215 protein-coding genes, 5 tRNA genes, 1 other RNA gene, 3 pseudogenes and 1 riboswitch (1 of these 225 only partly in view) are annotated in these 224,063 nt (G+C 71.0%); of the genes and pseudogenes, 75 read left to right on the top strand and 149 right to left on the bottom strand.

Annotation, left to right across the window (positions count from 1 at the left end; genetic code table 11):
• Positions 1-918, top strand: partial view of a DUF445 family protein gene (locus AMYTH_RS0131930; RefSeq protein ID WP_027933653.1) — the 3' portion only. Its footprint begins 306 nt before the window's first position; only the last 918 of its 1,224 coding nucleotides appear in the window; its start codon lies beyond the left edge, outside the window; the stop codon is at positions 916-918.
• A gap of 21 nt (positions 919-939) precedes the next feature.
• Positions 940-2,250: an alginate O-acetyltransferase AlgX-related protein gene (locus AMYTH_RS0131925; protein ID WP_027933652.1), complete on the top strand. Its 1,311-nt coding sequence runs from the start codon at positions 940-942 to the stop codon at positions 2,248-2,250.
• Here the strand turns inward: AMYTH_RS0131925 and AMYTH_RS0131920 are convergent.
• The 3 genes from AMYTH_RS0131920 to AMYTH_RS0131910 are packed head-to-tail and all read right to left on the bottom strand — an operon-like array spanning position 2,210 to position 4,795.
• Positions 2,210-3,088 carry a metal ABC transporter permease gene (locus AMYTH_RS0131920; protein ID WP_027933651.1) on the bottom strand — a complete coding sequence of 293 codons (879 nt, stop codon included), beginning with the start codon at positions 3,086-3,088 and terminating at the stop codon, positions 2,210-2,212. The two genes, AMYTH_RS0131925 and AMYTH_RS0131920, sit on opposite strands and share 41 nt — an antisense overlap.
• Before the next feature lie 22 nt (positions 3,089-3,110).
• Positions 3,111-3,905, bottom strand: coding sequence for a metal ABC transporter ATP-binding protein (locus AMYTH_RS0131915; RefSeq protein ID WP_027933650.1), 795 nt, complete (start codon positions 3,903-3,905; stop codon positions 3,111-3,113).
• Positions 3,902-4,795, bottom strand: a complete 894-nt coding sequence (locus tag AMYTH_RS0131910; RefSeq protein ID WP_027933649.1) for a metal ABC transporter solute-binding protein, Zn/Mn family — start codon at positions 4,793-4,795, stop codon at positions 3,902-3,904. Before AMYTH_RS0131910 ends, AMYTH_RS0131915 begins: the two co-directional genes overlap by 4 nt.
• A 196-nt stretch (positions 4,796-4,991) precedes the next feature.
• Here AMYTH_RS0131910 and AMYTH_RS0131905 point away from each other — a divergent pair, with 196 nt between their 5' ends.
• The 3 genes from AMYTH_RS0131905 to AMYTH_RS0131895 all read left to right on the top strand — a co-directional run bounded on the left by AMYTH_RS0131905 (position 4,992) and on the right by AMYTH_RS0131895 (position 7,545).
• On the top strand, positions 4,992-6,092 hold the full coding sequence (locus AMYTH_RS0131905) for a LacI family DNA-binding transcriptional regulator (protein ID WP_027933648.1): 1,101 nt from the start codon (positions 4,992-4,994) through the stop codon (positions 6,090-6,092).
• A gap of 67 nt (positions 6,093-6,159) precedes the next feature.
• Positions 6,160-6,657 (top strand): beta-class carbonic anhydrase, encoded by a 498-nt coding sequence (locus AMYTH_RS0131900; RefSeq protein WP_027933647.1) that lies wholly within the window; start codon positions 6,160-6,162, stop codon positions 6,655-6,657.
• A 9-nt stretch (positions 6,658-6,666) separates the two neighbouring features.
• Positions 6,667-7,545, top strand: coding sequence for an HhH-GPD family protein (locus AMYTH_RS0131895; protein ID WP_027933646.1), 879 nt, complete (start codon positions 6,667-6,669; stop codon positions 7,543-7,545).
• A gap of 1 nt (position 7,546) precedes the next feature.
• Here the strand turns inward: AMYTH_RS0131895 and AMYTH_RS0131890 are convergent, their stop codons facing one another.
• Entirely contained in the window at positions 7,547-8,593 is a 1,047-nt protein-coding gene (locus AMYTH_RS0131890) for an aldo/keto reductase (RefSeq protein ID WP_027933645.1), read from the bottom strand.
• 117 nt (positions 8,594-8,710) lie between these two features.
• Here AMYTH_RS0131890 and AMYTH_RS0131885 point away from each other — a divergent pair, with 117 nt between their 5' ends.
• Positions 8,711-9,544 (top strand): helix-turn-helix transcriptional regulator, encoded by an 834-nt coding sequence (locus AMYTH_RS0131885; protein WP_027933644.1) that lies wholly within the window; start codon positions 8,711-8,713, stop codon positions 9,542-9,544.
• A gap of 7 nt (positions 9,545-9,551) precedes the next feature.
• On the opposite strand, the gene AMYTH_RS0131880 is transcribed toward AMYTH_RS0131885, so the two are convergent.
• A complete protein-coding gene (locus AMYTH_RS0131880; RefSeq protein ID WP_027933643.1) occupies positions 9,552-10,310 on the bottom strand; it encodes an alpha/beta fold hydrolase in 759 nt (252 codons plus the stop codon).
• 4 nt (positions 10,311-10,314) lie between these two features.
• Positions 10,315-11,718 carry an AAA family ATPase gene (locus AMYTH_RS0131875; protein ID WP_027933642.1) on the bottom strand — a complete coding sequence of 468 codons (1,404 nt, stop codon included), beginning with the start codon at positions 11,716-11,718 and terminating at the stop codon, positions 10,315-10,317.
• Between the two features lie 41 nt (positions 11,719-11,759).
• Here AMYTH_RS0131875 and AMYTH_RS0131870 point away from each other — a divergent pair, with 41 nt between their 5' ends.
• From AMYTH_RS0131870 to AMYTH_RS0131860, 3 genes and pseudogenes are all read left to right on the top strand, one after another.
• Positions 11,760-12,056, top strand: coding sequence for an antibiotic biosynthesis monooxygenase family protein (locus AMYTH_RS0131870; RefSeq protein WP_017985407.1), 297 nt, complete (start codon positions 11,760-11,762; stop codon positions 12,054-12,056).
• Complete coding sequence (locus AMYTH_RS0131865) at positions 12,056-12,865, top strand: SIR2 family NAD-dependent protein deacylase (protein WP_027933641.1); 810 nt, start codon at positions 12,056-12,058, stop codon at positions 12,863-12,865. Before AMYTH_RS0131870 ends, AMYTH_RS0131865 begins: the two co-directional genes overlap by 1 nt.
• A 47-nt stretch (positions 12,866-12,912) precedes the next feature.
• Positions 12,913-14,055: pseudogene (locus AMYTH_RS0131860) on the top strand (FAD-dependent monooxygenase); the annotation flags it as partial.
• Between the two features lie 215 nt (positions 14,056-14,270).
• On the opposite strand, the gene AMYTH_RS0131855 reads toward AMYTH_RS0131860, so the two are convergent.
• The gene (locus AMYTH_RS0131855) at positions 14,271-15,104 is read right to left on the bottom strand and encodes an SDR family NAD(P)-dependent oxidoreductase (protein WP_027933639.1); all 834 of its coding nucleotides are present in this window, start codon (positions 15,102-15,104) and stop codon (positions 14,271-14,273) included.
• A gap of 86 nt (positions 15,105-15,190) precedes the next feature.
• On the opposite strand from AMYTH_RS0131855, the gene AMYTH_RS0131850 reads away from it, so the two are divergent.
• Positions 15,191-16,057 (top strand): LysR family transcriptional regulator, encoded by an 867-nt coding sequence (locus AMYTH_RS0131850; RefSeq protein ID WP_027933638.1) that lies wholly within the window; start codon positions 15,191-15,193, stop codon positions 16,055-16,057.
• On the opposite strand, the gene AMYTH_RS0131845 is transcribed toward AMYTH_RS0131850, so the two are convergent.
• Positions 16,044-16,961, bottom strand: coding sequence for an endonuclease/exonuclease/phosphatase family protein (locus AMYTH_RS0131845; RefSeq protein WP_027933637.1), 918 nt, complete (start codon positions 16,959-16,961; stop codon positions 16,044-16,046). The two genes, AMYTH_RS0131850 and AMYTH_RS0131845, sit on opposite strands and share 14 nt — an antisense overlap.
• Before the next feature lie 104 nt (positions 16,962-17,065).
• Between AMYTH_RS0131845 and AMYTH_RS0131840 the strand changes: the two genes are divergently transcribed.
• Together AMYTH_RS0131840 and AMYTH_RS0131835 are read left to right on the top strand one after the other, a co-directional pair.
• Positions 17,066-18,031: a daunorubicin resistance protein DrrA family ABC transporter ATP-binding protein gene (locus AMYTH_RS0131840; protein WP_027933636.1), complete on the top strand. Its 966-nt coding sequence runs from the start codon at positions 17,066-17,068 to the stop codon at positions 18,029-18,031.
• On the top strand, positions 18,028-18,822 hold the full coding sequence (locus tag AMYTH_RS0131835; RefSeq protein WP_027933635.1) for an ABC transporter permease: 795 nt from the start codon (positions 18,028-18,030) through the stop codon (positions 18,820-18,822). The genes AMYTH_RS0131840 and AMYTH_RS0131835 overlap by 4 nt, the downstream gene beginning before the upstream one ends.
• Positions 18,823-18,867: 45 nt before the next feature.
• Here the strand turns inward: AMYTH_RS0131835 and AMYTH_RS0131830 are convergent, their stop codons facing one another.
• The 3 genes from AMYTH_RS0131830 to AMYTH_RS0131820 form a co-directional block, all read right to left on the bottom strand.
• The gene (locus tag AMYTH_RS0131830; protein WP_027933634.1) at positions 18,868-21,975 is read right to left on the bottom strand and encodes a BTAD domain-containing putative transcriptional regulator; all 3,108 of its coding nucleotides are present in this window, start codon (positions 21,973-21,975) and stop codon (positions 18,868-18,870) included.
• Between the two features lie 18 nt (positions 21,976-21,993).
• The gene (locus tag AMYTH_RS0131825) at positions 21,994-23,787 is read right to left on the bottom strand and encodes an Hsp70 family protein (RefSeq protein ID WP_027933633.1); all 1,794 of its coding nucleotides are present in this window, start codon (positions 23,785-23,787) and stop codon (positions 21,994-21,996) included.
• Positions 23,788-23,971: 184 nt separating this feature from the next.
• On the bottom strand, positions 23,972-26,524 hold the full coding sequence (locus AMYTH_RS0131820) for an ATP-dependent Clp protease ATP-binding subunit (protein WP_017985417.1): 2,553 nt from the start codon (positions 26,522-26,524) through the stop codon (positions 23,972-23,974).
• Between the two features lie 377 nt (positions 26,525-26,901).
• Here AMYTH_RS0131820 and AMYTH_RS0131815 point away from each other — a divergent pair, with 377 nt between their 5' ends.
• A complete protein-coding gene (locus tag AMYTH_RS0131815) occupies positions 26,902-27,639 on the top strand; it encodes a (2Fe-2S)-binding protein (protein WP_037322830.1) in 738 nt (245 codons plus the stop codon).
• A gap of 364 nt (positions 27,640-28,003) precedes the next feature.
• Here the strand turns inward: AMYTH_RS0131815 and AMYTH_RS0131805 are convergent, their stop codons facing one another.
• From AMYTH_RS0131805 to lysS, 3 genes are all read right to left on the bottom strand, one after another.
• On the bottom strand, positions 28,004-28,585 hold the full coding sequence (locus AMYTH_RS0131805; protein WP_027933631.1) for a TIGR03086 family metal-binding protein: 582 nt from the start codon (positions 28,583-28,585) through the stop codon (positions 28,004-28,006).
• Between the two features lie 162 nt (positions 28,586-28,747).
• Positions 28,748-29,101 (bottom strand): histone-like nucleoid-structuring protein Lsr2, encoded by a 354-nt coding sequence (locus tag AMYTH_RS0131800; protein ID WP_020417087.1) that lies wholly within the window; start codon positions 29,099-29,101, stop codon positions 28,748-28,750.
• A 143-nt stretch (positions 29,102-29,244) separates the two neighbouring features.
• Positions 29,245-30,756 carry a lysine--tRNA ligase gene (gene lysS, locus AMYTH_RS0131795; protein WP_027933630.1) on the bottom strand — a complete coding sequence of 504 codons (1,512 nt, stop codon included), beginning with the start codon at positions 30,754-30,756 and terminating at the stop codon, positions 29,245-29,247.
• A gap of 86 nt (positions 30,757-30,842) precedes the next feature.
• Between lysS and AMYTH_RS0131790 the strand changes: the two genes are divergently transcribed.
• On the top strand, positions 30,843-31,598 hold the full coding sequence (locus AMYTH_RS0131790) for a class I SAM-dependent methyltransferase (protein WP_027933629.1): 756 nt from the start codon (positions 30,843-30,845) through the stop codon (positions 31,596-31,598).
• On the opposite strand, the gene AMYTH_RS0131785 is transcribed toward AMYTH_RS0131790, so the two are convergent.
• The 5 genes from AMYTH_RS0131785 to AMYTH_RS0131765 all read right to left on the bottom strand — a co-directional run bounded on the left by AMYTH_RS0131785 (position 31,595) and on the right by AMYTH_RS0131765 (position 35,914).
• Positions 31,595-32,380 carry a type III pantothenate kinase gene (locus AMYTH_RS0131785; RefSeq protein WP_027933628.1) on the bottom strand — a complete coding sequence of 262 codons (786 nt, stop codon included), beginning with the start codon at positions 32,378-32,380 and terminating at the stop codon, positions 31,595-31,597. The genes AMYTH_RS0131790 and AMYTH_RS0131785 overlap by 4 nt on opposite strands.
• 6 nt (positions 32,381-32,386) lie before the next feature.
• Complete coding sequence (panD, locus tag AMYTH_RS0131780; protein ID WP_027933627.1) at positions 32,387-32,884, bottom strand: aspartate 1-decarboxylase; 498 nt, start codon at positions 32,882-32,884, stop codon at positions 32,387-32,389.
• Between the two features lie 2 nt (positions 32,885-32,886).
• Positions 32,887-33,771 carry a pantoate--beta-alanine ligase gene (panC, locus tag AMYTH_RS0131775; protein WP_020417091.1) on the bottom strand — a complete coding sequence of 295 codons (885 nt, stop codon included), beginning with the start codon at positions 33,769-33,771 and terminating at the stop codon, positions 32,887-32,889.
• A complete protein-coding gene (locus AMYTH_RS0131770; RefSeq protein WP_378333637.1) occupies positions 33,768-34,712 on the bottom strand; it encodes a Rossmann-like and DUF2520 domain-containing protein in 945 nt (314 codons plus the stop codon). Before AMYTH_RS0131770 ends, panC begins: the two co-directional genes overlap by 4 nt.
• Before the next feature lie 95 nt (positions 34,713-34,807).
• Complete coding sequence (locus AMYTH_RS0131765; RefSeq protein ID WP_027933626.1) at positions 34,808-35,914, bottom strand: PrsW family intramembrane metalloprotease; 1,107 nt, start codon at positions 35,912-35,914, stop codon at positions 34,808-34,810.
• 396 nt (positions 35,915-36,310) lie between these two features.
• Here AMYTH_RS0131765 and AMYTH_RS49125 point away from each other — a divergent pair, with 396 nt between their 5' ends.
• Positions 36,311-36,457 (top strand): hypothetical protein, encoded by a 147-nt coding sequence (locus AMYTH_RS49125; RefSeq protein WP_157360680.1) that lies wholly within the window; start codon positions 36,311-36,313, stop codon positions 36,455-36,457.
• A 598-nt stretch (positions 36,458-37,055) separates the two neighbouring features.
• On the opposite strand, the gene AMYTH_RS0131755 is transcribed toward AMYTH_RS49125, so the two are convergent.
• Both AMYTH_RS0131755 and AMYTH_RS0131750 read right to left on the bottom strand, forming a co-directional pair.
• Complete coding sequence (locus tag AMYTH_RS0131755) at positions 37,056-38,837, bottom strand: DUF6779 domain-containing protein (protein WP_027933625.1); 1,782 nt, start codon at positions 38,835-38,837, stop codon at positions 37,056-37,058.
• 69 nt (positions 38,838-38,906) lie between these two features.
• A complete protein-coding gene (locus AMYTH_RS0131750) occupies positions 38,907-39,368 on the bottom strand; it encodes a DUF3180 domain-containing protein (RefSeq protein ID WP_027933624.1) in 462 nt (153 codons plus the stop codon).
• 60 nt (positions 39,369-39,428) lie between these two features.
• Here AMYTH_RS0131750 and AMYTH_RS0131745 point away from each other — a divergent pair, with 60 nt between their 5' ends.
• On the top strand, positions 39,429-40,358 hold the full coding sequence (locus tag AMYTH_RS0131745; RefSeq protein ID WP_027933623.1) for a helix-turn-helix domain-containing protein: 930 nt from the start codon (positions 39,429-39,431) through the stop codon (positions 40,356-40,358).
• Positions 40,359-40,866: 508 nt separating this feature from the next.
• Here AMYTH_RS0131745 and folK read toward each other — a convergent pair.
• The 13 genes from folK to dacB form a co-directional block, all read right to left on the bottom strand.
• Positions 40,867-41,355 (bottom strand): 2-amino-4-hydroxy-6-hydroxymethyldihydropteridine diphosphokinase, encoded by a 489-nt coding sequence (folK, locus tag AMYTH_RS0131740; protein WP_017985431.1) that lies wholly within the window; start codon positions 41,353-41,355, stop codon positions 40,867-40,869.
• Positions 41,352-41,714, bottom strand: a complete 363-nt coding sequence (folB, locus tag AMYTH_RS0131735) for a dihydroneopterin aldolase (protein ID WP_027933622.1) — start codon at positions 41,712-41,714, stop codon at positions 41,352-41,354. Before folB ends, folK begins: the two co-directional genes overlap by 4 nt.
• Positions 41,707-42,540 (bottom strand): dihydropteroate synthase, encoded by an 834-nt coding sequence (gene folP, locus AMYTH_RS0131730; protein ID WP_027933621.1) that lies wholly within the window; start codon positions 42,538-42,540, stop codon positions 41,707-41,709. Before folP ends, folB begins: the two co-directional genes overlap by 8 nt.
• Positions 42,537-43,139: a GTP cyclohydrolase I FolE gene (folE, locus tag AMYTH_RS0131725; protein ID WP_027933620.1), complete on the bottom strand. Its 603-nt coding sequence runs from the start codon at positions 43,137-43,139 to the stop codon at positions 42,537-42,539. Before folE ends, folP begins: the two co-directional genes overlap by 4 nt.
• Positions 43,129-45,480 (bottom strand): ATP-dependent zinc metalloprotease FtsH, encoded by a 2,352-nt coding sequence (ftsH, locus tag AMYTH_RS0131720; RefSeq protein WP_027933619.1) that lies wholly within the window; start codon positions 45,478-45,480, stop codon positions 43,129-43,131. The genes folE and ftsH overlap by 11 nt, the downstream gene beginning before the upstream one ends.
• A 199-nt stretch (positions 45,481-45,679) precedes the next feature.
• Positions 45,680-46,483, bottom strand: coding sequence for an ESX secretion-associated protein EspG (locus AMYTH_RS0131715; protein ID WP_027933618.1), 804 nt, complete (start codon positions 46,481-46,483; stop codon positions 45,680-45,682).
• Positions 46,484-46,989: 506 nt separating this feature from the next.
• Positions 46,990-47,790, bottom strand: coding sequence for an ESX secretion-associated protein EspG (locus tag AMYTH_RS0131695; RefSeq protein WP_027933617.1), 801 nt, complete (start codon positions 47,788-47,790; stop codon positions 46,990-46,992).
• 37 nt (positions 47,791-47,827) lie between these two features.
• The gene (locus AMYTH_RS0131690) at positions 47,828-49,156 is read right to left on the bottom strand and encodes a hypothetical protein (RefSeq protein ID WP_027933616.1); all 1,329 of its coding nucleotides are present in this window, start codon (positions 49,154-49,156) and stop codon (positions 47,828-47,830) included.
• 20 nt (positions 49,157-49,176) lie between these two features.
• On the bottom strand, positions 49,177-49,545 hold the full coding sequence (locus AMYTH_RS0131685) for a hypothetical protein (RefSeq protein WP_020422650.1): 369 nt from the start codon (positions 49,543-49,545) through the stop codon (positions 49,177-49,179).
• A gap of 136 nt (positions 49,546-49,681) precedes the next feature.
• Positions 49,682-50,236: a hypoxanthine phosphoribosyltransferase gene (gene hpt / locus AMYTH_RS0131680; RefSeq protein WP_020422651.1), complete on the bottom strand. Its 555-nt coding sequence runs from the start codon at positions 50,234-50,236 to the stop codon at positions 49,682-49,684.
• Positions 50,237-50,239: 3 nt separating this feature from the next.
• On the bottom strand, positions 50,240-51,199 hold the full coding sequence (tilS, locus tag AMYTH_RS0131675) for a tRNA lysidine(34) synthetase TilS (RefSeq protein WP_027933615.1): 960 nt from the start codon (positions 51,197-51,199) through the stop codon (positions 50,240-50,242).
• Complete coding sequence (locus AMYTH_RS0131670) at positions 51,196-52,248, bottom strand: zinc-dependent metalloprotease (protein WP_027933614.1); 1,053 nt, start codon at positions 52,246-52,248, stop codon at positions 51,196-51,198. The genes tilS and AMYTH_RS0131670 overlap by 4 nt, the downstream gene beginning before the upstream one ends.
• 19 nt (positions 52,249-52,267) lie before the next feature.
• A complete protein-coding gene (gene dacB, locus AMYTH_RS0131665; protein WP_027933613.1) occupies positions 52,268-54,190 on the bottom strand; it encodes a D-alanyl-D-alanine carboxypeptidase/D-alanyl-D-alanine endopeptidase in 1,923 nt (640 codons plus the stop codon).
• A 164-nt stretch (positions 54,191-54,354) separates the two neighbouring features.
• On the opposite strand from dacB, the gene AMYTH_RS0131660 reads away from it, so the two are divergent.
• Complete coding sequence (locus AMYTH_RS0131660; RefSeq protein ID WP_027933612.1) at positions 54,355-54,873, top strand: inorganic diphosphatase; 519 nt, start codon at positions 54,355-54,357, stop codon at positions 54,871-54,873.
• Between the two features lie 58 nt (positions 54,874-54,931).
• Here AMYTH_RS0131660 and AMYTH_RS0131655 read toward each other — a convergent pair whose 3' ends face one another.
• From AMYTH_RS0131655 to AMYTH_RS0131640, 4 genes are all read right to left on the bottom strand, one after another.
• Complete coding sequence (locus tag AMYTH_RS0131655) at positions 54,932-56,200, bottom strand: serine hydroxymethyltransferase (protein ID WP_027933611.1); 1,269 nt, start codon at positions 56,198-56,200, stop codon at positions 54,932-54,934.
• Positions 56,201-56,217: 17 nt separating this feature from the next.
• Positions 56,218-56,303: riboswitch (ZMP/ZTP riboswitch) on the bottom strand.
• 9 nt (positions 56,304-56,312) lie between these two features.
• Positions 56,313-56,834 carry a gamma carbonic anhydrase family protein gene (locus tag AMYTH_RS0131650; protein ID WP_027933610.1) on the bottom strand — a complete coding sequence of 174 codons (522 nt, stop codon included), beginning with the start codon at positions 56,832-56,834 and terminating at the stop codon, positions 56,313-56,315.
• 10 nt (positions 56,835-56,844) lie between these two features.
• Positions 56,845-57,426 (bottom strand): TetR/AcrR family transcriptional regulator, encoded by a 582-nt coding sequence (locus AMYTH_RS0131645; RefSeq protein ID WP_017985448.1) that lies wholly within the window; start codon positions 57,424-57,426, stop codon positions 56,845-56,847.
• Between the two features lie 106 nt (positions 57,427-57,532).
• Entirely contained in the window at positions 57,533-57,787 is a 255-nt protein-coding gene (locus AMYTH_RS0131640) for a hypothetical protein (RefSeq protein ID WP_228685038.1), read from the bottom strand.
• Between the two features lie 171 nt (positions 57,788-57,958).
• Here AMYTH_RS0131640 and AMYTH_RS0131635 point away from each other — a divergent pair, with 171 nt between their 5' ends.
• The gene (locus AMYTH_RS0131635; RefSeq protein ID WP_037322828.1) at positions 57,959-58,648 is read left to right on the top strand and encodes a Pr6Pr family membrane protein; all 690 of its coding nucleotides are present in this window, start codon (positions 57,959-57,961) and stop codon (positions 58,646-58,648) included.
• Here the strand turns inward: AMYTH_RS0131635 and AMYTH_RS46050 are convergent.
• A complete protein-coding gene (locus AMYTH_RS46050) occupies positions 58,565-59,350 on the bottom strand; it encodes a class I SAM-dependent methyltransferase (protein WP_037322826.1) in 786 nt (261 codons plus the stop codon). The genes AMYTH_RS0131635 and AMYTH_RS46050 overlap by 84 nt on opposite strands.
• Before the next feature lie 68 nt (positions 59,351-59,418).
• A tRNA-Thr gene (locus AMYTH_RS0131625) sits at positions 59,419-59,492 on the bottom strand.
• A gap of 115 nt (positions 59,493-59,607) precedes the next feature.
• Between AMYTH_RS0131625 and AMYTH_RS0131620 the strand changes: the two genes are divergently transcribed.
• On the top strand, positions 59,608-61,245 hold the full coding sequence (locus tag AMYTH_RS0131620; RefSeq protein ID WP_027933607.1) for a hypothetical protein: 1,638 nt from the start codon (positions 59,608-59,610) through the stop codon (positions 61,243-61,245).
• 55 nt (positions 61,246-61,300) lie between these two features.
• Here AMYTH_RS0131620 and AMYTH_RS0131615 read toward each other — a convergent pair whose 3' ends face one another.
• The 5 genes from AMYTH_RS0131615 to topA form a co-directional block, all read right to left on the bottom strand.
• Positions 61,301-62,509: a DNA polymerase III subunit delta' gene (locus AMYTH_RS0131615; protein WP_027933606.1), complete on the bottom strand. Its 1,209-nt coding sequence runs from the start codon at positions 62,507-62,509 to the stop codon at positions 61,301-61,303.
• Entirely contained in the window at positions 62,506-64,614 is a 2,109-nt protein-coding gene (locus AMYTH_RS0131610; protein WP_228685036.1) for a bifunctional MFS transporter/dTMP kinase, read from the bottom strand. The genes AMYTH_RS0131615 and AMYTH_RS0131610 overlap by 4 nt, the downstream gene beginning before the upstream one ends.
• Positions 64,615-64,751: 137 nt before the next feature.
• Positions 64,752-65,252, bottom strand: a complete 501-nt coding sequence (locus AMYTH_RS0131605; protein WP_228685373.1) for a hypothetical protein — start codon at positions 65,250-65,252, stop codon at positions 64,752-64,754.
• 110 nt (positions 65,253-65,362) lie between these two features.
• Positions 65,363-66,157: a hypothetical protein gene (locus AMYTH_RS0131600; protein WP_027933603.1), complete on the bottom strand. Its 795-nt coding sequence runs from the start codon at positions 66,155-66,157 to the stop codon at positions 65,363-65,365.
• A gap of 54 nt (positions 66,158-66,211) precedes the next feature.
• Positions 66,212-68,974: a type I DNA topoisomerase gene (gene topA, locus AMYTH_RS0131595; protein ID WP_027933602.1), complete on the bottom strand. Its 2,763-nt coding sequence runs from the start codon at positions 68,972-68,974 to the stop codon at positions 66,212-66,214.
• Positions 68,975-69,205: 231 nt separating this feature from the next.
• Between topA and AMYTH_RS0131590 the strand changes: the two genes are divergently transcribed.
• Positions 69,206-70,051 (top strand): trypsin-like serine peptidase, encoded by an 846-nt coding sequence (locus AMYTH_RS0131590; protein ID WP_027933601.1) that lies wholly within the window; start codon positions 69,206-69,208, stop codon positions 70,049-70,051.
• Here AMYTH_RS0131590 and AMYTH_RS0131585 read toward each other — a convergent pair whose 3' ends face one another.
• Positions 70,052-70,639 carry a hypothetical protein gene (locus AMYTH_RS0131585; protein WP_123684622.1) on the bottom strand — a complete coding sequence of 196 codons (588 nt, stop codon included), beginning with the start codon at positions 70,637-70,639 and terminating at the stop codon, positions 70,052-70,054.
• Between the two features lie 125 nt (positions 70,640-70,764).
• Between AMYTH_RS0131585 and AMYTH_RS0131580 the strand changes: the two genes are divergently transcribed.
• Positions 70,765-71,526, top strand: a complete 762-nt coding sequence (locus tag AMYTH_RS0131580; RefSeq protein WP_027933599.1) for a MerR family transcriptional regulator — start codon at positions 70,765-70,767, stop codon at positions 71,524-71,526.
• Here AMYTH_RS0131580 and AMYTH_RS0131575 read toward each other — a convergent pair.
• Complete coding sequence (locus AMYTH_RS0131575; protein ID WP_027933598.1) at positions 71,523-72,119, bottom strand: hypothetical protein; 597 nt, start codon at positions 72,117-72,119, stop codon at positions 71,523-71,525. The two genes, AMYTH_RS0131580 and AMYTH_RS0131575, sit on opposite strands and share 4 nt — an antisense overlap.
• Before the next feature lie 132 nt (positions 72,120-72,251).
• Positions 72,252-74,546, bottom strand: a complete 2,295-nt coding sequence (locus AMYTH_RS0131570; protein WP_027933597.1) for a sodium-translocating pyrophosphatase — start codon at positions 74,544-74,546, stop codon at positions 72,252-72,254.
• Positions 74,547-74,790: 244 nt separating this feature from the next.
• Between AMYTH_RS0131570 and AMYTH_RS0131565 the strand changes: the two genes are divergently transcribed.
• Positions 74,791-77,859, top strand: coding sequence for a DEAD/DEAH box helicase (locus AMYTH_RS0131565; protein ID WP_027933596.1), 3,069 nt, complete (start codon positions 74,791-74,793; stop codon positions 77,857-77,859).
• Here the strand turns inward: AMYTH_RS0131565 and AMYTH_RS0131560 are convergent.
• The 5 genes from AMYTH_RS0131560 to AMYTH_RS0131540 all read right to left on the bottom strand — a co-directional run bounded on the left by AMYTH_RS0131560 (position 77,841) and on the right by AMYTH_RS0131540 (position 80,584).
• The gene (locus AMYTH_RS0131560) at positions 77,841-78,467 is read right to left on the bottom strand and encodes a bifunctional DNA primase/polymerase (RefSeq protein WP_027933595.1); all 627 of its coding nucleotides are present in this window, start codon (positions 78,465-78,467) and stop codon (positions 77,841-77,843) included. The genes AMYTH_RS0131565 and AMYTH_RS0131560 overlap by 19 nt on opposite strands.
• Before the next feature lie 474 nt (positions 78,468-78,941).
• Positions 78,942-79,379, bottom strand: coding sequence for an Rv3654c family TadE-like protein (locus AMYTH_RS0131555; protein ID WP_027933594.1), 438 nt, complete (start codon positions 79,377-79,379; stop codon positions 78,942-78,944).
• Complete coding sequence (locus AMYTH_RS0131550) at positions 79,366-79,737, bottom strand: TadE family type IV pilus minor pilin (protein ID WP_027933593.1); 372 nt, start codon at positions 79,735-79,737, stop codon at positions 79,366-79,368. Before AMYTH_RS0131550 ends, AMYTH_RS0131555 begins: the two co-directional genes overlap by 14 nt.
• A complete protein-coding gene (locus AMYTH_RS46045; protein WP_017985467.1) occupies positions 79,737-79,973 on the bottom strand; it encodes a DUF4244 domain-containing protein in 237 nt (78 codons plus the stop codon). The genes AMYTH_RS0131550 and AMYTH_RS46045 overlap by 1 nt, the downstream gene beginning before the upstream one ends.
• A 29-nt stretch (positions 79,974-80,002) precedes the next feature.
• Positions 80,003-80,584 (bottom strand): type II secretion system F family protein, encoded by a 582-nt coding sequence (locus tag AMYTH_RS0131540; RefSeq protein WP_084022723.1) that lies wholly within the window; start codon positions 80,582-80,584, stop codon positions 80,003-80,005.
• A 211-nt stretch (positions 80,585-80,795) separates the two neighbouring features.
• On the opposite strand from AMYTH_RS0131540, the gene AMYTH_RS48190 reads away from it, so the two are divergent.
• Positions 80,796-81,604 (top strand): IS5 family transposase gene (locus AMYTH_RS48190; protein WP_157360499.1). Its coding sequence is split into 2 segments (ribosomal slippage): positions 80,796-81,147 and positions 81,147-81,604, totalling 810 coding nucleotides; the frame shifts between segments, so codons are not numbered across the junction.
• Positions 81,605-82,245: 641 nt separating this feature from the next.
• On the opposite strand, the gene AMYTH_RS0131525 is transcribed toward AMYTH_RS48190, so the two are convergent.
• From AMYTH_RS0131525 to ssd, 3 genes are read right to left on the bottom strand one after another with little or no spacing between them, the layout of a single operon-like run.
• Positions 82,246-83,043, bottom strand: a complete 798-nt coding sequence (locus tag AMYTH_RS0131525) for a type II secretion system F family protein (RefSeq protein WP_027933591.1) — start codon at positions 83,041-83,043, stop codon at positions 82,246-82,248.
• Complete coding sequence (locus AMYTH_RS0131520) at positions 83,037-84,200, bottom strand: TadA family conjugal transfer-associated ATPase (protein ID WP_027933590.1); 1,164 nt, start codon at positions 84,198-84,200, stop codon at positions 83,037-83,039. Before AMYTH_RS0131520 ends, AMYTH_RS0131525 begins: the two co-directional genes overlap by 7 nt.
• Positions 84,197-85,270, bottom strand: coding sequence for a septum site-determining protein Ssd (gene ssd, locus AMYTH_RS0131515; RefSeq protein WP_027933589.1), 1,074 nt, complete (start codon positions 85,268-85,270; stop codon positions 84,197-84,199). Before ssd ends, AMYTH_RS0131520 begins: the two co-directional genes overlap by 4 nt.
• A 445-nt stretch (positions 85,271-85,715) precedes the next feature.
• Between ssd and AMYTH_RS0131510 the strand changes: the two genes are divergently transcribed.
• The 6 genes and pseudogenes from AMYTH_RS0131510 to AMYTH_RS0131485 all read left to right on the top strand — a co-directional run bounded on the left by AMYTH_RS0131510 (position 85,716) and on the right by AMYTH_RS0131485 (position 93,753).
• A complete protein-coding gene (locus AMYTH_RS0131510; protein ID WP_027933588.1) occupies positions 85,716-86,558 on the top strand; it encodes an HAD family hydrolase in 843 nt (280 codons plus the stop codon).
• A gap of 519 nt (positions 86,559-87,077) precedes the next feature.
• Positions 87,078-88,841 (top strand): glycoside hydrolase family 3 protein, encoded by a 1,764-nt coding sequence (locus AMYTH_RS0131505; protein ID WP_027933587.1) that lies wholly within the window; start codon positions 87,078-87,080, stop codon positions 88,839-88,841.
• On the top strand, positions 88,835-90,106 hold the full coding sequence (locus AMYTH_RS0131500) for an exo-beta-N-acetylmuramidase NamZ family protein (protein WP_037322820.1): 1,272 nt from the start codon (positions 88,835-88,837) through the stop codon (positions 90,104-90,106). Before AMYTH_RS0131505 ends, AMYTH_RS0131500 begins: the two co-directional genes overlap by 7 nt.
• 7 nt (positions 90,107-90,113) lie before the next feature.
• Positions 90,114-91,397 (top strand): annotated as a pseudogene (locus AMYTH_RS0131495) (serine hydrolase domain-containing protein); the annotation flags it as partial.
• Positions 91,398-91,813: 416 nt separating this feature from the next.
• Positions 91,814-92,806: a MurR/RpiR family transcriptional regulator gene (locus tag AMYTH_RS0131490; RefSeq protein WP_027933584.1), complete on the top strand. Its 993-nt coding sequence runs from the start codon at positions 91,814-91,816 to the stop codon at positions 92,804-92,806.
• Positions 92,807-92,829: 23 nt separating this feature from the next.
• Positions 92,830-93,753 carry an N-acetylmuramic acid 6-phosphate etherase gene (locus tag AMYTH_RS0131485; RefSeq protein ID WP_027933583.1) on the top strand — a complete coding sequence of 308 codons (924 nt, stop codon included), beginning with the start codon at positions 92,830-92,832 and terminating at the stop codon, positions 93,751-93,753.
• Between the two features lie 140 nt (positions 93,754-93,893).
• On the opposite strand, the gene AMYTH_RS0131480 is transcribed toward AMYTH_RS0131485, so the two are convergent.
• Both AMYTH_RS0131480 and AMYTH_RS0131475 read right to left on the bottom strand, forming a co-directional pair.
• On the bottom strand, positions 93,894-94,619 hold the full coding sequence (locus AMYTH_RS0131480) for a hypothetical protein (RefSeq protein ID WP_027933582.1): 726 nt from the start codon (positions 94,617-94,619) through the stop codon (positions 93,894-93,896).
• Positions 94,616-95,110, bottom strand: coding sequence for a phosphoribosyltransferase (locus tag AMYTH_RS0131475; RefSeq protein WP_027933581.1), 495 nt, complete (start codon positions 95,108-95,110; stop codon positions 94,616-94,618). The genes AMYTH_RS0131480 and AMYTH_RS0131475 overlap by 4 nt, the downstream gene beginning before the upstream one ends.
• A 210-nt stretch (positions 95,111-95,320) precedes the next feature.
• Between AMYTH_RS0131475 and acs the strand changes: the two genes are divergently transcribed.
• Positions 95,321-97,285, top strand: coding sequence for an acetate--CoA ligase (acs, locus tag AMYTH_RS0131470; protein ID WP_027933580.1), 1,965 nt, complete (start codon positions 95,321-95,323; stop codon positions 97,283-97,285).
• A gap of 68 nt (positions 97,286-97,353) precedes the next feature.
• Here acs and AMYTH_RS0131465 read toward each other — a convergent pair whose 3' ends face one another.
• Together AMYTH_RS0131465 and AMYTH_RS0131460 are read right to left on the bottom strand one after the other, a co-directional pair.
• Entirely contained in the window at positions 97,354-98,130 is a 777-nt protein-coding gene (locus AMYTH_RS0131465) for a choice-of-anchor P family protein (protein ID WP_228685032.1), read from the bottom strand.
• A gap of 96 nt (positions 98,131-98,226) precedes the next feature.
• Positions 98,227-99,057 (bottom strand): L,D-transpeptidase, encoded by an 831-nt coding sequence (locus AMYTH_RS0131460; RefSeq protein ID WP_027933578.1) that lies wholly within the window; start codon positions 99,055-99,057, stop codon positions 98,227-98,229.
• A gap of 444 nt (positions 99,058-99,501) precedes the next feature.
• On the opposite strand from AMYTH_RS0131460, the gene AMYTH_RS0131455 reads away from it, so the two are divergent.
• Together AMYTH_RS0131455 and AMYTH_RS0131450 are read left to right on the top strand one after the other, a co-directional pair.
• Positions 99,502-99,936: a DUF6319 family protein gene (locus AMYTH_RS0131455; RefSeq protein WP_027933577.1), complete on the top strand. Its 435-nt coding sequence runs from the start codon at positions 99,502-99,504 to the stop codon at positions 99,934-99,936.
• 149 nt (positions 99,937-100,085) lie between these two features.
• Entirely contained in the window at positions 100,086-100,736 is a 651-nt protein-coding gene (locus AMYTH_RS0131450; RefSeq protein ID WP_027933576.1) for a GntR family transcriptional regulator, read from the top strand.
• On the opposite strand, the gene AMYTH_RS0131445 is transcribed toward AMYTH_RS0131450, so the two are convergent.
• A complete protein-coding gene (locus AMYTH_RS0131445; RefSeq protein WP_027933575.1) occupies positions 100,718-102,019 on the bottom strand; it encodes an MFS transporter in 1,302 nt (433 codons plus the stop codon). The two genes, AMYTH_RS0131450 and AMYTH_RS0131445, sit on opposite strands and share 19 nt — an antisense overlap.
• Before the next feature lie 114 nt (positions 102,020-102,133).
• Between AMYTH_RS0131445 and AMYTH_RS0131440 the strand changes: the two genes are divergently transcribed.
• Entirely contained in the window at positions 102,134-102,805 is a 672-nt protein-coding gene (locus AMYTH_RS0131440; RefSeq protein ID WP_027933574.1) for a DUF2848 domain-containing protein, read from the top strand.
• A gap of 371 nt (positions 102,806-103,176) precedes the next feature.
• On the opposite strand, the gene AMYTH_RS0131435 is transcribed toward AMYTH_RS0131440, so the two are convergent.
• Together AMYTH_RS0131435 and AMYTH_RS0131430 are read right to left on the bottom strand one after the other, a co-directional pair.
• Positions 103,177-104,334: an RNA polymerase sigma factor gene (locus AMYTH_RS0131435; RefSeq protein ID WP_209440804.1), complete on the bottom strand. Its 1,158-nt coding sequence runs from the start codon at positions 104,332-104,334 to the stop codon at positions 103,177-103,179.
• A complete protein-coding gene (locus AMYTH_RS0131430; RefSeq protein ID WP_027933572.1) occupies positions 104,331-104,738 on the bottom strand; it encodes a YciI family protein in 408 nt (135 codons plus the stop codon). Before AMYTH_RS0131430 ends, AMYTH_RS0131435 begins: the two co-directional genes overlap by 4 nt.
• A 170-nt stretch (positions 104,739-104,908) precedes the next feature.
• Between AMYTH_RS0131430 and AMYTH_RS0131425 the strand changes: the two genes are divergently transcribed.
• Complete coding sequence (locus tag AMYTH_RS0131425) at positions 104,909-105,637, top strand: VIT1/CCC1 transporter family protein (protein WP_027933571.1); 729 nt, start codon at positions 104,909-104,911, stop codon at positions 105,635-105,637.
• Here the strand turns inward: AMYTH_RS0131425 and AMYTH_RS0131420 are convergent.
• A complete protein-coding gene (locus tag AMYTH_RS0131420) occupies positions 105,634-106,215 on the bottom strand; it encodes a dihydrofolate reductase family protein (protein ID WP_037322816.1) in 582 nt (193 codons plus the stop codon). The two genes, AMYTH_RS0131425 and AMYTH_RS0131420, sit on opposite strands and share 4 nt — an antisense overlap.
• Positions 106,216-106,284: 69 nt before the next feature.
• Positions 106,285-107,742 (bottom strand): peptide MFS transporter, encoded by a 1,458-nt coding sequence (locus tag AMYTH_RS0131415; RefSeq protein ID WP_027933569.1) that lies wholly within the window; start codon positions 107,740-107,742, stop codon positions 106,285-106,287.
• A gap of 156 nt (positions 107,743-107,898) precedes the next feature.
• Between AMYTH_RS0131415 and nhaA the strand changes: the two genes are divergently transcribed.
• The 3 genes from nhaA to AMYTH_RS0131400 are packed head-to-tail and all read left to right on the top strand — an operon-like array spanning position 107,899 to position 110,566.
• Entirely contained in the window at positions 107,899-109,089 is a 1,191-nt protein-coding gene (nhaA, locus tag AMYTH_RS0131410) for a Na+/H+ antiporter NhaA (protein ID WP_027933568.1), read from the top strand.
• A gap of 38 nt (positions 109,090-109,127) precedes the next feature.
• Positions 109,128-109,610 (top strand): phage holin family protein, encoded by a 483-nt coding sequence (locus AMYTH_RS0131405; RefSeq protein WP_027933567.1) that lies wholly within the window; start codon positions 109,128-109,130, stop codon positions 109,608-109,610.
• Between the two features lie 17 nt (positions 109,611-109,627).
• Positions 109,628-110,566, top strand: a complete 939-nt coding sequence (locus tag AMYTH_RS0131400; RefSeq protein WP_027933566.1) for an alpha/beta fold hydrolase — start codon at positions 109,628-109,630, stop codon at positions 110,564-110,566.
• 43 nt (positions 110,567-110,609) lie between these two features.
• On the opposite strand, the gene AMYTH_RS0131395 is transcribed toward AMYTH_RS0131400, so the two are convergent.
• Genes AMYTH_RS0131395 through nth form a run of 4 tightly spaced genes read right to left on the bottom strand, consistent with a single transcriptional unit; the run spans position 110,610 to position 113,766 of the window.
• Positions 110,610-111,806: a MarP family serine protease gene (locus AMYTH_RS0131395; protein ID WP_027933565.1), complete on the bottom strand. Its 1,197-nt coding sequence runs from the start codon at positions 111,804-111,806 to the stop codon at positions 110,610-110,612.
• 9 nt (positions 111,807-111,815) lie between these two features.
• Positions 111,816-112,499: an NUDIX hydrolase gene (locus tag AMYTH_RS0131390; protein WP_027933564.1), complete on the bottom strand. Its 684-nt coding sequence runs from the start codon at positions 112,497-112,499 to the stop codon at positions 111,816-111,818.
• The gene (locus tag AMYTH_RS0131385; RefSeq protein ID WP_027933563.1) at positions 112,496-113,086 is read right to left on the bottom strand and encodes a TlpA family protein disulfide reductase; all 591 of its coding nucleotides are present in this window, start codon (positions 113,084-113,086) and stop codon (positions 112,496-112,498) included. The genes AMYTH_RS0131390 and AMYTH_RS0131385 overlap by 4 nt, the downstream gene beginning before the upstream one ends.
• Positions 113,083-113,766, bottom strand: coding sequence for an endonuclease III (gene nth / locus AMYTH_RS0131380; protein WP_027933562.1), 684 nt, complete (start codon positions 113,764-113,766; stop codon positions 113,083-113,085). Before nth ends, AMYTH_RS0131385 begins: the two co-directional genes overlap by 4 nt.
• 152 nt (positions 113,767-113,918) lie before the next feature.
• Here nth and AMYTH_RS0131375 point away from each other — a divergent pair, with 152 nt between their 5' ends.
• The 3 genes from AMYTH_RS0131375 to AMYTH_RS0131365 all read left to right on the top strand — a co-directional run bounded on the left by AMYTH_RS0131375 (position 113,919) and on the right by AMYTH_RS0131365 (position 116,636).
• Complete coding sequence (locus AMYTH_RS0131375) at positions 113,919-114,170, top strand: hypothetical protein (protein ID WP_027933561.1); 252 nt, start codon at positions 113,919-113,921, stop codon at positions 114,168-114,170.
• Positions 114,171-114,424: 254 nt separating this feature from the next.
• Entirely contained in the window at positions 114,425-115,099 is a 675-nt protein-coding gene (locus tag AMYTH_RS0131370; protein ID WP_017985500.1) for a Crp/Fnr family transcriptional regulator, read from the top strand.
• 319 nt (positions 115,100-115,418) lie between these two features.
• Positions 115,419-116,636 (top strand): MFS transporter, encoded by a 1,218-nt coding sequence (locus AMYTH_RS0131365; RefSeq protein WP_027933560.1) that lies wholly within the window; start codon positions 115,419-115,421, stop codon positions 116,634-116,636.
• Here the strand turns inward: AMYTH_RS0131365 and AMYTH_RS0131360 are convergent.
• Positions 116,633-117,451, bottom strand: a complete 819-nt coding sequence (locus AMYTH_RS0131360; RefSeq protein WP_027935479.1) for an oxidoreductase — start codon at positions 117,449-117,451, stop codon at positions 116,633-116,635. The two genes, AMYTH_RS0131365 and AMYTH_RS0131360, sit on opposite strands and share 4 nt — an antisense overlap.
• Positions 117,452-117,469: 18 nt before the next feature.
• Here AMYTH_RS0131360 and AMYTH_RS0131355 point away from each other — a divergent pair, with 18 nt between their 5' ends.
• Positions 117,470-118,426 (top strand): LysR family transcriptional regulator, encoded by a 957-nt coding sequence (locus AMYTH_RS0131355; RefSeq protein ID WP_051363118.1) that lies wholly within the window; start codon positions 117,470-117,472, stop codon positions 118,424-118,426.
• A 178-nt stretch (positions 118,427-118,604) separates the two neighbouring features.
• Here the strand turns inward: AMYTH_RS0131355 and AMYTH_RS0131350 are convergent, their stop codons facing one another.
• The 6 genes from AMYTH_RS0131350 to AMYTH_RS49115 all read right to left on the bottom strand — a co-directional run bounded on the left by AMYTH_RS0131350 (position 118,605) and on the right by AMYTH_RS49115 (position 122,708).
• Positions 118,605-119,366 (bottom strand): MBL fold metallo-hydrolase, encoded by a 762-nt coding sequence (locus tag AMYTH_RS0131350; protein WP_027933558.1) that lies wholly within the window; start codon positions 119,364-119,366, stop codon positions 118,605-118,607.
• Positions 119,363-120,127 (bottom strand): NUDIX hydrolase, encoded by a 765-nt coding sequence (locus AMYTH_RS0131345; RefSeq protein WP_027933557.1) that lies wholly within the window; start codon positions 120,125-120,127, stop codon positions 119,363-119,365. The genes AMYTH_RS0131350 and AMYTH_RS0131345 overlap by 4 nt, the downstream gene beginning before the upstream one ends.
• A gap of 54 nt (positions 120,128-120,181) precedes the next feature.
• Positions 120,182-121,351, bottom strand: a complete 1,170-nt coding sequence (locus AMYTH_RS0131340; protein WP_027933556.1) for a hypothetical protein — start codon at positions 121,349-121,351, stop codon at positions 120,182-120,184.
• Between the two features lie 34 nt (positions 121,352-121,385).
• Positions 121,386-122,006: a hypothetical protein gene (locus AMYTH_RS0131335; protein ID WP_017985507.1), complete on the bottom strand. Its 621-nt coding sequence runs from the start codon at positions 122,004-122,006 to the stop codon at positions 121,386-121,388.
• Positions 122,006-122,461, bottom strand: a complete 456-nt coding sequence (locus AMYTH_RS0131330) for a RidA family protein (protein ID WP_017985508.1) — start codon at positions 122,459-122,461, stop codon at positions 122,006-122,008. The genes AMYTH_RS0131335 and AMYTH_RS0131330 overlap by 1 nt, the downstream gene beginning before the upstream one ends.
• An 85-nt stretch (positions 122,462-122,546) precedes the next feature.
• The gene (locus tag AMYTH_RS49115) at positions 122,547-122,708 is read right to left on the bottom strand and encodes a DUF4177 domain-containing protein (RefSeq protein ID WP_017985509.1); all 162 of its coding nucleotides are present in this window, start codon (positions 122,706-122,708) and stop codon (positions 122,547-122,549) included.
• A gap of 72 nt (positions 122,709-122,780) precedes the next feature.
• Between AMYTH_RS49115 and AMYTH_RS0131315 the strand changes: the two genes are divergently transcribed.
• Both AMYTH_RS0131315 and AMYTH_RS0131310 read left to right on the top strand, forming a co-directional pair.
• The gene (locus tag AMYTH_RS0131315) at positions 122,781-123,785 is read left to right on the top strand and encodes an ArsA-related P-loop ATPase (RefSeq protein WP_017985510.1); all 1,005 of its coding nucleotides are present in this window, start codon (positions 122,781-122,783) and stop codon (positions 123,783-123,785) included.
• Positions 123,785-124,900: an ArsA family ATPase gene (locus AMYTH_RS0131310; RefSeq protein WP_027933555.1), complete on the top strand. Its 1,116-nt coding sequence runs from the start codon at positions 123,785-123,787 to the stop codon at positions 124,898-124,900. The genes AMYTH_RS0131315 and AMYTH_RS0131310 overlap by 1 nt, the downstream gene beginning before the upstream one ends.
• Here AMYTH_RS0131310 and AMYTH_RS0131305 read toward each other — a convergent pair.
• Positions 124,897-125,184: a WhiB family transcriptional regulator gene (locus tag AMYTH_RS0131305; RefSeq protein ID WP_027933554.1), complete on the bottom strand. Its 288-nt coding sequence runs from the start codon at positions 125,182-125,184 to the stop codon at positions 124,897-124,899. The genes AMYTH_RS0131310 and AMYTH_RS0131305 overlap by 4 nt on opposite strands.
• 212 nt (positions 125,185-125,396) lie before the next feature.
• On the opposite strand from AMYTH_RS0131305, the gene AMYTH_RS0131300 reads away from it, so the two are divergent.
• The 3 genes from AMYTH_RS0131300 (at position 125,397) to AMYTH_RS0131290 (ending at position 128,692) form a co-directional block, all read left to right on the top strand.
• Positions 125,397-127,556, top strand: a complete 2,160-nt coding sequence (locus AMYTH_RS0131300) for a transglycosylase domain-containing protein (RefSeq protein WP_027933553.1) — start codon at positions 125,397-125,399, stop codon at positions 127,554-127,556.
• A gap of 61 nt (positions 127,557-127,617) precedes the next feature.
• A complete protein-coding gene (locus AMYTH_RS0131295; RefSeq protein ID WP_051362870.1) occupies positions 127,618-128,589 on the top strand; it encodes a metallophosphoesterase in 972 nt (323 codons plus the stop codon).
• Between the two features lie 29 nt (positions 128,590-128,618).
• Positions 128,619-128,692: transfer RNA gene (locus AMYTH_RS0131290), tRNA-Pro, on the top strand.
• Between the two features lie 403 nt (positions 128,693-129,095).
• Here the strand turns inward: AMYTH_RS0131290 and AMYTH_RS0131285 are convergent.
• Positions 129,096-129,842 (bottom strand): class I SAM-dependent methyltransferase, encoded by a 747-nt coding sequence (locus tag AMYTH_RS0131285; protein ID WP_027933551.1) that lies wholly within the window; start codon positions 129,840-129,842, stop codon positions 129,096-129,098.
• 38 nt (positions 129,843-129,880) lie between these two features.
• On the opposite strand from AMYTH_RS0131285, the gene AMYTH_RS0131280 reads away from it, so the two are divergent.
• Positions 129,881-131,710: a S9 family peptidase gene (locus tag AMYTH_RS0131280; protein ID WP_027933550.1), complete on the top strand. Its 1,830-nt coding sequence runs from the start codon at positions 129,881-129,883 to the stop codon at positions 131,708-131,710.
• On the opposite strand, the gene AMYTH_RS0131275 is transcribed toward AMYTH_RS0131280, so the two are convergent.
• The 4 genes from AMYTH_RS0131275 to AMYTH_RS0131260 all read right to left on the bottom strand — a co-directional run bounded on the left by AMYTH_RS0131275 (position 131,707) and on the right by AMYTH_RS0131260 (position 134,698).
• On the bottom strand, positions 131,707-133,098 hold the full coding sequence (locus tag AMYTH_RS0131275) for a glutamate decarboxylase (RefSeq protein ID WP_027933549.1): 1,392 nt from the start codon (positions 133,096-133,098) through the stop codon (positions 131,707-131,709). The two genes, AMYTH_RS0131280 and AMYTH_RS0131275, sit on opposite strands and share 4 nt — an antisense overlap.
• 65 nt (positions 133,099-133,163) lie before the next feature.
• A complete protein-coding gene (locus AMYTH_RS0131270; RefSeq protein ID WP_017985518.1) occupies positions 133,164-133,640 on the bottom strand; it encodes a Dps family protein in 477 nt (158 codons plus the stop codon).
• Positions 133,641-133,670: 30 nt separating this feature from the next.
• The gene (locus AMYTH_RS0131265; protein WP_027933548.1) at positions 133,671-134,090 is read right to left on the bottom strand and encodes an organic hydroperoxide resistance protein; all 420 of its coding nucleotides are present in this window, start codon (positions 134,088-134,090) and stop codon (positions 133,671-133,673) included.
• Between the two features lie 65 nt (positions 134,091-134,155).
• Positions 134,156-134,698 carry an NADPH-dependent FMN reductase gene (locus tag AMYTH_RS0131260; protein WP_027933547.1) on the bottom strand — a complete coding sequence of 181 codons (543 nt, stop codon included), beginning with the start codon at positions 134,696-134,698 and terminating at the stop codon, positions 134,156-134,158.
• A 125-nt stretch (positions 134,699-134,823) separates the two neighbouring features.
• On the opposite strand from AMYTH_RS0131260, the gene AMYTH_RS0131255 reads away from it, so the two are divergent.
• The gene (locus tag AMYTH_RS0131255; protein ID WP_027933546.1) at positions 134,824-135,870 is read left to right on the top strand and encodes an alpha/beta hydrolase; all 1,047 of its coding nucleotides are present in this window, start codon (positions 134,824-134,826) and stop codon (positions 135,868-135,870) included.
• A gap of 62 nt (positions 135,871-135,932) precedes the next feature.
• Here the strand turns inward: AMYTH_RS0131255 and AMYTH_RS0131250 are convergent, their stop codons facing one another.
• From AMYTH_RS0131250 to AMYTH_RS0131225, 6 genes are all read right to left on the bottom strand, one after another.
• Positions 135,933-136,439 (bottom strand): hypothetical protein, encoded by a 507-nt coding sequence (locus AMYTH_RS0131250; RefSeq protein WP_027933545.1) that lies wholly within the window; start codon positions 136,437-136,439, stop codon positions 135,933-135,935.
• Between the two features lie 828 nt (positions 136,440-137,267).
• The gene (locus AMYTH_RS0131245; RefSeq protein WP_027933544.1) at positions 137,268-137,765 is read right to left on the bottom strand and encodes a hypothetical protein; all 498 of its coding nucleotides are present in this window, start codon (positions 137,763-137,765) and stop codon (positions 137,268-137,270) included.
• Between the two features lie 179 nt (positions 137,766-137,944).
• Entirely contained in the window at positions 137,945-139,387 is a 1,443-nt protein-coding gene (locus AMYTH_RS0131240; protein ID WP_027933543.1) for a catalase, read from the bottom strand.
• The gene (locus AMYTH_RS0131235) at positions 139,384-139,833 is read right to left on the bottom strand and encodes a Fur family transcriptional regulator (protein ID WP_027933542.1); all 450 of its coding nucleotides are present in this window, start codon (positions 139,831-139,833) and stop codon (positions 139,384-139,386) included. The genes AMYTH_RS0131240 and AMYTH_RS0131235 overlap by 4 nt, the downstream gene beginning before the upstream one ends.
• A gap of 114 nt (positions 139,834-139,947) precedes the next feature.
• Positions 139,948-140,547, bottom strand: coding sequence for an acyl-CoA-like ligand-binding transcription factor (locus AMYTH_RS0131230; RefSeq protein WP_027933541.1), 600 nt, complete (start codon positions 140,545-140,547; stop codon positions 139,948-139,950).
• Positions 140,528-142,039 carry a DHA2 family efflux MFS transporter permease subunit gene (locus AMYTH_RS0131225; protein ID WP_027933540.1) on the bottom strand — a complete coding sequence of 504 codons (1,512 nt, stop codon included), beginning with the start codon at positions 142,037-142,039 and terminating at the stop codon, positions 140,528-140,530. The genes AMYTH_RS0131230 and AMYTH_RS0131225 overlap by 20 nt, the downstream gene beginning before the upstream one ends.
• Before the next feature lie 103 nt (positions 142,040-142,142).
• Between AMYTH_RS0131225 and AMYTH_RS0131220 the strand changes: the two genes are divergently transcribed.
• Together AMYTH_RS0131220 and AMYTH_RS0131215 are read left to right on the top strand one after the other, a co-directional pair.
• Positions 142,143-143,330, top strand: a complete 1,188-nt coding sequence (locus tag AMYTH_RS0131220) for an MFS transporter (RefSeq protein ID WP_027933539.1) — start codon at positions 142,143-142,145, stop codon at positions 143,328-143,330.
• A 59-nt stretch (positions 143,331-143,389) separates the two neighbouring features.
• Positions 143,390-143,950, top strand: a complete 561-nt coding sequence (locus AMYTH_RS0131215) for an AAA family ATPase (protein WP_027933538.1) — start codon at positions 143,390-143,392, stop codon at positions 143,948-143,950.
• Here the strand turns inward: AMYTH_RS0131215 and AMYTH_RS0131210 are convergent.
• The 5 genes from AMYTH_RS0131210 to AMYTH_RS0131190 all read right to left on the bottom strand — a co-directional run bounded on the left by AMYTH_RS0131210 (position 143,947) and on the right by AMYTH_RS0131190 (position 150,117).
• The gene (locus AMYTH_RS0131210; protein ID WP_027933537.1) at positions 143,947-144,819 is read right to left on the bottom strand and encodes an aldo/keto reductase family oxidoreductase; all 873 of its coding nucleotides are present in this window, start codon (positions 144,817-144,819) and stop codon (positions 143,947-143,949) included. The genes AMYTH_RS0131215 and AMYTH_RS0131210 overlap by 4 nt on opposite strands.
• Positions 144,820-144,927: 108 nt before the next feature.
• Positions 144,928-145,281 (bottom strand): hypothetical protein, encoded by a 354-nt coding sequence (locus AMYTH_RS0131205; RefSeq protein ID WP_027933536.1) that lies wholly within the window; start codon positions 145,279-145,281, stop codon positions 144,928-144,930.
• A gap of 18 nt (positions 145,282-145,299) precedes the next feature.
• Complete coding sequence (locus AMYTH_RS0131200) at positions 145,300-147,648, bottom strand: SdrD B-like domain-containing protein (RefSeq protein WP_228685029.1); 2,349 nt, start codon at positions 147,646-147,648, stop codon at positions 145,300-145,302.
• Between the two features lie 127 nt (positions 147,649-147,775).
• Entirely contained in the window at positions 147,776-148,852 is a 1,077-nt protein-coding gene (locus AMYTH_RS0131195; protein ID WP_027933534.1) for an aspartate-semialdehyde dehydrogenase, read from the bottom strand.
• Between the two features lie 2 nt (positions 148,853-148,854).
• Positions 148,855-150,117 carry an aspartate kinase gene (locus AMYTH_RS0131190; protein WP_020420288.1) on the bottom strand — a complete coding sequence of 421 codons (1,263 nt, stop codon included), beginning with the start codon at positions 150,115-150,117 and terminating at the stop codon, positions 148,855-148,857.
• 122 nt (positions 150,118-150,239) lie between these two features.
• Here AMYTH_RS0131190 and AMYTH_RS0131185 point away from each other — a divergent pair, with 122 nt between their 5' ends.
• Both AMYTH_RS0131185 and AMYTH_RS0131180 read left to right on the top strand, forming a co-directional pair.
• Positions 150,240-151,442: a mannosyltransferase family protein gene (locus AMYTH_RS0131185; protein WP_027933533.1), complete on the top strand. Its 1,203-nt coding sequence runs from the start codon at positions 150,240-150,242 to the stop codon at positions 151,440-151,442.
• Positions 151,442-152,032, top strand: a complete 591-nt coding sequence (locus AMYTH_RS0131180) for a nitroreductase family protein (RefSeq protein ID WP_027933532.1) — start codon at positions 151,442-151,444, stop codon at positions 152,030-152,032. The genes AMYTH_RS0131185 and AMYTH_RS0131180 overlap by 1 nt, the downstream gene beginning before the upstream one ends.
• Here AMYTH_RS0131180 and AMYTH_RS0131175 read toward each other — a convergent pair.
• The gene (locus AMYTH_RS0131175) at positions 152,029-152,415 is read right to left on the bottom strand and encodes a hypothetical protein (RefSeq protein WP_027933531.1); all 387 of its coding nucleotides are present in this window, start codon (positions 152,413-152,415) and stop codon (positions 152,029-152,031) included. The genes AMYTH_RS0131180 and AMYTH_RS0131175 overlap by 4 nt on opposite strands.
• A 214-nt stretch (positions 152,416-152,629) precedes the next feature.
• Between AMYTH_RS0131175 and leuA the strand changes: the two genes are divergently transcribed.
• Positions 152,630-154,405, top strand: coding sequence for a 2-isopropylmalate synthase (gene leuA / locus AMYTH_RS0131170; RefSeq protein WP_027933530.1), 1,776 nt, complete (start codon positions 152,630-152,632; stop codon positions 154,403-154,405).
• A 45-nt stretch (positions 154,406-154,450) separates the two neighbouring features.
• On the opposite strand, the gene AMYTH_RS0131165 is transcribed toward leuA, so the two are convergent.
• Both AMYTH_RS0131165 and AMYTH_RS0131160 read right to left on the bottom strand, forming a co-directional pair.
• On the bottom strand, positions 154,451-154,939 hold the full coding sequence (locus tag AMYTH_RS0131165) for a carboxymuconolactone decarboxylase family protein (protein WP_027933529.1): 489 nt from the start codon (positions 154,937-154,939) through the stop codon (positions 154,451-154,453).
• Positions 154,940-155,077: 138 nt separating this feature from the next.
• On the bottom strand, positions 155,078-155,989 hold the full coding sequence (locus tag AMYTH_RS0131160) for a LysR family transcriptional regulator (RefSeq protein ID WP_027933528.1): 912 nt from the start codon (positions 155,987-155,989) through the stop codon (positions 155,078-155,080).
• A 110-nt stretch (positions 155,990-156,099) separates the two neighbouring features.
• Between AMYTH_RS0131160 and AMYTH_RS0131155 the strand changes: the two genes are divergently transcribed.
• Complete coding sequence (locus AMYTH_RS0131155) at positions 156,100-157,005, top strand: EamA family transporter (RefSeq protein WP_027933527.1); 906 nt, start codon at positions 156,100-156,102, stop codon at positions 157,003-157,005.
• Here AMYTH_RS0131155 and AMYTH_RS0131150 read toward each other — a convergent pair.
• The 9 genes from AMYTH_RS0131150 to AMYTH_RS0131110 form a co-directional block, all read right to left on the bottom strand.
• Positions 156,963-157,604, bottom strand: coding sequence for a DedA family protein (locus AMYTH_RS0131150; protein WP_027933526.1), 642 nt, complete (start codon positions 157,602-157,604; stop codon positions 156,963-156,965). The two genes, AMYTH_RS0131155 and AMYTH_RS0131150, sit on opposite strands and share 43 nt — an antisense overlap.
• 51 nt (positions 157,605-157,655) lie before the next feature.
• Positions 157,656-158,756, bottom strand: a complete 1,101-nt coding sequence (locus AMYTH_RS0131145; protein WP_027933525.1) for an ABC transporter ATP-binding protein — start codon at positions 158,754-158,756, stop codon at positions 157,656-157,658.
• Positions 158,756-159,751: an ABC transporter ATP-binding protein gene (locus tag AMYTH_RS0131140; protein ID WP_027933524.1), complete on the bottom strand. Its 996-nt coding sequence runs from the start codon at positions 159,749-159,751 to the stop codon at positions 158,756-158,758. The genes AMYTH_RS0131145 and AMYTH_RS0131140 overlap by 1 nt, the downstream gene beginning before the upstream one ends.
• Before the next feature lie 4 nt (positions 159,752-159,755).
• Entirely contained in the window at positions 159,756-160,682 is a 927-nt protein-coding gene (locus AMYTH_RS0131135; protein ID WP_027933523.1) for an ABC transporter permease, read from the bottom strand.
• Positions 160,679-161,683: an ABC transporter permease gene (locus AMYTH_RS0131130; protein ID WP_027933522.1), complete on the bottom strand. Its 1,005-nt coding sequence runs from the start codon at positions 161,681-161,683 to the stop codon at positions 160,679-160,681. The genes AMYTH_RS0131135 and AMYTH_RS0131130 overlap by 4 nt, the downstream gene beginning before the upstream one ends.
• A 72-nt stretch (positions 161,684-161,755) precedes the next feature.
• Complete coding sequence (locus tag AMYTH_RS0131125; protein WP_208722384.1) at positions 161,756-163,420, bottom strand: ABC transporter substrate-binding protein; 1,665 nt, start codon at positions 163,418-163,420, stop codon at positions 161,756-161,758.
• Between the two features lie 138 nt (positions 163,421-163,558).
• On the bottom strand, positions 163,559-164,116 hold the full coding sequence (locus AMYTH_RS0131120; protein WP_037322812.1) for a uridine kinase family protein: 558 nt from the start codon (positions 164,114-164,116) through the stop codon (positions 163,559-163,561).
• 14 nt (positions 164,117-164,130) lie between these two features.
• Complete coding sequence (gene recR / locus AMYTH_RS0131115) at positions 164,131-164,727, bottom strand: recombination mediator RecR (protein ID WP_017985548.1); 597 nt, start codon at positions 164,725-164,727, stop codon at positions 164,131-164,133.
• A 9-nt stretch (positions 164,728-164,736) separates the two neighbouring features.
• Entirely contained in the window at positions 164,737-165,105 is a 369-nt protein-coding gene (locus tag AMYTH_RS0131110; protein WP_027933519.1) for a YbaB/EbfC family nucleoid-associated protein, read from the bottom strand.
• Between the two features lie 60 nt (positions 165,106-165,165).
• Here AMYTH_RS0131110 and AMYTH_RS0131105 point away from each other — a divergent pair, with 60 nt between their 5' ends.
• Positions 165,166-165,972 (top strand): N-acetylmuramoyl-L-alanine amidase, encoded by an 807-nt coding sequence (locus AMYTH_RS0131105; RefSeq protein WP_084022722.1) that lies wholly within the window; start codon positions 165,166-165,168, stop codon positions 165,970-165,972.
• 245 nt (positions 165,973-166,217) lie between these two features.
• Here the strand turns inward: AMYTH_RS0131105 and AMYTH_RS0131100 are convergent, their stop codons facing one another.
• Entirely contained in the window at positions 166,218-168,320 is a 2,103-nt protein-coding gene (locus AMYTH_RS0131100; protein ID WP_027933517.1) for a DNA polymerase III subunit gamma and tau, read from the bottom strand.
• Positions 168,321-168,370: 50 nt separating this feature from the next.
• Between AMYTH_RS0131100 and AMYTH_RS0131095 the strand changes: the two genes are divergently transcribed.
• Entirely contained in the window at positions 168,371-169,081 is a 711-nt protein-coding gene (locus AMYTH_RS0131095; protein WP_027933516.1) for a class I SAM-dependent methyltransferase, read from the top strand.
• A gap of 125 nt (positions 169,082-169,206) precedes the next feature.
• On the opposite strand, the gene ffs is transcribed toward AMYTH_RS0131095, so the two are convergent.
• The 5 genes from ffs to AMYTH_RS0131075 all read right to left on the bottom strand — a co-directional run bounded on the left by ffs (position 169,207) and on the right by AMYTH_RS0131075 (position 174,731).
• An RNA gene (gene ffs / locus AMYTH_RS47490) (signal recognition particle sRNA small type) lies at positions 169,207-169,303 on the bottom strand.
• Between the two features lie 8 nt (positions 169,304-169,311).
• Complete coding sequence (locus AMYTH_RS0131090) at positions 169,312-171,168, bottom strand: ArnT family glycosyltransferase (protein WP_027933515.1); 1,857 nt, start codon at positions 171,166-171,168, stop codon at positions 169,312-169,314.
• Positions 171,169-171,183: 15 nt separating this feature from the next.
• On the bottom strand, positions 171,184-172,419 hold the full coding sequence (locus AMYTH_RS0131085; RefSeq protein WP_027933514.1) for a bifunctional glycosyltransferase family 2/GtrA family protein: 1,236 nt from the start codon (positions 172,417-172,419) through the stop codon (positions 171,184-171,186).
• A gap of 79 nt (positions 172,420-172,498) precedes the next feature.
• On the bottom strand, positions 172,499-174,004 hold the full coding sequence (locus tag AMYTH_RS0131080; protein ID WP_027933513.1) for a sensor histidine kinase: 1,506 nt from the start codon (positions 174,002-174,004) through the stop codon (positions 172,499-172,501).
• On the bottom strand, positions 173,982-174,731 hold the full coding sequence (locus AMYTH_RS0131075; RefSeq protein WP_027933512.1) for a response regulator transcription factor: 750 nt from the start codon (positions 174,729-174,731) through the stop codon (positions 173,982-173,984). Before AMYTH_RS0131075 ends, AMYTH_RS0131080 begins: the two co-directional genes overlap by 23 nt.
• Positions 174,732-174,909: 178 nt before the next feature.
• On the opposite strand from AMYTH_RS0131075, the gene AMYTH_RS0131070 reads away from it, so the two are divergent.
• Positions 174,910-175,491: a hypothetical protein gene (locus AMYTH_RS0131070; RefSeq protein WP_037322811.1), complete on the top strand. Its 582-nt coding sequence runs from the start codon at positions 174,910-174,912 to the stop codon at positions 175,489-175,491.
• A gap of 89 nt (positions 175,492-175,580) precedes the next feature.
• Here the strand turns inward: AMYTH_RS0131070 and AMYTH_RS0131065 are convergent, their stop codons facing one another.
• Entirely contained in the window at positions 175,581-175,832 is a 252-nt protein-coding gene (locus AMYTH_RS0131065; RefSeq protein WP_027933510.1) for a DUF397 domain-containing protein, read from the bottom strand.
• Between the two features lie 203 nt (positions 175,833-176,035).
• Between AMYTH_RS0131065 and AMYTH_RS47240 the strand changes: the two genes are divergently transcribed.
• Entirely contained in the window at positions 176,036-176,479 is a 444-nt protein-coding gene (locus AMYTH_RS47240; protein ID WP_027933509.1) for a hypothetical protein, read from the top strand.
• Positions 176,476-176,640, top strand: coding sequence for a hypothetical protein (locus AMYTH_RS49685; protein WP_167344621.1), 165 nt, complete (start codon positions 176,476-176,478; stop codon positions 176,638-176,640). The genes AMYTH_RS47240 and AMYTH_RS49685 overlap by 4 nt, the downstream gene beginning before the upstream one ends.
• A gap of 101 nt (positions 176,641-176,741) precedes the next feature.
• On the opposite strand, the gene AMYTH_RS0131050 is transcribed toward AMYTH_RS49685, so the two are convergent.
• Positions 176,742-177,587 carry an SAM-dependent methyltransferase gene (locus tag AMYTH_RS0131050; protein ID WP_027933508.1) on the bottom strand — a complete coding sequence of 282 codons (846 nt, stop codon included), beginning with the start codon at positions 177,585-177,587 and terminating at the stop codon, positions 176,742-176,744.
• Positions 177,588-177,621: 34 nt separating this feature from the next.
• Positions 177,622-178,479: a helix-turn-helix domain-containing protein gene (locus tag AMYTH_RS0131045; RefSeq protein WP_027933507.1), complete on the bottom strand. Its 858-nt coding sequence runs from the start codon at positions 178,477-178,479 to the stop codon at positions 177,622-177,624.
• Positions 178,480-178,698: 219 nt separating this feature from the next.
• Between AMYTH_RS0131045 and gndA the strand changes: the two genes are divergently transcribed.
• Entirely contained in the window at positions 178,699-180,138 is a 1,440-nt protein-coding gene (gene gndA / locus AMYTH_RS0131040) for an NADP-dependent phosphogluconate dehydrogenase (protein WP_027933506.1), read from the top strand.
• Positions 180,139-180,224: 86 nt separating this feature from the next.
• Here the strand turns inward: gndA and AMYTH_RS0131035 are convergent, their stop codons facing one another.
• The 4 genes and pseudogenes from AMYTH_RS0131035 to AMYTH_RS0131025 all read right to left on the bottom strand — a co-directional run bounded on the left by AMYTH_RS0131035 (position 180,225) and on the right by AMYTH_RS0131025 (position 183,356).
• Positions 180,225-180,941 carry a Clp protease N-terminal domain-containing protein gene (locus AMYTH_RS0131035; protein WP_027933505.1) on the bottom strand — a complete coding sequence of 239 codons (717 nt, stop codon included), beginning with the start codon at positions 180,939-180,941 and terminating at the stop codon, positions 180,225-180,227.
• Between the two features lie 153 nt (positions 180,942-181,094).
• A pseudogene (locus tag AMYTH_RS51325) lies at positions 181,095-181,235 on the bottom strand (IS982 family transposase); the annotation flags it as partial.
• Positions 181,236-181,329: 94 nt separating this feature from the next.
• The gene (gene pobA / locus AMYTH_RS0131030; RefSeq protein WP_027933504.1) at positions 181,330-182,526 is read right to left on the bottom strand and encodes a 4-hydroxybenzoate 3-monooxygenase; all 1,197 of its coding nucleotides are present in this window, start codon (positions 182,524-182,526) and stop codon (positions 181,330-181,332) included.
• An 86-nt stretch (positions 182,527-182,612) separates the two neighbouring features.
• The gene (locus tag AMYTH_RS0131025) at positions 182,613-183,356 is read right to left on the bottom strand and encodes an SDR family oxidoreductase (protein ID WP_027933503.1); all 744 of its coding nucleotides are present in this window, start codon (positions 183,354-183,356) and stop codon (positions 182,613-182,615) included.
• Positions 183,357-183,411: 55 nt separating this feature from the next.
• Between AMYTH_RS0131025 and AMYTH_RS0131020 the strand changes: the two genes are divergently transcribed.
• Positions 183,412-183,903, top strand: a complete 492-nt coding sequence (locus tag AMYTH_RS0131020; protein ID WP_027933502.1) for an RrF2 family transcriptional regulator — start codon at positions 183,412-183,414, stop codon at positions 183,901-183,903.
• A gap of 187 nt (positions 183,904-184,090) precedes the next feature.
• On the opposite strand, the gene AMYTH_RS0131015 is transcribed toward AMYTH_RS0131020, so the two are convergent.
• The 3 genes from AMYTH_RS0131015 to AMYTH_RS0131005 form a co-directional block, all read right to left on the bottom strand.
• Entirely contained in the window at positions 184,091-184,867 is a 777-nt protein-coding gene (locus AMYTH_RS0131015; RefSeq protein WP_020418264.1) for an IclR family transcriptional regulator, read from the bottom strand.
• A gap of 9 nt (positions 184,868-184,876) precedes the next feature.
• Positions 184,877-186,001, bottom strand: a complete 1,125-nt coding sequence (locus AMYTH_RS0131010) for a 5-methyltetrahydropteroyltriglutamate--homocysteine S-methyltransferase (protein WP_027933501.1) — start codon at positions 185,999-186,001, stop codon at positions 184,877-184,879.
• 90 nt (positions 186,002-186,091) lie between these two features.
• On the bottom strand, positions 186,092-187,252 hold the full coding sequence (locus AMYTH_RS0131005) for a beta-ketoacyl synthase N-terminal-like domain-containing protein (protein WP_027933500.1): 1,161 nt from the start codon (positions 187,250-187,252) through the stop codon (positions 186,092-186,094).
• A gap of 193 nt (positions 187,253-187,445) precedes the next feature.
• Between AMYTH_RS0131005 and AMYTH_RS0131000 the strand changes: the two genes are divergently transcribed.
• On the top strand, positions 187,446-190,178 hold the full coding sequence (locus tag AMYTH_RS0131000) for a sensor domain-containing protein (protein ID WP_027933499.1): 2,733 nt from the start codon (positions 187,446-187,448) through the stop codon (positions 190,176-190,178).
• On the opposite strand, the gene AMYTH_RS46035 is transcribed toward AMYTH_RS0131000, so the two are convergent.
• Entirely contained in the window at positions 190,136-191,167 is a 1,032-nt protein-coding gene (locus AMYTH_RS46035) for a GlxA family transcriptional regulator (protein ID WP_323807244.1), read from the bottom strand. The genes AMYTH_RS0131000 and AMYTH_RS46035 overlap by 43 nt on opposite strands.
• A gap of 70 nt (positions 191,168-191,237) precedes the next feature.
• On the opposite strand from AMYTH_RS46035, the gene AMYTH_RS0130990 reads away from it, so the two are divergent.
• Positions 191,238-192,005: an NAD(P)H-dependent oxidoreductase gene (locus tag AMYTH_RS0130990; RefSeq protein WP_027933498.1), complete on the top strand. Its 768-nt coding sequence runs from the start codon at positions 191,238-191,240 to the stop codon at positions 192,003-192,005.
• Here AMYTH_RS0130990 and AMYTH_RS0130985 read toward each other — a convergent pair.
• The 5 genes from AMYTH_RS0130985 to AMYTH_RS0130970 all read right to left on the bottom strand — a co-directional run bounded on the left by AMYTH_RS0130985 (position 191,949) and on the right by AMYTH_RS0130970 (position 196,120).
• A complete protein-coding gene (locus AMYTH_RS0130985; RefSeq protein ID WP_027933497.1) occupies positions 191,949-193,091 on the bottom strand; it encodes a Cmx/CmrA family chloramphenicol efflux MFS transporter in 1,143 nt (380 codons plus the stop codon). The genes AMYTH_RS0130990 and AMYTH_RS0130985 overlap by 57 nt on opposite strands.
• Before the next feature lie 113 nt (positions 193,092-193,204).
• A complete protein-coding gene (locus AMYTH_RS0130980) occupies positions 193,205-194,143 on the bottom strand; it encodes a winged helix DNA-binding domain-containing protein (RefSeq protein ID WP_027933496.1) in 939 nt (312 codons plus the stop codon).
• Positions 194,144-194,152: 9 nt separating this feature from the next.
• Positions 194,153-194,575, bottom strand: a complete 423-nt coding sequence (locus tag AMYTH_RS0130975; protein ID WP_027933495.1) for a DUF6194 family protein — start codon at positions 194,573-194,575, stop codon at positions 194,153-194,155.
• Positions 194,576-194,628: 53 nt separating this feature from the next.
• Positions 194,629-194,829 carry a DUF6228 family protein gene (locus tag AMYTH_RS51255; protein ID WP_410468324.1) on the bottom strand — a complete coding sequence of 67 codons (201 nt, stop codon included), beginning with the start codon at positions 194,827-194,829 and terminating at the stop codon, positions 194,629-194,631.
• A 274-nt stretch (positions 194,830-195,103) separates the two neighbouring features.
• Positions 195,104-196,120 carry a cation diffusion facilitator family transporter gene (locus tag AMYTH_RS0130970; protein WP_027933494.1) on the bottom strand — a complete coding sequence of 339 codons (1,017 nt, stop codon included), beginning with the start codon at positions 196,118-196,120 and terminating at the stop codon, positions 195,104-195,106.
• Between the two features lie 14 nt (positions 196,121-196,134).
• Between AMYTH_RS0130970 and AMYTH_RS0130965 the strand changes: the two genes are divergently transcribed.
• The gene (locus tag AMYTH_RS0130965; protein WP_037322807.1) at positions 196,135-196,500 is read left to right on the top strand and encodes an ArsR/SmtB family transcription factor; all 366 of its coding nucleotides are present in this window, start codon (positions 196,135-196,137) and stop codon (positions 196,498-196,500) included.
• A 5-nt stretch (positions 196,501-196,505) separates the two neighbouring features.
• Positions 196,506-197,300, top strand: coding sequence for a class I SAM-dependent methyltransferase (locus AMYTH_RS0130960; protein ID WP_027933492.1), 795 nt, complete (start codon positions 196,506-196,508; stop codon positions 197,298-197,300).
• On the opposite strand, the gene AMYTH_RS46030 is transcribed toward AMYTH_RS0130960, so the two are convergent.
• Positions 197,276-197,737, bottom strand: coding sequence for a DUF2306 domain-containing protein (locus AMYTH_RS46030; RefSeq protein ID WP_228685329.1), 462 nt, complete (start codon positions 197,735-197,737; stop codon positions 197,276-197,278). The two genes, AMYTH_RS0130960 and AMYTH_RS46030, sit on opposite strands and share 25 nt — an antisense overlap.
• A 201-nt stretch (positions 197,738-197,938) precedes the next feature.
• Between AMYTH_RS46030 and AMYTH_RS46025 the strand changes: the two genes are divergently transcribed.
• A complete protein-coding gene (locus AMYTH_RS46025) occupies positions 197,939-198,196 on the top strand; it encodes a hypothetical protein (protein WP_027933491.1) in 258 nt (85 codons plus the stop codon).
• 4 nt (positions 198,197-198,200) lie between these two features.
• On the opposite strand, the gene AMYTH_RS46020 is transcribed toward AMYTH_RS46025, so the two are convergent.
• The 8 genes from AMYTH_RS46020 to AMYTH_RS0130910 all read right to left on the bottom strand — a co-directional run bounded on the left by AMYTH_RS46020 (position 198,201) and on the right by AMYTH_RS0130910 (position 205,642).
• Positions 198,201-199,100 (bottom strand): hypothetical protein, encoded by a 900-nt coding sequence (locus tag AMYTH_RS46020; RefSeq protein ID WP_051362867.1) that lies wholly within the window; start codon positions 199,098-199,100, stop codon positions 198,201-198,203.
• Between the two features lie 384 nt (positions 199,101-199,484).
• The gene (locus AMYTH_RS0130940) at positions 199,485-200,618 is read right to left on the bottom strand and encodes a site-specific integrase (protein WP_027933490.1); all 1,134 of its coding nucleotides are present in this window, start codon (positions 200,616-200,618) and stop codon (positions 199,485-199,487) included.
• Positions 200,618-200,827 carry an excisionase family DNA-binding protein gene (locus AMYTH_RS0130935; RefSeq protein WP_027933489.1) on the bottom strand — a complete coding sequence of 70 codons (210 nt, stop codon included), beginning with the start codon at positions 200,825-200,827 and terminating at the stop codon, positions 200,618-200,620. The genes AMYTH_RS0130940 and AMYTH_RS0130935 overlap by 1 nt, the downstream gene beginning before the upstream one ends.
• A 12-nt stretch (positions 200,828-200,839) precedes the next feature.
• The gene (locus tag AMYTH_RS0130930; protein ID WP_037322805.1) at positions 200,840-202,426 is read right to left on the bottom strand and encodes a replication initiator; all 1,587 of its coding nucleotides are present in this window, start codon (positions 202,424-202,426) and stop codon (positions 200,840-200,842) included.
• A gap of 17 nt (positions 202,427-202,443) precedes the next feature.
• Positions 202,444-202,833, bottom strand: coding sequence for a hypothetical protein (locus AMYTH_RS0130925; protein WP_027933487.1), 390 nt, complete (start codon positions 202,831-202,833; stop codon positions 202,444-202,446).
• The gene (locus AMYTH_RS0130920; protein WP_027933486.1) at positions 202,830-204,356 is read right to left on the bottom strand and encodes an FtsK/SpoIIIE domain-containing protein; all 1,527 of its coding nucleotides are present in this window, start codon (positions 204,354-204,356) and stop codon (positions 202,830-202,832) included. The genes AMYTH_RS0130925 and AMYTH_RS0130920 overlap by 4 nt, the downstream gene beginning before the upstream one ends.
• Positions 204,357-204,893: 537 nt before the next feature.
• Entirely contained in the window at positions 204,894-205,190 is a 297-nt protein-coding gene (locus tag AMYTH_RS0130915; RefSeq protein ID WP_410468323.1) for a winged helix-turn-helix domain-containing protein, read from the bottom strand.
• Positions 205,187-205,642, bottom strand: coding sequence for a hypothetical protein (locus AMYTH_RS0130910; RefSeq protein ID WP_027933484.1), 456 nt, complete (start codon positions 205,640-205,642; stop codon positions 205,187-205,189). The genes AMYTH_RS0130915 and AMYTH_RS0130910 overlap by 4 nt, the downstream gene beginning before the upstream one ends.
• 149 nt (positions 205,643-205,791) lie before the next feature.
• Here AMYTH_RS0130910 and AMYTH_RS46015 point away from each other — a divergent pair, with 149 nt between their 5' ends.
• From AMYTH_RS46015 to AMYTH_RS49100, 5 genes are all read left to right on the top strand, one after another.
• The gene (locus AMYTH_RS46015; RefSeq protein WP_228685027.1) at positions 205,792-206,682 is read left to right on the top strand and encodes a hypothetical protein; all 891 of its coding nucleotides are present in this window, start codon (positions 205,792-205,794) and stop codon (positions 206,680-206,682) included.
• Positions 206,652-207,458 (top strand): hypothetical protein, encoded by an 807-nt coding sequence (locus AMYTH_RS46010; protein WP_228685025.1) that lies wholly within the window; start codon positions 206,652-206,654, stop codon positions 207,456-207,458. Before AMYTH_RS46015 ends, AMYTH_RS46010 begins: the two co-directional genes overlap by 31 nt.
• Positions 207,459-207,556: 98 nt before the next feature.
• Complete coding sequence (locus AMYTH_RS49110) at positions 207,557-208,489, top strand: hypothetical protein (protein WP_157360679.1); 933 nt, start codon at positions 207,557-207,559, stop codon at positions 208,487-208,489.
• 70 nt (positions 208,490-208,559) lie between these two features.
• Entirely contained in the window at positions 208,560-209,417 is an 858-nt protein-coding gene (locus AMYTH_RS49105; RefSeq protein WP_157360678.1) for a hypothetical protein, read from the top strand.
• Entirely contained in the window at positions 209,414-209,941 is a 528-nt protein-coding gene (locus AMYTH_RS49100; RefSeq protein ID WP_157360677.1) for a restriction endonuclease, read from the top strand. Before AMYTH_RS49105 ends, AMYTH_RS49100 begins: the two co-directional genes overlap by 4 nt.
• A gap of 147 nt (positions 209,942-210,088) precedes the next feature.
• Here AMYTH_RS49100 and AMYTH_RS46005 read toward each other — a convergent pair whose 3' ends face one another.
• From AMYTH_RS46005 to AMYTH_RS0130855, 6 genes are all read right to left on the bottom strand, one after another.
• Positions 210,089-210,676 carry a hypothetical protein gene (locus AMYTH_RS46005; RefSeq protein WP_209440803.1) on the bottom strand — a complete coding sequence of 196 codons (588 nt, stop codon included), beginning with the start codon at positions 210,674-210,676 and terminating at the stop codon, positions 210,089-210,091.
• Positions 210,677-211,411: 735 nt separating this feature from the next.
• Positions 211,412-211,485 (bottom strand) — tRNA-Phe (locus AMYTH_RS0130875).
• Positions 211,486-211,515: 30 nt separating this feature from the next.
• Positions 211,516-211,589 (bottom strand) — tRNA-Asp (locus AMYTH_RS0130870).
• Positions 211,590-211,607: 18 nt separating this feature from the next.
• A tRNA-Glu gene (locus AMYTH_RS0130865) sits at positions 211,608-211,680 on the bottom strand.
• Between the two features lie 194 nt (positions 211,681-211,874).
• Positions 211,875-212,615, bottom strand: coding sequence for an SCO6745 family protein (locus AMYTH_RS0130860; protein WP_027933481.1), 741 nt, complete (start codon positions 212,613-212,615; stop codon positions 211,875-211,877).
• A 193-nt stretch (positions 212,616-212,808) separates the two neighbouring features.
• A complete protein-coding gene (locus AMYTH_RS0130855; RefSeq protein WP_020418281.1) occupies positions 212,809-213,045 on the bottom strand; it encodes a hypothetical protein in 237 nt (78 codons plus the stop codon).
• 474 nt (positions 213,046-213,519) lie between these two features.
• Here AMYTH_RS0130855 and AMYTH_RS0130850 point away from each other — a divergent pair, with 474 nt between their 5' ends.
• A complete protein-coding gene (locus AMYTH_RS0130850; RefSeq protein WP_027933480.1) occupies positions 213,520-213,951 on the top strand; it encodes a hypothetical protein in 432 nt (143 codons plus the stop codon).
• A 64-nt stretch (positions 213,952-214,015) separates the two neighbouring features.
• Here the strand turns inward: AMYTH_RS0130850 and AMYTH_RS0130845 are convergent, their stop codons facing one another.
• Positions 214,016-214,219, bottom strand: coding sequence for a cold-shock protein (locus AMYTH_RS0130845; protein WP_017985566.1), 204 nt, complete (start codon positions 214,217-214,219; stop codon positions 214,016-214,018).
• A gap of 369 nt (positions 214,220-214,588) precedes the next feature.
• Here AMYTH_RS0130845 and AMYTH_RS0130840 point away from each other — a divergent pair, with 369 nt between their 5' ends.
• Positions 214,589-215,791 (top strand): L,D-transpeptidase, encoded by a 1,203-nt coding sequence (locus tag AMYTH_RS0130840; protein ID WP_027933479.1) that lies wholly within the window; start codon positions 214,589-214,591, stop codon positions 215,789-215,791.
• Between the two features lie 52 nt (positions 215,792-215,843).
• On the opposite strand, the gene AMYTH_RS49095 is transcribed toward AMYTH_RS0130840, so the two are convergent.
• Positions 215,844-216,005, bottom strand: a complete 162-nt coding sequence (locus AMYTH_RS49095) for a hypothetical protein (protein WP_156131764.1) — start codon at positions 216,003-216,005, stop codon at positions 215,844-215,846.
• 198 nt (positions 216,006-216,203) lie between these two features.
• Between AMYTH_RS49095 and AMYTH_RS50965 the strand changes: the two genes are divergently transcribed.
• Positions 216,204-216,326, top strand: coding sequence for a hypothetical protein (locus AMYTH_RS50965; protein ID WP_267283907.1), 123 nt, complete (start codon positions 216,204-216,206; stop codon positions 216,324-216,326).
• Between the two features lie 51 nt (positions 216,327-216,377).
• Here AMYTH_RS50965 and AMYTH_RS0130825 read toward each other — a convergent pair whose 3' ends face one another.
• A complete protein-coding gene (locus tag AMYTH_RS0130825; protein ID WP_027933478.1) occupies positions 216,378-217,739 on the bottom strand; it encodes an MFS transporter in 1,362 nt (453 codons plus the stop codon).
• Positions 217,740-217,995: 256 nt separating this feature from the next.
• Here AMYTH_RS0130825 and AMYTH_RS0130820 point away from each other — a divergent pair, with 256 nt between their 5' ends.
• Positions 217,996-218,481, top strand: a complete 486-nt coding sequence (locus AMYTH_RS0130820) for a PaaI family thioesterase (RefSeq protein ID WP_017985571.1) — start codon at positions 217,996-217,998, stop codon at positions 218,479-218,481.
• 200 nt (positions 218,482-218,681) lie between these two features.
• Here the strand turns inward: AMYTH_RS0130820 and AMYTH_RS0130815 are convergent, their stop codons facing one another.
• From AMYTH_RS0130815 to AMYTH_RS0130800, 4 genes are all read right to left on the bottom strand, one after another.
• The gene (locus AMYTH_RS0130815; RefSeq protein ID WP_027933476.1) at positions 218,682-221,192 is read right to left on the bottom strand and encodes a serine/threonine-protein kinase; all 2,511 of its coding nucleotides are present in this window, start codon (positions 221,190-221,192) and stop codon (positions 218,682-218,684) included.
• 13 nt (positions 221,193-221,205) lie between these two features.
• Complete coding sequence (locus tag AMYTH_RS0130810) at positions 221,206-222,162, bottom strand: glutamate ABC transporter substrate-binding protein (protein ID WP_027933475.1); 957 nt, start codon at positions 222,160-222,162, stop codon at positions 221,206-221,208.
• Positions 222,162-223,553, bottom strand: a complete 1,392-nt coding sequence (locus AMYTH_RS0130805; RefSeq protein ID WP_027933474.1) for a hypothetical protein — start codon at positions 223,551-223,553, stop codon at positions 222,162-222,164. Before AMYTH_RS0130805 ends, AMYTH_RS0130810 begins: the two co-directional genes overlap by 1 nt.
• A 161-nt stretch (positions 223,554-223,714) precedes the next feature.
• The gene (locus AMYTH_RS0130800) at positions 223,715-223,918 is read right to left on the bottom strand and encodes a cold-shock protein (RefSeq protein WP_017985575.1); all 204 of its coding nucleotides are present in this window, start codon (positions 223,916-223,918) and stop codon (positions 223,715-223,717) included.
• Positions 223,919-224,063 lie beyond the last annotated feature (145 nt).

Here is a 224,063-nt window from a genome sequence, read left to right as displayed (position 1 = left end):
GACGACCTGGCCCGCGACGTGATGGCCAAGCACCACCCGCGGCTGTGGGAGTCGCTGCCGCCGATGGCGCAGGACCTGATCGTCAAACAGCTGCAGGCCGGTTCGCCGAAGCTGGTTCGCGAGCTCCTGGACGAGGTCCGCGCCAACCTCGACGGCGTGCTTGACGTCAAGCACATGACCGTCGAGCGGCTCACCCGCGACCGCGCCCTGCTGGTGCGACTGATCCGCGAGACGTCCCGGCCGGAGATGGCGTTCATCGCCCGCTGCGGGATCTACTTCGGATTCGTCCTCGGCATCGTGCAGGCGGTGGTGTGGGCGCTGACGAAGAACCCGTGGGTGCTGCCGGTGTTCGGCGGCGCCATCGGCCTGTTCACCGACTGGCTCGCGATCAAGATGATCTTCCTGCCGCGCCGCCCGGTGAAGATCGGGCCGATCACGCTGCAGGGCAAGTTCCAGCGCCGCAAGGCCGAGGTGGCCCGCCAGTACGGCGAAATCATCGCCCGCGAGGTGCTGACCGTCCCCAACCTCCTCGACGAGCTGCTGACCGGCCCGCGCGCCGACCGGCTCGCCGCGCTCGTGCGGCGCGTGGTGGCCAGGGCCGTCGACGAGCAGGTCGGCCTGATCCGGCCGCTGGTGTCCGCGACGGTCGGCGGCGAGCGGCTGCGTGAGATGACCTCGACCGCGGCGGCCGGGTCGCTCGCGCAGATGCCGTACCTGCTCCGGCACGCCGAGCCGTACCTGGTCGAGGCGATGGACCTGGCGAACATGGTCGAGCGGCGGATGCTCGCGCTGACGCCCGAGGAGTACGAGAACCTGCTGCGCCCGGCATTCCGCCAGGAGGAGTGGAAGCTGATCGCGGTGGGCGGTGTGATCGGGTTCGTCGTCGGTGAGTTGCAGGTTTTGCTGATGCTTCACTAGGTGAACGGTTAACGTGTGCGCGTGGCGCACGAACCGCAGCAGCTCCCCGCGGTGCACGAGGCGTGGCTTCCCCGCGAGCACTCCCTGCACCGGCCCCGGCACGGCGGCCGTCAGCTCACCGCGTTGATCAGCGCGATCGTGTTCTTCACGACCCCGGCGCTGCTGTGGGTGTTCGGCGCGCGCCCCGCCGAGATCGAGAACCGGCACCTGGCGAGCTTCCCCAGCCTCGGCGACGGCTGGGCGTTCTTCACCAGCCTGCCCGGCTGGGCCACCGACCAGCTCACCTTCCGCAGCGCCGCGATCGACGCCGCGGACTGGATCAGCCGCACGTTCTTCGGCGAGACCCCGCCGCGGGACCAGGCAGGCACCACCGAGACCGGTCCCCTGCCCGGCAGCCCGCCGCCGACCCGGACGCAGGGCACGGACGACCAGCCCACCACCTCCGGCCCGCTCGACCAGGCCGGCTACCGGCAGGTCATCGAAGGCCGCGACGGCTGGCTGTACTTCGGCTACGACGCCGAGGCCAAATGCTCCCCGGTCCGGATGCTGTCCGACACGCTGGAACGGATGAACCGGCTGCGCACGATCATCGAGGCGTCCGGGCGCAAGTTCGTCTGGGTGGTGGCGCCGGACAAGTCCACGATGGTCCCGGAGAACCTGCCGTCCAGCTACCCGGGCCGGGAGTGCCACCGGGCCGCGGAGGCGCCCACCTGGCAGCAGATCGACGCCGCGGGGGCGGTGGACCTGCGGCCCGCCCTGACCCAGGAGGCGCGGCGCGTCAACCGCCCCGTCTACCCGTCCAACGACACGCACTGGACCGACGAGGGCTCACTCGTGATGACCCGCGCGGTCGCCGAGGCCGTGCAGCCCGGCATCACCGCGACCTGGCAGAGCAAGCAGGTCGGCACCTACACCGTCGCCGCGGACCTGCCGCCGCTGCTCGGCAAGAAGGCCGACAAGACGAACGTGCTCTACGACCTGCGCCCGGACGGCATCGTCGACCGGGCCGGGCAGACCATCGCCGACATCGAAACCCCGTCGTACCGGTTCGCCTCGCCGATGTCCTCGACGGTGAACGAGAAGACCCTGTTCTACGGCGACTCGTTCACCAAGGCGTCCTCGCGCTACCTGGCGGCCGGGTTCGCGAACCTGACGATGCTCGCCTACTTCACCCCGAAGACGAGCCGGGACCAGGCGATCGGGATGTTCGCCAACTCGGACGTGATCGTGCTGGAGACCGTGGAGCGCAGCGTCTCCAGCGGTCAGCTGCCGTTCCTGACCGACGAGTTCCTCACGGCGCTGCAGGCGCAACTGCAGGCGAGTCCTCGGTGACGCGGGCGGCCCGGTCCCGCAGGTAGGCGACCAGGCGGCAGACCAGGTAGATGGTGAACGCGATCGCGGTGACGAACGCGCTCACCGGTGCGCCCGGCGCGAGCGACAGGACGATCCCGCCCAGCGCGGCCGTCTCGGCGAACACGACGGCCAGCACGGTGGCCTTCCACGGGCTCGCGGTCAGCCGGGCGGCCGCGGCCGCCGGCGTCACCATCATCGCCACCACCAGCAGCGCCCCCACGATCTGCACACCGAGCGCCGTCGCGACGCCGACCAGCACCGCGAACACGACGGACAGCGTGCGCGCCGGGACCCCGCGCGCCGCCGCGACGTGCGGGTCGACGCTGGCGAACAACAGCGGCCGGTAGATGGCCGCGAGGATCAGCAGCACCACGACTGCAGCGATGACCAGCACGATGAGGTTGGTCGTCTCGATCGACACGATCTGGCCGACCAGGATGCCGAACTTGTTGGCCGCGCGGCCCGGGTAGAACCACAGGAACAGCACGCCGAGGCCCAGGCCGAAGGACAGGATCGCGCCGATCACCGAGTCGCGATCGGACTCCCGCCCGCCGAGCAGGCCGAGCAGCAACGCGGCGATCACCGCGCCGGCCAGCGCCCCGAACTCGACGCCGACGCCGAGCAGCAGCGCGCCTGCCGCGCCGGTGAAGGCCAGTTCGGCGGTGCCGTGCACGGCGAACGACATTCGGCGGGTCACGATCAGCGGTCCGAGCACACCGGCGACCAGCCCGAGCACGGCCGCGGCGAGCAGGGCGGTCTGCACGAACGGCAGCCCGAGCAGCTGCGCCGTCAGACCGAAGTCGAAGAACTTGTCCATGTTCAGCGGGAACCTTCGGTGCTCACGAAACGCGCTCGTCCAGGTGGTGGGGTTCGTCCTCGCAGACCGCGCTGCGCGCGCCGGCCACGTGGATCTGGCCGCCGACGCGGACCACCTCCACGCGGGCGCGGTAGAGCTCGGACAGCGTCTCGGAGGTCATCACGACCTCCGGCGGGCCGATCCGGAACCGGCCGTCGACCAGGTACAGCACCCGGTCCACATAGGGCAGGATCGGGTTGATCTCGTGGGTCACGAACAGCACGGCGGTGCCGGCTTCGCGGCGGCGGGCGTCGATCAGCTCGCTCACCGCGCGCTGGTGCGCGAGGTCCAGCGACAGCAGCGGCTCGTCGCACAGCAGCACGTCCGGCTCGCCGACCAGCGCCTGCGCGACCCGCAGCCGCTGCTGTTCACCGCCGGAGAGTTTGCCGACCGGCTGCTTGGCGTAGGACTGGGCGCCGACCGCGGCGACGGCGGCGGACACCCGCCGCCGTCGCTCGGCGAGACCACGCAGCCCGGTGCCCCACCGGTGGCCGTCGAGGCCCAGCCCGACCAGGTCGACCCCGCGCAGCGTGAGCGCTTCGGACATCGCCCGCTGCTGCGGGACGTACCCGACCGGGTGATCGCTGTTGATGCGCACGCTGCCGCGCGAGAGGTGCTGCAGACCGAGCAGCACCTTCAGCAGGCTGGTCTTGCCCGATCCGTTCGGGCCGAGCACGGCGACGAACTCGCCGGGCTCGACCGAGAGGTCCAGGCCGGACCACAACGTGCGCTGACCGAACGCGAGGGTCGCGCCGGAGATCTCAACCGCAGGGCTCAAGAGTTCAGGGCCTTCGCCAGGTCGTCGACTTCGCTGGTCATCCAGGCAATGTAGTCCGTCGTCCCGGCGGGCAGCGTCTCGGTCACGCCCACCACGGGGATGCCGGCGCGGTTCGCCTCGCCGACGACCTGCTCGGTGACCGGGGTGCTGGTCTGCTCGTTGTTGATCAGGGCCTTGACCTGCTTGCCGGTGATGAGCGAGTTGAACTCGGCCAGCGCGGCAGGCGGGACGTCGGTCTCCTCCTCGACGGCCTCGGAGAACTCCGCCGGGGTGGCGTCGGTGACCCCGGCGGCCTGGATCAGGTAGTGCGCGACGGGCTCGGTGACCAGGACCTTGGTGTCCGGGTGGCCGGCGCCGATCTGCCCGGCCTTGCCGGTGAGCTGGTCCAGCTGGGCCTTGAAGTTGGTGGCGTTGGTGGTGAAGGTCTGCGCCGCCTCCGGCTTGATCTGGCCGAGCTGCGCGGCCACCTGGTCGGCCACCTTGGCGACGGTGGCGAAGCTGTACCAGACGTGCTCGTTCTCGTCGCCGGTCGCGCCGATCTCGTACGCGTTGAGCTTGCGCGCGTTCGCCGCCTGGTCGGCGAGCTTGCCGAAGAAGTCGTCGTAGCCGCCGCCGTTGGCGAGGGTCAGCTGCGCGTTCTGCGCGGCGATGGCGTCCTCGGGGGTGGTCTCGTAGGAGTGCGGGTCGGCGCTCGGGTCGTCGATGATCGAGGTGACCGCCACCTGGTCGCCGCCGACCGCGGACAGCACGCTGCCCCAGACGTTGGTGGACGCGACGACGTTGATCTTGCCGCCAGTGTCGCTCGCGGTGTTAGTCCCACCACAGGCGGTGAGGCCGAGTACGAGGGCCGTCGCGGCGGACGCGAGACCGATCAGGCGGGGGAAACTCATCGCGAGCACTCCTGAAGTACGAGGTGGGACGCATGGTCGGAACTATTGGAAACGGTTTTCGAGTTCACCTTACCTGAACGGGTGACGATCTCACCGCCTCGGTTACCCCCGCCTGAACGTCACGTTGCGCAGTGGCGCACGCCGCACGGACGGCGTTCGACTTCACGACTCCGTTCTGAACCGTTACGGTTCCCCCATGGGGCGTCCTATGCGCATGAGGCGACAGGCGACGTTGGCGTCGCTCGCCGCGGAGCTCGGCGTGTCTCGGACCACCGTGTCCAACGCCTACAACCGCCCGGACCAGCTGTCGCCGGAACTGCGCAAGCGGGTGCTGGAGACCGCCCGGCGCCTCGGCTACCCCGGCCCCGACCCGGTGGCGCGGTCGCTGCGCACCCGCAAGGCGGGCGCGGTCGGCCTGCTGCTCACCGAGAACCTGTCCTACGCCTTCCGCGACCCCGCGGCGATCGGCGTGCTCGAAGGTCTCGCGCTGGCCTGCGAGGACGCCGGGGTCGGGCTGCACCTGGTGCCGGCCAGCCCCGGCCGGGACGACGTGGCCGCGGTGCACCGCGCCGGTGTCGACGGTTTCGTCGTCTACTCGGTGCCGGACGACGACCCGCACCTGGGCGCCGTGCTGGCCCGCCCGGTGCCGACGGTGATCATCGACCAGCCGCGCATCGAGGGCGTCGACCGGGTCGGACCGGACGACACCTCGGCGGTCACCGCGCTCGCCGAGCACATCATCCAGCTCGGCCACCGGCAGGTCGGCGTGCTGTGCATGCGGCTCGCGCGCGACCGCAACGACGGGTTCGCCTACCTGGACCGGCAGCAGAGCGCGCACTTCCACGTGCAGCGCGCCCGGCTGGAGGCGCTGGCGAAGGCGTTCGCGAAGGTCGGGGTCGACTGGTCGACGGTGCCGGTCGTGGAGCGCTTCGAGCACACCGTGGACGACGGCGCCGCCGCGGCCCGTCACCTGCTCGACGCGCACCCGCAGGTGACCGCCCTGATCTGCACGTCGGACATCCTCGCGCTCGGCGCGCTGGCGGAGGCGAACCGGCGCGGCCTGCGGGTGCCCGCGGACCTGACGGTGACCGGATTCGACGGCATCGCCGAGGCGGAGCGCGCCGGCCTGACCACGGTGCACCAGCCGGTGCTGGAGAAGGGCCGCGCGGCCGGCAAGCTGCTGCTGTCCTCCGGCGACCACGTCAAGCCGCGGATCATCACGCTCAACACGCAGCTGCGGATCGGCACGACGTCCGCGCCGCCGCGCACCATGGAGCAGCACTGGTTCGGGCCGTGATCTCTCTCATTGCGGGGGGTTGATGGGTCCGGTGGAATGAAATCCGGACACAACCCGGGAGGCATTCTTGACCGCGATCGACACCCTGCTGCAGCGCAACACGCAACTGACCGACCCCGTGCTCGGCGACCGTTCCACCGCCAGCCCGTCGATGAAGATCGCGATCCTGACCTGCATGGACGCGCGCATCCGCGTGTTCGAGATCTTCGGCCTGATCCAGGGCGAGGCGCACATCCTGCGCAACGCCGGCGGAGTGGTCACCGACGACGTGGTCCGGTCGCTGTCGCTGTCGCAGCGCAAGCTCGGCACCGAAGAGGTGCTGATCATGCAGCACACGGGCTGCGGCCTGGCGACCGTCACCGAGGACGGGTTCAAGGACGAGCTGGAAGAGGCGGGCGGGGTCCGTCCGACGTGGGCGGTCGAGGCGTTCCGGGACGTGGAGGACAGCGTGCGCCGGTCGATGCGGCGCGTGCGGACCAGCCGGTACCTGCCGCACACGGACAGGGTGCGCGGCTTCGTCTACGACGTGTTCACCGGCAAGGTCACCGAAATCCAGGACAACTAGTCTGGGCGCGTGCCCATCGACTCCGAACTGCTGATCGACTGGTTCGAATCGTGCGCCCGGGACCTGCCGTGGCGGCGTCCGGAGTGCACGGCGTGGGGTGTGCTGGTCAGCGAGATCATGCTGCAGCAGACGCCGGTCGCACGGGTCGAGCCGATCTGGCACGAGTGGCTGGCGCGGTGGCCGGTGCCGTCGGCGCTGGCCGCGGCGAGCCAGGGCGAGGTGCTGCGGGCGTGGGGCAAGCTCGGCTACCCGCGCCGGGCGCTGCGGCTGCACGCGGCGGCCACGGCCATCGCCACCGAGCACGGTGACGTTGTTCCGTCCGATGTGGACACCCTGTTGTCGTTGCCCGGCATCGGGGCGTACACGGCGCGGGCGGTGGCGGCGTTCGCGTACGGCAAGCGGGCGCCGGTGGTGGACACGAACGTGCGGCGCGTGGTGGCCAGGGCGGTCCACGGCGCGGGCGACGCGGGGCCGCCGTCGAACACGCGCGACATGGCCGACGTGTCGGCGATCCTGCCGCTGGACGAGGCACGGGCCGCGCGGTTCTCGGCGGCGTTGATGGAACTGGGCGCGGTGGTGTGCACGGCGCGTTCGCCGCGCTGCGCGGACTGCCCGGTGTACGCGGACTGCGCCTGGCAGAAGGCCGGCCGCCCGGCGTACAACGGCCCCGCGAAGGCGACGCAGAAGTACGCCGGCACCGACCGGCACGTGCGCGGCCTGCTGCTGGACGTCCTGCGGGGCACGCCCGAACCGGTGTGGAAGGCGAGCCTGGACGTGGTCTGGCCGGACACCGGCCAGCGGGACCGCTGCCTGGATTCGCTCTTGGTGGACGGTCTGGTGGAGCAGACCGCGGACGGCCGGTTCGCGCTGCCGGGCGAACACAAGTAGGTCAGCGGCGGCTGTCGATCTTCAGATCCCCCGTGGTGACCTTCCGGATGTGGTCGCTGGCGAGCATGGCGTGCGGGTAGCCGGGGTCGATCGCGCTGACCTCGTCGAGCCGGACCAGCTGGGCTGGGGTGAAGGCGACCGCCAGTGCGCCGAGGTTGTCCTCCAGCTGGGCGGTGGTGCGAGCGCCGATGATCGGCGCCGTGACACCCGGGTTCCGCAGGGTCCAGGCGAGCGCGACCTGCGCGGGGGTGCACTCCAGCTCCGCGGCGACCTCCCGCACGACGTCGGCGATGGCGAGGTTGCGCTCGGTGACCAGGCCGAGATCGGCGTTGAAGCTCCTGCGGGTGCTCTCCGCGGGGCCGTCGTCGCGGCGGTACTTGCCGGTCAGCACCCCGCCCGCCAACGGCGAGTACGGGACCACGGCCAGGCCCAGCTCGCGTGCCATCGGGATCAGGTCGCGTTCCCCGGTGCGCTCCACCAGGCTGTACTCGATCTGCAGCGCGACGAGCGGCGACCAGCCACGCAGGTCGGCGATCGCCTGCATGCGGGACACCTGCCACGCCGGGACGTTGGAAGTCGCCACGTGCAGGACCTTGCCCTGCCGGACCAGATCGTCCATGCCGCGCAGGATCTCCTCCACCGGCGTCGTGTCGTCCCACACGTGCAGGTAGAGCAGGTCGAGGTAGTCCGTGTTCAGCCGTCGCAGACTGGTCTCCACCGACGTGAACATGCTCTTGCGGTGCGGGCCGCCGGAGTTCGGGTCGCCGGGCCTGCTGAGCGTCGTGTACTTCGTCGCCAGCACCAGGCTTTCCCGGTTGCCCCGGGTGAATTCCCCCAGCAGGCGCTCGGAGCTGCCGTCGGTGTAGGTGCCTGCGGTGTCGATGAAGTTGCCACCGCGCTCGACGTAGGTGTCGAACAACTTGCGCGCGTCGTCCGGCTCCGCGCCCCAGCCCCACTCCGTGCCGAAGGTCGCCGTGCCCAGCGCCAGCGGCGAGACCCGCAGGCCGGAGCGGCCCAGCAGGCGGTAGGTGTCGAGGGTGAGCGGCATCGTGTCCTCCAGTGCTCGTGATCCGTTGCCGTGGACGAGTCTGTGGGCACGGCGAGCCGGGGGTAAGGGAACCGGTTTCCTGGGAACACCGGTCCCACCCCGGCTGTTGGACGGTCCGTGATCACTCGCGCCGTGGACCCCGCGCAGGAGCTGGCCACGTTCCTGCGCAGCCGCCGCGAGCGGCTGGAGCCACACGATGTCGGCCTGCCGTCGGGGCGGCGGGCGCGGCGGACCCCGGGCTTGCGCCGGGAAGAGGTCGCCGAGCTGGCGGGGATCAGCGTCGACTACGTCGTGCGGCTGGAGCAGGCCCGTGGGCTGCGACCATCGGCGGAGGTCGTGGACGCGCTGGCCCAGGCCCTGCGCCTGGCCCCCGACGAGCGCACCTACCTGTTCGACCTGACCCGGCAGCGCCCCCGCGACGCCGGCGAACCCGCCACCGCCGCCGCGCCGCAGCTGGCCCGGCTGGTCGAGGACCTCGCCCCGCTGCCCGCGATGCTGATGAACCACCGCTACGACATCCTCGCCTGGAACGGCGAGATGGCGAAGCTCCTCCTCGATTTCGACACCCTCCCGCCGTCTCAGCGCAACGCGATGTGGTTGTGCCTGCTGCACCCGAAGACGCGTGAGCTCTACGTCGACCGCGAACGCGTTGTGCGGGAAGGGATCGCCCACCTGCGCGCGGCCTGGGCGGCGCATCCGGACGACCAGGCGCTGACGGACCTGATCACCGAATGCGCCAGGCGGGACGCGGACTTCGCGCGGTGGTGGGCGGAACGGGACGTCAAGGTCGACGGCCGCGGCCACAAGGTGGTGCGGCATCCCGAAGCCGGGAACATCGCCCTGCAGTTCGAAACGCTCACGCCACTTCGCGACGCCGAACAACTGCTGGTGATCTACCGTCCCGCGGACGACGAGAGCCGGTCGGCGCTGGAGCGCTTGAGCCGCTTGTGACGCGCGCCTACCGCCCCAGCACGGCCGACAGGAACGCCTCCACCGCGCCGCGGTAGATGTCGGGTTGCGAGTCGTGCACGACGTGACCCGCGCCGGGGACCACCAGGTGCCGCCCGGATTGCGCACGGCGCGCCATTTCCGCCTGCTGGCCGGGCGGCATGAGGGTGTGCTCGGCCTCCACGACGAGCATCGGGCACTGCACGGCCTCCACCGAGGACCAGTACTCGCGCCTGCCCCACTCGGCGGCGATCTCGTACAGGTCGTCGAGCGAGGCGATCAGGTGGTAGCCGTCCGCGCGCTCCTCCACGCATTCGGTGAAGTAGTCGCCCGTCTCGCCGAAGAACTCGCGCACGTGCGCGAGCGACTGGAACGGCACCGGCCACGACTCGAAGTACCCGCGCCACGTCTCCACCGTCTTGCCGCGCTGGTCCGGCGCCATGTCCTCGACCACGACGGCGTGCACGAGCTCCGGCTCGGCGGCCGCGAGCGACCACGCGTGCAGGCCGCCCATCGAATGCCCGATCACCACGACCGGTTCGCCCAGCGACCGCACCACTTCGGCGGCGTCGGCGACGAACTGTTCCGTCGTCCACGGCCCGCCCCGCGGCCCGCGCCCGTGCCCGCGGGCGTCGAGGCCCACGACGTGCCCGTACCGGCGCAGCCACTGGGCCACCCGCCACCACGTGCGCGCCCGGCCCATCAGCCCGTGCAGCAACACGATCGGACGGCCGTCGCCGCCGAAGTCCACGACGCTCACGGCGCCCATTGAATCAGCTGCCCAGCAGCGACCGGGTGAGCGAGTTCCGCGATTCCTGCATGCCCCGCAGCGCGGTCGTGAGCGCCTTGTCGCCGACCCGGATCCGCTCGCCGTCCGCGCCGTCGCGCATCTCGTGCAGCACCGCCCGGCGCAGCAGCTCCTTGACGTAGGACGCGGTGACGCCCTTTGTCTCGGCGATCACCGGCTCGAGGTCCGCCGCCAGTTCCACCTCGCGCGCGTACAGCTCGAACAGCTTGCGCCGCCCCTCGGCGTCCGGCCGCGGGATCTCCACGGCGAGGTCGACCCGGCCCGGCCGGTCGCGCAGCGCGGCCTCCAGCGCCTCCGGCCGGTTGGTGGTCAGCACGAACGTGACGTCCGCGTCCGCGCCGATCCCGTCCATGGCGTCGAGCAGGGTGAACAGCAACGAGCCGCCCGCGCCGGGCATGGTGCGGTCCTCGGCGACCAGGTCGACGTCCTCGACCACCAGGATCGACGGCTGCAACCGCCGGGCCAGCTCGGCGGCCTTGCTGATGAACCGCATCGCCGCGCCGGTCAGGATGATCACCGTGCTGCCGGACAGGCGGCTCAGCAGGTACCGCACGGTGTGGGTCTTGCCGGTGCCCGGCGGACCGTGCAGCAGCAGGCCCCGCTTGAGGTGCTGGCCCGCGGCGCGCAGCCGGTCGGCGTGCTCGGCGATGCCGACGATGTGGTCCTCGATCGCGGGCAACACCCCCTCGGGCAGCACCACCTGCTCGGCGGTCAGTGCCGGCCGCGGCAGGAACGTCAGCAGCTCGTTGCCCCGGTACTCGCTGCTGCCGAAGGCGAGCACCTGGCCGCGCAGCACGTCGCGCTCGCGGGCGAGCTGCTCGATGCGGTCGCGTGCCGCGCCTGCCGCCGCGCGGTCGCCTGCCAGCACCTCGACCTTGGACAGCGCGGACGGCCCGTGCTGCGGGTTCGGCCCGCGCAGCGCGACCACCACCGGCCCGCCGTCCGGCGCCGTCGTCAGCACCAGCCCGAACTGCACGACCTCCTCGGTCGCCTCCGGTCCGATCGCGACGGTCGCCATGTCGACCGCGCCCAGTTCGAAGGCGCCGTGCCGCCGCGCGGACGACAGCATTCCGGTCAGTTCCTCGTGCCCCCGGTTCGCGCCGGTGACACCGAACCACTCCGGCTCGCCGCCGCGTTCGGCGAGGTAGGCCTCGACGCCCCGGTGCACGTTGGCGTGCTCCCACGGCGGGAAGTCCTGGCCCACCAGCACGATCTGCCGGAACCCGACGCCGAGGTGCCCGGTGATCCGGCCGATGAGCTCCTCGGCCGGGTTGTCCTCGTCGACCACCAGCGCGGCCGTCTGGACGAGTTTCCGCAGGTCCCCGGCGAGCCCCCGGGCCAGCTTGCGATCTTCACCTGTGATCCCCATTACGTCCCAGCATAGCGATGCGGGCTGGGTAGGCTGAGGTCATGGCAGTCGTGAAGATCAATGCGATCGAGGTTCCCGAGGGCGCGGGCCCCGAATTGGAGAAGCGGTTCGCGAACCGGGCCCACTCGGTGGACGGGCAGCCCGGCTTCCTCGGCTTCGAGCTGCTGCGCCCGGTCGCCGGCGACAACCGCTACTTCGTCTACACGAAGTGGGAGTCCGAGGAGGCGTACCAGGCGTGGGCGAGCGGCCCGGCCAAGGAGGCGCACGCGGGCCAGAGCTCGCGGCCGGTGGCCAGCGGGGCGAACCTGCTGGAGTTCGAGGTCGTTCCGCTCGACTGATGACCGACGACGGCCTGTCCGAGGCCGCCGAGATGCTCACCGGCGCCTCCGCGCTCCTCGTGTGCGCGGGCGCCGGCATGGGCGTCGACTCCGGGCTGCCGGACTTCCGCGGGAACGAGGGGTTCTGGCGGGCCTATCCGCCGTACGCGCGGCTCGGGCTGAGCTTCGCCGAGATCGCCGACCCCCGCCACTTCGCCGAGGATCCCGAGCTGGCGTGGGGTTTCTACGGCCACCGGCTGGCGATGTACCGGCGCACCGAGCCGCACGCCGGGTTCGGTCTGCTGCTGCGGCACGGCCGCAGCCTGCCCGGCGGTGTCGGCGTGTTCACGTCCAATGTGGACGGCCAGTTCCAGCGCGCCGGGTTCGAGCTGGTCGCCGAGGCGCACGGGTCGATCCACCACCTGCAGTGCGCGGTGCCGTGCGGCCCGGACATCTGGCCCGCGGACTTCTCCCTCGGCATCGACGAATCGACGATGCGCGCCCGCCCGCCGCTGCCGTCCTGTCCGAACTGCGGCGGCCTGGCCAGGCCGAACATCATGATGTTCGGCGACTTCGACTGGCTGCCGTCCCGCACCGACGCCCAGACGCGCGCGCTCGGTGAGTGGCGGCGCGCGAACCGGAACGCCGTCGTGGTCGAGATCGGCGCCGGACGCGCGGTGCCGACCGTGCGCCGGTACGCCGAGCTGGCCTCCGCCGCGACCGGCGCGCTGATCCGTATCAACCCGCGGGAGCCGGAGGTCCGGCACGGCCGCGGCGTCTCCATCCCCCGTGCCGCGCTGCCTGCGCTGACCGCGTTGCTCGGCGGCTGACAGCTTCCGGTCAGCGACCGGTAAGCGGCGCCCGGCAGCGTGGCGGCATGAACAACACCAAGGTCCTCATCTCCGGCGCCGGCATCGCCGGCCCCGCTCTCGCCCACTGGCTCACCCGCTACGGCTTCAGCGTCACCGTGGTGGAGCGGGCGCCCGGCCCACGACCCGGCGGGCAGGCGGTCGACGTCCGCGGCCCGGCGCTGGACGTCGCCGAGCGCATGGGCATCCTCGACCAGCTGCGCGCGCACAGCACCGGCATGCGCGGGATGTCGGTCGTGGACGCCACCGGCGCCGAGGTCTACCGCACCACCGACCGCACGGTCAGCGGCGGCGAGCTGGACAACCCGGACGTCGAGATCCTGCGGGACGACCTCGCCCGGATCATCACCGAATCCGTCGGCGGCGACGTCGAGTACCTGTTCGGCGACTCGATCGCGAAGCTGGACCAGGACGACGACGAGGTCCGCGTCGTGTTCGAGTCCGGGCGGGCACGCACCTTCGACCTGGTGGTCGGCGCGGACGGGCTGCACTCGAACACCCGCCGCCTGGTCTTCGGCCCCACCGAGCGGTTCATCCGGCACCTCGGCGTGCACATGGCCGTGTGCACGGTCCCGAACTTCCTGGGACTGGACAACTGGCAGGTCATGCACCAGATGCCGGACGGCGACATGCGCGGCGCGATGGTGATGAGCGCGCGGGACAACACCGAAGCTCGCGCCTACCTGATGTTCGGCTCGGCGGAGCCGGTGGACTACGACCACCGCGACGTCGAAGGCCAGAAGGAGATCGTGGCCCGCGCGCTGACCGGTGACAGCTGGGAGATGCCGCGGCTGCTGGAGCACGCCCGAGCGGCCGCGGACTTCCACTTCGACTCCGCGGCCCAGATCCTCCTGGACTCGTGGTCGCGGGGCCGGGTCGTGCTGCTCGGCGACGCCGGGTACTGCGGTTCGCCGATGTCCGGGCAGGGCACGAGCCTGGCGATGATCGGGGCGTACGTGCTGGCCGGCGAACTGGCCGCGGCCGGCGGCGACCACCGGGCGGCGTTCGCGGCGTACGAGAAGGAACTGCGGGACTACGCCCGCGCGAACCAGGAGATGGCGGTCGCGAACCTGCGCGAACGCCGGGCCCAGGCCGGTCAGGCGGCGGACGCGAGCGCGGCGGCCGAGGTCCTGGTCGAAACGGGTGTGGCGGAGTTCGCGCAGGTCGTGGCTTCCTATCCGGTCAAGGACTACTGACCAGCGCCACTCGATCCGGTGAACACGAGGGTTCCACGCGTCCCGTCGGAGCCGTCTTTCCCTCTAACCAGACGGCTGCGGATGCACGGGCGCCACCGTGCTCCTCGCAGTCGTCCGGCATACCGGATCCGGCCGTCACGCCCCCCGAGCGGCCGGATCCGGTACGCGCACTACTGCTTCAGCACCCGCTCGGTCAGGTCACGGGCGGCCGCCACCAGTTCGTCGGTGAGCGCCCCGGTCAGGTCCTCCGACGGCGTGCAGTCCGGGCCGATCACCAGTCCCGTTTCCAGCGACGGGTCGGTGGCCGCGAACACGACGGACCGCGCCGCCTCCGACGCCGGTCGCTGGACGCCCTCCAGGATCTGCTCCCACATGGGGCGCAGCGCCGGCGGCAGGATCTCGGGCGTCATCTCGGCCGCGTTGGGGGTCGCCGCCGCGCCCGGGTCCGCCGCGAACACCGCGATCCCGCTGCCCCGCAGCCGCTGCGCCAGTTCCCGGTTGTACGCCAGGTGCGCGAGCTTCGCGCGTCCGGACACCGCCATGCCGTAGTACTCGCCGGGTTCGACCTCGGCGTACGACGGCGTGCCCAGCGTCAGGGCGGCCTGGATGGACGACGACGTGACGTCGACGATCCGGCTCGGACGGCCGGCCCGCAGCGAGTCCAGCAGCGCTTCGGTCAGCACCAGCGGCGAGAGGTGGTTCACCGCGAAGCTCGCCTCGATGCCCTCGGCCGTCTCCCAGCGCTGCGACCACATGCCGCCCACGTTGTTCACCAGCAGCTGCCACGGACCCTCCGCGGCGAGCCGCTCGCCGAGCGCACGCACCTCCGCCAGCACCGAGAGGTCGGCCTGGACGAACCGGCCGCCGATGGTCCGCGCCGCCGCCACGCCGCGTTCCGGGTCGCGCCCGACGATCACCACGTCGTGGTCCAGCCGGGCCAGTTGCCGGGCCACCTCGAAGCCGAGTCCCCCGGTGCCCGCGGTCACGATTGCCTTCTGTGTCATGCCGTTCAGCTCAGCGCAGTGGCGGGAAACCGTCCAAAGCCGCGCGGACATGGGCCCATGCCCACCCGGCATGGCAGCCTGTCGGAGTGGATCTGAAGCACCTGCGGTATTTCCTGGCGGTCGCCACGGAGGGCACGTTCACCGCGGCCGCGCAACGGCTCGGCATGACGCAGCCGGCGTTGTCGCGGGCGATCCGGGCGCTCGAGGACGGGGTCGGGACGGCGTTGTTCGCCCGCGGGCACCAGGGCGCGGAGCTCACCGCGGCGGGGCGGATGCTCGCCGAGGACGCCCGCGGCATCGACGAGCACGCGCGGGCGGCGCTCGCCAGGGTGGCGCGGTTCGGGCAGGAGGGGCCGCAGCTGCGGGTGACCGCGCGCGCCTGCGACGTCGCCACGCTCCAGGGTCTGGTCGATTCCTACAACGAGCAACCCGAACCGCGGGCCGTCGCGACCGTGGCCGACTGGCAGGTCCAGGCGGACGAGCTGCGCACGGGCGCGGCCGACGTTGGTCTGCTGCGCGTCCCGTTCGAGAGCCGGGGCCTGGACAGCGATCCGGTGCGGATCGACGAACGGGTCGCCCTGCTGCCGCAGTCGCACCCGCTGGCCTGCCGGGAGTCGATCGAGCGGGCCGAGCTGGACGGCGAGACGTTCCCGCGGTGGGTCGACATGTCGGCCACCGAGACGGCGTACTGGACCGGCACCGACCGGATCCCCTACGACTGGCAGCCAGGCCCGCTGGTGCGCAGCGGCGCGGAGTACGCGAGCGCGGTCCGGCTCGGCCAGGCGGTCGGTTTCGTGCCCAGGACGCTGCTGCCGGAGCTGCCGCTCACCGGGATCGCCGTGGTGCCGGTGCACGGCCTGTCACCCAGCGAGCTGCACGTCGTGTGGGCCGCGACCGCCACGTCCCCGGACGTCGCGCGGTTCGTCCGGCACGCGCAGCTCACGGGAGCGTGATCGCGGCGAACACGGCCTTGTGGTCGGAGTTCGGCATCGGGAACACGCGGTAGGCGGTCACCGCGGCGCGCTGGTCGACCAGGACGTGGTCGATCGCGACCGGGGGCGGCAGCAGTTTCGACGGCCAGGTCGACGTGAAGCCCTCGCCCGTCGCGTCGCCGGCGTCGGTGTAGCCGGTCGCGATCAGATCGCGCAGCGTGCCGTGGTCGAGGGTGGCGTTGAAGTCGCCGGCCAGGATGCGCACCGGGCCGTCCGGATCGGGGTGCGGCAGCCCCGCGATCTCCGACTTCCACGCCCCGGCGTCGGCGACCGGCGCCGTCGGGTGCGCCGCCACGACCTCGACGGACACGCCGCCGCCGAGGTCCAGTCGCGCGCTCGGCTGGGCGAACTCGGACGGTCCGGCCAGTGACAGCTGCGTGACCGGGTAGCGCGACACCAGCCCCGATCCGGCGCCACGCCGGGCCGGTTCCAGCACCCGGTGCGGCAGCAGCTCGAACAGCCCGGCCGCCTCCAGCGCGGACACCGCCTGCGGCGTCAGCTCCAGCAGGTTCAGCACGTCGACCTGGTTCTCCCGCACCAGCCGCACGATGGTCTGCGGATCGGCCTCGCCGTAGTACATGTTCGACGACATCACGTGCAGCGTCCGCCCGTGCACCTGCGGCTGCGCCGCGGAGAAGGCGCGCGGCACCACCACCCCGCCCAGCACGAGGGCGAGCACCAGCACGGTCCCGCCGATCCACCAGTGCCGGAGCGCGAGGGTGAGCGCCGCCAGCAGCAGGCCGCAGACGATCCAGTACGGCGTCAGCGCGATCAGCGACGCGGTCAGCCGCCCGCCGTCGACGCCGAACAGGCGCATCGCCGCGAACACCACGAAGACCGCGGCGAGGACGGCGAAGAAGACCACCCGCCCAGTCTTCCTGTCACGTCTGGGCGGCGGCTGACAGTCGCCTGTGCGCGCGCTGTCAGGTTCCCCCGGAAGAGTCGGTTCCGACACAGGAGGAGGATTTCATGACCTTGGCGATCCAGGCTGAGGGCCTGGTGAAACGGTTCGGCGGCACCACCGCGCTGAACGGGGTCGACCTGGAGGTGCCGACCGGCAAGGTGGTCGGCGTGCTCGGCCCGAACGGCGCCGGGAAGACCACCACGGTGCGGATCCTGGCGACGCTGCTGCGGCCGGACGCCGGCCACGCGACGGTCGGGGGCTACGACGTCGTGCGCGACGCGGTCCGGGTGCGCGGCCTGATCGGGCTGACCGGCCAGTACGCGTCGGTCGACGAGGACCTGTCCGGCACCGAGAACCTGGTGCTGCTGGGCCGCCTGCTCGGGCTGAGCCGGGCCGACGCGCGGGCGCGCGCGGCGGAGTTGCTGGAGCAGTTCGAGCTGTCCGACGCCGCCGGGCGCGCCGCGAAGACGTACTCGGGCGGCATGCGGCGCCGGCTCGACCTGGCCGCGAGCCTGGTCGGCCGCCCCAAGCTGCTCTACCTCGACGAGCCGACCACCGGGCTGGACCCGCACGCGCGCAACGAGGTGTGGCAGGTGGTGCGGCGCCTCGTCGACGACGGCGCGACCGTGCTGCTGACCACGCAGTACCTCGACGAGGCCGACCAGCTCGCCGACACCATCACAGTGATCGACCACGGGCGGGTCGTCGCGGAGGGCCGCCCGGACGAGCTGAAACGCCGGGTGGGCGGGCAGACCGTGCAGGTCCGGCCCACCGCGCGAGCCGATTTCGAAGCGGTGGCGCGGATCCTGACCGACCTGACCGGCATCGAACCCGCCCGCGACACCGATGTCGGCCTGCTGACGGCGCCGGTCGGCGATCCGGTCCTGATGTCCACTTTGGTCCGGAAGCTGGACGAGGCCGGCATCACCGCCGACGAGCTGGCGCTGCGCCTGCCCAGCCTCGACGAGGTCTTCCTGGCGCTGACCGGGAAGCCGGCCGAGGAAACCACACGGGAAGGGAGCCTGGTGTGACCGTGCTCGAACTGCCCCGGCGCATCAGCCCGGGCAAGGCCCTGCAGGACGGGTTCACCCTGGCCTGGCGCGGCGTGCTGAAGATCCGCAAGAACCCGGAGCAGCTGGCCGACGTCACGCTGCAGCCGATCCTGTTCCTGCTCATGTTCGGGTACCTGTTCGGTGGCGCGATCGCCGGCAGCACGAGCGCCTACCTCCAGGTGCTGGTGCCCGGGCTGATGGTGCAGAACACGGTGTTCGCGAGCATGGCCACCGGCACCTCCCTCAACACCGACGTCACGAAGGGCGTGTTCGACCGGTTCCGCAGCATGCCGATCGCCCGGTCCGCGCCGCTGATCGGCGCCGTGGTGTCGGACGTCGTGCGATACGCGGTGGCGCTCGCGGTGCTGCTGGTCGCGGGCACGGTCATGGGCTACCGGCTGCACACCGATCCGGGTTCGCTGGTGGTCGGCGTCGCGCTGATGCTGCTGGCCGGGCTGTGCTTCTGCTGGATCGCGGTGTTCGTCGGGATGCTCATGCGCAGCCCGGGCGCGGTCCAGGGCGTGATGGTGGCGGTCATGATGCCGATCACCTTCGGCAGCAACGTGTTCGTCCCGTCCGACACGATGCCCGGCTGGCTCCGCGCGTGGTCGGACATCAGCCCGGTGAGCCTGCTGACCGAGGCCATGCGGGGCCTGCTGAACGGCGGCCCGGTCGCCGGGCCGCTGCTGGGCGCGCTCGCCTGGATGGCGGGGATCGTCGCGGTGTTCTTCCCGCTGGCGATGCGCGCCTACCGGCGCCGGGTGGCGTGACGCGCCGGGTCTCCGCCGCACGCTGGGGGTCGGCGGAGACCCGGTTCACCTGATCCGACCGGCGACCGCGGCCTTGACCGCGGCGATCGCCCGCGGGCTGCCGAGCCGCGCGCCCCGCTGGTAGGCCGCCTCGTAGGCGTCCGCCCCGAGGGCCTCCCGGAGGGCGGCGACCACCGCGCGCAGCTCCGGGTCGCCGGAGTCGAAGACGCCGCGGATGGCCGCGCTCAAGCCGAGTGCCCAGGCGGCCTGCTCGGCGTCGCCCTCCGCGTGGAACGCGCGGGCGACCACGGTGGCCGCCTTCGCCACGTCCGGCAGGTCCCGGCGTTGGCTCGACGAGCGCAGCGGCGCCTCCAGCAACGCCCAGGCCTCCGCGGGCCGCCCCTCGGCGACGAGCAGCGACGCGCCGGCGACCGCGACCAGCTCCCCCGCCATGTCCACCGGGAACGGGATCCGCGACGCGTTCGCCGCCAGCCACGCGTGCTCGGCACGCGCCACCTCCAGCTCACCGCAGCGCCGGGCCACGTCGAACTTCCGCAGCGCCACCGTCGCCCTGCGGTCGATCTTGTCCCCCACCAGCCGCTCGGCCTCGGCGAAATCCCGCCAAGCCGCGTCCGCGTCCCCGGCCCGGAACCGCTCCTCGGCCAGCCGGGACAGCTGCTGCACCAGGTCGTCCGCGGCGGACAGCTCGCGGGCGATCCGCACGCCCTCCTCGAACCCGGCGATCGCCGCGGCGTGCTCACCACGCAGGGACTGCGCCTCCGCCTGCATCGCGACCGTCATCGCGGTGCCCCACCGGTCCCCGCACTCGCGGAAACCCGCCACCGCCCGGTCCCTGGCGCGCCCGCTGCGGTCCAGGTCGCCGTCCTGGTCGGCCATGAACCCCTCGGCCCAGCTCGCGCACGAGATCCCCCAGCGGTCCGAGCCGCGCAGCACGCGGCGCACCTCCTGCTCGGCGAGATCCCGGCGCCCGCCGAGGAAGCAGCTCATCGGCAGGGCGAGCGCCAGCATCGGGTACCGCTCGACCGCGCCGCTGCGCACGCACTCGGCGGTCAGCTCGGGGAGGTCGTCCCGCTGCACCATCGGCAGGCTCGTCATGAGCGCGTGCATGACACTGAGGCACGCGCGGGCGTGGTCCGGCAGGCCGTCGTGGCGCAGCACCTCGTCCAGCAGTGGCGCCGGTTCGGCGTTGAACCCGCGGATCACCCAGTACCAGAGGGTCGCGACGACCAGCCGCGCCGCCGTGCCCGCGTCCTGGCCGTCGAGGGCGCGCCGCACCGCCGCCATGATGTTGTCGTGCTCCGCGCCGAACACCTCGATCGCGCGGACCTGCTCGTGCCCGCGCAGTTTCGGCTCGTGCTCCTCGGCCAGCCCGGCGAAGAACCCGGTGAACCGCCGCACCACGTCGTCCCGCTCGCCGGACTCGTCGAGCCGTTCGGCGCCGTAGGCGCGGATGGTCTCCAGCATCCGGTACCGCGGCTCCCCTCCGGTCGACACCGCGTCCACAATGGACTTCTCGACGAGGGAGCCGAGCACGTAGAGCACGTCCTCGGCGGGCAGCAGCTCGTCGGCGCACACGGCCTCCGCCGAGGAAACCGTGGCGCCGCCGGTGAACACCGACAGCCGGCGGGCCAGTATCCGTTCCGGCTTCTCCAGCAGGTCCCAGCTCCACTCGACGACGGCCCGCAGCGTGCGCTGCCGCGGCACGGCGGTGCGGCTGCCGGAGTTCAGCAGCCGGAAGCGGTCGTCCAGCCGTCGCGCGATCTGGTCCGCCGTCATCGACCGCAGCCGCGCGGCAGCCAGCTCCAGCGCGAGCGGCATCCCGTCCAGGCTCCGGCAGATCTCCGTCACGGCGTCCGAAGTGGACTCATCGAGGACGAAGCCCGGCCGCACCGCGACCGCCCGTTCGGTGAACAACCGCACCGCCTCGGCGACCTCCAGCGGACCCACCTGGCACAGCGCCTCTCCGGTGATCGCCAGCGGTTCCCGGCTGGTGGCCAGCACCCGCAGCCCCGGCACCCGCGCGAGCAGCTGGAAAGCCACGTCGGCCGCGGTGTCCACGACGTGCTCGCAGTTGTCCAGCACCAGCAACGCGTCGCCGCCGTCGAGCAACGCCACGATCTGCGCCATCGCGTCCACCGGCGCCTTCGGCGCGCTGGTGACGCGGAAGTCCAATGGCCCCAGCGCGCCGAGGACCGCGCCGGTCACGTCGTCGGCGTCCCGCACACCCGCGAGCGGGACGAACCACGCGCGAGCCGGGTGGCGCTCCGCCGCTTCGGTCGCCAGCCGCGTCTTGCCCGCCCCGCCCGGCCCGACGAGCGTGACCAGCCGGGACGCCGACAGCGCCCGCGCGACCTGGTCGAGTTCCCGCTCGCGGCCGACGAAACTGGTCAGCCGCACCGGGAGCGCGGGCTCGGCACGCGGTGGCGCCACCTCCCCGCGCAGGACCGCGAGGTGGGCTTCGCGGAGTTCGCCGGACGGGTCGACGCCCAGCTCCTCGGCCAGTGTCGACCGGGTCCGCTCGAACACGGCGAGGGCGTCGGCCTGGCGGCCGCTCGCGGCGAGCGCCCGCATCCGCAGCGACGCGAGCCGTTCCCGCAGCGGGTGCGCTTCGCCGGCGGCGTCCAGGTCGGCGAGCACCTCGGCGTGGCGGCCGAGCGCCAGCTCGGCCTCGAAGCGGTCCTCCACCGCGGCGATCCGCAACTCGTCCAGCCGCGCGACCGGGGCCTGCGCGAACGGCGCGTCGGGCACGTCGGCCAGCGCGTCACCGCGCCACAACGCGAGCGCTTCGCCGAGGACCGCGGCGGCCTCGCGGTGCCGTCCGGCGGCGAGCTCGCGCCGGCCACGCGCGGCCAGCTCCTCGAACCGGTGGGCGTCCACGTCGGCGTCGAGCGTGTAGCCGCCGGAGCTGGAGGTGATCGTGCCCGCGCTGCCCAGAGCGCGGCGCAGCCGGGACACCAGGGACTGCAGGGCGTTCGCGCCGTCGGTGGGTGGTTCGGCGCCCCACAGGTCGTCGATCAGCGTGTCGGCGCTCACCGCGCGCCCGGGGTCGAGCGCCAGCCGGGCCAGGAGCATGCGCAGGCGCGCGCCGCCGATGTCGATCGGCGTGCCGTCGTCCGCCTGGGCCCGGACCGGGCCGAGCAGTGCCACCCGCACGGGTACCACTGTTCCAGATCAGGCGCCGGGCTTGAGGCTCTGCTCGAAGTAGTCGACCATGTCCTGCGGCGTCGGGCCGTCCGTGCCGAAGTCGATCCACACCAGCAGGCCGCAGATCTCGGCGTCGTCCGTGCCGAACAGCATGATCCCCATGCCGGTGGTCGTGCCTGCCAGGTAGTCGCCGCTCAGCCCGTCACCGCTCCAGCGGCCTTCGAGCGCGCTGTCCGAAGTGCCCAGCTGGGACTGGATGCCCGGTTTCAGCGCGTCGAACGACATGCCCTCGTAGTAGACGACGGAGCGGCCGCTGGTGGTCGAGTCGCTGGGCAGCGTGCAGGTGACCACGTTCTCGGCGCCCGCCTGCTGGATCGGCACGCCTGCCCCGCCGCGCTCGCAGGTCCCGACGTCCGGAACGGCGCCGGCGAGGCGGCGCAGGCAGGACGTGAAGCCGTCGGAGTCCGGCTCGCCGCCGGTCGAGCAGCCCGCGAAGACCTGCTGGGTGCTCGGCAGGGCCGCGTTCCCGGTGGTGCCCGCCGCGGCCGGGTCGCCGGACCCGCCGCGGGTGACGGCGAGGAGGGTGATCACCAGCGCGGCGACCAGCACACCGACGCCGGCGCCGATGAGCAGCGGTTTGCGCACGCCCTTGGGTTTGGGCGGCGGTGGCTGCCAGGCGACGGGCGGGGTGGCCGGCGCCATGGCCGGGACGGTGCGTCCGTCGATCGCGGGGATCGCGGGCGGGGTCGGCGGCGGGGCGGCCGGGACGTGGTGCAGTCCGAACGCGACCGCGGTCTCCGGCTGGTCCTGGGTGGTCGGCAGGACGCCGAGCTGCTCGGCGAGCAGTGCCGCGACCAGCGGCATGCGGCTCGGCCCGCCGACCAGGTACACGCCGGTGAGCTGCTGCGGGGTGCGCCCGGCGTCGCGGATGGTCGCGGCGAGCATCTCGGCGCTGCGCAGCAGGTTCGGCCGGACGAGCGCCTCCAGCTCGGCGCGGGTGACCAGGACGTCGTCGAACGGTTCCGGCATCGGCACTTCGGTGTGCGCGTGGCGGGACAGGGTTTCCTTGGCCTCGCGGACGTCCTGCAGGAGCGCGCGGCGGATGCGGCGGTCGGCGAGGCTCTGCGGGCGCAGCATCCGCTGCCACTGGGCCGGGTCGGTGTGGGAGACCTGGCGGCCGACGTGTTCGAGGAGGGCCTGGTCGATGTCGAGGCTGCCGAGGTCCGGCAGGCCGTTGTCGGCGAGCACGGTGAAGCCGCGTTCAGTGACGCCGACGACGGCGCAGTCGAACGTGCCCGCGCCGAGGTCGTAGACGGCGAGGGTGCTGCCGGGCGGCAGGGTGCGGCCGAGGGAGGCGTAGTGCGCGGCGGCGGCGACGGGTTCCGGGATGAGGACCGGGCTGGGGCCGAGACCGGCCTTGACCGCGGCCTGGCGGAGGAGCTGCTGGCGGGTGGCGCCCCAGCGGGCGGGGTGGGAGAGGCGGACGTGGTCGAGCGGCTGCCCGGCGAGCTGGCGGTGGGCCTCCTCCGCGACGCGGCGCAGGACGGCGGCGAGGGCGTCGGTCACCTCGACGACGGTGTCGCCGAGCAGGAGGGTCGCGTCGTCGATGCGCCGCTTGGGGTTGGGCTCGAACCGGGCCGGGTCCAGGCGCGCCCGGCGCTCCGCATCCTGCCCGACGACCAGGGTGCCGTCCTCGCCCGCGAAGACCGCGGAGGACATGGTGACCGACCCGTCGACCTCGATGACACGCGGCCCGCGGCCGAACGCGGACAGGACGGCCACCGTGCTCGACGTGCCCAAGTCGATCGCCAGGACGTTCATGTGCCTCCCCTCAGCGCAGCCCACTTTTTCACACCATCGGGGAGTCCCGGACGAGAAGTGCCCCCACCGGAGTCGCGACCGGCCACGCCGGTGTTTCGCCCCGTTTTCAGCAGATGCCCGGAAACGCGAAAGTGCCCCCAGGGAACCAGTCCCTGGGGGCACTCGCGTCTGGCGGCCTAGGAGATCAGCGCTCGCCCTCGGCGTCGTCCTCGTGGGTGCCCGCGCCGATGCTCACCGGCGGGGCGTCGGGGACGTCGGACGGCTTCGGCTCGCCGCGGAACACGAACCGCGCCTCTTCGTCGCGGTCCTCCGGGTTGCCGCTCCAGCCCTCGACGTCGACGATCACGATCTGACCCGGCTCGACCTCGCCGAACAGGATCTTCTCGGACAGCTGGTCCTCGATCTCCCGCTGGATGGTCCGGCGCAGCGGACGGGCGCCGAGCACCGGGTCGAAGCCGCGCTTGGCCAGCAGCGCCTTCGCCTTGTCGGTCAGCTCGAGAGCCATGTCCTTGGCCTTCAGCTGGGTCTCCACCCGCGTCACCATCAGGTCGACCATCTGGATGATCTGCTCCTGGGTGAGCTGGTGGAACACGATGATGTCGTCGATCCGGTTGAGGAACTCGGGCCGGAAGTGCTTCTTCATCTCCTCGTTGACCTTCTGCTTCATCTTCTCGTAACGCGATCCCTCGTCGTTACCGGAAGAGAAGCCCAGGCTGACGCTCTTGGAGATGTCCGATGTGCCCAGGTTCGAGGTGAAGATCAGCACCGTGTTCTTGAAGTCGACCGTGCGGCCCTGACCGTCGGTGAGCCGGCCGTCCTCCAGCACCTGCAGGAGGGTGTTGTAGATCTCCTGGTGGGCCTTCTCGATCTCGTCGAACAGGACCACGGAGAACGGCTTCCGGCGGACCTTCTCGGTCAGCTGGCCACCCTCCTCGTAGCCGACGTACCCCGGAGGGGCACCGAACAGCCGCGAGGCGGTGTAGCGGTCGTGGAACTCGCCCATGTCGATCTGGATGAGCGCGTCGTCCTCGCCGAACAGGAACTCCGCCAGCGCCTTGGACAGCTCGGTCTTACCGACACCGGACGGGCCGGCGAAGATGAACGAGCCGGACGGGCGCTTCGGGTCCTTCAGGCCGGCACGGGTGCGGCGGATCGCCTGGGAGACGGCCTTGACGGCGTCCTCCTGGCCGATGATCCGCTTGTGCAGCTCGTCCTCCATGCGGAGCAGACGCGTGGTCTCCTCCTCGGTGAGCTTGAACACCGGGATGCCGGTCCAGTTGGCCAGGACCTCGGCGATCTGCTCGTCGTCGACCTCGGCGACGACGTCCAGGTCACCGTCCTTCCACTGCTTCTCCCGCTCGGACTTCTGCGCGAGGAGGTTCTTCTCCTCGTCGCGCAGCCGGGCGGCGCGCTCGAAGTCCTGCGCGTCGATCGCGGACTCCTTGTCGCGGCGCACCTTGGCGATCTTCTCGTCGAACTCGCGCAGGTCCGGCGGAGCCGTCATGCGGCGGATGCGCATGCGGGCACCGGCCTCGTCGATCAGGTCGATCGCCTTGTCCGGCAGGAACCGGTCGTTGATGTACCTGTCGGCCAGGGTGGCCGCGGCGACCAGCGCGGAGTCGGTGATCGACACGCGGTGGTGCGCCTCGTAGCGGTCCCGCAGGCCCTTGAGGATCTCGATGGTGTGCTCGAGCGAGGGCTCGCCGACCTGGATCGGCTGGAAGCGGCGCTCCAGCGCGGCGTCCTTCTCGATGTACTTGCGGTACTCCTCGAGCGTGGTGGCGCCGATCGTCTGCAGCTCGCCGCGGGCCAGCATGGGCTTGAGGATCGATGCGGCGTCGATCGCGCCCTCGGCGGCGCCCGCGCCGACGAGCGTGTGCAGCTCGTCGATGAACAGGATGATGTCGCCGCGGGTCTTGATCTCCTTGAGCACCTTCTTCAGGCGCTCTTCGAAGTCACCGCGGTACCGGGAGCCGGCGACCAGGGAGCCCAGGTCCAGCGTGTAGAGCTGCTTGTCCTTCAGTGTCTCGGGCACCTCGCCCTTGACGATGTTCTGGGCCAGGCCCTCGACGACGGCGGTCTTGCCGACGCCGGGCTCGCCGATCAGCACCGGGTTGTTCTTGGTGCGGCGGGACAGCACCTGCATGACCCGCTCGATCTCCTTGCCGCGCCCGATGACCGGGTCCAGCTTGCCCTCACGCGCCGACTGGGTGAGGTTGCGGCCGAACTGGTCGAGCACCAGCGAGGAGGACGGGGTGCCCTCGCCGCGGCCGGCGCCGGCCTCGGCCGGCTCCTTGCCCTGGTAGCCGGAGAGCAGCTGCAGCACCTGCTGGCGCACCCGGTTCAGGTCCGCGCCCAGCTTGACGAGAACCTGCGCGGCGACGCCTTCGCCCTCGCGGATCAGGCCGAGCAGGATGTGCTCGGTGCCGATGTAGTTGTGGCCGAGCTGCAGCGCCTCGCGCAGCGACAGCTCGAGCACCTTCTTGGCGCGCGGGGTGAACGGGATGTGCCCGCTCGGGGCCTGCTGGCCCTGGCCGATGATCTCCTCGACCTGCTGCCGCACGCCTTCCAGCGCGATACCCAACGATTCGAGCGCCTTGGCGGCGACACCCTCACCCTCGTGGATCAGGCCCAGGAGGATGTGCTCGGTGCCGATGTAGTTGTGGTTGAGCATCCGGGCCTCTTCCTGGGCCAGGACGACCACCCGCCTCGCGCGGTCGGTGAACCTCTCGAACATTCCCACTCCCTCGACTGCTGCGCCGGCGGTGAGCACCCATCACTTCGCGATGGATTCAGCACCGTGAGTCCACTGTAGTAGCCATGCGGTCCCACCGGACTACCACTGGGGCGGATTAGGTCACAGCTGGTGTAGACGCCGGAAATCCCCGGCGATGAGTCTGCGCTGGTAGCTGACGTACATCTGCAACGCGGGACTTCTCCCGGCGATTCCGCAAGCCCCGGTTTGTCCGCTCACCGCGAACACCCCCGTGACGGGGACGGGACTGGCGCTCGCGCGCGGAACGAGTAAGGTAAGGCCAACCTAACCACTCGGATGGAGCAGGGAGGTCCGCCATCGAAACCGCGCTGGGCGCTCTCGGAGCGTCCGTCACGAGGGTGGCCGCCCTGCAGGACCGCATGGAAGTGCGCGCCGACCTGCCCGCGACGGGCGGCTGGCAGCGCTGCGGCGACCTGCTGGCCGACCCCGCGCGGTTCGACGTGTGGCGCAAGCTCCTCGGCGAGTGGCTGCGCGACGGCTTCGGCGAGGCACCCGAACGGACGACGGCCGGGTTCGTCATGTCGTGGTACCTGCACGTGCCGGCGTTCACCGGTGCGTTGCTGCTCCATCACGAACGGCGAGTACCCATGCTGCGGCCGGGTGAACTCGCCTTCCGCCTGTGCGCGGACCGCCCGCACCCCGAAGGTGTGGCCGTGCTGGGGGACGAGTTCTACTGCCTGCCCGGCGACCCCGACGCGGACCGCCCCGAGGCGACGGTGGTCGCCGACGAGCGGGCGCTGGCCGCGGCGCTGCGCGCTCGTTATACGGCGCACGCGGCGCAGTTCGTGCAGGCGTACGCGCCGCTGAGCCGGCTCGGCCGCCGGATGCTGTGGGCCGCGGCGACGGACGCGCTGGACAGCACGCTCTGGTGGGCGGGCCTGTACGCCGGCGACGAGGAGGCGGGCGTCGCCGACGCGCAGCTCGTGCTGGACGAGCACTACCCGCCGCTGACGGCGTCGACCCGGCTGCGCCAGACCGGCGACGGGTGGGCCCGGCGGCGGGAGAGCTGCTGCTTCTCGTACCTGCTGCCGGAGCAGCCGCTGTGCGAGGGCTGCCCGCGCACCTGCCGCCGGTGACTTTCACCACACCGGCTCCGCGTGGCTGATCGCAATCGGCTCACCGACCGGGACAGGATCAACCACGCCGCAGCCCGCGAGGGACGCCACCCCGAGCTCCGGGGCCCGGAAGGCAGGAGCCGGTGCCGCGTTCGCCCCAGGCGCGCCGCCCCGGTACCCCGGGCATCCGCCCGCTAGGCGCGCCACCCCGGATCACGGCCGGTCAGCGCCAGCAGCCGGTCCGCCACCGGCGCCTCCCCCACGCCCCGGCACCCCGCGAGGGACGCCACCCCGAAACTCCCGATCCAGAAGGCCGGCGCCGGGGCCACGTTCAGCCATCCCTAGGCGCGCCACCCCGGCCCCCGGCACCCCGGGCATCCGCCCGCTAGGCGCGCCACCCCGGATCACGGCCGGTCAGCGCCAGCAGCCGGTCCAGCACCGGCGCCTCGTCCGCGCACGGCACCGCAGGCCCGAACACCTTCATCTCCCGCGCCTGCTCCGCCGTCGCCTCGACCGAGCTGTGCAGCGCCGCCGCCACCTCGGGGTCGACGGTCAGCGGCCGGCCGGTCGCACGGGCCAGGTCCCAGCCGTGCACCACCCATTCGGTCAGCACCATTCCGGCGATCATCTCGGCCGGCATCTCCGCATCGCCGAACTTCGTGGTGCCGTCGAGCGCCCCCGGCCGCCCACAGGTATCCACAATTCCATCCACAAGCGTGCACAGCTCACCCAGCCAGTCACCCTGCGTGAGATCGATGTCCCGCTCGCCGCCGGTCGCCGCGGGCGCCGGTTCGCGGCGGAGTGCCGCCGCCATCCACGGGCCCCAATAGAGAAGGTGGTTGAGCAGGGCACGCACGTCGTATTCGGTGCACGGGGTCCGGTTGTCCAGTTGGGCTGGTTCGATGGTGCGGAGCAGCCCGGTGAACTCGCGGGCGGCCCGCTCCAGCATCGGTCGAAGGTCGGTCATGCCTCCATTCAGCCGAATGGTGGCGCCGCCGTCTTGAACAAAAGCGACAGCCGCTCACGAATGACCCGGCCGGACAGAACCGTGTTCAACCTGCCGGGCAATGAAAAAAGCCGCCGGGAATCCCCGGCGGCTCTTCCACGCCCCTCTTTACCCGAACTGCAGTCAGTTCTTCTTGTGGTAGGCCTCCACGACCTCCGACGGGATACGCCCGCGGTCGGAAACCTGGTAGCCGTTCTTGCGCGCCCAGGCCCGAATGGCCTGGTTCTGCTCGCGGTCCACCGACGCGGAACGACCCGCGACCTTGCCGGCGGGCTGACGGCCCGGAGTGCCCCGCTTGCGGCCACCGGCACGCCGCGCGTGCTCGACGTACTGGGCCAGCGCGTCACGGAGCTCCTCGGCGTTTTCCGCCGACAGGTCGATCTGGTACGAGATGCCGTCAAGTCCGAACTCGACGGTCTCGTCCGCCTCCGAGCCGTCGATGTCGTCGATGAGCGACACCAGCACCTTCTGTGCCATGTGTTTCCTCCTGTTTTCGGCCAGCCACGAATGATCGGGCAGGGGCAGGCGCCCTGACCAGAAGCCATTGACTAGGACATTAATACCCGGAATCAGGGCAGCACGCAAATCACGTTACCGATACCGTGACTAGTTCGTGCCTGCTATTCGGGGCGCACCAGCGGGAAGAGGATGGTCTCACGGATGCCGAGGCCGGTGAGGGCCATCAGGAGACGATCGATGCCCATTCCCACGCCACCACTCGGTGGCATTCCGTACTCGAGCGCGCGCAGGAAATCCTCGTCGAGGCGCATCGCTTCGCTATCCCCGGCCGCGGCCTGGCGGGCCTGGTCCAGCAATCTTTCCCGCTCGATCACCGGGTCGACCAGCTCGGAGTATCCGGTGGCCAACTCGAATCCGCGGACGTAGAGGTCCCACTTCTCGGCCACGCCGGGCTTGGTCCGGTGCTGCCGCGTCAGCGGCGAGGTCTCGATCGGAAAATCCCGTACGAAAGTCGGCTCGTGCAGGTGATCACCGACCAGGTGCTCCCACAGTTCCTCGACCAGCTTCCCGTGGCCGAGTTTCGGATCGACCTCCAGGCCACGCGCGGAGGCGAACCCGCGCAGCTTCTCCACCGACGTTTCCGGCGTCACTTCCTCGCCGAGCGCGTCGGACAACGAGTCGTACATGCTCAGCGACGTCCATTCGCCGGAGAGGTCGTACGACGAGCCGTCGGCGAGCGTGACCTCGAGGCCGCCGAAAACGGCCTGCGCCGCTTCCTGGATCAGCTCCCGCGTCATCACCGCGTTCGTGTCGTAGGTGGCGTAGGCCTCGTAGTACTCCAGCATCGCGAATTCCGGCGAATGCGAGGAGTCGCTGCCCTCGTTGCGGAAGTTGCGGTTGATCTCGAAGACCTTCTCGATCCCCCCGACCACGCACCGCTTGAGGAACAGCTCCGGCGCGATCCGCAGGTACAGATCGATGTCGAACGCGTTCGAATGGGTGACGAACGGCCGCGCCGAGGCGCCGCCGTGCAGGGTCTGCAGCATCGGCGTTTCCACCTCGGTGAAACCCCTGCGGTGGAACGAATCCCGCAACGAACGGACCACCGACGCGCGCGTGCGCACCACGTCGCGGGCCTGCGGGCGCAGGATCAGATCGACGTAGCGCTGGCGGACGCGGGTCTCCTCGGCCAGCTCCTTGTGCGCGACCGGCAGCGGGCGCAGCGCCTTCGCGGCCATCCGCCACTCGTCGGCCATGATGGACAGCTCGCCGCGCTTGGACGTGATGACCTCGCCGTGCACGTAGACGTGGTCGCCGAGGTCGACGTCCGCCTTCCAGGCGGCCAGCGCTTCCTCGCCGACGTTCGCGAGGCTGATCATCGCCTGCAGTTCGGTGCCGTCGCCTTCGCGCAGCGTCGCGAAGCACAGCTTGCCGCCGATGCGCGAGAACATGACGCGACCGGTCACGCCGACGACCTCGCCGGTGGCCGTGTCGGCGGGCAGGTCCGGGTGCGCCGCGCGCACCTGGGCGAGCGTGTGGGTGCGCGGCACTTCGACCGGGTACGGCTCCACGCCCTCCGCGAGCAGCCGATCGCGCTTGGCCCGACGGACCCGCATTTGTTCGGGCAGGTCGTCAGCGGGCACCGGGCGATCCGGGGAGGGGGAATCCGTCATGCCGATAGGGTACGAACCCCCGTGACTACTAGGCCAACCGGATTACCTGTATCGACCAGCACAAGCGCACCGATAGCATCGCGCGAGTGAGCGAAGCCACTTCATCCGCCGATCGCGAGCTGTGGAACCGGCGGTCCCGCTCATTCGGGGGGCACGCGGACGTCTACGACGAGCACCGTCCCGATTACCCGCTCGACGGTCTCCGCTGGGCGTTGCCGCCCGGTGTCGCGGAAGTGGTGGACCTGGCCGCGGGCACCGGCAAGCTCACCGGCGGCCTGCGTGCGCTCGGGCTGCGCGTCACGGCGGTCGAACCCGATCCGGGCATGCGCGCCGCGTTCACCCGGCGCCACCCCGGCATCGAAGTCCTGGACGGCACGGCGGAACGGATCCCGTTGCCCGACGCCGGCACCGACGCCGTGCTCGCCGGCCAGGCGTTCCACTGGTTCGACCCGGGCGCCGCGCTCACCGAAATCGCACGCGTGCTGCGCCCCGGCGGCGTGGTCGCGGGGCTGTGGAACGGCAACGACGATTCCGTCCCGTGGGTCGCCGAATTCGCCCGCGTGTCCGGTTTCGTGCAGCGCGGCCGGTCGGTCGCGACTCTGCCCGAACACCCCGCGTTCAGCGCGTTCGAGGAGAAGACGTTCCGGCACTCGCACCGCCGCACACCCGAAAGCCTGGTCGAAACGATCTCCACGCATTCCCATCTGCTCGTCGCGGACGATGCCGAGCGTGTGGAGACGCGGCGGCGGACGCTGGAATTCCTCCGCGCCAACCCGGCCACCGCGAACGGCGAATTCGACCTGCCGCTGCTGACGACGGTGCTGCGCGCCGTCCGCCGCTAACGCGTCTGGCGTTCGAAGGCCAGGCGCAGGCCCAGCAGCGTCAGGTCGGGCACGTGCTCGGTGATCGTCTCCGACTCGCCGATCACCAGCGGCGCCAGCCCGCCGGTCGCGAGCACGGTGACCGGCTCGTGCGTGCGCGCGGTCAGCTCGCGCACGATCCGCCGCACCAGGCCGTCGACCTGGCCCGCGAACCCGAATACGATGCCGGACTGCAGGCACTCCACGGTGTTCTTGCCGATCACCGACCGCGGCCGGACCAGCTCGACCTTGCGCAGCGCCGCCGCGCGCGAGGCCAGCGCGTCGACCGAGATCTCGATGCCCGGCGCGAACGCGCCGCCGAGGAACTCGCCCTTCGCGGAGATCACGTCCACGTTGGTCGAGGTCCCGAAGTCCACCACGACGCACGCCGTGCGGTACAGGTGGTGCGCGGCGAGCGTGTTGACCAGCCGGTCCGCGCCCACCTCACGCGGGTTGTCCACCAGCAGCGGCACGCCGGTGCGGACGCCGGGCTCGACGACGACCTTCGGCACCCGCGCGTAGTAGCGGCCGAGCATGACCCGCATCTCGCGCAGCACGGCGGGCACGGTGGACAACGCGCTGATCCCGGTGATCGCGTCGGCGTGCTCGCCGAGCAGGCCGCGCATGGTCAGCGCCAGCTCGTCGGCGGTCATCTGCGCGTCGGTCCGCATCCGCCAGTCCCCGACGAGCTTGGCCGCGTCCCCACTGCCCTCGTACAGGCCGAGCACGATGTTCGTGTTGCCGACGTCGATCGCCAGGAGCAAGGGAGTTCAGCCCTCGGCGTGCAGCAGCGCGTCGAGCCGTGCGGCGTCGACGGTTTCGGCGACCGGGAACGGGTTCTCCCGGTCCGGCGAGGCGATCGGGATGCTGCCGCTCACCAGGCCGGAGCCGTCGGGCGCGTGCCCGGGGTCGCTGCCCTCGTGCTTGATGCGGTTCTCGTCGTCGACGAACACGATCCGCGGCTGGTAGGTGGCCGCCTCGGCGTTGTCCATCTGACCGTAGGAGATCAGGATGACCAGGTCGCCCGGGTGCACGAGGTGCGCGGCGGCGCCGTTGATGCCGATGACGCCGCTGTCCCGCTCGCCCGGGATCACGTAGGTCTCCAGCCGCGCACCGTTCGTGACGTCCACAATGGCCACCAGCTCGCCCGGCAGCAGGTCGGCCGCCTCCATCAGCGTCTCGTCGATCGTGACCGACCCGACGTAGTGCAGGTTGGCCTGGGTGACCGTCGCGCGATGGATCTTCGACTTCAGCATCGTGCGGTACATGGTTATCTCACTTCCTCCGACGCGCCCAGCACCACCGGGACGTTGTCGATCAGCCGGGTCCGCCCGACCCGGGCGGCGATCAGCAACCGTGCTTCCCCATCGACGGGTGCGGGACCGAGATCGGTTCCGCGCAATTCGAGGTAATCCACGTCGACCTCCGGGCGGGCGGCCAGCGTCGCGCGCGCCGCCGAGAGGACCGCTTCCCCGCCGTTCGGGCCGGAATGCCCGCCTGCGGCGAGCGCCGCGGACAGCACCACGGCGGCTTCCCGCTGTTCCGGCGAGAGGTAGACGTTGCGCGAGGACAGGGCCAGGCCGTCGGATTCCCGCACCGTCGGCACCCCGATCACGCGGACGTCGAGGTTCAGGTCGCGCACCATCCGCTTGATCAGGACCAGCTGCTGGTAGTCCTTCTCGCCGAAGAACGCGAAGTCCGGCGTGACGATGTTGAACAGCTTCGCCACCACTGTCAGCACACCGGCGAAGTGGCCGGGGCGGTGGGCGCCCTCCAGCTCGTCGCCGAGCGGGCCCGGGTGCAGGGTCACCGCGTGGCCGTCTGCGTAGAGGTCGCCGACCTTGGGCACGAACGCGATCTCCACGCCGTCCTCGGCGAGGATCTCCAGGTCCCGCTCCAGCGGCCGCGGGTAGGCGTCGAAGTCCTCGCCCTCGCCGAACTGCAGGGGGTTCACGAAGATCGACACGGCGACGACGGTGTTCGGCAGGCGCTTGGCGCGACGGATCAGTTCGCGGTGACCGGCGTGCAGCGCGCCCATGGTCGGCACTAGCGCGACCTTGCGGCCCACCGAGTGCAGCGCCGCGGTGACCCGGTGCACGTCGCCGGGCGTCTGGTAGGTGTTCAGCTGCCCGCGGCTGAATTTCGGTGTGGTCACGGGTTTTCCGGCCTTTCCAGAAGTTCGGTGATCTCGGCGGCGGCGCCGGCGTCGAGCAGGCCGGCCGCTTCGGCTCGCTGCGCGGTGCGCCGGGCGAGCGAGGTGTAGGCGGGCACGATCGCGGGCTCGGTGGCTTCGAGCACGCCCAGGTGCTTGCGCAGGGTACCGGTGTCACCGCGGGCGACCGGACCGGTCAGGGCTCGGTCACCGTGCCGCAGCGCATTGTCCAGCGCCGCCGACAGCAACGGGCCGAGCATGCGCTCCGCGTCGCCGATCCCCGCGCCGCGCAACAGGTCCGCGCAGTCGTCGACGAGCGTGATCAGGTGGTTGGCGCCGTGCGCGAGCGCCGCGTGGTACAGCGCCCTGGCGGCTTCCGGCACCCGCACCGGTTCCGCGCCCATCTCGACGGTCAGCGCCTCGCCGACGCTCCACGCGGCCTCGTCGTCGGCCGCGGCGGTGACGCCGACGCTGCAGGCGGTGAGCCGGTCGAGGTCCTCGGAGCGGCCGGTGAAGGTCATGACCGGGTGCAGGGCCAGCGGCAGCGCACCGGCCGCGGCGGCGGGGGCCAGCACGTCGAGGCCGTGCGCGCCGGAGGTGTGGATGACGATCTGGCCGGGGCGCCAGGAACCGGTGGCGGCCAGACCGCGGACCAGGCCGGCGAGTTCGTCGTCGGGCACGGCCAGCAGCACGAGGTCCGCGGCCGCGGCGACCTCGTCCGGCGGTTTGAGCGGGACACCCGGCAGCATGCGCTCGGCGCGGGCCTGGGAAGCGGCGGAAATGCCGGAGGCGGCGACCACCGTGTGCCCGGACCGGGTCAGCGCGGCGCCGACGACGCTGCCCACGCGGCCGGCGGAGATCACTCCGACACCCAGCCTTGCGGGACGACTCACGGCGTGCCCCTGTGGACGCTCATGGCAGCAGAACTCCTCAGCTCGTTCCAGTCCCGCTCCGTTCGCGGGTACCGGACGACGGGGCGAGAGTAGCTCGCGGAAACGCCCCGGGTCGGCGGCGGGTGACCAGCTTCACCCGACCCGGTTTACCCGGTATGACTGCCTTCACCCGCCAGCCGGACCGCGTCGGCGCGGGCCGCGCGCAGCGTGGCCAGCACGTCCCGCTTGCGCTTCTCGTGGTCCGGGGTCTCCTTGCGGCGGCGCAGGAACGCGAGTTCGGTCACGCTGGCCTGGTAGCGCGCCACGGCTTTCGCGGCCTCGCGACCGGACTGCTGCCTGGCCTGCCGCCGCCACTCGCGGCGGCCGGCGAGCGTGGACAGCAGCTCGACCTCCGACGGGGCGATCAGCCGCGCCTGGACCATCGCGGGCAGGGCGGCGGTGACGATGCGTTGTTCGCGGCGGCGTTGCAGGAGGACGAGCATCACGACCGCGATGAACATCGGGACCATGATCAGGAAGTAGACGTTGAGGAACGTTTGCGCCCCGCCGAGGACCGCCGCGCCGTTCCACAGGGCGTGCAGCAGGACGGCGCCCAGGTAGGCGCCGATTGGGGCGAGGATCTTGACGGCCCGGTTGTCGGCGCGGGCGGCGTAGCCGAGGCCGATGCCGGTGATCGCGGCGAACAGCGGGTGCGTGAACGGCGACAGCACGCCGCGCAGCACGAACGCGGCGATCACACCGGTGCTGGTGGCGTCGCCGAAGCCGTAGTCGGCGAAGGCGCGGCCGAAGTAGTAGATGTTCTCGGTGAACGCGAAGCCGGCCGCGGTGAACCCCGCGTAGACGATGCCGTCGATGACCCCGTCGAACTCGTCGGCGCGGCGCAGCAGGACGGCGAGCACGAACGAGGCCTTCGCGGCCTCCTCGACGAGCGGGGCGGACAGGAGCGCGCTGAGCTTGCTGCCGCTGCCCTCGCCGAGGAGCAGGTCGCCCACCGTTTCGGCGGTGTTGTTGATCAGCAGGGCGGTGATCGCGGCGAGGCACGCGCCCCAGAAGAAGGCGACCAGGAGGAACTTCGCCGGCTCCGGTTCCCAGCGGTCGACCCACAGGATGGTCGCCACGACGACCGCGACGGGAACGAGCGCCGCGGCGACGCCGATGGCCACCGCGAGGGGCCCGACCTGCACGGTGACCAGGCCGAGAACGGTCAGGCCGCACACGGCCAGGATGACGAGGCCGAGCACGGGCAGGAGCACGGTGAGCCTGCGAGGGGGTGCCGTCACAGCCCGGCACTCTACGGTGACGGACTGCGGGGGCGGGCGGGGTGGGCGGTGCTTCGGGGCCCCCGGTGCAGCGGGCTCAGCCGCAGCGCCGGCGCCGTGCGATGCGGTCGCGTAGCGCCGAGTCGCCCGGCCGCGCAGCGGCGAGCCGGGCACCTCGGGGGTGTCCCCGGCTCAGCAGAAGCGGGCAGCGGGGCAGCCACGAAGGAACAGGGCGCGACTGGCCGGCGGGCGGCACAGCCGTGGAGCGGCACAGCCGCAGCGGGCGCAATCACCGAAGCAGCACGGCGGCGGTCAGCCACCACACCAGCACGGCGATGATGCTGCCGCGAGAGCGGCACGGCAGCGGTCCATCACCACAGCGACACGGCGATGATGCTGCCGCGGGACCGGCACGACGGCGGTCAGCCACACAGCAGCACGACGACGATGCTGCCGCGGGACCGGCACGGCGACGGTCAGCCACACAGCAGCACGACGACGATGCTGCCGCGAGAGCGGCACGGCGACGGCCAGTGACGCAGTGCGGCGAAGCGTGCAACCGCCGCGGGCGGCGGTGCTCGGCGGCGCACTGCCTCCGGCAATGCTGCGGTGCCGTCATGCACGGTGGCCACCCCCGCGGAATTGCTGTGGTTCAGATGAGCCGCCGCGCGGGATCGTCCTGGGTCAGATCCACCGCCGGTGGGATCGTCGTGGTGCCGGTTGGCCACCCCGCGGAATCGCCGCGATGCAGATCGGCAGCCGCGCGGGATCGCCGTGGTTTGGATCGGCAGCCCGCAATCGCGGTGGCCCAGGTCGGCAGCCCCGCGAAATCGCCACGGTTCAGAACCCCGCCGCACGGAACCGTCGCGGGGAAGGTCGGCCGCCGCGGGATCACAGTGACGCAGATCCACGGCCCACGAAACCGCCGTGGTTCAGATCCCCACCGCGCGCAATCGTCGCGGTTCAGATCCACCACCCCCGCGAATCGCGGTGGCCCCGGTCGGCACCCCCGGGAAATCGCCACGGTTCAGAATCCCGCCGCGCGGAATCGGCGCGGGGCAGGTCGGCCGCGTCCCGCGGAATCGCGGCGCACTGTCGTCGGCAGCCGTGGTGCAAGGGCAATCCGCGGAAGTGGTCAGTCCTCGGCGCGGCGGCGGCGTCGGGGGGTCGCCGTTTTGCCGTTCGCTGCCAGGAGTTCGCTCACCGAGCGGCCCGCGGAGTGGGAACCGGTGTCCTCCTCCACCGCGGCGCGGCGGCCGCGTGGGGTTTCCGGCTCGGGCTTCGCCCGGCGGCCGGTGCTCGCCCACGTGGCGGCTTCGTCGTCGGGGCGGTGGCGGCGGCCCGTGGGCGTCTCATCGGTGGCACGGTGGCCCGTTCCTTCAGCGCTGCGGCGGCCCGCGGGCGTCTCGTCCGTCGCGCGGTGGCCGCTCGCTTCGGCGCTGCGGCGACCCGAGGACACCTCGTCGGCGGCGCGATGGCCCGTCGCTTCAGCGCTGCGCCGGCCCGTGGGCGTCTCGTCGGCCGCCCGGTGGCCGCTCGCTTCGGCGCTGCGGCGGCCTGAGATCGCGGCGGCGGAACGGTACCCGGTCGACTCCGCGGAGCGGCGTCCGGCGACCGCGGCGCCCGCGCTCGATCGGCGTGCCGGGCCCTCCGCCTCCGCGGCCACCGAGAGCCGCGGCAGTGCCTCGGCCTCGGGAGCGCGCTCCGCGCCTCGACGGCCCGCGTCGGCCTCCGGTGTCCGCAGGCTCGCCGGCACATCGGCGTCCGAACGCAGCCCGGGCGGCGCCTCGTCGGCGTCCGGCACCCGCGGCGCCTCGTCGGGGCGGCGACGGCGGCCGGCGGGGGCCTCGTCCTCTTCCGCGCGACGCCGACGGCCACCCGGCCTGCCCTGCTGCGCCAGCCGCCGGACCTCGACCGGCAACGTCTCGTTGACCACCGGGTGGTCCTCGGGGACCACCGGCGACGGCTCCGGCTGCACGGGCCGCGTCACGCGGGTCGGGAACGCCGCCGACAGGTCGGTGGCCGAACGCTCGGCTCGCGGCGTCCAGTCCGGATCGACGGCCTTGGCGACCTGCGTCGGCTGCTCCACCCGCTGCGGTTCCCGCTTGACCGGCGTCGTCGCGGCTGTCGGGCGCCCACGGTCAGGGCGGCTCGGCGCGGGACGGCTCGGCTCCACGGGCCGGGTCTGCGGGCGTTCCGGCTTCTTCGCCGCCGGCTGCACCCGCGTGCGCTCGGGGTCGACGGGTTCGGCGTTCGCGACCCGGCGGACGGGGAGGTCCATCGACACCTCGGGCCGCCGCGGCTCCGGCGCGCTCGGGCGGCCGCCTGCGCGCACCGGCTCCTTCTCCCGCACCCGCTCGATGAACTCGGTCGGCCGGTCGGTGATCTCCCGCTTCTTCGCCGCGGTGATCTGCGGCGGCTGGCTCGTGCCGGACTCGACGACCCGCTGCTCCTCGTGCAGCGCCCGCATCCGGGTCGCCTGCGCGGTCAGCGCGACGCGCTCCAGCAGCACCTCGCCGCCGAACAGGCTCTGCAGGTTGTCCCGCAGGGAAGCGATTTCCGTGCGCAGCGCGTCCAGTTCGCTGCGGGACTCGGACTCGACCCGTTGCCGCGTCTCGGCTTCGACCTCCAGCTCGAACTCGCGCCGCGCGGCGATCTCGCGTTCGAGCTCCAGCTCGTAGACCTCCTGCGCCTGTGCCACGGCCTCTTCGGTGTTCGTCGCCTGGCGGCGGTAGCGCACGGCGAGGAACGCGCCGATCAGAGCCGCCCACAACGCGGCGACGATCCCCAGCCGCAGGTAGCGGATGTCGTCGGCGACCACCAGCGGAATCGTGGCGCCGACCGCGAGGACCAGGCCGATGAGAAACCACGGCCTGCCCACGACGCGGCCGCGCGTCTCGTCACCCTCGCCAGTCATGACCAACACCGTACCCGCTAGTTATGCGTCCGAGACCTAGTTGGTACTTCGAGCGGTCGGTTCTCAGCGTTAACCGGTCGGGTGATGATCGGGATCACTTTCGTCGTCTTCCGGCGTGCGGCAGCAGTGCTCGAGCCAGAGCGCCGCGGCGATCAACACGGCCGCGCACACCGCTCCGATCGCGACACTGCGGAGGTCGCTCGACGCCGCGGCCAGCTCCGACGCCCGCGGGATCAACGCGCCGGCGATCCCGGCCCACGCGCCGAGCATGATCGCGCCGAGCAACGAGGAGGCCTTCGCGAGCGCGACCGTGCGCGCCGCCGAGACCGCGTTGACGAGCCGGCCGGACCGGACCCGCGACCGCATCACGAAGGCCAGTGCGACTTCGATCACCGCGAGCACGAACAGCGTGACGCCGACCGGCCGCGGCAGGCGGGGCAGGTCCCCGTAGGCGAACCTGAACAACAGGTACGCGGCCACGAGCCCGACCAGCCCGGCGATCACCAGCTCTCGGGGCCGGGTGAAGTGCATACCGCCACGGTACCCAGGTGATCTGGCACAGTTGACTCTCCACCGGCTGGAGGGTTGAGCATGGGACGCGCGGACGGGACGTTCACGATCGGCGAGCTGAGCCGGCGGACCGGGTTGCCGGTCAAGACCATCCGGTTCTACTCCGACGAGGGGCTGCTCCCGCCCGCCGACCGCACCGGTTCCGGCTACCGGCTCTACGACGTGACGGCGATGGCCCGGCTCGAACTGATCAAGACGCTGCGCGAACTCGGCCTCGGGCTGACGGATGTGGCCGCGGTGCTCGCGCGGGAGACGAGCGTCCCCCGCCTCGCCCGGCGGCACATCGACGCGCTCGACGAGCAGATGCGCAGGCTGCGGCTGCGGCGCGCGGTTCTGCGTGCGGTCGTGAAACGCGAATCCGAGCTGGAGGAAGTGAAACTGATGAACAGGCTGGCGGCGATGTCCGACGAAGAGCGGGCCCGCCTGGTCGACGAGTTCTGGCGGGAGGTGACCGACGGCCTGCCGGTCGACGCGGAGTTCTACGAGCGGATGCGTTCGGCGAAACCGGAGCTGCCCGACGACCCGTCGCCCGAGCAGCTGGAGGCGTGGATCGAGTTCGCCGAGCTGATCCAGGACCCGGAGTTCCGCGCGGTGACGCGGCGGATGAGCGAACGGCACGCCGACGACCTGCGGGCGGGCCAGGCGGCCGTGCCTGCGCAGGAGGACTGGATCGGCTGGAGCGAGCGGGCGCAGAAGGCGCTGGAAGCCGGGCTGGCCCCGGATTCACCGGAGGGGCGCGAGCTGGCCGACGACATCGCGCGGGGGTGGGCGCCGGACGGGCAGGACCCCGCGGATCCGGCGTTCCGCGCCTCGGTGGCCGACCGGATCGCCGTCGGGACCGACCGCAGGGCCGAACGGTACTGGCAACTGATGGCGATCATGAACGGATGGCCGGAGGTGCCCACGCGGGTGCCGGCGGTGGAGTGGCTGACGGCGGCTTTGCGGGCGTGATCGCCGAGGTTGCCTCCCGCCCCGCAACAGCGAGCCGGCAACGCAAGTAGGCCGGCCACCCCAACCAGACCTCCCCCGCCCCCGATCCACAGCCGATCTTTAGTCGCCGATCAGCGGGGTCAAGGCACGCTTTCCCGCCTTGACGCCGCTGCTCGGCGACTGAAACACAATCAGGCATCGGGGGCGGGGGTGGTCGGAAGGTGACCGTTTGAGCGCCGTGAGGCGCTTTTCGCGCGTAGGCGCGGGTTTAAAGATCAAAAGATAGTCCTCGCCGGACGGGCAGGCTCCGGGATGACCAGGGGACCGTCGTCGTCTCACCTCGGGTGGGTGGTCGCCGGGTGGTCATCCCGTCGCCTTCCGGTTTGTGCATATCACCTTGAGCCAGGGCCGCAAGGTTGGCATGTCAACTCACGCGGGTGCGGAGGTTGCGGCCCTGGCTCAAGGTGATCGTCCAGTGTCAGGCGACGGGATGACCACCCAGCTACCTTGGGTTTGGTTCAAAGATCGCTCAGCGCGGGAAGGGCTGCAGCAGGCGCACCGAAGCGCGGTCGGAGTCGGGGCGCGCCGCCAGCAGGTCGCGGACACTGCCGTGGCCGGGCAGCACCGCGGCCGGGTCGATTTCCAGCCACGGGATCAGCACGCTCGCGCGCTCGGGCGTTCCTGGGTGCGGCAGCAGCAGCTCCGGGTCGTCCGAGCGCACCCCGTCCACCGTCACCACGTCGACGTCCAGCGTGCGCGGCCCCCACCGCAGTTCGCGCACCCGGCCTGCCCGGCGTTCCAGCTCCTGGCCAGCCCGCAGCCACGCCCACTCGTCCCGCGCGGGATCGTCCACAATGCACACCGCATTCAGGAAATCCGGCTGGTCCTCGACGCCCCACGGTTTCGTTTCGTACACACTGGACACCGCGACCACCGCGGGCCCGAAGAAACCGATCACCGACTTCAGGTACGCCAGCCGGTCGCCCAGGTTCGACCCCAGGGACAGGACCGCCCTCACCCGCGCTCCCGGTGCACGGTCACCGCCACGTCCGCGAAGTTCAGCGGGATCGGCGCCGACGGTTTGTGCACCGTCACCTCGACCGCGGACAACCGCGAATCCTTCAGCACCTCGTCCGCGATCCGGCCCGCGACGCTCTCGATCAGGTCGTACGGCTCACCGCCGACGATGTCCGCCGCCAGCTGCGCCAGCTCGCCGTAGTGCAGGGTCTGCGTCAGATCGTCCGAAGCGGCGGCAGGCGCGAGGTCCAGCCACGCCACGATGTCGACGACGAACTCCTGCCCGTCCCGCTTCTCGTGCTCGAACACCCCGTGCCGCCCGAACACCCGCAGCCCGGTGAGCGTGATCCGGTCAGGCACGCCCGCGCCTCCACGCCGCGGCGACCGCGACCGCGTCCAGCGACGCACCCACGTTGTGCACCCGCACGCCCCACGCCCCCTTCACCGCGGCGATCGCCGACACCGCCGCCGTCGCGTCCTCCCGGCCGTCCGGCGGCCGCGGCGCACCGCTGTCGTCGGCCAGCAGGCTGCCCAGGAACCGCTTGCGGGAAGCGCCCACCAGCACCGGGAAACCCATGTCCAGGAACACGTCCAGGCGGTTCAGCAACGCCCAGTCGTGTTCCGCGCGCTTGGCGAACCCCAGCCCGGGGTCGATGACGATCTTCTCCGGCGCGACCCCGGCGGCCAGCGCGGCGTCGACCCGCGCCTGCAACTCGCGCCGCACGTCCTCGACCACGTCGTCGTACTCGGCCAGCGCGTTCATGTCCTTGCTGTGCCCGCGCCAGTGCATCAGCACCCACGGCGCCTGGCTGCTCGCGGCCACCTTCGCCATGTCCGGATCGGCCAGGCCGCCGGACACGTCGTTGATGATCTCCGCGCCCGCGTCCAGCGTCGCCTCCGCGACGGCGGCGCGCGTGGTGTCCACCGAGAGCCGCAGGCCGTCGGCGGCCAACGTCCGCACCACGGGCAGCACCCGCGCGATCTCGGTCTCCGCGTCCACTCTGGACGAACCCGGCCGCGTCGACTCGCCGCCCACGTCGATGATGTCCGCGCCGCGGTCCCACATCTCGTGCGCGTGGGCCAGCGCCGCGTCCAGGTCGAGGTACCGCCCACCATCCGAGAACGAGTCCGGCGTGACGTTCAGGACGCCCATCACCAGACAGCGGTCCGGCGCCCCGGTGGTCATCGACGGCCCTTGATCAGCTCCAGCGCCTCCGCCCGGGAGGTCGCCGACGTCTGCAGCATGCCGCGCACCGCCGACGTCGTGGTGCGCGCGCCCGGCTTGCGGATCCCGCGCATCGACATGCAGAGGTGCTCGGCCTCGACCACGACGATCACCCCGCGCGGCTCCAGCTTCCGCACCAGCGCGTCGGCGATCTGCGACGTCAGCCGCTCCTGCACCTGCGGGCGCTTCGCGTAGAGGTCGACCAGCCGGGCCAGCTTCGACAGGCCGGTGACCTTGCCGTGGCTGTTCGGGATGTAACCCACGTGCGCGACGCCGTGGAAGGGCACCAGGTGGTGCTCGCACGTGCTGTACATCGGGATGTCGGTGACCAGGACGAGCTCTTCGTGCGACTCGTCGAACGTGCGCTCCAGCACCGACGCCGGATCCGTGTACAGCCCGGCGAACATCTCCCGGTACGCACGGGCGACCCGGGCCGGGGTGTCCCGAAGGCCCTCCCGGTCCGGGTTCTCGCCAACGGCCTCCAGCAGCTCACGCACCGCTTTCTCGGCACGCGCCTGGTCGAAGACCGGCCCCTCCCCGGGCGTCAGCTCACTGTCGATCTTGACCGTCCTGCTCGTCGGGGTTCCGCCGGTGCTGGCCCTGGCCCTCCTCGGAGCCACCGAACCAGTCGCCCTGCCGCGGCTGCTCGCCCTGGTTCGGGCGCCACGGGGTCTGGCCACCCGGCTGGGTCGCCGGGGTCCAGCCCGGAGGCGCACCGTAGTTCGGCGGACCGGACTGGTTGCCGCCGTTGTAGGGCTGCGGCCACTGACCGGTGCCGTTCGGACCGTACGGACGGCCACCGCCGTTGGGCGGCGGGTAGTTCCCGCCCGACGGGGGCGCGTACGGGTTCGACGGCGGTTCCGGCTGGCTGTAGGGCGGGCCACCGGGCAGGTCGCTGCCGCCCGGCGCGGTCCCGACCGGCGTCGGCACCTGACGCGGCGCCGGCTTCTTCTCCGGCGGCGGCCACGGCTCGCCGCGCTCCATCGCCAGCTCGCCCGGCGTCTTGATCGGCGGCTTGTCCGACGGGGTGCGCTCACCGAACTCGTTGAAGACGGTGATGTGCGGCCGCTTCTCGACGGTGGCGAAGATCCGCTCCAGGTCCTTGCGGCTGAGCGTCTCCTTCTCCAGCAGCTCCAGCACCAGGTCGTCGAGCACGTCGCGGTAGGTGTTGAGCACCTCCCACGCCTCGGTGTGCGCGGTCTCGATGAGCTTGCGGACCTCTTCGTCGATCTCGTGCGCGACCTCGAGCGAGTAGTCCGCCTGACGCCCCGCGGAGCGGCCCAGGAACGGGTCGCCCTGGTCCTGGCCGTACTTCACGGCGCCGAGCCGGGCGCTCATGCCGTACTCCATGACCATCGCCTTGGCGATCTTGGTCGCCTGCTCGATGTCGGAGGACGCGCCGGTGGTCGGCTCGTGGAAGACCAGCTCCTCGGCGGTGCGGCCACCCATCGCGAACACCAGCCGGGCGATCATCTCGGACCTGGTCATCAGCTGCTTGTCGTCCTCGGGGACGACGAGCGCGTGCCCACCGGTCCGGCCGCGCGGCAGGATGGTCAGCTTGTAGACCGGCTCGAGGTCCGGCATCGCCCACGCGGCGAGCGCGTGCCCGCCCTCGTGGTAGGCGGTGATCTTCTTCTCCTGCTCGGAGATGATCCGGCTCTTGCGCGCCGGCCCGCCAATGACCCGGTCGACCGACTCCTCCAGCGCCGCGTCGGTGATCACGTGCCCGTTCTGACGGGCGGTGAGCAGCGCGGCCTCGTTGATGACGTTGGCCAGGTCGGCGCCGGACATGCCCACGGTGCGCTTGGCCAGCGCGTTCAGGTCGACGCCCTGCGCCAGCGGCTTGCCCTTCGAGTGCACCTCGAGGATGGCGCGGCGGCCGGCCAGGTCCGGCGCGGACACCGGGATCTGCCGGTCGAAGCGGCCCGGGCGGAGCAGCGCCGGGTCCAGGATGTCCGGGCGGTTCGTCGCGGCGATCAGGATGATCCCGCCGCGCGAGTCGAAGCCGTCCATCTCGACGAGCAGCTGGTTCAGGGTCTGCTCGCGCTCGTCGTGACCGCCGCCGAGGCCGGCGCCGCGCTGGCGGCCGACCGCGTCGATCTCGTCGACGAAGATGATGCACGGGGCGTTCTGCTTGGCCTGCTCGAACAGGTCGCGAACGCGGGAGGCGCCGACACCGACGAACATCTCGACGAAGTCCGAACCGGAGATCGTGTAGAACGGCACGCCGGCCTCACCGGCGACGGCGCGCGCGAGCAGCGTCTTACCGGTGCCGGGCGGGCCGTAGAGCAGCACACCCTTGGGGATCTTCGCGCCCAGCGCCTGGTAGCGGGCCGGGTTCTGCAGGAAGTCCTTGATCTCGTAGAGCTCTTCGACCGCCTCGTCCGCGCCTGCCACGTCGGCGAACGTCGTCTTCGGCATGTCCTTGTTCAGCTGCTTGGCCTTGGACTTGCCGAAGTTGAGGACGCGGTTGCCGCCGCCCTGGGCGTTGTTCATCATCCACATCAGCAGCAGGAGCAGCAGGCCGAGCGGGATGATGTAGTACAGGATCTGCGTGAAGAAGCCCTGCTGCGTGACCGTGGTGGTGAACTTGACGTTCTTGTGGTCGAGCAGCTTCTGGTAGATCGAGCCGGTCGCCTCCGACGGGAACGGCGTGATGATCTGGTCGACCTGCTGGCCGTCGACGTCGATCTTGTTCGTGAGCGACAGCTTGAGCTGCTGCTCCTTGTCCTCCAGGTTGGCTTCCTTCACGTTGTTGTCGTCGATCTGGGCGATCGCCTGTGAAGTGGGGACCTGGGTGTATCCACGGTCGCTGTCGAAGAGGGTGTTGACCGCGAGGAAGATCAACACAACCGCGACGATCCACAGCAGCGGGTTCCTGAGCAGGCGCTTCCGGTCCATATGCCTCGGCCGTTCGGCCTCGACCCTCCCTGGCTAGGCGGTAGATGTCACATCCGCCGTCACGGTGTAGACAACAACTTGCGGTGTGCGAGGAACACCCCGTCCATCCAGGGTACAGTCCGGCCGACATGGGCACCTGCACGAGTCTCAAGCAGGTCAACGGCCGGTGCCGCGGTCTGGTTCCCCGGAGCGGTTCGGGTCAGTTGCCCGGCTCGGTTGTGACGCCCGCCACCATCTCGCCCAGCCTGGTGCGCAGCGTTTTCGCGTCCGCGGAGGAGACGGTCACCCACTCCCGCCCGTCGGCGCCCGGCCGGGACAGGCTCAGGTACCGGCCGGTGGCCGTGTCGAACCAGCCCAGCACCGGTGACCTGCGACGACCGCTCACCTCGGACCTGCTGTTCGCGGCCAGTTGACCACCACGCAGCCGGGGCTGGCCGGCGAGCCGCGCGTAGGCCTCGCGCGGGTCGGAGGAGCCCTCGGACAGCGACCGGCGCCGCGGCTTCGGGTCGCCGCCGACCGGGACCGCCGCCCTGGCCGGCTGAATGCGCAGCGCCTCGTCGACCGGAAGTGTGATGGAAGCCTCCGTGCCGCGCGTGCCCGGCGGCAGCAGGTCGACGACCGTCGAGGCCAGCCCCTCCGGGAAGGCGGGCCGGATCCAGATGCCGTCGGCGTCCTGGATGGCGACCACGCCGAGCGTGCCGTCGGTGGCGGCGAGGATCGACACCGGTGGCACCTGGAAGTCCGGGATGTGCACGGCGTCGATGCTGGTGGAGCCCTGCGCCAGCACGCGGAACCAGTCCTCGACCCGGGGGTCGAGGCGGCCGTAGTGGTCGCGCAGGCCGCGGGCCTTCAGCTCCTCGTGGGCCCGCTGCCGCAGCCGCGCGCGCTCGTCCATGGTCGCGCCGTGTGAGCGCACCTGCAGCGGGTACGGCAGCTCGCCGATGCCCGCCGCCTCCCAGAGGAAGTCGAACGTCATCGGGGTGAAGAACTCGGGGCGGTTCACCGGGCGCTCTCCGGGGTCGGGGTCTCGCCGGTGGCGCTGACCAGCATCTCGCTCACCCGGTGCCGCAGGTTCGCCGCGTCCACGGGAGCGACGGTGAACCGGCACCGCACGCTCGCGAGGTCAACCGGGGTGGGAGCGCATCGCCCACCAGCCTGCCCAAAACGGCTCACCAGGCACCACCCGGCGCCAGCGTCTCGCCAGCCGCGCTGACCAGCATCTCGCTCAACCGGTGCCGCAGGTTCGCCGCATCCGCGGGGGCGACGGTGAACCGGCACCGCACGCTCGCGAGGTCGGCCCGGGTGGCGGCACATCGCCCACCAGCCTGCCCAAAACGGCTCACCAGGCACCACCCGGCGCCAGCGTCTCGCCAGCCGCGCTGACCAGCATCTCGCTCAACCGGTGCCGCAGGTTCGCCGCATCCACGGGAGCGACGGTGAACCGGCACCGCACGCTCGCGAGGTCAACCGGGGTGGGAGCGCATCGCCCACCAGCCTGCCCAAAACGGCTCACCAGGCACCACCCGGCGCCAGCGTCTCGCCAGCCGCGCTGACCAGCATCTCGCTCAACCGGTGCCGCAGGTTCGCCGCGTCCGCGGGGGCGATGGTGATCCAGTCGCGGCCGTCGTGCCCGCGGCTGGCCTGCGTGAAGTAGCGGCCGTCGTCGGTGTCGAACCAGCTCAGCACCGGCGGCCTCGTCTTCGCGCCACTGCGGCTGCGGGCGTTGGCGCCGATCTGCCCGCCGCGCAGCCGCGGCTGGGCCTGGAGCCGGGCCAGCGCCTTGCGGTCGTCGTCCGCGCTGGTCCGCTCGCCGGCCGCGGCGCGGCGCTGCAGGAAGTCGGCCCCGGTGGCCGTCATCAGCTGCTCGAGCGGCACGGTGATCGACTTCTCGCTGCCCCGCCGGGCGGCGGGCAGCAGGGACACGATGGCGCTCGCGAGGCCGTCCGCGGGCATCGGCTGGAAGTGGAAGCCCCGCTCGTCGTGCACCGCGAGCACGCCGCGCCCGGCGAGCGCCGCCGCCACGGCGAGCAGCGGACGCGCGTCCGGCGCGGTGATGTGCACGCTGTCCAGGCTGGTCTCCGACCCCGCCAGCACCTCGAAGAACTCCTCGACGTGCGGCGCGGGGCGGCCCCGGCCGTCGGCCGCGCCGCGCGCGGCGAGCCGGTCCAGGGTCTGCCGTCGCAGCTGCGCGCGCTCGTCCATCGTCGCGCCGTGCGAGCGCACCTCCAGCGGGTACGGCAGTTCGCCTGCTCCGAAGGACTCCCACAGGAAGTCCAGTTCCAGCGGAGTGAGCAGCTCCGCTCGCGCCATCAAGTCCCTCTTTCCCGGTTCGCGCGGTTGCGCCGGATCAGCGGTCGTCCTCGTCGTTCCAGGCCCCGATGACCGGCGGCGCGGTCGCCACGTTGGCGCCGAACGCCTCGTCGGGGTCGGCCTCGACGAGGAAGGAGGCACGGGTGTGCTCCTCGTCCTCCGAGCCCTGCGCGCCGGCACCCATGCCGCCGCCCATGCCGGACGCCGGCGGCGGGGTGCCTGCCCCGCCGATGGTGCCACCGGTGTTCATGAGGCTCTGCTGCTGGGCCTGCTGCTGCGCGTTGCCGTGGGCCTGCTGCGACTGGTCCGAGCTGGCCGCCGTCTCGTCGGTGGCCGGGCGCTCCTTGGCGCCGGACTTGCTGCCGCGGCCGAGAGCGGCCTTGCCACCCACCGCGGCGAGACCCGCCGTGCCGAGACCCGCCACCGCGCCCAGCGCCGCCGCACCGCCGCCACCGGACGACGTCGGCACCGCGGTCACCTGACCCGCACCGGAAGCCGCGCCGGCCGCCGGAGCGGGAGCCGCCGGGACACCGTGCGGACCAGGGACACCGCCGGGCTGGCCACCGGCGGCGAAGCCGGCCGCGCCGGCGCCCGGGATCCCGGTGGTGACGCCGCCGACCGGGCCGAGCCCGACCGATCCGAGGCCGCCGGGCACCGCGCCGGAACCGGCCCCGACGGACTGCGCCGAGGTGCCGCCGAAGCGGCCGTCCGCAGGCAGGCCGAGCGACTCCGGGCCGAAGCTCGGGGTCGCGCTGTCCACCTCGGCCATCGCCTGGGTGTAGGCGTTGAAGTACTGGACCTGCTGGGCGTGCACGGCGCGGGCCTCGTCCGCCTGCACCTTCATGTCGGCGACCATCGCGGCCGGACCGCCGGCGAGCATCGCCGCGGTCTGCTTGGCCGGGTCGAACTCCTTCGGCGCGGGCATCTTCTTGACCTCGGCGGCCGCCGCGGCCTGCTGCGCCATCCGGTTCGACATGGTGTGCGCCGCGTCGCCGGCCTGCTTGCTGGAGTTGGCGATGCCGACCAGCGCGCCCTGCGCTGAGCCGGAGCCCTGCCCGATCCACGCGTTGCCCAGCTCGGCGATCGCGTTGTACAGGTCGTCGGCCGCCTGGTGCAGGCTGTCGCCGTGGGACTGCCACTGCCGCCCGGTGGCCTCGGCCGTGGCCGGGTCGTTGTTCTGAGTGGCGCCGAGGTAGAGCTGGTTGCTCTCCTGCGAGGCCCAGTTCGGCGGGCTGGCGATGGCGCGGTCGCCGCCGTAGGTGAACCCGCCCGCGCTGTTGCGGGCCTGCTGCACCAGCGCGGCGGACTCGCCGTTGTCGCCCAGCTGGACGGCCTCGCCTCTGGGCTCGCTGCTCGGAGAAGTCATCGTGATCGGTCCCCCCGGGTTCAGACCTGACGACCGGACGCCAGCGCGTCTTCGGCGGCCTGCTCGATCTTGTCGTAGTGGCTCATCGCCGCGACGATGGCGTCCTCGGCCTGCTGGTACTGGTTGTAGAGGTTGCGCAGCGCGGTCGCGTACGACTCGCCGCCCCCGTCGGCGCGCTGCACGAACTTCGCGGCGATGGCGTTGCCGACCGGGTTGTTGCCGAGCTTGGGCGGCTCGGCCAGGGCTCCGGCGTTGCGCAGCAGGTTCTCCACCTGGTCCTTGCCGAGGCGGATCTTCTTCAGAACCGCCTGCGCGGCGTCCGGGTCGACCCCCAGCTGCCCGTTCACAGCGGCGTTCCGGAACGCCGCGGCGTCCGCGTAGCTCCCCATCAGTTCTCCCTACCCCACGTCCGTACCGCATCGCGGCGCGTCACCCTCGTTCGCGTAGGTTAACGCACCGCACCGACAGTTATGACGCGTTCCGGCACGTTCGGGTTCACGAATTTCCGGTGCTCACGCACCGTGTTCAGGCGCCGTACACCTTCGGATCAAGGGTGCCGATGTAGGGCAGGTCCCGGTAGCGCTCCGCGTAGTCGAGGCCGTACCCGACCACGAACTCGTTGGGGATGTCGAAGCCGACGTACCGCACCGGCACGTCCACCTTGACCGCCTCCGGCTTGCGCAGCAGCGTGACGACCTCCAGCGACGCCGGGTTGCGGCTCGCCAGGTTCTTCAGCAGCCAGGACAGGGTCAGTCCGGAGTCGACGATGTCCTCGACGATCAGCACGTGCCGCCCGGTGATGTCCCGGTCGAGGTCCTTGAGGATCCGCACCACGCCGGAGGACGACGTGGACGAACCGTACGAGGAGACGGCCATGAACTCCAGCTGCGCCGGCATCGGCAGCACCCGGGCGAAATCGGTCATGAACATGACGGCGCCCTTGAGCACGCCCACCAGCAGCAGGTCGCCGGCAGAGGTCTCGCGCTCGTAGTCCGCGGCGATCTGCTTGGCGAGCTCGGTGATCTTGTCGTTGATCTGCTGCTCGGTGATGAGGACGGAGGCGATCTCGCCTTCGTACACGGGTCAGTCCCCTCTTGTTTCCGGTGGATTCATGGCAAGCCTGCCATGCGTCCGGGTCACCACCAAGCCGCCGGGTAGCCAAACGCCGCCCTGGCCGCGCCACCGCGCGACCAGCGCGTCGACGGACCGCAGGTGGGCGTCGGTGAGGTCGCGCGCGCCGTGCGCGGCGAGCCAGTTCCGCAGGATCCTCCTGCGGAGGGATGCGGGCAGCGGCGCGAGTTCCCCGATGTCCGGTTTTCCGTGCCGTGCCAGGAAGTCCGCGGCAAGCGCGTCGAGCGCCTCGGAATCCTCCCTGAGCTGGGCGGCCGTGCGGGCCAGTGCCGCCGCGACCCCGCCGTTGAGGACGTCTTCCAGCAGCGGCAGCACTTCCGCGCGCAGGCGCACCCGGGTGTAGCGCGGATCGCGGTTGTGCGGGTCCTCCCACGGGGTCAGGCCGAGCGCGCGGCAGGCGTCCCGGGTGGTCGCGCGGGGCACGTCGAGGAGTGGCCTACCCCACGGGAGATCCACAGCACGCATGCCGGCGATCGAGCGCGGACCGGAGCCGCGCCCGAGTCCGAGCAGGACGGTCTCGGCCTGGTCGTCGCGGGTGTGGCCGAGGAGGACGATCCCGCGGTGGTGTGCGCGGAGCGCGGCATAACGGGCGTTCCGGGCGGCCGCTTCCGGTCCACCCGGGCCGGTCACCTCGACGGTCAGGACTTCGGCGGAGTCCACTCCGAGCTTGCGCGCCGTCCCGGCCGCCTCCTCGGCCACGCGCGCGGAACCCGCCTGCAGGCCGTGGTCCACGACCAGTGCCCGCACCGGCAGCCCGAGCCGCCGCCCGGCGAACACGGCGGCCTCGGTGAGCGCCAGCGAATCGGCCCCGCCGGACAGCGCCACGTCGATGGCGGGCACGCCGGGGCACTCCGCCAGCAGGTTCCGCACCGCGCGGCGCACCGCGGCGACCGCGGGGTGCGGCCCGGTCACGGGTGGACGCGCCGCACCCAAGCCTCGGGATCGGCGATCTCGGCCCGGGTCGGCAGCGTGTTGGGCGAGGTCCAGACGGCGTTGAACCCGGCCATCCCGACCCGGTCGACGACGTGCCGGGTGAAGGCCGCGCCCTGCGCGTACTGGCGGATCTTGGCGTCCACCCCGAGCAGCGCCCGCAGCAGCCGGTCCAGCAGGCCGCCGCCCTTGCGCCGCTCGGTGAACCGCGCGCGGATCGTCTCGACGCTGGGCACCACGCCCGGCCCCACCGCGTCCATCACGTAGTCCGCGTGCCCTTCGAGGAGCGTGGACAGCGCCAGCAGCCGGTCGAACACCTCGCGCTGCTCGGGCGAGCGCAACAGCTGCCCCACCGCGACCAGCCCGTCCGCCTTGGCGCGCCGGGCCTCGCGCAACGCGTCCGGCAGCCTGCCGAGCAGGTCGGCCATCCCGTCGTCGTCGCCGGTGAGGCCGCCGACCAGGCGTTCGACCTCGTCGGCGAAGTAGTCCCGCAGCCAGCCGACGGCGGTGAACTGCAGCCGGTGCGTGCTCTCGTGCAGGCACACCCACAGCCGGAAGTCGCGGCCCGGCACCTGCAGCGCCTGCTGCGCGGTGACCACGTTCGGCGCCACCAGCAGCAGCCGGCCACCGCCGTCCGGGCCGCCGAACGGGTCGTACTGGCCCAGCACGCGCGAGGCCAGGAAGGCCAGCACCACGCCGGTCTGCACGCCGGCGCCACCGGCCAGGACGGGCCCCAGCGGCCCCGCCGGGTTCGGCGGCAGCGCCTTCGCGGTGAGCGCGTCGAGCCCGGCGGCCGCCGAGCGCACCCAGCCGGGCCGGTCCACCACGTCACCGGGGAGCAGCGGCAGCCCGGCGCCCAGCCCGGTCAGCTCGCGGACGTGGGCCTCGGCGTCGAGCGACAGCTCCCGCAGCTCGGTCACGGCCAGGCCGGCTTCCTCGCGGGAGACCACCGGCCCGCCACGGGCGAGGAAGGCGCCCGTGGAAGCGGCCAGTGACCAGTCCACGACCGGCCGGGACGCAACCTCGCTCATCGTGTTCACCTTCCCGAAGCTATCGGCAACCACAGCCCCTCAGCGAGGCCGCGACGACGTCCAGTGCCGCCCGCGCGGGGTCCTGGTCGGCGCCGTCGGACATCAACGCGAACACCAGGACCCGGCCGTCCTCGTCCAGCACTACCCCTGCCAACGTGTGGACGCCGGACAGAGTGCCCGTCTTGGCGCGGACCCACCCCTTGCCGGACCGGGAGTTCGGGGCTTCGTAGCGGTCGGCGAGGGTGCCGCTGCCGCCTGCCACCGGCAGCCCGGCCAGCATCGGGCGCAGCTTCGCGGTGCGCGGGTCCTTCCCGTCCGGTCCCGCGGCGACGGCCAGCACCTGCGCGAGCAGCTTCGCCGGGACGCTGTTCTGCGGGGACAGTCCGCTGTTGTCGCTCAGCTTGACCTGCGAGACGTCGAACCCGTTCTGCGACAGCACGGACAGGGTCGCCTGCGCGGCGCCGGCGAACGACGCGTCGGCGCCGGTCGCGACGGCCGTCATCCGGCCGATCGCGTCCGCGAGCGTGTTGTCCGAGGCCTCCAGCGCGTGCGCGATCAGTTCGCTCAGCGGCGCGGACTTCACCTCGCCGAGCACCTTCGCGTCCTGCGGCGCCGTCGCCTGGCCGGACGCGGTCGCGCCGAGGCGCTGCGCGAACGTCTGCAGCACGGTGTTCGCCGGCTGCGCGACCCGCACCGAGTGGTCGTTCGTCGGGTCGGTGAGGCCGCCGTCGAGCATCACCGGGGTCATCGCGGCGGTGTAGATCGGGGCGTCGTCGGGCGCCCAGCCCGGCGCGGTCTGCGCGCCGGACCAGATCGAGGTGTCGATCTGGACCTTCTTGATCGTGCCGCCGCTGGCCTGCTTGACCTGGGCGACGAGGTCGTCGAGGTGGGCGGCGCCGGCGTACACCGACTGCTGCCCGGCGGGCAACGAGGACAACGTGATGTCCCCGCCCGCGACGATGACAGCGGTGTCCGGCGAAGAGCCCTGCACGACCTTCGTGCTCAGCTGCGTGCCCGGGTCCATCGCGAGCAACGCCGCGGAGGTGGTCAGCAGTTTGGTGGTGGACGCCGGGGTGCGGAACTGGCCGGAGTTGCGGTCCCACAGCAGTTCGCCGGTCGCCGGGTCGATCACGGCGCCGGTGAGCGTGCCCAGCGCGGCATTCGCGGCCGGGCCGGCCAGCGCCGAGGACACCCCGGACGACGTCGGTTCCGGCGCCGACGCGCTGGGCGCCTTCAGCGAGAGGGCCACCGGCACCGGCTCCGGGCTGTCGCCCTTGGGCAGGTTCGGCGCCCACGGCAGGCCGAGCCGGTTGGAGACGTACGGCGTGGCCAACGCGGCGCCCACCGCGATGACCAGCACCAGCGCCACGATGCTGCTGATCAGCACGCCCTTGCGGCGGCGCTTCGGCTCCGGCTCGGGTTCGGCGGGCGGTTTCTCATCCCCGGTGGTCGCCTCCGCGGGGTGAATTTCGCCGCTGGGCTCGATGCGCATCGGCTGCACCGGCGGGACGGCCGCGGGCGGCACCGGCTGCGACGGCTCCTGGTTCGGCGCGGGCTGCGGCCGGGACTGCGCCGGTTCGGCAGGCTGCTGCTGGGCGGGCTGCTGCGGCTGCTGCGCTGGTTGGGCGGGCTGCGGCCGGGGCTGGGCCGGCTCGGCGGACTGCTGCGGCTGCGGCCGCGGGACCTGGTGCGGCTCGGTCTCCTGCTCCGGCACCTGCCGCAGGTCGATGACCTGCGTGCTTTCCGCGTCCGGCTTGGCCGCCGGGATGAACTGCGTCTTCTCCGCGTCCCGCTCGGCAGGCACGAACAACGTCGGCGATTCGGGCAGGGAAACCTTGCCGGGCACGGGCAGCTGGGCCGTGGCGCCGCCGTCAGCGGAACTCTCCCCGCTGCTGACGTCGGTGTCTTCGGACGGCCACTCTGGCTGTTCGTTGCTCGGCACGCACCCCTCCTCCAGACCGGCGACACACCGCGGGCAAACTCACTGTTGTCAAGACGACATCGGTGCGACTTCCCAACGGCGCGTGGTCCACACTAGTGAGAACAAGTTAGCGAAACCGTAAGCCGCCGGTACCGGCGGGAAAAGACGAGGTCAGCGAGGACGCCGTGGAGTTCGACGCCACGATCGAAATCCCCAAGGGGGAGCGCAACAAGTACGAGGTGGACCACAAGACCGGTCGCATCCGCCTGGACCGGACCCTGTTCACGGCCACCCAGTACCCGGCCGACTACGGCTTCATCGACGACACCCTTGGGCAGGACGGCGACCCGCTCGACGTGCTGGTGCTCGTCCAGGAGCCGACGTTCCCGGGCTGCCTGATCCGCTGCCGCGCGATCGGCATGTTCCGGATGACGGACGAGAAGGGGCCGGACGACAAGGTCCTCGCGGTGCCGTCCGACGACCCGCGGCTGGAGCACCTGCGCGACATCCACCACCTGAACGAGTTCCACAAGCTGGAGATCGAGCACTTCTTCCAGGTCTACAAGGACCTGGAGCCGGCCAAGAGCGTCGAGGGCTCGCAGTGGGTGGGCCGCGCCGAGGCGGAGGCCGAGATCAAGCGCTCCTACCAGCGTGAGATCGACCGGCTCGCGAAGGAGGCCGCCGAGGGCGGCGAGCACCACTGAGTGCGGACAAACGAAAGCGCCCCTTCCCCGCACGGGGAAGGGGCGCTTTCGTTTGTGCTCAGGCCCGGTAGCCGGGGATCGGGTACGCGGCCAGGAGGTCGCGGACCTCGCCGGCGATCTTGTTGATCGCGTCCTCGTCGTTCGCGGCGGCCGCGGCGATCGAGCGGTCGATCCACTCGGCGATCTGCGGCTGGTGCTCCGGCGTGAGCCCGCGGGTGGTGATGGCCGCGGTGCCCAGCCGGATGCCGGAGGGGTCGAACGGCTTGCGCGGGTCGAACGGCACCGTGTTGTAGTTCAGCTCGATGCCGGCGCGGTCCAGCGCCTGCGCGGCCGGCTTGCCACCGATCTGCTTGCTGGTCAGGTCGACCAGCAGCAGGTGGTTGTCGGTGCCGCCGGACACCAGATCGAAGCCGCGCTCGATCAGGGCCTCGGCCAGCGCCTTGGCGTTCGCCACGATCGCGTGGGCGTAGTCGCGGAACTCCGGCTTGGCCGCCTCGCCCAGCGCGACGGCGATGGCGGCCGTCGTGTGGTTGTGCGGGCCGCCCTGCAGACCGGGGAACACGGCCTTGTCGATGGCCTTCGCGTGGTCGGCGTCGGTCATGATCATCGCGCCGCGCGGGCCGCGCAGGGTCTTGTGCGTGGTGGTGGTGATGACCGGCGCGTGGCCGACCGGCGACGGGTGCGCGCCACCGGCGACCAGGCCGGCGATGTGCGCGATGTCGGCCACCAGCACGGCGCCGACCTCCTTCGCGATCTCCGCGAAGGCCGGGAAGTCGATGGTGCGCGGGATCGCGGTGCCACCGGCGAAGATCAGCTTCGGGCGGTGCTCCAGCGCCAGCTCGCGGACCTGGTCGAGGTCGACGCGGCCGGTCTCCTTGCGCACGCCGTAGCGGACCGGGTTGAACCACTTGCCGGTGGCCGACACCGACCAGCCGTGGGTGAGGTGGCCGCCGTCGGGCAGCGCCATGCCCATCACCGTGTCGCCGGGGCTGGCGAACGCGAGGTAGGCGGCCAGGTTCGCGGGCGAGCCCGAGTACGGCTGCACGTTGGCGTGGTCGACGCCGAACAGCGCCTTGGCGCGCTCGATCGCGAGCCGCTCGACCTGGTCGATGAACTGCTGGCCCTCGTAGTACCGCTTGCCCGCGTAGCCCTCGGAGTACTTGTTGGTGAGGACGGAGCCGGTGGCCTCCAGCACCGCCTGGGAGACGTAGTTCTCGGAGGCGATGAGGCGGATTTTCTCCGCCTGGCGGCGCGCCTCGTCCTCGACGAGTCCGGCGATCTGCGGGTCGGCAGCGGTGAGCTCGGGGATGGCTGGCTGGTGCGTCATCTTCCTACTCCTGACACTGGCCACACCCAGGCGCGCGGTGCCGGCCTCGTCGGTCGCTTCCCGGTGGTGCTCCACCTCTACGGCGCCAGTCGCAAGTTGCTGTGCGCCCAGCTTAGTCGACGGGTGCGACACCTTCCGCGTGCCGCCGCGCGAGCTGCTGGTAGATGGCCGCGTTGTGGTCGACCCAGCCTCTCGCGGAGTCGGTCAGCGGCACGAACTTCTTGGCCGGGCTGCCCATCGCGATGACCTCCGGCGGCACCTGGGTGCCGGGCGTGACCGTGGAGCCGGCGGCGATCAGCGCGCGCTCGCCGATCACCGACTGGTCCAGCACGGTCGAGCCGTTGCCGATCAGGGCCTGCTCGCCGACCGTGCAGTCGTGCACGAGGCACATGTGGCCGACGGTGACGTTGCGGCCGATCTCGCACACGCCGGTGTTCACGTGGACCACGGAGTTGTCCTGGATGTTGGCGCCCTCGCGCACGATGATCTTGCCGAAGTCGGCCCGGAGCACCGCGCCGTACCAGATGGAGACGTCCTTTTCGATCACGACGTCGCCGATCAGGGTCGCGGTGGGCGCGATCCAGGCGTCCGGGTGCACGGTGGGGCTCACGCCCTCGAAGGAGAACAGAGGCATACCCGGAACCTTAGGGCAGGCAGAGCGACTCGATCTCCTCACGGAGGGTGGCGAACGGGCGCCGCCGGACGCGCTGCTGCACGACCGCGCCGAGCAGGTAGGACATCAGGGCACGGGCGCGGGCCCGCGGGTCGATGACGCCGACGTCCGCCAGCAGTTCGGTGAGCAGTTCGGTGACCGACCGGAGCATCGCCTCGATCGCCTCCGGGTGGTCGGCCCTGCTGACGGCGATCCAGTACTCGAACCAGAGGAACGCGGAGTTGGGGCGCTCGGTGAAGGCGTCGAGGTAGGCCTCCAGGACCGCCCACAGCTTGTCCCGCGGGTCGTCGTGGCGGGCGGCCACCCCGCGGAGGTCGTCGAGGAACGTCGTGACGTGCGCGGCCATCGCGCGGTCGACGAGCACGTCGGTGTCGCTGAAGTAGTAGTGGATCGCGCTCTTGGTGAGCGGGCTCGCGTCGGCGATGGCGCGGGCGGTGCACCCGGCGAGCCCGTCCCTGGCCAGCACCTGCCGGGCGGCTTCGACGATCTGCTCCTGCTTGGCGAGCTGGTTCGGCGAAAGCCGCTCGCGCTGCCCCGGCGGGGTGACGGTCACTGCGGTGTCCTCCTGGAACGACGAGGACGCCCAGCCTAACCTTCGGGACCGCTGTCCTGAACGGCCCCCGGGTGCTCGTCCCGGGGGCCGTCCGGACGGGTGCGCGTCACAGACCCAGGATGTCCAGCAGACCGCCGTCATCGTCCTGGTCGGCGTACGTGCCGTCGTGGTCGGCGTGCGTGCCTTCCTCGGCGGCCGCGGCGGTGGCGCTGTACGACGCGCCGTCCGGGCCCGCCGTCGCCGACACCTGCTGGTAGGCGACACCCTCGTGCTCCTCGACGGTGTCCGCGGAGGCGATCCCGGCGGCCCCGAGCGTCAGCGGCAGGGCGATGGCGCCGGCGGCGACAGTGCGAGTGATCATGCGCATTCTCGATCGTCCTTTCTCTACCGACGAGCGGTAGATGAGGCGTTTTCTCCTTGCGCGAAGCCGTTTTCGGCCTCACCGGGTGGCTTGCCGGTGATCGCCGGGACTATTCGCGGCCGCCGGTGTGTCGAGCGTCACCGGAAGTGCCGGAGCGGTTACGTTGCGAGCATGAGGATCGCTCGCGTCTGGTTCGGGCTGCACGCCCTGGTGGTGCTGACCGGCGTGGTCACACAGCTGTTCGTCACCTCGGGCGTGATGGGCGGCCGCTACGAGTCCGCGGCCGCGCGGATGGCCAACGTGTTCGCCTACTTCACGATCCAGTCCAACCTGATCGTGGGATTCACGAGTCTGCTGCTGGCGATCCGTCCACTGCGGACGTCCACAGTGTTCCGCACCCTGCGGCTGGACGGCGTGCTCGCGATCGCGATCACCGGCATCGTGTTCCACCTCGTGCTGGCCGACCTTCAGGACCTCACCGGTTGGGCGTGGGTGGCCGACTTCCTGTTGCACACCGCGTCCCCGCTGCTCGGGGTGCTCGGGTGGCTGCTGTTCGGGCCGCGCCGCGCGGTCACCCCGCGGATCATCGGCTGGTCGGTGGTCTACCCGGTCGCGTGGGTGGCGTTCACGCTGGTCCGCGGCGCGGTCGACGGCTTCTACCCGTACCCGTTCATCGACGTGACCGCGCTCGGGTACGGGCGGGTGGCGGTGAACTGCCTGGTGATCGCGGTGCTGTTCCTCGCGCTCGCGTTCGGCGCGATGCTGCTCGACCGGCTGCTAGGGCGTGGCCTCGACGACCCGGACGAGCCCCGTCTCCGGCGGGACGTGCAGCACCGCCCGGCCGAATCCGGCCGCGAGTAGCGCCGCCTCCGCCTCGGCCGCACCCGTGAAGTGCAGGTGCACCTGCCCGCGCACGAACGCCGACAGCGCCCGGACGAACGCCCGCACCGCGAAGTCGGAAGTGGCCAGGTGCAGGTCGGACAGGTACCGGCCGCGCTCGAACCGGCCCAGCGCCCTGGCGAAGCGCGCCCACATCGCCCGCACCGCCGGCTCGTCGAAGTAGTTGACCAGCCCTTCGGTGACGATCACCAGCCCGCGGGCCGGGTCGAGGTCGGCCACCAGCCGGTCCAGACCGGTCTCGTCGAGGACGTCCAGTTCGGCCACGCGGTGCCCGGGCCCGGTCGGAAGCGCGCCACGCAGGGTGCGGCGTTTGCGCTCGGCCATGTCCGGCAGGTCCGCTTCGAGGTAGATGAGGCCGGGGTGGCGGCGGGTGAAGCGCCAGCCGCGGGCGGACAGCCCGGCCGCGATCTCGACGACCTGGGTGATCCCGTCGCGCTCGACGGCGTCGGTGAGGAGCCGGTCGATCAGGCGGTGCCGGGCCAGCAGGAAGCCGTCGAGCGTCGGCCCGCCCAGCGCGCCGCTGGCTGCCATCAGCGGCCGCAGCAGCCCGTGCAGGACGCGTCCCTCGGCGGTGGCGAAGGCGGGGTCGGAGAGCCCGCTGCGCACCCACACGAAGCCGGTGTAGTGGGCGGTCGGACTGATCGTCTCGGAGCGGCGGGCCATGGCCGGAGAGCCTAGGCCGGAAACGACGTCGGGGGCCCTCCGAGTGGAGAGCCCCCGACCGTTGCCGGAGCCGCCTAGGGGAATCGAACCCCTGACCTGCTCATTACGAGTGAGCCGCTCTGGCCGACTGAGCTAAGGCGGCAACACGAACTAGTGTAGCGGCCCCGTTCGCGTCACTTCAGCACCCCCCGCGTCGTTAGGCTGTGCGACGCCGGTCACTCGAAGATCGGCCCGGTCGTACTGGGAGGACCTTCCACATGCGTCGACGCATGCCTCGCGCGCTGGCGCTGCCGGTCGCCGCGGCCGTGCTCGTCCTGTCGGCCACGCCCGCCGTGGCGCAGAGCACGATCCCCACCACCCCGACCCCGCAGCCGGCCAACCCGGGGCAGCCACCGTTCGTCGGCCAGGAGGGTCCGCAGCCACTAGGCCACGCGGTCGCCGACGCGGCCGCCGCGCTCGGTGTGCTGCGCCTGCTGCCGAACTCGGTCCCGACCAGCACGATCCTGCCCGGCTACGGCGAGCAGCTGCCCAAGCAGTCGGCGCTCGAAGCCGGGATGGGCCTGTCCAGCGCGCAGGCGAACTCCGAGGCGCTGCTCAGCTACGAGAAGTCGATCGCCCAGTCCTCCCCGCTCGGGCTCGCGATCGGCGGGAACGCGCCGCAGGCGCCGGGCAGCCTCGTGCAGACCGCGCTGCCGGACAACGAGAAGCCGCTCACCGGCGGCCTCAACGCGCCGGAGAACCCGCTGCTCAACGTCGGCCTGCTGAACGGCAAGGTGCACGCCCGCTACAGCCCGACGCTCGGCCCGTGCGTCGGCACCATCGCCGACGCCAGCACCTCCCTGGCGAGCCTGTCGCTGCTCAACGCCATCCCGTCACTGCCCAACCTGCCGATCGACGGCCTCGACCTGCAGAACGTGCAGCTGGCCGACGGTTTCGACCCGGCGCAGGGCCTGCAGACCCTCGGCGGCCTGCTCAGCGGCGGCAACCAGACCAAGGCCGACGGCACGAACTCCGTGCTCAGCCTGCCGAACACGCTGTCGTCGCGGTCGGTGGTGCAGCTGGTCGACATCCCCGGTTCGCCGAACAAGGCGGTCCAGTCGGTCTCCACGCTGCAGGCCGCGGACATCGAGATCCTCAAGGGCACCCCGCTGGAGCTGACGCTGAAGGTCGTCAGCCAGCCGACCCTGAAGGTCACCTCGACCGGCGACGAGAAGACCTCGAAGGTCGAGTACACGGCGCCGGTGATCACGATCGAGCGGCAGGGCAAGGTGCTCTACACGCTCGACGCGACCAACCCGACGAAGGACATCCCGATCGGACTGCCGCTGTCCGGCCTGTCCCAGCAGTTCGGCCCGCTGGAGGACCTGCCGGTGGTCGGCGGCCTGGTCGCCACCGCGCAGAAGGGCCTGCAGCAGGTCTCGGACACCGCGGGCAAGGTGCTCGACCTCGGCGTCCTGCGGCTGAGCATCGCCGAGCTGACCCAGAAGGGCCAGAACCTCACCGACCCGTTCAAGGGCTACCAGCTGGGCGCCTCCGCCCGGCTGCTGGACCTGCAGATCCTGCCGACCGCCGGGCTGAAGGACCTGCTCCCGGCCGGCAGCGACGCACTGCCGTCGTCGCTGGCGCAGCTGTCCCTCGGCGAGCAGATCGGGCGGGCGTACGCGCCCGAGGGCGGTGTCGTGTGCGGGACGACGACCACGCCGCCGCCGGGCAACGCGGCTCCCCCGGCCGGGCCGCAGAAGCTCGCCTACACGGCCGGCGCCTACTCGGCGGTGCCGATGTTCTGGACCGGCACGGCGATGCTGCTGCTCGGGGTCGTGCTCGTCGCGGCGTTCCCGGCCCGGAAGCGGTTGAAGGCGGTGCCGGTGAAGCCGTCACCGCGGCCACGGGACTGACGTACTGAGGAAGGGGCGGTGCCGCAACCGGCGCCGCCCCTTCTTCACGCGTCCGTCAGCCGTGGCGCAGGGCCGTCAGCATCGCCTCCACCGCGATCCGCGGCTTGACGTTCCACAGGATCGCTTCGCGGCAGGCCAGCACCGCTTCCAGGCGCTTCAGCGTCGACTCCGCCGTCCACTGGCGGGCGGCCTGCTCGATGTCCTGGGCGTGGTCGGGGTGGTTGTAGCGGGCGTCGGCGCCGCTGACCGCCACCAGCACGTCCCGGTAGAAGCCCGCGAGGTCGACCAGCGCGAGGTCCAGCGTGTCGCGCTGGGTGCGGGTCGCCCGGGACTTCTGGCGCTTCTCCAGCTGCTTGACCGCCGCTTCGGCCGCGCGCTTGGCGCCGGCGACGCCCTTGCCGGTCGCGTCACCGCCCATCGCGTTGCGCAGCTCCGCCTTCTCGGCCTCGTCGCGTTCCTTGCTCTCCTCGGTCGCGTCCGCTTCGGCGGCGGCGATCAGGTCGTCGGCGCAGCGGAACACGTCACCGGGGCGCGACAGGCCAAGCGGGATCCGCAGCACCGCGGCCCGGCGCTTGCGGGCGTTGTCGTCCGTGGCCAGGCGCCGCGCGCGGCCGACGTGACCGCCGCACACCGACGCCGCCCATTCGGCCAGCTCCGGATCGACGCCGTCCCGGTCGACCAGCACGCGGGCGATCGCCTCCGCGGCCGGCGTCCGCAGCGTCACCAGACGGCACCGGGAACGGATCGTGACCGAGATGTCCTCGGGGTGGTCCGACGGCGCGCACAGCAGGAACACCGTCCGCTCCGGCGGCTCTTCGACCGCCTTGAGCAGGGCGTTCGACGCGCCCTCCGTCAACCGGTCGGCGTCCTCGATGATCACGACCTGCCACTGCCCGGTCGTCGGGCGGCGCGCCGCGGCCTGGACCAGCGCACGCATCTCCGCGACCGAGATCGAGAGGCCCTCCGGAATGACCAGGCGCACGTCGGCGTGCGTGCCGTGCATCGCGGTGCGGCAGCCGGGGCACTGGCCGCAGCCGGTGCCGGTGATGCACTGCAGGGCCGCGGCGAACGCGCGCGCCGCCACCGACCGGCCGGAGCCGGGCGGGCCGGTGAGCAGCCAGGCGTGCGTCATCGCCCCCGGTGGCGCGGGCTCACCCGCGACGATCTGCGCCGCCGCCCGCGCTGCCGCGGACAGCACGTCGACGGCGTGGTCCTGCCCGACCAGCTGGCCCCACACCCCGGCCGGCGCGACGACAGCGGTCACCTGGCCTCCACCTCGGCCAGCGGCACCAGTCCGAGCTTGCGCTGGGCGAGCACGGCGGTGACCGCGGTGCGCACCCGGTCGCCGACCTCCTCCGCGGGCCCGTCGGCGTCCACCACCACGTAGTGGTCGGGGTCGGCGGCGGCCATCTCGCTGAGCAGGTTCTGCACGCGCCACTGGTCCTCGACCGAGATCGGGCCGGGCGCGTTCGCGCCGGGGTCGGCGTCCAGCAGCACGGTCACGTCCGGCCGGAGGCGGCCGGTGGCCCAGTCGGCGAGCCCCTCCAGCTCCTTGGCGTCCAGCCCGGCGACGGCGGACAGGTGCGCGAGCGGCGAGTCGACGAAGCGTTCCATCACCACGATCGCGCCGCCGTCCAGCGCCGGGTTGACGTTGCGCTCCACGATGTCGGCACGCACCGCGGCGGCCGCGAGGGCCTGCGCCCGCGCCCCGGACAGCGACGCGTTGCCGATGAGCGCGGCGAGCCGCTCGTCGTCCAGCGCCGGGTCCGCGGCCAGCACCACCGGGCGCGGACTGGCCGACCGCAGCCACTCGGCGAGCTTCGACGCCTGCACGGCGGTGTCCGCGGCCGTGGTGCCCTCCAGCGCGATGAGCAGGCCGTTCACGCGGCGCGGGCGGCGCCGGATCGCGTTGCGCAGGTCGGCCATGATCGGCTCGGACCGGCGCGAGTCCATCTGCCGGTAGGCGACGATGCCGACGACCGCGGCGAGGGCGCCGCCGCCGAGCATCACCGGGCGGGTGCCGTCGATGATGATCGGGTTGCCCCAGACCGTGATCGTCCGCGGCTTCGTCAGGCCGATCAGCAGCGGCACCAGCGAGACCGACCCGAACACGATGATCTTCATCATCGACTGGTAGATCGCGTTGATCCGGCCGCGGATCGCGTCGTCGACCTGCGAACCGATGATCGTCACGCCGGTCAGGAACGCGGCGCCGGCACACGCGCCGACGATCGCGACCGCGATCAGCGACACGGTCAGGTGCGGCGACAGCGCCACCAGGATCAGCGCCAGCCCGGCGAGCACGATCGAGATGCCGAAGAGCCGGTCGTGCGGCAACCGCCGGGCCAGCTTCGGCGCGCCCCCCATACCGGTCGCCAGCCCGATGAACACGGCCACGACCAGCAGGCCCCACGCGGAGTCGCCCGCCAGCAGGCTCGACGAGTACGGCTTGGCCGACCCGACCACCGCGCCGCCCGCGGCGAACGCGCCGGCCGCGCCGATGAGCAGGCCGCGGACCAGCGGTGTGCTCCGCACGTACTTGCCCGCGTCCTTGATCAGGGCGCCCAGCCCGGGCTTGTCCGCCTCCGCGATCGGCTTCGCGGCCTTCTCGGCCTGCTCGTGCGAGATCTCGGCCATCCGCGGCTTGCGGATCGACAACTCCGGGATGCGGGTCAGCACCAGGATCGCGCTGGCCAGGTAGAGCAGCGCGATGAGCACGACGATGACCTTGGCGACGCCGAGCTCGCCGAAGAACCCGGACGGAAGGCCGACCGAGGCCGCGATCCGGGTCACCACGGCGTAGAGGCCGCCCGCGGTGACCGTGGCGAGGCCGTACGTCATCACCAGGCCGAGCTGGTTGGCCGTCTCCACCTGGTCCGGGCGCTTGAGCAGGTTCGGGACCGCCGCCTCCTTGGACGGGATCCACATCATCGCGCTCGCGCTGGCCAGGAAGTTCGCGATGTAGAGCCACCAGGACGTGCCGACGAACGCCACCGACAGCAGGAAGCCGCAGCGGAACAGGTCGGCGACGAACATGACCTTGCGCCGGTCGAAGCGGTCGGCGAGCAGCCCGCCGAGCGGGGCGAAGATCAGGCCGGGCAGCAGCGCGGAGAGCAGGACGCCGGTGAAGGCGAAGTTCTGCGCGGTGTAGTTCGTGGTCAGCTGGGTCGCGAGGCTGGTCAAACCCAGGATGGTGAGCCAGTCCGCGACGCTGCACAGGTAGGTGACGCCCCACAGCCGCCGGAACGGCCGGATCGCCAGGACCCGCCGGGCCCGGTGGATCGTCGAGGCGTCACGCCCTGCCGGCGCCTCACTTCCTGCGCCGGGTTCCACGTGCACGACCTCGCTGATCGGACCCACCCCACTCATTCCCGTGGCGCTGGGGAACCCCTCGCGCGACACAACGGCATCCCCCAACCGTGGGGCCAGGGTAGCTCTGCCGATCTGAGAGTGCCCGTCGTGGTGGGCGGTAGACGTCCGAAACGCGAAGATCGTCCCGTCGCGGACTATTCGAAGATGCCGCTCAGGGTGTCGATCAAGCTGGACAGGAACTGGATCGCGAGCACGCCGAACACGACCATCAACAAGATCGCGACGAGGAACGCCGCGGACCCGCTGGACGGTTTCGCCCTGCGGACCGAGCCGCCCTGGCCCGGCCGCGGCAGGCGGAACGACGGCTTGGACCACGAACCGATCCGCTGACGCCCGGTCCACGTGCGCTGACGCGGCAGGATGCCCAGTGGCGGCGCGGGCGGGACCGCCGGGGCGGGAGCCGCGGGCGGCGTGTCGTCCACCGGCGTCTCGGCCGGGGCCGCCGGCTTGTCCGACATGGCCTCGATCATCTCGCGGACCTTCTCGGGGTCCGGCTCGACCGGCTTGGCCACCTTCAACGGCTGGTAGCCCTCTTCGTCGTCGACCGACCCCGAGACGGCGTCGCCGAACGTCAGCGGTGGCAGGCCGGACTGCGTGCCGTCGCCGAACCGACCGTCGTCCTTGGCCGGACCCATGGTGACCACTCCCGTGCGATCGGAAACACCTCGCCCCAGCGTAGTTGGCTTTTCGCGATGCGCACGCGCCCATCCGGGCAACGCCGTGATCACTGTCCGCAACCGGAAGTTCAGGCACAGGTCATCGCCGCCTCGACCGCGTCGGTCATCCACTGGGCGAGCCGGTCGCGGTCGGACGGGACCAGGAACAGCTGCGTGCCCTCGCCCGGTTCGGTGACCGTGGCCAGGACGTGTCGCCCCAGGTCGTTGTCCACCACCACGTAGCCGAGCCGCGGGAACTGCGCGCAGCGCCGGTCGAACGCCATCAGGTCGACCACCGTCGTGCCGGTGCGCGGCCGCCGCAGGAACTCCCGCACCCGCGCCGCCTGCTCGGCGTCCCGCCCGGCCAGCTCACCGGAGGGGCCCGCCTGCAGCATCACCGAACCGAACCGGCCGCGGCGCTGCTCGGGCACGAACCCGACCACCCGGTCGAACAGGGTGCGCAGCTCGCGGTAGCCCCAGCCGCCGACCTGCGTGCTGTCCGGCCGCCAGCTCCACAGCACCCCGGCGGCCGTGTCGGCGTAGACCCGCACGTCGAGCGGCCCGGCGAGCCCGCTGTGCACGCCGGTGAGCACCATCCGGATCGGACCGCGCAACATCAGCGCGAACGCCCGCATCGCGTCGTCCGTCAGGTCGCCGCCCTCGACGAACGGCGAGTCCCGCAGCTGCGCCATCCAGGCGTTGTGCTCCTCGGCCTCGGCGACCAGGTCGGCCGGGTCGTCCGATCGGCTCAGCGGGTACCGGATCCGCTCGACGTCGTCGTCCGTCGCGTACGGCGCGTACAGGTCCCAGGTGCTCGCGCGCTCCGGCACGGCGTCCAGCACCGGCCGGGCGGCCTCGGTCAGCAGTTCGTCGATCGTCGTCACGGGGGCAGTGTGCACGCGGGGTACGACAGTTTCGGTCGAACTGCTGTTCGAGGCCTACTTCTTCGCGGCCGCCTTCTTCGCCGGGGCCTTGCGCGCCGGCGCCTTCTTCTTCGGCGCCGGGCCCTTCGCGCGCTTCTCGGCGAGCAGCTCGGACGCCCGCTCCGGGGTCAGCCCTTCGATGCTGTCGCCCTTGCGCAGGGTCGCGTTGTACTCCCCGTCGGTGACGTACGGGCCGAACCGGCCGTCCTTGACCACCATCGGCTTCTTGGACACCGGGTCCTCGCCCAGCTCCTTCAGCGGCGGCTTCGCGGCGCCCCGGCGGCCACGCTGCTTCGGCTCCGCGTAGATCTTCAGCGCCTCGTCGAGCGTGATCGAGAAGATCTGGTCCTCGCTCGACAGCGACCGCGAGTCCGTGCCCTTCTTCAGGTACGGCCCGTAGCGCCCGTTCTGCGCGGTGATCTCCTCACCGGTCTCCGGGTCCTTGCCGACCACCCGCGGCAGCGACAGCAGCTTGAGCGCGTCCTCCAGCGTCACCGTCTCGATCGACATCGACTGGAACAGCGAACCGGTGCGCGGCTTCGGCTTCTTCGCCTTGCTGGTCTTCTTGCCCTCCGTCTCCTCGGGCTCCGGCAGCACCTCGGTGACGTACGGGCCGAACCGGCCCTCCTTGGCGACGATGCGGTGCTGGGTGACCGGGTCGACGCCGAGGTCACGGCCCTCCTGCGGGGTCGCGAACAGCTTCTCCGCGATCTCCACGGTCAGCTCGTCCGGCGGCAGGTCCTCCGGCAGGTTCGCGCGCTGCGGCTTGCCGTCGACCTCGCGCTCCAGGTACGGGCCGTAGCGGCCGACCCGCACGTGCACGGTGTGCCCGTCGTTGTCCTCGAACATCGGGATGGAGTTGATCTCGCGCGGGTCGATGTCCTCGACCCCGCCGCTGACCAGCTTCTTCAACCCGCCGAGGCGCCCGACGGAGCCGTCCACGCCCTGCTCGCCGCCGAAGTAGAACCGCGACAGCCAGCGGGTGCGCTGCTCGTTCCCGGCCGCGATGCGGTCGAGCTCGTCCTCCATCGCCGCGGTGAAGTCGTAGTCGACCAGCCGCTCGAAGTGCCGCTCCAGCAGCCCGACCACGGCGAACGCGACCCACGACGGGACGAGCGCGGCGCCCTTCTTCCAGACGTACCCGCGGTCCTGGATGGTCTTGATGATCGACGCGTACGTCGACGGGCGGCCGATGCCCAGCTCCTCCAGCTTGCTGACCAGGCTGGGCTCGTTGTAGCGCGCCGGCGGCGTGGTCGCGTGCCCGTCCGGGGACAGGTCGGTCGCGGTCAGCGCCTGGTCCTTGACCAGCTGCGGCAGGCGGCTCTGCTTGTCGTCGGCCTCGGCGCCGGAGTCGGCGTCCACCGCCTCCACGTAGGCCTTCAGGAAGCCGGCGAAGGTGATCGTGCGGCCGGACGCGGCGAACACGCACTCCTCGCCCGTGCTCGCGGTGCCGGTGATGCGCACCGACATCGTGGTGCCCTTGGCGTCGGCCATCTGCGAGGCGATCGTGCGCTGCCAGATCAGCTCGTACAGCCGGAACTCGTCGGCCTGCAGCTCACCGGCGACCTGGCCGGGCGTGCGGAACACCTCGCCGGCGGGGCGGATCGCCTCGTGGGCCTCCTGGGCATTCTTGACCTTGCGGGTGTACTGCCGCGGCGTCGGCGAGACGTGGTCCTTGCCGTACAGCTCGGTCGCCTGGCTGCGGGCCGCCGCGAGCGCCGACTCCGACAGCGTCGTGGAGTCGGTACGCATGTAGGTGATGTACCCGTTCTGGTACAGCCGCTGCGCGATCTGCATCGTGGTCTCGGCGTTGAAGCGCAGCTTCCGGCCGGCCTCCTGCTGCAGCGTGGAGGTCATGAACGGCGCGTACGGCCGCCGCGTGTACGGCTTCTCCTCGACGCTGGTGACCTTGAAGTCCCGCTGGTGCAGGCCCTGGGCCAGCGCACGCGCCGCCGCCTCCTCGAGCACCCGGACGTCCTTGGCGTTCGCCTTGAGCTGCCCGGAGGCGTCGAAGTCCTTGCCGGTGGCCAGGCGCGCGCCGTCGACCGACACCAGGCGCGCCGGGAACTGGCGCGGGGTGGCGTCCTCGCCCGCGTCCATTGTCGCGGAGATGTCCCAGTACGAGGCCGAGGTGAACTTGATGCGCTCCCGCTCGCGCTCCACGACCAGCCGCGTCGCGACCGACTGCACCCGGCCCGCCGACAGCCGCGGCATGACCTTCTTCCACAGCACCGGCGAGACCTCGTAGCCGTAGAGCCGGTCCAGGATGCGGCGGGTCTCCTGCGCGTCGACGAGGTCCCCGTCCAGCTCGCGGGTGTCCTCGGCGGCCGCGCGGACGGCCTGCTCGGTGACCTCGTGGAAGACCATCCGGCGCACCGGGACCTTCGGCTTGAGGGTCTCCAGCAGGTGCCAGGCGATGGCCTCGCCCTCGCGGTCGGGGTCGGTGGCGAGGAAGAGCTCGTCGACGTCCTTCAGCAGGCTCTTCAGCTCGGTGACCTTGGACTTCTTGTCCGCGGAGACGACGTAGAGCGGCTCGAAGTCGTGGTCGACGTTCACGCCGAGCTTCGCCCAGGACTCGCCCTTGTACTTGGCGGGGACGTCCTCCGCCTTCGACGGCAGGTCGCGGATGTGCCCGACCGAGGACTCCACGACGTAGCCCGGGCCGAGGTAGGAGGCGATCTTGCGGGCCTTGGCGGGCGACTCGACGATCACCAACCGCCGACGACCGGCGCCGTTCGCCCCGGTGTCGTCCTTCTTCGTCTTCGTCGATCCAGCCACGCTGTCCGCTCTCCTGCTCCATCCCGCCGCTGCAGCAGCGGCGCCTGTTCAACCAGCAAGTGTGCACGTTGCCTGCCGGTGATGTCCCCCGAGGTGACGTAACACGCCGCCGCGCTTCCCGGCCGGGACGGGCCGCGGCGTGCGTCATCTTCCCCTTTCCACACCTAGCACGTGATACCGGCCACACGCTTCGCGGGGCTTCTGAGTAGCCGTTCCGCTACGCTCCGCGTCATGTTCCGCCGCCTGTTCACGATCCTCGCCGTTCTGCTGACCGGTCCCGCATTGGCCGGGGTCAGCGCCGCGTCCGCCGCACCCGCCGCCGACTACAGCGGCATCGTCAAGCTCAGCAACTGCTCCGGTTCACTCGTCCGGCTGCCCCAGTCGGACGAGTTCGACCGCGCGCTCGTCCTCACCAACGGTCACTGCCTGGAGTCGGGCATGCCGGAGGCGGGTGAGGTCCTGGTCAACCGGCCTGCCGACCGCAAGATGGTGCTGCTCGGCGCCGACGGCCGCGAGCTGGGCCAGATCCGCGCGACGAAGCTCGTCTACGCCACGATGACCGACACCGACGTCGCGCTCTACGCCCTCGACTCCTCCTACCGGGAGATCGCCCGCGACTTCGGCGGGCACCCGCTGACCGTGGCGGCCTCGCCCGCCAACGTCGGCACCCCGGTCAGCGTCGTCTCCGGGTTCTTCACCCGCACCTGGAACTGCTCGATCGAGCGCGTCGTGTACTCGGTGCGCGAGGCGGGCTGGACCTGGAAGGACTCGATCCGGTACGCGCCCGGCTGCGACACCGTCCACGGCACGTCCGGCTCGCCGATCGTCGACCAGGGCAGCCGGGAAGTCGTCGGCATCAACAACACCGGCAACGACAACGGCGAGGTCTGCACGTTCAACAACCCGTGCGAGGTCGACGAGAACGGCGTGGTGTTCGCCCGGCAGGGCCTGACCTACGGGCAGCAGACCTACCGGATCCCGGCCTGCTTCGCCAAGAACAACCAGCTCAGCCTGGTGCGGGACGGGTGCCTGCTGCCCAAGCCGAACGTGGCGCTGCCGGTTCCCATTCCCGCCTGATCACACCGCCTGCCGGGCCGGTGCGTGCTGCGGCCACACCGGCTCGGCGCCCGGCGGGGGCATGCCGATGAGCTCGGCCAGCGTCGCGAGACGGCGGCGGCCGGTGACGCGGACGGCAGGCCCGCCGCCCTTCGGCCCGACGAGCTGCGCGGGCACGCCGAGCTGCCGGAACGCCTCGGCGAGCGGCTCGTGCGTGCCCGGCGCGCGCTCGTCGACGGCCAACAGGTACCCCTGGACTCCCGGACGGCCCGCCGCGAGCGCCCACAGCCGCAGCGCCGCGCCGGTCAGCCGGAACCGTCCCGGCAACGACTTCCCCTCGTCGTCGAGCCACGCCCTGGCCAGCCCGATCAGATCGGACCGGAACGCGGTGCGGACCACGGGTCCGCCGTCCTCGGTCCGGCCCAGCTCCGCCGCGACCCCGCGCCTGCCGAACTCGGCGACCAGCACGCGCGCGCGCCACACCTCGTCCACCTCGACGGTGAGCCGGGCGGCCGTGCGCGCGAAGCCGGTGATCTGGCCCTGCCCGCACAGGACGCCGCTCAGGTCGGCGATGTCCGGGCCGCTCGCCTCCGCCGAGAAGAGCGACATCTGATCCACAGCGGACAGGGTAGAACACCCGTTCGATTTCCCGCGAGTCGTCGCGCGAAAAAGTTCTTGAAGTTGACGCAGCGTCAAGCTCTACCGTGGATTTCACGGGCGAGGATGGAGACGAGATGGACGAACCGCTGTCGATCGTCCAGGTGTCCAAGGCCTCCGGGGTGACCTCCCGGACCCTGCGGCACTACGACGACATCGGCCTGCTGCCACCGGCCTTCGCCGACACCAGCGGGAGGCGCTACTACCAGCGGGAACAGCTCATCCGGCTGCAGCAGATCCTGCTGCTGCGGGAGCTGGGACTCGGCCTGGACACGATCGCCGAGGTGCTCGACGGATCGGTGTCCAGGGCCGAGGCCCTGCGGCTGCACCGGAAATGGCTGCTGGCGGAGCGCGATCGGCTGGACCGGCTCGCCGACACCGTCGCCCGGACCATCGAAGAACTGGAAGGAGGGGAACACATGTCCGCCAAGGAACTGTTCGAGGGGTTTTCGCCGCACTCGGAGAAGGCGAAGTGGCTGGCAGAGGAAGCGGTCGAACGGTGGGGTGAGGACGCCGTGCAGTCGCACGAGCGGAGCAAGCGCTGGTCGGACGAGAAGTGGGACGCCGTCAAGCGGCAGGGCGCCGAGGCGGCCGAGCGGCTGGCCGAGCTGCTCCGCGAGGGCGTCCCGGCCGACGACGAGCGCGCGCTCGACGCGGTCGCGGCCCACCGCGCCTGGCTGGAGAACTTCTGGACGCCGGACGCCGAATCCTACACCGGCCTCGGCCGGCTCTACAGCGACGACGAGCGCTTCCGCGGGGTCTACGAGGCGATCCACCCCGGGCTCGCCGAGTACCTGCGTGACGCCATGGCCGCGTACGCCCGCGCCCGGATGAGCTAGCGGGGCGCGGCGGTCACCTGCACCGTGAGCTGCTGGCACACCGGGGCGTGCGCGATCGCGGTGGCCAGCTCGGGCACGGCGTCGAAGCGGTTCAGCAGGTCGAGGCGGGACACCTCGTCCAGCGGGCCGTGCGCCTGCCCGAGCGTGGCCTCGTCGATTTCGCTCGCGTCAGTGGCATCTAGCCGCTGCCGGACGGCGGAGGCGCGGTCACGCACGCCCCGGAAGTCCGCCACGGCCTGGGCCCGCACCTGGTCGCCACCCGGCACCGGGGACGGCGGCAGCTTGCCGAGCCCGTCCAGCGCGCGGTCCAGCCCGCCGATCACCGACCCGAGCAGTTCGCTCGACGTGCGCACCGCGCGTTGCGGGCTGCTCGGGTCCACGCTCGGCATCGTCGCCAGGCCCTGGACCAGCGAGCCGACCGCGACGCAGTAGTCGTCGGCCCACCGCGCGGCGGCGTCCTGCTGCCGGACCTGTTCCTGCGACAGGCCGGGGCCGCCCGGCTCGACGGTTCTCGCGGGCTGCTGGCCGCATCCGGAGAGGCCCACACAGAGCCCGGTCAGCACCACAAGGAACAGCGACTTCCCGGGCCGCACCCACACACCTCCAGCTGCCGACGTGAGCTCTTTCCCGACGGTACCGAGACGATTGCGGATCGCAACCGCCGGGCATGGAAAAGGCCGGGCCCGTCACGCTCCGTGCGCGACGAACCCGGCCTTCCGGACGTGTCAGGCGGTCTTCGCCGGAGTGGCGTCCTCGCTCGGCGTCTCCGTCATGACGCTCGCGCGCCGCTTCGACACCACGATCGCGGCGATGATGATCGCCACCGCGACCAGCGAAATCGCGATCCGCACGCCAGCGGAGGCGTCCGGCCCGATCGAGAACTGCACGACGGCGGGCGCGATCAGCACCGAGACCAGGTTCATCACCTTGATCAGCGGGTTGATCGCCGGGCCCGCGGTGTCCTTGAACGGGTCGCCGACGGTGTCGCCGATGACCGTCGCGGCATGCGCCTCGGAGCCCTTGCCACCGTGGTGGCCGTCCTCGACCAGCTTCTTCGCGTTGTCCCAGGCGCCACCGGAGTTGGCCAGGAAGATCGCCATCAGGGTGCCGGTCGCGATCGCGCCCGCCAGGTACCCGGCCAGCGCGCCGGTGCCCAGGCCGAAGCCGACGGCGATCGGGGCGAACACCGCGAGCAGACCCGGGGTGGCCAGCTCACGCAGCGAGTCGCGGGTGACGATGTCGACGACCTTGCCGTACTCGGGCCGCGTGGTGCCCTCCATGATCCCCGGGATGTCCCGGAACTGGCGGCGCACCTCGTACACCACCGCGCCGGCGGCGCGGGACACGGCGTTGACCGCGAGACCGGAGAACAGGAAGACCACCGCGGCGCCGATGATCACGCCGACCAGCGTGTTCGGGCTGACGATCGTGTCCACGAACGACTTCACGCCCGCGGCGGACTCACCGATGTCGGCGAGCGCCTTGGAGATCGAGTCCTGGTACGAACCGAACAGCGCGGTCGCCGCGAGCACGGCGGTCGCGATCGCGATGCCCTTGGTGATCGCCTTGGTGGTGTTGCCGACCGCGTCCAGCTCGGTCAGGATCTGCGCCGCGTTCTCGTCGACCTCGCCGGACATCTCCGCGATGCCCTGCGCGTTGTCCGAGACCGGGCCGAAGGTGTCCATCGCGACGATGACGCCGACCGTGGTCAGCAGGCCGGTGCCGGCGAGCGCGACCGCGAACAGCGCGATCGTGCCGCCGAGCAGGTAGGCGCCGAACACCGCCGCGCCGATCACCAGCGCCGTGTAGACGGCCGACTCGAAGCCGACCGAGATGCCGGACAGGATGACGGTCGCGGCGCCGGTCCGCGAGGTCTCCCCGACGTTCTTCACCGGGCCGTGCTCGGTGCCGGTGTAGTAGCCGGTCAGCTTCAGGATCACGCCGGCCAGCACGATGCCGATGATCACCGCGATGAACGCGATGAGCGCCGGGTTGCCCTCAATGCCCGCCTGGTCCGCGCCGAACTCGGCGAACGAGCCGGGCAGGTAGACGAACGCGGCGATCGCGCACAGCACCGCGGAGATGGCTGCCGAGATGTAGAACGAGCGGTTGATGGTGACCAGGCCGTTCTCACCGGAGCGGGCGCGCGTGATGTAGACGCCGATGACCGCGGTGATGACACCGATGGCGGGCACGATCAGCGGGAACAGCAGGCCGTCCACGCCGAACGCGGTGCTGCCGAGGATCAGCGCGGCGACCAGGGTCACCGCGTAGGACTCGAAGAGGTCAGCCGCCATGCCGGCGCAGTCACCCACGTTGTCGCCGACGTTGTCGGCGATGGTGGCCGCGTTGCGCGGGTCGTCCTCCGGGATGTTCTGCTCGACCTTGCCGACCAGGTCCGCGCCGACGTCGGCGGCCTTGGTGAAGATGCCGCCGCCGACACGCATGAACATCGCGATCAGCGCGGCGCCGAAGCCGAAGCCCTCGAGCACCTTCGGCGCCTGGCCGGTGTAGACGAGCACGACGACCGCGGCGCCGAACAGGCCGAGGCCGACGGTGAACATGCCGACCGCGCCGCCGGTACGGAACGCGGCGCGCATCGCCTTCTCCCGGCCGCCCGGCTCGCGGGAGGCGGCGGCGACCCGCAGGTTGGCCCGCGTCGCCAGCCACATACCGGTGTAGCCGATGAGGAACGAGAACACCGCGCCGACGAGGAAGAACAGCGAGCGGCCGATGCGCTCGTTCCAGTCCTCCGCCGGGAGCGCGAGGAGCAGCAGGAACACCACCACACCGAAGATCGAGAGGGTGTTGCGCTGCCGCTTCAGATACGCGGCCGCCCCTTCCTGCACGGCCTTGGCGATGTCCTGCATCTTCGTGGTGCCCTGGCCGGCGGCCAGCACCTCCTTGAGCAGGAACCAGCCGATGACCAGAGCGGCCAAGGCGATGACGGCGACGACGGCCGCGATGCCGTAGTCACCTCCGGAAAACTCGAGGCCCTCCGCGAGGGTCTGCCGGGACATCCGTCCTCCTGGAAACGTTCCTGTCGCCAGTGACAGCTCGCCTTCCGAAAGCCGTGCCGACGCTGGCATGGGATCTACACCACAAGTGGTGCCGGTTGCGGGGAGTGTATTGGTAATGGATCCGGCGCGGTCAGGGCGTCCCGTAACGATCACTCTCGGTGCATGTGAGCCTGCTCACGGTTCATGATCTTTTCACACGCGACCGGTTCTGTCGTACACGTGTGCGAAGCTGGAACGCGTGGATGTGGTTGCGGGAACCGAGCGCGCGCGGCGGTTGCTGCACCGGGTCACCGCCGGGATCCGGGAGAACCCGGTGACCCACGTGGCCGACCTGCCCGCCCGCGAGGCGCGGCACACCGAGTGGCCGTCGTGGGCGGACCCGCGGGTGGTGACGGCCCTGCGATCGAGCGGGGTGGAGCGGCCGTGGGCGCACCAGTCGGAGGCGGCGTCGCTGGCCTTCGAGGGACGGCACGTCGTGGTGTCGACGGGCACGGCATCCGGCAAGTCGCTGTGCTACCAGCTGCCGGTGTTGTCGAAGCTGGTCGCGGACGACAAGGCGTGCGCGCTGTACCTGTCGCCGACGAAGGCGCTGGGCGCCGACCAGCTGCGGTCGGTGTCCGCTTTGGACGTTCCCGGGGTGCGGGCGGCGTCGTACGACGGTGACACTCCGATGGCGGAGCGCGACTGGGTGCGGGCGCACGCGCGGTGGGTGTTCACGAACCCGGACATGTTGCACCGCGGCATCCTGGCCGCGCACTCGCGGTGGGCGCGGTTGTTCCGCAAGCTGTCCTACGTCGTGATCGACGAGTGCCACAGCTACCGGGGCGTGTTCGGGTCGCACGTCGCGCTGCTGCTGCGGCGGCTGCAGCGGGTGGCGCGGCACTACGGTTCGTCGCCGGTGTTCATCCTCGCGTCGGCGACGACGGCGGAGCCGGGCGAGTTCGCGTGCCGTCTGGTGGGCGAGGACTGCGTGCCGGTGGTCGAGGACGCGTCGCCGCGCGGGGCGCGGACGGTGGCGTTGTGGGAGCCGCCGCTGGTGGAGGACCACCGGGGTGAGAACGGTGCGCCGGTGCGCCGGTCGGCGGGTGCGGAGGCGAGCCGGATTCTGGCGGAGCTGGTCATCGAGGGTGCGCGGACGCTGGCGTTCGTGCGGTCGCGGCGGGGCGCGGAGCTGACGGCCCTCGGCGCCCGCCGGTTGTTGTCCGAAGTGGACAGCGAGTTGCCGTCGCAGGTGGCGGCGTACCGGGCGGGCTTCCTGCCGGAGGAGCGGCGGGCGCTGGAGCGTGCGCTGCTGTCGGGCGAGCTCAAGGGCGTGGCGACGACGAACGCGCTCGAGCTGGGTGTGGACATCGCGGGGCTGGACGCGGTGGTGCTGGCGGGGTATCCGGGGACGCTGGCGTCGTTCTGGCAGCAGGCGGGCCGGGCAGGCCGGTCCGGTGACGACGCGCTGGTGGTGTTCGTGGCGCGGGACGACCCGCTGGACACGTACCTGGTGCACCACCCGGCGGCGGTGCTGGAGCGGCCGGTGGAGACGGCGGTGCTGGACCCGTCGAACCCGTACGTGCTGGCGCCGCAGCTGGCGTGCGCCGCGGCGGAGCTGCCGCTGACCACGGGGGAGCTGGACACGTTCGGCGGCGCGGCGGCGCGTGAGGTGCTGGACAGGCTGGTGGCGGACAGGCTGCTGCGGCGGCGGCCCAGCGGCTGGTACTGGACGTCCCGGGACCGCCCCCACTACGAGGTGGATATTCGTGGTTCGGGCGGCGAGCAGATCGCGGTGGTGGAGGCGGACACGTCGAGGCTGCTCGGAACGGTCGACCCGGGCTCGGCGTGCACGACGGTGCACCCGGGCGCGGTGTACCTGCACCAGGGTTCGTCGTACGTGGTGGACGAGCTGGACCTGGAGTCCGGGATCGCGCTGGTGCATGCGGAAGACCCGGAGTGGACGACGTCGGCGCGGGAGGTCGCCGACATCACCGTGCTGAGCACGCAGGAACGCCTCGACTACGGCGGGGTGAGCGTGTGCCTGGGCGAGGTCGCGGTGACCTCCCAGGTGGTCGGCTACCTGAGACGCCGCCCGTCCGGCGAGGTCCTGGACCAGGTGGCTTTGGACCTGCCGGCGCAGACGCTCGAGACGCGGGCCGTGTGGTACACGATCAGCCCGGAACTGCTGGAAGCCCCTCGGGGCGCCAGTACGGCCAGCGGAGCACCGACCCGCGACGGAGCACCCAACACAGGCGCCCAAGCTCCGGCCAACGGCCGACTAGAGGCCGGCGGTCCGGCCGAAGCGGGCGGGCCCACCGGGGCCGCCAGCGGTCTGCCCGAAGCGGGCGGGCTCTCTAAAACCCCCACCGGTCCGCCGGAACCGGCCGGACCCGGCGAAGCCGCCACCGGTCTGCCCGAGCCGGGCGGCCCCACCGAAGCCCCCAGCGGTCCGCCCGAACCGGCCGTACCCGGCGAAGTCCCCGGCGCACTGCCCGAGGTCGGCACGCCGTCGGAAACCTGCCCACCGAGAGTCGGCCAGGCATCCCGAACCGGCGCCCCCCTGGCGGCCGCCAGGACCACGGGAACCGGTAACCCACCGGGAGCCGGCACACCGGTCGAAGCCGGCGGCCCACTTGAAGCCGGCCAGCCCTCCCAAGCCGGCGCCCCGCTCGGAGCCAACCAGCCGTCTCGAGCCGACGCCCCGCACGGAGCCAACCAGCCGTCTGGAACCGGCGGCCCGCTCGGAACTGACCGGGCGTCCGGAAGCGACGGCCCGCTCGGAGCCAACCAGCCGTCTCGAGCCGACGCCCCGCACGGAGCCAGCCAGCCTTCTGGAACCGGCAGCGCGCTTGGAACTGTCCAGGCGTCCGGAAGCGGTGGCCCGTTCGGATTCGGCGGGGCGCCGGGGGGCGCCGGTCTGGATCCGGCGCGCATCCCCGGCGCCCTGCACGCCGCCGAGCACGCGGCGATCGGCCTGCTACCGCTCTTCGCTACGTGCGACCGGTGGGACATCGGCGGCGTCTCGACCGCGTTGCACGCTGACACCGGGGAGGCGACGGTGTTCGTGCACGACGGCCATCCCGGAGGCGCGGGATTCGCCGATCGCGGTTTCGCTGCTGTTGTCCCGTGGCTGGCCGCTACGCGGGAGGCCATTCTCTCCTGCGAGTGCCCGGCGGGATGCCCGTCCTGTGTGCAGTCACCGAAGTGCGGGAACGGTAACGACCCACTGGACAAGGCGGGGGCGGTGGCCGTGCTGGAAACCGTGCTCGGGGCGGTGAGTCTTCACAGTGCCCGGCACGACCACGGGGTGGCTCAGGCTGCGGCGAACTGACCGGCGCCGACGAGGGCGGTCCGGTCGGAACCCTGCTGGTCGAGAGCGCGGGCGAGCACGGAGTGCACGGCGTCGGCGGACGGCAGCCGCCAGCTCCACACATCCGGCTTGACCCGCCAGTGCACAACGCCGTGCTGGAACGGCGTGGGCGGGAGCGGGATCCAGCTGCCCTGGCCGTGCCAGCGGACCTCGCCGTCGGTGGCGAGCTCCTCCGGGATGCGGTCGGCGACCGTGGTCAGGAACAGCCAGCGGCCGTCGGGCGTCGCGACGATCGGCGCGGGGTGGCCGGTCGCGCGGAGCAGGCGGGCGGCACGCTTGCCCAGTTCATCGGGAACCTCGACGGCGTCCAGCACGGTGCCGGTCGCGACGAGCAGGCTGTAGGGCTGTCCGGTCCACCAGCCGGCCACCTCGTTGGGGTGGGCGCCGAGCCGGTCGGCCCAGTCCTCGTGGACGGGCACCGGGCCGGTCCAGGAGCCCTCGGCGTCCGCCTGCGCCGGAAAGGTGCCGGGCAGCACCGGCCACCCGTGCCAGGCGAGACCGATGGCCTCCGCGCGTAGCTCGATGCGGAAGGCGCCCCGCCAGCTGTCCGACCAATCCGTGTCCAACATTTCCGTCCACAACTCCTTGCTTGTTCCACCGCTCGCGGTGGCTGTCTGGTTCCCAATAAACGGCAAGTTGCAAAGTGCCGGAACCCGCCACGCGACAACCGGCTGCTCCCGGGCGACGAGCGACGATCCCCTGCTCGGCGCGGCCGAACGCCGCTCGGCCGCTGCTCATCGACGACGAGCGGTTGACGGCGCCGCTCGTCAATCGTGATCTCCAGCACACGTTTCTCCTGCATACCAACGGTTTCCGACCTCGCGCGCCACTCGCCGGCGCCACCGCCTGTGACCGCTCGGCGCGCGAGGGCGACCGTCCAACCTCCGTCGGGGCACCTACCGTTCGGCGCGGAACCGACCGTTCGTCGCAGCCCCAGCACGAGGCTGCCCTCCCCGGGCCGGCCCCGGCGCGGGTGGCGGTCCGTCGACCAGCCCGCCCGGTGGCGACGCGACTCAAGGGCGGCCGGACCAGCCCACCGCCCCTCAGGGACCGGCACGGGCCCGGCCGGCCGCGGGACCGAGCCCGGTGTCGACGACCACCTCGACGAGTGCGTCCCACCCCTCGAAGCGGCAACTCACCACCCGGGCGCCCATCCGCTCGGCCACCCACAGCGCCTGCCCGCAGGCGACATCGCTCCCCTCGGCAGCCAGACCTGCAGCCGCGAGGGCAGCGAGGTCGGCCGCGCCGGCAGCCCGGTGCCGAGCGATCGCTGCCGACCCGAGCCCCCACAACAACCCCGCGACGACGACCAGGCCGGCGATGGCGCACGCGGCCCAGACGGTCGCCGCGCCCCGATCCCGCCGGTGCGGATCCCTCACCGAAGCCCGGCCGGCCGGGAGCCGGGTCAGCGGTCGGACAGCCAACGGCCCTTGGGCGAGGCAGACCGGCCGGCGCAGACGGATCAGGTCAGGGAGGGGCATCGGCGGCTCCTGGCTCGAGGACGGCGAAGGCGCGCGCCGCCAGGCGGAGCCCGGGCAGGAGCCCGCCGGCCGCGGCGGCCCGCACCTCGACGGTGATGCTGTTTCCCTCGGTCTTCACCGCGAGCTGCGCGCCCGGCGGGGCGATCTGCTCGACCGCCTGCGCGGCCAGTTGCGGTTCACCCCGGGCGAGGAGCCGCGCTGCCTCGCGGGCTGCGTCGGTGCAGCGGAGCTGACCGGCCACCGCCGTGAAGCCCGCGAGCACCAGTCCCACCACCACGGTCAGCGCGCACAGCGCGATCGCCGCTTCGACCGTCACCGCGCCGCGGTCCGCGGGACCGGCGCGGGCTCGTGTCTTCATCAGAACTGCACCGTGAGGGCCTGCTCGACCAGTCCGGTGAGGGCGCCGACCACGGAGTCGCCGGTGACGACGGTATACAGCAACGCCCCGAAGGCCGCGGCGGCGATCGTGCCGATCGCGTACTCGGCGGTGCTCATACCGTCGTCGGCGGCCAGCACCGGGCGCAGCCAGCGACGCCACCATCGGGGACGGGCGGGGGCTGCGTGGCGGCCGGCGGGCTTGGTGCGGAACAACATGGGGGTTCTCCTTTGTCTGTTGTGGAGGGTCAGAACACGTTGAGGCGTCCGGCGAGGCCGAGGACCACCGGAACGACCCCGAGGCACACGAAGGCCGGGAGGAAGCAGAGCCCCAGCGGGCCGGCGATCAGCACGCCCGCGCGCTGAGCCCGCGCCTCGGCGCGATCGCCGAGTGACGCGCGGATTCCGCGGGCGAGGTCGGTGGCGGCGTCGGCGAGGGTGGTCCCGCTGCGCGCGGTCCGCTTGGCTGCGCGGGCGAACTCGGCGGTGCCGGCACAACGGAGCGCCGGCATCCACGCTTCGGTCGCATCAGCGCCGAGTTCGAGCAGACCGGCAGTAGCGCGAAGGGCATCCACTTCCGGCCCTGCGACGCCATCGGTGACGGCGCGGAGAGCGGCGGGCACCGGTTGCCCGGCGCGCAAGCAGGCTGCGAGCAGATCCCACGTCGCGGCTAGGTCGAGGGGATCGCTCCGAGGCGGCCGACCGCGAATGCGCGCAGGTGACCGTGGCGAGGGAAAGAGGTGCGCCAATCGCAGACCTGGGACAGGCCTGCCGGGAAGGGTCAACAGTGCCGCGCCCAGCAACGCGACCACCACGGCGGCTGTGCTCATCGCGGGACTCCTCGGGTTGCGGCGGAAGTAGCCAGGTGCGGCAAGACCGCGCCGGAGGGGATCGGCACTGGCTCGGGGCGGGGAGGAATTGCTGCGACCGGGAAGGCAGCGCGCGAGCCGAACCGAAACGGGGGAAAAGACTTACAACTCGTTTCAAAATGATCGGCGCGTCTGCTGGCCGTAGTTGATCAAGTGTGGGCATGCTGATGTGGTGATTGAGAAGTTGGTTCCCGACAGTCTGTGGCAGCGGGTGGAGCCGTTGCTGCCGCCGAGGCCTGTGCGGCGGAGTCGGTATCCGGGTCGGTTGCCGGTGGATGACCGGGCGGCGTTGGCGGGGATCGTGTTCGTGCTCAAGACCGGGATCTCGTGGCGGGAGCTGCCGCGTGAGGTGTTCGGCTGCTCCGGGGTGACCTGTTGGCGTCGGTTGCGGGCCTGGACCGAGGCCGGGGTGTTCGACGCGGTGCACAAGCTCTTGCTTGACCAGCTGCGAGCGCTGGATCGGCTCGATCTGGATGTGGCGGTGGTGGATGGGTCGCATGTACGGGCGTTGAAAGGGGGGAAGCGACGGGCCCCTCGCCCGTCGATCGGGCTCGGCTCGGTTCCAAGCACCATGTGATCACCGACGGCAACGGTATTCCGCTCGTGGTGTCTGTTACTGGTGGCAACCGGCACGACAGCACGCAGCTCATACCGCTGGTCGAGGCGCTTCCAGTGATCCGCGGGAAACGCGGCCGGCCTCGTCAGCGCCCGCGCTGGCTCTACGGCGACCGCGGCTATGACTACGACCATCACCGCAAGACCCTGCGAGACAAGGGCATCGTCCCGCGAATCGCTCGCAAGAACACCGCTCACGGCTCCGGTCTCGGCAAGATCAGATGGGTAGTTGAGCGGATGTTCGCCTGGCTGCACCAGTTCAAGCGTTTACGGATCCGCTGGGAACGCCGAGCCGACATCCACCTTGGCCTCATGCACCTGGCCTGCGTCCTCATCTGCTACCGCAAGCTGCCGACTTCATTATGAAACGAGTTGTTAGGTCGGGCTGGAAGGGTTGCGGGCAGTGGGACGAGGGTAAGCGTGCTCATCGCGAGGCTCCCCGGTTTGCGGCGGAAGTACCCAGATGTGGCAGGACCACACCGGATTGGATCGGCACTGGATCGGGGCCGGGTGGAATTGCTGCGACCGCCTCGGCAGCAAGTGGGGCGAACCGAAACCGGGCAACTGGCTCGAGTTGGGGTGGAAAGGCTGTCGGCAGCGGGACGAGGGTAGGCGTGCTCACCGTGGGGCTCCCGGGTTGCGGCGGAAGTAGCCAGGTGCGGCAAGACCGCGCCGGGTCGGACCGGCACTGGCTCGGGGCGGGGCGGAATTGCTGCGACCGCCTCGGCAGCAAGTGGGCCGAACCGAAGCGCGGGAAAGATTTGGCTTGGTGTGGAAAGGCTGCCGGCAGCGGGACGCGGACAAGCGTGCTCACCGTGGGGCTCCCGGGTTGCGGCGGAAGCAACCAGCGCGTGCTCATCGCGGGGCTTCTCCTTTGTGGCTGCAGAGGTAGCCGCTCGCGGGGAAGGGCGAGCAGGGGACGTGGGAGGCGTTGGAGGGCGGGGGTGAAGTGGGGGAACTGGCTCGGGTCGGGGTGGTGTGGGCCGCGGGGGCTGGGGTGGGCTTGCTCATCGCGGGGTGCCTCGTCTTGTGAGGTGGGCGCTCCATGCGCCGCCGGTGATGATCAGCGCTGTGCCGAGCAGGAGGAGGGCGTTGCCGCTCGGGGTGGCGAACAGGATGTGGGTCGGGTGGGCTCCCATGCCCTCGCCCAGCAGCAGTCCGAAGACCGGCAGGGCGGCGAGGACCATCGCGCTCGCTCGGGGGCCGGACATCGCTGCCTCCGACTGGCTGGTGAACCGCAGCTCGGCGGTGATGTCCTGGCGAACCGCGTCGAGCAGGTCGGCCAGTGGGAGGCCGTGCCGTTGGCTGAGCGACCACGCTCGCACCAGACGTCTCCGCGCCGCGGACAGTGGTTCGGCCGTGGTGACCGTCGCCAGTGTTTCGGCGAGGTTTCCGCCAAGGCGGCAGGCGCCGGCCACCGCGTCGAGGATCTCGGCGACCGGGCGAGGAGCGTCGGCCGCGGCGGACTCGGCGGCCAGCGCGGGCGTCGCGCCGGCCCGGAGGTCCACCACCATCGCGTGCAGCGCCTCGGCCATCGCCCGGCGCATCGCGAGCCCGGACTTCGACCGGCGACGCGCGTGCCACTGGCGCCAGCCGGCCAAGCCGAGCAACGCGCCTGCCGCCCACACCATCGGTGGCACAACCAACAGCAACGGAACCAGCCCGAGCGCGACCGCCTTTCGCGCCTTCGGCAATCCGCGGCGTGCCGGAGACGGCGCGAGCGCGCCCAGCCGAGCCGCCGAGCCACGCACCGGCGGCCAGCACAAGGCGGCCGCGGCCGCGCAGGCCAGCGAGTGGGTCAGCACGACTCGCCTCCCCGGGGCAGCAACGCGGAGAACAAGACCTGCCGCTTCGTCCACCCACCGTCCTGCCACACCGGAAGCACCCGGACGTCCCCGTTGTCGCTCCGGCTCAGCACGCCGACCTCCGCCAGTTCCCGCTGCCCCGACGACGACCGGCGCATGTGGAGGACGACCTGCACCGCGGCCGCGAGCTGGCTGTGCAAGGCCCCGCGGGACAGACCGCCCAGCGCGGCAAGCGCTTCCAACCGGGCCGGCACCTCCGCCGTCGAGTTCGCGTGCAACGTTCCCGCGCTCCCGTCGTGACCGGTGTTCAACGCGTTGAGCAGCTCGCACACCTCCTGGCCGCGCACTTCGCCGACCACGAGCCGGTCGGGTCGCATCCGCAGCGCCTGACGCACCAGGTCCCGCAGGCCGACCTCCCCCGCGCCCTCGACGTTGGGCGGCCGGGCGGTCAACCGCACGAACTGCGGGTGCGCGGGCTGGAGTTCGGCGGCGTCCTCGACACAGACGATCCGCTCAGCCGGGGACACCGCCCCGAGCATCGCGGCGAGCAGGGTGCTCTTGCCCGCGCCGGTGCCACCGGTGACGAGGAAGGCCAGCCGGGCGGCGACCACCGACTCCACCAGCTCCGCGCCTTCGGCCCCGAAGGTGCCCAGCTCACGCAACGCGGCGAGGTCGTGCACGGCGGGACGGAGGATCCGCAACGAGATGCAGGTTCCGTCGGCGGCGATCGGTGGCAGCACTGCGTGCAACCGGACGCGGCCGTGCGGCCCGAGCCCGGGCAGCCAGCCATCGACGTAGGGCTGGGCGTCGTCGAGCCGCCGTCCGGCGGCGAGCGCGAGCCGCTGGGCGAGACGGCGCACTCCCTCCTCGCCCTCGAAGTGGGCATCGGCGCGGCGCAACCCGCCGGCCCCGTCGACCCACACATCGTCCGGGCCCGTGACCAGCACGTCGGTGACGCCGGGCAGGGCGAGCAACGGTTCCAGCGGACCGGCACCGGCCAGCTCCTGCCGGATGAGCCGAAGGGCGTCGAGCGCCTCCGTGTGCCCGACCGGACGCCCGGCTTCGGCACGCACCGCGTCCGCCACCGTCGCCGGGTCCGTCCCGGCGCCAGCGCCCGCCAGCCGGAGGCGGACCCGCTCGACCAGTTCGGAGTTCATGCCGCCAGCACCTGCTTCGACTGCGACTGCTCCACGATCAGGCGCGCGGTCTCCATCAGCGCGCCGCGCGGCCGCGGGAGGAAGTTGCCGCGCTCGATCTCCCGGTCCAGCTGGCGTTCGACGGCCATCGACGTCAGCAGCGGCAGCCCGATCGCGCCGGCCGCGACGCTCGGCTCGAGGTCACCCGGCGCAGGCCCGCGGACGACGAGCCGGACCCGGCCGGCCTGGTCACCCAGCTGCTTGACCACCCGGCGGGCGGCCAGGCAGGCGCGCATCTCGGCCGGGATCACCACGATCACGAGGTCGGCACGCGCGATCACCGCGAGGCCAGGACCGTCGAGGTGACGCGGCAGATCGCACACCACCGTCCGGCCCGCCCGGCGACCGGCCTCGACCACCGCCGCCACGCCCTGCCCGGTCGGCCCGTCGCCATTGCGGTGGCAGGACAGGAACGGCAGCCGCAGGCCGCGGTACCGGAACTCGGGCAGCGATTCGAGCAGCGCGGGCATCGACAACCGGCCGGCTCCTGGTCGCAGCTCGGGCCAGCGGAGCCCCTCCGTGTTCTCGGCTCCCAGCAGCGCGTCGATCCCACCGGACAACGGATCGCAGTCCACCAGCAGCCCGCCGGGGTCGGTGCGGCACGCGACCAGCGCGGTGGCCGCCGCCAGGACGGACGCCCCGGCTCCACCGCGACCGCCCAGCACGCCGATGATCCGCCCGCCCGGCAACCCCGGCCCGTCCACGACGTCGGCCAGCGCCGACGCCAGCGCCGATTCGTCCTCCGGCAACGACACGACAGCTTCGACACCGGCGCGGAAAGCCCGTCGCCATGTCCGGGAATCCGGCGCGCCCTTGGTGATCAGCAGGATGCCGGGCCGACGCGGCAGCTCCACCTCGCCGTCGACAGCCTGCTCGTCGACCAGCACCAGCGGCGCGTCCGGCCACCGCGGCCGGGCGGCGAGCAGATCGGGCGCGCGCTGCGTCTCGCAGCCCACGGCCGCGGCGACGCGCAGGATTTCGTCGAGCATGACCTCGTCGTGGGCGATGACGAGCGGACGAGCGTGTTCCATGACGGCCCCCAGTGGTGATCGGTGTTTGACCTGACTCCACCGTCGTGCTCGCGCCGTGCCGCGACAAGGAGCTCCGGCGGGACCTGTGGACAACTGGGGTCCTGTGGACAACTCGCGACCGAGGCGGCTCGGCAGAGCGGGATCGTCGGTGCGCTGTGGCAAGATCCGCGCCCGCGCGCGGAGAAAAGGGGCGACCCCCGCCAGGGGGGAGGGGCGGGGGTCGCCGAGGGTTCAGCCCCGGGGGGTTGGACTGAACCGCCGGTGGGAACACCGGATGCGGTCCACTGTAACTCCGCCGACCGGCCCGCAACGCCGCCCGCGACACCCACAATTCGGTAACGGCACCGGCAATCGATTTCCACCGTGGGCAACGAATTTCCGACCGGGCGACACCGTTCGTGGTCACCTCACCGCCCCGCGAACGATCTACTTCTATCCTGAAGCCGTGGCAGAACCTCCCAGCTCGCCGCCGGGCGACCGGCGCGCCGCGACCGGAACCGGTGTCGCGGCCTTCTTCGACCTGGACAAGACGATCATCGCCTCCTCCAGCGCACTGGCCTTCAGCAAGCCGCTGCTGCGCGAGGGGCTGATCAGCAAGCGGGCGGCACTGAAGAGCGCGTACGCGCAGTTCGTCTTCTCCCTGTCCGGCGCGGACGCCGACCGGACCGAGCGGATGCGCGCCGAGATCTCCGCGTTGTGCGCGGGCTGGGACGTCGCACAGGTGCGGGCGATCGTCAACGAGACGCTGCACGACATCGTCGACCCGCTCGTCTACTCCGAGGCCGCCGAGCTGATCGCGTGGCACCAGGCGGAGGGCCACGACGTGATCGTGCTGTCGGCGGCGGGCGACGAGGTCGTGACGCCGATCGCGGCGATGCTCGGCGCGACGGGCAGCGTCGCGACGAGAATGGCCGTCGTGGACGGTCGCTATTCGGGGGAAATCGCTTTCTACTGCTACGGCGAACAAAAAGCGGTTGCGGCGAAACAATTGGCCGCGGAGAACGGTTACGACCTGGCCGAGTGCTACGCCTATTCCGATTCCAGCACCGACGTCCCGCTGCTGGAGACGGTCGGGAAGCCGCACGCCGTGAACCCCGATCGCCTGCTTCGCCGGACCGCGCTCGACCGCGGCTGGCCGGTGCTGGAGTTCACCAAACCGGTCTCGTTGCGGAGCCGGTTCCCGGCGCCGTCGACGGCGACGCTGGCGGTCGGACTCGGTCTCGGCGCGGTCGCCGCGGCGGGCGTGACCTGGTACGGGCTGACGCGCAAACGCCGTGGGGGAACGTAGAAGTCTAGTCGCTGAGGGTGCCCGCCTCACCGGATCGAGCGTCTGTACCGGTGCACCCGTCCGACCCCTTGAAGTGACGGCGGTCACTGGGTACAAAGTGAAGTGCGGACGTTGTTCGGCCCAGGACGAGACGAAGATGAGCCTCGTTCCTCCCCGACAACCTCCGTGCGCGGACTCCAGGCACCCACGCGCAGCGCGCCGCGGGAGGCTTGTCGTCGAGGGACTGCGTACCGGGACGCCGGACGCCGAGTCCCCGTAGGTACGACACGAGTTGCAGCTTGGTCACCTGAGCAGTCCGCGCGGGCGGGCGCCGCCGGCACATCGTCGGCGGCGCCCGCGCATTTTTATGTCCAACGGATTAGCCCGCGAGAGTGACAGAACCTGAAAGACACTTTCGGACTCCTCCGAAAGTAAGGCGGTCGTTGACCTCGTCCGGAGCGACTGAGTAGCTTCCCCCAATGCCGGCTCGTCCGTCGGCGATCACCACAGGGGAGGTTCGCGATGCGCCGGAGGAGTCATGTGCTTGCCGCGATCGTCGTGGGGGTTCTCGGCGTGAGCGCGGTCGGCGCGTCCTCCGCCGCACCGGGACGCCAGGACGGCTGGGCCGAGCAGACGCTGCGGCGGATGTCGCTCGAGGAGAAGGTCGGCCAGCTCTTCGTCGCCGACGTCTGGGGCAAGTCCGCCGGCCAGGCCGACGAGGGCAACCGGAAGAAGTACGGCGTGGACACGGCCGCGGAGGTCGTCCAGCGCTACCACCCGGGCGGCGTCATCTACTTCAACAACTCCGGCACCGACAACGTGGACGACCCGGCGCAGGTCGCGCGTTTCTCGAACGGGCTGCAGCAGGCCGCGCTGGCGTCGGGCGCGAAGGTGCCGCTGATCGTTTCGATCGACCAGGAGGGCGGCCGGGTCACGCGCATCGCGGCCCCGGCCACGGAGTTCCCGTCCAGCATGGCCGTCGGGGCGGGCCGCAGCGCCGCGGACGCGCGGACGCTGGCCACGGTGAACGGCCACGAGCTGCGGGCGATGGGCATCAACCAGGACTTCGCCCCCGACGCGGACGTCAACTCCAACCCGCTCAACCCGGTCATCGGCTCCCGGTCCTTCTCCGCCGATCCGGCGCTGGCCAGTGAGCTGGTCGCGGCCGAGGTCGACGGCTACCAGAACTCGGGGCCGGCGACGGAGACGGTTTCCGCGGCGGCCAAGCACTTCCCCGGCCACGGGGACGCCGCCACCGACAGCCACACCGGGTTGCCGGTCATCAACCACACGGAGGAACAGTGGCGGCAAATCGACCTGCCGCCGTTCCGGGCGGCGATCGACGCGGGCGCCGACGTGATCATGTCCGCGCACATCACCGTGCCCAGCCTCGACCCGTCGGGTGAGCCCGCGACGCTGTCGAAGCCGATCATGACCGGGATCCTCCGGGACGAACTGCGCTACGACGGGGTGGTCGCGACCGACTCGCTGCAGATGGCCGGCGTGCGCGAGCTGCACACCGACGCGGAGATCCCGGTGCTGGCGCTGGAGGCCGGGGTCGACCAGATGCTGATGCCGCCGGACCTGGGGCTCGCGATCAACAGCGTGCTGGACGCGGTCAAGAGCGGCAGGCTGACCGAGGAGCGGATCGACCAGAGCGTCCTGCGGATCCTGAAGCTCAAGGACAAGCGCGGCATCGTGGCGAGCCCACTGGTCAACCCGCGGGCGGTGAAGCAGGTCGTCGGCAGTGCGGCCAACCGGGACAAGATCCAGGCCATCACCGACCGCACCACCACCGTGCTCCGCAACGACGCCGGCCTGCTGCCCCGCCGCGACCCGGGCAAGGTCGTGGTGACCGGCTGGAACAACCCGAACTACCCCGGCTACCCGGCGGAGCCGGTCCGGGCGCTGGCCGAGCGGCTCGGCGGCACGGCCGTCTCGACCGGCGCCAAGCCGACCGCCGCGAAGATCGCCGAAGCGGTGGCGGCCGCCGGCGAAGCGGACACGGTCGTCGTGCTGACCAACGGGCTGCGCAGCGACACCGCCCAGGGTGATCTTGTGCGTGAACTGCTCGCGACCGGGAAACCGGTCGTCGCAGTGAGCGTCCAGGAACCGTACGACCCGGGCTACGCCGACGTACCGACCTGGGTGGCGACGTACGACTGGCGGGATGTGACGATGGCTTCGCTGGCCAAGGTGCTGACGGGCGAGATTGCGCCGCAGGGCAAGCTGCCCGTCGACATCCCGGCAGGCGACGACGCCGGCCAGATCCGGTATCCCTTCGGCACAGGACTGACATGGTGAGCTTCAACCGGCGCGGGTTCCTGGTCACCGGCGCCCTCGCGACACCCCTTCTGACCGGCGGCTCCGCTCTGGCCGAACCGGCACGCGTGTTGCCGGCCGCGTCGCGGGGGCCGGTCGTCACCGGAGCCGACATCCTCGCCCGGCAGGGCTGGCGCTCGCTCGCCGGCCGAAAGGTGGGCGTGCTGTCGAACCCGACGGGCGTGCTGGAGAACGGCGACCACATCGTCGACTCGATGATCGCCGCCGGCGTCCGGCCGGTCGCCGCCTTCGGGCCGGAGCACGGTTTCCGGGGCAGCGCGCAGGCCGGTGGTTCGGAGGGCGACTACACGGACCCGCGCACCGGCATCGCGGTGTACGACGCGTACGGCGCGGACGCCGCGAAACTGGCCGGGATGTTCACCAAGGCCGGCGTGGACACGGTGGTGTTCGACATCGCCGATGTCGGCGCCCGCTTCTACACCTACATCTGGTCGATGTACACGGCGATGGTCGCGGCCGGCCGCACCGGCGCGGCCTTCGTCGTCCTGGACCGGCCCAACCCGATCGGCGGCAAGGCCTTCGGCCCGATGCTGCGCCCGGAGTTCGCCTCCGGCGTCGGGCTCAAGCCGATCGTGCAGCAGCACGGCATGACCGTCGGCGAGCTGGCGAAGTACTTCGCCGCGGAGCTGCTGCCTGCCGAGGGGGTGCGGCTGGCGGATCTGCAGGTGGTGCAGACCGAGGGGTGGCGCAGGGACACGTTCTTCGCGGGCACCGGGCTGACCTGGACGCCACCGAGCCCGAACATGCCGACGGCGGACACCGCGCTGGTCTACCCCGGCACGGGGATGTTCGAGGGCACCGTGTTCTCCGAGGGACGCGGCACGACGCGGCCCTTCGAGATCATCGGGGCGCCCGGCATCGACTGGCGGTGGCGGGACGAGCTGACCGCGCTGGGGCTCGCGGGCGTGCGGTTCCGGGAGACCTACTTCGTGCCCACGTTCGGCAAGTTCGTCAACCAGACCTGCGGCGGGGTGCAGCTCACGGTCACCGACCCGGCCTCGTTCGACGCCATCCGCACGGCGGTGGCCATGCTCGTCACGGCCAAGAAGCTGCACCCGGACCTCTTCGGCTGGCGCGCGGACAACGGCATCGACAAGCTCAGCGGCTCGGACCGGTTGCGCACGATGGTCGACCGCGGGGCGGGGGTGGACGAGATCGTCGGGTCCTGGCAGGCGGAGCTCGACGAGTTCACCGCCCACAGGCGGCCGCACCTGCTCTACTGGTGAGGCCGGCGTGCGAACGGGCAAACTACTGGTCGCGGCGGTGCTGACCGTTTCCGCCCTCACCGTCCCCGGAGCGAGTACCACCATCACCGAACAGGCCCACACCGGGCGGATCGACCGTCCGCACTACGAGTTCGCACCGGCCGACACGGTGCTGCGCCCGGGCGCGCCCGGCGAGGTGGGGCTCGATCCGGCGCCGCTGCTGGCCGCCGAGCAGTTCCTGGCCGACTGGGCCAAACCGGACCCGGCCTCCGGGCACCCGCACTTCTCCGGCGCGGCCGCGATCCTCGCGCACGACGGGGTGATCGTCGAGGAGACCGCGACCGGCGGGGCGCTCCGGTACGCCGACGCCGCGGGCGCCGAGCTGCCGCCGGACCAGCAGGTGCCGGTGCGTGCCGACACGATCTTCGACCTGGCCTCGATCACCAAGGTGTTCACGTCCCTCGCGGTGATGCAGCTCGTCGACGACGGCAAGGTCGCCCTGGACCGGCCGGTCGCCGAGTACCTGCCCGAGTTCGCGGCGAACGGGAAGCAGGCGGTCACCGTACGGCAGCTGCTCACCCACACCTCGGGCCTGGCCGCCGACCCGCGCCCCTCCCTGTGGGAGGGCTACCCGGACATCCCGTCCCGGCGGAAGGCGGTGCTCGACAGTCCATTGGTGAACGAGCCGGGCACGACGTACCTCTACTCGGACATCAACCTGATGACCCTCGGCTTCCTCGTCGAGCGGATCGCCGGGCAACCGCTCGACGTAGTCGTGCGGGAGCGGATCACCCAGCCGCTCGGGATGACCGACACGGCGTTCAACCCGCCCGCGGAGAAGCTCGGCCGGATCGCGGCCACCGAGTTCCAAGCCGATCCGGCGCGCGGCATGGTGCGCGGCCAGGTCCACGACGAGAACGCGTGGGCGCTGGGCGGGGTGTCCGGTCACGCCGGGATCTTCTCCACGGCGCCCGACCTGGCGGTGCTCGCGCAGACGATCCTCAACGGCGGCGCCTACCGGGACGCGCGCATCCTGCGTCCGGAGACGGTCCGGGACATGCTGACCGACTACAACCAGGCGTTCCCCGGTCACGCGCACGGCCTCGGGTTCGAGCTGGACCAGCAGTTCTACATGGGAGCGCTGTCCGCGCCCACCACCGCGGGGCACACCGGCTTCACCGGCACGTCGCTGGTCGTCGATCCGGTGTCCCGGTCCTTCGCCATCCTGCTGACCAACCGCGTTCACCCGACCCGCGACTGGGGTTCGATCAACCCGGCCCGCGAGAAATGGGCGAGCTCGCTGGCCGGAGCGCGGTGAACCGGGACCGGCTGTAGGCACAATTACCCGCGGCCGGACAGGTGATCTTTCGGCGAGCGAACACTCACCGTGCATCCGGGTGGTGTGCCACCAACCAGCGCCAACGAATTTCGGACACTCGCGTCCGTCACGGACAGCTACCGAACGGCTGCTCCATTCGTACTTAAAGTGCGCAGAGTCGCGTCATACCATCGTGGCGGGGAAGTCCCTATCACTGAGACGCGAGCGGGAGCCACCGACGATCGTCGGCTGTTTCGGGAACCATAGGAAGTTGCCAAGTCGTTAACTTGATGACGTTAACAACCACGACGTAGTTGGCGACTTTCCGGGCAACTGAGTCACCGCAGCTCGGCCGTGCAGGGGCGGGCGAGTTGCGATCATCCCTAAGGATGTGGGTAACCTTGTCTCAAATGCCTACGGTTAGTAAGTTTCCCACGGAAACGGATACCGATTCCGTGACGGGACAGGCACCGAACGAGATCGGTTCGGTCGTGCGCGAGTCCGAAACCAGTCCCCTGGTTCGGATTCGGTCGCTGCTGCCCGGTCTGGCCAGGGCGGAACAGCGCGTAGCCAAAGTCGTCCTCGATGACCCGTCCGCAGTAGCGCGCCGGTCGATCACCGAGGTGGCTCTCGCGGCCAACACCAGCGAGACCACGGTGACCCGGTTCTGCAAGGCCGTTGGGGTCGGCGGGTACCCGCAGCTGCGGATCGCGCTGGCCGCCGACACCGCCCGTTCGGAAGCGCGGTCGGCACGGAATCTGGGCGGCGAGATCGCCGTGGACGACGACCTGGCCGCCGTGGTCGGCAAGGTCAGCTTCGCCGACGCGCGCGCCGTCGAGGAGACCGCCGACCAGCTCGACATCGCGACCCTGCAGCGCGTGATCGAACTGCTCGCCAACGCCGGGCGCACCGACGTCTACGGCGTGGGCGCGAGCGCGTTCGTCGCCGCCGACCTGCAGCAGAAGCTGCACCGCATCGGCCGCGTGTGTTTCGCCTGGTCGGACACGCACATCATGCTGACCTCGGCCGCCGTGCTGGGCGCAGGCGACGTCGCGATCGGCGTCTCCCACACCGGCGCGACCACCGACACCGTGGAGGCGCTGCGGGTGGCCCGCGAGCACGGGGCGACCACCGTGGCGCTGACCAACTTCCCGCGCTCGCCGATCACCGAGGTCGCCGACTACGTCCTGACCACGGCCGCCCGCGAGACGACGTTCCGCTCGGGCGCGACCGCGAGCCGGATCGCCCAGCTCACGGTCATCGACTGCCTGTTCATCGGGGTCGCGCAGCGCCACATGGAGACCGCGTCCGCCGCGCTGGAAGCCACTCGCGACGCCGTCGGCGGTCACCGCCTCGGCGTGCGACCGGACGGCCGGAGGCGTCCGCGGGAAACCGGAAAGTGAGCACGAAGGAAACGGTGAGACGCATGATGACGGTGCCGAGTCAGGTGGTCCACGTCGATTCCCCGACCGAGCAGCGCAACCCCCGCACCACCGAGATCGACCGGATGTCGACCCTCGGCATCCTGACCATGATCAACGACGAGGATCGCCTGGTCCCCGATGCGGTCGCCAAGGTCCTGCCCGAGCTGGCGGACGCGGTCGATCATGCGGTGGAGGCGCTGCGCACCGGCCATCGTGTGCACTACGTCGGCGCCGGCACGTCCGGCCGGCTGGCGACGCTGGACGCGGCCGAGCTCGTGCCGACGTTCAACGTGCCGTCCGACTGGTTCGTCGCGCACCACGCGGGCGGCGATCGGGCGCTGCGCGAAGCGGTCGAGAACGCCGAAGACGACGCCGCGGCGGGCGCGGCGGAGATCTCGGCTTCGGTGCGGGCCGGCGACTTCGTGCTGGGCCTGACCGCGTCCGGCCGCACCCCGTTCGTGATCGGCGCGCTGCAGGCGGCCGCGCGGCTCGGCGCGGCGACCGGTCTGGTTTCGGGCAACGCGCGGGCGGGCAGGCCGGCCGGGGTCGACGTGTTCATCTCGGTGGACACCGGCCCGGAGGTGATCGCGGGGTCGACGCGGATGAAGGCGGGGTCGGCGCAGAAGATCCTGCTGACCGCGTTCTCCACGGCCACGATGATCAAGCTCGGCCGGACGTATTCGAACCTGATGGTCAGCCTGCGCGCGACCAACGCGAAGCTGCGTGGCCGCACGCTGCGGATCCTCAGCGAGGCGACGGGCGCGAACGAGCGGGAGGCCGCCGAAGCCCTCGCGGAGGCGAACGGTGATCTGAAGGTCGCGCTGGTGCACCTGCTGTGCGGGGTGGAGGCGGCGACGGCGGCCGACATGCTGGCCGCGAACGGCGGGCACGTGCGGGAGGCGCTGCTCGCCTGCGCGACGAGCTGAGGTCGCGCAGTCCCGGGGAGGTGCGCAGGGAGCGTCGCACTTCCCCGGAATTGCGCGACTACGAGCACGAGAGATCCTGACCGGCGGGTGTGGTCGACTGCGCACCACGCGGCGCCCCTTGACGCGACCGCCGGAGCAGCTCAGCCGGCCGCGTCGGCGATGCTCTTGGCCTCCCGGGCACCCGCTTCCAGCGCTTCACACACGAAGAGGAGCCACGAGCGCACGCCGTCGGGGCTTCCGGTCGCGAAGGCCGCCGCCGCCTCCTGGTACCGGGCGGCCCGGCGGAAGAACGCGACCTCGGGAACGCTCAGGCCCTTCGGGTCGACCCCGGTCGCCGTCATGGTCAGGCGAGCCGCGGCGCGGGCCAGCACACCGTCCGCCGTGCCGAAGGGCCGCAGGCTGAGCAGCTCGCCGTGCACGACGGCGGTCAGCACGGGGCCCGGCACCGACGTCGCGCCCGTGACCAGCTGCGTCAGCAGGTCCAGGCGGGCACCGGCGGCCGGGTCGGGGCGGCCCAGCGCGTCCTGGTCATCGACGAGATCGGCCGCGGCCAGGACGTGCATCCGGGCCAGCGCCTGCCGCGGGGCGCGGCGCCACGTGGGCAGCAGCGACTCGCTCGCCTCGGCGACCCGCAGCGCGCCGGCCAGGATCGGGTCCTTCACCTCGGCGTCGGCCGGGATTTCCGGGTCCGCGCCGTCGAGCGCGGCCGACGCCCGGGCGCCCCGGACGGACGCCTCGGCGGCGGTGGCCGAGCCGCCGCGCAGGTTCACCGGAAGCCGGTGCACGGCGAAGACCGCGTCCTGCGCCTTCTTCGCCGCTTCGGCCACGCCCTCCAGTTCGAGCAGTGGCGCCAGTGGGTCGCTCATGCGTCCAGCACCTGCCCCTCGCGCCGGATCACCGGCGGCTGCTTCGACCAGGCGAAGTTGATCCACCGGTCCGTGCGCCGCCAGACGTACTCGCACTTCACCTCTGACCAGGGCTTTTCGTACACGACCGCGCAGCGCACGTCCGCCACGTGGTCCGCGCAGAAGTCACGCACCAGCTTGAGCGTCGCGCCGGTGTCGGCGACGTCGTCGGCCACCAGGACCTTCGCGCCGGTCAGATCGACGGCGTTCGGCACCGGCGGCAGCATCACCGGCAGTTCGAGGCGCTCGCCGACGCCGGTGTAGAACTCGACGTTCATGACGTGCAGGTTCTTCACGTCGAGCGCGTAGCCGAGCGCGCCGGCGACGAACAACCCGCCGCGGGCGATGGACAGGATCACGTCCGGCTCGTAACCGCTGTCCGCTACCTGCTGGGCGAGCTCCCGGCCGGCCGAACCGAACAACTCCCAGGTGAGCTCTTCCCGCTCAGCCACTCGGACCTCCTTCGACGCGTCCCCGCGAGCATATGAGGGGGCGATCCGGGGCCCCGAACCCAGGCCGAGTGGCCGACGCCACATCCCTCGCGTGCGGTGATCGACGCGGGACGTGCCGTGAGGTGCTGCGCTCTTTCGTCGTGGGGGCTAACGTCGCTACCGTGCATCCGGCGTCAGCCAGTGATGAGTGACTTCAGGAGGCCGTGCACCATGACAGAGCAGTCCCCCGCGCTGGACAACCTGCTCACCGAGAACCGGACGTTCCCGCCGACCGACGAGTTCGCGGCGCAGGCCAACGCGAAGGCCGATTGGTACGACAAGGCCGACGCCGACCGCGAAGCGTTCTGGGCCGAGCAGGCGGAGCGGCTGCACTGGGACACCAAGTGGTCCCAGGTCCTCGACTGGTCGGGCGCGCCCTTCGCGAAGTGGTTCGTCGGCGGCAAGCTGAACGTCGCGTACAACTGCGTCGACCGGCACGTCGAGTCCGGGCACGGTGAGCAGGTCGCCATCCACTGGGTCGGCGAGCCGGGCGACACCCGCGACATCACCTACGCCCAGCTCAAGGACGAGGTGTCCAAGGCCGCGAACGCGCTGGTCTCCCTCGGCGTCACCTCCGGCGACCGGGTCGCCATCCAGCTGCCGATGATCCCCGAGGCGATCGTCGCGATGCTGGCCTGCGCGCGGCTGGGCGCGATGCACAGCGTCGTCTTCGGCGGGTTCTCCCCGGCGGCGCTGCGCTCCCGCGTCGACGACGCCGAGGCCAAGGTCGTGATCACCTCCGACGGCCAGTACCGCCGCGGCAAGGCCGCCCCGATGAAGACCAACGTCGACGAGGCCCTCGAGGGCGCCGCGAGCGTCGAGAAGGTCATCGTCGTACGCCGCACCGGCGAAGAGGTCCCGATGGGCGAGCGGGACGTGTGGTGGCACGAGCTCGTCGACGGCCAGTCCACCGAGCACACGCCGGAGGCGTTCGACTCCGAGCACCCGCTGTTCATCCTCTACACCAGCGGCACCACCGGGAAGCCGAAGGGCATCCTGCACACCTCCGGCGGCTACCTCACCCAGGTCGCCTACACCCACCACGTCGTCTTCGACCACAAGCCCGGCGAGGACGTCTACTGGTGCACGGCCGACATCGGCTGGGTGACCGGCCACTCCTACATCGTCTACGGCCCGCTGGCGAACCGCGCGACCCAGGTGGTCTACGAGGGCACCCCCAACACGCCGCACGAGGGCAGGCACTGGGAGATCATCCAGAACCACAAGGTCTCCATCTACTACACCGCGCCGACGCTGATCCGCACGTTCATGAAGTGGGGCGAGGACATCCCGGCGAAGTACGACCTCTCCAGCCTCCGCGTGCTGGGCAGCGTCGGCGAGCCGATCAACCCCGAGGCGTGGATGTGGTACCGCGAGCACATCGGCGCGGGCAAGGCGCCGGTCGTGGACACCTGGTGGCAGACCGAGACCGGCGCCATCATGATCTCGCCGCTGCCCGGTGTCACCTCGACCAAGCCCGGTTCGGCGCAGCGCCCGCTGCCCGGCATCTCGGCGAAGGTCGTCGACGACACCGCGACCGAGGTCGGCAAGGGCGGCGGCGGTTACCTGGTGCTGGACAAGCCGTGGCCGTCGATGCTGCGCGGCATCTGGGGCGACGACGAGCGCTTCCGCGACACCTACTGGTCGCGGTTCGCCGACCAGGGCTTCTACTTCGCCGGTGACGGCGCGAAGTACGACAACGACGGCGACATCTGGCTGCTCGGCCGGGTCGACGACGTCATGAACGTGTCCGGCCACCGCATCTCCACCACGGAGGTCGAGTCCGCGCTGGTCTCGCACCCGACGGTGGCCGAGGCGGCGGTGGTCGGCGCCTCCGACCCGACCACCGGGCAGGGCATCGTCGCGTTCGTGATCCTGCGCGGCTCCGCGGCCGAGGGCGGGGAAGAGGCGGTGCAGGAGCTGCGCAACCACGTGGCCAAGGAGATCGGCCCGATCGCCAAGCCGCGGCAGATCATGGTCGTGCCCGAGCTGCCGAAGACCCGTTCCGGCAAGATCATGCGCCGCCTGCTGCGCGACGTGGCCGAGAACCGCCAGATCGGCGACGTCACCACGCTGGCCGACTCCAGCGTCATGGAGCTGATCTCCAGCGGCCTGAAGTCCGGCAAGGAGGACTGACGCACGAACAAGGGCCCTGCACCTCGCGGTGCAGGGCCCTTGTCATGGGAACCCGAGGAAGAAGCGGATCAGCCGGTGACGTCCAGGTGGGCCTTCACCGGGGTCGGCTTCGGGGCCTTGCCGTTGGCGTCGGGCTTGTCGCCCGCACCCGAGCCGGCGCCGCCACCGGAGCTGGTCTTCGTCGAGGTCGGCGTGCTCGGCTTCGACGTGCTGGTGCCGGTCGGCTTGGTGGTCGGGGTCTCGCCGCCGCCGTTGTCGTCGTCGCCCGGCGCGCAGGTGACCGACGCGATGTCCAGCGTCTGCAGGTTGTCGATCTTGATGGAGATCGCGGTGACGGTGATGGAGCCGTCGTCCTTCTTGGTCTGCTTGTTCAGCACGACCGAGAGCAGGCCCGGCACGGCGACCGTGGTGTTGGTCGGCGCGGTCACGTCGAGGGTGATGTCACCGAGCTTCGCCTTGGCCAGCGAAGAGGTGCCCTTGCCGCCCTCGCACTCCGCTTCGATGGCGGTCGCGGTCAGCAGCGGCTTGCCCACGCCGAGCCCGACGTTGACGTCGGCGACGCTGGCGCGCGCCTGGCCGGCGCCCGCCGAGGCGTTGAGCAGGTTGACCTGCGCCAGGCCCGGCACGTTCAGCGAGGCCAGCGACTTCTGCTCGAAGCCCTTCTCGTCGGTGACGTACGGGCTGGGGTCGATGCCGAGGAGGCCCTTGGCGGCGATCGCGTAGGCGGAGTTGACGCCGTCCGAGGTGGTCGTGGTCGCACCGGCGGCGGGCGCGAGCAGCACCGAGGTGGCGAGCGCGGTCGCGAGCACGCCGACGCCGCCGGCCACAGCCTTCTTTCTGGACAAGGAATTCCCTTTCGTGAAATGGAAATGCGAAATGAAGCCGGCGGCCCCCCGTAGCGCATTCCGGCCACCGGCGAAGCGGGGAAGAAGCTCAGTTCGTCACGTGATGTTCACGATCGTGCCGAGCGGCAGTTCGACCAGCGCGTCGAGCGCCTCCGCGGGCACCCGGATGCAGCCGTCGCTGTTCGCCTGGCCGACGAAGCTGTTGTTGGGCCAGGTGTGCAAGCCCACCGTGCCCGGACCGCCGCCGAAGGTCTCCAGCGAATCGGAGTGGTAGCTCAGCGGCAGCACGATCGGGCTGTAGGTGTTCTTCGTTTCCTCGATCGAGGCGATGATGTAAGCACGCCCCGCCGGGGTCGGGTGTTCGGCCTTGCCGGTGCCGATCGTCCACTTGCCGATCGACTTGCCGCTCTCCAGGATCTCCAGGCTGAACGCGGCACGGTCCACATTGACCACGTAGTCGTTCTGCGCGGATTCGGCGGCGCCCTCGCTCAGGTGCACCCAGCCGGACGCGGCGTTCGGCCGGGTCGGCAGCAGGACGTGCACCCAGTCGCCCTGCTCCGCGATCACCGGCACCCACGTCGGCGATCCCATTTGGATGGACGGCAGCTTCGCGATCGCTTTGCCGCCAACGGAGTCGTACACGACCATGTCGGCCTTGGGGTGGATCACGCGGCCCGCCGTCGCGCCACCGGAGGGCTGCGGGTCGAGCGGGGCGTTCGCGACCGTGGCGAACGTGGTCGCCTCCGGCAGCTGGGTCAGGTCTTCCTGGCTGACCGCGGCCGGCTTCACGCCGTCCTCGTCGCCACCGGAGCACGCCCCGGTGAGCAGTGCCAGGGTCGAGACTCCGGCCACGGCGAGGAGCCGGACCGGGAGCCGTCCGCGGCGCGCAGAACCCGTCTGCGTGCGCGAGCTGCACGTCATGCGCATTACCACAATCCTTGAGGACCTACATCGGACAAGAATTCACCAAGGCGGTCTCCCCCGAAGACATGCGGCACCGCAGGTGCGCCTTGGGCCTTATTGCTATCAGGACCCCCCTAGGTGATCAAACTCCCGGGTGACGGGGGTCGATTAGGGAGAGCAGGGCAAATGCTGCATTTGCCGAGGTCGCGCGAAAAACGAGATACACCCGATCGGGTACAGATAAGTAACGCCCACTTCGACTTGCCCCCATCGAGCGACATCGCTTCCTCACCCTGGCGGGTGATGGCGGCAGCGTATCGGTCCCTCCGGACGCGACGCCCCGGGGGTACACGGAAGTAGGTCGCGCGGGACAATCGCCGAGCCCACCCCAGCGAGCGGCTATCGAACGCCTGTTCTAGAATTCGGGCCGACGTAGCCGGACCCCACGAGAGGGAGACCGCAGCACCGATGAGCTTGGACACCACGACCACCCCGCAGGAGCAGGACACCCCCGTCACGCCGGCGCCGGTCACGGACGACTCCGCAGCCGCTCCCGCTCCCGCCGCCCCCTCCGCCGAAAGCGAGGAAGCCAAGCCCAAGCGCGGCCGCCCGAAGGCCTCCGCCGCGAAGAAGACCCGCACCGTCGAGCTCACGCTCACCGTCACCGGCACCGCCGACGGTGAGTGGCAGGCTGAGCTCAAGCACGGCTCGAAGTGGGTCGCGCAGGGGCTGAAGATCCCGGCCTCCGCCGTGTCCCGCGCGGCCAAGGAGCTGCACGAGGACCTGTCGACGCCGATCGACGAGGTGATCAACGCCGCCGTCGAGCAGCAGAAGGCCAAGGTCGCCGCGTTGGAGGCCGAGCTGGAGCAGGCCAGGCAGGCCCTCGCCGAGCTCGACGCCTGACTTCGGCCGCCGGAACCGATCGCCCTCGCGCGATCCCGAGACCCGCCGGGGCGGATGTCCATCGATCAGGCATCCGCCCCGGCGTTCTTTTCCCATCCGCCACTTTCCGCGTACCATCTGTATACAACGTGTATGGAGGGGAGCCCCGGATGCCGGCGACGAGCAAGCCCGCCCAGTCCGGGCGGGCGAAGGCCTACGACTACCTGAAGAACACCGTGCTGGCCGACCCCGACGCCGAGGGCGGCTTCATCAGCGAACAGGAGGTCGCCGAGCGCGTCGGCGTCTCCCGCACCCCCGTACGCGAGGCGTTGCTGCAGCTCGCGGCCGAGGAACTGGTGCAGCTCGTGCCCAACCGGGGCGCGTACATCGCGCCGCTGACCGGGCGCGACCTGCGGGACCTCGTCGAACTGCGCGGACTGCTCGAACGGTTCGCGGCCGAACGGGTCATGGCGGACGGGACCGTGCCGTGGCGGGCCATGCAGAAGGTCCTCGAACAGCAGGAGCGATGCGACGACCCGGCGTCGGCCAAGGAGTTCATCGAACTCGACGCGCACTTCCACACGCTGCTCGTCGAGGCCGCGGGCAACTCGATGCTGAGCCGGACCTACACCGCGCTCCGAGCCCGGCAGGTGCGTGCCGGGCTCGTCGCGCTGCGGCGGTCAGGCACCCGGCACGCGGAGGTCATCCACGAGCACCAGGCCATCGTGACCGCACTGGCCAACGGTGAGGTCGAGGCGGCGCTGGCCGCCATCGACGACCACCACGCCCAGACGTTGAAGCATCAGCTGACGACCACCTGAGTCTCGGCGCGGGCCTCCCGCGCGAGCGCGATGCCGACGATGCTGACCACCGCGGTCACCACGACGTACAGCGCGAGCGCGACCCAGCTGTCGAAACCGGCCAGCAGCGAGGTGAACAGCAGCGGCGCGATGGCGCCGCCGATCACGCCGGCGAGCGTGTAGGCCAGCGAGCTGCCGGTGTAGCGCAGGCGCTCGGTGAACTGCTCGGTGATCAGCGCGGCCTGCGGCCCGTACAGCGCGGCGTGGATGACGAGCGCGATCACGATGCCGACCAGCAGCAGGCCGAACGAGCGGCCGGACACCAGCGGGAAGAACACGAACGGCCAGATCGCCGCGGCGATGGTCGCGAAGAGGTAGAGCTTGCGGCGGTTCATGCGGTCCGACAGGGCGCCGAACGCCGGCATCAGGACGAGCTGGCCGGCCGACCCGATCATCACCGCCGTCAGGCCCTGGCTGCGGGACATGCCCAGCTCCTGGGTCATGTAGGTCAGCACGAAGACGGTGAACAGCGCGTACAGCACGTCGGGGCAGACGCGGACGAAGATCGCGGCCAGCAGGGCCCGGCGCTCGTACTTGAAGACCTCGGAGATCGGCGCGCTGGGTCGCTCACCGCTCTCCGCGATGCGCTTGAAGACCGGGGTCTCCTCCAGCTTGAGCCGGATCCACAGGCCGAAGGCGACGAGCACGGCGGACAGCAGGAACGCCACGCGCCAGCCCCACGAGTCGAACTGCTCCTCGGTCAGCAGCAGGGCCAGCAGCGCGAGCACACCGTTGGCGAGCAGGTTGCCGGCAGGTGGGCCGACCTGGGCGGCGGAGGCCCAGAACCCGCGCTTCTTCGGATCGCCGAACTCGCTGGACAGCAGCACCGCGCCGCCCCACTCGCCGCCGATGCCGACGCCCTGTGCGAAGCGCAGCAGGACCAGCAGCACCGCCGCCGTGCCGCCGATCGCGGAGTGGGTCGGCAGGACGCCGATGAGGAAGGTGGCGATGCCGGTGAGCAGCAGCGTGATCACCAGGACTCGCTTGCGGCCGAGCACGTCGCCGAGACGGCCGAAGACGAACCCGCCGAGCGGACGGGAGAGGTAACCGACGGCGTAGGTGGAGAACGCGGCCATCGTGCTGACCAGCGGGTCGCCTGCCGGGAAGAACTGGTGTCCGAACACGGTGGCCGCGGCCACCGAGTAGGCCGCGAAGTCGTACCACTCCAGCGACGTGCCGGACAGGCTGGCCAGGAAGGCACGCCGTAGCGACGCCCTGTCCACGGTCGGCGTTACCGAGGTCATTGCTCACATCCTGATCTATTCGGTGCCACGATGCTGTAATACTCGTTGTATACAACCTGCATGCGCAACCCCTCGCAGGTAAGAACTGGGTTACCCGAAATTACGGAGGACGACATGCCGACGCTGAGCTTCGACCTGCCCGACGGCACGACGGTGACCACTCCGGTGACGACCCTGCTGAACGCCGGGTACGCGGGCCGCGACCAGGCGGACGTCGCCGCGCACGTCGCCGAGCTGGCCGAGCTGGGCGTGCCGGCGCCGAAGGTCACGCCGGCGCTGTACCCGGTCGCCCCGTACCTGGCCGCCCAGACCGACGAGGTGCCCGCCCAGCACGACCGCACGTCCGGCGAGGCGGAGTGGGCGCTGGTGATCACCGCCGAGGGGGTGCTGCTCACCGTCGCGTGCGACCACACCGACCGGGAGCTCGAGGTGCACGGCGTGGCGTGGAGCAAGAACGCGGCGCCGGACGTGCTGGGGCGCAAGGCGTGGCGGCTGGACGACGTGGCGGACCGGCTGGACTCGCTGACGCTGCGCGGCTGGGCCGACGGGCAGCTGATCCAGGACGGCACGCTTGCCGAGCTGCTGACGCCGCAGCACTGGCTCGACGTGCTGCGCGAGCGCGGCCTGTACGAGCCGGGGGTCGTGCTGATCTCCGGGACCATCCCGATGGTGCCGGGGGTGAACCAGTTCGCCGGCGAATGGCGGGTCGAACTGGGCGACCCGGCGACCGGCAACACGATCGAGGCGGCCTACCGCGTCCGACGGCTGCCGGAGGCGATCGGCTGACCCTCGTGGGCTCGCAGCCGAAAACCGCAGTGGGGAGGTCCCTGCGCGGGTGACTGCACGGCGGTCACCGGAGGCCATCGCCCAGCGGCAGCTGCTGTGCCCGCGGAGCGGGCATGCCTGGGAGGGTGGGCGGAGTCCTGCCACCCGCCGGGGGTAGAGGCGCGGGGTTACCCGCGGCCACCACCCGACAGGGGCTACCGCCCCGGCGCAGCGGGCACATCCAGCGAGCGTCGCCGAGCCAGGGCCTCAGCGCAGGCAAGTCCCGGCGCGGGCAGGGGTGCGCCGGGGCGCCTGGGCGGAGGGGCGCTGAGGCGCCTGGTGTTGGGGCGCCGGGCGTTGGGGCACTGAGGCGCCGGGCATTGGGTGTCAGCTCAACCGCGCAGCCTCGTGTTCAGTCGTGCGGCTTGGCGGGTCAGGTGGTCGCGCTCGGCGAGGTTCGTGGCCTTCGCGGCGGCCTCCGCGTACAGCCGGGCGGCGCTCGCCAGGTCACCATCGCGTTCGTGCAGGTACGCCGATACCGCGGCGTACCTCGGCAGTCCTTCGTCCAGCGACGCGAGTTCCGCCAGGCCCGCGCGGGGGCCGTCCGCCTCGCCGACCGCCACCGCGCGGTTCAGGCGCACCACCGGGCTGTCCGTCAACCGCACCAGCTCGTCGTACCACTCGACGATCTGCACCCAGTCGGTCTCCTCCGCGGTGGGCGCGTCGGCGTGCAGGGCGGCGATCGCGGCCTGCGCCTGGAACTCGCCGAGCCGGTCACGGGCCAGCGCCGCCTGCAGGATCTCCACGCCCTCCGCGATCAAGCGGGTGTCCCACCGGCCGCGGTCCTGCTCGGCGAGCGGCACCAGGCTGCCGTCGGGCGCGGTCCGGCTCGCGCGCCGGGCGTGGTGCAGCAGCATCAGGGCGAGCAGCCCGGCCACCTCGGGGTGGTCGATCACCGCCGCGAGCTGGCGAGTCAGCCGGATCGCCTCGGCCGCCAGGTCGACGTCACCGGAGTACCCCTCGTTGAACACCAGGTAGAGCACGCGCAGCACGGTGGCGACGTCGCCGGGCTGGTCGAAGCGCACCCCGGAGACCGTCCGCTTGGCGCGACTGATGCGCTGCGCCATCGTCGCCTCCGGCACCAGGTACGCGGCGGCGATCTGCCGGGTGGTCAGGCCGCCGACCGCGCGCAACGTGAGCGCGACCGCGGAAGACGGGCTCAGCGACGGGTGCGCGCACAGGAAGTACAGCTGGAGCGTGTCGTCCACGCCGACGGCCTGCCCGGGCTCCGGCTCCTCGTCGACGAGGTCCTCACGACGGCGCCGGGCCACGTCCGCCCTGGTCGCGTCGAGGAACTTCCGCCAGGCGACGGTGACCAGCCAGCCCTTCGGATCGCGCGGCGGGTCAGCGGGCCACACACGCAACGCCTCGACCAGCGCCTCCTGCACCGCGTCCTCGGCCGCCGCGAAGTCGGCTCCGCGGCGGACGAGGATCGCGAGCACAGTCGGGGTGAGACCACGGAGCAGGGCCTCGTCCACCGCGAGGCTCATTCCGTGACGGTGGGCGGCTCGGCGAGGAAGGGGCGCAGCTCGAGCCATTCGTGGATCGGCTTCCCGCCCGCGCCGGGCGCGGCCGACAGTTCCCCGGCCAGCTCGACCGCACGCTCGTGGCTGTCCACGTCGATCACCATCCAGCCCGCGATCAGGTCCTTCGTCTCCGGGAACGGGCCATCGGTCACCGGCGGACGACCCTCCCCGTCGTAGCGCACCCACGTCCCCTCCGGCGCCAGCGCCTGACCGTCGACGAACTCACCGGTCTCCTCCAACCGGGCCGCGAAATCCCGCATGTACTGCACGTGCGCGGTGACCTCCTCCGGCGTCCACTGGTCCATCGGCACGTCGTTGACCGCCGCCGGAGCGCCCCGGTAGTGCTTGAGCAGCAGGTACTTGGCCATGATCTTCTCCTCGATGTGGTGCGGCCCATTCTGGCCGCGTTCGCACCGGAGACGGAGCCGATCACGGGTTCTCGACACCGACGCGCGAACTTTTTTACCGGCGGACCGCTGCGGTTTAGGCAAGACTCAGCTAATGCGGGAAACCGGCCCCGGGGTGCTTCAATGACCACGTGACCGAGACGAAGGACGCCGCCGAGGCGCACGCGCACGAACCCCACGGCGAGAGACTGGGCAGCAGGCTGAACTGGCTGCGCGCCGGGGTTCTCGGGGCGAACGACGGGATCGTGTCGGTCGCCGGGCTCGTGGTCGGCGTCGCAGGCGCGACCACCGACCACGGCGCCATTCTGATGGCCGGAATAGCCGGGCTGGTCGCGGGCGCGCTTTCCATGGCGGGCGGGGAATACGTCTCGGTGAGCACCCAGCGGGACACCGAACAGGCCGCGCTCAAGCTGGAGAAACAAGAACTGAAGACGATGCCGGAGGCCGAGGAGCGGGAGCTCGCCGACATCTACGAGGACAAGGGCCTGTCCCGGGAGCTCGCCGAGCAGGTGGCCCGCGAGCTGTCGCGGAAGGACGCGCTCGCCGCCCACGCCGAGGCCGAGCTCGGCATCGATCCCGACGAGCTGACCAACCCGTGGCAGGCCGCGTGGGCGTCGTTCGTGTCGTTCTCCATCGGCGCGCTCATCCCGCTGCTGGCGATCGCGCTGCCGCCCACGTCGTGGCGGGTGTGGACGTGCGCGATCGCCGTCGTCGCGGGCCTCGCGCTGACCGGGTACACCAGCGCCCGGCTCGGCAGCGCCGGGCCGGGCCGGGCGGTGGCGCGCAACGTGGGCGTCGGCGCGCTGACCATGCTGGTCACCTACTACGTCGGCACGCTGTTCGGCATCACCGCCGGCTAGCGCGGTACGCGGTAGCGGATGTGGGTTGCCTCGGGCGTGTCGATCACCTCGAGGATCTCCAGCTCGACCCGCGCGGGCAGTACGTCGAACAGCCTGCGGCCGCCGCCGAACAGCACGGGGATCTGGTGGATCTGCACCTCGTCCAGCACGCCCGCCTCGATCGCCCGCTGCCCGGTGTACGCGCCGATGACGTGCACGCGGCGGTCGCCGGCGGCGGCCTTCGCCCGTGCCATCGCCTCGACGATGCCGTCCACGTAGGTCACCAGCGGGTAACCGGCCACCTCCGGGCCGGGCGGCCGGTGGCTGGGCACGAAGATCGGGATGCCCATGCCCCCGTGGTCGCCACCCCAGTGGTCGACCTGCTCCGCGGTCCGCCGCCCGCTGACGACCGCGCCGGCCGCGCCGATCCGGTCCATCAGCTCGGCACTCGGGCCGGATTGGCGCGGTTGGAAGTCCGGGGTGAACGCCCATTCATGCAGGCGCATGAAGCCGTCGCCGCCGGGGTTTCCCGGTCCGTCGTTCGGGCCCGCTACGTAGCCGTCGAGCGACATCGACATGTCGAGCACTGCTGTGGCCATCTCAGCTCCCTGGTCGTCTCGTTCCGTCCGTTGCTGTGACGTCGAACGACACCGGACGGATTCGACCGGCTAGCGCACGCCCGACATCAGTTTTCGCACGAACGGGCTGATCAGCGCCAGCACCACACCGATCACGACGGCGACCCCGCCGACGATGCCGAAGTACGACGCCTCGTGGTCGGTGCCGTAGTACTCGGCCAGCGAGCCGGACAGCGCGGTGCCCAGCGAGACCGACAGGAAGTTCAACGCGACCATCTGCGTGCGGAACGCGTCCGGCGCCAGCTTCGTCGACAGGGACAGGCCGACCGGCGACAGCATCAGCTCCGCGACGGTGAACACCAGCAGGATCCCGACCAGCGCGAGCAGCGGCGTGCTGTTTCCGGCGCCGCCGGCGAAGAACAGGAAAAGCAGGAACGCCACACCCATCACGGACGTGCCGAGCGCGAACTTGATCGGCGTCGACGGCTGACGCGAGCCCAGCTTGATCCAGAGCGCGGCCATCACGGGCGCGAGCAGCAGGATGAACACCGGGTTGATCGACTGCACCCAGCTCACCGGCATCTCCCAGCCGAACAGGTCGCGGTCCAGCCGCTGGTCCGAGTACACCGCGACCACCGTGAACTGCTGCTGGTAGAGCGCGAAGAACGCGGCGCTGGCGATGAACATCGGGATGAACGACAGCACCCGCCGCCGCTCGATGGCGGTGATCTTGCTGCTGGTCAGGATCACCGCGAAGTAGACGACCGACGCGATGCCGACGATCCACACGACCACGTCGGACAGGTTGGCCGCGGTGACGATCCCGCTCAGCACGGCCGCCACGATGACGGCGACCAGCACCAGCAGCACCCCGCCGACCGCGGGCCGCCGCTGCGCGGGCAGCGGGTTGGGCACCTCGCGGGCGGTGTCGGGCAGGTTGCGCCGGAAGACCGTGTACTGGGTCAGGCCGATCGCCATGCCGATCGCGGCGAGCCCGAACCCGAGGTGGAAGCCGACCTCGCTCTGCGCCAGCCCGGTGAGCAGCGGGCCGACGAACCCGCCCAGGTTGACGCCCATGTAGAAGATCGTGAAGCCGGCGTCGCGCCGCTCATCCTTCTCGCCGTAGAGCGTGCCGACGACCGCGGTGGCGTTGCCCTTCAACCCGCCGCTGCCGATTGCGACGCACACCAGGCCGACGCCGATCCCCAGGAAACCGGGCAGGAACGCGAGGCTGATGTGCCCGATCATGATCAGCACGGCGCTGTAGAACAGCGTGCGCTCGGACCCCAGCAGGCGGTCGGCGACCCAGGCGCCCACGATCGTGGACAGGTACACCAGACCGCCGTAGGCCCCGACGATGCTGGTGGCGGTGGCCTCCGGCATCGCGAGGCCGCCCTCGGCGACCGAGTAGTAGAGGTAGATCGGCAGGATGCCGAGCATCCCGTAGTACGAGAAGCGTTCCCACATCTCGACGCCGAACAGGTTCGCGAGCCCGATCGGGTGCCCGAAGAACCGGGTGTCGCGCTTCGCCTCGGTGGAGGTCGTCACTGCCCCGCCCTTTTAAGGTCTAGACAACGTTGGCGAGTGACATGCTACGACTCCTGTTGGGCATCATGTTACCGGCCCGTAAGGTACGATGGTTAACGGTGCGCCGGGAAGTCTGGTCGGCAAGACTCGGTCCGACCGATCCCGGAGGAGCCTGCAGTGGGCCAGCCGCGCCGCCCCGCCAGCGAATTCGTGCGTTACCTGCGCACCGAAACCACCGGCGGGATGATCCTGCTCGCCGCCACCGCCATAGCCCTGATCTGGGCGAACTCGCCGATCGGCGAGTCCTACCGGGTGGTGCGCGACTTCCACGTCGGCCCGCACCTGCTGCACCTGAACCTGTCGATCGGCGACTGGGCCAAGGACGGCCTGCTCGCGCTGTTCTTCTTCGTCGCCGGGCTCGAGCTCAAGCGCGAGCTGGTCGTCGGCGAGTTGTCGCAGCTCAAGAAGGCCGTGCTGCCGATCATCGCCGCCGTCGGCGGCATGATCGTCCCCGCCGTGGTCGCCCTGCTCGTCGGCGACGGCGCGGAGGGCATGGAGCGCGCGTGGGCGATCCCGACCGCGACCGACATCGCGTTCGCGCTGGGTGTGCTCGCCCTCACCGCGTCGAACCTGCCGAGCAGCGCGCGCGTGTTCCTGCTGTCGCTGGCGGTCGTCGACGACCTGGGCGCGATCATCCTCATCGCCGTGTTGTTCACCACGTCCTTCAACCTGGTCGCCGCGCTGGTCGCGGTCGCCGCGCTCGCGCTGTACGCGTTCCTGCAGCACAAGCGGGTGCGGGCGTGGTGGATCTACGTGCCGCTCGCGGTCGTCGTGTGGGTCGCGGTGCACTCGGCCGGCGTGCACGCCACGATCGCCGGCGTCGCGCTCGGCCTGCTCACCCGCGTGCGGCCGGACCCGGACGAGGAGCACGCGCCCGCGATCCGGCTGGAACACCGGCTGCAGCCGTGGTCGGCGGCGGTCGCCGTGCCGGTGTTCGCGCTGTTCGCCGCCGGTATCGCGGTCAGCGGCGACTCGCTCGGCCGCGTCTTCACCGAGGCCGTGCCGCTCGCGGTGTTCCTCGGGCTGGTGGTCGGGAAGGCGGTCGGGATCTTCGGCGCCTGCTTCGCGGCGGTGAAGCTGCGGCTCGCGGAGAAGCCGCGCGGGGTCGGCTGGCGGGACATCGCGGCGTTGTCGCTGCTCGGCGGCGTCGGGTTCACGGTGTCGCTGCTGATCGCGGACCTCGCGCTGGACGGCGAAACGAGTGACCTGGCCCGCACGGCGGTGCTGCTGGCCTCCGCCGTGTGCTCGCTGACCGGCGCGGCGGTGCTGCTGCGGCGCAACAAGGTACACGCCGCAGCGGAGGACTAACCGCGCCCCGTGCTGGGTCTTCTGGCACGATGACCCCCGTGAGCAGCCAGGAGCACGAACGCAACGGTCGGGATGCCCACGGGGCCGTGCCCTACATCCCACTGAGCCCGGAGGCCGAGTCCACGTCCGACGGCCAGTCGATCGGCAGCCTTGTCAGCCAGGCCACCCAGCACCTGTCCACGCTGGTCAGGGCCGAGGTCGAGCTGGCGAAGTCCGAGGTGATGGGCGAGGTCAAGAAGGGCGCCAAGGGCAGCGTCTTCTTCATCGTCGCCGGGGTGATCGGGCTCTACAGCTCGTTCTTCTTCTTTTTCTTCCTCGGCGAGCTGCTGTCCGAGTGGCTCAAGCGGTGGGCCGCGTTCGGCATCGTGTTCCTGCTGATGCTGCTGGTCGCGGGGCTGTTCGGCCTCCTCGGCTACCGCAAGGTCAAGAAGATCCGGGCGCCGGAGCGCACCATCACCAGCGTCAAGGACACGGCCGCGGCCCTCAAGCCGCGCCGGGACACCGTCCCCGAACACAGCTGAACCGCTCAGGCGCGACCGTGACGCCGCCCGACCCGTCCATCGTCCGGATCGACGGGCCGTGGGCGCACCGCGACGTGTCCGCGAACGGCATCCGGCTGCACGTCGCCGAGGCCGGGCACGGGCCGCTGGTGTTGTTCCTGCACGGCTTCGGGCAGTTCTGGTGGACCTGGCGGCACCAGCTCACCGCCCTCGCCGACGCGGGTTACCACGCGGTCGCGGCCGACCTGCGCGGCTACGGCGATTCGGACAAACCCCCTCGCGGCTACGACGCGTGGACGCTCGCCGGTGACGTCGCAGGCCTGGTCCGCGCGCTCGGCGAACGGCAGGCGCACCTGGTCGGGCACGCGTGGGGCGGGCTGCTGGCCTGGACGGCGGCCGCGCTGCACCCGCGGGTCGTGGCTTCCGTGACCGTGCTGGGCGGCGCGCACCCGATGGCCCTGCGCAGCGCGATCGGCCGTACCGCGTTCCGGCGCAAGGGGTCCAACCAGACGCGGGCCCTGGCACACCTGTTCCGCTTCCAGGTGCCGATGGCGCCCGAGCGGTGGCTCACCGAGGACGACGGCGCGAACCTGGAGGGCCTGCTGCGCGCCTGGTCCGGCCCACGGTGGACGGCGACGCGCGACTTCGACACCAGCGCCGCGATGTTCCGCGAAGCGGTCCGGATCCCTGGTGTCGCGCACAGCGCGCTGGAGTACTACCGGTGGGCGTTCCGGGCCCAGTTCCGCGGCGAAGGACGCCGGTTCGCGAGCGCGGTGGGCACGCGCGTGGCGGCGCCGGTGCTGCAGATCCACGGTGCCGCGGACCCGTGCGTGCTGCCGGAGACCGCCAGGGCGTCCGCCCCGTGGCGCGGCCCGCACTCCGCTCTGGAGGAGCTGCCGGACATCGGTCACTTCCCGCAGCTGGAGGCACCCGCCGAGACCACCAAGGCGCTGCTGGACTTCCTGGCGAAGGCCTGACGCCGGGACCTGCGCGGCCGGGAGCGTGGAACTCGCGGGGCGGTCAGGCGGCGCAGGCTCCGGTGGAGACCCGGGCGCTCAGCGACGGCGCGGACTCGATCACCGGGCGCACCTGGTTGCCGGTCAGCGTGAAGCCGGTGTCGGCGTCCTCGACGGACGCCCCGAACACCACCCCGACGACCTGGCCCTGCGGGTCGACCAGCGGGCCGCCCGAGTTGCCGCTGCGCACCTGCGCCCGCACGGTGTACACGTCGCGGCGCACGGTGCGGGAGTCGTAGATGTCCGGGCCCTGCAATGTGATCTGGTTGCGGATGCGGGCCGGCGTCGCGCGGTACGGGCCGTCCAGCGGGTAGCCGAGGACGATCGCGCTGTCGCCCGCCTTCGCCGCCTCCGGCGCCAGGCGCAGCGGCGTCGCGTCCAGGCGGGGCACCGCGAGCACCGCGACGTCCACCTCGGGGTCGAAGTACACGACCCGCGCGGGCAGCCGCCCTGCCGACGTCTCGACCGCCGTCGTCTCCGTGCCCGCCACCACGTGCGCGTTCGTCATCACCCGCTGCGGCGCGATCACGAACCCGCTGCCCTCCAGCGTGCGCGAGCACGACTCGGCCGTGCCGCGGATCTTCAGCACGCTGCCGCGCAACTGCTGCACCACGGCGCTGTCCTGGAGCGTCGTGTCCGGCGGCGCGGTGTCGTTGATCTGCGTCTTCTGGAACGGGTCCACAATGGACGGGAACCCGGAGACGTCGAGCAGTTTCCGCAGCTCGCTGGGCAGGCCCTCGGCGGCGGGCGGCATCGCCTTGTCGACCGTGCCGAGCACCGTCGAGTTGTTGATCGCCCGTGCCAGCCCGGGCAGCGCCGCGACGCCGGTCAGCGGCACCGCGATCAGCCACGCCACCACGAACACCACGACGGCCTGCACGATCGCGCCCAGCGTCTGGTCGATGCCGGTCAGCTTGTCGGTGTTGAACCGCCGCTTGACCGCGTACTTGAACCGACGGCCCAGCCACACGCCGAGCGTCTCACCGAGCGCGACCAGGAACACCACGGTCGCGACCGCGAAGGCGACCTTGGCGGCCGGGTTCTCGAACAACTCGACGACCCACGGCGCGATGCGGATGCCCAGGATCGCCCCGCCGATCACGCCGACCAGCGCGGGCAACGCGATCACCACGCCCTGGCGCGCGCCGGAGACAGCCGCCACCAGCGCCAGCAGAATGACCAGGACGTCGACCCAGTTCACCGCGTCTCCTCAGTCGGTCGCGAGCAGATGATCGCGCAACGCTACGTCAAGATCCCGAACGTCGCCGCGATCCCACTCACGTGCCCAGCCGCCCAGTTCGAGCAGGACGGTCAGCAGCCCCGCGGTGAACCCCCACACGAACAGGCCGTTCACGGTGAAAGCCGGGCCCTTGTAGGTGGTCCCGGGCCGGCGCACCTGGAACCGGTTCGCCGGATCGGCCAGGTCGGCCAGCGGCACCCTCGCCACGGCCGCCGTCTCCCCCGGGTCGACGGCGTGCACCGGCGACGGCGCGTGCCAATGGGCGAGCACCGGCGTCACGGCGAACTTGGACACCGGGATGAACAGCTCCGGCAGGATCGCGACCGGCCGCACGCCGGCCGGGTCGACGCCGGTCTCCTCCTCGGCCTCACGCAGGGCGGTGGCGACCGCGTCGGCGTCCTCCGGGTCGGCACCGCCGCCCGGGAAAGCCACCTGGCCCGCGTGCGAACCGAGCGTGTCCGCGCGGCGCAGCAGCAGCACGTCCGGCCCCCGCTCGCCGTGGCCGAACAGGATCAGCACGGACGCGGCGCGCGTCAACTCGTCCTCGGGCGGGGTGAAGCGGGTGAACGCGGTCGAGTCGAGCTTCCCGCTGATTTCGACCAGCGGGCGCAACCAGTCCGGCACCGACGCCGGATCGACGAGCGGTCCCTTCACGACAGCCTCCGCACGACCTCGCGCACCTGCTCAGGATCAGTGAACGTGGGTGGGCTCTCGATGAAGCGGACCTCCCCCGCGGCGGTGACCAGGTAGGACGCCGGCAGCGCCGGGCGCACCTTGAGCGCGCTGCGCACCGGGCCGCTCCCGCCGTCGCCGTCGAACACGGTCGGCAGCCGCACCCCGAGATCGGCCAGGAGCTCCAGCCCGTCGTCCGGCTTGCTCTGCACCTGCACCGTGAGGACCCGCACCGCGCCAGGCTCGCTCGCGTACCGCTGGAGCACGGGCAGCTCGGTCCGGCACGGCTCGCACCAGGTGGCCCACACGTTGACCAGCGTCACCTGGCCGGCGAGCGCGCTGCCCAGGTCGACGGTGGTCCCGTCGCCGAGGCATTCGGCGCGCACGCCGGCGAGCTGGGCGACCTCGCCGGCGCCGGACGGGCACGGCGCCAGCGCGGCGGCGGCCCTGGCCGCCGTCAGGTCCGGGCCCACGACCGGGCTGTCCGAGCGGACCTGCGGCAGCACCGCGACGATCACCGCGAGCACCAGCACCCCGGCGACGAGCGCCCACCTGGTCGCCGTCGTCACTGCTTGGTCACCATCGCGAGCAGGTGGTCCCGCTCCGGGCCCTTGACCAGCTTCGCGGCCTCCTCGAACCCGGTCGGGCCCGCGCCGTAGGAGGGGCAGTCGCGGGCCAGCGGGCACGCGCCGCAGGCCGGTTTGCGCGCGTGGCAGACGCGGCGGCCGTGGAAGATCACCCGGTGCGAGAGCATCGTCCACTCCTTGCGGGGGATCAGCTCGCCGACCTCGTGCTCGACCTTGACCGGGTCCTCCTCCGCGGTCCAGCCCCAACGGCGCACCAGGCGGCCGAAGTGGGTGTCCACCGTGATCCCCGGCACGTCGAAGGCGTTGCCGAGCACGACGTTCGCGGTCTTGCGCCCGACGCCGGGCAGCGTGACCAGGTCCGCCAGCTTGCGCGGCACCTCGCCGTCGAACCGCTCGACCAGCGCGGCGCCGAGGCCCATCAGCGAGTTCGTCTTCGCGCGGAAGAAGCCGGTGGGCCGGATCAGCTCCTCCAGCTCGGTGCGGTCCGCGCCCGCGTAGTCGGCGGCCGTGCGGTAGCGCGCGAACAGGGCGGGGGTCACCTCGTTGACCCGCACGTCCGTGGTCTGCGCCGACAGCACGACCGCGATCAGCAACTCCAGCGGTGTGGTGAAGTCGAGTTCGCAGTGCGCGTCCGGATACGCGTCGGTGAGGCAACGAAGCATCCGGCGTGCGCGTCTCACGAGTGCGAGGCGGCTCTCCGTGCCCTTGCGAGGGCTGACATGAGACGCATTCGGCACGCCGCTAGCCTACGGAAGCCGACACGCCGGACCCCTGACACCACCCCCGAACCCGTGATGAGCGAGGATCAGAACCGATGACTGTCTGGTTCGTAGTAGCGGTGCCACTCGTGATGATGTTCTTCGCTCTGGCGATGGAACGGGTGGAGAACCGGCTGCGCCACGTCGCGGTCCAGGAGGAAGAGGTCGAGGAGTTCCTGGAGCAGGCCCGGCCGAACGAGGTCAGGGCGCTGTACGGGCACGGGATCGGCCGCGCGCTGGAGCTGTTCCGGCTGCGCCGCCTCGGTGGTCGCGCGGCCAAGACGCGCCCGCGCAAGAGCCGCGGCTGAGGCCCGCTGACCTCGACCGATTCAGCGAGGATCAGTCCCGCGCGCCTCCCACCACCACCCTCAACGGACGCGCTGCGCGCGACGGTTAGGCTGTCTCTTCGGAGCGAGATCGCCCTCGCCCGGCCGGGCGGTGATCGGTCTGTCCTCGGCGTGCCCTGAGGCGATCTCGTCCGAACGGCCTAGACTGCACGCAAGTGATCGGCGACACGCCCCGGCTCGCGGGAACACGGTCGCCACCGACGAGGAGGCACGAGGTGGACGAGACCCTGGCCCGGGCGGGCATCTTCCAGGGGGTGGAGCCGGCCGCGGCTGAGGCGCTCGCCCAGACCCTGGAGACCGTGGAGTTCCCGCGGGGTCATGTGATCTTCTCCGAGGGTGAGCCCGGCGACAAGCTGTACATCATCCTGTCCGGCAAGGTGAAGATCGGCCGCAAGTCGGCGGACGGCCGGGAGAACCTGCTGTGGATCGCGGGCCCCTCGGACATGTTCGGCGAGCTGTCGATCTTCGACCCGGGCCCGCGCACCTCGACCGCGACGACGGTCACCGAGGTGCGGGCGGTGTCGATGGACCGGCCGTCGCTGCGGAAGTGGATCGCGAACCGGCCGGAGATCGCCGAGCAGCTGCTGCGGGTCATCGCCCGCAGGCTGCGCCGGACGAACAACATGGTCGCCGAGCTGATCTTCACCGACGTCCCCGGCCGCGTGGCGCGCGCGCTGCTGCAGCTGGCGCAGCGGTTCGGCAGCCAGGAGGCCGGCATCCTGCGGGTCACGCACGACCTGACGCAGGAGGAGATCGCCCAGTACGTCGGTGCCTCGCGGGAGACCGTGAACAAGGCGCTGGCCGACTTCGCGCACCGCGGCTGGCTGCGGCTGGAAGGCAAGTCGGTGCTGATCCTGGACCCGGAGCGCCTGGCCCGCCGCGCTCGCTGACACCAGCAAAAACAAAAGAACCGGGCGCCACCCCCGACGTGGCGCACCGGTTCTTTTGCTTTTCGCGCGGGCCATCCCCCGACAGACCGCGCTCCCCGCCCTCCGGTTCCGGCCCCGACCCTTTGCCGGAGGGAGCTTTATCTACTTGTCAACCTTGCCACGGCCCATACCCCGAGGTTCAAGGCCGTTCACCCCCATAGACGCGCCCGTTGCGGGTTCGTTGCGTGGGTCCGGCGAAAAGTTCTGGGCCGTTACCGAACCGAGACCTGAGCGGTAAATAACTGGTACTCACGTACCAAAATGAGGCATACTGGTACGCGTGTCCCAGACTTCCCTCGCCGACTATCGCGCTGCCCTGACCACGCCGGGCGCGACCCGTCCGATGGTCGCGTCCATCCTCGCGCGTCTGCCGATCGCGATGATCGGCCTGTCCGCGCTCCTCTACGTGCAGCAGGAGATGGGGTCGTTCGCCGTCGCCGGGCTGGTGTCGGCCAGCTCGCTGGTGGGCGTCGCGGTGGGGTCCGTCGTGCAGGGCAGGCTGATCGACCGCTTCGGCCCGACGCGGCCGCTGCTGTCCACCGCGGCGATGTTCGCGGTGATCCTGGTGACGCTCGCGCTGGCGATCGAGGCCCACGCGGCGACCCTGGTGCTGGTCGCGCTCGCGTTCGGCATCGGGGTCACCGAGCCGATGGTCGGTTCGGCGTCGCGGGCGCTGTGGGGACGCCTGGTGCCCGCCGAGGCCGCACGCAACGCGGCGTACGCCTACGAGGCGATCAGCATGGAGGTCTTCTTCATCCTCGGGCCCGGCCTGGCCGGCCTGCTGGTCGCCGCGCCGTGGCCGGGCACCGGGATGGTCGCGGGCGGAGCGTGCATGGTGGCGGGCGCGGTGCTGTTCGCGCTGAGCCCGGCCGTCCGGGCGTGGGGACCGGCCGGCCGGACCCACCACTCGCTGCTGGGCGCGCTGAGCAGCCCCGGCATGCGGACGCTCGCACTCGCCGCGCTCGGGTTCGGTGTGGTCATCGGGTTCGTCGAGGTCGCCGTGCCCGCCGCGGCCACCGAGGCCGGGTCGCCGGCGCTCGGCGGCGTGCTGCTGTCGGTGTGGTCGGTCAGCTCGGTCGCGTTCGGCGTGGCGTACAGCCTGCGGCCGTGGCCGCGGGAGATGCCGCTGCGGTTGCCGGTGCTGCTGGCCGGGTTCGGCGTGCTCGTGGCGCTGCTGGCCTGGCCGTCGACGCTGTGGGGCCTCGCGATCGCGATGCTCGCCGCGGGCGCGCTGATCACCCCGCAGTCGGCGACGCACTCGGCGGCGATCGAACTGGTCGCCCCGAAGGGCACCGCCGCCGAGGCGTTCGGCTGGGTGCTGACCGCGGTGACGCTGGGGCTCGCGTTCGGGCAGTCGGTCAGCGGCTACCTGGTCGAGCACGCCGGCCCGTCGGCGGCGTTCCTCGCGGCGACCGCGGCGGCGCTGGTGATCGCCGCGGTGGTGTACCTGCTGCGCGGCACGGTCAAGGCACCGCGCGAGCACGTCCTGGCCGCCTAAAGCGCCGTGGAGCGGCTGACCTCCTCCCACGCGTCGAGGTCGGCGCGTAGCTCCGCGTGCTTGCCGCGCAAGGCCTCCACCGCGTCGGCGCCCAGCGCGAGCCGCAGTGGGGGCTTTTCGGCGTCCAGCACCCGCACGATCGCCTGCGCTGCCTTCGCCGGGTCGCCGGGTTGCGTGCCGTCCATCGTGTCCACCGCGGCCCGGGTCGGCAGGTCGCGGTAGGCCTCGATCTCGCGCGACCGGTGCATCCGCGCGCCGCCGAACTCGGTGCGGAACGCGCCCGGCTCGACGATCAGCACCCGGACCCCGAACGGCTCCACCTCCGCGGCCAGCGCCTCGGACATGCCCTCCAGCGCGAACTTCGCCGCGCAGTAGGCGCCGAACCCGGGCATCGACAGCTGCCCGCCCATCGAGCTGATCTGCACGATCGCGCCGCTGCCCTGCTCACGCAGGTGCGGCACCACCGCCTTGGTGACCGCGACCGCGCCGAAGAACATCACCTCCATCACCGACCGCAACTCGTCCATCGTGAACTCCTCGACCGCGCCGACCGACCCGTGACCGGCGTTGTTCACCACGACGTCGATGCGGCCGAACTCGCGCAGCGTCGCCTGCACGGCCTCCGCCACCTGCGCCGGGTCGGTCACGTCGAGCGCGTGCGTGCGCACCCGGTCGCCGGCGAGGTCAGCCAGCTGCTCGGGTCGCCGCGCGGTCGCCATCACCCGGTCCCCGGCCGCCACCGCCGCGCGGACCAGCTCCCGCCCGAAACCCGCGGAGCACCCGGTGATCAGCCAAACCCGTTCCGTCCTCGTCATGCCACCAGCCTCACCAAGATCACCCGGAGCGTCCAACACGCGTTTCCAACCGCGGCTACAGTCAGCACCTGGAGGCTTCCCGAGCTGCGGCAACTGCGGTACTTCGTCGCGGTCGCCGACGAGCTGAGCTTCACCGCGGCCGCCAGGCGGCTCGGGATCGCGCAGCAGTCGCTGTCGCAGCAGATCACGGTGCTGGAGCGCACGCTCGGCGCCCGCCTGCTCGACCGGGACAGCCGCGGCACCCGCCTCACCGATCTCGGGCGGCGGTTCCTGCCGGAGGCGAAGGCGGTGCTCGACCGCGCCGAACAGGCGGTGACGACCCTCGCCAGGGCCGGCCGCGGCGAGGTGGGCGAGCTCACCGTGGCCTTTCTCGCGAGCACCGCGAACTACCTGCTGCCACCGGTCGTGCGGGCCTTCCGCGAGCGCTACCCGGACGTGCGGCTGACCACCGAGGACACCTCGGTCGCCACCCTCGTCGAGGAGCTGCGCGAAGGCCGCTACGACGCCGCGTTCAGCCGTCCGCCGCTGGTGGACGGGCTCGCCGCGCGCACGCTGGCCGTCGAAGAGGTGTGCGCCGTCCTGCCCGAAGGCCACCCGCTGGCCGATCGCGCGGAGCTGACGCTGGCCGACCTCGCGGACGAGCCGTGGGTGCTCACCGAGCGCAGTTCGTGGCCGCCGTGGCACCGCAAGTACGACGAGGACTTCCGGCGGGCCGGTTACGAGCCGGACGTCGTCCAGCGGGCGGGCAGTGTGCAGAACCTGCTCGGCCTGGTGGCCGCCGGGGTGGGGGTGTCCCGGCTGGCCCGCTCGGCGCACAGCCTGCGCCGCACCGGGGTGGTGTTCGTGCCGCTGGCCGGTGAGCAGGCAGCCACGCAGGTGCTGTGGCTGCCGGACGCGGACAAGCCGGCCCTGCGCCGCCTGCTCGAGGTGGTCACCGAGCTGGCGGCGCGGACCGACCTCACGCAGTCCGGTTAGACCGGATTTCGAAGCGGCGGAGCCGCTTGGAGTGGGCCGTGCGCTGACACCGCCGCGGGTTCTGAGGTGGTTCCTGGCGAGGACAGCGCCGACGTGGTGTATCGGCATACATGAGGAGGCGATCCCCCAGCCAGGGGCCGCCTCAGGTTCCGCCACCAGCACCGCCACGCAAGCCGCGTCAACCTCTCCTGAGGTACTCCAGTTGCGCCTTGACGCTGTGCTCGGCCGGTGCCCACAGCGCACGGTCGACGTCGGCGTAGACGACCTCGACCACCTGCCGAGCGGTGGCGTCCGCGCCGAGCTTGTCCAGCGCCGCCCGGACCTGGTCCAGCCGCTGCTCGCGGTGGTCCAGGTACTCCTGCGCGATCACCCGCAGGTCGGCCATCTCCGGGCCGTGGCCGGGCAGCGTGAGCAGCCCGGACGGCAGGTCGACCAGCCGTCGCAGGGAGTCCAGGTACGAGCCGAGGTCGGTGAGCACCGTGGTGCCGCGGCCGAGGATCGTGTCGCCGGTCAGGACCTGGTCCCCGACACGCAGGCACACCGAGTCGCCGGTGTGGCCGGGTGTGTGCAGGACCTCGATGTCCAGGCCCGCCGCGGAGATCACGTCACCGTCGGCGAACGGGTCCGCGTCCCGGCACAGGGCCGCGTCGAAGGCCCGCACCGGCGCCTGCACCCGCTCGGCCAGCCACGGCGCGCCCTCGGTGTGGTCCGGGTGGTGGTGGGTGAGCAGGATCATCGCCACCGGGCCCTGCTCGGTGAGCAGCGGCAGGTGGTCCAGGTCCTGGTAACCGGGGTCCACGATGACGCACTCGGCCGAGCCGGGCGCCCGCAGCACCCAGGTGTTCGTGCCGTCCAGCGTCATCGTCGACGGGTTGTTCTCCAGCACGACGGCTGCGGAAGGCGAGACCTCGCGGCGCACGCCGTAGGCGGGGTGGCTCATTCCGCGACCACCCGGATCGCGTCGCCCTCGCGGATCAGCTTCGGGATGATCGCCTCGACCGTCCGCTCCGCGGCCAGCGCCTCCTCGGCGGTGCCGAACGAGGCCAGCTCGGTGAGCGTGTGCCAGGTCGGCGGCATCAGCATGCTGCGGCCGGCCTCGGCGTCGGCCAGCGCGTCGGCGGGCCGCCACCAGCCGGAGGACTCGGCCTCGGTCGTCTTCCCGTCGGCCTCCTGCCCCGCGGGCAGGATCGCGGCGAAGAAACGGGTGTCGTAGCGGCGCTTCTCCTGCACCGGGGTGATCCAGTGCGCCCACGGGCGGAGCAGGTCGGAGCGCAGGGTGAGGCCCTCGCGAGCCAGGAAGTCGGCCAGCGACAGCTCCCGCGACACCAGCTCGTCCCGCGCGCCCGCGTACCGGGCGGTGTCCGTGACGACCTCGTCCGCGGTGCCTGCCAGCAGCACCCCGGACTCCTCGAAGGTCTCCCGCACCGCCGCGCACACCAGGGCGCGCGCCACCTGCTCGGTCCCGTTGAACCAGCCCGCCCAGTCCGCGGCGGGCGGACCGGCCCAGGCGATCGTCGCGTCGGCGTCGCGCTGGTCCACCCCGCCGCCGGGGAAGACCGTCATGCCCGCGGCGAACGCCATCGCCGCCACGCGCCGCTGGAGGAAGACTTCGAGACCGTTCGCGCCGTCCCGCAGCAACAGCACCGTCGCCGCGTCGCGGGGCACGGCCGGTTCGGCCGGCTCCGCGACGGAGAAGTTCATGCTCCCCGGGATCCGGAAATCAAGTTGCACCACATGACGCAACTTACGTGGGAATCACGAGCCGGAGAAGCCGTCGACCCAGCGCGGGTCGTCCTCGGACCGGCTCGAACCGTTCGCCCGCACCTTGGCGGCCTCGGCGCGCTCCCGCTCGGCGAGCTCGGCGTGCAGCTCACGCAGGAGCTGGCGGTCGCGCTCGGACAGCTGCGGGTCGTTGAGGTCGAGCTCCGGGATTTCGATCACTTCACCCGGGCCGATCGTCGCCGAGGCCACGGCTCTGGGCTTCTCGCCGTCCTCCGCCGCCAGCTGCGCCCGCAGCTGCGCGACCTCCTCGGACGTCATGTCCATCGTGTTCTCCACGCGGCTGGGCTCGGGGCCCTCCTCGCGCGGCTTGAACACGTGGCCCGGCCCGCCGGAGGACGCGACGACCTCGGTGGGCTCGGTCTCCGCTGCCGCTTCGGTGGTGGTGGTCTCCTCCGCGGCCGGAGGTTCGGGCTCCTCGGGCTCGTCCCCGGCCGCGACCGTGGCGTGCGCCACGTGACGGCCGGAGCCCTGGCGCTGCGCCGGCGCCGTGGGAGCGGACGACGGGACGGCCCCGCCGGAGAGCCACACCGCGGTGGCCGCGGTGAGCGCCTGCTCGTGGTAGCGGGAGCGCTCGGTGGACGGCCCGGTGACCTCGACGACCGACCGGATCCCGGCGCGCCGCAGAGCGGCGTCGATGCGGTACGCGGCGGCAGGCGGGTTGCCCTCCGGGCCGATCTCGACGAGCACCACGCGCTGCGGCAGCGGGCCCGGCACGCTGCCGGCCGGGGTGTTGCGCCACACCGCGTGCACCGACCGCAGGTCCGGCAGCACCTGGAGGGTGCGGTCGAGCGCGTCGGCGATGCCGTGCTCGGGGTGGTTGTCACCGGTGAAGCGGTGCAGGACGCCGGTCTCGGCCTCCGGGTCGTTCACCACCAGCTGGTCGGCGAGCGTCGCGTCGGACCGCGTCAGCTCCAGCACCAGCGCCAGCTCGTGCCGCTCCGCCTCGCGGACCGGCAACCGGCCCGCGATCAGCGCGCCCGTGGTCAGCTCGGCGGCCTCGTCGAGGCGCGCTCGCGCGATCAGCTCGCGCGCCTCCGACAGCAGGCTGTCGTCCAGGCGTCCTGCCAGACCCAGCAACAGGTTGTGCAGGCGCAACGGCACCGCGAACCCGTCGCCCGCGATCCCGTCGTGGACGTCCACCATCTGACTTTCTCCCTCCAGCTCGGCAGGAGTGCCGTTACGCGGCGACGAGCCGGTTCCCGGTGTCCACCGCACCGACGCAGACGAGCTCGGAGCTCGCCAGTGCGGCCTGGTGGTACTCCGGCAGCTCGAACCGCGGCGGCATCACCTCGACGCTGGGTTCCTCGTCCCCCAGCACCCGCAGGACCCGCTGCAGCTCCCCGGTCAGCCTCGGCAGCCCCGACAGGGCCGTGATCAACAGCACGCGCTTGGATTCCTCCCCCGTGCGCTGACGCCAGCTCTGCCGCACCTCGCCGACGTCCGGCCGACCCCGCAGGGTGGCGTGGACCAGCGCGGACACCGAGTCAACCGAGTTCACCTGATCGGGTGCACTCGGGGTGAATGTGTACCGGTTCTCGCCGACCTCGTCCACCCCCAGGGTCGAACTCACCTGGTGCCAGTCCGCGCCGTGCGGCACGAGGCCCGCCACGAGCAGGCGATACTCCGGCTGGTCGAGGTCGATGTTGTGCTTGAGCAACGTGCGCGGCAACGTTCGAGCCAAGGTCGACATCGCGCCCTCGCCCAGCCAGTCCCGGTAGCGCCACAGCAGCCGGTCGGGCATGCGCCCGGCCAGCCGCAGCAACAGCTCGTGGCACGCGGCCTCGATGTCCGGGTCCATCAGCTCACCTCGACAATCAGTTCGACCTCGACCGGCGCCCCCAGCGGCAACTCGGCCACACCCACCGCCGAGCGGGCGTGCGCGCCCGCGTCGCCGAAAATCTCGCCGAAGAGCTCCGACGCGCCGTTGATCACGGCCGGCTGGCCGGTGAACCCCTCCGCGGACGCGACGAACCCGACGACCTTCACGATCCGGACGATCGACTCGAGACCGACGAGCGCGTCCACCGCCGCGATCGCGTTCAGCGCCGCCGTCCGGGCGTGGCGCTTGGCCTCCTCCGGGCTGACCTCGGCCCCGACCTTGCCGGTCGCGGCGAGCTCGCCCCCGACGAACGGCAGCTGGCCCGACGTGTAGACCATCGAGCCGCTGCGCACCGCAGGCACGTAGGCGGCAACCGGCGCGGCGACGCCCGGCAGCTCGATCCCCAGTTCGGCCAGGCGGTCGCCCCAGCTCATGCCGCCTCCTCTCCGGACGCGGCAAGCCGCGGCAGTATCACCACGTCGGCGAGCATGGTGCTCGATGACTCGGTCGCAAGCTCCCTCATGCCTTGGCCCGCTTGAGGTAGGCGACGTGCTGCTCCCCGCTCGGGTTCGGCAGCACGGTCACCAGCTCCCAGCCGTCCTCGCCCCACTGGTCGAGGATCTGCTTGGTCGCGTGGATCAGCAACGGAACCGTGGCGTACTCCCACTTCGTGGCGCTCATGGGGGCCAATCTAGTGGTGATGGGAAGCTCTCCTCGCGGCGGCAGCGTGATCGCTGGCTTACGCTGGATCGTGTGAGCACACCCCTGGCCGGATGGACCGACGAGCTCGCCCGCGCCCGGTTGCACTTCGTCACCGGCAAGGGCGGCACCGGCAAGACGACCATGGCCGCGGCACTCGGGATCGCGCTGGCCAGCCACGGACGCCGGGTGCTGCTGGTCGAGGTCGAGGGCAGGCAGGGGTTCGCCCAGCTCTTCGACACCGAGCCGCTGCCCTACGCCGAGCAGCGGATCGCGGCGGTGCCCGGTGGCGGTGAGCTGCGGGCGCTGCACATCGACGTGGAAGCGGCGCTGCTCGAGTACTTCGAGATGTTCTACAACCTGGGCTTCGCGGGCCGGACGCTGCGCCGGATGGGGGCGATCGAGTTCGCCACCACGCTCGCGCCGGGCCTGCGGGACGTGCTGCTCACCGGCAAGATCAAGGAGTGCGTCGGGCGGACCGGCCCGGACGGCAGGCACGTCTACGACGCGGTCGTGGTCGACGCGCCGCCGACCGGCCGCGTGGTCAAGTTCCTCGACGTCACAAAGGCGCTGACCGACCTGGCGAAGGCGGGCCCGATCCGCGGCCAGGCCGAGGGCGTCGTGCGGCTGCTGCACTCCGAGGAGACGGTCGTGCACCTGGTGACGCTCCTGGAGGAGATGCCGGTGCGCGAGACCGTGGAGGCGGTGGCCGAGCTGGACGGCGCCGACCTGCGGCCGGGCGCGGTACTGGTCAACCGGGTGCGGCCGCCGCGGCTGCCCGCCCGGTCGATCTCGCCTGCCGCGGACGGTCGGGTGGACGCCTCGCGGGTGCGCAGCGGGCTGGCCTCGGCCGGGCTCGAACTGCCCGACGCCACCATGGACGCGCTGGTCGCGGAGACCGTCGAGCACGCGATCCGGCTCGCCGCCGAGCAGCGGGCGCGGGAGCAGCTCGCCGAGGCGGACCTGCCGACGCTGGAGCTGCCGGAGGAGTCCGGCGGTATCGACCTCGCCGCGCTGTACGACCTCGCGGAGTCGCTGACCGACCAAGGGGTGCGCTGATGACCGAGCGGCTCGACGTCGACGCGTTGATCGACGACCCGACGACGCGGATCGTCGTGTGCTGCGGTTCCGGCGGGGTGGGCAAGACCACCACCGCCGCGGCGCTGGCGTTGCGCGCGGCCGAGCGCGGCCGCCAGACGGTGGTGCTCACGATCGACCCGGCGCGGCGGCTGGCGCAGGCGCTCGGGCTGCGGGAGCTGGGCAACCACCCGCGGCAGGTGTCGGTCGCCGGGTTCGAGCCCAAGGGCGAGCTATGGGCGATGATGCTCGACATGCGGCGCACCTTCGACGACATGGTGCGCACCCACGCCGGCCCGGAACGCGCCGAGGCGCTGCTCGCGAACCCCTTCTACCAGACCATTTCCACGTCGTTCTCCGGCACGCAGGAGTACATGGCGATGGAGAAGCTGGGCCAGCTCGCGGCCACCGACGAGTGGGACCTGATCGTGGTGGACACCCCGCCGAGCCGGTCCGCGCTGGACTTTCTGGACGCGCCGAACCGGCTGTCCAGCGCGCTCGACGGGCGCATGATCCGGCTGCTGACCGGGCCGGCGAAAGCGGGCGGCTGGGGTCTGCGGAAGGTGGTCAGCACCGGGTTCTCGATCTTCGCGAAGGCCGTGTCGACGATCATCGGCGGGCAGCTGCTGGCTGACGCGTCGGCGTTCATGCAGGCCTTCGACAGCATGTTCGGCGGGTTCCGGGAACGCGCCCGCAAGACCGCCGAGCTGCTGCGCTCGGAGGGCACGTCGTTCCTGGTGGTGGCCGCGCCGGAGCCGGACGCCCTGCGCGAGGCGAGCTACTTCGTCGAGCGGCTCGGCGGCGAGAACATGCCGCTGGCCGGGCTGGTCGCGAACCGGACCCACCCGGTGCTGGCGGACCTCTCGGCGACGGCGGCGCTGTCCGCCGCCGAGAAGCTGGAGTCGACCGCCCCGCTGGCCACCGCGGTGCTGCAGCTGCACGCCGACCGGGTGGCGCTGGCGGAACGCGAGAAGCGGCTGCTGGCGCGCTTCACGCGCGCCCATCCCGGAGTCCCCCTCGTCGAGGTGCCCGCGCTCCCCAGCGACGTCCACGACATTGCCGGCCTCCGCGAGATCGGCGACCGACTGGCGTCCTAGGACGCCTCGACGAAGTCCTTGCGCGCCGAGTCCAGCAGGTCGGTCCAGGATTCGACGTCCGGGCGCCGTCGCAGCAGGGCGCGGCGCTCCCGTTCGGTCATCCCTCCCCAGATGCCGAAGCTGATGCGGTTGTCCAGCGCCTCGGCCAGGCATTCGGTGCGCACCGGGCACCCCATGCAGACCAGCTTCGCCCGGTTCTGGTCCGCTCCCCGCACGAACAGCTCATCCGGATCCGCGTCCCGGCAGAGGGCGCGGATGCGCCAGCTCTGTGGTGTGGATTCCATCCCCCAAGCTCCCCTCGTGATGTGCCTGCTCACCCGGAGCCTCCCCGGCTCCGCACTACGTGAGACGTTGACGGACTGTAGAGGCCGACGGTTCCCGCCGCCAAGAGCCCGATGGAAATTCGTTACCGGAATACGTCGCGAGCCCGGCGTTCCCGTGGTATTCAGGCGACGCGGCCCGGCGGGGTGACGCCGGTTCCCACTACTCTGGCGATGTGCGCAAGACGGATGGTCTGTTCAAACTGCTCGGCCTGTGCCTGCTCGCGGGAATCCTCGTCGCCGGGGTGCTGTTCCCCGTGGTCGGCGCCGCGGGGGTGGCCTCCAACAGGGCGAGCGAAACGGTCGACAGCATGTCCGCCGAACTCGCGAACGTGCCGCCGCCGCTGGTCACCACGATCACCGATTCGGCGGGCAACCAAATCGCCACGCTGTACGACCAGTACCGCATTCCGACGGCCAGTGACGAGATCAACGAGGCCATGAAGTGGGCCCTGGTCTCCACCGAGGACCGGCGGTTCTACGAGCACCACGGCGTGGACTGGAAGGGCACGCTGCGCGCCGCGCTGAGCAACAGCGCAGGCGGCGACACCCAGGGCGCGTCGACGCTCACCCAGCAGTACGTGAAGAACTACCTCATCAACGTGATCTACCGGGACGACCCGGTGGGCCAGCAGAAGGCCCAGGAGCAGTCGATCGCCCGCAAGCTGAAGGAAGCGCGGATCGCGATCCAGCTCGAGAACACGATGAGCAAGGACCAGCTCCTCACCAGCTACCTCAACGTCGTCGAGTTCTCGCGCAAGATCTACGGCGTCGGGGCGGCCGCGCAGGCCTACTTCAACACCACCGCGGACAAGCTGTCGGTCACCCAGGCCGCGCTGCTCGCCGGCATGGTCAACAACCCGCCGTTCTACGACCCGTGGAGCCATCCGGACCGCGCCACCGAGCGCCGGAACCTGGTGCTGGACCGCATGGTCGACAACCTGAAGCTGTCCAAGGCGGACGCCGAGCGGATGAAGACCGAGCCGCTGGGCGTCGTGCCGGGCGGCCCGTCCAAGCCCGCGTCCAACTGCGTGGGCGCCGGGCCGGAGAACGGGTTCTTCTGCCAGTACGTCGAGGACTACCTGCTGTCGCACGGCATGGACAGGGACGACCTCTACACCGGCGGCTACACCATCCGCACGACGATGGACCAGCGCGCCAACCACGAGGCGAAGATGTCCGCCCAGACCCAGGTCAGCAAGACGCAGAAGAACGTGGCGAACGTGCTGTCCCTGGTGCGGCCGGGTAAGAACCGGCACGAGGTGGTCGCGCTGGCCGCGAACCGCGACTACGGCACGGACGCCAGCGCGGGCCAGACGACGTACGCGTTGCCGTCGGGCGTCTACAACACCGGCGGCGCCGGGTCGAGCTACAAGATCTTCACCTCGGCGGCGGCGATCCAGAACCGCGTGATGGGCATCTACGACACCATCGAAGTGCCGAACTTCTATGTGTCCAATGTGTTCACCGGTGGTGGAAACCGCTGTCCCACGGTCGCTCTGGGCACCCGGGCGTACTGCCTGGGCAACGCCACCGACTACGAGGGCGGCACCCGCACGATGACGCTGCAGCAGGCGCTGCAGACCTCGCCCAACACGGCGTTCGTCATCCTCGAGGAACGCACCGGCATGGGCCCGATCGTCGACATGGCGAGCAAGCTCGGCCTGCGCGACACGATGGCGCGGAACCTCGGTGGCGGCGCGGTGAAGCCGGAGTCGAAGAACGCCGGCGAGAACAAGACGCAGACCGCGTTCTTCGGGCCGACCGACAAATCGGCCGGACAGGGTTCGTTCACCCTCGGCGTGTCGGCGACCAGCAACCTGGAAATGGCCAACGTCGCGGCGACGATCCTCAGCGGCGGCGTGTGGTGCCCGCCGACGCCGATCGCGCAGGTGCAGGACCGCGACGGCAAGCCCATCCCGATCAGCGAGCAGCCGTGCGAGCAGGTCATGGACGAGGCCGCCGCCAACAGCCTGGCCCAGGGCATGAGCAAGGACGACCTGCCCGGCGGCACCGCGGCCGCGGCAGCCGCCCAGGTCGGCTGGAACCGGCCGATGATCGGCAAGACCGGAACCACCCAGAGCAACGGCTCCGCGGCCTTCGTCGGCGGCACCCCGCAGCTCGCCGGCGCCGCGATGGTCTTCCGGCCGGAAGGCGGCAGCGGCGGCCTCTGCGACGGCGGCCCCGGCAACGTCTACACCTGCGGCGAAGGCAACATGTTCGGTGGCAAAACCCCGGCCCGGACGTGGTTCGGCGCGGTGAGCAAGATCCTCGGGCCCAACGACCCGATCCTGCCGCTACCGCCGTCCGACCCGCGCTACGAACGGGCCCGCTGACGCACCGCCCCGGGCACTCGCCGGTGCCCGGGGCGCCCCACCGACCCGTATCCTGGGCTGTGTGAGCACGGTCCGTGACAGCCAGAAGCTGACAGCCAAACGCCTCGCCGCCGGGACGGTCGCTCTCGGGGCCGCCGCGTTCGGGTACGCCTCCGGCATCGAGCGGCGGCACTACGTGCTCCGCACCGCCGAACTGCCCGTACTGGCGCCCGGCGCCCAGCCGATGCGCGTCCTGCACATCTCCGACCTGCACATGCTCCCCGGGCAGCAGGCCAAACAACGCTGGGTCGCCGCGCTCGACCAGCTCGAACCCGACCTGGTCGTCAACACCGGCGACAACCTCGCCCACCCCAAAGCCGTACCCGCCGTCCTGCGCGCCCTCGGCCCGCTCCTCGAACGGCCCGGCCTGTTCGTGTTCGGCAGCAACGACTACTACGCGCCCAAACCCAAGAACCCCGCCCGCTACCTCATGCCCCGCGGCAAGAAGAAGCGCATCCACGGCCGGAAACTCCCGTGGCGCGACCTGCGGGCCGCATTCCTCGAACACGGCTGGCAGGACCTCACCCACGTCCGGCACACCCTCACCGTCGCCGGGCAGACGGTGTTCGCCGCCGGCCTCGACGACCCCCACCTCCGCCGCGACCGCTACGGCGAGATCGCCGGCCCCGCCGAACCCGCCACCCTCCGCCTCGGCGTCACCCACTCACCCGAACCACGCATCCTGGACCCCTTCGCCGCCGACGGCTACGACCTCGTCCTGGCCGGCCACACCCACGGCGGCCAGCTCCGCATCCCAGGCATCGGCGCCCTCGTGACGAACTGTGAGCTGGACCGCAGCCGTGCGAGGGGAGCCTCCCGCTGGGGAGCGCACATGTGGCTCCACGTCTCCGCCGGACTGGGCACCTCCCCCTACGCCCCGGCCCGCTTCGCCTGCCCACCCGAAGCAACGCTGTTGACCCTGGTAGAACGCGGCCGGACCACGCCGAAGACAACGAAGGCCACCCCCCGCAAATCCCCCCGCGCCATCCGCTAAACTCTTCTTCGACCCGCTAAGCAGTACATCGGGGTGTGGCGCAGCTTGGTAGCGTGCCTCGTTCGGGTCGAGGAGGTCGTGGGTTCAAATCCCGCCACCCCGACGAGAGATCCAGGGATCCCCTGTCCGCCAAAAGTAAGGCGGACAGGGGATCTCTCTTTGTGTCTTCTGGGGGTCGAACCCCCAGACCCCCGCCAGGGGGCAAGCCCCCTGGACCCCCCGCGGCGACGCTTCACTCGCCTGGAGAGCCGCGTGTGACGTTGGTCAGTTGGGTCGCCTTTCATACCTCTAGAACCGGCGGCCGTGTCGGGTGGTGGTCACCTCCATCAACCACACCCCCTCCGGGACCGATCCCCAGCCTTCTTCGGTTGGTGGGGTGTCGGGTCAAGGCACGCTTTCCCGCCTTGACGCGACGCCCCGCCAATCGAACAATCGAGATCGGGGCGGGTGGGGGTGCCGGGGCGTAGCGGAGCGGAGCCGGCGCTGTTCAGATACCCGCGTAGCGGCTACTTCACTGCAGTGAGCTCGACCCAGTACTGGGCGAAATCGCCGTCGCCGGCGTGTGACCAGGCCCAGGCCGATCTCGCGGCCGAGGCCAGTTGGTCCCGCTCCAGCGGGGAGGCGCTCAGGGCGGCGTCCAGGCGGGCCTCCACGTAACGCGCCAGCTGGCGGTAGCTCATGTCCGAGCGGAAACGGCCGTGCGTGCGGATGTCACGGAAGCCGGCGGAAGCCACCCACGACGCGACGTGCTTGCCGGCGAACGGGTCGCCGCCCGCGCGGCGGCGCAACAGGTAGTGGCCGCGTAAGGCCGCGGCCACGTTCGCGGTGCCGGGGCGCAGGCGGGCGCGCGACCAGTCCGAAGTGGACAGCGCGACGGTGCCACCGGGGCGCAGGACCCGGCGGATCTCCGCCAGCGCGTCCACGGGACGGGCCAGATGCTCGAACAACGCGTGCGCGAACACCAGGTCCACGCTCTCGTCCGCCACCGGCAACGCGTACACGTCCCCGGCCACGAACTCCACTTTGGACGATTCCGGGAACTGGCCCGGCTCGCGGTCCACCCCCAGCACGTTGCCCCGTCCGGCGATCGTCGCGAAGCCGGCGGTGATCGTGCCGGGTCCGCACCCCACGTCGAGCACCCGCATGCCCGGCCGCAGCAGTCGCAACACGTATTCGGCACGGTCGGCTGCGGTGCGTGACGCCATGACCGACAGCGCGTCCTGCTCGAACCCGGGCGCGTATCCCTCCAGCACACGCACACGGTACGGGCAGGAGCTGGCAGGATCGAGGGGTGACCACTCAGCACCCGCCCGCGAACATCCCCGACCGCCTCTTCGACGACCCCGAGGCCGAGGCCCGCTGGCGCGCGCGGTTCCACGCCCCGCGCGTGTCGGTGCCGGACTGGTCCCTCGACGCGCCGGACCGCAACATCTACGTCTCCAACGCCAGCGGCGTCTGGGAGGTCTACTCCTGGGACCGCGCCACCGGCGAGCACCGCCAGGTCACCGACCGCCCCAACGGCACCCTGCACGCCACCACCGCGCCCGACGGCAGCGCCATCTGGTGGTTCAACGACACCGACGGCGACGAGTTCGGCACCTGGATGCGCCAGCCGTTCGGCGGCGGCCCCGCCGAGCCCGCCCTGCCCGACGTGCACGCCGGCTACCCGGCCGGGCTGGAAATCGGCCACCGCATCGTCGCCAGCGGCGTCTCCACCGACGACGGCAGCGAACTGTTCGCCACCCGCGACGGGCAGACCACCCGCTTCTACTCCAGCGAGCAGGACGCCGGCATCGCCGCGCTGTCCCGCGACGAGACGCTGCTCGCGATCTCGCACGCCGAACATGGCGACTCCCGCCACCCCGCGGTCCGCGTCCTGGACACCACGGGCTTCGACGCCGTCGCCGACAAGTGGGACGGCGAGGGCAAGGGCCTCACGCCGTTGGAGTTCTCGCCCGTCGCCGGCGACCAGCGGCTGCTCGTCCTCCACGAGCGCCGCGGCCGCGAGGAGCTGCTGATCTGGGACGTCGCCGCGGACACCGAGCGCGAGCTGGACCTCGGCCTGCCCGGCGAGGTCGTCGCCACCTGGTACCCGAAGGCCGACGCGCTGCTCGTCGTGCACTTCCACGAAGCCCGCAGCAGCCTGTACCGCTACGACCTGACCACCGGCGAACTGTCCGCTGTGGACACGCCTCCCGGGCGCATCGGCGGCGCCGGGGTCCGCCCGGACGGCACGATCGAGTACTCCTGGTCCAGCGCGGCCGAGCCGGCCGTCATCCGGGCCCGCGCGACCGACGGCTCCGACACCGTCCTGCTCACCCCGCCCGGCGACCCGGCGCCCGGTTCGGCGCCGGTCACCGATGCGTTCGTCGAGGGCGCGGGCGGCCGCATCCACGCGCTGGTCGCCCGCCCCCTGAACGCGCCGGACGGGCCGCTGCCCACGGTGTTCACCCTGCACGGCGGCCCGCACGCGGCCGACGAGGACCGCTTCTCCGCCTACCGCGCGGTGTGGCTGGACGCCGGGTTCGCCGTCGTCGAGGTCAACTACCGCGGCTCGACCGGCTACGGCTCGGCCTGGCGTGACGCGATCGAGGGCCGCCCCGGCCTGACCGAGCTGGAGGACGTCGCCGCGGTGTACGACTGGGCCGTGTCCAGCGGCCTGAGCGACCCGGCGCGGATGGTCGTCTCCGGCGCCTCCTGGGGCGGCTACCTGACGCTGCTCGCCGTGGGCACCCAGCCGGACCGGTGGGCCGCCGGGGTGGCGAGTGTGCCGGTGGCCGACTACGTCGCCGCCTACGAGGACGAGATGGAGCAGCTGCGCCAGTTCGACCGGGCGCTGTTCGGCGGGTCGCCGGAGGACGTGCCCGCCGTCTACCAGGAGTGCTCGCCGCTCACGTACGTGGACGCGGTGAAGGCGCCGCTGCTGGTGCTGGCCGGCGACAACGACCCGCGCTGCCCGATCCGGCAGATCGAGAACTACCTGGAGCGGCTGGCCAAGCGGGACCTGCCGTACCAGTTCTACCGCTACGACGCCGGCCACGGCTCGCTGGTGATCGCCGAGACGATCAAGCAGACCGCGGCCGAGGTGCACTTCGCGATGAAGGCGGTCGGCCTGGCCTAGTGGTGGAAGGCCGTGCTGGTCGCGGGCTTGTGCTGGGGCCGGTCCTGCTCGGCGAGTTCGGGCAGGACCCGCTTCAGGTCCTCGACCAGCAGGTCGGCCAGGTCGTGCGTGAAGCCATTGCGGCAGACGATCCGCAGCACGGCGAGGTCGGTGCGGTTCTCCGGGAACGTGTAGGCGGGCACGAGCCAGCCGCGTTCCCGGAGCCGCCGCGACACGTCGAACACGTCGAAGCCGGTCACGTCGTCACGGGTGGTGAACGCGAACACCGGCAGCTGGTCGCCACGGGTGAGCAGCTCGAACGGCCCGAGCTCGGCGATCCGCCCGGCCAGCCGGGTCGCGACGTCGCGGCAGGCCTGCTGCACGATCCGGAACCCCTCGCGGCCCAGCCGGACGAAGTTGTAGTACTGCGCCGCCACCTGGGCGCCCGGCCGGGAGAAGTTGAGTGCGAACGTCGGCATGTCGCCGCCCAGGTAGTTCACGTTGAACACCAGCTCGGACGGCAGCGCGTCGCGGTCCCGCCACAGCACCCAGCCGACACCCGGGTAGACCAGCCCGTACTTGTGCCCCGAGGTGTTGATCGAGGCGACCCGGGGCAGGCGGAAGTCCCACTCCAGGTCCGCGTCGAGGAACGGCGCGATCATCGCCCCGGACGCGCCGTCGACGTGCACCGGGATGTCCCAGCCGCGCTCGGACTGCAACCGGTCCAGCGCGGCGGCGATCTCCGCGACCGGCTCGTAGCTGCCGTCGAAGGTGGAGCCGAGGATCGCGACCACGCCGATCGTGTTCTCGTCGCAGCGCGCGACGGCCTCCTCCGCCGTGAGGTGAAAACGGTCGCCGTCCATCGGCACCAGCCGCGGCTCGACTTCCCAGTACGCGCAGAACTTCTCCCAGCAGACCTGGACGTTCGCGCCCATCACCAGGTTCGGCCTGCCGGTCCGGCCCAGCTTGCTCCAGCGCCGCTTGAGCGCCATCCCGGCGAGCATGCACGCCTCGGACGAGCCGGTCGTGGAGCAGCCCATGACCGCCTCCGGGTCCGGCGCGTGCCACAGGTCGGCCAGGATGCTCACGCAGCGCCGCTCGAGTTCCGCGGTCTGCGGGTACTCGTCCTTGTCGATCATGTTCTTGTCGGCGCAGTCGGCGATCAGCTCGCGCGCCTGCGGCTCCATCCAGGTGGTGACGAACGTCGCCAGGTTGAGCCGCGCGTTCCCGTCGAGCATCAGCTCGTCCCGCACCACCTGTAGCGCGGTGTCGGCGGGCAGGGTCTCGTCGTTGAGCCGGCTGCGGGGCGGCGTGTAGGTCGCCGCCAGCGCCGGACTCGTCACCGCGTGCAGCGGGTTGCTCCCGCCCGGCCGGTCGTCTGCTCCCTGCTCACCCGCGTGCAGCACCATGAGCCGAATCTAGCCCGGAAAACGGGCCCCGGAGCGCATTCCGGGGCCCGTATCGCGAATTCGGGTCAGGCGGTCTGCGCCTGCCACATCCAGTGGGCCTTCTCCAGCTCGTGCGTAATCTCGATGAACAGGTCCTGGGTGACCAGGTCGCTCTTGTCCGTCTCGTCGATGCGCTTGCGCATGCGCTGGATCAGGTCGGCGAGAATCGCCACGATGTTTTCGATCGTGGACTCGACGCTCTGCCAGTTGTCCGGGTAGTCGGGCAGGCCGGAGCTCTCCACGACCGTCTTGGCCTTGCCGTTCGGCGAGATGCCGATCGCGTTGGCCCGCTCCGCGACCTCGTCGACGTAGTTCCGCGCGGTGCTCACCAGCTCGTCGAGCTGGAGGTGGACGCTGCGGAAGTTCGACCCGACGACGTTCCAGTGCGCCTGCTTGGCGATCAGCGACAGGTCGACCAGGTCGACCAGCGCGGCCTGCAGCGCGTTACCGGTGATCTCCTTGTCGGCCGGGCTGAGCGGGCTCTGGATGGGTGCGTTCGCCATCGAAAAAATCCTCCTTGTCGACAACTCTTGTCAGGTCGTCGCGGTGATCTCGACCTGGATGTTTCCCCTGGTGGCGCGTGAATAAGGACACACCTGGTGGGCCTGCGCCGCAAGTTCGCCCGCCTTGTCCTGCTCCAGGCCGGGCAGGTGGGCCACGAGCTTGACGGCCAGTTCCAGGCCGTCGCCGTTGCGGCCGATGCCGACCTCGGCGGTGACGGCGGAGGAGTCCAGCCCCACGTCGGCCTTGCGCGCCACGACCTGCAGGGCGCTGTGGAAGCAAGCGGCGTAGCCGGCGGCGAACAGCTGCTCCGGGTTGGTCATCTCGCCGCCCGGCCCGCCCATCTCCTTCGGCACGGCCAGTCGTTCGTCGATGACGCCGTCGGAGGAGGTGACCTCTCCGTTCCGTCCGTCACCGCGAGCGGTAGCGACCGCTGTGTAGACCGGTTCCACGTGTTCCCCTCCGCCGACGGCAGGTGTCAGCGGGTGGGTACCCCGTGGCCGGGAGGACGAATCCTCTAGCGGCGGCGGGCGAAGTCCACGACCTGCCGCCCGATCAGCTGCAGCGTCCGCACGGCCTTCTCCTCGGAAGCGCCGCCGACCTCGTCGAACTTGACCTCGGCGGAGTTGATCGACCCGCCGAGTGGCGTCGGCCACCCGCGCAGCGCGTGGGTGATGGTGCGCAGCTGGTCGAGCGTGGTCACCGCGGCCTGCCAGCCGTAGGCGACCGCGGCGAGCCCGACGGCGCGGCCGTCCAGGTAGGGGCGCTCGTCGGGCCGCAGGTCCTCCACGTAGTCCAGGGCGTTCTTGATCAGGCCGGACAGCGCGCCGTGGTAGCCGGGCGAGACGATGACCAGGCCGTCGGCCCGGCGGATCGCCTCGACCAGGCGGACCGCCTGCGGGGTCCGGTCGGTGATCGCCGAGTCGTAGAACGGCAGCACCAGGTCGTCGCCCGTGAGGGCGAGCGTCTCGGCCCCGGCCGCCGCCGCGCTGTCCAGCGCGATGCGCATGGCGCGCTCGGACTGGGAGCCCGGGCGCAGGGAGCCGCCGATACCGACCACGTTGACCGCCGCACTAGTCACGTTTTCGAGGCTAACCCCTCCACCTAAGTGGAGGACCAGCATCTGGGACGGAGGCGGCCGTCACACCTACCAAGTTTGCCTACTAGTGAGTAACCTCTGTCACCATGGCGACCTCACTGCAGAGCCGCGTGGAAGCCGCCGCGGCCCAACTGATCTTCGGGCTCCCGGAGCCCCTGCGCCGGTTGATCGCCGGGCGCCCGATCCGGCTGGACGGGCAGGAGCTGGCGCTGGACGCCCAGTTGCTGCTCCGCCTCCAGCAGCTGAACCGGGTCAGCATGAGCGCGGGCACGCCCGAGGTCGCCCGGCAGCGGATCCTCGACTCGGGGCACCTGGTCAGTGGCAAGCCGATCGAGCCGGTGCGCACGCAGGAGATCGTGATCCCGGCCGCGCACGGCCCGCTCCCGGCGACGCTCTATGTGCCGGACGGGTTGCCGTCGCCGTCGCCGCTGCTGGTGTTCTTCCACGGCGGCGGCTGGGTGGTCGGCAGCCGCGCGAGCCACGACAACACCGCGCGTTACTTCGCCAAGCACGCGGGCGTGCGGGTGTTGTCGGTCGAGTACCGGCTCGCGCCCGAACACCCGTTCCCGGCGGCCCCCGAGGACGCCGTCGCCGCGTTCGGCTACGCCCACGCGAAGGCGGCCGACCTGGGTGTGGACCCGGACCGGATCGCGGTGGGCGGGGACAGCGCGGGAGGCAACCTCGCGGCGGTGACCGCCCAGGTGACGACCGCGCGGGGCGGTCCGGCACCGGCGTTCCAGCTGCTGCTCTACCCCGGGGTCGACGCGAGCACGCGGCGCCGGTCGCGGGAGATCTTCGGCAGCGGCTTCTTCCTCACCGACGCCGACATGACGTGGTTCATCGACCACTACGCGCAGGCCCGCGTGGACCGCACCGATCCGCGGTTGTCGCCGCTGCTCACCGAGGACTTCACCGGGCTGCCGCCTGCCTACGTCGCCACCGCCGGGTTCGACCCGCTGCGCGACGAGGGCGAGGAGTACGCGGCCAAGCTGCGGGACGCGGGCGTGCCGGTCACGTTGAGCCGCCAGCGCGACCTGATCCACGGTTACGTCAACTTCCTCGGCGTCGGCAGGCGGTTCCGGGAGGCGACCTCGGAGGCGGCCGGCGCGCTGAGGGTCGGCTTGCGGGCATAAAAAGACCGGGATCCGATGTGGACGTCCACATCGGATCCCGGTCCCCCCTGCCGGATTGCTTGTCAGGCCACCGGAACCGGCACCGGAACCGGGAGCGGCGGAGCGGAGCCGAGCAGCGACGCGAGCAGGCTCGTCACCGTCTTGAGCAGGTTCTTGAGCAGGTTGCTGACGATGTTCAGCGGCGGCGGCAGGTCCGGGATGTCCGGCACCGCAGGCAACTGGCGGACCTCACCAGCCTTCGAGGGGTCGGCCAGGACGCGGCTCGCCTCGGCGGCGTAGTCGTTGCCGGTGGCGGCCGCCTGCTGCGCGTCGGACTGGATGGTGTACTTCTGGCCCGCGGCGAGGTCGCCGAGCACCGGGCTCATCTGGCCGAGCGAACGCTGGGTGGCCGGCACGTCTCCGGCGTAGGCCGCCCTGGCGAGCTGGTCACGCAGCTGGAGGACCTGTTCCGCGGCGGCCTGCGTGCTGGACGTCCCCTTGCCCCCAGCCGCGGCGACGCCTGCGCCGGACACCGCCAGCACGCTGCCGGCCACCGCCACAGCGATGATCCGGGCGAATTTGCCTAACATCTCCCTACCTCCTGGCCTCGGTGGACCTGTCAGGAAATGCGTACCCGCCGTGTTGATCTCCCACCACTCGGCACCCGAAGACGACGGTTTCCAACCTTCACGTGGCGGATTCGGTCCCCGGCTTGAGGCCCGCATCTGATGAACCTGACCTTCGCCCGATTGATCAAGACCTTGACGACCGGGGATCGCGGAGCGTGATCACGTCACCCGCAAGAACCCCAAACTCACTCAACCAGATGCAAAACACGGCACCGGGGGCAACCGCCACCCGGCAACGCAAGAAGACCGACCACACACCAGACCTCCCCGCGCCACAACCGCCACCCGGCAACGCAAGAAGACCGACCACACACCAGACCTCCCCCGCCCCCGATCCACAGCCGATCTTTAGTCGCCGACCAGCCGTGTCAAGGCACGCTTTCCCGCCTTGACACGGCTGCTCGGCGACTGAAACACAATCAGGCATCGGGGGCGGGGGTGGTCGAGAGGTGACCTTTCAAGCGCCGTGAGGCGCATTTTCCGCGCGAAGGCGCGGCTCTAAAGATCAAAAGAGTCCTCGCCGGACGGGCAGGCTCCGGGATGACAGAAAAGCACTTCACCTCACCTTGGCGAGGTGGCTGGGTGGTCATCCCGTCGCCTTCCGGTTTGTGCATATCACCTTGATCCAGGGCCGCAAGGTTGGCATGTCATCTCACGCGGGCGCGGATGTTGCGGCCCTGGCTCAAGGTGATCGTCACGTGTCAGGCGACGGGATGACCACCCAGCTTCCTGTGTTTTGGTCCTGCCAAAGAAAAAGCCGGGCTCCGTGAGCGGAGCCCGGCTTTCTTCTTACGTGGCCGGTACGGTGAGCGCCGGCGGCGGGGCGCCCGTCAGCGCGTTCAGCAGTTCCGTGAGCTTCTGGATCAGCGTCTTCAGCAGGTCCGCCACGATGTCCAGGGGCGGCGGCGGGTTCTGCAGCGGCGAGGCCGACGGCGTCTGCTTGACGGTGTTCGCCTGGGACGGGTCGGCGATGATCCGGCTGGCCGTCTCGGCGTCGTTCTTCGCGGACGCTGCCGTGTCCCTCGTGTCCGACTGGACGGTGTACTTCTCACCCGCGGCGAGGTCGCCGAGCAGCGGGCTCATCTGGCCGAGCGCCCGTTGCGTGCCAGGGACGTCGGCCGAGTAAGCCGAGTCGACCAGCTGGGTGCGCAGCTGCAGCAGCTGCTCACCGGCGGCCTGGGTGCTGGACGTGCCCTTCCCGTCAGCCGCGGCGACAGCGGCTCCGGTCAGCGCCAGAACGCTGCCGGCCACCACCGCGGCAACAACCCGGGCGAACTTCCCTCTCATTCCCTACCTCCTGGTGTGGGTGACCTGACCCGGGCGTGAAGTACCAACCTCGTCGCCGGTGAATCGCCGCGCCACCCGATCCGGGAGTGTTCACCACCCTTCTGTGTGGGTGACCCCGATACGAAGGCGGCCCGGTGAGCCACAAAGGACTCACCGGGCCGCCGCTCCGTGGTGGGAGACTACTTGCCGAACGCTTCGGCGACCCTGTCGCCGAGGGTCTTGTCGACGTTGCGCCAGTACTCGAACACGCGCTCGAGCACCGGCTCGGACACGCCCTTCTTGGCGTGGCCGATGATGTTGCTCGCGAGGCGCTCGCGCTGCGCGTCGTCCATCACCTTGCGCACCAGGGTGCCCGCCTGGCCGAAGTCGTCGTCCTCGGCGTGCAGGCGATAGGCGGAGCGGATGACCTCGTCGACCACCCCGTAGGACGACACCGTCTCGCCGGCGTAGGCCGCGTCGGCGTGCGGGCCGCCGAACGAGTTCGGCGCGTACACCGGGTCGCCCGGGTTCTGGTAGCGCATCGCGCCGTCCCGGGAGTAGCTGTTCACCGGCGACTTCGGCGCGTTCACCGGCAGCTGCGCGAAGTTCGCGCCGATCCGGTAGCGGTGCGCGTCCGGGTAGGCGAACAGGCGGCCCTGCAGCATCTTGTCCGGCGACGGCCCGATACCCGGCACCATGTTGGCCGGCGAGAACGCGGCCTGCTCGATCTCCGCGAAGTAGTTCGACGGGTTGCGGTCGAGCACGTAGCGGCCGACCTTGATCAGCGGGTAGTCGCCGTGCGGCCACACCTTCGTCAGGTCGAACGGGTTGAAGCGGTAGTCCGCCGCTTCCTCGTACGGCATGACCTGGACGTAGAGGGTCCAGCTCGGGTGGTCGCCCCGCTCGATCGCGATCCACAGGTCGCGGATGTAGTAGTCGGCGTCCTCACCCGCGATGCGGTCCGCGTCCGCCTGCGTCAGGTAGCCGATGCCCTGGTCGGTCTTGAAGTGGTACTTCACCCAGAACTTCTCGCCGCCCGCGTTCTCCCACAGGTAGGTGTGCGAGCCGAACCCGTCCATCTCGCGCCAGTTCGACGGGATGCCGCGGTCGCCCATCAGCCAGGTGACCTGGTGGGCTGACTCCGGGCGCAGGGTCCAGAAGTCCCACTGGATGTTGTGGTCGCGCAGGTGGTTGTCGGCGCGGCGCTTCTGCGAGTGGATGAAGTCGGGGAACTTGATCGGGTCCCGGATGAAGAAGACGGGCGTGTTGTTGCCGACGATGTCGTAGTTGCCCTGCGTGGTGTAGAGCTTCACGGCGAACCCGCGCGGGTCGCGCCAGGTGTCGGGCGAGCCGTTCTCACCGGCCACCGACGAGAAGCGGATGAGGCTCTCGGTGCGGGTGCCCGGCTGGAAGACGGCGGCCTTGGTGAACTGGCTGACGTCCTCGGTGACCTCGAGGAAACCGAACGCACCGCCGCCCTTCGCGTGCACCACGCGCTCCGGGACGCGCTCGCGGTTGAAGTGCGCGTTCTTCTCGATGAGGTAGTGGTCCTGCAGCAGGATCGGGCCGTTGGCGCCCAGGGTCAGCGAATCGTTGTCGCTGGCCACCGGGATGCCCACGTTGTTGGTGGTCGGCTTGGTCACGCCGAGCCCTCCTTCTCGTGGTGGGTGGTGGAACAGGCGGGGCACAGGCCCCAGAAGACGACCTCCGCCTCCTCGACGACGAACCCGGCGGTGTTCGAGGGTTCGAGGCAGGGCGCCGCGCCGTGGACGCAGTCGACGTCCTCGGCCCGGCCGCAGCCGCGGCAGACGAGGTGGTGGTGGTTGTCCCCGGTACGCGTCTCGAACCGGGCCGGGTGCCCGGCCGGCTCGACGCGCCGCACCAGGTCCGCGTTCGCGCAGGCGCCCAGGACGTCGTAGACCGTCTGGGTGGACACCGATCCGAGCACGTTCCGCACGCCGGCCGCGACCTGGTCGGCGGTCGAGTGGGGGTGCCCGGCGAGCCACTCGAGGACGGCGACCCGCGGAGCGGTGATCCGCAGGCCGACGGCCTTTAGCTGGTTCCGCACGGGGCTGGTCTGGTGGGGCATCGACAACCACGATGCCGCCTAATCTGGAACGAGTCAAGATAAAAACTGGAATGAATCCAGAAAACTGCCCGAGTGGGTGAGGCGAGCCGACAGCCCCACCCGCGCGCGAGGCACCTACAGCGGCAGCCCGTCCTCCAGCAGCGTGACCGCCTTGTCGATCACGTCCACCAGGTTCTCCGGGGCCTCGGCCGCGCTGAAGTACGCCGCGAAGACCACGCCGATCACCGCTCCGGACCAGACCCGCACGGTGAAGTCGCCGGGGTCCCGGCCCGCTCGTTCGGCCGCGGCCTCGGCCAGCATGCCGAGCCCCGCGGCGATGTGTTCGATCATCCGGTTGCGCAGTTCGGGCACGCTGAACACCAGCCGCTGCCGGGCACGCTCCAGTTCGGACTCCTCGGCGTCCAGCCGCGCGAACACCTGGGCGCACGCGGCCCGCACCGCCTGGAGCGGGGTCAGCTCCGCCGGCTGCTCCACGAATGCCTTCATCAGCACCGGATCGAGGCGGTCGTAGAGGACCGTGTCCTCCTTGGTCGGGAAGTAGCGGAAGAAGGTGCTCTGCGAAACCTCGGCCGCCGCGGCGATCTGCTCGATCGTCGTCTCCGCGTAGCCCTGCGCGGTGAACAACCGCAGCGCGTGGCCCTGGATCGCGGCCCGCGTCCGCGCCTTCTTCCGCTCCCGCAACCCGAGCGGCTGCTCACCCCGCGACGAACTCATGCCCCGATTCTGCCCCCGCCACGTCCTGCGCCTCGCGCGGCAGGAACAGCGCGGCGAGCACGGCGCCCACCAGCGCGAACCCGACGCACACCCACAGCGTCGCCGACATGCCCGCGACGAAGGACTCGCGCACCGACCCGAGCAGCGCGGGCACCCGCGCGGCGACCTGCACACCGGCCGCGGCGCTGTCCCGGACCGCCGCGGCCACGTCGTCCGGCAACCCGGCGACGTCGACCCCACCCCGGTACCCCGCGTTCAGCACCGTGCCGAGGATCGCGACGCCCAACGTGCCACCGACCTGCCGCATCGCCTGCAGCACGCCACCGCCGACGCCGCTGCGGCCCGGGCTCAGCGCCCCCATCGCGATGTCCATCGACGGCGGCAACGCGAAGCCCAGCCCGAGGCCGACCAGTGACACCCACACCGCCGCGTAGCCGTACCCGTCGCCTGTCCCGGTGGCGGTGCCGGCCACCAGCCCGCCGGTCATCAGCACGAACCCCGTGCTCACCAGCACCCGCGCGCCCAGCCGCGGACGCAACCACTCCGCGACCCGCACCCCGACGAGCAGACCGCCGACCACCGGCAACAGCCGCAACCCGGTGCCGAGCGCGTCCGTGGCGTACACCGCCTGGAAGTATTGCGGCAACAGGAACAACGCGCCCATCATCGCGAAGGACGCCAGCGTCGCGAGCACGGCGCCCCAGCGGAACCCGGGCGAGGCGAACAACCCGAGGTCCAGCAACGGCTGGGCGGCCCGGGCCTGGTGGACGACGAACCCGGCCAGCAACGCGAGCCCGCCGAGCACCGGCCCGAGCACGGCGGCCGACCCCCAGCCGCGGTCACCCGCCTCGACCAGTCCGTAGGTCAGCGCGACGAGGCTCGCGCTGGACAGGACGACACCAGGGAGGTCGACCCGCCTGCCGCGGTCGCCGGGCAGATCCGGCACCAGCCAGGCCAGCAGGACCAGGCCGGCGAGCACCGCGGGCACGTTGAGCAGGAACACCGAGCCCCACCAGAAGTTGTCCAGCAGCCACCCGCCGACCACCGGCCCGAGCGGGATGCCGACCGCCATCGCCGCGGCCCACACGGCGATGGCCCGCGCGCGGTCGGCGCCCGGGAACAGCGCGTTCAGCACCGACATCGACAGCGGCACCAGTGCCGCCGCGCCCAGGCCGAGGAACGCCCGCGCCGCGATCAGCATCCCGGCCGAACCGGCGTAGGCACAGGCCACCGAAGCCAGGCCGAAGACCGCGAGACCACCGAGCAGGAACCGCTTCGTGCCGAACTTGTCGCCGAGCAGGCCGGCCGGGAGCAGCCCCGCGGCAAGCACCAGGGTGTACGCGTTCGAGAACCACTGCAGCTCGCTCGTGGACGCGTCCAGGTCGACGGCCAGCGTCGGCAGGGCCACCGACAGGACTGTCACATCGAGTCCGAACGCCAGCAACGCCACGGCCAGCGCACCCAGCGCCCACCACCGCTTCGACCCGTCCATCCCGCCTCCAAACTGATAGTCACTACTTTTTGAAAGTAACTGTCAGTTTTTCGCAGCGGCAAGCGTTGCAAAAGGAGTTGCACGGCCGTGCCAGAGTGGGAGCATGTCCCTCCAGCCGTATCGCCAGGTACTCGCCCTGCCCGGGGTCCGCACGGCGATGCTGCTGTTCTTCTTCACCCGCCTGCCGATGACCGCCACCGGGATCACGCTGACCCTGCACGTCGTCAGCGACCTCGGCCGCGGGTACGGCGAGGCGGGTCTCGTCGGGACCGCGACGATGCTGGGCAGCGCACTCGGCGCGCCGGTCGTCGGCCGGATGATCGACCGCTACGGGCTGCGCGCGGTCACCTCGGTGTGCGGCCTCACCTCCGCGGCGTTCTGGCTGGCCACCCCGCACCTGCCGTACGCGGCACTGCTCGTGACCGCGCTGCCGGCGGGCGCGCTCGTGCTGCCTGCCAGCTCGATCGCCCGCCAGGTGCTGACCGCGCTGGTGCCGCCCGAGTCGCGGCGCTCGGCGTACTCACTCGACTCGATCCTGCTGGAGACGAGCTTCATGGTCGGCCCGAGCGCGGGCATCGCCCTGTCGACGCAGCTGTCCTCGACCGTCGCGCTGAGCGGGATCGGCGTCTGCTTCGCGCTCGGCACGCTCGCGCTGTGCTGGTTCAACCCGCCGATCCGGCACGAGGCCGAGGCGGTCACCGCCGAGCGGCCGCCGATGCGGGAGTGGCTCACCCCGCGTCTGGTCGGCGCCCTGCTGGTCGCATCGGGGGCGCTGTTCTGCCTGATGGGCACGGAACTGGCGACACTAGCCGCGCTGCGCGCCACCGGCGAGGTGGGCTGGACCGGCGTGGTGATCGCCGTGATGTGCGTCGCCTCGGCAATCGGCGGGATCGTGCACGGCGCGGTGCGGAAGTCGCTCTCGCAGGCGCGGCTGATGGTGCTGCTGACCGTTCTCGTGATCCCGGTCGGGCTGGCCACCGGACTGCCCTGGTGGCTGCTCGCGCTGGCCCTGGTGCCGACGAACCTGGCCTGCGCGCCGACGCTCGCGTCGACCGCCGAAGAGGTCACCGGCCTCGCGCCCCCGCGGGTGCGCGGCGAGGCGATGGGGCTGCTCGACGCCGCCACCCGCCTCGGCATGGCCGCGGGCAGCCCGGTGGTGGGGTTCGTGATCGACCACACCGGCCCCGGCTGGGGCTTCGCGGCGGCGGGCCTGTTCGGGCTCGGCTTCGCCGCGGTCGCGTTCGGCCTGCGCCGCCGTTCGGCCCGGGTACCGGCTGTGGCTCCGCTGTGAATGACCGGTTTGACCTATAAGTGCGGAACGCGGGTGGCGTGATCACGCGTTGGCCCGGTATGGACAGCACAGCCGGCGCCACCCTGCAGATGACGATCGAACCGCGGGCGCTGCTGGTCATCGCCGGGCTGCCCGGTTCGGGCAAGAGCACGCTGCTGCGCAGCACGCAGGCCAGCCGCCCGGTCGAGGTGCTCGACTCCGACCAGATGCGCGACCGGCTGGCCGCCGCACTGCCGCCGGGCACGCCGTACCGCCGCTACCGCCCCGCGGTGCACGTCCTGCACCGGCTGCGGGTGGTGCTCGCCGCGGTCCGCACGCCCGGCCCGGTCGTCGTGCACGACCCGGCGACCGGCGCGGCGACCAGGACGTGGCTGATGCTGACCGGGCTGCTCACCGGTCGGCGGCGGCACCTGCTGTGGGTGGACTGCACCCCGGAGGAGGCGCTGGCCGGGCAACGCGCGCGCGGCCGGGTGCTGCGGACCGCGTCGTTCTGCCGCCACCTGCGCCGCCTGCCGCGGGTCCGCGCCCTGCTGTTCGAGGGGCGGCCCCGCGGCTGGAACGAGACCACGGTCGTCGACAGGGAGACGGCGGGCCGTGGTCTCCACCTCGTGGTGCGTTAGGCGATCGCGTCGAGTTCGGCGACCGCGTCCGCCGGGAGGTCCATGGACGCGGCGGCCACGTTCTCCCGCAGGTGGGCGAGCGACGACGTGCCCGGGATGAGCAGGATGTTCGGCGACCGCTGCAGCAGCCAGGCCAGCGCGACGGCCATCGGGGTCGCGCCGAGGCGGGCGGCCACCGAGTTCAGCACCTCCGACTGCAGCGGCGAGAACCCGCCGAGCGGGAAGTACGGCACGTACGCGATGCCCTGCGCGGCCAGCGACTCGACCAGCTTGTCGTCCTCGCGGTGGGCCACGTTGTAGGCGTTCTGCACGCACACGACCGGCGCGATCGACTGCGCCTCGGCGACCTGCTCGGCGTTCACCGTGCTGATGCCGAGGTGCTTGATCAGCCCCTCCTGCTGCATCTCGACCAGCGCGGCGAACGGCTCGGCGATCGACCCGGGCACCGCGGAGTGGCCGTCGTCCCCGCCGCCGACGCGCAGGTTGACCACGTCGAGCGCGTCCACGCCGAGGTTGCGCAGGTTGTCGTGCACCTGGGCGCGCAGCTGCTCCGGCGAGCGCTGGTGCACCCAGGCGCCCTGGTCGTCGCGCACCGCGCCGACCTTGGTCACCACCACGATCCCGTCGTAGGGGTGCAGCGCCTCGCGGATGATCTGGTTCGTGACGTGCGGGCCGTAGAAGTCGGCGGTGTCGATGTGGTTGACACCCAGCTCGACGGCTTCGCGCAGGACCGCGACCGCGGCGTCCCGGTCCGCGGGCGGCCCGAACACGCCCGGCCCGGCCAGCTGCATCGCGCCGTAGCCCATGCGCCCGACGGTGAGCCCGTCGGTGAGGGTGAACGTGCCGCCGGCCAGTGTGTTCGCTGTCATGGAAATCCCTTCTCGGCTTGTTCCGGCTCCACGATCCCCCGCGTGCCGCGGAACAGGCAGAGCCCCGCCGATCCTAGGAGTCCCGGGGACAGCCGGCCTGCCGCCGCCTCACGTGCAGGCCTGACGCAGCCGCTCCAGGTTGGCGGTGTTCGTCTGGACCCAGTCGTTCACGTCGGACAGCCCCTGTGACTTGCGCTGCTCCAGCGCGACGTAGGAGTCGGCGATCGCGAACAGGTTCTGCTGCAGCGTCTGGTCGGCCACCTGGTTGCCGAGGTCGCGCAGCTCCTCGGCCTTCTGCTGCGCCTGGGCGGACACCTCCTGCGCCGAGGCGTACGGGTTGAGGTTCGCCAGCCCGAGGGCCTGCGAGCACGCGCTCACCCGGTCCGCCGTCTCCGCGGCCTCCGCACAACCGGCCAGCACGACCGCCATCCCGACGACTCCGAGCACCCGCAGAATTCTCATAACGCCCAAACTACCGGTTCACGCTCCGGGCTCGGCGGCCTTCCACCAGCGCACTCCGACGACCGCGCCGATCACCGCCACGACACCGAACAGCACCCACCCGACGGGGAACCCTCCGCCGCTCGGGGACTCCTGCGCGGCCGGCACGACCGCCGGACTGGCACTGACCAGGCCGATCCGCACGGACAGGTCCTCCCGCGGCTTCGGGCCGACCGTCACCGGCCCGGCGCAGCCCGGGTCGCCGCCGGTGCCTGCGATCCGGAAGCCGCGGAACTCCTCGGCGAGGCCGGTGAGGTCGAAGCACACCCGGTACGACCCGTCGGGCAGGTCGTCGAGCAGGTACGAGCCGTCCGCGGCGGTGCGGGTGGTCGCCACCGGGCGCCCGCCGTCGTCGGCCAGCGTCACCGCGACGCCCGCCGCGCCGGGCTCACCCGCGTCCTGCGTGCCGTTGCCGTTGCGGTCCACCCACAGCAGGTCGCCGAGCCGGTTGCGCGCGGGCGTCAACCCGACGCCGATTGTGCTTTCGTCGCGATGGCCGACACCCACGGCGACCGGCGGCGCGCACCCGCTCGCCAGGTCCACATCGGAATCCTTTGTGGACTCGCCGGCGCGCGGCTTGGTGAACTGGTACCCGGCGACCGGCGCGGGCAGGGCGGCGCGGTCGACGCACACCTGGTACGCGCCGTCCGGGACCCGGGTGAACTGGAACCGGCCGTCGGCGCCGGTGGTCGTCGACGCCTCCTCGCCGCCGCCGGCGCGGAGCAGCTTGACCGGCACGCCGCCCGGGCCGGACTCGGTGGCGTCGGCGATGCCGTTGCGGTTCGTGTCCGCCCACACGCGGTCGCCGATCCGGTTGGCGGGCGCGGTCAGCCCCAGGTTCAGCGCGGTGTCCTCGCGCTTGCCGAGGCCGAGGGTCACCTGCGGGGTGCAGCCGGTCGCCGGGTCGGCGCCGGAGACCTCGCTCCCCTCCACCGGTGTGAAGTCGGCCGCGGCCTGCGGCAGGTTGGCCAGGTCGAAGCACACCGCGAACGAGCCGGACGGCAGGTCGTCGAAGGAGTACTTCCCGTCCTGGCCGGTGGTGGTCATGGCGAACTGGGTGCCGTCCGCGCCGCGCAGCTTCACCGGCACCCCGGCGATCCCCGGTTCCAGCGCGCCCGGCCGACCGTCGCCGTCGACGTCCTGCCAGACCAGCGCGGCGATTCGGTTGACCGGCGGGGCCAGACCGGCGTCCATCGTGAAGTCCTGGGTGCGGCTGGGCGTCAGCTCGGCCGGTGCGGTGCAGCCGGTGGCCGGGTCGGGCGCTGAGTCCTGGCCCGGAGTGCCCGCGCGCTGCCTGGTGAGCTGGTAGTCGCCGTACTGGGGCGGGAGCTTCGCGGTGTCGAAGCACACCTGGTAGCTGCCGTCGGGCAGGTGCGAGAACTGGTACTGGCCGTGCGGGCCGGTGCTGGTCCCGGCGACCGGGGTGCCGTCGGCCTTCTGCAGCCGCACCCCGACGTCGGCGATGCCGGGCTCGCCCGGGTCCTGCAGTCCGTTGCGGTTGACGTCGGCCCACACCAGGTCGCCGATCCGGTTGAGGCCGCCGACCACGCCCGCGTCCACGGTGTGGTCGACCGAACCGGGCGGCCCGATCGCGACGCGCACCGAGCCGGTTTCGGGGTCCACATCGGAATCGAGCGACTGGTCGCCCGCGTGCGGGACAGTCCACTTCAGACCCTCGACCGGCGGGGATCCGGGCAGCGGACCGGTGTTCACCCCGCTGAAGTCGAACCGCAGGGTGTAGCAGCTGTTGGGCTGCAGGCTCTCGGCCGGGCCGAACAGGTAGCGCCCGGCGCCGTCGGTCGTCTCCTCCGCCAGCGGCGCCCCGCCGCCGTCGCAGCCCAGCAGCTGGACCCGCACGCCGGGCAGCGGCGGCTCGTCGCCGTCCTGCACGCCGTCGCCGTCGGTGTCGAACCACGTCCGGTCGCCGAGCTGCACCGGGCCGTCCATACCGCCGACGCCCATCGTGAGCGTGACGGCCTTGCCGCCGCCGACGTCGACGAACTCGGTCAGGCTGGCGCGGCTCTGGTCCTCGGCCGCGGGCTTGACGTCCGGCATGGACGCCGGGATCGAGGCGTCCACGCGGTACTTCCCGCCGGACAACGTCGTGGTCGTGAGCTGCGCCGTGCCGTCCGGCCCGGTGACGCCGCTGACGCTGGCGCCACTCGGGTCGGTGGCCACGACGAGGATGCCGCCGACCCCGGTCTCACCCCGGACGACCCGCACCGTGAGCGGGCCGTCGGTGTCGTCCGCGGTCGCCACGAGCAGGGGTGTGCCCATGCCGAGCACCACCACCGCGCACACGAACGCGGCCAGGACATGCCTTGTCACCGCGAGCTCCCCGACTTCTCCCTGCCATTGACTCGGCCCACACTAGAAGCGCGCCGACGTCGGGCCAGGGAGAAGTTGCCTCACTGTCGAGTGAATTCAGCGAGGCCGGGGCAACTCTGCGTGGCCGTCAGCTGAACTCGGGAGCCAGCTGCTCGGCGATCTCGTAGGTGTTCAGGGCCGCACCCTTGCGCAGGTTGTCCCCGCACACGAAGAAGTCGAGCGTGTTCGGGAAGTCCAGCGCCTGGCGCACCCGTCCGACGTACGTCGGGTCGCCGCCGACGACCTCGGCCGGGCTCGGGAACTCACCCTTCTCCGGGTCGTCGACCAGCACGATCGACGGCTGCGCGGCGAACACCTTGTGCGCGGCCTCGACGGTGACCTCACGCGCGAAGGTGGCGTGCACCGCGAGCGAGTGCGTGGTGACGACCGGGACGCGGACGCAGGTCGCGGACACCTTGAGGTCAGGGATGCCGAGGATCTTCCGCGACTCGTTGCGGACCTTCAGCTCCTCGGAGAACCAGCCGTCGCCCTTGTAGGAACCGGCGGCCGGAACCACGTTCAACGCCAGCGGGGTGCCCGCGAACGGGCTGTCCGACAGCGGCAGGCCTGCCGCCTCCAGCGCGGCCCGCACGTCGCCCGCCTTCGCGCCGAGGTCCTTTCCGGACACCGCGGCCAGCTCGGCCTGCAGCCGGTCGATGCCGGGCTGGCCCGCGCCGGACGCCGCCTGGTAGGAGGCGACCACCAGCTCGGTCAGGCCGAACTCGCGGTGCAGCGCACCCAGGGCCGCCATCATCGACAGCGTCGTGCAGTTCGGGTTGGCGATGATGCCGCGCGGCCGCTCCCGCACCTTGTCCGAGTTCACCTCGGGCACCACCAGCGGCACGTCGTCGTCCATCCGGAACGCGCCGGAGTTGTCGACCGCGACCGCGCCGCGCTCGGCCGCGATCGGCGCCCACTCGGCGGACACCTCGTCCGGCACGTCGAACATGGCGACGTCGACGCCGTCGAAGGCCTCCGGCGACAGCGCGATCACGGTCAGTTCCTCGCCGCGCACGGTGATCTTCTTGCCCGCCGACCGCGGCGAGGCGATCAGCCGGATCTCACCCCACGGCACGCTCTCGCGCCCGTTGATGATGTCGATCATGACGGTGCCCACCGCGCCGGTCGCACCGACGAGAGCAAGGGTCGGAGACTGCTTTCCCATGATCAGCGACCACTCCCCGCGTACACGACGGCTTCCTCGTCGCCGCCAAGTTCGAATGCCTCGTGGATCGCGCGCACCGCGTCGTCCAGCTGCGCGTCCCGGATCAGGACCGAGATCCGGATCTCCGAGGTGTTGATGATCTCGATGTTGACGCCGACCTTGGCCAGCGCCTCGCAGAAGGTCGCGGTGACGCCGGGGTGCGAGCGCATGCCCGCGCCCACCAGCGAAACCTTGCCGACCTGGTCGTCGTAGAGCACGGAGTCGAACTCCAGCTCGCCCTTCAGCTTCTCCAGCTCCGCAACGGCCTTCGGACCGTTCGCCTTGGACAGCGTGAAGGTGATGTCGGTGCGGCCCGCGGTGTTGGAGACGTTCTGCAGCACCATGTCGATGTCGATCTCGGCGTCGGCGATGACCCGGAAGATCCGCCCCGCGGCGCCGGCGTGGTCCGGCACCCCGGTGACGGTGACCTTGGCCTCCGACCGGTCGTGCGCCACACCGGTGATCAACGCTTGTTCCACGGGGATCTCCTCAATCGAACCGGCCACGGTGGTGCCCGGCTTGTCGCTGTAGGACGAACGCACCCGGATCGGCACGCCGTAGCGGCGGGCGTACTCGACCGAGCGCAGGTGCAGGATCTTCGAACCGCTCGCGGCGAGTTCGAGCATCTCCTCGTACGGGATGGTGTCGAGTTTGCGTGCGTTGGGCACGATCCGCGGGTCGGCGGTGTACACGCCGTCCACATCGGAGTAGATCTCGCACGCGTCCGCGTTGAGCGCCGCGGCCAGCGCCACCGCGGTGGTGTCCGAACCGCCGCGGCCGAGCGTGGTGATGTCCTTGGTGTCCTGGGCGACGCCCTGGAACCCGGCGACCAGCGCGATGTAGCCCTGGTCGAGGGCCTCGGTGACCCGGCTCGGGGTCACGTCGATGATGCGCGCGTTGCCGTGCACGCCCGTCGTGACCACACCCGCCTGGGATCCGGTGAACGACCACGCCTCGAAACCGTGTGCCGAAATCGCCATCGCGACAAGCGCGTTGGAAATGCGCTCCCCAGCGGTGAGCAGCATGTCCATCTCTCGTTCGGGCGGCACCGGGTTGACCTGCTGGGCCAGGTCGAGCAATTCGTCGGTGGTGTCACCCATGGCGGAGCAGACGACGACCACGTCGTTGCCCGCCTTCTTGGTGGCCACGATCCGTTCGGCCACGCGCTTGATGCGATCAGCGCTCTCCAGCGACGAACCGCCGTACTTCTGGACCACGAGCGCCACTTGTCTGCCGACCTCCTATTTCGCACCTTTCGGAGCAGCCTACCGGGGGTTACGGCCCTGGCCACCCCGTTATGTGGCTCCGGCCACTGCCACCGGCCGGACTCGTGGGAAAATGACCAACCGTGCAGGGCAGCGGCCAAACCGTTCGGCGACCGGAGCAAGCGGCCCCTGGCCTGCTGCTGGACCTGGCGGACCGGATCACCAGACGCCGGGCGCTCCTGCTGCCCGCGGCCGTGTACCTCGGTGTGCGGGCACTCGGTGTTGTGGTGCTCACGGTGTTCGCCGCGCTGCACGACACCGACCTGTTGTCTAGGATCGCCGCCTGGGACGGCCAGTGGTACCTCAAGATCGCGGCCTCCGGCTACGAACTCGAACCGACGACGGACGCGCTCGGCCACCTGAACCCGCACACGCCGCGGGCCTTCTTCCCGGGATACCCGTTCCTGATCCGGCTGCTGGCGCCCGCGCTCGGGTTTCCCGCGGCGGCGCTGGTGGTGTCGCTGGCCGCCGGGCTCTTCGCGGCGTACGGCCTGGCCCGCCTCGGCAGGCTGGTGCGCGGCGGCTCGCGCCGGGCGGGCTACATCCTCGTGGCCCTGTTCGCGGCGACCCCCATGAGCGTCGTGCTGACCATGGCCTACACCGAAGCGTTGTTCTGCGCGCTGGCGGTGTGGACGCTGGTCGCGGTGCTGGAGCGGCGGTGGGAGCCGGCGGGCGTGTGCTGTCTGGCGGCCGGGCTGGTGCGGTCGACGGCGCTGGCGCTGGTCGTCGCGGTCGCGGTGGCCGCGCTGATGGCGTTGACGCGCCGGCAGGACGGCGGGCGTCCGCTCGTCGCGCTGGCGCTGGCGCCGGCCGGGTTGTTCGGTTACCTGTGGTGGACCGGGATGCGGGTGCGGCCGGAGTCCGGGATCGAGGCCCAGCTGAGCACCTGGTCCGACCTGGAATGGCAGGGGTGGCGGACCCGGTTCGACGGCGGGGTGTCGACGGCCCGGTTCGTGACCGAGGTGCTGACGGGCAGCGATTCGGCGATGAGCGTGCTGACGGTCGCGGTGATCGCCGGCGCGCTGATCGGTATGGCGGTGCTGGCCCGGCGCGAGACGGTGCTGGTGGTTTACGCGGCCGGGGTGCTGGTGATGTGCCTGGGGTCGAGCGCGCTGATGCACGCCAAGCCGCGCTTGCTGCTGCCCGCGTTCACGTTGCTGGTGCCGGTGGCGCTGGCGCTGGCCAAGCGGCGGACGAACACCGTGCTGTGGGTCTGCTCGGGAGTGGCGCTGGCGAGCGCGTGGTTCGGCGCGTTCGCGCTGACGGTTTGGCAGTATGCGATCTGATGCGAAAGCCAGCCGATTCCAGCGCGCCCCTGACCGACGTGATCGCGCAGCGGTGGAGCCCGCGCGCGCTCGACGAGACGCGGGAGGTCACCTGGGACCAGCTGCGCGCCCTGCTGGAGGCCGCGCGGTGGGCGCCGTCGTTCGGGAACACCCAGCCGGCGCGGTTCCTGGCCGGCCGCCGTGGTGATGCGACGTTCCGGCAGATCCTCGGCACGCTGACCGAGCGGAACCAGGCGTGGGCGCACCGGGCGGGCGCCCTGCTGGTCGGGATCGTGGTGGCACGCAACGAAAAGGGCGAGATCCCCTACGCCGAGTACGGGCTCGGGCTGGCCGCGCAGAACCTCGTGCTGCAGGCCGTCGCGGAGGGGCTGGTGGCGCACCAGATGGCCGGCTTCGACGCCGACGCCGTCCGCGAGCGGTTCGCGGTGCCGGACGGAGCGGTCCCCCGGGTGGCGATCGCCGTCGGGCACGCCGGCGATCCCGCGGTGCTGGAGGTGGAGAAACTGATCGAGCGCGAACGGGCGGCCCGGAAACGACTGCCGCTGGGCGAGTTCGCCTACACCGGCGAGTGGGGCACGCCCGCGTTCTAGCCGACGGAGGCGCCGCCGATGCGGCGGACGATCCGCGTGACGATCGACGAGACCACCAGCCAGAAGATCGCCGCGATGCCGTAGTTCACCAGGACGCGCAGCTTCTCGTCGGCGGGCTCGAACAGGTCCTTGAAGCCCAGCGCCAGGCCGTCGGACCAGTCACGCACGAACGAGACGATCCCGTTGTCCCGGTTGGCCCCGCCGACCACGAAGATCACGTGCAGCACCAGGATGAGCGCGAAGATCAGGCCGACCCAGCGGACGATCCCGGCGATCAGCCCGACCGCCTGGTCCTTCACCCGCCCCCACGGCACCTGGCGCTTGGGTCGCGGCGAGGCGTCTTCGTCGACGTCGCTCTTGCGCTTCTCGGCGTGCTCGGCCATGCCGCCGAGTTTCCCACGCCACGCCCGCCTTGGCTACCTGCCAGTAACCGACCGGGTCACTTTCCAACATCATCGCGCCCGGGCTACAGTGAATCCGTGGCGCGTGCTCTCCTGCTTCGCTGCCGCGACGGGGCCTGATCCTGACCGGCCCCCCGTCGCGGGGCTTCGTCACGCCGCCGGTCGCCCGAAAACCCGGCAGGAGAGTTTCCCAGCAATGACCAGCTCCGATCCCACCGTGAGCCGCATCCGCAAGCCTTCGCGTCCCGCCCCCGCCGACCAGCCCGCGTGGAACCCGCAGCGCGGCAGTTCGATGCCGGTGCACCGCTACCAGCCCTGGTACAAGCTGGTGGAGAACATCGAACTGCCCGACCGCACCTGGCCGGACAAGCGCATCGAGCGCGCGCCGCTGTGGTGCGCGGTCGACCTGCGGGACGGCAACCAGGCCCTGATCGACCCGATGTCGCCGGCCCGCAAGCGCAAGTTCTTCGAGCTGCTGGTGCGCATGGGCTACAAGGAGATCGAGGTCGGCTTCCCGGCCGCGAGCCAGACCGATTTCGACTTCGTCCGCGAGATCATCGAGGACGGCGCGATCCCCGACGACGTGCGCATCCAGGTGCTGACCCAGTGCCGCCCCGAGCTGATCGAGCGCACCTTCCAGTCGCTGGAGGGCGCGCCGCAGGCGATCGTGCACATCTACAACTCGACGTCGATCCTGCAGCGCCGCGTGGTGTTCCGCGAGGAGCGCGAGGGCATCAAGAAGATCGCGCTGCAGGCCGCCGACCTGGTGGTCGAGTACGCGCAGAAGTACTCCGACACCGACTTCCGCTTCCAGTACTCGCCGGAGTCCTACACCGGCACCGAGCTGTCCTACGCCGCCGAGGTGTGCAACGCGGTCACCGACATCTGGCAGCCCACCCCGGAGCGGCCGGTCATCCTGAACCTGCCTGCGACCGTCGAGATGGCCACGCCGAACGTCTACGCCGACTCGATCGAGTGGATGGGCCGCAACCTGGACCGCCGGGACTCGGTGATCCTGTCGCTGCACCCGCACAACGACCGCGGCACCGGTATCGCCGCGGCCGAGCTGGGCTACCAGGCCGGCGCGGACCGCATCGAGGGCTGCCTGTTCGGCAACGGCGAGCGCACCGGCAACGTCGACCTGGTCGCGCTGGGCATGAACATGTTCAGCCAGGGCATCGACCCGCAGATCGACTTCTCCGACATCGACGAGATCAAGCGCACCGTCGAGTACTGCAACCAGCTGCCGGTGCACGAGCGCACCCCGTGGGGCGGGGACCTGGTGTTCACCGCGTTCTCCGGCAGCCACCAGGACGCGATCAACAAGGGCTTCGACGCGCTGCACCGCGCCGCCGAGAAGGCCGGTGTACCGGTCGACGAGTTCCCGTGGGAGGTGCCCTACCTGCCCATCGACCCGAAGGACGTCGGCCGCAGCTACGAGGCCGTCATCCGGGTGAACTCGCAGTCGGGCAAGGGCGGCGTCGCCTACATCATGAAGACCGAGCACCAGCTCGACCTGCCGCGACGGCTGCAGATCGAGTTCTCGCAGGTCATCCAGCGCTACACGGACAGCGAGGGCGGCGAGGTCGACCCGCGCACGATGTGGGACGCGTTCGCGAAGGAGTACCTGGAGCCGCAGACGCCGCTGCAGCTGATCAGCCAGCACGTCACCGCGAACGGCGACTACCAGCTGCGCGCCACGGTGCGGGTGGACGGCGAGGAGCAGGAGATCACCGGTTCCGGCAACGGCCCGATCGCCGCGTTCTTCGACGCGTTGTCCACCGTGGGCTACGACCTGCGGCTGCTGGACTACAGCGAACACACGCTCACCCCCGGCGACGACGCCAAGGCCGCCTCCTACATCGAGTGCGCCATCGGCGACAAGGTGTTCTGGGGCATCGGCATCGACCCGTCCATCGTGACGGCTTCGCTGCGGGCGGTCGTGTCCGCGGTGAACCGCGCGCACCGCTGATTCCGGGAGAAGGCCGGCCGCTGGTGTGCGGCCGGCCTTCTCTCGTCAGTTCGCGACCGCGGCGGCGAACATGCCGGGCTGGTAGGAGCCGCCCTGGTTGCGCACGATCACGTTCATCCGGTTGGCGGCGTTGATCATCGCGACCAGTGTCACCAGTGCGGCGATCTGGTCGTCGTCGTAGTGCTTGCGCACCTGGGCCCACGTCTCGTCGGACACGCCCTGGTGCGCGTCGGCCAGGCGGGTGCCCTCCTCGGCGAGCGCCAGCGCCGCCCGCTCGGCCTCGGTGAACACCGTGGCCTCGCGCCAGACCGCGACCAGGTTGAGCCGCACCGCGCTCTCCCCGGCGGCCGCGGCCTCCTTGGTGTGCATGTCGACGCACGGGGCGCACCCGTTGATCTGGCTGGCGCGCAACGACACCAGCTCCTGTGTGGACTGCGGCAGGGCCGAGGCGTGCAGCACGGCGGCGACGTTCGCGAACCGCTTGGCGAGCTTGGCGCCGATCTCGTTGGACATCAGGTCGAACCGGGTTTCCACGGCTTCCTCCTCGTGTGGGGAACTGCTCGAACACGAGGCACCGGCCGCGCCGTGGATGTGACAGTGACGCCGGCCACAGCGTCCCGGCCCCGCTCCCACGGCCTGATCCGGTTCACCGGGCGGCGCCGGCGCGCCGGGCTAGGGCTGCTTCGTCACCGCGGCGGCCTCGGCGTGCAGCAGGTCCAGCACGGTGGCCACCGGCGGCCGGGTGCCGGCGCCGGTGCGCAGGACGGCTTCGATGAGCCGCGCCGCGCGGATGCCCGCCAGCGGCCGCCGCACGATCCGGCGCGACCAGGTCCCGGCCAGCGTGTAGCGCGGCAGCAACGCGATGCCGTGCCCGGCCGCGACCAGCGCCTCGATGATCCGGAAGTCGTTGATCCGCTGCTTGACCTGCGGGCGCACCCCGGTCCGCACCGCCAGCGAGCGCAACACGTCGTCGACCGGGAAACCGACGTCCACCGAGATCCACTGCTCGCCGGCCAGCTCGGTGAGGTCCACGCGGCGGCGCTTCGCGAGGCGGTGGCCGAGCGGCAGCGCCACGTCCAGCGGCTCGCGCAGCAGCGGCACCACGTCGAGCCGCGCCGACGGGAACGGCTCGGCGTGCTCGTCCCGGTGGGTGACCACGATGTCGAAGTCGGCGACCAGCCCGGGCACCTCGGCCGGCGTCATGTCGACGTCCCGCACCTCGACGTCCAGGCCCTCGACCTCGGCGAACCGGTGCAGCAGCCCGGGCAGCAGCATCAACGCGGCGGACGGGAAGATCGCCACCCGCACCCGGCCGCGCGGCAGGCTGCGGAACACGTCCAGCTCGGCCTCGGCCCGGTCCACCGCGGCGATCACCTCGTCCGCCCGCACCACCAGCGCCCGCCCGGCGTCGGTGAGCCGCAGCCCCCGCCCCGCCGGTTCGGTGAGTACCAGCCCGACCTCCGCCTGCAGCGCCCGGAGCTGCTGCGACACCGCCGACGGCGTGCAGTGCAGCGCTTTCGCCGCCGCCGTCACGCTCCCGCGGTCCGCGAACTCACGCAGCACCCGCAACCGCCCGACGTCCATGAAGCAACGCTACACAGTAGGTGCAAACAATCTCGATTGTTCTTCATAGTTGCGGCAGGCACGCTGAACAGGTCCCCACCCGCCGCCCCTCAAGGAGGCGCTGCGCGCCCATGTCTGTCCGCGACCGACTCCTCGCCCTGTTCGTCGTCGTCCTGTGGGGCCTCAACTTCATCGCGATGCACCCGATGCTCGGCCACTTCCCGCCACTGTTCGCCGCGGCGCTGCGCTTCGCCGTGATCGCGGTCCCGACGATCCTGTTCATCCCGCGACCGAAGGTGAAGCTGCGCTGGCTGATCGGGTTCGGGCTCGGCTTCGGCACCGGCCAGTTCGCGTTCCTGTTCCTCGCGCTGACCAACGGCATGCCGACCGGCCTCGCGTCGCTGGTGCTGCAGGCGTCCGCGCCGTTCACCGTCCTGCTCGGCGGGATCTTCCTGCGCGAACCGCTGTCCGCGCGGCAGCTGACCGGGATACTCGCCGCGGTGGCCGGGATGGGCGTGATCGCCTGGCACCGCGCGGAGAACGCCGTGCTGCTGCCGGTCGTGCTCACGCTGCTCGGCGCGCTGTGCTGGGCCGCGGGGAACCTCTGCTCACGTCAGGCCAGGCCCGACAACCCGATCCACTTCACGCTGTGGATGTCGGTGGTCCCGCCGATCCCGATGTTCGCGTTGTCCACGATCTTCGAGGGTCCGGCCGTGCAGTGGGAGTCGCTGGTCACGCTGGGCACCGGCGATGGCCTGCTCGGCCTGGCCGGGTTCACCTACGTCGTGCTGATCGGCACCGTCCTCGGGTCGAGCATCTGGACCGTGCTGATGCGCCGCAACCCGGCCAACGTGGTCGCGCCGTTCTCGCTGCTCGTGCCGGTGGTCGGGATGTCCGCGGCGTTCTTCGTGCTCGGCGAGACCCCGGCGCTGGTCGAGGTGCTGGCCGGCCTGGTCGTGGTGGCCGGGGTGCTGTACGGCTCGCTGCCGAGGCGTCAGCGCTCGGCGGGCGCGCTGCCCGACCTCGTCTCCTCGTGACGGCGGCCCATCCGCTTCTTGATGACGAGGCTGACCACCACACCCACCACAACGGCGACCGCCAGTGCGATGTAGGAGAACCGCGACAGCCACTTCTCCGCGACCACGCCGAGCGTGTACACCAGCGCCGTGGTGCCGCCCGCCCAGGCGATCCCGCCGAGCGCGTTGGCGAGCAGGAAACGCGGGTAGTGCATGTGCAGCGACCCGGCGAGGGGACCGCACAGAATGCGCAGAATCGCGACAAAGCGGCCGAAGAAAACCGCCCAAACACCGCGTTTCCGGAACAATCTCTCGGCGGCCGCCACATGCGCCGGTCCGAAATGCTTGGGGAATTTCCGGCCCGCCCAGTCGAACAGGCGCTGTCCGCCCTTCCGCCCGATCAGGTAACCGATGCTGTCCCCGGCGATGGCGCCGCCGCTGGCGACGGCACCGATCAGCCAGGGGTTGAGCCCGTCGTGGTGCGAAGCCAGGAGAGCCGCGCTGACCAGCACGATCTCTCCCGGCAACGGGATCCCGAGGCTCTCCGCGCCGATCACCACGCCGACCGTGAGGTAGACCAGGAGCGGCGGGATGGTCTCCAGCCACGCGTCGATGTGCACGGTAAAAGCCCCCTCGGGTACCCCGGCGGAATCGTCGCCAGGGTACCCCGGTCAGGGCTCCAGCATTTCGGCCACCGAAGCGGCCTGCGGAATAGCCGCATCGGGTGACAACTGCGCGGTCACCAATTCCGGTTTCACCTCGTGCGGCGTGATCCGGCCTGCCTGGATGTCCTCCGCCCAGTGGCAGGCGACCCGGTGCCCGGCGCCGAGCTCCCGCAGCGCGGGCCGCTCGGTGTCGCACTTGGTCTCCTGCCGCCACGGGCAGCGGGTGTGGAAGCGGCAGCCCGACGGCGGGTTGGCGGGCGAGGGCAGGTCGCCGGCGAGCAGGATCTGCTCGCGGCTGTCCTCCACCACCGGGTCCGGCACCGGGATCGCCGACAGCAGCGCCCGCGTGTACGGGTGCAGCGGCTCGGCGTAGAGCGACTCCGAATCGGTCTCCTCCACCAGCGAGCCCAGGTACATCACGCCGATGCGGTCGGAGATGTGCCGGACGACCGCCAGGTCGTGGGCGATCACCAGGTAGGTCAGGCCCAGCGAGTCCTGCAGCTCCTCGAGCAGGTTGATCACCTGCGCCTGCACGGACACGTCCAGCGCGGACACCGGCTCGTCGGCGACGATCAGGTCCGGCTCGACGGCCAGCGCCCGCGCGATGCCGATGCGCTGGCGCTGCCCGCCGGAGAACTCGTGCGGGTACTTCCGCAGAGAACTCTCCGGCAGGCCGACGGCGTTCAGCAGCTCACGCAAACGCTTGCGCGTGCTCTCCCGGTCCTTGTCCAGGCCGTGCGCCCGCATGCCCTCGATGAGGATCGATTCGACCGACTGCCGCGGGTCGAGGCTGGACAGCGGGTCCTGGAACACCATCTGCATCCGCCGCCGCATCTTCCGCAGCGACTCGCCCTTGAGCGTCGACAGGTCGGTGCCGTCGAACACCGCTCGGCCACCGGTCGGCTCCACCAGCCGCAGCAGGCTGCGGCCCAGCGTCGTCTTGCCGCAACCGGACTCGCCGACCAGGCCGTACGTCTCGCCGCGCTGGATCTCCAGGTCGACCCCGTCCACCGCGTAGACGTGCCCGACCGTGCGGTCCAGCACGAGACCGCGCTTGATCGGGAAGTGCACCTGCAGGCCTTCCACGCGCACCAGCGGTTCGGACATCAGCGCACCCCCTCGCCCGCGGCGACCGGGCGGCCCACCGGGTTGTGGCACCGCAGCATCCCGCCCGTGTCCGGTTCCAGTTCCGGCGTGACCTCCCGGCACAGGTCCAGCGCGTTCGGGCAGCGGGGCGCGAACGCGCACCCCTGCGACCACGGGATGTTGTCGGCTACCGACCCCTTGATCGGCACCAGCTTCTCCCCGCGCGGCGCGTCCAGCCGCGGGATCGAGGCCAGCAGCCCGTGCGTGTACGGGTGCCGGGCGGAGGCGAACAACGCGTGCCGCTCCGCCCGCTCGACCACCCGGCCGCCGTACATGACGTTGACCTCGTCGCACAGCCCGGCGACCACGCCGAGGTCGTGCGTGATCATGATCAGCGCGGTGCCGGTGTCGCGCACCAGCTCGGACAGCAGCGCCAGGATCTGCGCCTGGATCGTCACGTCCAGCGCGGTGGTCGGCTCGTCCGCGATCAGCAGCCGTGGACGGCAGGCCAGCGCGATCGCGATGAGCGCGCGCTGCCGCATGCCGCCGGAGAGCTGGTGCGGGTACTCCGACAGCCGCCGGTTCGGGTCCGGGATGCCGACGCGGTCGAGCAGGTCCGCCGCCTCGGCCGTCGCCTGCTTGCGGTCCATCTTGCGGTGCCGTTCCAGCACCTCGGTGATCTGCAGCCCGATCGGGATCACCGGGTTCAGCGACGACAGCGGGTCCTGGAACACCATGCCCAGGTCGCGGCCGCGCCGGTCGCGCAGCTGCTTGTCGGACAGCCGCAGCAGGTCGGTGTCCTCGAACAGCACCTCGCCGGTGACCGTCGCGCCGCGCTTGGGCAGCAGGCCCATGATCGCGAGCGCGGTCACCGACTTGCCGCTGCCGGACTCGCCGACCAGGCCGACGGTGCGGCCCGGCTCGACGTCGAAACTGACCCCGTCCACCGCGGTGAACGGGCGGGTTCCCTTGCGGGAGAAGACGACCGACAGGTCGCGTACTTGCAGGAGACTCAACGCGCTACCGCCTGTTCTTCGGGTCGAGCGCCTCGCGCAGCGACTCGCCGAGCAGCGTGAACCCCAGCGCCACCACGACGATCGCGATGGCCGGGTAGAACGCCAGGCTCGGCTTGACGTCCAGCAGGGTCTGGGCCTGTGCCAGCATCAGCCCCCACTCGGCGCGGCTGGGATCGTTGTCGCCGAGGCCGAGGAACGACAGCGCCGCCACGTCGATGATCGACGTCGCCAGCGTCAGCGTCGCCTGCACGACCACCGGCCCGAGCGAGTTCGGCAGCATGTGCCGGAACACGATCGTGCTGCGCCGCACGCCCAGCGCGGTCGCCGCGAGCACGTGGTCGCTCGATCTCTGCGAGAGCATCGCGCCGCGCAGCAGACGCGCGAACACCGGCACGCTCACCACCGCCACCGCGATGATGACCGTCCACTGTGTCCCTTGCGAGAACAGCGCGGCCACCGAGATCGCCAGCAGCAGGGAGGGGATCGCGAGCAGGATGTCGGTGAACCGCATCAGCAGCGTGTCCACCCAGCCGCCCAGCGCGCCGGCCAGACCGCCGACGATCATGCCGACCACCAGCCCGATCAGGGTGGCGACGACACCGACGATCAGCGTCTGCTGCGCGCCGACCAGCAGGCGGGAGAAGAAGTCGTACCCGCGGTGGTCGCTGCCGAGCACGAACCCGTCCATCGGGCCGGGGATGAAGTCCGGCCGCAGGTTCACACGCAGCTCGTCGTAGGGGATGTAGGGGTTCTTCGGCGCCAGGAACGGGGCCAGGATCGCCAGCAGCACGAACAGCACCGTGATGACCGCGCCGGTGATCGCCACCGGGTTGCGCAGCATCCGCCGGACCGCGTCCGCCGCGAGGCTGGTGCCGCCGGACTCGGCAAGGTCGTCGATGCGTTCGGCCTTGCGCCGCAACATGGACGTCATCGCACCCGCACCCTCGGATCGATGATGGCGTAGGAGATGTCCACCAGGATGTTGACGACGACGTACACCAGGGCGGCCAGCAGCAGCAACGCCTGCAGCCGCGGGTAGTCGCGGCGCTCGATGCCCTGCGCCAGCAGGGATCCGAGCCCGTTCCAGTTGAACACCTTCTCGGTGAGCACGGCCCCGGCGAGCAGCAGGCCGGTCTGCAGGCCGATCGTCGTCGACACCGGCAGCAAGGCGTTGCGCAGCACGTGCCGCTGGCGGATCGTCGTCGTGGTCAGGCCCTTCGACTCCGCGGTGCGCACGAAGTCCTCCTGCTGCACGTCCAGCACCGAGGCGCGGGTGATTCGCACGATCACCGCGAACGGGATGCTGGCCAGCGCGACCGCGGGCAGGATCAGGTGCTTGATCGCGTCCCACGTCGCGTCCAGCTCGCCGGTGAGCAGGCCGTCCAGCGTGAAGAACCCGGTGATGTGGGTGGCGTCGATCGTGACGTCCTGACGCCCGGACGGCGGCAGGATGCCCAGCTTCTGCGCGAACACGTACTTGAGCAGCACGCCGAAGAAGAACACCGGCACCGCGACGCCGACCAGGGTGGTCAGCACGGTGGCGTTGTCCAGGAGCCTGCCCCGGTGACGGGCGGCCAGGTACCCCATCGGGATGCCGAAGCCGACCGCGAGGACCAGCGCCGCGATCGCGAGTTCGATGGTGGCGGGGAAGGCGCGCCCGATCTCGGCGAGCACGCTGTCGCCGCTGATCAGGGAAGCACCGAAGTCACCGGTGAGGACGCGGCCGAGGAACTTGAAGTACTGGACGAAGATCGGTTGATCCAGCCCGAGCACCGAGTTCAGCGACGCGATCTTCTCCGGCGTCGCCTTGTCGCCGAGCAGCGCGGTGGCGGGGCCACCGGGCAGCAGGCGGAGCCAGGCGAAGACCAGGATGGAGAGCACGAGGAGCGTCGGGATCGCTTGCAGCAGCCGACGGGTCAGGAATCGGAGCATGTGAGTGCCTCGGAATCCGCACCAAGGCGGGAAAGCGTGCCGGGCACGCTTTCCCGCCCTCGGTAGCGGAACTCAGCCCTTGGTGACCGTGTAGAAGCGCTCGTCGGTCAGCGGGGTCGGGATCAGGCCCTGGACGTCGGACCGGACCACGATCCCCGGAGGCGACGACGACAGCGGAACCGCGGGGACGTACTGCGAGATCAGCACGCTGGCGTTCTCGTAGGCCGCCTTCTTGGCGTCCGGGGTCGTCTGCGCGTCCGCAGTGGACAGCGCGTCGAAGATCTGCGGGTTGTCGAAGCCGAACTCGGCCTTCGGGCGCCCGAAGAACGTGCCGACGAAGTTGCCCGCGTCGGCGTAGTCACCGGTCCAGCCGAGCAGGTGCAGGTCCTGCTTGCCCGCCTTCTGCACGGAGTCCTTGTACCCGCCGTTCCACGGCTCCTGGACCACGTTGACCTTGATACCGACGGCCTTGAGGTCGTCGGTGATCGCGGCGGCGATGTCCACCGGGTTCGGCATGTAGGGCCGGGTGACCTCGGTCGGGACGTAGAAGTTCAGCGTCAGGTCGGACGCACCCGCCTGGGCCAGCAGCTGCCTGGCGGTGTCCGGGTTGTAGCTGTACTTGGCCACCGCGTTGGTGTAGCCGGGCACGTTGTTCGGCAGGAACTGGTCCTGCGCGTAGGCGCCCTGCGGGAGCCGGTTCCTGACCAGCTGGTCCTTGTTGATGGCGTACTCGATCGCCTGGCGGACCCGCACGTCCTGCAGCTTCGGGTTGTTCTTCTGGTTGATGCCCAGGTACAGGATGTTGAACGCGGGCCGGATCAGGACCTGGTCGCCTGCCTGCTTGAGCGAGTTGTAGTCCGCCGGGCTCGGGAAGTCGTAGCCGTCGATGGTGCCGGCCGCCAGCTCCTGCTTGCGGGCGTTCTCGTCCGGGATGATCTTGAAGATCAGCCTGGCGGTCTTGGCCTTCTCACCCCAGTAGTCCTCGTTGCGGACCAGGGTGATGGTGTTGTTGGCCTTGTCGAAGCTCTCGAACTTGTACGGCCCGGTGCCCGTCGGGTGGTCGGTGGCGTACGCCGGGTAGGTGAACGCCTCACCGCTCTGCGTCACGTTGTCGGCGTCGTACTTCTTCAGCGCGTCCGGGCTCGACATCGACAGCGAGGTCAGGCCGAACGCGTCCGGGAACGCGCCCTTGGCCTTGTTGAGGTTGAGGACGGCGGTGGTCTCGTCCTTGGCCTCGCAGCTCTTGTAGACCGGGTCGCCGCTGATGTCGCCTTCGTTCTGCGCGAAGCCCTCGAAGACGTCGCCGTAGTAGATCATCTGGCTCTGGGCGGCGGCGCCCTTCATGTTGTACCAGCGGTCGAAGTTGAAGCAGACCGCCGCGGCGTTGAACGGGGTGCCGTCGTGGAACTTGACGCCCTCGCGCAACGTGAAGGTCCAGGTGGTGTTGCCGTTGCTCGGCGTCCACGCGGTGGCCAGGCCGCCCTCCAGCTCGGTGGTGCCCGGCTTGTAGGTGACCAGGGTGTCGAACATCTGGCGGGCGGGGCGGAAACTCTCGCCGTCGTCGTTGAAGATCGGATCGAAGTTCTTCGGGGCGCCGGCCGCGCCGAAGATGAAGGTGTCGCTGGCGCTGTCGCCCGAGCCGCGCTCGGAAGCGCAAGCGGCCGTCGTGACCGCGAGGGCGCCGGCAAGCCCGATCAGGGCGATGCGGCGCAACCCAACTGCCCGCGTTGGGAGCATGGTGGCACTCCTAGGAGAATGTTCGGGTACGTGATCGACGACCCTAGTCCGCATGTTGGGAATTCGTTAAGTGCGTGAGGTTACGATCGCGCTACGTCAAACCGGACGCACGAACACATTCGGCTCACAGCGTTACGTTCAGTGCTCACCCTGCGTAAGATCGGACGAAAGTATTAGGCCGTTCGGGTGTACGTACTGGTGGGTAAGGTCAACGGCGAACCAACCACATTCGAACTTCTGCCACGCGGTCAGCGGGCCGCGAATGCCCTCGCCGTCCCTGGAGACTGCCCGTTCGAGCCGAGTTTCGGCGTCCGGGCCCGCGACCCAGCACAGCGCGGACAGGCGGGGCCGGATCGAGGCGCGGCCGGCGGACACCCCTTCCAGCACGACTACGTCGACCGGGTGAACCGTGCGGACCGGCCCTGGCCGCGGCTCGCCGGTGGTCCAGTCCAGCGGGCGGTAGACGGCCGGGCGGCCCGCGGCGAGGGGGTCGAGGACCTCGGAGACGAGCCGCGGCCACCAGGCGACCGGGTCGTCCCACGTCGCGTAGTGGTCGGTGGCGACGACAGCGGTCGCCGCGCCGCGTGCCCGGAAGTCCGCGGCGAGTTCCGCCGCGAAGGTGGTCTTGCCCGCGCCGGACGGGCCGTCGACGGCGACCAGCCGGACCCGCCCGCAGCGGGGCGGGCCGGCCAGCACGTCGTCGACCAGTGTCAAAGGGCGCGGCGGCCGGAGAGGGCCCGGCCGAGGGTGAGCTCGTCGGCGAACTCGAGGTCGCCGCCCATCGGCAGACCGGACGCGAGCCGGGTGACGGTCAGGCCGGGGAAGTCCCGCAGCATCCGCACCAGGTAGGTCGCGGTGGCCTCGCCCTCGGTGTTCGGGTCGGTCGCGATGATCACCTCGGTGACCTGTTCCGCGCCGAGCCTGGCCAGCAGCTCGCGGATGCGCAGCTGGTCGGGGCCGATGCCGGACAGCGGGTCGAGCGCGCCGCCCAGCACGTGATAGCGGCCCTTGAACTCGCGGGTGCGCTCGACGGCGAGCACGTCCTTCGGTTCCTCGACCACGCAGATCAGCGACGTGTCGCGCCGGGCGTCCCGGCAGATGCGGCACTGCTGCTGTTCGGAGACGTTGCCGCAGATCTCGCAGAACTGCACACCCTCCCGGACCTTGCCGAGCACGTCCTGCAGCCGGGCGATGTCGGCCGGGTCGGCGGCGAGCAGGTGGAACGCGATCCGCTGCGCGCTCTTCGGACCGATGCCGGGCAGGTGTCCCAGCTCGTCGATCAGGTCCTGGACTACGCCTTCGTACAACGGGGCCTGCTACTTCAGGCCGGGCAGACCGAGTCCGCCGAGGTCGGGCATGCTGCCGCCACCGCCGAGGGCGCCGGCGACCGGGCCGAGCTTCTCCTCGGTGAGCTTCTGGGCGCTGCTCATCGCGTCCCGCACCGCGGCGACCACCAGGTCGGCGAGCGTCTCGGTGTCCTCCGGGTCGACCGCCTTCGGGTCGATCTGCAGGGACTTCAGCTCCATGCCGCCGGTGACGGTCGCCTTGACCAGGCCACCGCCGGACGTGCCGGTCACCTCGGTGCGGGCGAGCTCCTCCTGCGCGGCGACGAGCTGCTGCTGCATCTGCTGCGCCTGCTGCAGGATGGCCTGCATGTCGGGCATTCCACCGCCGGGTTGCACCATGATCCCCGTTTCGTCGTGCTGTCCTGTGGGTCCCAGCGTAGCTCGCACGGCTGTGGCACCGTGTTCGCCGTGCGCAGTCTCGTGGGGTTGGTGTTGAGCGGGGTGTTCCTGGTCGCCGGGTGCTCGTCGCCGCCTGTTCCGTCCGAGGTGGCCCGGGTGTCTTCGGCTCCCGCACCGTCGTCGGTTGCCTCGTCGGTGGCGCGGGAGCCGCTGACGGTGGTGCTGGACCCCGGGCACAACGGCGGCAACGCGCGGCGGCCGGACGTGATCGGCGCGCCGGTGCCCGCCGGACGCGGCAAGACGAAGCCGTGCAACACGACGGGCACCGCGACGGACCGGGGGTACGCGGAGCACGCGTTCAACTGGGATGTGGCGCAGCGAGTGGGTTCACTGTTGGCGGCGCAAGGGGTGCGGGTGGTCTACACGCGCGCGGACGACTCCGGGGTGGGCCCGTGTGTGGACGAACGCGCGGCGATCGGAAACCGAGCCGGCGCGGCGGCGGTGGTGTCGATCCACGCGGACGGCGCGACGGCGGCCGGCGCCAGGGGCTTCCACGTGGCGTACTCGGCACCCCCGCTGAACGCGGCGCAGGGCGCGCCGTCGGTGGAGCTGGCCGAGGCGATGCGGTCGGGGCTGCTCGCCGGTGGGTTCCCGTTGTCCGACTACCTGGGTTCGGACGGCCTGGCCCCCCGGGACGATCTGGCCGGCCTGAACCTTTCGGAACGCCCGGCGGTCCTGGTGGAGTGCGGGAACATGCGCAACGCCGGAGAGGCCGCGGTTATGTCCAGTGTGGACGGACGGCAACGCTACGCCTCGGCGATCGCCGCCGGGGTGGTTGCGTTCCTGCGGGAGCACGCGAGTTTCTAAGCCCCAGCGCGAGGCCCACCTTCGCGGGCGCGGGTCCCACGCTCGCAGGCGCGAGTCCCACGCTCGCGGGGCGCGGGTTGGTTGATCAGGCGCGCGCACAGTACTCGTCAACAGGTCTTTCCGGGGCCGCCGCCACGCGCGGCTCCCGCACGCCCCACTCCGTTGGGCCACTGGCTCCGCCGAGCCGCCCGCGCCAGGCGAGCGCGGCCGCCACCGGCTTCCGTTTTGAACGCGCTGGGCGCGGGTCAGTCGATCGGCTGCGCGCCCAGGTGTTCGGCCAGCAGGCGGCGCGCCAGTTCCTCCGGGTCGTTCTGCGGCGCGGGCATCGCGTCCGGCACCGGGCCGCCCGATTCGGCCATCATCGATTCCTCGTCGTCCGGCTCGGGCGGGAGGGGGATGTCGTCCGCGGGCTCCGGGGGTGGCTGCGGCGCCCTCGGCGCGGGCTCGGGCGGCGGGGCCGGGCTGGCCGCCGGCGTCGGGCGCTGGAAGGTTCGCTGTTGCTGCTGCGGGGCCTCCCGGGTGGGCGGGTTCGGGCGCGGGCTCGGACCGTCGCGGCGGGCCGAACCTCCTCCACCGCCACCGCCGTGCACGCACCGCACCTGCCACGTTCCGCCGAGCACCTCGTGCAGCGCGCCGGCGATGAAGTCCGCGTTGCGCGGCTCCGACAACCGCCGCGCGAGGGGCTCCGCGCTGTGCGCCAGCACGACCACCGACCCCTCGACGCTCTGCACCGTGGCATTGATCATCATCGCCTCGGTGCTGCGGCTCGTCTTGCGGATGGCGGCCAGCAGGTCCGGCCAGACCCGGCGGATCGCGGCCGCGTCGATGCCGCCCGGCGCGGGCGCCTCGGCGGGGGCCTCGTCAGGGACCGCGGGCTCGGTGGGGCGGCGCACCGGCGCCTCCGGCGCCGCAGGACGCGCCACCGCCGCCGGCCGCGACTCCACAGGACGCGCCTCCGCCGGAGCCAGAGCCGGGCGCACAGCCGCGGGGCTCTGCTCCGGCGCGGCGGTCGGCTCGGTGGCCCGGCGGGCGGGCGCTTCCGGCGCCGGACGCGCAGCAGCCTCGGCCGCCGGCCGCGACGGCGCGGCAGCCGCCGGGGCCGCCGCGCGTTGTGACGGCCGCTGGAACCGCTCGGGTGCAGCAGCGGCGACCTGCCCGTCGGCGGCAGGCAGACTTCCCCCGCCGCTCACCGTGACCCGCCGCTCCAAGCGCTCCAACCGCTGCAGCACCGCCGCTTCGCTTTCCGACGCCGACGGCAGCAGCATGCGGGCGCACAACAGTTCCAGCAGCAGCCGCGGCGCGGTGGCGCCACGCATCTCCAGCAGGCCGTTGTGCACGATCTCGGCGTACCGGGTCAGCGTCGCCAGGCCGGCGCGCTCGGCCTGCGCCGTCATGCGGTCCAGCTCGTCCGCGGGCGCGGACACCAGGTTGCGCGCCGCCGCGTCCGGGACCGACCGCAGCAGCACCAGGTCACGCAGCCGGTCCAGCAGGTCGCTCGCGAAGCGGCGCGGCTCGTGCCCGGCCTCGACCAGGCGCTCGACCGTGCCGAACACCGCCGCCGAGTCGTCCGCCGCGAGGCCGTCGATCATGTCGTCGATCAGCGCCGAGTCGGTGACGCCGAGCAGCGAGATGGCCCTGTCGTAGGTCACGCCGTCCGGGCCCGCGCCGGCCAGCAGCTGGTCCAGCACCGACTGCGTGTCGCGCGCCGAGCCACCGCCCGCGCGGATCACCAGCGGGTACACGGCCGGGTCGACGTGGATGCCCTCGGCCGCGACGTTGCGCTCCAGCAGGTCGCGCATCGCGCTCGGCGGGATCAGCCGGAACGGGTAGTGGTGCGTCCGCGACCGGATGGTGGGCAGCACCTTGTCCGGTTCGGTGGTCGCGAAGATGAAGATCAGGTGCTCCGGCGGCTCCTCGACGATCTTCAGCAGGGCGTTGAAGCCCTGCGTCGTGACCATGTGGGCCTCGTCGATGATGAACACCCGGTACCGCGACTCGGCGGGCGCGTAGAAGGCACGGTCACGCAGCTCGCGGGCGTCGTCGACACCACCGTGGCTGGCCGCGTCGAGTTCGGTGACGTCGATGCTGCCCGGCCCCTCCGGCGCCAGCGCGCGGCACGAGTCGCACTTGCCGCACGGGTCCGGGGTGGGGCCTTCGACGCAGTTCAGCGAGCGGGCCATGATGCGCGCGCTGGACGTCTTGCCGCAGCCGCGCGGCCCGCTGAACAGGTACGCGTGGTTGATGCGGCCCGCGGTCAGCGCGGCACGCAGCGGTTCGGTGACGTGCTCCTGCCCGACGACCTCGGCGAAGGTCGCCGGACGGTACTTGCGGTAGAGAGCCAGGGCCACGAGGCGAGAGTACCGGCCGCCACCGACAAGCTCGGACTAGCCTGCTGGGCATGACCCGCCGCTTCTACGACCGGCTGGCCGCGGACTACCACCGCATCTACGCGGACTGGCCGTCGAGCGTCCGCCGTCAGGGCGAAGCACTGCACCGGCTGCTGGGCGGACACCCGCGGCGGGTGCTGGACTGCGCGTGCGGCATCGGCACCCAGGCCGTTGGCCTCGCCGCGCAGGGCCACGAGGTGACGGGCACCGATCTCAGCCCCGCCGCGCTCGCGCGGGTCACCGGCATCCCGGTCGCCGCCGCCGACATGCGTGCCCTGCCGTTCCCGGACGCGATGTTCGACGCGGTGGTGTGCGCCGACAACTCACTCCCGCACCTGCTGACGCCCGAGGACGTGCGCCGGGCGCTCACCGAAATGCACCGCGTCCTCCGCCGAGGCGGCCGGCTGATCGTGAGCACCCGCGACTACGACGAGGCCAGACGCACCCACCCCGCCGCCACGCGCCCATCAGTGCACGAAGCCCCGGACGGCCGCACGATCACTTTCCAACTCTGGCACTGGCACCCCGACGGCACCCATTACGACGTCGAACTCTTCCAGGTGTTCCCGGACCTGACGACGACGGTCCACACAACGACGTACTGGGCGATCACCCGAGCCGAACTGCAGGACTTCCTCCAAGCGACAGGCTTCTCCACCCCAACATGGCACGAGCCTGAGGAGAGCGGATTCTTCCAGCCAATCCTGACGGCCAAAACCTGAGCTGGTCCGCCCCCAACGCGCCCAGCGCCCGCCAGACCGAGGAGCTCGCACCGTGGGGGTCCGGGGGGTCGCCCCCCGAAAGACACAGCGGACGTAGTCCCCTTCGTGCAAGGGCAGAGCCCTTGCACGAAGGGGACCCCCGCACCCGTCAGAGCCTGCTTATCCTTGCTGCCTTCCGGCCCTGGGGAGGTTCACAGGATGGACGCCGCGGGGGTCCGCCTCCAGTGTACTCAACCGGTCGTCGCGCCTGTCGTCAGGTCGTAGACCGTGCTGCCGCCCACCGTCTGAGCTGTGAAGTTCTCCGCCACCCACTGCGCGATCTCGCCGGAGCCGCCCCGGCCCATGCCGCCCATGCCGCCGGAGACGTAGTACGTGATCTCGCCGCGGGCGACGTACTGCTTGAACTCGTCCAGCGTCGGCGCGGGGTCCCCGCCGTTGAAGCCGCCGATGGCGATCACCGCGGTGTCGGAGTTCAGCGCGAGGCCGGCCGCGGACTGGGAGCCGTTGGTCGCCGCCGACCACTTGGTGGTCGTCTGCCGGAGCAGCGCGATCAGTTCGGCCGACTCGGCTCCTGCCCGGTCGCCGAAGCCCATGGAGTTGCCGGACGGCCCGGACGTCGGGATGGATCCGGTGTGCCCCTGGCTCGCGGTGACCACGGCGTACGCGGCCGGCGCGAGCAGCCCGGTGATCACCCCGGCGACGGCGAGGACGATCCCCGCGCGCCGGATCCGGTCGAGCCCGAAGAGCAGCCCGGCCACCACGAGCGCGGTCAGCACCAGCAGCACCCAGCGCAGCCACGGCTGCCAGTCCGGGGTGCGGGCCAGCAGGATGAAGTCCCACACCCCGGTCGCGGCGAGCATCAGCGCCAGCACGACCCGCGCGGCGAAGTTGTGCCGTCCGCGCCACAGCTCGACCGCGCCGATGCCGACCAGCCCGGCGATACCCGGGGCGAGCGCCACCGTGTAGTACGGGTGGATCGTGCCGCTCATGAAGCTGAACACCAGCGCGGTCACGACCGTCCAGCCGCCCCACAGCAGCAGCGCGGCACGCGTGCGGTCCAGGCGCGGCGCGAACCGGGTGAACCACAACCCGGCGGCCAGCGCGATCAGCGCGGCGGGCAGCAGCCACGAGATCTCCAGGCCGAACGCGGCGCCGAACATGCGGAACAGGCCGGTCTCGCCGCCGAACATGGTGTTGCCGCCCATGCCGCCGCCACCGCCGCCGTTGCCGTCGCCGCCGAAGATGCGGCCGAGGCCGTTGTAGCCGAAGGCCAGCTCCAGCGGCGTGTTGTCGGTGGAGCCACCGATGTAGGGCCGGGACTCGGTGGGCCACAACGCGACCGCCACGATCCACCAGCCGGTCGCCACCACGAGCGCGACCGCGGCGCCGAGAAGCTGCAGCAGCCGCCTGCCCAGCCCGGTCGGCGCCGCGACCAGGTACACCAGCGCGAACGCCGGCAGCACCAGGAACGCCTGCAGCATCTTGGTGAGGAACCCGAACCCGAGCGCGGCGCCGGCGAGCAGCAGCCAGCCGGTGCTCGCCCGGTCCAGCGCCCGGACGGTGCAGTAGGCGCCGGCCACCATCAGCAGCACCAGCAGCGCGTCCGGGTTGTTGAACTTGAACATCAGCGCCGCGACCGGCGTCAGCGCGAGCGCCGCCCCGGCGATCAGCCCCGCCAGCGGACCCGACGTGCGCCGCACCGCGGCGTACAGCAGCGCCACCGAACCGACCCCGCACAAGGCGTTGGGCAGCAGCATGCTGAAGCTGGAGAAGCCGAGCAGCCGCCCGGACAGCGCCATCAGCCACAGCGACGCGGGCGGTTTATCGACCGTGATGACGTTGCCCGGGTCCAGCGACCCGAAGAATAAGGCCTCCCAGCTCTTCGTGCCGGCCTGCACGGCCATGGCGTAGAAGTCGTTGGCGTACCCGGACGCGCTCAGGTTCCACAGGTACAGCGCTGCGGTCGCGACCAGCAGGACGGCGACCGACGGCCGGACCCACGGCGGACGGCCTGCCGTCCGCGTTCGCGCCGCGGCGGGGACCGGCCCGAGGCGGGCCGGATCGGAGGAAACAGCCGCAGTCGACATGTCGAGTCGGTTCTCCTATCGGTTCTTTCGGAAGACCCAGTTGCGGAACAGCAGGAACCGCAGGACGGTCGCCGCCAGGTTGGCCAGTACGAGCACCACCAGCTCGGCGAACCGGCCGGGTTCGGCGCCGGCGTGCAGGAGCGCGAGCGATCCGCTGGTCAGCGCCAGCCCGAGGCCGAAGACGATCAGGCCTTCGAACTGGTGCCGCCCGGCGCCCTTCGACCCGCGCACGCCGAAGGTGAACCGCCGGTTGGCCGCGGTGTTGGCGACCGCGGTGACCAGCAACGCGATCAGGTTCGCCGCCTGCGCGCCGATTCCGGTGCGCAGCAGGAGGTAGAGCACCAGGTAGGCCAGGGTGCTGCCGACGCCGATCGCGGCGAACCGGACGAGCTGCCTGGCCAGTTTCGGCGGGACGCCGGGTTCGGTGACGGCGATCGGGTGCCTCCCCAGCTGGGCGCGGATCTGGCTGATGGGCAGGGTGCCGCGGGCGAAGCCGCGGATCATCCTGGCGACGCCCTTGAGGTCCGCGGTGGCGGTGGCGACGATGTCGACCGACGAGTCCGGGTCGTCCACCCAGTCCACCGGCACCTCGTGGATGCGCAGGCCGGAGCGCTGCGCGAGGACGAGCAGCTCGGTGTCGAAGAACCAGCCGGTGTCCTCGACCAGCGGCAGCAGTTCGCGGGCGACGTCGGCGCGGATGGCCTTGAAACCGCACTGCGCGTCGGTGAACCGGGCGGCGAGCGCGCCGCGCAGGATCAGGTTGTAACAGCGCGAGATGAACTCGCGCTTGGGTCCGCGCACCACCCGGGCGCCGCGCGCGAGCCGGGAGCCGATCGCGAGGTCGGAGTGCCCGGAGATGAGCGGCGCGACCAGCGGGAACAGTGCGGCGAGATCGGTGGACAGGTCGACGTCCATGTAGGCCAGCACCTGGGCGTCGGAGGCGGACCAGACGGCGTTGAGCGCGCGGCCGCGGCCCTTCTGGTCCAGGTGCCGCACCTCGACCTCGGGCAGCTCTTCGGCGAGCGCCCGCGCGATCGCCAGCGTCGAGTCGGTGCTCGCGTTGTCGGCGACGGTGATGCGGAACGGGTAGGGCAGCGCGTCGGACAGGTAGGCGTGCAGGCGGCGCACGCAGGGCGCGAGGTCGGTCTCCTCGTTGTACACGGGGACGACGACGTCGAGGACCGGGGACGTGCCCCGTTGCGGTGGGTCGGCCGGCCGAGGTGCGGGAGAGGCGTCGGCGGAGGTCGTCATGAACACTGACGGTGGCCCGCCGCGTTGTGGCGATCATGTGCCCGAGCTGTGCGGAGCCTGTGAGCGGCTCCCGAAGGAGCTACCTGGGGAAACGCACCGTGAATTCGGTGTGACCCGGCTTGCTCTCGACGCCGACGCGGCCGCGGTGGGCGGCGACGACGGCGGCCACGATCGCCAGCCCGAGACCGGTGCTGCCGGCCGCGCGGGACCGGGACGTGTCGCCGCGGGCGAAGCGCTCGAACACCGTCGGCAGGACCTCCGGCGCGATGCCGGGACCGTTGTCGGACACCCGCAGCACGACCTCGTCGCCCTCGACGGACAGCTTGGTGGTGACCACCGTGTCCGGCGGGGTGTGGGTGCGGGCGTTGTTGAGCAGGTTGAGCACGACCTGGTGCAGCTGGTCGGCGTCGCCGACGACGGTGATCGGGTCGGCCGGCACGTCGAGCAGCCACCGGTGGTCGCGCCCGGCGACATGCGCGTCGGACACCGCGTCGGCGACGATGCGGGAGAAGTCGACCGGCTCGTAGACGCGGTGCCGCCCGGAGTCCAGGCGCGCGAGCAGCAGCAGGTCCTCGACCAGGGTCGTCATCCGGGCCGATTCGGACTCGACGCGGCCCAACGCGAACGCGATGTCCGGCGGCACGGTGTCGCCGCTGTCGCCACTGCGCCGCGCCAGCTCGGCGTACCCGCGGATGGCCGCGAGCGGCGTGCGCAGCTCGTGGCTGGCGTCGGCGACGAACTGCCGCACCCGGCTTTCGCTGGCCTGCCGCGCGTTCAGCGCCGCGCCGACGTGCCCGAGCATCTGGTTGAACGCCGCGCCGACCTTGCCGACCTCGGTGCGGGTGTCGGTGTCCACCGGCGGCACCCGGATCGACAACGCCACCTCGCCGCGGTCGAGCTGCAGCTGGGACACCTTCGATGCGGTGTCCGCCAGCCGGTCCAGCGGGCGCATGGTCTGCCGGATGGTGATCGCGCCGAGCCCGCCCGCGATGAGCAGCCCGCCGAGCGCGACCCCGCCGAAGATGAAGCCGAGCCGCCACAGCGTTTCGTCCACCTCCGCCAGCGGCAGCCCGGTGATCAGGAGCGCGCCGTCCGGCGCGCGCACCGACACGACCCGGTAGTCGCCGAGCTCGCCGAGGTCGACGCTGCGCCGCTTGCCGTCGGACGGCAGCGAAAGCAGCGTGCGCAGCTCCGCGGACGGTACCGGGTCGCTGGGGAACGGGTTGTTCGAGGACGTCGAACCCCCGCGCAGCACCCCGGCCCGCACGGCGCCGTCCGGGAACACGACGACGGCCAGCGTGCCGATGCCCTGCCCGGGGACCCGCAGCGAATCCGGCGGCGGCTGGTTGGGCGAGCCGTTCCAGGAGCCCGGCGGCGGCTGGCGGGTGCCGCGTTCGCTCGCGGCGGCCAGGCGGTCGTCGAGCTGGTGGTAGAGGAAGCTGCGCAGCGCGATCTCGGTGACCAGGCCGACGACCAGGCACACGAGCGCGAGCAGCGCGATGACCTGCGCGATCAGCTTGCCGCGCAGGGAGGAGGGCAGGAGCCGCCGCGGGCGGGCGTGCTCAGCCTGCCGGTTTGAGGACATACCCCGCGCCACGCATGGTGTGGATCATCGGCTCCCTGCCTGCGTCGATCTTCTTCCGCAGGTAGGAAATGTAGAGCTCCACGATGTTGGCCTGACCGCCGAAGTCGTAACTCCACACCCGGTCCAGGATCTGGGCCTTGGACAGCACCCGCTTCGGGTTGCGCATCAGGAAGCGGAGCAGCTCGAACTCGGTCGCCGTCAGCGAGATCGGGTCGCCGCCGCGGAACACCTCGCGGCTGTCCTCGTCCAGGGTCAGGTCGCCGACTGTCAGCGTCGACCCCTCGTTGGCGGACACCACCCGCGAGCGGCGCAGCAGCGCACGCAGCCGCAGCACGACCTCTTCCAGGCTGAACGGCTTGGTGACGTAGTCGTCGCCGCCCGCGGTCAGCCCGGCGATGCGGTCCTCGACCGCGTCCCGCGCGGTGAGGAACAGCACGGGCAGGTGCGGCGCCTCGGCACGCAGCTTGCTCAGCACCTCCAGGCCGCTGAAGTCGGGCAGCATCACGTCGAGGACGACGGCGTCCGGGCGGAAGTCGCGGGCGACGCGGACCGCCTCGGTGCCGGTGCCCGCGCTGCGGGTCTCCCAGCCCTCCATGCGCAGGGCCATCGACACCAGCTCGGCCAGGGTCTCCTCGTCGTCGACCACGAGGACGCGCACCGCCGAGCCGTCGGGGTGCTTGAGGTCGGCCTTGCCCGAGCCGGTCGGCGCGGCGTTCATGCTGGTCATGGTCCCATCTTCGGCCGCCCCCGTGGGTCCTCCCTGTGACCCGTCTGTGTGTTCCCTGTGAGCGGTGGCCGCGCACAGCGTCCGCCCACCTCGCACACAGCCTGCGCACAGCCGGGCCGCCGAACCTGTGGGGGTGGCAGGGGTGGACCCTGCCGCGACCGAACGCGAAAGGGACACGATGAGCACGGAGCCGACGACCACCGAGGCACCTGCCGCCGCGTGGGGCGACCCGCAGCCGCCCGCGCCGAAGTGGTCCGGCAGGAAGACCGCGATCGCCGCGGCCGTCGCGGTGGTCATCGCCGCCGTCGGCGGGGTCGCGATCTACGCGGGCACCTCGTCCGAGGCGAACCAGCAGGGCGGGATGGGCGGCTTCCCCGGCGGGGGACGCATGATGGGTGGCGGCACCGCGTCGATCCTGCGCGAGGCGCTGCACGGCGACTTCACGGTGTCCGCCGACGGCGGGTACGCGGTCGAGCGGTTCCAGACCGGCGAGGTCAGCGCGCTGAGCGCCACCTCGATCACGGTGAAGAGCAAGGACGGCTACACCCAGACCTACGTGATCGACTCGTCGACGGAGAAGGCGGACAACCTGGCGACCGGCTCGACGGTCACGGTGCTGGCGAAGGTCTCCGGGGACACCGCCACGGCCACGTCGATCACGGACGGCTCGGCCCAGCAGGGCTTCCCCGGTGGGCAGCAGGGCGGCTTCCCCGGTGGTCAGGGCGGGTTTCCGGGCGGCGGCAGCAGGCCGTCGAACTGATCCGGCCGGCGCTTCCGGGTCGTCCGGCGACCCGGAAGCGCCACTCGCCCGTATGTGGTCAATAACACACGAGTTTCGATAATCCCGGATCAGTGCAGGTCGAACTGGCCCGCCTTGACCCCCTCGAGGAAGGCCGCCCACTCGCCGGCGTCGAACACGAAGACCGGGCTGCTCGCCAGCTTGGTGTCGCGCACCCCGACGAGCCCCGGCGCGGCGAGGTTGACCTCCACGCAGTTCCCGCCGTTGGGCTCGCTGGCGAAGGACTTCTGCCACTTCGACTCGTCGAACAGGTGCGCCGCCGTCTGCGGGTCGTAATCCACCGGTCGCGGGTATTCCGGCATCAGTCCCTACCTCCGTGCCTGAGGTTCCGTCCCGCCGCGTGGCGAAGCGGGGCGATCCCTGGTCCTTTCGTTGGAACCACATGGGTCCAGTCGGGTGATGCAAACTTTGACCACTCGACACTGGGATTATTCCAGGAGTAGGATTATTCCCGCCGGTCGGGTCGATCACAGACCCGAGTCGCGTGTTCTGGGGGAGGTCGACGGTGCTCGGAGTGGACGTCGCGGAGCGGCCCGCGGCCCCGTGCCGGCCGGACCCGTTCATGGTCGTCGGCAAGGTCAACGGCCGGGACGAGGCCGCTCGCGTCGGCAGCCCGGCGGAAGCGCTTTCCCGGATGCTCGGCTGGCTCGCGGCGGACGCCGACGCCTCGGCGGTCTGGTACCTGCGCGAGGACTGGCCGGGCCCGGTCACTGTGATCGGCAGGCAGGCCCCCGGTACCGCGCGCGAGACCCGCCGGTGCGCGCACCTGTTCCCGCTCGAACCCGGCGCGGTCCTGCGCGGCGCACTGACCGCCGGCTGCGGCGCGCGCCTCCGGCTGCCGGAGATCGAATGGCTGCCCCTCGGCGCCGGCATGCCGTGCGAGCACTGCCTCGCCACGGCCGGCGTCTGCCGGAATCCCCGGCCGCTACTGGAAGGGGGACGGAGATGACCGTCCGGATCCTGACCGACTCGACGGCTCCGCACCGGAGCGAGCCGGCGGTGGAGACACCCGCCCGCCGCCGGTGGACGCTGCTGCCCCGCTCGTTCCGGCGGCACTGGCACGCGTGGCGGCACAGCGCGGAACTGGCGCTGCCCCGTCCCCGCGGCTGACGGCTACCGCCCCGCCGCGCAACCGCAGCACCGCGTCGCCGAACCGGTACTCGTAGCGGCACTCCTCGCCGACCGCGGGCGGTTTCGGCAGATCCTGGCGGTCATCCCCGCTTCCGGCCCACTCCGCACCACCCGATCGACATCGACGGGTTCGCCACGAAGTTCCGCGTCACCGGGGACGGCGCCTCGTCCAGCCGCCACTGCGGCAGCCACACCACGCCCGGCTCCACCATTTCGAAGTCGCCGAAGAACGACACGATCTCGTCGTGCCTCCGGGAGAACGCGGGCGTGCCGGACTTCTCGTACAGCTCGAACGCCGCCCGGATGCTCGCCGCGTACTCCGCGGGCACGTCCAGGTCGTCGAACGTCGCGTGGGAGATCACCAGGTACGAGCCGGCGGGCAGGCGCGCGCGGTAGCGGGCCAGCATTTCGCCGGCGGGCTCGGCGTTCGGGATGAAGTGCAGCGCCGCGCAGAAGATCAACGCGATCGGCCGGGTCCGGTCGAGCACCCCGGCGCCCATCGCGGCCTCCCACACCGCGTCCGGGTCGCGCTGGTCCGCGCGGACGATCGCGTGCCGCTCCGGGTCGCCCTCGCGCTCCAGCAGCAACTGCCCGTGCGCGACGGCGACCTGTTCACGATCCACGTACACGCAACGGCTGCGCGGATCGAGCGCGTCGGCGATCCGGTGCACGGTGCCGACCGTGGGCCCGCCGGAGCCGACGTCGAGGAACTGGTCGATCCCGTTGCGCACGCAGTAGCGCAGCACCCGCTCCAGGAACTCCAGTTTGGCGCGCGCGATCAGGGGCGCGAACGGGACCTCGGCCAGCACCTTGTCCCCGAGGACGCGGTCCATCGCCCAGTTCCCCGTGCCGCCCAGGTAGTAGTCGTACATCCGGACGGCGTTGGGCCGGTCCAGGTCCACGTTGTCCTGATCCGGTTCAGCCACGCCCAACCCCCGACAAGTTGATCTTGAACGAAGCCTAGGCTCCCATCGCGACGCGGTACTGATCGGCCATGTTCTTCAGGAACTCGCGCGTCTCCTGCCGTTCCAGCGCCGCGCCGCGCAGGCGGTCCCACGCGTCCACGAACAGCTGGAAGTCCTTCTGGTCGTCCAGGTAGATCCCGCCCGCCGAGTGTTCGATGTAGACGAAGTCCCTGGTGCGGTCCGGGAAGCGCATGATCGTGAAGTCGTTGGGCACCGCGGCCAGCCGGGCCCCGAACGGCAGCACGTGGATGTACACGCGCTGGCGCCGGTCCAGCTCCAGCAGGTGCTCGATCTGGTCCAGCATCACCGCGGGCGCCCGGCCGCCGGGGGCGCGGTGCAGCGCGGCCTCGCTGATGATGAACCGGTAGTACGGCGGCTGCGGCTGGTCGAAGACGGACTTGCGGTCCAGCCGGTTGCGCACCAGCGACGTCACGTCGGTGGCGCCGAACTCGGTGAACTGCTTGAGCATGTAGTGCTCGGACTGCAGCGGGCCGGGGATGCGCTCGCCGTGCCACGTCATGATCTCGACGGCCGCGGGCTCGAGGTCGGTGAACGTCCGGAACCAGTGCGGCACGACGGACCGGTAGCCGGACCAGGCGCCCCGCTGCCCGGCCGCGGCGCGCGCCAGGCTCATGAGCGCCTCCGACTCGTCGCCGTTGATGCCGAACGCCTCCAGCATGGTGCGCACGTCGCCGAGCTTGACGCCCACCGCGCCGGACTCGATCTTGTTGACCTTGCCCTGCGTGCACCCGAGCACCTCGGCGACCTGCTGCTGGGTCATCTTCGCGGCCAGTCGCGCGTGCCGGAGCTCGTTGCCGAGTTGCTTGCGACGGGAAGTAACGGTGCTAGCCATTGCCTATTTCCGCGCCCTCACCCGCTCCACGGCACCTCGTCCCGCCTCGTCCCCTGGTAGTGGAACCCATGACCGTACTCCATGCCGCACCGTAGCGCGGCGATGACTGGATGGAGTTTGGCAGGAAAAGTGGTTGAACGCTAGTTACCCACGCGTTCACCTGCGGGAACAGGGCTTCGCGCTAGGGTGCGGAGAGAGCTTCGAGAGGGAAGGCTGCGCATGAGCAAGAAGGCGAGCATCGGCGTCACGGGCCTGGCCGTCATGGGCCGGAACCTGGCGCGCAACCTGGCGCGGCACGGGCACACCGTCGCCCTGCACAACCGCTCGGAACAGCGCACACGCGACCTGGTGGAGCAGTTCGGCGACGAAGGCGAATTCATCCCCACCTACTCCGCGCAGGAGTTCGTGGACGCGCTCGAGCGGCCGCGCAAGCTGGTGATCATGGTCAAGGCCGGCGCCCCGACGGACGCGGTCATCGAGGAGTTCGCGCCGCTGCTCGAAGAGGGCGACGTGATCGTCGACGCGGGCAACGCGCACTTCGCCGACACCCGGCGCCGCGAGGCCGCCCTGCGCGAGCGCGGACTGCACTTCGTCGGCACCGGCGTCTCCGGCGGCGAGGAGGGCGCGCTGCACGGGCCGAGCATCATGCCGGGCGGATCGAAGGAGTCCTACGAGTCGCTCGGGCCGCTGTTCGAGAGCATCTCGGCGAAGGTCGACGGCGACCCGTGCTGCACCCACATCGGCCCGGACGGCGCCGGGCACTTCGTGAAGATGGTGCACAACGGCATCGAGTACTCCGACATGCAGCTGATCGCGGAGTCGTTCGACCTGCTGCGCGGCGCGCTCGGGTACGAGCCCGCGCAGATCGCGGAGGTGTTCCGGACCTGGAACACCGGCAGGCTGGACTCGTACCTGATCGAGATCACCGCCGAGGTGCTGGCGCACACCGACGCCGCGACCGGCAAGCCGTTCGTCGACGTGGTGACCGACCAGGCCGAGCAGAAGGGCACCGGCCGCTGGACCGTGCAGATCGGCCTGGACCTCGGCGTGCCGATCAGCGGCATCGCGGAGGCGGTGTTCGCGCGGTCCCTGTCCGGCAGCGCGGACCTGCGCACGGCCAGCCGCGGCCTGCCCGGCCCGTCGCGTGCCCCGCTGACCGGCGCGGCGGCGGAGACCTTCGCCGATGACGTCGAGCGCGCGCTGTACGCGTCGAAGATCGTCGCCTACGCGCAGGGCTTCAACCAGATCCAGGCAGGCGGCGCGGAGTACGGCTGGGACATCGACCTCGGCGCGCTGGCCGCGATCTGGCGCGGCGGCTGCATCATCCGGGCTAAGTTCCTGGACGACATCCGCTCCGCCTATGCCGCCGAGCCGGGCCTGCCGACGCTGCTCACCGCGGGCGACTTCCGCAAGGCCGTCGAGGACGCGCAGGACTCGTGGCGGTCGGTGATCTCCACCGCGGTGCGGCTGGGCATCCCGACGCCGGGCTTCTCGACCGCGCTGGCCTACTACGACGGCCTGCGCGCCGAGCGACTCCCGGCCGCCCTGGTGCAGGGGCAGCGCGACTTCTTCGGCGCGCACACCTACCGCCGGGTCGACCGGGAGGGCTCGTTCCACACCCGCTGGGCCGAGGACGGCCGTCCCGAGGTTGAGGCATAGCTGGACGCGAAGCGTCGCCGTCGAGGGTGGTGGCGCGGAAGCGGCCGGCCCTGATCGGCGCGTGACGGGCGCCCGCGCGGCGCCCGTCACGCGTCCGGGAACATGCCCCGCAGCATCTCCCGGATCTGCCCCTCGACGGCGTCCTTCGTGATCCCGAGTTCGGTGAGCACGTCGTAGGCCGGGCCCTCGGCCTGGTCGAGCAGGGCGAGCAGCATGTGCTCGGTGCCGACGTAGTTGTGCCCCAGCCGCAAGGCTTCCCGCACGGTGAGCTGGATGACCTTGCGGCCGCCGGCACTGAACGGGATGTGCGCGGGCAGCTCGCCGTCCACCGGCGGCGGGAGGGTCGCGTTGACGCGTTCGCCGACCGATTCCGGTGTCACGCCGAGGTTTTCCACCGCCTTCGCCGCGAGCCCGTCCCGCTCGCCGATCACGCCGATCAGGATGTGCGTGGTCTCGATCTGCTCGTTGCCCGCACCCCGCGCGACCTTCTCGGCGTTGACGATCGCCCGGCGGGCGCGTTCGGTGAAGCGGCTGAACGCCTCCAGGCCGGCGCCGGGGGAATCCTTCGGCACGAACCGCTTCTGCGCCGCCTGCTTGGAGACGCCCATGCTGGCGCCGATTTCCGTCCACGACGCGCCGCTCCGCCGCGCCTGGTCGACGAAGTGGCCGATCAGGTGGTCGGCGACGTCGCCGAGGTGCTCGCCGAGGAGCACCGCGTCGGAGAGCTGCTGGAGCGGGTCGGAGTCCGGGTGCTGCCGCTTGATGGCCTCGATCAAGTCGTCGAGGCGGACTGAACTGGTCATGCGTCAACCCTAGGTTGACGATCTTGGGCCGTCAACCCGGGGTTGACGTTTCCGCTTCAGGCGAACGGCAGCCCGACCGCTTCGGTGAGCGCTTCTGGACGCGGCTCCCGAACCCGGCCAGATCGAGAACCGTGGCGTTGGGCGATGCGGACGCCGACGGTTGTAGCCGGACTGGCTGGGCAGGTAGCGGAACGCGCCGGGCATCCGGGCGGGCAGGAACCGCAGCCAGCGGGCCTCGGAGGTGAACCCCAGCAGCGCCTGACCCACGGCCAGGGTGACCAGCTCGGCGTCAGCTTCGGCGGTCTGCCTGTTCGGCGCCGGCCCGCCAGGTCTGTCGTCACAAACGGATCCTGGATACCCTTCGTCCCTCTCCGGTCACCACCCACACTTACGCATTACTCGTCCAGGCGAACGGCAGCCCCACGTAGTTCTCCGCCACGCTCGTCGCCGCGGCGCGGGACGACGCCGTGTACCGCAGTTGCGACAGCTGGAGCCGCCGGGTGAAGTCGTCCGCCGACGGGTCCACGTGCAGCATCGAGGTCATGTACCAGGAGAAGTGCTCGGCCCGCCACACGCGCCGCAGGCAGGTGTCCGAATAGGACTCCGCCAGCTCGCTCCGCTTGTGCTGCAACAGTTCCACCAGCGCACGGGACAGCACGCGTACGTCGGCGACGGCCAGGTTCATGCCCTTCGCCCCGGTCGGCGGCACGATGTGCGCCGCGTCGCCGGCGAGGAACAGTCGTCCGTACTGCATGGGTTCGGTGACGAAGCTGCGCATCGGCGTGATGCCCTTGTCCAGGATCGGCCCCTCGCGCAGCACGAAGTCGTGCGCGTTCGTGGTGAGCCGGACGTCCAGCTCGGACCAGATGCGGTCGTCGGACCAGTTTTCGATCTTCTCGTCGCTGGGCACCTGCAGGTAGAGCCGCGTGATCTCCGGCGAGCGCATGCTGTGCAGGGCGAACCCGCGCTCGTGGTGGGTGTAGATCAGCTCCTCGTGCGACGGCGGGGTCTGCGCCAGCACGCCCAGCCAGGCGAACGGATACTCGCGGTCGAAGGTCTTGACCTTGTCTGCGGGGATCGTCGGCCGGCTGACGCCGTGGAAGCCGTCGCACCCGGCGATCACGTCGCACGCCAGGGTCTGCGCCGCGCCGTCGGAGTCCCGGTAGGTGATGCGCGGGTTGTCGGTGTCCACGTCGTGCAGTTCGACGTCGCTGACCTCGAACCGGATCGGGTAGCCCTTGGCCTCGTGCGCGGCGATCAGGTCCTTGACGATCTCCTGCTGCCCGTACACCGTGATCGACTTGCCGGTCAGCTCGGTGAGCGCGATGCGGTGGTCCTGCCCGTCGAACCGCAGCGAAAACCCGTGGTGCGGCAGGCCTTCGGCATCCAACCTCGTGCCGACGCCGATCTCCCGCAGCAGCTCGACCGTCGGGTGCTCGCAGACCCCGGCGCGCACCCGCTTCTCCACGTAGGCGCGGCTGCGCGTCTCGAGGACCACGGCGTCGACACCCTCGGCGTGCAGCAGGTACGACAAGAGCAGACCGGCCGGCCCGGCGCCGATGATCCCGACCTGTGTGCGCGTCACTGCGTCCTCCAAACTCCGCTGTTCCGGCACCCAGCATGCGGGTCGGCCCGGGCCGTGGGCCAGCAGGGCTTCCACTCAGCGGGAGCTCAGTGCTGCCCGGCGAGCCAGTCGTCGAACGAGGTCGGCGCGAGCCGGGCGCCCTCGCCGGGCAGCATCACCTCACCGGCCATCTCCGGCCCGAACAGGCCCGACCAGGTCGGCACGAACTTCGCCGACCGGCCGCGCGCCGCGTACGTGCGGCGCGCCATGTCGACGAGGTCCTGCGGATCCGGGCCGGCGAGGTCGAGGCGGTCGCGGAGCGGTTCGCCGGTGGCGACCTCGGCGAGCACGGCGGCCACGTCCGCGGGGGCGATCGGCTGCACCAGCAGCGGCGCGATGGTCACCACCCCGTCCTGCTCGCCCCAGCCCGCGACCATCTCGGCGAAGTCGTGAAACTGGGCGGCACGGACGATCGACCACGGCACCCGGCCGGCGGCGACCAGGCCCTCCTGCTCGCGCTTGCCCGCGTAGTGCGCGTTGCCCTCGACGCGGTCGACGCCGAGGATCGACAGCAGGACGTGGTGCCGCACCCCGGCGCGTTCCTCGGCCGCGAGCAGGTTGCGCGTGGCGTTCCCGAAGTAGGCGACCGTCTCGTCTCTGCTCATCGGCGGTGCGCTGAGGGCGTCGACGACCGCGTCGACGCCGGTCAGGGCGTCGTCCAAGCCCGCGCCGGTGGCGAGGTCGATCCCGAGCGAGCGGCTGATCCGCACCACTTCGTGCCCGTCCCGCTCGAGCGCGGCCACGGTGCGGCTGCCGATGTTGCCGGTGGCGCCGGCGACTGCGATTCGCATGCTTCCTCCTATTGTGGATTTCTTAGGTCCATAATATCGGAGATACACTGGGGTTGTGAAGCTGCCATCGAGCACCGAGTGGGTTCTGCACTGCGCCACCTCGCTGGCGCAGCTCGAGCCCGGGTCCACCGCGTCGACGGCGCAGCTCGCGGAGTACTTCGACCTGCCGGCGCCCTACCTCGCCAAGCAGCTGAAGGCGCTGGTCCGGGCCGGTGTGCTGACGGCGACGACCGGCCCCCGCGGCGGCTTCCGGCTGGCGAGGCCCGCGTCGGAGATCACACTGCTGGAGATCGTCGAGGCGGTGGATGGGGCGTCCGCGCCGTACGAGTGCCGGGAGATCCGGCAGCGGGGCAGGGGCGCGCTGCCGCCCGAGGACTGCCGTGACACGTGCGTGCTGGCCGCGAAGATGGCGGAGGCCCACGAGGCCTGGCGGGCCAGCCTGGCGGCGGAGTCCCTGGGCGACATCGTGGCCGGATTGCCGGAGTGGGCGCCGGACCGCACGCGCCGCCTGCTGACCGGCATCGCGCCGGCCCGCCGGACCAGCTGACACGCGGAGCAGCCGAGCCGGGGCACAACTGAGCCGCGGCGCCCGGGCACGCAGGTGCGCGGCAGCGCCCCACGGGGCACCGGCATCACACGCCGGACCCAGCCACCCCTAGTGGCTCAGCAAGGCCGCAGCGCCCCGGGGGCGCGCCTGGGCTGCTGGAGCGCCAGCCCCCGAGATCACCGCGGACTCAGCTGGGCTGCCGTAAGGCTCGCGGCGCCCCCAGCGTCCGCGAAATCCCCCGCGCCGCCGCGCGCACGGCCGGCACCATCGATCTCGGATCCGGCCCCGCGGCCGGGATGACGATCGAGATCGCCGCCACCACCGCGTCGTCCGCCCCGTACACCGGCGCCGCCACGGACAGGGACACCATCTCCACCTGCCGGTCGCTGATCACGTATCCGTCGCGCCGCACGTCGGCCAGTACCCGGCGCAGCTCGTCGGCCCCGGTGATCGTCTTGGGGGTGTACCGGCGCAGCGGCGCGGCCAGCACCTGTTCCTGCACGTCGGACGGCGCGTGCGCGAGCAGCACCAGCCCGACGCCGGTCGCGTGCGCGGCCAGCCGCCCGCCGGGGCGGGACACGATGCTCACCGCGTTGCGCCCGGATATCCGCTCCACGTAGACGACATCCGGCACGTCGAGCACCGCGAGCTGCACGTTCTCGTGCGTGGCCTCGTACAGGTCCTCCAGGAACGGCATCGCCGCGTCACGCAGCACCGGCCCGCGCGGCGACAGCGACGCGACCTCCCACAGCCACAGCCCGACCCGGTACTGCCCGTCGTCCTGCCGTTCCAGCGCCCCGCGCCGCGCCAGCTCGCCGACCAGCCGGTGCGTGGTCGACAACGGCAGCCCGGTGCGGCGGCTCAGCTCGGACAACGTCATCGCCGGGCGCTCGGGGGTGAACGCGGCCAGCACGTCCAGCACGCGGTCGACGACCGAGGGCGCCTGCGCCGATGTGTGCCGCATCAGCCCAGGTTAACGGCCCCACACGAGCTCGGCGGTTTCGACGATCCGCTCCAGCTTCGCCTTCTGCTCGTCCTGGGTGAGGTCGTTGCCCTCCTCCGTTGAGGAGAACCCGCACTGCCCGGACAGGCACAGCTGGTCCAGGTCGACGTAGCGCGCCGCCTCGTCGATGCGCCGCCGCAGCGAGTCGACCGACTCCAGCTCGCCGCGCTTGGTGGTGACCAGGCCGAGCACGACGTACTTGCCCTTCGGCACGAACCGCAGCGGCTCGAACCCGCCGGAGCGCTCGTCGTCGAACTCCAGGAAGTAGCCGTCCACCTCCAGCTCGTTGAACAGTGCGTCGGCGACGAAGTCGTACCCGCCGGAGGCCACCCACGAGGAGCGGAAGTTGCCGCGGCACAGGTGGGTGGTGACCGTCAGCCCCTCCGGGCGGCCGGCGAGCGCGGCGTTCATCGTCTTGATGTTGCGCACGTGCTGCTTGTCCGGGTCGCCGCCCATCTCCGCGACGAGCTGCCGCTGCGCCGGGTCGTTGAGGTAGGCGAGGCTGGTGTCGTCGAGCTGCAGGTAGGTGCAGCCCAGCTCGGCCATCCCGGCGATCTCCTTGGCGTACGCGGCGGCCAGATCGCGGTAGAACTCCTCCAGGTCGGGGTAGACCTGCTCGGAGACGGCGCGGCGGCCGCCCCGGTAGTAGATCATGCTGGGCGACGGGATGGTCTGCTTCGGCGTCTGGGTTTCGTCCACAATGGACTTGAGGAACGCGAAGTGGTCACCGAAGATCGTGCCGGACAGCCCGACCTTGCCGTCGACCTTCAGCCCGGCCGGGCTGAACTCGATGTCCCCGGCCGCGTTGTGGAACTTGACGTGCAGCCTCTCGTCGCTGCGGGAGATCCCGTCGAGGGCGTAGATGAAGTCCATGTGCCAGGAGGCGCGGCGGAACTCGCCGTCGGTGGCCGAGCGCAGCCCGACCTCGCGCTGCATCGCGACGACGTCGCGGATGGCGCTGTCCTCCACGGCCTTCAGGTCGTCGGCGCCGATGGCGCCATTGGCGAAGTCCTCGCGGGCCCGGTGGAGTTCGGCGGGCCGCAGCAGGCTGCCCACGTGATCGGCGCGGAACGGCGGTGTCGTGCGCACAGTCATGCCCCGATCTTCGGACAGCGCACCACCGCGCACAAGCCCGCCTTCCGCCCCGCGGCAACCCCCTTGCCGGCCGCGGGGCGGAGGCCGCGATCAGGCGGGCGGGCCGAGCACGACGACCGAGTTGTGGCCGCCCATGCCGAGCGACGACTTCACGGTCAGGCCGTCACCGATCGGCACCCGGCCGGTGAGCAGCTGCGGGTGCCCAGGGGCCACCGCGGGCGGCGCCGGGACGTACCCGCGGTCGTACCCGAGCGCAGCGACCGACACCTCCACCGCCGAGGCCGCACCCTGGCAGTGCCCGACGAGCGGCTTGACCGAGTACACCCCGGTCGACGGCCCGAACTCCTCTTCGAGGATGGTCGCCTCGGCGGTGTCGCACTGCTTGGTCCCCGGCCCGTGCGCGTTGAGGTAGCGCACCGCGGCGGCGGGCACCCCGGCGTTGACCAGCGCGTCCCGGAAGCAACCGCGGACCTGGCCGAGGTCCGGGTCGACCGAGGTCACGTGGTACCCGTCGTGCGTCATCGCACCGCCGAGGGTGACCGCGTACGGGCGGGTCGCGTTCCGCGACAGCACGAACGCGACCGACGCCTCGCCCATCAGGAACCCGCGGCTGCCCTCCTGGAACGGACGGCACGCCTCGAGCGGCTCGGTGTCGGTCACCGCCACCCCGAGCCGGACGAAGTGCAGGACGTTCTCCGGCGTCGCGGAGATGTCGGTGGCGACGAACACCACGTCGTCCACGATGCCGGCGTCCAGCCACGCCTTGGCGGTGAGCAGCCCGGCGTTGCCGGAGGCGCACATCGCCGAGACGTTCATCGCCGGGCCGTGGAACCCGTACTCCTGCATGAAGGTGGACATCGGGGTGGACGGCATCAGCCCGAGGTACTCGCGGGGCCGCAGGTCACGGCCCCGGTCGAGGTAGAACTCCCGCCAGAGGTCCACCTCGCCGAGCACGACGGCGTGCAGGAGTCCGACGCGCTTCCCGGGCTGCCAGCCGCGCTCCCCCGCGTCGGCGATCGCCTCCCTGGCCGCGGCGCGCATCGCCCGCGCGAACCGGCTCGGTCCGTCCATCGGATTACCGCCGTCGGTCACCTTCGCCACCCAGCCGGGTTCGTCCGGGTGGGCGCCGTACCCGGCTTCCAGCCCGGCCGCGGGCTTGCCGGACGTCAGGCCGTCCCACAGGTGCTCGCGACCCCAGCCGTAGCCGGTGACCGCTCCGATTCCGCAGATTGCCATTTGCCGCGAGTCCATCGCACTCGCCCCTCCTTCGTCATTGCCTCTACGATCCGTCCCGAGGAACGGACTCGTTCCAAGCCAACGTCGAGCAGCCGGAAGGGCATAACCGAGCGCAGTCCGCTGCCGGAGATTGGTGCGCAAGGACCACGGTGAAGCGGCCGAATGGTGTAATCGGACAGCAGAAGATGCTCGGCGGATCGGACGGAAGATGGAGCCAAACGCCAACCCCGGGGAAGGCGTGGCCGGCCTGTCCGTCGATCATGAACAAGTGATCGACCTGGCCCTGTCCGCCGATCGCGCCGTGATCTGGTCCTTCGGCTTCGCCGACGACGTCCTCACCTGGCGGCCCGGCCTCGACCGCCTGCTCGCGCTGCCCGGCGCGCCCGACGCGGAGATCCGCGCCAAGCTCGCCGAGCTGGTCGAGCCGCTGATGCTGGCCGCCCGCACCGCGCCGGTGTGGCATGACCTGGAGCTGGAGCAGCCCTACGAGACGCCGGCGGGCGACTCGCGGTGGATCCGGTTCCGCGCCCGCACGTTCGACGGCGGGCTCTTCGGCATCGCCACGGACGTCACGGACCGGCACGAGGACCGCCGCGAGCTGGCCGACCTCGCCGACCGCTACCGCCTGCTGGTCGAGCTGAGCCCGGACGGCATCGTCGTGCACCAGTACGGCGTGCTGACCTACGCCAACCCGGCCGCGGTCCGGTTCGTCGGGGCGGTCACCGCGTCCGAGCTGATCGGGCGCCCGATCACCGACTTCGTGGACCCGCCGTCGGTGCCGTCGATGCTGCGCCGGATCGCCGGGTTGAACGAGCCGGGCGCCACGTCCGAGCCGGCGGAGGCGGTGCTGACCAGGCTGGACGGCGAACGGATCACCGTGGAGTCGGTGTCGGTGCGCACGACCTGGGAGGGCAAGCCGGCCTTCCAGGTGATCATGCGCGACGTCAGCGCGCAGAAGGCCGCCGAGGCCGCGCTGCGCTACCAGGCCGCGCTCGTGCAGCACGTCAGCGACGCGCTGATCGCGACCGACGCGCGGGGCCGCGTGACCAGCTGGAACCCGGCCGCCGAGAACATCTACGGCTGGCGCGCGGCCGACGCGCTGGGCCAGGAGGTCGGGCGGCTGGTCGGCGCGCCGCTCGACCCGGCCGACGTGCTCGCCCACGGCGGTGTCGCGCAGGCGACCCACCGCGCCGCGGACGGGTCCGCGCTGGCGGTGCGGGTGTCGGCGGCCGAGATGGACGACGGCTACGTGCTGGTGTGCGCGGACGAGACCGCCCGCCGCCGCGCGGAACGCCAGTTCAGCACGGTCGTCGCGGCCCTGGACGAGGGTGTGCTGGTGATCGGCCCGAACGGCCGGGTGATGTCGGCGAACCCCGCGGCCGAGCACATCCTCGGCGCGACCGAGGCGGAGCTGATCGGCGCGCCGCCGGACGCCTGGCCGCTCTACGACGAGGACGGGCGGCGGCTCGACCCGTCGGAGTACCCGTCCGCGCAGCTGCGCCGCGGCGGCGAGCCGCAGCAGGGCCGGGTGATGCGGGCCAAGCGCGCGGACGGCCGGATCGTGTGGCTGTCGGTGTCCTGCCGGGCGATGAACCCGGAGGACATGGCCTCCTCGGCGTTCGTGCTGTCGTTCAGCGACATCACCGAGCGCAAGGCGATCGGCGAGCGGCTCGCGCACGACGCCACGCACGACCCGCTGACCGGGCTGGCCAACCGCACGCTCGTGCTGCAGCGGCTCAACGCGGCCCTGCACGAGGAGGGTTACGGCACCACCGCGGTGCTGTTCATCGACCTGGACAAGTTCAAGGTCATCAACGACTCGCTGGGTCACACGATCGGCGACCGGGTGCTGCAGATCGCCGGCGAGCGGCTGCGGCACGCGGTGCGCGCCGGGGACGTGGTGGGTCGGCTCGGCGGGGACGAGTTCGTGGTGATCGCGTTCGGCGTGCACGACGAGTCCGGGGTGCGCGCGCTGACCAACCACATCCGGGACGCGATGACCACGCCGATCTCGGTCGACGGGCGCCGCCTGCACGTCGACGCGAGCATCGGGATCGTGCTGACCGGCCCCGGCGACCAGCGCGAGGCCGACGAGCTGCTGCGCGACGCGGACGTGGCGATGTACCACGCGAAGACACTGGGCCGGGGCCGCTACGAATTCTTCGACGTCGAGCTGCGGATGCGGATGCAGCGGCGCCTGCGGCTGGAGCAGGACCTGCGCGACGCGGTCCGGCACGGCCGCCTGTGGGCCGCCTACCAGCCGGTCGTCGACCTGCGCACGGACGAAATGGTCGCGGTCGAGGGCCTGCTGCGCTGGACGCACCCGGTGCACGGGCCGATCTCGCCCGCGGAGTTCATCCCGCTGGCCGAGGAGAGCGACCTGATCAACCTGCTCGGCTCGCACATGCTGCGGGAGACCACCCGGGAGGTGGCGGCCCGCCGGGCGGAGGGCGCGAAGGTCGGGCTCAAGATCAACCTGTCCACCCGCCAGCTCGACGACCCGGCGCTGGTCCTGGCCGTGGAGGAGGCGCTGGCGGTGACCGGGCTGCCCGCGGACGCGCTGTGCCTGGAGATCACCGAGAGCGCGCTGATGCGGGATTCCACGGTCACCAGCAAGACGCTGGCCGCGCTGCGTGAGCTCGGGGTGTGCCTGGCGATCGACGACTTCGGCACCGGGTACTCGTCGCTGGCGCAGTTGCAGCGGCTGACGCTGGACACGTTGAAGATCGACCGGTCCTTCATCACCGGGCTGGGCGAGTCCGGGGACGCCGAGGTGATCGTCACGAGCATCATCGCGATGGCCCACGCCGTGCACCTGACCGTCGTCGCGGAGGGTGTGGAGAACGCCAAGCAGCTGGAGATCCTCAAGCGGCTCGGCTGCGACCAGGCCCAGGGCTACTACCTGGGCCGGCCGCTCCCGGCCGCCGAGCTGTGGTCCTGATCCTCGGCGCGGCTGCCGCGGAAGGTGTAGCGGTAGCCGCTCGGTGACACGCCGAGCGCGGCCTGCAGGTGCTGGCGCAGCGAACCGGCACTGCCGAACCCGGCGTCCTCGGCGACCCGGTCGATCGGCAGGTCGGTCTCCTCCAGCAGCTGGCGGGCGCGCTCGACCCGCTGCTGTGTGAGCCACTGCCCCGGCGAGAGGCCGACCTCCTCGCGGAAGCGGCGGGTGAAGGTGCGCACGCTCATCGACTCGCGCGCGGCGAGCTGCCGCAGCGTCAGCGGACGGTGCAGGTTCTCCAGCGCCCACGCCCGCGCCGCGCCGGTCGAGGACACCGTCGGCTGCGGCACCGGCCGGGGGATGTACTGGGCCTGGCCGCCCTCGCGGTGCGGCGCGACGATCGTGCCGCGCGCGACCTCGTTGGCCACCGCGGCGCCGTGGTCGCGGCGGATCATGTGCAGGCACAGGTCGATGCCGGACGCGACGCCGGCCGAGGTCAGGACGTTGCCGGACTCGGTGTAGAGGACGTTCGGGTCGACCTGAACGCGCGGGTACAGGGTGCGCAGGTCGTCGGCGGACTGCCAGTGCGTGGTGGCGGGGCGGCCGTCGAGCAGTCCGGCCGCCGCGAGGACGAACGCGCCGCTGCAGATCGAGGCGATGCGGGTGCCCGGTTCGATCGCCGCGAAGGCGTCGGCGAGCGGGCCCTGCAGCGGGCCGCCGGGCTGCGGGCCGTAGTCCTCGTCGGAGGAGGACACGATGACCGTGTCGGCCTCGGCGAGGGCGTCCAGGCCGTGCTCGACGTTGACCGTGAAGTCGGCGTCGGTGCGCACCACGCCGGGGTGGAGGGTGCAGGTGAGCACCTCGTACAGCGGCCCGCCACCCGCCCTGGCCTGCCCGAACAGCCGGTGCACGATCCCGACCTCGATCGGCAGCAGACCGTCGCGGACCAGCACGGCCACCCGGTGCCTGCCGTCGTTCGCGAAAACCGTCATGGCCCGATCCTGACACATGCTGACCATCGGGCCACTCGTCGCGGGCGCGGTGACGGCGGAGCCTGGTGACATGAACGTGTTGTGGATCTTCGCCCACCCGGAGGGACGCTCGCTCAACGCCGCGCTGCGCGACGAGGGGCTGAAGGCGCTGGACGAGTTCGGCCACTCCTACCGGGTGTCGGACCTGTACGCGATGAAGTGGAACCCGGTGGTCGACTACGGGGACTTCGAGCACGACCCGGCCGAGCGGATGCTGGTCGCCTCGGCCTCGCAGGAGGCGTACGAGTCCGGCCGCCTGCCCGCCGACATCAGGGCGGAGCAGGAAAAACTCGACTGGGCGGACGCGATCGTGGTGCAGTTCCCGATGTGGTGGTACGGGCTGCCGGCGATCCTCAAGGGCTGGTTCGACCGGGTCTTCGTGAAGGGCCTCGGTTACGGGATCGCCGACGAGGACGGCACGGTCCTGCGGTACGGCGACGGCAAGCTCACCGGCAAGCGTGCGATGGTGGTGACGACGATCGGTGCGCGGCCGTCCAGCATCGGTCCGCGTGGTGTCCACGGTGAACTGAACGACCTGCTGTTCCCCTTGCACCACGGCACTTTCTGGTACACCGGCATCTCGCCGCTGCCGCCGTTCGCCGTGCTGAGCGCCGACCGCCTCGACGAGGCCGGGTTCGACGCGGCGGTCGCCGGACTGCGGGACCGGCTCCGCACCCTGGAGAGCGCGGAGCCGATCCCGTTCCGCCACCAGAACCGCGGCGACTACGACCAGGACCTGGTGCTACGCGCCGACCTCGCGCCTGGCCGGTCGGACCTGGCCGTACACCTGCGCGACTGACACGACCATGAGCAGCGCGCTGACCACGACCGGCGAGCGGAACCCGAGACCCGCGTCGAGCGCGAGCCCGCCCAGCGCGGGGCCGAGCGTGTTGCCGACGTTGAACGCGGCCGTGGTGAAGCCGCCGGCCAGCGCGTTGCCCGGGGCCTGGTAGAACACCCGCGCGGTGAGCGCCGGCGCCAGCCCGAACGCCAGCATCCCTTGCAGGAACACGAGAACGAGCGTGACGACCGGGCTGGCCGCGCTCAGCGCGAGCGCGACCCAGCCGACGGTCAGCGCTGCGGTGCCGGTCAGCAGGACCGTGCGCGGCCGCGCGTCGGCGACGCGGCCACCGAACACGATGCCGACGCACGCGCCGATGCCGAACAACACGAGCGTCGCGGGCACCCACGCCTCGGACAGCCCGGCCACCTCGGTGACCAGCGGCGCGAGGTAGGTGAACGTGCAGAAGGTCGCGCCCTGGACGAGGGCGTTCGTCGCGTAGGTCAGCAGCAACGGACGGCGCAGCAGCGGCCGGACGGCGGTCGCCTCGGTGTCCGGTTTGGACACCGGGATGGTGCGCACCACCGCCACGGTCGCCGCCACGGCGAGCGCGGCCACGGCCCAGAACGCGGAGCGCCAGCCCCACGCCTGGCCGAGCACGGCGCCACCGGGAACGCCCGCGACGCAGGCGAGCGTGACCCCGCCCATCACGACGGACATCGCGCGGCCCTTGGCGTCCGGCGCGACCAGCGCGACGGCGACCGTGGTGGCCAGCGCCCAGAACCCGGCGTTGGCCAGCGCCGCCACGATCCGCGTGACGAGCAGGACGGCGTAGCTGGAGGTGAGAGCGCCGAGCACGTGCGCGGCGGCGAACACGACGAGGAACGCGGTGACCGCCCGGCGTTGCGGCCAGCGGCGGGCGAGGATGGCGAGCAGCGGCGCGCCGACGATCATCCCGACCGCGAACGCCGAGGTCAGGTATCCCGCGGCGGCGATCGAGACGTCCAGGTCCGCGGCGATGTCCGGGACCAGGCCGGACAGCATGAATTCCGAGGTGCTCTGGGCGAAGACGGCGAGCCCGAGCAGGTAGACGGCAAAGGGCATGACAAAGCTCCCGAGTCGGAGAAAACAGGGTCAGCGGGTGATCCGCTCGCCTCTGTCCGACTCGGGGCTGTTCACGCCCGGCAGCATAGCCGGCGCCGGTCGCGGTGATCGACTCATTTTCCGTCGAACCGGCGCAGGTCCTCGATTTCCGCGGTCAGGTCCGGCAGGTCTTCGAAGGGCTGAACCTCGACGCGGCCGCCGGTGCGGGTCCAGGTGCCCGCGACGCGGCCGTCGACGAGGACAGCAGCCCTGACGATGCCGCCGCCGGGGTGCACGAGCCTGCGGTGTTCCGGGGCGACGGCGTGGTCCCGGGTGCGCCACCCGAGGAGGTACTCGTCGAAGGCCGGGATGAGGCGGACCGTGTCGCCCGCCTCTTCGCCGTCTACTGTGGACTCCCGCCAGTGGGATTTCAGCCTGGTGACGGGGATTCCGGACCAGGCGGCGAGGTCCGCGGGCCCGGCTGGTTCGTGCGCGGCCCGGTAGCGGGCGACGAGCTGTCCGAGGGCGGTGTCGCCGGGTTCGGTCGGCAAGGGTGCGCCCAGCCAGTCGCCGGCGTGGACGTAGGTGGGCTTGCCGCCGCGTTCCGGCCCGAGCACGACGAGCCCGCGCGCGGCGGCGAGCATCGCCAGGTGGACCGTCGCCTGCCCTTCGGTCCCGGTGCGGTCGCCGAGTTCGGTCTTGGTGAGCGGGCCGCGGCCGTCGAGGGCCTTGGCGGCTCGCGAGGCGTCGGGGTTGTCGACGCCGAGTTCCTTGAGCCGCCGGAGCGAGTTGACGGGATTCGGTTTCACCAGCGGGAACAGCCAGGGCAGGTCGTCGCGGGCGATCAGGTGCAGGGTGCCGCGCGGACCCCAGCAGCGGACGAGCGTGGCGTCCCGGCGGGCGTTGTCGAGCTCGGCGGCCGTCAGGCCGGGCACCCGGGCCCGCAGCGCCAGCGGGAAAGCCGTCGGTTCCTGGGCCTGCACCGCGAGGAGGTGGCGCACGGCGTCGACGAGCGTCGGTGTTTTCGACCGGTCCAAGAGCTGGGCCGCCACCCGCCGGCGCCGTACGTCCATGGGGGCAGGCTACCGACGCCGGCGCTCCGCGTTGTCGAACTTGCGGACCGCGAACTCGTAGGCCTCGTCGAGGAGTTTCCGCGCCTGCGGCCAGGTTTCGTCGGGGTTGATCACGCAGACCCAGTGCTGGCCGCCGTAGAGCGGGTGCGGGAACAGGACGTCCAGGGCGGTGACGTCGTAGTCCCCGTCCGGCACGACTTCCTTGAAGCGGTCACGGGTCAGCCCGATGTTGAGGCGGAAGACCCCGGGGCGGTCCAGGTTCGACGTGTTGTCGTACGGGTTGTCCGAGGTCACGATGGTCGCCCAGGGCATCTGACGCTGGGGCGGCAGGTCGCCGCGGGGGTCGTAGATGGCGAAGACGTCCCCGTTCGCCTCGACGATCCGGGAGCCTTGGAAGGTGGCCAGTTCTTGTCGAATGTGCTCGATGTCCACTGCGCCAAAGAAGCACAATACAGATGATCAATGTGCAGAACAAGTGACGATCATCACATCAATTGGATGTCCGCCGCGAGCCTGCGCAGTTCTTCACCGGCTTCGAGGCTCACCACGACCGACGCGCTCCAACCGCCCGCGGAGGCCCGCCACGGCGCCAGCCCATCCTGCCTACCGCAAACCCGCCCACCGCGAGGAAAACCACCGCGCCCCAGTGCCGCGCGCTTCAGAGACGCCTCGAGTCGCAGTGCCATTCGCCACCTGCAAATCGGCCCACCGCTGGAAACCACCGCCCACTACCGCGCCCCGCCAAGGCGCCCCGTCCGGCAGTGCCACCACCCAACCGCGAACCTCCCCACCCCAAGGACTCCACCGCATCCAACTACCGCGCCCCGCCAAGGCGCCCCACCCCGCAGTACCACCACCCAGCCACGAACCGACCCACCCCCAGAACCCACCACATCCAGCCACCGCGCCCCGCCAAGGCGCCCCGCAGCGCCGACATCCGCCCCCGAACCGCTCGTCCCGCTACCGCGGCCCCACCAGCTCGTGCGCCCCCTCCGCACCCAGCGCCGGCTCCGTGTGCACCACCGCCGCCGTCAGCCGCGGCACCCGTTGCGTCAGCCGGTGCTCCACCTGGTGCGCGAGGTGGTGCGCCGCGGTGACGGTCAGCGCCGGGTCGACGGCCACCGCCAGCTCGGCGCGCAGGCTGTGCCCGATCCACCGCACCCGCACGTCCCGCGCCGCGCGCACCCCGTCGACGGACCGGGCGGCCCGCTCGACCAGGTCGACGGTCGCCGGATCGACCGCGTCCATCAGCCGCCGGAACACCTCCTTCGCGGCGTCGCGCAGCACCAGCAGGATCGCGACGGTGATCACGAGCCCGATGATCGGGTCGGCCATCGGGAACCCGAGCGCGACGCCGAGCGCGCCGAGCACCACCGCGAGCGAGGTGAACCCGTCGGTGCGCGCGTGCAACCCGTCCGCGACCAGCGCCGCGGAGCCGATCTGCCTGCCGACCGTGATGCGCCACCGCGCGACCAGTTCGTTGCCGAGGAATCCGATCACGCCTGCCGCGGCCACCACCCACAGCCCGGTGACCGGCCGCGGCTCGATCAGCCGCCGGACCGCCTCGTAACCGGCCAGCGCCGCCGAGCACGCGATGATCAGCACGACGACCACGCCGGCCAGGTCCTCGGCCCGGCCCAGCCCGTAGGTGAACCGGCGGGTGGCGGCGCGGCGGCCGAGCGCGAAGGCGATGCCGACCGGGACCGCGGTGAGCGCGTCGGCGAAGTTGTGGATGGTGTCGCCCAGCAGCGCGACCGAGCCGGTGAACAACACGACGACCAGCTGCGCGGCCGCGGTGACGAACAGCGCCAGGAACGACCAGACCAGGGTGCGCATCCCGCGCCTGCTGGTCTCCAGCGCGCTGTCGAACCGGTCGGCGCTGTCGTGGCTGTGCGGCGTGACGAGGTGCCGCAACCGCCGCGATCGGTGGCCGTGTCCGTGCCCGTGGCTGTGTCCGTGTCCGTGCGGAGTTCGCATGGCATCATGCAAGCATGCGCGCGCATGACGACACAACTGACCCGGCCCGGCTGCGGGTGGCGGCGGAGGTGCTGGGCCACCTGGCCGACCCGACGCGGCTGCACCTGCTGCGGTTGTTGTCGGTGGAGCAGGACGTGTCCAGCCTGGTCGCGCAGGTGGCGGCGTCCCGGTCGTCGGTGTCCCAGCACCTCGGCAGGCTGCGGCTGGCCGGCCTGGTGCGGGCACGGCGGGACGGCCGCCGGATGCTCTACCGCATCACGAGCGACCACCTGGCCGATCTGGTCGCCGAGGCGCTCGGGTACGCCGACCACGCCGTGCTCGGGATCCCGCACCACGTGGTCGACGAGGCTCCCGCGGAACGGGTGAATCCGGCAGGATGACCGATATGTCCGAACGAAGACGCCGCGCGGTCTCGCTCGCACTCGCCGCGTGGCATCGCGGCCTCGCCACCATCGGCCTGACGCAGTCCGAACGCCGCATCGCCGCCGATGCGCAGTCCTTCTGGTCCGACCGGTCCGACGTGGACTGGAAGGACAACTCGCACTGGGCGGACGCCCCGGTGTTCGGCGAGAAGGTGCCGTGGCAGGAGATCGGCAGGCGGCACCTGGACATGTTCCGCCGCGGCGCGCGGATGGCCGGTTTCGACCGCCCGTGGGACCGGGTCGTCGAGTGGGGCTGCGGCGGCGGCGCGAACGCGGTGCACTTCGCGCCGCACGCGACGGAATTCGTCGGCGTCGACATCTCGACGGAAAGCCTGCTGGAGTGCGAAAAGCAGGTGAAGGCGGTGTGCGACACCCCGTTCCGCGGCGTCGCCGTCGACGTCCCGGACCCGGAAGCGGCGCTGCGGGAGATCCCCGGGCCGTGCGACGTGTTCCTGTGCCTCTACGTCTTCGAGGTGCTGCCGACCCCCGAGTACGGCGAACGCATCCTGCGGCTCGCGCACCGCATGCTCGCTCCCGGCGGGCTGGCCTTGATCCAGATCAAGTACGACGAGGGCCGGTGGCTGACCCGGCCGCGCCGCCGCTCGTACCGGACGGGCCCGTCGCAGATGACGACCTACGCGATCCCGGAGTTCTGGAAGCTGGCCGCCAGGGTGGGTTTCCGGCCGGAGGCGATCGAACTGGTGCCGGAGAACGAACTGGACGAGCGCTACGCCTACTTCTTCCTGACCAGGCCCTGATCGCGGCGTTCCAGCAGCAGGTCCGCGACCACCCACAGGAGGAATGGACTGAGCCACACCCCGATGCTCGCGGCGCTGTAGGTCATCAGCTCCGCGCTCCCGAGGAAGGTCGTGTCCACCTGGGGCGTCAGGACGATCGTGGCGACGACGTTGACGACCCGGCTGAGCACGATCGACATCGCGAGCGCGAAGCTGCGCGCCATCCACCTGCGGTGATCGCCGAAACGGCGCCGACGGGCCATCCGCCACCCGGTGGCCTTGACCGCCAGCCACAGCGCGGATCCGACGAGGTTCGCGCCGCGGCCGGAGGGACCGGCCGCGGCGTGCCACCCGATGTACAGCCCGAGCAGGCCCGCCGGCAGTGCGCCCGCGAAGACGTAGATCCGCCCGGTGATGCGGTGCCCGCGTGGGTGTTTAGCCCGGAACGCGGGCCAGATCTGGCATGGTGGCGGTCCTGGCCTTCTCGGTTACCGCCCTGACCTTCGACCCCGCCCGGTCCCGGCTGGAACCGCCGCCGGACAACGACCTCTACTACCCGCTGCCCGTCGGGCACGTGGCTGGATCGTCTGCGGCGGCCCCTGCTGAAGGCGGGGCTGGTCGGCGGCCAGGCCCGCGCGGCGGCGCTGCACCTGACCGCGGTGGTGCGCGGCGTCGCCCAGATCAGCCTCGGCATGCACAGCACGCACAAGACCGAGGACGGTTTTCCGCGCAGCGAAGCCGAACTGACGCAGATTCTTGGCGAGCTGATCAACCCGGCGGACTACCCGGCGCTGGCCGCCGTGCAAGCTGCCGAGTCCGCCGAGGACCTCGGGGACGGCGAGGCACTGCCCGCCGCGCTCGCGTTCGGGGTGGACCGGTTCCTGGACGGCCTCAAAGCCTGGGTGGCGGCCCGCTGACCGGTCAGACGGTCGCGTCGGCGGGCGCGCGCCCGGTGGGCCGCTCGGCGATGATCTCCATGTTGCCGGCGCCGTCGATCAGGAGGACGGTCGGCACCAGGTCGCCGCTCGTGTCGGGCGAGGTGCGCACCCAGTCCTCGATCTCCGCCACCCAGCCGGAACTCGCGCCCGCCACGTAGATGTGGTCCGGGCTGACCAGCCCGACGACCAGCCGGTCCTCGCCGACGTGGTGGGCGACGTTGTCGCGGAACTGGCCGAGCACGATCGCCGAAGCCGCGCACAGGTTGTCGTCGCCGCGCTCAACCGTGACCAGGCGTCCCTTCTGCTCGTCGTCGTGCACCCCGAAGAGGAGGCCGCGCGCGAGGTTGCCGCACGCTTCGTCGAGCAGTTCCTGCCACTCGTTCCCGGTCATCGCCTCGAACCGGTTCTTGAGCAGGTGGGACATGCCAATCCGGCCGGCGGGGGTGATCGTCGTCCTGGCGAAGCCGAGGTGCAGGCGGCTGTCGACGAGCGGGAGGGAGGCGTAGAGCTTCAGCGGGCCGTCGTAGGTGTGCAGGATGGGCAGCCACTCGCCGTCCCGTTCGGTCTCGACGAAGTTGTCCTCGGCCGCGCGGGCCGCTTCGATGGCCTTGCTCCAGTCGTCGCCCGCCGGCCGGTCGAAGTCGTGGGTGCGCTCGGCGCGGGGGAACGTGCCGGCCAGGAAGACGCGGTCCACCCGGGAGGGTTGCCAGGTGCTGTGGATGCGGGTGACCTCGCTCGCCTGGACGTCGCGTTGTTCGCGCACCTGGCGCCACGCCTGACGAACGGCGTCCTCGGCCCGCGCCGGGGCGGCCCCGTGGAGCAGGTCGTCATCCCTGCCGTTGACCTGGAAGACGACGAGGTTGAGATCCGCGGGCGAGTCCATAGCACGCCCACCCTACGCGGCGCCGCTGACGCTCCGTAGTCGCACGACGGGCCCCGAACACGGTGTCGCCGCTGTGCGGTACGGGAGAACTACGGGCAGCGCCATTGGTAGACACCGGGCGAGGACTCGACGACCTCGCCAGTAGCCCACGCCAAAACCCTTCGCCGTGGCGGAATCGCACTGGCGTGCAGCTCCGCAACCAAGATCACCACCGGCCAGTGGTGCGACCATGAACACGAAAAAACCGCCCCGACGTGCATCGGAGCGGTTTTCGGAAGGTGGCCAGGGCCGGGGTCGAACCGGCGACCTTCCGCTTTTCAGGCGCAGATGTTTCCGCTGGTCATGCGGGGTGCACGGCCGGTTCGTGCACCCCGCGTGCCCCAATCAGTGCTTCACGATGATGGTCTTCGGAAGCTTGATCGCGTCGCCCCGTTCGGCCAACTTGCTCAGCTCCCCGGCCAGTTCCTTGTCCCTCCCCTCGACCGCGTGGAGATACCGGAGCGCCGCCGCTGCCGACGAGTGCCCGAGGCGCTTCTTGAGGTCTGCCAGCGTCGCGCCAGTGCTCGCGGCGAGCGTCTGTCCGGTGTGGCGCAGGTCGTGGAAGGACACGTCCACACCGACGCGCTTCCGGGCACGGACGAACGCCTGGTAGACCGCGTTGCCCCGCATCGGCTGACCATCGCGGCCGACGAAGAACCGCTCCGCCCCCGCCCACTTGGTCATGTGCTCGACCAGGTAGGGCTTGAGATGCGGAGGAAACGCGATCTCCCGCCGCCCGGCATCCGTCTTGGGGTCCTTGTCGTACTTCTTCGGGCTCTCCAGCAGCTCCACCCTGTTCTTGCGCACCGTGATCACACCGGCGGTCAGGTCCACATCCTCGGTCCGGAGCCCGCACACCTCCCCGCGCCGCAGCCCGCACCAGGCAGCGAGCAGGACGGCCGCCCGGTATCGAGGAGTGATCGCCTCGACCAGCTCGGCCACCTGACCCGGTGTCGCGATCCCCCGTTCCTTGGCCTTGTCGGACCCAGCGCCAGGGATCTGGCACGGGTTGACCTGGATCGCCCCGTCCCGCTTCGCCTGGTTCATCACGGCTCGCAGGAAGCGGTACGACTGAGCGATGGAGGTCTTCCCTCCCGTCCCCGCCAGCGCCTTGCCGTACCAGCTCCGCACGACCGGCGGGGTGATCGCGATCAACGGCAGGTCAAGCAGCTCCGTCATGTGCAGGCGCATGTTCCGCCGACACGTCTCCTCCCAGCGGTCACCCACGTCCGGGTTGTCCCGGAGGTAGGCATCGGCGTAATTGCCGAACGTTTCCCGGCCGAGCTTGTCATCCAGCCAGGCCCCGCGGCTGATGTCGGCCTCGACCCCGACGAGCCAGCGATCAGCATCGGTCTTCGTCCGGAACGTGTTCGGCGCGGACTGCCGCTTTCCGTTCGGCGCGATGAATGACGCTTGCCAGCGGCCCGAAGGCAGCTTCCGGACCTTGCCGAACCTCCGGCGTCCCTTGCTGCTCGCCATCAAGCAGCCCTCCCGCCGGACCAGCGCACCTCGACCGGCTCGACGCGACCTGCCTGCACGAACGCCTCCAGGTCGTCGACGGCCAGCCGAACATGAACGCCAATCTTGTGAAACGCGATCCGCCGTTCGGCGATCAACCGCCGCACGAACCGAACCCCCGTGTTCAGGTACTCACCGGCCTCTTCGACCGTCAGATACTTCTTCTGCATGTCCCCCTCCGCCTACGCCGCCAGCCGAGTTGCCGAAGTTTCTGGAATGCCTGCGGGTGGGCCTGCGGCGAGGAGCGCCCGGTCGTACTCGGCCTTCCAGGTGATCCGTTCTGCGATGGCCCGCATGAGCAGGTGCGCCCGTGGTGGTGCGTCCCGGTCGCCGGGTTGGACTTTGCGCCAGATCAGGCGCGAGGTGTCTTCCTCGGGTTTGACGATGCCGACGTTCGCGAGCATGTCCCGCACGAACGCCTTCCGGTCGGCCTTGTGGTCGGCCAGGGACTTCCCGGACCACTTGCGGGAGACCAGGACGCGCCGGCCGGGGAGCCCGAGCGTGGTCCTGCGGTGCGCCCTGCCCTTGCAGTGCCCCGGAGTGGTCTTGCTGGTCGCGCCGAGTGGCTGGATGCCGTAGAGCAGCCAGACCGCGCAGCGGGGCGAACACGGGGTGATGGCGAGTTCGGCGTGGAGCCGGTCGTGGTGTTCCCGCTGCCGGGCGCTCGTGGCTTCGACCACTTCGCCGGTGGACTTGGTGAGGTATTTGGTCAGGTAGCCGATGTGGCGTCCGGCTTCTTCGGTGCCGCCGAGGATGCCCTTGGAGTGCACCTGCCGCCCGAAGGTCACCACGTGGGCGGGTTCTTCGACCTCCTCCACCGCCTCCTCCCACGGCGTCAACGGCTCGTGCTTCTCCGGATCGACAAACCCCTTCGCCCGGGCATCCCAGACCGGCAGCCGATCCCCGCCGTAGATGGGCTCGTCATGGGGCGGCCACCAGACCTGGTGATAGGTGGCCTCGGTGACCTGCCGCAGCACCTCGTGCGGAATCGCCCCCCGCAATGCCGCGTGCAGGTGCGGGGCGGTGCGCTTCTGGGGTTCGACGGTCGCGAAGTACTGCACATCCCAGCCCACGACCCGGCGGAGGTTCTGCCACCACCGATCCACCAGCGACGAGAAATGCACCGCATCCCGCGCCGCCCGCCGATAGTCGTAGCTCGCCATGTCGACCGGGGTGCCGTCCTCTCGCACCCGCCCGTAGGTGTCGCAGGTCAGCGTCACGAACATCGACGGCCGGAACTTGCCCGCGTACTCCCGGCCCACCGTCGTTTTGGCGACCTTCTTCCGCGGCAGGTTCGGCGCGTCCTGCCGCCGCTTGGTCGACCGCTTCACCGGCCGCTTGCCCGGCAGGTCCGGCGAGGGCAGGCGGCCGCGCACGCCGAGTTGCCGAAGTTCCTCATCGACCCCGCGGATCTCCTCCCGCAGTTCGTCGGCCTGGCCCTCCTCCCCGTGCTCGACCGCGTCCCGATACTGCGCCACCAGATCGGCGCGGAACTCCATCAGCTCCTTCTGTTCGGGTGTCGGAGGGGTCGGGGTGAAGTCCGGTTCCTCAGTGAGGTGCCAGCCCTCCCGGCACTGCGCCATCCGCAACGCCTTCGCCTTCTTCGCGCACGGCGCGCAGACGCTCTCCACCGTCGAGCCGCACGGCACCGCCACATACCGCAGCTCACCGGTGTCGGGGTCGCCGACCTCCATCGTGAACGGCCGCACGCACACCCCGTGCTTCTCCGCGGTGGCCTTCATGACCTCCGCCGAGAGTGGCAGCCGCATCCGCTCAGCACGAGTGCTCACGCAGCCACCTCCCGCCGAGCCCAGCCGTGCAGGGTGGTCAGTTCCACGTCCTGCTCCACCCCGCGCGGCAGATCCGGGAACACCGCCCGCTCGTACCGCACGGCACCCCACACGTGCACCGGAACTCCCGTCGCCATCCGACCGACCACGGTCAGATGCACGGACGGGGCATCCTCGAGCCGGATGGCGGTCACGGTCACGCCACCGAGCGTTCGCGCCCAACCCAGCAGCGCCGAGGCAAGGCCACCCAAGCCAACCTCGTGCAAGTGCACCGCTACGGGCTCCCGCCACGTCGTGCACTCCACTGACAACGGCGAGGGCACCGCATGCCGGACGAGGTGATCCCGCAGCGCATCGAGGTAGGGCAACACGTCATGGCTGGTCATGCCGCCGCACCCCCGATCACCATCCGGCCGGTGACGAACGCTTCCAGGGCCTTCACGGTGTCGTCGGGCACCCATCCCGCCCGGACTCGGAGAGGTTCGCGGAGCCCTTCGCCCCAGACGTAGCCGACGCCGGCTTCGGTCTCGGCGATCCGGTTCGCCCACGCACCCCGCTCGTACGCCTGGTCGCCGAGAACCATGCCGACGTGCGACTTCGAGGTGACGCGGAGGCAGATACGGCGGGGGAACAGCTCCCGCACCGGAACCGTGTCCTTCGTCGGCTCCTGCACATACCCGCGCACCGTGAACCCGAGCGCCCGGCCCTGCGTCGTCAGCAGCGCGACCCGCTCCACGATCTGCTCCCGCGTCTTGCGATCGGTGTACTTGGTCAAAGCCCCGATCTCGTCGAACTCGACCAGCTCAAGCGGGTTCTCGGCGCTGATCGGCACGTTCCGGACCCGCCCGGCGAACTCGGCCTTGCGGGCGTCCATCGCGGCCACCAGCTCGTCCAGAACGTCGAGCGCGTCCTTCGGCGTGACCGCGTAGCGGTGGAAGATGCCGCGCCCGTAGGCCAGCTCCATGCCCTTCGGGTCGATCCCGGAGACCCGCACCAGGCCTTCCCGGATCGCCGGGGCGATGGACACCAGCGGGCACCACATCATCGAGTTCTTCCCCGCCCCCGAGGCCCCGGCGACGAGAGTGTGACTGCCGGAGCCGTGCAGCGGGACGTGCCAGTCCTGCCCGTACTCGGTCCGCCCGGACCACACCCGCCGCAGATCCACCGCCCGCTCCCCGACCTCCGGGCACGGCACGGGAGCGGCGAGCAGGTTGCGGCGCTGAAAGTCGATCGACACGACATCGGGGGCGATCTCCCGCACCTGGCACCGGCTGACCTTCCGGGCGGAGGCCAAGGCGCGGGCGGCGTCGTCGAAGTCCTCCGGCTTCTGCCCCGGCACCAACCGGACCTGGACCTCATCCCAGGACGGGCCGGAGCGCACTCGCTTCACCTTCGGCACGCGCACCCCAGCCGACCGCTGCTCCCGGGACACCTTCTTACGCCCCACCAACGTCACCGTCACGTCGACGGGGATCGCGTCGTCCTTCACGCTCAGACCGCAGGCGTGCAGCCACTCCGGCAGCTTGGGCATGTAGATCGCCCACTTCTGCCACCACGTCCGCAGCACCCGCCCCGCCCACTGGTCATACGAGACGAGGTGGAACCACCGCCAGGACACCAGCCCCGACGCCACCACGGTCAGGGTGACGACCAGCGAGAGCCAGCCGAGCCAGTAGCACCAGGCCGCCACCGCCACCACGGTGAGGCTGGTCCGCGGGTGCATCACGATCTGCGCGACGACCCAGAACACGCCCTTGCACAGCCACCACAACGCCAGGAACACCACCGCAGCAGCGGCCAGCGCTTCCGCGATCCCGGCCAGCGCCTTGCCCAGCTTGTGCAGCACCCAGACGACCACGGCCAGGGCACCGCTGCCGAGCAGGAGAACTCCGAGGGTGTGCGCGTCCATCAGCGGCCACCCCCAGACGGAATGTCCAGGGGCAGCCGCCCGGCGCACGTAGCGCACTCAGTGTCCCCCGGTGCCAAACGGGCGAACCTGCGGCACGCACTGCACCGCGCCGGGACGCGGTCTCTTGACGCTGGTTGTGTACGGTTGTCTATGGTCTTCAACGTCTGCTCCGTCAGGTGTGGACAGCGCAGAAGCGGGAAAGGTTGGTAGCCAGGTACCGCTTCTGCGCCTAACAACTCGGGACGTGAATCAGGGCGCACGACATCGCCGCACGAACCCTTCGCGCGTTAGCTTTCGTCCTATCTGGACTTAGAGGCCTTCGGCCGACTTCCGTTGGCAGGCCTTACAAACAAGCACTTTGTCTCGCAACACTCGTTGCCGTCCTCCGCAGATCCAGCACCGACGCCGGATGAACCAGCGGCGTCGGGAGCGCGGTAGCCTCGGCGACACCACCATCACCTCCCCTCGCGGTTGTGGGTGGGATGGCACGGGGACGAGCGGGACGGTCACACTCCTTCACTCGTCCCCGTGCCGGGTTCAGGAACTCCGCCGGTCCGTCACGAACGTGCCCTTGGACGGGATCGTGATCACCAGGCCGCGCTTGCGCAGGATCTCGATCGCGTGCCGGGCGGTGCCAAGCGAGACGCCGTACTCCTTGGCGAACTCCCGCTCGCTCGCCAGCGGCGTGTGCGGAGGCAGCTCCCCCGCCTCGATCCGCGCCGCCACGTGGTTCGCGACGTTCTCGTACATGTAGCCCGGCGGACCCGGCTGCTCGTTCAGCCGAAACTTGGGCGGCTTGATGTCGTGGCAGGTCATCGTGACCACACCCGTCACGCGGCCTTGGCCGACTCAGCCGGCCCGCCCTGCGACTTGCCCCGGCCGCCACCCGCGTTGACCGCCTTGAAACCGGACGCCCGGAACACGTACGACTGGTACTTGAACTCACCGTTTCCAGCCACACGCGGCTCCGCGGTCAACCCCTCCAACTCGACCGGGCGCATCCCCGGCAGCACCTCACCCGTGGTCGGAACCGGCTGCACATCGGCCAGCAACGTCACCTCGAACGAAGCCCGCTTCGCATTCGGCTCCGACGGGTCGGTCACCGTGACCTTCCACTGCCGCTTACCCGTGATCTCGTCCACCCGCTGCCGAGCCGGACGACCCGCCGCCCGATCCTCCCGCGACTGGTACTCGTTGTCCGGCGACACCTCACCCACCATCACCAGACCCTGCGGAAACGCCTCATCGAACTCGACCGGGAACCGGTGCCCCCTGCTGATCGCCATCTCTTCGAACTCCTCGTGTCGTGGCCCTCTCGGCCGGTTTAGGCCCCTAAACACCCGCTCCATAGTGCACCCTGGCGTGTCTAGGGGGTCTAAACAGCAATGTACCGGCCCCTGACGGGAAGCGTCAAGGGGGTCTAAACTCCGACCTTGTGAGCACCGAGGACTTCGACAGCGTCCGGCGCGACCCCGACCCGATCCGGCGGGGCAAGCGCGCAACCGAGCTGCTCACGACCTACCAGCAGCGAGCGACCGAGCTGGCGCGGCTCCGGAAGGCCGCGATCGAGGAAGCGCACCGTGAGCTGGGCATGAGCTACACCGAGATCGCCGGAGCGCTTGGCATCACGAAGGGCCGGATCACGCAAATCCGCAGCACCGCACCCGCCGCCGAGCGAGCGTTCTTCGGAGTCGGCCCGGTGAGCATCGGCGTGCCGTACCGGTACCAGACGACGGACCGTGAGCGCCCGCTGATCGCGGCCGAGGACGCCGAGACCGCCAACCAGCTCGAAGCGCTGTTGACCGCGCTCTCGCTCGCCACCTCCCGCTACCAGATCGAGCCGGATCGGACCGAGCCGCCGGCCGGAGACACGATCGTTGTCTGCGGTCCGAAGTCCGCTCCCATCGGCGCTGATCTGCTGTCCCGTGATCCCGCCTTGGCCATGGTCGAGGACGGCGGCCGGTGGTGGATCGAGCAGCGCGAGGACGGCACGCGGATCGGTTCGCCGTCCGACGAGCCCACGCCCCAGTCGGCCGACGTGGCGTATGTGGCCCGGCACATGATCGACAACCGTGTGATCATCCACATCGCGGGTATCCATGGCATCGGATCACGTCGGCGCGACGCACTACCTCCGAGCGCATCTCGCCGACGTGTTCCGGCAGGTCGGACAGCAGCCGATGTCGCTGGTCGTGCGAGCGACCTACGACGGACTGACCATCACCGACAGCGAACTTGCCGCAGGCCCCTACGTTTGGTGAATACATGCGAGTCACAACCGCGCAGCTCCCGCCGATGGAGGAGAGCGCCGACAAGATCTTCGTGACCCCGCACGCGGTCATCCTCCTCGACGGCGCATCCGCCTTCGTCCCGGTACCCGTCCCAGCATCCGCCTACGCCGACTACCTCGGCCGCTTCCTCGCCGACGCCCTCACGGCTGATCCGGCCGCCGACCTGCAAGAGATCCTGGCCGAAGGCATCAAAGCCACCGCGGCTCACTACGACCTTCGAGCAGGGGAGTCGCCATCGAGCACGGTCACGATCGCCCGCGAACGCGACGAGCACCTTGACCTGCTCCTCCTCGGCGACAACACCGTCATCCTCCCGGGCGGCGAGATCCTCACGGACGACCGAATCGACCGCCTGGACCTCGAACCCCGTCGCAAATACCGCGAACGCCTCGCCGCCGGCCACGGCTTCGACGACGAACATAAAGCTCTGCTTCGCGCGCTACAGACCCAGCAGGCCCAGTTTCGCAACCAGACAGGCGGATACTGGATCGCCGAAGCCAACCCAACCGCAGCCTTGTACGCAATATTGGCCAGGCTCCCAGCCGAACGCACAAGCTGGGCAGTTCTCGCGAGCGATGGCGCGTTCAACACGATGGCGCACCTCGGCCTCACCGCTTGGTCAGACTATGTTCAGGCCAGACCCAATCAGCTGGCTGGCCTACTCCGAACGTGCCAACACTGGGAAGCTGAAGACGACTCACGAGCATGCCAACTTCCGCGCGCGAAGCTCCACGACGACAAAGCTCTCGCCGTCGCCGCGCTGGCTCGTAAGCTCGAAGTATCAACGAAGCCGCTGCTGCAACAAGAGTGAGTCGGTAACAGCTTGGTCCCAGTCCGTAACAGCGTCGTCGCTTCAACTGAACATCGTCCAAAATGAGGACGGTTGCAGCTGCACGGAAACGAGGAGCTATGACGAGCGCTGGTTCGAAGAGAATTTCAACGGCAGCCTATCAAGCGCTACGAGATGCACTACCTCTGATCGTCTGGTATAAGCGAAGCTTCCGACAGTATCTGACTACCGCATTTCGGGATCGTCCCGAATTGCTTACTGGGCTCAACTTTCAGCTGAGCAAGCGTGAAGTGTCAGACGAAATTGTAGATCGCTTAATGCGCGACGAGATCTCCTATCAGCCTGTCACTCTCCGGCTCATGCTCGAAGTTGCAAACACGAAATCTTTTCACGAGCTTGAGCATCATGAGGATAGCGAAAAGTTGCTCAAACGAGCGAGGGAGGCCGTCGCTTATCTGAAGGAGCAGACTCGAGGCCACGAACAGATAATTGTTGAACGGGAAAAGGCGGCAGCCGAACGGGCGGCCTACCTCCAGGAGGTGGAACTTCAGCGTCGCTTCACCGACGACCTTGACGACTTGAAGAGGCAGTTCTTGCACCTCGCCACCACGCAGAGCACCCCGCAAGAACGGGGTCGCGACTTCGAAGGTTTCTTGAACCAAATTTTCACTCTCTTCGACTTAGAGCCTCGCCTATCCTACGTCGTTAGATGGGAGCAGATTGACGGTGCCTTTAGCTTCGATACCGACGATTACATTCTCGAAGCAAAATGGACAAAAGATAAGGTCGAAATAAGAGAAGCGAACCATTTCGCAGAGAAGGTTCGAGACAAAGGGAAAAATGCGTTGGGTTTGATCGTAAGCATGGCAGGTTTCAGTCAAGGGGTAGTGGATAGGTTTAGCAGGAGTACACCGTTTATGACCATGGACGGGGCGGATCTCATGGCGGTTCTCGAACAGCGGGTAAGGCTAGATGATCTGCTCCGACGCAAGAAACGGCACGCGAATGAGACAGGCGAGTGCTATTTTCCCGTTGCGCGACTTTTTAGCTGAGAAGAGGTCGCAGTCCGGGTTCGGCAAATGTGTTGATCTTCTAAATATACCGAAGTATGGTAATTAAACTATGCGCGTCCACATAGCAGCACCAACCATCACTGACACGACCACTTTGACCAGCGTACTTACAGAACTCGAAACGGACTACACGACGGGCGACTGGGGCGACCTACCGGAGCAGTCTGTCGACATGGATGCCGCGGTTGTTGTCCTTCCCGCAGCCGACACGCCGGATATCGAGAATCTTCTTGTCGAGGCCGGAATAGCAGTGGGGCAGGGTATCCCGGTCCTGATAGTGACCGAGCGGGATGTGCCCGACGCTCTTCTCCGGTCTACCCAGGTAGTGCGACTGGAGGCTGCTGCGCTTCGTGCAGAAGCACTCAAATTTCATTTGAGCCTCTTCTTACAGCGGATAGGAAAAGGAGTTCGCACAGACGAAGAGGCTGCAAGACTGCCGCTACTAACATCAACAGACCTTCGAAACTTCCACGAGCGTCTCGAAGAAGTTCGGGCTCAAGGTCGAAATCGTTGGCAGAGTTACGAGGATTTGGTCCACAGCATATTCACCTCCGCAGGCGCCGACATCGTCGCCCCAAGAGACCGAACCGACCGAGGTTTCGATTTTGCGGTTGCACTTCCTCGCCTCACGCAAAATTTCGGCCCACTAGTCGTCGAGGTAAAGACTTCTTCTTCACCGCGAATTCTACGAGAATCAGCCCGCAAGCTCGCAGGCATTGTAATGCGCGAACACCTCGGCCTAGGCCTCTTACTATTCGACCAAACCGAAAGAAGCACGAGTGTCTCGGTACCCACTGTCCCGATGGTAATCACCATGAGCTTTGACGAACTTCTTTCGAAGCTGGAGCGCGAACCGCTTGAGCGGGCTTTGATCAGGGCGAGGAACGAGGCGGTGCATCGCTTGTGAGTCAGTTCGACCCTCGCCAGGTGCGTGCTCTTTTGGAAGAAGCCGCCAAGAGTTCAACTGCCGACGCCCGCGGCAAGAAGTATGAAGAACTGCTTTCCTACGTGTTCTCCTCAGTTCCGGGAACCCTTGTACTCTCGAACAAGAAGAACTATTTTGGCGGCGAGCAGGTTGATCTAGCTATCGGACATAGTGGCAATTTCAATGGCGTCCCCAGCAACTTTCTTGTCGAGTGCAAGAACTACGAAGACCCCGTTGACAGCAAAGCGGTAGGATACTTCCTATTTATCTGCCTAAGCCGAGGAGCCAATCTTGCAGTCATCGCTGCAGCGAATGGCCTCACCGGAGATCCAAGAGACTCTTCATACGCGCATTCATTAGCTCTCGCTGCTGCCGCGATGGGCTGCAGATTGATAGTCGTCACCAAGGACGATTTGTTAGCCTTGAGAACAACCGACGACGTTACCAAACTCATCAGCCATCGCTATCTGGATGCATTCGCCAACGGCGGCATCGGGGCGGGGTGACACAGTATGTTGCGACATCGCGGAGCGATCCGAACGAAGCCCGCACTCTCGGACATTGCCGAACTTAGCTCTATGAGATCAAGGCGGCGCGCAAGCGCGCCGCGCACCGTCCGGCCTGCCGCTCCGCTTCGGCCGGCGGCGCTGCCCCTAACGCTCGCCGTGCTCCAAGAGCTTCTCCTCGCGCATGAACGCAAGAGCGGTCTCGGGGTCGCGCCTAATCGCCGCACGCAGCTGCTTGACTCTGAAACGCTCCCGGCCCGTCTCAATCTCGCGCTCCCAGCCATCGCGCGGCGAAACCAGCTGCTCGGCCACCAGAAACTCGATTATGTCCTCGACGGAGGGCCTGAAGCGTCGTGGACCGACGGGAAGATGCAGTCTCTCCAGCAGCCTGTTGCGTCCGTCTAACCTGGTGCCAGCCCGCTCCCACGCCTCAGAGGACGCACAAACCTGGAGATGCGCCTCGGGGTAGCCATCAATCTTGTTGCGCTCGTAGTCGTAGTGAAACAGCACCTGCTCAAGCTGCTCGTCCAGTGACAGCAGCATGACCGACGCGGTCACCGCCATGTACTTGCGAGCGTCGTCTGGTTCGAGTCGAAACGAAAGACCCAGGTAGAACTTCGGACGCTTCCCACTTGACGACAGCGGCAGCCCGCACCGCAGATCTTGATCCCGCTTGCTGATCTTGTAGCCGACCACGGCACGCGGATGCCTCGCGTCCGAGATGACGGAGGTCATCTTGACGCCGTTACAGACGGTCTTGTTAAGCAGCTCAGTAAGTTGATCGCCGAAGCGCTGCGACTCCGTACGAAGGTCGAACTGTGGCGTCGGGGGTCACTCCTTCAGCAGGTCACCTACAGCAACCCAAGCCAGGCGGGCACGGAGTGAGCTGAAGTGGCCTGACGTCCCCTGTGCCAACAACTCTTCACGACTGCATCCAGCCCGCTCAAGGGCATGCTGCACCGCGGCGTCCAAATCGGCGGCGTTGGCGTGAGTAACATCGCTGGCTGGCCGCTCTGCGACAGCTGTCATGACTGCACTCCACTTCTGCTCACCTGTACCAAGTCGCTCGTCTTGAGGGACCGTTACAAGCACCATGACATCTACCACCGACATTTTCCTCGGGGCTCTGCCCCGGACCCCGGCACCGCTTCAGAGATCAGCCGAACGGACCAGTCCGGTGACCTCCTCCCGGCGCGCCCGAGGGCTGCCAGGCCGGCCGGCACCGGTCAAGGGCGCTTCGCGGCCTCCGGCAGACCCTTGACCGGCACCACCCGGCCTGGCAGGGGTGAACCCGCGCCGCGAGGAGATCACCTCAGCCCGGAGGAGTGGGGAGGGGAGAAGGACCATGCCCCCTGCGTGCCCCAAGGGGCGGCAATCCGGGGTCAACCAAGGTCAACGCCGGGCAGAGCCGCGGGAGACCGTAGGCATGAAAAAACCGCCCCGACGTGCATCGGAGCGGTTTTCGGAAGGTGGCCAGGGCCGGGGTCGAACCGGCGACCTTCCGCTTTTCAGGCGGACGCTCGTACCAACTGAGCTACCTGGCCGGAAACGCCGGCTGAAGCCAGACGCTACTGCGACCCTGACGGGACTCGAACCCGCGACCTTCGCCGTGACAGGGCGACGCGCTAACCAACTGCGCCACAGGGCCATATGCATTTGTCATGCGTACTCCCAACGGGATTCGAACCCGCGTTGCCGCCTTGAAAGGGCGGAGTCCTAGGCCGCTAGACGATGGGAGCCCGGCCGGTTCGGGTGACCGACCGACCGCGCTCTCAGGTCTCCCTGGGAGCGATTACAAGCATAGGGCACTCCACGAGCCCCCTTCCACCGGGTATCCCTTAACGGTAAAAACCGCGCCTGAGCTGCGGAAACACGGCGGCCGAAACCCCGGCGGCCCAGCTTCGGCAGCCGTCGACCGCGAACGTGTCCCCGGTCACTCTTCGCGACCGAGATCCGCCAGCGAGCGCACCAAGGCATCCCGCTCCGCCGCCGACAGCACCTCCAGCAGCTCGCCCATCCGCTCATCCGTCAGTGACTCCGCCCGCCGCCGGCGCGCTTCCAGGTCCGGGCGCCGCCGGGCGCGGGCGATCAGCTCGTCGGCCGCCTCCGGGGACCACGCTGTGCGCAACAAACGCGCGCGGCCGCCCCCCGGGTCCGCCACCACCGCCTCCGGCACCGTCAGCCCCACCGCCCGCAGCGCCGCGAAGTGCACCCCGCCGCGGTACTCGCGCAGCAACATCAACCCATGGCCGATCCGAGCGACCGGATCAGCCGGCCACGAGACCTGCTTCCAGCCCGCGAACAACGCCAGCCCGCTCGCGTCCGCAGCCGCCACCAAGCGGGGCAGCAACTCGCCGAGCGCCGACTCGCGCAGGTGCGCCTTCGACCACCGGTACAGCGCCTCGGTGTACGCCGAGACCGCCGCATCCGACCCCAAAACCTCGGTCGCCGGCGGCAGCACGACGTCCACCACCCATCGCGGGAAGATCCCGAACAGCTCGGCGACCACGGACGGTGGCGGATCGCCGAGTACAGCGGACCGGCCGCGGAAGTACAACGCGCGCTGTCCGAGCCCCACCTCGCGCTCGACCTCGGCCAGCTCCGGCGACGTCATGAACGCACCGCCGTACTTCTGCACCGCGGGACGGATCTCCCGCGCGATCTCCACCGGCACGACCGGCCCCTCTCGATCGGTAACGCCGTTATGTTACCGCGCAAAGGAACCGTGACGGCAATTTCACCGACAGCGAAGCAACTGGGTGGAAATTGTTTGCCCCGAGCAGAGGAACGCCGGTATCTTTCCGGACCTGGGGCCGGTCAGGGGTGCGACCAGGGGGTGCACCCCTGACCGGGAAGCACCGGGAACTTCACCGCTGGACCGGGTTCACGCCTTCCTCGTCCGGCACCAGTCCGAGCATGTCCAGCAACTGGGCGCAGTCCTGCGCGTCGATCGCGCCGGCGGCCACCGCCAACCTCGCACGTCGTACCTGGTCGTCCGACACGCGTGGCGCGTCGGCCTGCCCGGAACGCTGCGTGGGGACCCCGGCCGGATCGCCGCCTTCGTATCGAAGGAGGAACTGCCGAACTTCCACAGACCCGCTCATAGCTCCTCCCGAAAGGACTGTCACGCCAACAACTTCGCCGCGAGGCTAGCGAGCGGGACGTCGGGCACGCAGCCCCCCGCAGAGTGAACCTGTGAACACGCAACGTTCCCGTTCCGGGTCCTCGCAGATGAACCGCGGGCAACGACGCGATGACGGGTTGGGGCAATTTTTCCCGGCCAGCACTCGCGTCATCGGGCCGCATCATGTAACAATCGACTTGCTGACACACCCCCGGTCAGCGCCTGTGGAGATCCCCTCCGGCCCCCGCGTTCCTCCCCCTGGCGCGGGGGCCCCTCCATTTCCAGGGCACATTCCGCCCACGCATTTCCGGCCTGCGTGAATGACCCGCAGTCAGCCCGGTATTGCGACATGTGGGCGTACGACCCACCCGAACAGCCCAGCGGATCACGAAGAACCCGCGTGTCGTGCACCACAATGAGGGTCGTCCCGAGACCTAACCGTTATCGTGTCCGGGTGCCTCTTCCCTCTCTCGGACGCCGGAACACCCGGACCAACCTGAAGCCGGTCAACCCGGGCAAGCACCGGAACTCGGCGGACAAGGAATCGCAGGGCGCCGTCGAGGACCACGAGCTCACCAGCTACCTCGCCGCGCTCGCGCCGGAAACCGGCCCGGAAAGCACCGGGACCGGCAAGCGCTTCGGCGAGGCGCAGGTCTACCAGCTGCGCATGAACCTGGTCGCGAGCTCCCAGCTCAAGGACATCGCCGCCGAGCGCGGCACCTCGCCGCAGGCGCTGGCCCGCGAATGGGTGCTCGAGCGCCTCGCCTGGGAGGCGCAGGCCGCCTCGCAGGAGCGCCGCCAGTTCGCCGACCACACCGGCGTCGCCGACACCGACCAGCACCACTTCGACCAGAACTGGGACCGGCCGCGCGCCGGCCGCGTCTGACCGCAGAAAAAACCGTCCCCGGCGGAGGACCGCCGGGGACGGGACGTTCGTGGACAGGTGAGCGTCAGATGACGCGCACCTTCTGGGCCTGCGGCCCCTTCTGCCCCTGGCCGATCTCGAACTCCACGCGCTGGTTCTCTTCGAGGGTGCGGAACCCGCGGCCCTCGATCTCCGAGTAGTGCACGAAGACGTCGCCCTCGCCGCCGTCCTGGGCGATGAAGCCGAAGCCCTTCTCGGCGTTGAACCACTTCACAGTGCCTTGCGCCACCGCTGTTGCTCCTCGTCAATAACTCGGGCCGCCCGGACGGTTCCGACGGGATGAGCGACGAGCGCGTGCGGCTCCCGGCTCGCGTCGAAAGTTCCGCGAGTGTGTAGCCACGACCACGCAAAACAACGGCCTGCGCGGAAGCCTACCCGGATGTGGGCGATTTCGGACCCCATTGATTCTGTCACCGAGATGGCCTAGAGCGGTCACCCGGTCACTGTCGGACCCACTCGATAGGCTGATCAACTAGCGGCCAACCGTGGCGTTCCGGCATCGAGGGCCCTCCACAGTGAGGCGAGTCACACTCCTCAGCGTCAACGATCACCTACGGACGCGCGTCTGTCTGGCGACAGGGGAGAAGGGGCTTCAGAGGTGACAGGACTCCACAAGCGGCGCAAGCCGCTGGCGCTGATCGGGCTCGGTCTGGCCGCGCTGCTGACGCTGAGCGCGTGCAGCGGCGGCGACTCGCCGGGCGCCACCGGGACCGGGCAGAACACGTCCGCCGACGCGCAGCAGACCTCGGCGGGGCCGGCCAAACTCGCCGTGCAGCCCGCGGACGGCGCCAAGGACGTTGCGCCCGCGGACTCCGCGCAGGTGACGGTCACGGACGGTGAGCTGCAGTCGGTGACGCTCACCAACCCGGAGGGCAAGCAGGTCGCGGGCCAGCTCGGCGCCGACAAGCGCAGCTGGACCATCACCGAACCGCTCGGCTACGGCAAGAAGTACACGTGGTCGGGCACCGCGCTGGGCAGCGACGGCAAGCAGGTCGCCATCGGCGGCTCGTTCACCACCGTCAGCCCGCGCAAGCAACTGTCCGCCAGCCTGAACGTCGGCGACAACCAGACCTACGGCATCGCGATGCCGATCGCGCTGACCTTCAGCTCCAAGGTCACCGACAAGGCCGCCGTTGAGCGCTCGCTGACCGTCGAGACCACGCCGAAGACCGAGGGCTCGTGGGCCTGGGTCTCCGACACCAGCGTGCACTGGCGGCCGAAGGAGTACTGGCAGCCGAACACGCAGGTCAAGGTCGCCGCGAACATCTACGGCGTGAAGATCGGCGACGGGACCTACGGCAAGCAGGACGTCACGGCCGCGTTCTCCATCGGCCGCTCGCAGATCGTCAAGGGCGACACCACCACCCACCGGATGCAGGTCATCCGCGACGGCGTACAGATCGCCGACTACCCGGTGAGCTACGGGCTGGACTCCGACCCCGGCCGCGTCACGCACAGCGGCATCCACGTGGTGATGTCGAAGCACGCGACCTACTCGATGAGCAACCCGCGCTACGACTACTACGACGTGAACGTGCCGTGGGCGGTGCGGATCTCCAACAACGGGGAGTTCATCCACGGCCTTGCGTCGTCCATGTGGGCGCAGGGCAAGCAGAACGTCTCACACGGCTGCCTGAACCTGTCGCCGGCGCGGGCGAAGGAGTACTACGACGGCGCGCTGATCGGCGACCCGGTGGAGATCACCGGCAGCACCCAGACGCTGTCCGCGAAGGACGGCGACTACTCGGACTGGACCTACTCCTGGGCGGACTGGACGAAGCTGTCCGCCCTCGCGGGCTGATCCGTCGAGGCGTGAAGGCCACTCCCGCCACGGGGGTGGCCTTCACTGTTTTCTAGAGCGCGTGGCCGTCCAATGCGGGCGGCGGCGCGGGCACCGTCGGAACCTCGTCCGGTTCCGGGAGATCGAGCAGGGGCGGCACCACGACCATCTGCTGCGTCATGTCGTCCAGCAGCCGCGCCGCTTCACCCACTCCGGGCCGACGTTGCTCGCCCATCCCGCAGCCGCCTCCTCTGGGATTCCGGTTCTGCCACGGTTCATTCTGCCGTGGGCGAGATCACCCCTCAATGGGGGTCTGTCGGAGAAATACTCACCAACTTCGCGGCGATGAGTAACAAGGGGAACATCCCCCGACCACACCCCTGTAACACGGCGCGGTGAACAGCCGCGCCCGAACACTCACGAGGAGGAAGCAATGGTGTTCGCTGCTCTGCTGGTGGAAGCCGGCTTGGCGGTTGCGGTGGCATCGGCCCTCACCACCTACGCACGGCGGCACTTCGCTCCTCGTGCCGACGCCCGCGCCGAGGTCACCGAGTGAGCAAGGGCCGGGCCCCATCCGGGACCCGGCCCTCTTCCGTCCGGTGCGGCGTCAGTTCGTGGCGGCCTTGGCCGCCGGCTGCGCGGTCACACCCTCTTCGTTGATGTGGTCCATCGGGACCCGCGCCGTCTCCGGGATCTTGAAGATCGGGAACAACGCGATCGCCGCGGCGATCATCAGGTAGAACGCCGGCCAGTCCTCGTTGCCGGTGCCGTGGATCAGAGCGGTCACGACCACACCGCAGGTGCCACCGAAGATCGACGTCGAGACGTTGTAGCCGATCGCGAAGGCGCCGTAGCGCACGCGGGTCGGGAACATCGCCGGGAACGTCGACCCGATCACCGCCAGCATCAGCACCAGCAGCAGGGCCACGATCAGGAACCCGAGGAACAGCAGCACCGTGCTGCCGCTCTGCATGAGCTTGATCGACGGGTAGCTCAGCACGAGGAACCCGATCGCCGCGGTCATCAGCATCGGTTTTCGCCCGACCCGGTCGGAGAGCGCGCCGATCGGCGCGATCAACGCGATCTGGATCAGCTCCACGATGATGATGATCAACGTCGCCGTGTTGTCGCTGATCTTCAACGTGTCCGTGAAGTACGTCGGCATCGTCGTCAGCAACATGTAGTCGGCGATGTTGAGCAGCAGCACGATCCCGATCAGGTTCATGATCATGCGCCAGTTGCGGGACAGGGTCTCCTTCAGCGGCGCCTTCTCCGCCTTCTCGCCCGCGGCCTCCAGCCGCCGGAACTCCGGCGTGTCCTCGAGCTTGTTCCGCAGGTACAGACCGATGAGGCCGAGCGGGAGCGCAACCCAGAACGGGATCCGCCACGCCCAGCTGTCCACCTGATCCGCGGTGAACGACAGCGTCACCGTCAGCACGACCAGGTTGCCCAGCACGTAGCCGGCCAGCGTGCCCATCTCCAGGAAGCTGCCCCAGAACCCACGCTTGCGCGTCGGGGCGTACTCGGCGATGAACGTCGCCGCGCCGCCGTACTCGCCGCCGGTCGAGAAGCCCTGGATCAACCGGAGCAGCAGGACCAGGATCGGGGCGCCGATCCCGATCGCGTACTCGCCCGAGTACGTCGGCAGGCAGCCGACGAGGAACGTGCAGCCGGACATCAACAGGATCGTGATCGCCAGCACGCGCTGCCGCCCGATCTTGTCCCCCAGTGGGCCGAAGAACGCTCCGCCGAACGGCCTAACCACGAACCCGATCGCCACCAGCGCCAGCGATTTCAGAATCGCGTTCCCCTCGCCGGGAAAGAACACGGTGCCGATGCTGGCGGCAATCGCACCCGAGGTGAACACCCCGTAGTCGTACCACTCTGTTGCGTTACCCATTGCCGACGCGATGACGGCTCGTCTGACCGTCTTCTCGTCGACCTCGGGTGCCTGCGCTGTGTTCGTCATGTTCGCCCCGACCTCCTCAAACTGTTTCGTGCCAGCGCGGTCAAGGTTGCGACCTTAGTGCCATCGGGTAGTGATTTTCTCTCCTGTCGTGGTTTTTGTCTCTTCGAAGCCGGGGTGGCCAGACGTTTTCGCGGTAGAACCGGTTACCGTGTCCGGTGTGAGCGACAAGCGCCGACCTGCGAATCCGTGGCCGCCGGTCCAGACCGAACAGCCGGAAATCCACCCCAAGGCGCCCGGACCGGGCACGAAGCTCGAGATGCACTACGCCGAGTGCTTCGGGTGCGGTGAGGTCGACAACGGTCTGCACATGCACTCCACCGTCGGTGACGCCGGAGTCGTGTACTCGCAGTTCCCGGTCACGAGCGCGCACCAGGGCGCGCCGGGGCTCGCCCACGGCGGACTGCTGGCGTGCGCGTTCGACGAAGCGCTCGGCTCGACGGTCGGCAACCTGCTCCGCCGACCCGCGGTGACCGGCAAGCTGGAGACCGACTTCCTGCGGCCGGTCCCGGTCGGCACGACGCTGTTCATCGCGGCGCGCGTGGACGGCGTGGCGGGCCGCAAGATCTACGCGAGCGCCGACGGGCACCTCGACTCCGCCGACGGCCCGGTGGCCGTGCGGGCGCGGGGACTGTTCGTCCAGGTGGGACTGGAACACTTCACGACGCACGGCGATCCCGAGGCGCTGCAGAAGTTCGCCCCGGCACGGACCAAGGGCCGCGAGGAGTGGGACATCAATCCCTGACGCTGGGGCCGGTTCCGGACCGGTCAGCTCGGCGGGGTTGGGCCAACTCGGGGCGGTCAGCGGCAAGCACGGCGCAGCGAGTGGCGAACACGCCGGCACTCAACCTTGGTCCGGCCCGCGCATCCGCCGCCCAGGCGGTGGGCGGCTGCTCCCGGCGACGTGTCTGGCGCCCCGGATGGCGGTGTGCCGGCGGGCGCGGGTCAGGTGAGTGTGCGCGGGCGCACCGAGTTGGCCCGGTCGACCAGTTCGATCCGCTCGCCCGTCGTGTGGGCCAGTCGCGCCAGGGTGCGGTAGCAGCGTTCCAGTCCGAATCGGATGTCCCGTTCGGACAGATCGCAGCCCAGCACCTTCGCGCTCGTCCGGTATCCCGGCGGCGCGCCCTGCACGTATGTGAACGCCGCCTCCAGCACCTCCGCCGAGATGCGCGTCCGCCGCTCGGCGTCCAGGCGCAACTGCTCCAGTTTCACGCCTGCGTCCACCAGATCAGCCTCGATGACCGAGGTGTTCGGTCCGCTCGCCCTGGTCTTGATCTTGATGGCCGCCACCTGCGCCGCCACGTAGTGCGTCGACGCCGAGGGCACCGACTCCAGCACCTCGATCGCGCCCGCCCGCGCGCCCTGCGCCAGATACACCCGCGCCAGCCCGAACGCCGCGCTCACGTACGCCCGGTCGGTGCGCCACACCTGCTCGTACAACCGCGCCGCGGTGAAGTAGTCGCCGATGCCCTCCGCGCTGACCGCCAGCGCGAGCTTCGGCGCGATCTCGCCGGGCAGGTCGTCGTACACGGTCTCGAACGCCACGTTCGCCACCCGCGGCCGCCCGCCGGCAAGCTCGATCAGCCCCCGGTGCCAGTCGATCCGCCAGTCGTGCGGGTACCCGGCCCGGATGGCCAGGTACTGCGCCGCCTGCAGCTGGCGGTTCGCCTCGGCCAGCTCGCCCAGCTCGATGCGCGCGCGGACGATCCGCAGCCGCACCTCGATCGAGTCCGGCGGGGCACCGGCCAGCGCGTCGATCGCGGCCCGCGGGTCGACGGCCGTCGTCGTCGCCAGTACACCGGCGGCCGGGTCGTCGGTGTCGACCTGCGGGATCGGCAGGCCGGACACCACCTCGACGGCGTCCGGCAGCGGCACCGTCCAGCCCGCCTCCGGCACCACCAGGTCCACGCCGAACGTGTTGGTCTCCGGACCGAACACAGTGGACACCGCGGGCCGCGGTTTCCCGGTGCCCATCGAGATGATCTCGCGCAGCACACCGGCGAGCTGGTCGGCCATCTCCTCCGCCGACAGGAACCGGCGGTCCGGGTCCGGATGTGTGGCGCGCTTGAGGAACCGGTAGTACGAGCCGAACAGCTTGAACAGCGGGATCTCGTCCGGCGTCGGCAGCCCGGCCTTGTACTTCGTGGTGTAGCCGTTGAACTCGAAGCTCAGCACGGCCAGCGTGCGGCCGACGGTGTAGAGGTCCGACGCGATCGACGCGCCGTGGGTGGTCAGCTCCGGCGCGCTGTAGCCGGTGGTGAAGAACAGCGGGCTGGTGTAGTCGTCGATCCGCCGCACCGCGCCCATGTCGATCAGCTTCAGCTGCTCGTGCGTCTGGATCACGTTGTCCGGCTTGAGGTCGCAGTACAGCAGCCCCTGGCTGTGCAGGTACCCCAGCGCGGGCAGGATCTCCAGCCCGTACGCGATGACCTGCGCGATCGGCAACGGCTCCGGCCGCCCGGCGGCGCGCTGGTGCGCGAGCGCGAGCTGGCGCAGCGACTGGCCGCCGATGTACTCCATCACGATGTAGCCGATGGCGTGCCCGGTGCGCGCGTCCGGGTGCTGGACGAAGTTGTAGATCTTGACGATGTTCGGGTGCTCGACCTCGGCCAGGAACCGGGTCTCGTTCACCGCCGCCGCGACGGCCGTCGGGTCGCCGGTGTCGATCAGTCCTTTGAGGACGACCCAGCGGTCGTTTACGTTGCGGTCCTTGGCGAGGTAGATCCAGCCGAGCCCGCCGTAGGCGATCGCGCCGAGCACCTCGTACTGCCCGCCGACCAGGTCACCCGGCTGCAGCGTGGGCAGGAACGAGTAGGCGGTGCCGCACTTCTCGCACACGCCCTCCGGGCCGGCCGAGCCGCGGCCGACCTTCGCGGAACAGTTGCCGCAGTACCGCTTCTCCTCCGACACCACCGGGTTCGTGAGGACCGCCGACGCCGGGTCGCGGTAGGGCACCGGCGGAACCTCGACCAGGCCGGCGCCGAGACGACCGCGCCGGGTCCGCCGCCCGGTGCGCCGCGAGGTGCCCGGGAACGCGCCCGTGCCGGTGCCCGCTCCCGTGCCCGGCCCGGTGCCGGGCTGGCTGCCCGAGCCCGTGTGACCGCTGGACCGCTCGGGCAGCACGCTGTCGGTGCCCGGGTCCGGCAGCACTGCCGGACCGCTCGGCTCCGGCGGCGGCGCGGGCGGCCGGATCATCTCGGTCATCGGCGCCGGGGAGGCGAGCACGCTGGTGAGCTGCACGTCGTCCGGCTGCACGGGTTCCGCGGGCGGGCGGACCGGCTCGATGATCTGCGTCTCGGCGGCCGAGGGCACCGGTTCGCCGATCGGCGTCGGCCGGGCGCCGCTCAGCTCGTCGGCAGGCCTGTTCCACCCGGTGCCGGGCTCGTCGGCGAGGGAACCGGTGATCGGCCGGTCGTCCTGCCGCGCGTGGCGCGGGCGACGCTCCTCTTCGGACACTGTGGACACCCCCTCAGCGGTAGGACACGGACGGCGGCGAACCCGGTCCGAGCGCCGGCTCGATCCAGTACTTGTACGTGTTCTGCCAGGCGCTGCCGTTGCGGACGTTCTCCAGCACGGCGTTGACGAACCGGACCATGTCGTCCTGGCCCAGCGGGATGCCGACGCCGTAGAACTCCCGCGTGAACGGCTCGCCGACGACCTCCAGGTTGGGGTCCTGCCGCGCCATGCCCGCGAGGATCACGTCGTCGGTGGAGATGGCGTCGACCTGGCCCTGCTGGATCAGCACCAGGCAGTCCGACCAGTTGTTCACCGACACCGGCACCGGGCGCGACGGCGCGCTGCTGATCGTCGACAGCGAGGTCGAGTTCTTCGCCGCGCACACCCGCTTGCCGCCGAGGTCCTGCAGGCCGCGGATGCCGGAGTTCTTCGCCGCCAGCACCGCCTGCCCGGCCTGGTAGTAAGGCGCGGAGAACGCGACGTCCTTCATCCGCGTGCAGGTGATGCTGTAGGTCCGGACGACGATGTCGACCTGGTGGTCCTTCAGCACGTCCTCACGGGCCGACGACGGGATGGCCACCCACTGGATGTGCCCCTCCCACCGGCCGAAGATCGACGCCGCGATCTGCTTGACGATCTCGATGTCGAAGCCCTCCAGGTTGCCGCTGGAGGGGTTGAGGAAACCGAACAGGAAGTTGGTCTGGTCGACCCCGGCGATCAGGCGGCCGCGGTCGCGGATCTTGTCCATCGTGGACCCGGACGGGATCGAGCCGTTCGGCGAGAGGCTGCGCGTATCGCAGTTGTTGTCCGCGCCGCTGCCGCTGCCCGTGTCCCCGCCGCCGACCCCGGCGGGCAGCGGCGCCTGCACGTCACCGACCGGCGCCGGGTCGGCCGGCGTCCCGGCGCTGCCGCAACCGGCGGCCAGCAGCGCGACGGCCGCCACGAGTGCGGCCACCTTCCCCCGAGCCATCAGCGGTACTCCCTCAGCCTGTCCCTGATCCCCATCGTGGCGCCGGCCGCGGCGACCACCGCGAGCACCGCGAAGCCGGGCGCGAGCAGCGTCAGCGCACGGTCACCGCCGCGCGTGTCGTCGAGGAACGCCTGCCTGCCGTGCCCGATCGCGGCGACCAGCGCGTCGTCGAGGTTCGCGAACGTGGTGGCCGCGCCGCCCTGCACCGACGAGTCGACCGCGAGCTTCACGGCGTCCGAATAGGCGCCGTCGACGTCCTTGGCGCGGATCTCCTGGTGCGTGTTCAGCCACCGCTCGGCGCTGTCCGCCGCGCCCTGCACCTCGCGGGCCATGTCGCCGGTGGCGAACCCGCGCGCCTCGTTCAGCAGGCCGGTGACCTGCGGCGCGAGCGTGTTGAAGACCTGTTCGTACGATCCGCCGTCCCCGCGCGCGACCAGGGTCAGCATCTCGTTCGCCCTGGCCTGCAGCGCCGCGATGCGGGCGCGGACGAGCACGTCGACCTGGTGGCTGCCGTCCTCGTCACCGCTGCTGACCAGCACGCTCTGCACCGTCACCGCGACCCCGCCCCAGAGCAGCGCGAGCACCGTCGCGGCGGTGGCCACGACGAGCCCGACGTTCAGCACGCGGTTGGTCTTGCGGGTCAGGTAGACCTGGGTCGTGATCAGCGCCGCGAGCAGGGCGAGCACGAGGAACGTGGTGACCCACGGGAAGCTGCTCGCGTCGTCCTGTTCCTCGGCCAGCCGGTCGGTGTCGATGCGGTACAGGTCCTGCGCGGCGGGCAGGATCGTGGTGCGCATCAGGCTCGAGGCCTCGAGCAGGTAGGACGAGCCGACCGGGAAGCCCTGCCGCTTGTTCGCGCGGGCGGTCTCCACCAGGCCGGTGTAGACGGGCAGCTGGCGGGTCAGGATCTCCACCTGCGCCGCCGCCTCGGGCACGCCGGCCGAGTCGGACGCGGCCTTGGCCAGTGCGACGCCGGCGCGCGCGATCGCGGTGTCGTACCGCTGGCGCAGCGACGGCGGTTCGACGCCGATCGCCAGGAACGCGCTCGCCGCGGTCGCGTCGGCGTCCGACAGCGAGCGGTACACCTCCTGCGACGCCGCGGCCAGCGGCTCGCGGTGGTCGATGAGGTCGTTGATCGTGTTCTTGCGCTCCTGCAGCGTGATCGTCGCGACCACGCCGGTGACCAGCGCCAGCACGACGAGCCCGACCGCGATCACCGTCAGACGGCCCGGCGTGGTGCGGGCCGAGTGCGCGATCCCGCGTACCGCGGCGCCGGGCAGCTCGAACAGGCCGGCCAGGCCACCGCGCGGGGCGTTCGGGGGCGCGGCGGGTTCCGGCACTGCACCGCCGGGGCCACCGGGCACGGCAGGCCGCGTCGCGGTAGCAGTCATCGGTTCCACCCCTCGCCCTCGAACCACACCCGCATGAAGGTACCGGACGGCGCGATCTTCCGGACCGAGGTCGCCGGGATTGCGCACACCGCTTCGAAGGGCCGGAAAACGAAGGCAGCCCCCGCCTCACGAAGAGGTGGGGGCTGCCGTTCGAAGTCGAATCAGAGGACGTTGACCCCGGTCGCCTGCGGGCCCTTCTGGCCCTGGCCGATCTCGAACTCAACCCGCTGGTTCTCCTCCAGGGTGCGGAAGCCGCGGCCCTGGATCTCCGAGTAGTGGACGAAGACGTCGCCGCCGCCATCGTCGGGAGTGATGAAGCCGAACCCCTTCTCGGAGTTGAACCACTTCACGGTGCCCTGAGCCATGAAAAAATCTCCATATACTGCAAACAAAACGGCACACCGCTCCGGTGCGCCGGGTCAATGACGGATCGGTTTGCCTCCCCGAGTGGGGAACCACTACGCCCGCCAAATCTTGCGAGCGTGCCTGAACACGAACACAAAATCTTCG

Origin of the sequence: Amycolatopsis thermoflava N1165 (assembly GCF_000473265.1) — a bacterium.
Classification (GTDB): domain Bacteria; phylum Actinomycetota; class Actinomycetes; order Mycobacteriales; family Pseudonocardiaceae; genus Amycolatopsis_E; species Amycolatopsis_E thermoflava.
This window is presented reverse-complemented; position numbering and strand designations above follow the sequence as displayed.

Coding starts and splice junctions, on each gene's coding strand:
- AMYTH_RS0131080 (WP_027933513.1), bottom strand. CDS start 174,004: ATGTCCTCAAACCGGCAGGCTGAGCACGCCCGCCCGCGGCGGCTCCTG.
- AMYTH_RS0131035 (WP_027933505.1), bottom strand. CDS start 180,941: ATGACCAGTTCAGTCCGCCTCGACGACTTGATCGAGGCCATCAAGCGG.
- AMYTH_RS0131310 (WP_027933555.1), top strand. CDS start 123,785: ATGACCGAGCGGCTCGACGTCGACGCGTTGATCGACGACCCGACGACG.
- AMYTH_RS0131000 (WP_027933499.1), top strand. CDS start 187,446: ATGGAGCCAAACGCCAACCCCGGGGAAGGCGTGGCCGGCCTGTCCGTC.
- AMYTH_RS46010 (WP_228685025.1), top strand. CDS start 206,652: ATGGAGGAGAGCGCCGACAAGATCTTCGTGACCCCGCACGCGGTCATC.
- AMYTH_RS0131550 (WP_027933593.1), bottom strand. CDS start 79,737: ATGAAGACACGAGCCCGCGCCGGTCCCGCGGACCGCGGCGCGGTGACG.
- AMYTH_RS0131210 (WP_027933537.1), bottom strand. CDS start 144,819: ATGACAGCGAACACACTGGCCGGCGGCACGTTCACCCTCACCGACGGG.
- AMYTH_RS0130960 (WP_027933492.1), top strand. CDS start 196,506: ATGTCCGAACGAAGACGCCGCGCGGTCTCGCTCGCACTCGCCGCGTGG.
- AMYTH_RS0131555 (WP_027933594.1), bottom strand. CDS start 79,379: ATGCCCCTCCCTGACCTGATCCGTCTGCGCCGGCCGGTCTGCCTCGCC.
- AMYTH_RS0131015 (WP_020418264.1), bottom strand. CDS start 184,867: ATGCGGCACACATCGGCGCAGGCGCCCTCGGTCGTCGACCGCGTGCTG.
- AMYTH_RS0131905 (WP_027933648.1), top strand. CDS start 4,992: ATGGGGCGTCCTATGCGCATGAGGCGACAGGCGACGTTGGCGTCGCTC.
- AMYTH_RS0131025 (WP_027933503.1), bottom strand. CDS start 183,356: ATGCGAATCGCAGTCGCCGGCGCCACCGGCAACATCGGCAGCCGCACC.
- AMYTH_RS50965 (WP_267283907.1), top strand. CDS start 216,204: ATGGTGTTCGCTGCTCTGCTGGTGGAAGCCGGCTTGGCGGTTGCGGTG.
- gndA (WP_027933506.1), top strand. CDS start 178,699: ATGAGCAAGAAGGCGAGCATCGGCGTCACGGGCCTGGCCGTCATGGGC.
- AMYTH_RS0131855 (WP_027933639.1), bottom strand. CDS start 15,104: ATGACACAGAAGGCAATCGTGACCGCGGGCACCGGGGGACTCGGCTTC.
- AMYTH_RS49125 (WP_157360680.1), top strand. CDS start 36,311: ATGATGCTGCCGCGGGACCGGCACGACGGCGGTCAGCCACACAGCAGC.
- AMYTH_RS0130990 (WP_027933498.1), top strand. CDS start 191,238: ATGAACGTGTTGTGGATCTTCGCCCACCCGGAGGGACGCTCGCTCAAC.
- AMYTH_RS0131865 (WP_027933641.1), top strand. CDS start 12,056: ATGACCGACGACGGCCTGTCCGAGGCCGCCGAGATGCTCACCGGCGCC.
- AMYTH_RS0131870 (WP_017985407.1), top strand. CDS start 11,760: ATGGCAGTCGTGAAGATCAATGCGATCGAGGTTCCCGAGGGCGCGGGC.
- AMYTH_RS0131570 (WP_027933597.1), bottom strand. CDS start 74,546: ATGTCCCGGCAGACCCTCGCGGAGGGCCTCGAGTTTTCCGGAGGTGAC.
- AMYTH_RS0131685 (WP_020422650.1), bottom strand. CDS start 49,545: ATGGGGAGCTACGCGGACGCCGCGGCGTTCCGGAACGCCGCTGTGAAC.
- AMYTH_RS0131480 (WP_027933582.1), bottom strand. CDS start 94,619: ATGAGCGACCCACTGGCGCCACTGCTCGAACTGGAGGGCGTGGCCGAA.
- AMYTH_RS0131590 (WP_027933601.1), top strand. CDS start 69,206: ATGTTCCGCCGCCTGTTCACGATCCTCGCCGTTCTGCTGACCGGTCCC.
- AMYTH_RS0131485 (WP_027933583.1), top strand. CDS start 92,830: ATGATGACGGTGCCGAGTCAGGTGGTCCACGTCGATTCCCCGACCGAG.
- AMYTH_RS0131220 (WP_027933539.1), top strand. CDS start 142,143: ATGTCCCTCCAGCCGTATCGCCAGGTACTCGCCCTGCCCGGGGTCCGC.
- AMYTH_RS0131460 (WP_027933578.1), bottom strand. CDS start 99,057: ATGCGCATGACGTGCAGCTCGCGCACGCAGACGGGTTCTGCGCGCCGC.
- AMYTH_RS46005 (WP_209440803.1), bottom strand. CDS start 210,676: ATGACCTCCGTCATCTCGGACGCGAGGCATCCGCGTGCCGTGGTCGGC.
- AMYTH_RS0131440 (WP_027933574.1), top strand. CDS start 102,134: ATGCCGACGCTGAGCTTCGACCTGCCCGACGGCACGACGGTGACCACT.
- AMYTH_RS0131360 (WP_027935479.1), bottom strand. CDS start 117,451: ATGACGAGGACGGAACGGGTTTGGCTGATCACCGGGTGCTCCGCGGGT.
- AMYTH_RS0131110 (WP_027933519.1), bottom strand. CDS start 165,105: ATGGTGCAACCCGGCGGTGGAATGCCCGACATGCAGGCCATCCTGCAG.
- AMYTH_RS0131235 (WP_027933542.1), bottom strand. CDS start 139,833: ATGCCCCACCAGACCAGCCCCGTGCGGAACCAGCTAAAGGCCGTCGGC.
- AMYTH_RS0131215 (WP_027933538.1), top strand. CDS start 143,390: ATGGACAGCACAGCCGGCGCCACCCTGCAGATGACGATCGAACCGCGG.
- AMYTH_RS0131135 (WP_027933523.1), bottom strand. CDS start 160,682: ATGACGTCCATGTTGCGGCGCAAGGCCGAACGCATCGACGACCTTGCC.
- AMYTH_RS0131805 (WP_027933631.1), bottom strand. CDS start 28,585: ATGACCGACCTTCGACCGATGCTGGAGCGGGCCGCCCGCGAGTTCACC.
- AMYTH_RS0131435 (WP_209440804.1), bottom strand. CDS start 104,334: ATGAGCCTCGCGGTGGACGAGGCCCTGCTCCGTGGTCTCACCCCGACT.
- AMYTH_RS0131455 (WP_027933577.1), top strand. CDS start 99,502: ATGAGCTTGGACACCACGACCACCCCGCAGGAGCAGGACACCCCCGTC.
- AMYTH_RS0131890 (WP_027933645.1), bottom strand. CDS start 8,593: ATGCCGCTCACCCTCGACACCTACCGCCTGCTGGGCCGCTCCGGCCTG.
- panD (WP_027933627.1), bottom strand. CDS start 32,884: ATGTACCGCACGATGCTGAAGTCGAAGATCCATCGCGCGACGGTCACC.
- AMYTH_RS0131450 (WP_027933576.1), top strand. CDS start 100,086: ATGCCGGCGACGAGCAAGCCCGCCCAGTCCGGGCGGGCGAAGGCCTAC.
- AMYTH_RS0131580 (WP_027933599.1), top strand. CDS start 70,765: ATGGACGAACCGCTGTCGATCGTCCAGGTGTCCAAGGCCTCCGGGGTG.
- AMYTH_RS46020 (WP_051362867.1), bottom strand. CDS start 199,100: ATGGACTCGCCCGCGGATCTCAACCTCGTCGTCTTCCAGGTCAACGGC.
- AMYTH_RS0131345 (WP_027933557.1), bottom strand. CDS start 120,127: ATGAACTTCTCCGTCGCGGAGCCGGCCGAACCGGCCGTGCCCCGCGAC.
- AMYTH_RS0130855 (WP_020418281.1), bottom strand. CDS start 213,045: ATGAGCGGGTCTGTGGAAGTTCGGCAGTTCCTCCTTCGATACGAAGGC.
- AMYTH_RS51255 (WP_410468324.1), bottom strand. CDS start 194,829: ATGGCACTGCGACTCGAGGCGTCTCTGAAGCGCGCGGCACTGGGGCGC.
- AMYTH_RS0131205 (WP_027933536.1), bottom strand. CDS start 145,281: ATGAGAATTCTGCGGGTGCTCGGAGTCGTCGGGATGGCGGTCGTGCTG.
- AMYTH_RS0131340 (WP_027933556.1), bottom strand. CDS start 121,351: ATGGTGGACGTCCACGACGGGATCGCGGGCGACGGGTTCGCGGTGCCG.
- AMYTH_RS0130805 (WP_027933474.1), bottom strand. CDS start 223,553: ATGACTGCTACCGCGACGCGGCCTGCCGTGCCCGGTGGCCCCGGCGGT.
- AMYTH_RS0131070 (WP_037322811.1), top strand. CDS start 174,910: ATGAGCACGGAGCCGACGACCACCGAGGCACCTGCCGCCGCGTGGGGC.
- AMYTH_RS0131375 (WP_027933561.1), top strand. CDS start 113,919: ATGACTGTCTGGTTCGTAGTAGCGGTGCCACTCGTGATGATGTTCTTC.
- folP (WP_027933621.1), bottom strand. CDS start 42,540: ATGACCACCGGGGCGCCGGACCGCTGTCTGGTGATGGGCGTCCTGAAC.
- AMYTH_RS0131275 (WP_027933549.1), bottom strand. CDS start 133,098: ATGGTGCTGCACGCGGGTGAGCAGGGAGCAGACGACCGGCCGGGCGGG.
- nth (WP_027933562.1), bottom strand. CDS start 113,766: ATGCTTCGTTGCCTCACCGACGCGTATCCGGACGCGCACTGCGAACTC.
- AMYTH_RS0131610 (WP_228685036.1), bottom strand. CDS start 64,614: ATGAGTGGGGTGGGTCCGATCAGCGAGGTCGTGCACGTGGAACCCGGC.
- AMYTH_RS0131180 (WP_027933532.1), top strand. CDS start 151,442: ATGCGAAAGCCAGCCGATTCCAGCGCGCCCCTGACCGACGTGATCGCG.
- AMYTH_RS0130910 (WP_027933484.1), bottom strand. CDS start 205,642: ATGGCGATCAGCAGGGGGCACCGGTTCCCGGTCGAGTTCGATGAGGCG.
- AMYTH_RS0131430 (WP_027933572.1), bottom strand. CDS start 104,738: ATGGCCAAGTACCTGCTGCTCAAGCACTACCGGGGCGCTCCGGCGGCG.
- AMYTH_RS0131650 (WP_027933610.1), bottom strand. CDS start 56,834: ATGCCTCTGTTCTCCTTCGAGGGCGTGAGCCCCACCGTGCACCCGGAC.
- AMYTH_RS0131420 (WP_037322816.1), bottom strand. CDS start 106,215: ATGGCCACAGCAGTGCTCGACATGTCGATGTCGCTCGACGGCTACGTA.
- AMYTH_RS0131330 (WP_017985508.1), bottom strand. CDS start 122,461: ATGAGCTGGGGCGACCGCCTGGCCGAACTGGGGATCGAGCTGCCGGGC.
- ftsH (WP_027933619.1), bottom strand. CDS start 45,480: ATGGACCGGAAGCGCCTGCTCAGGAACCCGCTGCTGTGGATCGTCGCG.
- AMYTH_RS0131335 (WP_017985507.1), bottom strand. CDS start 122,006: ATGGACCCGGACATCGAGGCCGCGTGCCACGAGCTGTTGCTGCGGCTG.
- AMYTH_RS0131800 (WP_020417087.1), bottom strand. CDS start 29,101: ATGGCACAGAAGGTGCTGGTGTCGCTCATCGACGACATCGACGGCTCG.
- AMYTH_RS0131250 (WP_027933545.1), bottom strand. CDS start 136,439: ATGTTAGGCAAATTCGCCCGGATCATCGCTGTGGCGGTGGCCGGCAGC.
- AMYTH_RS46045 (WP_017985467.1), bottom strand. CDS start 79,973: ATGTTGTTCCGCACCAAGCCCGCCGGCCGCCACGCAGCCCCCGCCCGT.
- AMYTH_RS0131605 (WP_228685373.1), bottom strand. CDS start 65,252: ATGGGTCCGGCCAAGGACGACGGTCGGTTCGGCGACGGCACGCAGTCC.
- AMYTH_RS0131695 (WP_027933617.1), bottom strand. CDS start 47,790: ATGGCGCGAGCGGAGCTGCTCACTCCGCTGGAACTGGACTTCCTGTGG.
- AMYTH_RS0131090 (WP_027933515.1), bottom strand. CDS start 171,168: ATGTCGACTGCGGCTGTTTCCTCCGATCCGGCCCGCCTCGGGCCGGTC.
- AMYTH_RS0130985 (WP_027933497.1), bottom strand. CDS start 193,091: ATGCCCTTTGCCGTCTACCTGCTCGGGCTCGCCGTCTTCGCCCAGAGC.
- AMYTH_RS0130970 (WP_027933494.1), bottom strand. CDS start 196,120: ATGCGAACTCCGCACGGACACGGACACAGCCACGGGCACGGACACGGC.
- AMYTH_RS0131750 (WP_027933624.1), bottom strand. CDS start 39,368: ATGCACTTCACCCGGCCCCGAGAGCTGGTGATCGCCGGGCTGGTCGGG.
- AMYTH_RS0131095 (WP_027933516.1), top strand. CDS start 168,371: ATGACCCGCCGCTTCTACGACCGGCTGGCCGCGGACTACCACCGCATC.
- AMYTH_RS0130925 (WP_027933487.1), bottom strand. CDS start 202,833: ATGACCAGCCATGACGTGTTGCCCTACCTCGATGCGCTGCGGGATCAC.
- AMYTH_RS0131910 (WP_027933649.1), bottom strand. CDS start 4,795: ATGAGTTTCCCCCGCCTGATCGGTCTCGCGTCCGCCGCGACGGCCCTC.
- AMYTH_RS0130825 (WP_027933478.1), bottom strand. CDS start 217,739: ATGACGAACACAGCGCAGGCACCCGAGGTCGACGAGAAGACGGTCAGA.
- AMYTH_RS0131745 (WP_027933623.1), top strand. CDS start 39,429: ATGGGACGCGCGGACGGGACGTTCACGATCGGCGAGCTGAGCCGGCGG.
- acs (WP_027933580.1), top strand. CDS start 95,321: ATGACAGAGCAGTCCCCCGCGCTGGACAACCTGCTCACCGAGAACCGG.
- AMYTH_RS0131045 (WP_027933507.1), bottom strand. CDS start 178,479: ATGGCTAGCACCGTTACTTCCCGTCGCAAGCAACTCGGCAACGAGCTC.
- AMYTH_RS0131225 (WP_027933540.1), bottom strand. CDS start 142,039: ATGGACGGGTCGAAGCGGTGGTGGGCGCTGGGTGCGCTGGCCGTGGCG.
- AMYTH_RS0131825 (WP_027933633.1), bottom strand. CDS start 23,787: ATGAACGTCCTGGCGATCGACTTGGGCACGTCGAGCACGGTGGCCGTC.
- AMYTH_RS0131620 (WP_027933607.1), top strand. CDS start 59,608: ATGCGTCGACGCATGCCTCGCGCGCTGGCGCTGCCGGTCGCCGCGGCC.
- AMYTH_RS0131305 (WP_027933554.1), bottom strand. CDS start 125,184: ATGGAATCCACACCACAGAGCTGGCGCATCCGCGCCCTCTGCCGGGAC.
- AMYTH_RS0131145 (WP_027933525.1), bottom strand. CDS start 158,756: ATGTCCGAACCGCTGGTGCGCGTGGAAGGCCTGCAGGTGCACTTCCCG.
- AMYTH_RS0130920 (WP_027933486.1), bottom strand. CDS start 204,356: ATGGACGCGCACACCCTCGGAGTTCTCCTGCTCGGCAGCGGTGCCCTG.
- AMYTH_RS0131840 (WP_027933636.1), top strand. CDS start 17,066: ATGACCTTGGCGATCCAGGCTGAGGGCCTGGTGAAACGGTTCGGCGGC.
- AMYTH_RS0131875 (WP_027933642.1), bottom strand. CDS start 11,718: ATGGGGATCACAGGTGAAGATCGCAAGCTGGCCCGGGGGCTCGCCGGG.
- AMYTH_RS0131175 (WP_027933531.1), bottom strand. CDS start 152,415: ATGGCCGAGCACGCCGAGAAGCGCAAGAGCGACGTCGACGAAGACGCC.
- AMYTH_RS0131125 (WP_208722384.1), bottom strand. CDS start 163,420: ATGCTCCCAACGCGGGCAGTTGGGTTGCGCCGCATCGCCCTGATCGGG.
- AMYTH_RS0131755 (WP_027933625.1), bottom strand. CDS start 38,837: ATGACTGGCGAGGGTGACGAGACGCGCGGCCGCGTCGTGGGCAGGCCG.
- AMYTH_RS0130800 (WP_017985575.1), bottom strand. CDS start 223,918: ATGGCTCAGGGCACCGTGAAGTGGTTCAACTCCGAGAAGGGGTTCGGC.
- AMYTH_RS0131670 (WP_027933614.1), bottom strand. CDS start 52,248: ATGAGCGAGGTTGCGTCCCGGCCGGTCGTGGACTGGTCACTGGCCGCT.
- AMYTH_RS0131655 (WP_027933611.1), bottom strand. CDS start 56,200: ATGACGCACCAGCCAGCCATCCCCGAGCTCACCGCTGCCGACCCGCAG.
- AMYTH_RS0131075 (WP_027933512.1), bottom strand. CDS start 174,731: ATGACCAGCATGAACGCCGCGCCGACCGGCTCGGGCAAGGCCGACCTC.
- AMYTH_RS0131005 (WP_027933500.1), bottom strand. CDS start 187,252: ATGGACTCGCGGCAAATGGCAATCTGCGGAATCGGAGCGGTCACCGGC.
- AMYTH_RS0131445 (WP_027933575.1), bottom strand. CDS start 102,019: ATGACCTCGGTAACGCCGACCGTGGACAGGGCGTCGCTACGGCGTGCC.
- AMYTH_RS0131085 (WP_027933514.1), bottom strand. CDS start 172,419: ATGACGACCTCCGCCGACGCCTCTCCCGCACCTCGGCCGGCCGACCCA.
- AMYTH_RS46050 (WP_037322826.1), bottom strand. CDS start 59,350: ATGGCCCGCCGCTCCGAGACGATCAGTCCGACCGCCCACTACACCGGC.
- AMYTH_RS0131255 (WP_027933546.1), top strand. CDS start 134,824: ATGGCGACCTCACTGCAGAGCCGCGTGGAAGCCGCCGCGGCCCAACTG.
- AMYTH_RS0130930 (WP_037322805.1), bottom strand. CDS start 202,426: ATGCGGCTGCCACTCTCGGCGGAGGTCATGAAGGCCACCGCGGAGAAG.
- AMYTH_RS0130935 (WP_027933489.1), bottom strand. CDS start 200,827: ATGCAGAAGAAGTATCTGACGGTCGAAGAGGCCGGTGAGTACCTGAAC.
- AMYTH_RS49095 (WP_156131764.1), bottom strand. CDS start 216,005: ATGGGCGAGCAACGTCGGCCCGGAGTGGGTGAAGCGGCGCGGCTGCTG.
- AMYTH_RS0131635 (WP_037322828.1), top strand. CDS start 57,959: ATGAGGATCGCTCGCGTCTGGTTCGGGCTGCACGCCCTGGTGGTGCTG.
- AMYTH_RS0131820 (WP_017985417.1), bottom strand. CDS start 26,524: ATGTTCGAGAGGTTCACCGACCGCGCGAGGCGGGTGGTCGTCCTGGCC.
- AMYTH_RS0131560 (WP_027933595.1), bottom strand. CDS start 78,467: ATGTTGGACACGGATTGGTCGGACAGCTGGCGGGGCGCCTTCCGCATC.
- AMYTH_RS0131500 (WP_037322820.1), top strand. CDS start 88,835: ATGGTGAGCTTCAACCGGCGCGGGTTCCTGGTCACCGGCGCCCTCGCG.
- AMYTH_RS0131880 (WP_027933643.1), bottom strand. CDS start 10,310: ATGGGCGCCGTGAGCGTCGTGGACTTCGGCGGCGACGGCCGTCCGATC.
- AMYTH_RS49105 (WP_157360678.1), top strand. CDS start 208,560: ATGCGCGTCCACATAGCAGCACCAACCATCACTGACACGACCACTTTG.
- AMYTH_RS49115 (WP_017985509.1), bottom strand. CDS start 122,708: ATGAGCGCCACGAAGTGGGAGTACGCCACGGTTCCGTTGCTGATCCAC.
- AMYTH_RS0131065 (WP_027933510.1), bottom strand. CDS start 175,832: ATGCCGGAATACCCGCGACCGGTGGATTACGACCCGCAGACGGCGGCG.
- AMYTH_RS0130980 (WP_027933496.1), bottom strand. CDS start 194,143: ATGGACGTACGGCGCCGGCGGGTGGCGGCCCAGCTCTTGGACCGGTCG.
- ssd (WP_027933589.1), bottom strand. CDS start 85,270: ATGGAACACGCTCGTCCGCTCGTCATCGCCCACGACGAGGTCATGCTC.
- AMYTH_RS0131540 (WP_084022723.1), bottom strand. CDS start 80,584: ATGAGCACAGCCGCCGTGGTGGTCGCGTTGCTGGGCGCGGCACTGTTG.
- AMYTH_RS0130820 (WP_017985571.1), top strand. CDS start 217,996: ATGCACTACGCCGAGTGCTTCGGGTGCGGTGAGGTCGACAACGGTCTG.
- AMYTH_RS0131160 (WP_027933528.1), bottom strand. CDS start 155,989: ATGGACGTCGGGCGGTTGCGGGTGCTGCGTGAGTTCGCGGACCGCGGG.
- AMYTH_RS0131270 (WP_017985518.1), bottom strand. CDS start 133,640: ATGGCGAACGCACCCATCCAGAGCCCGCTCAGCCCGGCCGACAAGGAG.
- AMYTH_RS49685 (WP_167344621.1), top strand. CDS start 176,476: ATGACCGTCCGGATCCTGACCGACTCGACGGCTCCGCACCGGAGCGAG.
- AMYTH_RS0130810 (WP_027933475.1), bottom strand. CDS start 222,162: ATGGCTCGGGGGAAGGTGGCCGCACTCGTGGCGGCCGTCGCGCTGCTG.
- AMYTH_RS0131245 (WP_027933544.1), bottom strand. CDS start 137,765: ATGAGAGGGAAGTTCGCCCGGGTTGTTGCCGCGGTGGTGGCCGGCAGC.
- AMYTH_RS0131195 (WP_027933534.1), bottom strand. CDS start 148,852: ATGGGAAAGCAGTCTCCGACCCTTGCTCTCGTCGGTGCGACCGGCGCG.
- AMYTH_RS0131640 (WP_228685038.1), bottom strand. CDS start 57,787: ATGATCACTCGCACTGTCGCCGCCGGCGCCATCGCCCTGCCGCTGACG.
- leuA (WP_027933530.1), top strand. CDS start 152,630: ATGACCAGCTCCGATCCCACCGTGAGCCGCATCCGCAAGCCTTCGCGT.
- AMYTH_RS0131350 (WP_027933558.1), bottom strand. CDS start 119,366: ATGAGCCACCCCGCCTACGGCGTGCGCCGCGAGGTCTCGCCTTCCGCA.
- lysS (WP_027933630.1), bottom strand. CDS start 30,756: ATGACGGATTCCCCCTCCCCGGATCGCCCGGTGCCCGCTGACGACCTG.
- AMYTH_RS46035 (WP_323807244.1), bottom strand. CDS start 191,167: ATGACGGTTTTCGCGAACGACGGCAGGCACCGGGTGGCCGTGCTGGTC.
- AMYTH_RS0130965 (WP_037322807.1), top strand. CDS start 196,135: ATGCGCGCGCATGACGACACAACTGACCCGGCCCGGCTGCGGGTGGCG.
- AMYTH_RS0131520 (WP_027933590.1), bottom strand. CDS start 84,200: ATGAACTCCGAACTGGTCGAGCGGGTCCGCCTCCGGCTGGCGGGCGCT.
- AMYTH_RS0131690 (WP_027933616.1), bottom strand. CDS start 49,156: ATGACTTCTCCGAGCAGCGAGCCCAGAGGCGAGGCCGTCCAGCTGGGC.
- AMYTH_RS0131010 (WP_027933501.1), bottom strand. CDS start 186,001: ATGACTGTGCGCACGACACCGCCGTTCCGCGCCGATCACGTGGGCAGC.
- AMYTH_RS0131920 (WP_027933651.1), bottom strand. CDS start 3,088: ATGGACAAGTTCTTCGACTTCGGTCTGACGGCGCAGCTGCTCGGGCTG.
- AMYTH_RS0130940 (WP_027933490.1), bottom strand. CDS start 200,618: ATGGCGAGCAGCAAGGGACGCCGGAGGTTCGGCAAGGTCCGGAAGCTG.
- AMYTH_RS0131490 (WP_027933584.1), top strand. CDS start 91,814: ATGCCTACGGTTAGTAAGTTTCCCACGGAAACGGATACCGATTCCGTG.
- AMYTH_RS49110 (WP_157360679.1), top strand. CDS start 207,557: ATGACGAGCGCTGGTTCGAAGAGAATTTCAACGGCAGCCTATCAAGCG.
- AMYTH_RS0131230 (WP_027933541.1), bottom strand. CDS start 140,547: ATGAGTTCGTCGCGGGGTGAGCAGCCGCTCGGGTTGCGGGAGCGGAAG.
- AMYTH_RS0131130 (WP_027933522.1), bottom strand. CDS start 161,683: ATGCTCCGATTCCTGACCCGTCGGCTGCTGCAAGCGATCCCGACGCTC.
- AMYTH_RS0131155 (WP_027933527.1), top strand. CDS start 156,100: ATGTCTGTCCGCGACCGACTCCTCGCCCTGTTCGTCGTCGTCCTGTGG.
- AMYTH_RS0131585 (WP_123684622.1), bottom strand. CDS start 70,639: ATGTCGCTCTTCTCGGCGGAGGCGAGCGGCCCGGACATCGCCGACCTG.